Source organism: Streptomyces sp. NPDC057287 (genome assembly GCF_042667905.1).
Taxonomy (GTDB): Bacteria; Actinomycetota; Actinomycetes; order Streptomycetales; family Streptomycetaceae; genus Streptomyces.
In genome coordinates, this window is the sequence record NZ_JBHUYV010000018.1 from 1 (window position 1) to 167,538 (window position 167,538).

The window sequence follows — 167,538 nt, forward strand, 5'->3', positions numbered from 1 at the left end:
GGTCGTCCCCCGTCACCCCCCCGCGCGCGCCCGGCCCCGGGCGCCCCCCCCGCCCCCCGGGCCGCGCCCCCGGGCCCGGGCCCGCGGGCCGCGCCCGTCCATTCCGTCCGATTCGCCCCGCGACCGCCGCGGGCCGTGCCATCGTGGCCCTGTCCGCCCTCGACACCCTTGGCAAGGAAGGGACCATGAGCACTGAACTGGCCATCGAGACCGCGGGGCTGGTGAAGGTCTTCGGTGACAACCGCGCGGTGGACGGCGTCGATCTCGCCGTGCCCGTGGGGACCGTCTACGGAGTCCTGGGGCCCAACGGAGCCGGGAAGACCACCACCGTCAGGATGCTGGCGACCCTGCTGCGGCCCGATGCGGGCGAGGCGCGGGTCTTCGGCCACGACGTCGTGGCGGACGCCGACACGGTCCGCGGCCGCGTAAGTCTCACGGGGCAGTACGCCTCGGTCGACGAGGACCTCACCGGTACGGAGAACCTGGTGCTGCTGGCCAGGCTCCTCGGCCACTCCAAGCCCGCCGCCCGGGCCCGGGCGGCGCAGCTGCTGGAGGCCTTCGGGCTGAGCGAGGCGGCGGGCAGACAGGTGAAGAACTACTCCGGCGGCATGCGGCGCCGGATCGACATCGCCGCCTCCATCCTGAACACGCCCGACCTGCTGTTCCTCGACGAGCCCACGACCGGTCTCGACCCGCGCAGCCGCAATCAGGTGTGGGACATCGTGCGGGCCGTCGTCGCCCAGGGCACGACGGTGATGCTGACCACCCAGTACCTCGACGAGGCCGACCACTTGGCCTCCCGCATCGCCGTGATCGACCACGGCAGGGTGATCGCCGAGGGCACGAAGGGCGAGCTCAAGGCGTCGGTGGGGGCCGGCTCCGTCCATCTGCGCCTGCGCGACCCGGGGCAGCGGCCCGAGGCCGAACGGGTGCTGGCGCTCGTGCTGGACGCCACCGTGCAGCTGGACCACGACCCGGTGGCACTGACCGCCAGGGTCGGCGGACACGGCACCGAGAACGGGGCCGCCGAGCAGGCGGCCCGGGCACTGGCCGAGCTGGCACGGTGCGGCATCCACGTGGACAACTTCGCGCTGGGGCAGCCCAGCCTCGACGAGGTCTTTCTCGCGCTGACGGACAGGAAGGGGGTGACGGCATGAGCGCCGCGCCCACGAGCACCGGACGCGACGACGCCGAGCTCACCGCACCGGACGCCGGAACGCTCGCCTCGCTGCTCGTCGGTCAGGAGCGGCCGCGCCGGCCCGGCGCGCTGTCGGCGTCGTTCACCTTCGGGTGGCGGGCCATGCTCAAGATCAAACACGTGCCCGAGCAGCTGTTCGACGTGACGGTCTTCCCGATCATGATGGTGCTGATGTTCACGTACCTGTTCGGCGGGGCGCTGGCCGGTTCCACCGAGGACTACATCCAGTTCCTGCTGCCGGGGATCCTCGTCATGAGCGTCGTGATGATCACGATGTACACGGGCGTCGCGGTCAACACCGACATCGCGAAGGGCGTGTTCGACCGGTTCCGCACCCTGCCGATCTGGCGGCCGGCCCCCATGGTCGGCTACCTGCTCGGCGATGTCGTGCGCTACCTCCTGGCCTCGGCCGTGATGCTCGTGGTCGGCATCGTCATCGGTTACCGGCCGGCCGGCGGTCCGCTGGGAGTGCTGGCCGGTGTCGCGCTCCTGATGGTGTTCTCGTTCTCCTTCTCGTGGATCTGGACGATGTTCGGACTGATGCTGCGCACCGAGAAGTCGGTGATGGGCGTCAGCATGATGGTGATCTTCCCGCTGACCTTCCTGAGCAACGTCTTCGTCGACCCCCGGACGATGCCGGGCTGGCTGCAGGTGTTCGTCAACAACAGCCCGGTCACCCATCTCGCCGCTGCCGTGCGCGAGTTGATGGCCGGTAACTGGCCCGCGACGGACATCGCCTGGTCGCTGGGCTGGTCGGCGCTCTTCGTGGCGGTCTTCGGCGCGGTGACGATGCGGCTGTACAACCGCAAGTGACCGGGGCGCCGGTCGCGGCGGCGGCACGAAGCGGTCCGCCTGTTGACCTTCCCCGCGGGGGAAGCCCCAGCATCGGCGGGGCCGGGCGCATCCGCCCCGGCGCGAGGAGGCCGTGGTGGAAGGCGGAGGCGGGATGTCCGGGCGCGAGGGGCTGGTGACGATCGGGGCGTTCGCCCGGCTGTCCCGGCTCTCCGCGAAGGCCCTGCGCCGCTACGACGAGCTGGGGCTGCTCCGCCCCGTCCTGGTCGATCCGGTGAACGGGTACCGGTACTACGACCGGTCGCAGGCGGAGACCGCACGGCTGGTGGCGTGGCTGCGGCGGATCGGGATGCCGCTCGCCCGGATCGCCGAGGTGGTGGCGCTCGGCGACGGCGCCGCCGCCGCGGAGATCCGTGCCTACTGGGCGAAGGTGGAGGCCGAGACGGCCGCCCGCCGGGAACTCGCGGCCTTCCTCGTCGACCATCTGTCAGCGAAGGAGAACGCCGGAATGTCGAACGGCGACGAGACCGGCCGGGGGCCGGTCACCCTCGGGATCCGCTACGCGGCACTGGCCCCCCGGGTGCGGTGCGCACCTCCCAGCAGGACACGGCGTACGCCGGGGCGCGGCTGCTCGCCGTGGCCGACGGCTTCGGCGCGAGCGGCGCCGATGCCGGTGCGGCGGCCGTCGAGGCGCTGAAGCCGGCCGCGCGCGGCGCCGTGGACGCGGCGGATCTGCTGAGCGCCCTGCGGGACGCGGCGGAGTCCGCCGCTTCAGCGGTACGCGAGGCGGTGGCCGGCGCCGGTGCCCCCGCCGAGTCCGGCACCACGCTCACGGCCCTGGTGTGGACCGGCGAGCGGCTGGGCCTGGTGCACATCGGGGACTCCCGGGCGTACGTGCTCCGGGGCGGCGAGCTGTTCCGTATCACGCACGACCACACGGTGGTGCAGTCGATGATCGACGACGGCTCACTGACGGAAGAGGAGGCTGCCTCGCACCCTCAGCGCGCGCTGCTGCTCAGGGCGCTGGTCGGTGAGACGGAGGAGCCGCCTGCCCGTCCGGACGTGCGGCTGCACGACACCCTGCCCGGTGACCGCTATCTGCTCTGCTCGGACGGGCTGTCGGCGGTCGTCGACGAGGGGCAGGTGGCCCGCACCGTCGTCGCGGCGGACGGACCGGACGCAGCCGTACGCGCTCTGGTCGCGCTGGCCGGTGACGCCGGCGCCCCGGACAACGTCTCCTGCGTCGTGGCCGACGTCGTCGCTCTCTGACGCCACATCACCCCGCGAGTCGGCACGGGCCGACGGACGGACTCCCGGCACACCGGGGGCCCGCCCGTCGGCCCGTGCCGGGGCGGACCCGGCTCAGTCGCGGACGACGGTGACCGGGCAGGTGGCGTGCTGGGCGACGTGGAGGCTGACCGAGCCGAGCAGCGTCGCCTTGAAGCCGCTGTAGCCGCGGGCGCCGACAACCAGCAGGTTCGCACCCCTGGAGCGCTCCAGCAGGGACTGGGCGGGGTTGCCGATCACGACGATCTTCTCGATCGCCGCCGCTCCTTCGGCGCCGAGCGCCTCCTCCAGCGCCTCGGTGAGCGCCACGGTCGCCACCGCCTGCGGGTCGAAGTCCTCCGGCATGCCCGGCATCATGGACGCCCAGCTGGTCGAGGGGTACTCCCAGCTGTTGACCGCCTCGACGGTGTCACCGGTCAGCTCGGCCTGGCGTACGGCCCAGCGCAGCGCCTTGACCGACGCGTCCGATCCGTCGACGCCCACGACGATCCTGCCCATGTCTGCCTCCCAGAGTGTTCAAGCATGTCCGGCATACATGGAGTAACTGTAACCAAACAGGGCATCGGGGGCAGTGGTGCCCCGGATGCCCCGATGTGCCCGAGGCGGCCGTCAGCTGATGCGCAGATCCGCCAGCTGCTGGGCGAACGGCACGACCGCGTCCTCGCCGTCGTCGAGCGTGAGGGTCCGCGCGGCGCCGGAGACGGTCCGCCCCGTGACGGCGGAGGCGAGCTCGCCCCCCGCGCGCCGGATCCGGGAGGGCAGCCCCTCGGTGTACTCGTCGCCGTGCGAGCCCCAGTCCTCCGACGCCGCGTACACGGAGGTCGGCAGGGTGACGGCCCGCAGATAGGCGAAGAGCGGGCGCATCGCGTGCTCCAGCACCAGCGAGTGCCGGGGCGTTCCGCCGGTCGCCGCGACGACGACGGGCTTGCCGGTCAGCGCCGTGTTGTCGACCAGGTCGAAGAAGGACTTGAACAGACCGCTGTACGAGGCGGTGAACACGGGCGTCACGGCGATCAGCCCGTCGGCTCCGGTCACCGCGTCGATCGCCTTCCGCAGGGCGGCCGGCGGGAAGCCGGTGACCAGGTGGTTGGCGATGTCGACGGCCAGATCGCGCAGCTCGACGACCTCGATCTCGACGGGGCGGTCCTGGTCGGCCGCCAGTCGCTCGCGCGCGGCCTCGGCGAGCCGGTCCGCCAGCAGCCGGGTGGAGGAGGGGCTGCTGAGGCCGGCCGCGACGGCGACGATCCTCAGGGGGGCGGTGACGGGCACGGTGCTCAGAGCTCCTTCGGGTCGGCGGTGGCGGCGGCGCGGGCGGCGGCGACGGCGGGGTGGACGGGGGCGTCCGGCACGCCGGCCGGGCGCAGGCGGGCGAACTCCTTGCGCAGGACGGGCACGACCTCCTCGCCCAGGATGTCGAGCTGCTCCAGGACCGTCTTGAGCGGCAGGCCCGCGTGGTCCATCAGGAACAGCTGGCGCTGGTAGTCGCCGACCTCGTCACGGAAGGAGAGGGTCCGGTCGATGACCTCCTGCGGGGACCCGACGGTCAGCGGGGTCTGCTGGGTGAAGTCCTCCAGCGAGGGCCCGTGGCCGTAGACCGGCGCGTTGTCGAAGTACGGCCGGAACTCCCGTACCGCGTCCTGCGAGTTCTTCCGCATGAACACCTGCCCGCCGAGGCCCACGATGGCCTGCTCGGCGGTGCCGTGCCCGTAGTGGGCGTAGCGGCGCCGGTAGAGGTCGACCATCTTCTTCGTGTGCTCCATGGGCCAGAAGATGTTGTTGTGGAAGAACCCGTCGCCGTAGTAGGCCGCCTGCTCGGCGATCTCCGGGGAGCGGATGGAGCCGTGCCAGACGAACGGCGGGACGCCGTCCAGCGGGCGCGGGGTCGCGGTGAAGGACTGCAGCGGGGTGCGGAACTTCCCCTCCCAGTCGACGACGTCCTCACGCCACAGCTTGTGCAGCAGCGCGTAGTTCTCGATCGCGAGCGGGATGCCCTGACGGATGTCCTTGCCGAACCAGGGATAGACCGGGCCGGTGTTGCCGCGGCCCATCATCAGGTCGACGCGGCCGTCCGCCAGGTGCTGGAGCGTGGCGTAGTCCTCGGCGATCTTCACCGGGTCGTTGGTGGTGATCAGGGTGGTGGAGGTGGAGAGGATCAGATTCTCGGTGCGGGCGGCGATGTAGCCGAGCGTGGTCGTGGGGGAGGACGGGACGAACGGCGGGTTGTGGTGCTCACCGGTCGCGAAGACGTCCAGGCCCACTTCCTCGGCCTTGAGCGCGATCGCGAGGGTCGCCTTGATCCGCTCGTTCTCGCTCGGCGTCGTCCCGGTCGTGGGGTCGGTGGTGACGTCCCCGACGGTGAAGATCCCGAACTGCATGGCGCCCGCCTCCAAAGTTTTGGTTGAACGTTGAACTATGTGAACACACCCTACAACGGAGCACCCCCCTCCTCTATTCCACCCCCGCCGCGCGGTCCGGCAGCCGCCGCTCCGGCACGCCGGGCGGAGCGGTCGTACCCGGCCCCCGGGGACCGGTGCGCGCTAGACTCGCCGCATGACCTCCGTACCGTGCCGTAACCGGTGGCGCTCCTCCTAGGAGCGGCCACCTCTCTCTGCGCGGAACCAGGGCCGTTCGATCTTCGGACGGCCCTTTCTGCTGCCCCGGTGCCCCACGACGGGCCGTCCTCCACGCGTACACCACCAGCGAGGAGAGCCCCCGTGACCATGACGACCGACCTGCCCGCCACCCCCGCCGCGCGCCGCAGCGCCGAACTGGAGCAGCAGCTCGCCGAGGACCCCGGCCGCTTCCGCGTCCTCACCGGGGACCGGCCCACCGGGGCCCTCCACCTCGGGCACTACTTCGGCACCCTGCACAACCGGGTGCGGCTCCAGGACCTCGGTGCGGACGTCTTCGTCCTCGTCGCCGACTACCAGGTCCTCACCGACCGGGACGTCGCCGATCGGCTCACCGAGCACGTGGAGGGCCTGCTCCTGGACTACCTCGCCATCGGGATCGACCCCGCCCGCAGCACGGTCTTCAACCACAGCGCGGTCCCGGCCCTCAACCAGCTGATGCTGCCGTTCCTCTCGCTGGTCTCCGTCGCGGAGCTCGGACGCAACCCCACCGTGAAGGACGAGATCGCGCACTCCCGGCAGGCCGCGGTCAGCGGTCTCATGTACACCTACCCGGTCCACCAGGCCGCCGACATCCTGTTCTGCAAGGGCAACCTCGTGCCGGTGGGCCAGGACCAGCTGCCGCACCTGGAGATCACCCGCACCATCGCCCGGCGCTTCAACGAGCGGTACGGAGACGTCTTCCCGGAACCCGACGCGCTGCTCTCCGCAGCGCCCCTGCTCCTCGGCACCGACGCCACCAAGATGAGCAAGAGCAGGAACAACTCCATCCCTCTGCGCGCCGACGCCGACGAGACCGCCCGGCTGATCAGAGGCGCGACCACCGACGGCGACCGCCGCATCACCTACGACCCCGCGCATCGCCCCGGGGTGTCGAGCCTGGTCCTGCTGGCCGCGCTCTGTCTCGGACGCGATCCGCACGAGCTCGCCGACGAGATCGGCGACAGCGGCGCGGCCGGCCTCAAGCGGACCGTGACGGATGCCGTCAACGGAGCGATGGCCCCGATCCGCGCCCGGAGGGCGGAGTACGCCCAGGACATGGGCCACGTGCGGGACGTGCTGCGCGCCGGGAACGAGCGGGCGAACGCCGTGGCCGAGGCCACCCTCCAGGAGGTGCGTGAGGCGATGGGGATGTTCCGCTAGCCGGGGCCGCTAGCCGGGGCCGCCGGCCGGGGCCGCCGGCCCCGACCGCACGTCGCGGCTCAGCGCCGGGTCATCGCGCGCTGCCTGCGCAGCAGTTCGGCCAGCCCGCGCCGGGTCGCGGCGATCACCACCCGGTCCTCCGGCCGCAGCACATAGCCCGGGTGCAGGTCCCACACCAGGCCGGAGGGACGGTCCGGTGCCCCGGCCGACGCCGGGTCGAGCGGGTCGTACGGCGGTACGGCCCCGAGGTCCGGGCGGCGGTCCGCCGGCGGGGTGGCGTCCAGGGCCAGGACCCGCCAGGCGCCCGCCCGGAACGCCTGCTCGACGGTCCGGCCCTCCAGCTGGGGGTGGCCCGCCACCTCCAGGGCCGCGAAGAGCATCACCTTGCGCTCGACCGGGACCGCTCCCAGGATCTGGCGGCCCATCATGGCGACCGCGAACGACGGGGCGGCCAGGTGGGAGACTGAGCGGGAGCGGGTCAGGGCCTGGGGGTGGGCCGTGCGCAGGGTGCGGTAGACGGCGGTGGCGAACTCGTCGTCGTACAGGCGCAGTGCCACCCGGAGGTCCGGCTTCACCGAGCGGGCGTACAGCGCGGCTTCGAGGTTGGTCGTGTCGACGCTGGTCAGGGCGAGCAGCGCGCGGGCCCGGCGGATCTTGGCAGCCTCCAGGACCCCCTCCTGGGTCACGTCGCCCAGGACGGTCGGCACGTGCAGGCTTCGGGCCAGCGGGATTCCGCGCGCCTCGGGGTCCTCCTCGACGACCACGACGGGGATGTCCAGCTCACGGAGCCGCACCAGGACTCTCGTGCCGATCTTGCCGAGTCCCAGCAGGACCACGTGGCCGGACAGGCCGCGCGGCGGGCGGCGCAGCGAGGACGCGGTGCGCAGTGAGCCGAAGGCCTCCAGGACCGCGGCCACCAGCAGGGGAAGCAGCAGGAGTCCGGCCGTGCCGGAGAGCAGCTGGATGACCTGGCGGGACGAGGAGTCGGTGTCCTCGACCGCTGGGTCGCCCATGGCCAGCAGGTCGAGGAGGGTCAGGTAGGCGGCGTGCAGCGGGCTGTCCCCGGTGGTGATCACCGAGGCGACGGCCAGGGCGACCACGGCCACCGCGACGCCCAGCGCCGACCAGCGCAGCCTCCGTGAGAAGACCTGGCCGAGCGGCGCGCCCCTGCCTCCCATGCGGGTGGGCCCCCGGTCGGGTCCGGCCTGGCTGACGGCCTCCAGGACGACCGTGCCCCGGCCCGTGGCGGCGTTCACCGTCGCCTGGTCGGGCAGGAGCTGGGGACCCTCGTCGCCGCTGCTGTCGGAGCCCTCCGCGCCGGCCGGGTCCTGGCTGGTGGCGGAGAGCAGGGCCAGGGTGCACAGGCCCGGGTCGGCGAGCTCGCCGGGCCGGGGCGGGGTGCGCTCCGCCGCGCGCAGGAGCAGGCCCTCGGCCTGGATGACCTTGCTGCTGCCGGTCAGCGCGGTGGCGGCCAGGGCGGGGGCGGCGGTGTCCGCGTCGGACAGGACGGTGGTGGAGGCGTCCAGCGCGGCCGGATCGAGACCGGGCATGGAGACGGCGGCCGCCTGGTCGAGGAGGGTCTCCAGATGCTGGCCGAGCTTGCGGTTGTAGAGGCGGATGACGAGGCGCAGGCGCGGGTTGAGCCGCCGGGCCGTCAGGGCGGCACGGATGTTGAGTTCGTCGTCGTCGTAGACGAGAGCGAGCGCGGCGGCCCGGTCGACGCCGGCCTCCTCCAGCACGTCGTCGGTGGGCTCGTGCGCCTCCATGATGCGGACGGCCTCGACCCCGGCGTTCGTGTCCCCGTTCCCGCCGACGACCCCGTTGCGGTTCATCGCCGCCGACATCCGCCCGAACAGGGCCCCGGCGCGGGCCCGTTGGGTCAGCGGCTGCTCCGTCCTGCCGGTGTCACGGCCCGGCGGGACGAGCAGGGTGACCCGCTCCCCGTACACGTAGCGCAGCTCCACGGCGAGCCGGCGGGCGAGGGTGTCGTCGCCGCAGACCACCATGTGGCCGACGCTGGGCGGACGTTGGGGCTGTTGCGGAAGTGATGACACGGAACCCAGCATGCCTGGTGCTCCTTCCTGGTGGATCTTCCGGGGCGCCCCAGCACCCGGAGCGAGGCGGGGGCCGCGGCGGCGGGTGTTCCCGGCGTCCGGGAGGCGGTGAGGCGGGTCAGCGGGCCGCGCGTGGCAGCGGGCGCGGGGCGGCCTCCGCGTCGTAGGGCGGGGAACCGGCGCCGGTGGGCCCCGTACGGATCGTGCCGGCCCGGCCCGGGGTGTCCTCCCGTGGAGGTGGAGGCTCCGGGGGGAAGAACCGGCGGAAGCGGCGTACGAGCATGCGGACCGCGCCCCAGGCGATGAGGAGCGCACCTGCCAGGACGGCGAGGTGGAGCACGGCCCGGGGGGTGGCGGTGACCCCGCTGCGGAGCACCAGGGCCGAACCGGTCAGGCCGGCGCACCAGGCGATGACCACGAACAGCGACACCGACACGGAGACGGGCACCCCGCCGAAGCCGACCGCTTCCCTGTCGAGGTCGGCGTCGAAGGAGTCGGGCCTGGCGGCCCCGGCCAGGACCAGCAGCCAGAAGCAGACGACGACGACCAGTGCGGCGCAGAAGAGGACAGCCGGGAAGGCGACTGCTGCGGAAAGGAATTCGGTCATCCGGCCCACCCCCTGCGACACGACACCCGTACGGTCCCGGGGCAGGGAGGCGGGTGGCACGGGGCGCCGGCGCCGAGGCACCGCGAACGGCCCCGCGGCAGCCGGTTCCTTCCCCCGTGATCCCCCGTGATCCCCGTGCTTCCCCCGTGTGTTGCCGGAACGATCGTGTCAGCCGGGGCCGTCCCGGCGCACTGCCGGAATCCGGCAGGCTTCACGTGCCCTGCCTGCCGGGCACCGGCACCCGCCCCCGTGCGTTGGTGAGTTGACAGTGCTGATCATGTACGGAGGAGTGCGCCGTGGCGGAGCCCGAGATCCCCGAGAGGTTCCTGGAGGGCTATGCCCACATCCTGACCGAGGTGGCGGAGACCGGCCGCCGGCTCACCCGGGACGAGCTGGAGGCGCGGCGCACGCTCGGACGTGAGGCCGCCGAGGCCGGGCACCAGCTGCGGGCACTGGTGCACCGCCACCTCTCGGAGACCCGCGCCGCCTGGCCGCGCGCCACGTCGGGGGCCTTCACCGCCGATGCCGTGCTGGGCGCCGTGGACCAGGCGGTCGACGCCTTCGCGGAGGGTTTCGAGCGCGCCCAGCGCCTCACCGTGCGGCGCGAGGAGGCGGCCCGGCGGGAGTTCATCGACGACCTCCTGTACGGGCGCAGTGACCTGGGCCGGCTCGCGGAGCGGGCCACCCGGTTCGGGCTCCGGCTCTCCCGGGCCCACGCCGTCGCGGTGGCGGCGGGCCCCGAGGCGTACACCGAGTCCGACGCGGTGCCCCGCAGCGTGGAGGCGGCCCTGCTCGCGCGCTTCGGGGGCAGGAAGATCCTGCTCACGACGAAGGACGGGCGTCTCGTGTGCATAGCCCCCGGCAGTCAGCCGGACGTCCTGCGGTACTTCGCGAAGCAGGCCCATGCCGCGACGGACGGCGGCCAGGTCGCGGTCGGCCGCCCGCACCGCGGGCCCGGAGGGGTGGTCCACTCGTACGACGAGGCGCTCGACGCCCTCGAACTGGCGCAGCGGATGGGGCTCGACGATCCCGTGCTGTACGCCGCCGACCTGCTGGTCTATCCCGTGCTGACCAGGGACCGGCAGGCGATGGCGGATCTGGTGCGCAGTGAGCTCGGTCCGCTCAGGGAGGCCCGGGGCGGCGCGGAACCGCTGCTGCGGACGCTGTCCGTCTACTTCGAAGCGGGCTGTGTCGCCGCCGAGACGGCCCGCAGGCTGTCGCTGAGCGTCCGCGCGCTGACGTACCGCCTGGAGCGGATACACCAGCTGACCGGCTCCGACCCGGCCGATCCGATGCACCGCTACACCCTGCAGACCGCGGTGATCGGTGCCCGGCTGCTGGACTGGCCGGCGAAGGAGCTCTGACCTGCGAGGTACGGGGCTGCCGGGACGGGGGCCACAGGGACGGGGCGCCGCTGAGACGGGCGCCCCGTGAGGCGTACGGCCCGGCCCCGGCCCGTACGCCCTCCGCAGGTGTCCTACAGGTCGAACTCGTGCGGCGGCAGGTCCAGCGCGAAGCACGCCTCCCGCACGACGGCCTGCTCCGACTTGTCGAAGTCGCCGTCGGCGCCGCCGATGACGATGCCGATCTGGATGACGGCACGCGCCTCGGCGGGCTTCTTCTTCGCCTTGGCGATCTCCTGGAGCACGCTGACCTTGCCGAAGGCGAAGTCCGCGGTCAGCTTGTCCACATAGGCGTTGAACCGGCGCTGGAGGTCGTCCGCAGGGAAGTTCTGCAGTACGTCGTTGGTGGCGATCAGCGAGGCGACGCGCTGCCGTTCCGACGGGTCGATGGAGCCGTCGGCCGCGGAGACCAGGGCGCACATGGCCATGCTCGCGTCCCGGAACGCACCGCTCTTCAGGTCGTTCTTCTTCGCCTCCAGCTGCGTCTGCATCGTCGACGCGGATTCCTTGATCCGATCCCAAAGGGCCATGACGTCTGCATACGTTGCGTTGCCTGTGGTGCGGGAACCACTGGAACTCTACAGCGGTGTAGAAGAACGAGGGGTGGACGGCGGCCGACGGGCCGTTCGGCGGCCACTCAGTAGGATGCGGCGGATGAACAGGCCCACAGGTACGGACGACGGCGGCACACGGGGAAGCCCACGGCTGCCCCGGCGCGGCCAGGGGCAGCTGGAGTCCCAGGTCCTGACCGTGCTGCGCTCGGCGGGCGGCCCCGCGACGGCCGGCTGGGTGCAGGAGCACCTCGACGGCGACCTCGCCTACACCACGGTGATCACGATCCTCTCCCGCCTCTACGCGAAGAAGGCCGTCACCCGCACCCGTCAGGGCCGCTCCTACGCCTGGACCCCCGCGTCCGACGAGGCGGGCCTCGCCGCCCTGCGGATGCGCCGCGTCCTGGACGGCGAGCGCGACAGGGAGGCCGTCCTGGCGCGCTTCGTCTCCGCGCTGTCCCCGGGCGACGAGGCCAGGCTCCGCGCGCTGCTCTCCCCCGCGGCCGAAGGAGAGGACGCCGACGAGGGCTCCGGCGGCCCCGGGGATTCCGGCCGCACCGACGACTCCGCCGCCCCGGAAGGCTGAGAGACACCACGATGGGCGTCTTCGTCTACCTGCCACTCGTCCTGCCGCTGACCGCACTGCCCATGGCGCGCCTCGCCGAACAGCATCTGCACCCCAGGAGCGCCACCCGGCTGCTGGCAGCCGTGGGCTCGACGCTGGCCCTGTGCAGCACCCTGTGCCTGGCCCTGCTCATGGTGGTGGGCACGGCCCAGCTCCCCGGCAATCCGCTGCCCGACGGCTGGTCGGACCCCGAGGTCCGCGCCGCGGTGCCGTACGAGGAGAAGGCGGGCCTGATCGCGATCGGCGTGCTGGGAGTGGTGCTGGTGGCCTGCTGCGGCACCCTGCTGCGGCACACGCGGACCCGTGTCCGGGCCGGCCGTGCCCTGCCGCCGTCCACCGGACAGGGGGATCTCGCGGTGGTCCCGTCCCCCGACCCGTTCGCGTACGCCCTCCCCGGTGGGCGGCTCCGCGACGGCCGGGTCGTCGTCTCCACCGCGATGCTGGAGTGCCTGGGGGCCCGCGAACAGCGGGCGCTCGTCGCCCATGAGCGCGCGCACCTGGCCGGCCGCCACCACCGCTACCTGCTGGTGACTCAGCTGGCGGCCCGCGCCAACCCGTTCCTCCTGCCCCTGTGCACGGCGGTGGCGTACAGCACCGAACGCTGGGCGGACGAGGAGGCGGCGTGCGCGGTCGGCAGCCGCAGGGCAGTGGCCACGGCGGTCGGCAGGGCGGCGCTGGTCTCGCACCGCCCGCCCGGTCCCGCCGTGCTTCCCGCCTTCGCGGCGGCCGGCCCCGTACCGCGCCGGGTGGCGGCGCTGCTGGACCCCGAGCCCTCGGCCGGACTCTGGCCCCCGGCCTCCGCGCATGTGGCCCTGGCGGCGGTGACCGCGACGGTGGGGACGGCGGCCTCGGCGCTGTCGTCGCTCAACGCGACGGTCACGCTCGTCGGCATCCTCCACGCGGCCACCCCGCTCTGAGCGCCGGGGCCGGGCCCTCCTGGACCGGGGCGCCGCACGGGTGGTGCCCCGTCAGTCGGAGTCGCGCCCGGCGTGCTCCGGTGTGAGGTCGTCGTGCGAGGGCATCGGCTGACCCCCCGCGGGGGCCGGCGTCTTCCGCCTGCCGGCCAGCGCGGCCTGGATCCTGGAGGCGACCGGCTCCGTCCACCGGGCGGTGAGCGGACCGGCGATCACCAGGATCAGCACGTACGCGGTCGCGATGGGGCCGATCCGCGGTTCCGTGGCCACGGCCAGGCCCGCGATGACGATCGAGAACTCCCCTCGCGCGACCAGCGTCCCGCCCGCGCGCCAGCGGCCCCGCGGGCCGATCCCGGCGCGCCGGGAGGCGTACCAGCCGGTGCCGATCTTCGTGAAGACCGTGACGATCGCCAGCAGCGCCGCCGGAAGCAGTACGGGCGGGATCTCCGCCGGATCGGTGGACAGCCCGAAGAACACGAAGAAGACCGCCGCGAACAGGTCCCGCAGCGGCGTCAGCAGCTTGCGCGCCCCCTCGGCGACCTCTCCGGAGAGCGCGATGCCCACGAGGAACGCGCCGACGGCGGCGGACACCTGGAGCTGCTGGGCCACCCCGGCCACCAGGACCGTGAGCCCGAGGACGACGAGCAGCAGCATCTCCGGGTTGTCGGAGGAGACCGCGCGGCTGATCAGCCGGCCGTGGCGCAGCGCCAGGTACAGCACGAACCCGACGGTCCCGAGTGCGATGAGCAGCGCGATGCTGCCGCCGGCCAGACCGACACCGGCCAGCATCGCGGTGAGCAGCGGCAGGTAGACGGCCATGGCGAGGTCCTCGATGACGAGGACACCGAGGATGACGGGCGTCTCACGGTTGCCGAGCCGCCCCATGTCGGTCATCACCTTGGCGATGACGCCCGACGACGAGATCCAGGTGACCCCGGCCAGGGCGACGGCCCCCACGGGCCCCCACCCGAGCATCAGGCCGGCGACCGCTCCGGGTGTCGCGTTCAGCACGAAGTCGACGACCCCGGACGGATACTGCGTCTTGAGGCTGGTGACGAGCTCCGAGGCGCTGTACTCCAGCCCGAGCAGGAGCAGCAGCAGGATGACGCCTATCTCCGCCCCGATGGCGGTGAACTCCTCGCTGGCCCCGAGCGGCAGCAGCCCGCCCTCCCCGAACGCGAGTCCGGCCAGGAGGTACAGCGGGATCGGTGAGAGGCCTATTCGCCCGGCGAACCTCCCGATGATGCCGAGCCCCAGGATGACGGAGCCCAGCTCCACGAGCAGTGCAGTCGTGTCGTGCACGATCAGCCCTCCGCAATGATCTCGGAGAGCGTGTCGACGCCCTCACGCGTGCCCACGACGACGAGCGTGTCCCCGATGGCCAGCCGGAAGTCCGGTCCCGGTGACGGGTGCGCGCTGTGCGTCCGCAGCACGGCCACGATCGAGGCCCCCGTCCGTGTCCGCGCCCGGGTGTCGCCGAGCAGCCGCCCGCCGTACGGGGAGCGGGCCCCGAGCGGGATGTGTTCGGTGACCAGGTCGATGCCCTCGGTCCGTACGGCGTCGATCGGCGCCGCGTCGATGAGGTGCGCGAGCCCGGTGGCCTCGGTGGTCGTCAGGGGGACGGAGAGCACGCACGAATCAGGATCGTCCTGTTCGTAGAACCCGAGGAACCGTCGTCCGTCGTGGTGCACGACCACGGAGATGTGCTGTCCCGACTCGGTGGTGTAGTCGTACTGGACGCCGACTCCTGGCAGCGATGTGCGGTGGGTTCCCATGGCTTCCTCCGAGGAGCGCGCGGCGGCAGGGCGACGCTTTTGTCATCTCTTTAGTCACCCATTACCTTATCCGGCCACGAGAACCACCCGGATGGGCGCGTCTGACGGCCCGCCCGGGCTACCGGGCGAACTGGGCGCAGACCGTCTTGCCGGACCCCGGGCCGGGCGTGACGGTCAGGGCCTGGGTGAGCCGGCGGACCATGTGCCACCCGAAGCCGCCGGTGGCGCCGTCGAGGTCCGGGGCGCGCCCGCGCGGGGGTGCCGGGCTCGGATCGCTGACCGTGGCGGTCACGGTGCCGGGGCCGGCGAAGAGCCGGAGGGTGAACCGGCCGCCGCCGTGGCGCAGTGCGTTGGTGGCGAGCTCGGAGACCACGAGTACGAGGGTGTCGGCCAGGTCCGGGGCCGGTGCCGGGCGGAGGCGGTCCGTGAAGGTGCGGGCGGCCGTGCGGGCCCAGTGGATGCTGTCGGTGCTGTCGCCCCGGACCACGGTCCCTGCGGGGGGTGCCGAGGTGTCGGGGATCGTCGTGTCGTTCATGGGCGTACACCCCACCTGATCGGTTGTGTCGCATGCTCCTGGACATCTCGGGTGCCCGCGCAGACGGTTTCTACTACCCCGATGTCTACCGGGTTGGAGAATTCGAACATCTGTGGAAGCAGAACTACGCCATTCCACCTCACAGAAAATCTGTCGTGGCGGAGGTAGACATCTGTGGGCTCACTGATTAGTGTCGTCCTCGTAGCCAAGAGATCGAGACGGTCCGGCAGACACGAACTGCCGGGTGGCGGTACACGCAGTTCGCAGGACGGTGCGGTGGTGGAGTTCCGAAGCCAGGGTGGTCGCATGACGGCGACGGAACTGACGACCGGACCGGGTGGCCCGTAGTGATCAGGGGCCGCCACCAGCAGTGCACGTACGCAGTCGGTCCAGAGGAAAGAACGGAGGAGTTGTCCACCATCAGGATCGCCCGGGCGGCGGAAGCCGGGTCCGGGTGCCGCAGGACATCGACAGGCAGGTGGTCTCCGGTCACGCATTCGCGATCCCCGCAACCCCGACTCCGTGTCGGGTGGCCGTGCGGACTCAGAGAGCCGGTGCAGCAGAGCCGGCGGATGGTGTAGCAGTTTCCTTCGGGGCCTTGGTGCCATTGGCACCAAGGCCCCTCCAGTGCGTTCCGAGAGAGGTTGAATGCCCGCAGAGGATTCCTTCCGTCGTCTGGACGACGACGACTTCCCCGCCTACACGATGGGCAGGGCCGCCGCGATGCTCGGCATCACACCCGCGTTCCTTCGTGCCCTCGGCGAGGAGCGGCTGATCACTCCGCTGCGCTCGGAGGGCGGGCACCGCCGGTACTCCCGCTATCAGCTGAAGATCGCCGCCCGGGCTCGCGAACTCGTCGATCAGGGCGTCGCCGTCGGTGCCGCCTGCCGCATCGTCGTCCTCGAGGACCAGCTCGAAGAAGCCCGGCAGATCAACGAGGACCTGCGCAACGCGCCGTCTCCGTCGCGTCCCCGGGCAGGGGCCTGACCGCCACGCGCGCCGCCCACCGCTGTGACCGGTGCACTCCTGCCGTCGTCCCTGCCGCCGTCGCGGTGGCGCACGCTCATGTCCGCGCCCTCCGCCGCCGTCGCGGCGGAGGGCGCGGACATGAGCGTGCCCGGCCGTGAACCGCCACCGGCCGGGCACATGAGGACAGGTGGTCAGTCCTTGATCTCGATCTTCTCGCCGTCGGCCGCGGGGGCGGGCACCGCCGGCGCGGTGCTGCCGCCGGCCTTGCCCTGCAGGTTCCGGAGCAGCGCGCCCAGGTCGACGCCCGTCGTGGAGTTGAGGAGCTCCAGGCCCTGGGCGACGTTGTCGGTGACCGTGCGGGACAGCTGGCTCGCGCCGTCCGTCGAGATGACCGTCATCTTGTCGATGGCGCTCAGCGGCTCGGACGCCTTGGCGACGACCTGGGGGAGCACCTCGACGAGCATCTGGAGGACTGCCGCGTCGCCGTACTGCGCGAAGGCGTCGGCCTTCTTCTGCATGGCCTCGGCCTCGGCGGCACCCTTCGCGGCGATGGCGGCGGCCTCGGACTCGCCCTCGATGCGTACGGCGTCCGCGAGGGCCGAGCGGTGGAGCTTCTCGCCCTGACCGGTCAGGCGGGAGCGCTCCGCGTCCGCCTCGGCCTCCTTGACCTGGGCGATGCGGCGGGCCTCGGCCTCCTGCTCCGCCCGGTAGCGGGCGGCGTCGGCGGGCTTGCGGACCTTGGTGTCGAGCTCGCGGTCGGTCAGGGCTGCCTGGCGCTGGGCGACCTTCTCCTGCTCGGCGAGGACCTCCTGCTGACGTGCCGCCTCGGCGAGGGGGCCCGCGGCGTTGGCCCTGGCCGCGGCGGCTTCGGTCTCCGCCTTGATCTCGGCCTGCTTCAGGTAGAACGTCCGCTCGGCGATGGCGATCTCCTCGGCCGCCTTCAGCCGGGCCTGCTCGGAGGCGCGCCGGGCGATGGCCTCGGCGATGTCGGCCTCCTGCTTGGCGCGAGCGGCCTCGGGGCGCCCGAGGTCCTCCAGGTAGGAACCCTCGGTGGTGATGTCCTGGATCTGGAAGGCGTCCAGGATGAGGCCCTGGCCGGAGAGGCTGGCCTCCGCCTCCTCCGCGACCTGGCCGGCGAACGCCGCGCGGTCGCGGATGATGTCCTCGACCGACATGCGGCCGACGATCGCGCGGAGCGCTCCGGAGAGCACTTCCTGGGTGAACCCGACGATGCCGTTCTGCTGCTGGAGGAAGCGCTGGGCCGCGGCACGGATCGCGTCCTCGCTGCCGCCGACCTTGACGATCGCGACGCCCTCGAGGTTGGACTTCACACCGCGCAGGGTGACGGCGCCGCGGACGGCGACGGGAATGTGCCGGCTGGAGAGGTCGAGCGTGAACTTCTGCTGGACGAACGGCACCACGAAGACGCCGCCGCCCACGACGACCTTCTGGCCGCTGTTGTCGATGCTGGTGCGGCCGGTCACCGGATCGGTGGACTTCTTGCCGCGGCGGCCCGTGATGATGAAGGCCTGGCTGGGCCCCGCGACCTTGTATCGGGTGATCACGGCGAGGCCGAGGAGCACGAAAAGGACGACGATGCCGATGACGGCGATGACTACTGGACTCATGAGAGGTGTCCCCCCTGCCCTCCCGACGGGACGGCAGTGTGTTCGCTGTACGGGTTTCGGACAGGCGTACGTATGGCTCGCCGGAGGTCAGCGCTCGACGGGGCGGACGGTGACCGAGGTGGTCGAGAGGGTGGCCTCCACCCAGATCTCCGCACCGCGTTCGACCGGGACGGCGCTCTTCGCGGAGTACTTCACGGTCTGGCCCGCGAGTCGCAGCAGGACCTCGCCGTAGCCGTCGGCCGGGATCGGTGTGACCACGGATCCCGACGTGCCGACGAGATCGTCCCCGCGTGGTGTCGCCGTGGTCTGATCCCGCATCAGGGCCTGGCTGAACTTCCAGGTCAGCCAGGCCGCGACGAGGCCCGCGAGGGCGCCCGCCGCGACCGCCACGGGGAGGCCGGCCCCGGTGGTGCCGAGGACGACCGCTCCCCCGAAGCCGAGCATGGAGAGGAAGCCCGCGACGACCGGCAGGGAGAGCAGGCCGTCGAAGAAGCCGTTCAGCAGCCCGCCCAGCGCGTCACCGAGGAGCCCTTCGAGGATCCCGTCGAAGATCAGGGAAAGGGTGAGCAGCACGATTCCCGCAATGCCGAGACCGAGAAGAACGGTCACGTGATCACTCCCCCGGTGTTCGCTGTCCCCCGACACGTCTCCGTCGAACTGGCTGAATGGTCCCATGCGGGACCGGGCGGGGGTACTGCCGGAGTCCGGCAGTCTTCAGGGAGTTCTGATGCCGGAAAGCTGCTCGGCAAGCGTGTCGAGCGACTGGAAGGTGGCGCCCAGCAGCGCGACGTGCTTCCACCGGAGCACGCCGTCCGGCCCGATCAGGAAGACCGAGCGGCGTACGCCGATGCCGGGCGCGGCCACTCCGTAGGCCCGGGTGGTCTCCCGGTCCGTGTCGGCCAGCAGAGGCATGCGCAGGTCGTGGCCGCGCGCGAAGGACTCGTGGCTGTCCACGCCCTGGGGGCTGATTCCCCAGACCTCGGCGTCGAGGCCCTCGAAGGTCTCGAGGCCGGAGGAGTAGGAGCAGAGCTGCTTGGTGCAGACGGCTGTGTTGTCACCGGGGTAGAAGGCGAGCACGACGGCCCGGCCGCGCGCGGCGGAGAGCGTGTAGTCGCGCCGCTCGAAGGTGTCGTCGGAGAGCACGCCTCCGGGGAGGGTGAAATCCGGTGCAGGCCGGCCGATCTGAGGTCCTGACGCCATGTCGGGGGCTCCTTGGGTCGCGTACGGGAACGATTCGTGCCTCGTACAGTGAACGGCACTTTCCACGCATCGCCACGTTCGACCCATCCGTACGCCGTCCGGCACCGAATATGGGGGGAGTGCGCGGGCGTCGGCCCGCACCTCTACCTGGAGGTACCTGTGGCCGCAAGACCGCCGTCGGCAGCGGTGCTCATCCTCCACGGCGGCTACGAGACGGGGCTGGCGGCGCCGGCGCCCGGTGCCATGAACCTGCCCGGTCTGCGGATGCTGCCGGTCGCCCGGGTCGTGGCCCGCGCGGTGCGCGGTGACTCAGGCGTGCGCGTGCAGCGGGTCCGCTACACGCACCGCGGCTGGAACGGGCCCCGCGAGGACCCGCTGCACGACGCCTTACGCGCACTGGACGCCCTGCGGCGCGAGGCGGGCGACATCCCCGTGGTCCTTCTCGGCCACTCCATGGGCGCCCGCGCCGCCCTCCACGCAGCCGGGCACCCCCTGGTCCGCTCGGTGGTGGGGCTCGCCCCGTGGTGTCCGCCCGGCGATCCGGTGACCCAGCTCGCGGGGCGCGACGTCGTCCTGCTGCACAGCACCCGGGACCGGGTGACGAGCCCTCTGGCGTCCCAGTCCCTGACGGCCAGGGCCCGCCGTGCGGGCGCCCGCACCTGCCTGGTGACGATCCCGGGCAGCGACCACGCGATGATCCGCAGGGCGCCGGCCTGGCACCACCTGGCGGGCCTGCTGGTGAGCGGCCTGCTGGGGCTCACCCCGGTGCCGAAGCGGGTCGAGGCCGCGTTCGGTCTGCCGCCGGGTGCGGCGGCCTCGGAGGGGACCCTGCCGCTGGACGGGCTCGACGCCGGAGGGCCGGCTCCGCGGAGATGCGGCGCGGTGCGGGGCGGCAGAGGATGAGGGGCCGGGCGCTCGTCGACCCGTGAGGGCCGACGGCCCAGCACCCGCCGGGACGCATCCCTCTGGAGGCTCCGTTGCAGGCCGAAGAGCACGCCGACCCGCCGCGCTTCGACGCGGCCGAGCTGGCCGAGCTGATCGGCAGCAGCCCGGCAGGTGTGGCCGTCCTCGACACGGATCTCCGCTACGTCTACGTGAACCAGGCACTCGAACAGCTCAACGGGGTCCCGGCCGCCGCGCACCTGGGCAGGACCGTCGCGGAGGTGCTGCCGGACGTCGCCGTCCGGACGGACGTCATGCACGAGGTGCTGGCCGACGGAGTGCCCCGCGAGGTCACCGTCAGCGGGCGGACCTGGGTGGAGTCCGTCATCAAGCGGCGGTACTGGCGTGTGGCCTACCACCGTCTCGAGCGGGACGGACGGGCGTGCGGGCTGGTCGCGATCGCGCAAGAGGTCACCGCCACCGAGGACGAGCGCGAGGAGCTGCAGCGGGCCAGGGCCTATCTGACGCTCCTGGACAACGCGGCCGTCAGCATCGGCACGACGCTCGACGTGGAGACCACCTGCCAGGAACTCGCGGAGTTCGTGGTGCCCGTCATGGCCGACGTGGCCGTCGTCGAGCTGCTTCCCGAGGACGAGGGCCACAGCCGGCGTGAGCCCCCGTCCGGGGTGCTGCGGCTGCGACGGGCCGGGGTGGCCACCATCCCGGAGCTCGCCGACGGGATCGCCGGGTTCGGCGGACCGGGCACCGACATCGACTACCAGGAGGACGCTGCGGTGCCCCGTAGCCTGGCCGCCGACCAGCCGGTGATCGTGGACCTGCTGGACGACGGACGGATCGCCCGTGCCGCCCCCAACCCCGAGCGGGTCGCCGCCTACCGTGCCATCGGGCTCCACTCTGCCGTGGCCGTGCCGCTGACCGCGCGCGGGCGTCCGCTGGGGGTGCTCAGCCTGCTGAGAGCGGGGGACTCGCCCCCGTTCACCGAAGGGCTGGACGTCGTCGTCGCGCGGACGCTCGCGGGCCGCGCGGCCGTCGACGTGGACCACGCCCACCGCTACACGCACGAGCACGGCATCGCCCTGGAGCTCCAGCGCTCCCTGCTCTCCGACCCGAGGGTGCCGAACCCGGGCATCGAGATCGCCTCCCTCTACCTCCCCGCCGGCGAGGGGGCGGTGGTCGGGGGCGACTGGTTCGACGCCATTCCGCTCCAGGGCGGACGCCACATGAAGGTGATGGGCGATGTGATGGGCCACGGTGTGGAGGCGGCCGTCGCCATGAGCAACTACCGCTCGATGCTGCGCCTCATGGCCGAGGACGATCTCCCGCCGCACCGCGTCCTGGAACGCCTCGACAAGGCCGTCGAACGGTCCGGCCTCGACCGTGCCGCGACCTGCTGCATCGCGGTCGTCGACCGGCGGGAGGGGGTCTGCGAGGTGGCCAGCGCCGGCCATCCGCCTCCGGTCTTCATCGATCCGGGGGCACCCGGCGCGCGGGTGGCGCGGATGTCCGTGGGGCCGCCGCTCGGAACGGGCTTCGGCGGGTACCGCACGACGGTGCTGCCGTGCGGCCCGGGGACGGTGCTGTTCATGTACACCGACGGCCTGGTGGAGCGCAGGGGCGAGGACATCGACGTGTCGATCGAGCGGCTCACCCAGCTCACGCTCCCGGCGAGCGGGCGGCTGGAGGACCTGCTCGAAGAGGTCGTGGACCGGTTCGCGGAAACGGCCGAGGACGACATCGCCGTGCTCGTCTCGCGCAGCCGGGGCTACTGAACCCCCGCGCGTGCCCGGGGCGTTGTCAGTGGCGGGTGCGAGGATCCCGGGCATGGAACCCCTGCTCCTCACCGACGTCGAAGCAGCAGTCCGCAGCAGCTGGGACGCGGACACGACCACGCCCGCACACCGGCCGCGGTGGGATCCCGCGAATCCGGCGCGGGACCAGTGCGGGGTGACGGCCCTCGTCGTCAACGACCTGCTGGGCGGCGACCTGATCCGGGGCGAGGTGCGGGTGGGGGGCGAGCGCGTCGACTACCACTGGTGGAACAGGCTGGGCATGGGCGTGGAGATCGACCTCACCCGTGAGCAGTTCGCCGCACACGAGATCGTGTCCGGGGGTGTGGCCGTCGAGCGGCCCGCGGAGATCGTCCGCCTCCGCGAGGAGTACGAGCTGCTGCGCGCCAGGGTGCTGGAGAGGCTGCGGGGGCTTTCACGGACGGCGGGCGGGGCGGCCTGAGCGCGCCCCGGGCCCGTTCACCCGGCTTGCTGCCGGGAGCGTCCGCGGAGCCGGCGCAGGACGAGCAGGGCGGACGTGATCAGGGGCAGCAGCCCCGCCACGGTGTTCGCGGTGGTCAGCTTGTCCTGCGTGCCACGCACCCTGCGCATCTGCTTGACCGTGCGGGCGACGGCGAGCGCGCTGCTTCCCAGGCTCAGGAGCAGGCCGACCTTCGAGTTCGCGGGTTTCCTGGGCATCTGCCTGCCTCCCGGTGACATCGCTGCGGGGCCCCACCGTCCACGTAACCGGCTCCGGGACCGGTCCGCAATCGGGGCGGTCGCCCGTCCTCCGGGCCGGGAGCGGGAACAGCGGTGCGCGTGGTTCAGGCGAAGAGGAATCCGGCGGCCGTCGCGGCGCCCGCAGCCGCCCCCGCGGCCGTCTGGGCCACCGAGTGGTAGCCGAGCGCCACCCGCGACCAGCACACGGCGAGGGCCGGCACGGCCGCGCACAGCCACCACGGGGAGTGCGTGACGCAGAGGAGAGCGACCACGGCCGAGGCGACCGCCGAGTCCACCGAGATCTTCCAGAGCGTGTTGACCGCCAGGAGCACCGTCGTCATGACCCACAGGGAGATCATCGCGATCAGGATGCCGAGGGGCGCCCGCCCCAGGACCATGATCAGCGCACCGGTGCCGAGCGAGGCCAGGATCACCAGGAAGATCGGCGCCCGCTGGGTCCGGTCCACGACGTGGCGGTCCCCCCAGGTCCCGCGCCCACGCTCCCACTCGATGTAACCGGCGGGGACGAGGCCCGCGCAGAGGGCGCCGAGGAACCCCCAGGGAAGGCCGGTCCAGTCGCCCGCGGAGGCCACGCCCACGGCGAGCATGCCGACGAGCAGCACATTGCGGGGCTGCAGGACGTCCGTGACCGTCCGGGCCACCGCGGTGGACCTGTCCGTGCCGTTCATGACCGTGTGTGCTCCAGGTCGCGCGGGCCGCGCCGGCCAGGGAGGAACCGCTGCCAGCGCAGAGACGTAGCCCTTCACGACGGGGGATGCGTGAAGGGCTACGAGTGCAGTATGACCGTTCGCCGGTCTGCCGACAACTGACCGGTCGGTCAGCCCTGTTGGGGTGGTCGAGCGGCTACGGAGCGCTCCGTCCGGGAGCCTCGCGGCGGGCGGCCGCGCGGAGGGCGGCACCGGGGCCGGGGGAAACCTGTTCCGGTGGCAATAGACATGACCTACCCCTACGCCTAGGCTTTCTTGTGCAGCCAGGTCATATCGGTGATCCGGTGCGCAGCAGAAGAGGTGCAGATGCCCCCGGAGTCCCCGTCGCACGCCACGGGCCGTCTCGACGACGACGACTACCCCGCGTACACCATGGGGCGGGCCGCGGAGATGATCGGTGCGACGCCTGGCTTCCTGCGGGCCATCGGTGAGGCCCGCCTGATCACGCCGCTGCGCTCCGAGGGCGGGCACCGCCGCTACTCGCGGTACCAGCTGCGGATCGCGGCCCGTGCCCGCGAGCTGGTGGACGGCGGGACGCCGGTGGAGGCGGCCTGCCGCATCGTCATCCTGGAGGACCAGCTCGAGGAGGCCCTGCGTCTCAACGAGGAACTGAGGCGGCCCGCGGCCGGCCGGAGCGGCGCCGATTCCTGACCGGTCCGCGAGCATATATCTGATTCCACGGGCACAGAAATACGCGCAATGAGCGGTGAGGGTTTATGCCGTGCGCGGTGGAGTGCCGGTGGAGTGATATGGCGTACAGCTCGCTTGTGCCCGAATCGTGCTACTGTTGATCTCAGTTGCAGTTGTGGTTCCCAAAACTTCAAGTGCTCTTGCCGTTTTCACTCCGGCGGGTGCACTTTTGTATTTCCGGTCTCTTCCGGACGGGGCAATCATTTGCGGCGACGTAGGGCTCGCACAGTGCGGGCCCACGGGCAACGCCCCGAAGGAGATATGACATGGCTACTGGCACCGTGAAGTGGTTCAACGCGGAAAAGGGTTTCGGCTTCATCGAGCAGGAGGGTGGCGGCGCTGACGTCTTCGCCCACTACTCGAACATCGCCGCCCAGGGCTTCCGCGAGCTGCAGGAAGGCCAGAAGGTGAACTTCGACGTCACGCAGGGCCAGAAGGGCCCGCAGGCGGAGAACATCACCCCCGCCTGATCGCTCAGGCGTACGGCGCAGCTGGGGCCCGCACCTTGGGGTGCGGGCCCCAGCTCGTTGCGTTTTCCCGGCCGTTGCCGCACGGTCGCACCGATGGAGTAATTCCCGGTGCGCGCGGTTCACGGCACGGCGGTTATCTGCAGTCATATGAAGTGCCGAATCCGGCTGGTTCATCCGCCGGACGGGCTTCGTCTTTCGTTATTTCACCGGCTCGTTCTTGCGATTCTTGGCGCCGTACATGGCTGCAGCCGCCCGGAAAGAATCCCTCGATACGTGCCATTCGAGGGAAGGGTTCTCCATTGAACCGCGATCGCACATCTCGCACGAACGACCGATTTTCCCGTACGCGTTCCGGCGGATCCGCGGGCAGCCGCACCGCCAACGGATTCCGCTCGGCGGGGTCCGGCAGGCAGGGCGCCCCCGGTTCGCAGGGCCGTTCCGGCGGGCCGAAGCGCTCCGGCGGCTACGGCCGCCGCTCCTCCGCCGTCACGGGTGAATTCGCCCTGCCGGTGACCATCACCCCCGCCCTTCCGGCCGCCGAGGCCTTCGCGGACCTGGACATGCCCGAGCCGCTGCTCGCGGCGCTGGGCGCCGAGGGCGTGACCGTGCCGTTCCCCATCCAGGCGGCCACCCTGCCGAACTCGCTCGCCGGACGTGACGTCCTGGGCCGCGGCCGCACCGGGTCGGGCAAGACGCTCGCCTTCGGCCTGGCCCTGCTCGCCCGCACCGCGGGCAACCGCGCGGACGCGCGCCGCCCGCTCGCCCTGGTCCTCGTCCCCACCCGGGAGCTGGCCCAGCAGGTGACCGACGCGCTCACCCCGTACGCCCGGTCGCTCAAGCTCCGGCTGGCCACGGTCGTCGGCGGCATGTCGATCGGCCGCCAGGCCAGCGCGCTGCGCGGCGGCGCCGAAGTCGTGGTCGCCACGCCGGGCCGGCTCAAGGACCTCATCGAGCGCGGCGACTGCCGGCTGGACCGGGTCGCCATCACCGTCCTCGACGAGGCCGACCAGATGGCCGACATGGGCTTCATGCCGCAGGTCACCGAGCTGCTGGACCAGGTCAACCCCGACGGTCAGCGGATGCTGTTCTCTGCCACCCTGGACCGCAACGTGGACCTGCTGGTCCGCCGCTACCTGCACGACCCGGTCGTCCACTCCGTGGACCCCGCGGCCGGTGCGGTGACGACGATGGAGCACCACGTGCTCTACGTCCAGGGCGCCGACAAGTACGCCACGACCACCGAGATCGCCGCCCGTGAGGGCCGGGTGATCATGTTCCTGGACACGAAGCACGCCGTGGACAAGCTCACCGACCACCTGCTGCACAGCGGTGTCCGGGCCGCCGCGCTGCACGGCGGCAAGTCGCAGCCGCAGCGCACCCGCACCCTGGACCGCTTCAAGACCGGTCACGTCACGGTGCTGGTCGCCACGAACGTCGCGGCCCGCGGCATCCACGTCGACAACCTCGACCTCGTGGTGAACGTCGACCCGCCGAGCGACCACAAGGACTACCTGCACCGTGGCGGCCGTACCGCCCGCGCAGGGGAGTCCGGCAGTGTCGTCACGCTCGTGCTGCCCAACCAGCGCCGCGAGATGACCCGGTTGATGGCCGACGCGGGGATCACGCCCCAGATCGCCCAGGTCCGCTCCGGCGAGGCCGAGCTCAACCGCATCACCGGCGCCCAGGCTCCTTCGGGCGTGCCCGTCACGATCACCTCGCCGGTGACCGAGCGCAAGGGCAGCGGCTCCGGTCCTCGCGGCCGACGCGGCGCGCGTCCCGGCCAGGGGCGCCGCTCCAACGCCAACACGGCGACGCCGCAGGCGCGGGCAGCGGCGGCGCAGCGCCGGTCCAACAAGGCCGCGTAGCCACCCGGCCGGCAGCCCGGCCGACCCAGTCCGGCATTCTCTTCGACCTTGTTGAGGCACCATGCGCTGTGTCATCGCCCGTTTCCCCTTCGATCTGTTCAAGAACGAGGTGGAGGACTCGATGAAGGGCATCAAGCCCGAACCCGTCACCGGTGACGCGGTGGTCATCAGCCGCCGTGTCTACCCCGTCAAGCAGGTGGGCGAGATCATCACCCGCCAGGACCGCCGGGACTTCACCGCCGGCGAGGTGACCAGGGCGCTGACGCGTCTCGGCTTCACCTGCCGGCCCGCGGAGGTGCCCGCTCCCGCGGCGCCGCTCACCCCGCTGGAGAACGCGTCCGCGATGCTCGGGACGCCCAGCGACCTCTGAGCCGCCGCTCCCACGCAGCACAGCCGCACCCCCGGGCCCTTCTGGCCCGGGGGTGCGGTGCGTGCGGGGGCTCCCGGCTGTCCGCCGAAGCGGGGACGTCTGTAACAGTCCTCCGGCGCGCGGCTCGTGTCCGCGCGACCGCCCGGGCCCGTGCCGCGAAGATCGTTCCGGGCCGTACGGGCGGTCCTGCGAGGGGACGGGACGAACATGAAGACCAAGCTGACCGCGTTCGGGGTGGCCGTGCTGGCGGCCGTGCTTCCGGCCGGAGCGGCCCAGGCGGACGAGACCCACACCGACGCGCACAACGGGCCGCAGGTGGCGTTGATCGCGACGGGGCAGATCGACGATCCGCTGGAGGACGTCCTGGAGCACGCCACACTCCTCGGCACGACGTACGTCATCGGCTGAGCAGGCGCCCGGGGCCCGCTCAGGGGGCCGGGACGGCCTTCCCGGTGGTCCTGCGCGCGAGCAGCTCCTCAGGGGCGCGCCGTGCCCCGGCGAGCGGGTGGCTGCCGCCGGTCACGGGTGGGGCCGGCGTTTCCGCGAGGGGGTAGGTGGTCACGGCGTCCGCCCCGAAGCCCACGACGACGCTCTCGCCGGGCGACGACGCTCTCTCCGGGCCGCACCCGGGCTGCTGAGCCGTCCACCTGGCGGGTGTCCGCGACGTTCACCCCGGCGGCCTCAGGGGTGACGAGCACCTCTCCGGGGCCGGGCACGGGAGCGGTCACGTCCCCGGGGCCGAGCGCTTCTGGACCATCGAAGCGGCTGAACCCGTCGGCACGTCCGAGGTGCGGTATCGCGGGCCCTACGGGCGGGCACAGGGTCTGCGATCGGCCGTCGGCTTTTTCATGAGGACCATCCGAAAACAGGACGATCGGTCTGTTTTCGCGGTGGCCGTGCGTCGTGTCCCGGGGCCGCGGAACGGGCGGCCGTTCCAGTAGCACCCGGCGCCCGAGCACGTACCGGAGCGGCCGTGGGGCCCGGCGGACCGCGCGGTACGCGAAGAGCCGTGGTCGTGCCGCCCCCGGCCTGCCAGACTGCGGCCATGAGCGATCTTCTCCACGACAGAGTCGTCCTGATCACCGGGGCGAGCAGCGGTATCGGCGCGGCGGCGGCACGCGTGTTCTCCGAGGAAGGCGCGACGGTCGTCCTGGCAGCCCGCCGGGAGGACCGACTGGCCGGGCTGGTGGCCGAGTTGAAGGACAAGGGGGCACAAGCCTCTTACGTCGTCTGCGACGTCACGGTGGCCGAAGACGCCGCGCGAGCCGTGGACTTCACCGTCGACACCTACGGGCGGCTGGACTCGGCATTCAACAACGCGGGGCTGGGCGGAGACCGAACTCCCCTGCACCTCATGGGCGATGACGTCTACGACGCGGTGATGGACACGAACGTGCGCGGCGTCTGGAACTGCCTGCGGCACGAGATAGCGGCCATGCTGCAGAACACGGGCAGTTGCTCCATCGTGAACAACAGCAGTGTGGGCGGCCTGGTCGCCATACCGGCCGCCGCGCCCTACATCGCGGCCAAACATGCGGTCGTCGGTCTCACCAGGGCCGCGGCGGACGAGTACGCCCAACAGGGCATCAGGGTCAACGCGGTGGCGCCCGGCACTACACGCAGCGAGATCACCGCCGACTGGTTCGGGCGCAACCCCGGCCTGGAGGAGATGGTCAACAGCCGTACCCCACAGGGGCGTACGGCCGAGCCCGAGGAGATAGCGAACGCGGCCGCCTGGCTTCTCAGTGACCGGTGCCCGTTCCTCACGGGCACGGTCCTGCCGGTGGACGGCGGCTTCATCAACCAGTGATTTCGCGGCGCCGGTGAGCCCTCTGGCCGGCGGACATCAGCCGCAGGGGCCGCTCAGCCGCCCCCGGAAGACCGTCTCGCGGTCCTGTGTCGCCGTGACCAGGACCGAGGTCTCCCCGGGGGCGGCCGGCAGGACCTCCGCCTCGATCCAGCAGGGGCGGTCGAATTCGGCGTACCGCTCGAACGCGCTGGTGACGGTGGTCGCTTCGAAGGGAACGGGGTGCAGGGCGGCGTGCGCGGCCTGGTGGGCGGCTTCCATCAGGACGAGGCCCGGGACGTGGTCGACCGGGTGGTCGTACAGCACGGTGTTGTCCACGTCGTTGCGCAGCTCCCAGCGGAGGGGGCGGTCCCCGGCGGCCAGGACCACGTCGACCGGGGCCGGGCGTCCGACCGTGCGGGGGTCGACCGGGGCGGGCAGCGGCCATGTGTTCCAGTCGACGGTGAGGTGTTCACCGCGAAGCCGGCGGTAGGCGCGCGGAGAGATCCAGCCGAACTCGGAGTCCGCTCGGGCCGCCGTGCTGCCACCCTGGAGCACGCGGACGTCCATGCTGAGCGAACTGACCGACCGGCCGCGCTTCTTGGGCTCGGTGACGGACACCTCGACGGAGAGGCCGCAAGGTCCCTCGGGGGAGACGCTGAATCCCGGGAGTACGGTGAAGTCGAAGTAATGCAGCAGGGTTTGATCGGTGAGAGGCACGCCGTACGCCGCATGTGCGATGACCAGACCGCTCTGCCGGATGGTCTGCGTGAGCACCCGGGGGTCGTAGGGCAGCCCGGCCGCGGGGGCGGGCCACCTCGCGGTGAGCGAGAACTCGCCATCTTCCTCGCGGCGCCAGTCGGTGAGGAACACCATGTCGGAACGTCCGAGGTGAACGTACTCCTCGGAGATACCGCCCCGGCCCTCCGTCACGGCTTCCGGCGGCCGCGGAGCAGCAGGTATGTCGGGCACGGCCCTCCCGGACATGGCGCAAAATGGTCTGTACGGCGCTGATATGATACCGGTTCACCGGTACTTTTTGAAGAAGCGTCAGGCCACATTCAAGGGGAGCGCGAGTTGGCACGACAGCAACGGGCGATCCGCACGCGCAGAATCTTCCTGGAAGCCGCCGCCGAGGTCTTCGACGAGCACGGCTACGACGCCGCCACGATCGCCGCGATCCTCGAGCGCGCCGGGCTCACGCGGGGCGCGCTCTACTTCCACTTCACGTCGAAGGAGGAGCTGGCCCGCGGTGTCCTCCAGGAGGCGGTGACCTCGGACGGGGTCACCCCGCAGACCTTCAAGCTGCAGGAATGGGTGGACATAGCCCTGCTGCTCGCCTACCGGCTGCCCCGGGAACCCCTGCTCAGTGCCTCGATCCGGCTGTCCGTCGACCCGCGGGCGCGCGGGCTGTTCGGCACCCGCTGGCCGGACTGGATCTCCCTCGGCACGGAGATCCTCACCGAGGCCAAGGACCGGGGCGAGCTCCTTCCGCACGTCGACCCCGGTGCCACGTCCCGGCTCTTCGTGGGGGCGTGGACCGGGGTCCAGCTGGTGACCGAGTCGATGGCCGAGCCGCCGGAGCTGGTGAACGAGATCTCGGCCCTCTTCGAGCTCATCCTCCCCAACAACGCGGTCCCGGGCGTCCTGGCCCGCCTCGACACCTCCCCGCACCGGGCGGCACGCATCATCGAGCAGCAGCGGGCGGTCCCCGTCTCCTGACCGCCGTGCACTGCCGTCACCCGTCACCCGATCGGGTGCGGCTGCCTGCGAAGTGGCTGGTCAGCGCGCATGGTGGCCCTATGTGGCTTCGCCGAACAGTCGTGTGCGCCATGGTCGTGCCGCTGGCTTTCCTGGTGTTCCGGGATGCGCCGGTCCGGCTCGCCGCGCCCGATTCGGCCACCGCGAAACCGGCGGCGCCGGCCGGGGCACACCGGCCGGCGATCGTCAGCCGGGCGCAGTGGCACGCGGACGAGAGCCTGGTGAAGGAGGACGCGGTGTACACGGGGACGGTGAAGGCCGTCTTCGTCCACCACACGGGGCACACCAACGGATACGACTGCGCCGACGCGCCCAGGATGCTCCGGGCGATGGAGGAGGCGCACGTCCGGGGCGAGGGCTGGGACGACATCGGCTACAACTTCGTCGTCGACCGCTGCGGGACGATATACGAGGGCAGGGCGGGCGGTGTCGGCCGTTCCGTCCGCGGGGCCCACGCCACCGGGTTCAACGCGCACAGTGTGGGGATCGCGGCCCTCGGCACCTTCGACCCCGGCGTACCGGTGCCGAAGGCGCTCATCGAGGGGATCGCGAAGGTGGGGGCGTGGAAGCTGGACCGGTCCATCGATCCGCGGGGCATCGTGCGCATGGTGTCGACGAACGACGAGAGTCTGTACAGGCGCGGTGAGGTCGTGTACCTCCACGCCGTGGCCGGGCACCGGGACACCTTCCAGACGTACTGCCCCGGCGAGGCGCTCTACCGCGAACTCCCGGCGATCCGGGCGGAGATGGCCCGGCTCCGGGCCCAGAAGCGGTAACGCCCGCGCGCAGCCCTCAGGGCCGTTCGCGGACCGTACCCGCTCCGCCCGGTCCCGACGCCGCTCCCCGGCCCGGTCCGCTCCGTGCGAGAGCCCCCAAGGGCTGTCCCGTAATCCCTGGCGGGCGCACGACGACAGCTACGGCACCTCGCCGCGTTGTCGGAACGCGCGAATACATCCAGTATGCGGACGCCCCTCCGCCCTGCGATGCACCGCATCTGACGCCGCGCGCTGATCCACCGGGGATTACGGGACAGCCCTTAGCGGGCGACGTACTGGGTGAGGACGGCCTGCACCTCGTAGATGTCGACGCCCTTGGTGAAGGTCTTCTGGATCGGGGTGGCGGAGCCGGAGATCCAGATCTTGAGTTCGGCGTCCAGGTCGAAGGTGCCGGCCGTCTCGACCGCGAAGTGCGTGATGCTCCGGTACGGGACGGAGTGGTACTCGACCTTCTTGCCGGTGATTCCCTGCTTGTCGACGAGGACGAGCCTGCGGTCGGTGAACAGGATCGTGTCGCGGATCAGCAGGTATGCGGCCTGTACCTGCTCGCCCGGCCCGAGGAGCCGGGCGTAGTCCCGCTGCGCGGAAGCCGGATCGACGGTGTGCGCGTTACCGAACAGTGCCATGGAAGACCCTCCACCCGAGTGAATGTGCGGGCGTTGAACGCGTCAAAGCCCACTGAAAAGAATATCGGCGGCTTATCTGTTCGTGCCCTTGCACACCATCCGGAGCACAGCGGAGGAATACCGTCATGCCGGCATCACCCCTCGCCAAGCGGCCCGTCGAATCGGTGCTCGCCCTTCTGCTCGTCCTCCTGAGCGTGCTGGGCCTCTCCGGCCGCAGCGCCGCAGCCGCCCCGGCCCAGGCCCCCGCGCAGGCTTCCGCGCAGGCGGTACCGGCTCAGGCCGTCCCCGCCCGGGCCGCCGTCGCACCGACCGTCACGGGCGTCGCGGCCGGTACGGACTGGGACCGCATCGCCGCGTGCGAGAGCAGTGGCCGCTGGAACACCAACACCGGCAACGGCTACCACGGCGGCCTGCAGTTCGCCCCCTCCACCTGGCGGGCCTACGGCGGCGGGCAGTACGCACCCCGCGCGGACCTCGCCACCCGGTCCGAGCAGATCGCCGTCGGCGAACGTGTCGCACGCTCCCAGGGAATGGGCGCCTGGCCCACCTGCGGACGCCTCGGTGCGAACGGTTCGTCGAGCTCGTCGTCGTCCTCCTCGTCCTCGTCCTCGCAGGGCGGTTCCGACCGGAGCGACACGGCCCAGTCGGCGCCCGAGCGTCAGTCGACCGGCAGCTCGAACAGCGGATCGTCCCAGAACGCGTCGTCCGGCAGTTCGTCCTCCGGTAGCTCGTCCTCGGGCAGCTCGTCCTCCGGCAGCTCCGCGGGGAGCCGGAACGACAGCGGGAACAGCGGCTCGGCCGGCAGTGACGACGGCGCGACTCACTACTCCGAGGACCTGGCCGACGAGGAGACGTACGTCGTCGAGCAGGGCGACGTCCTGTCGGTGATCGCCGAGCGTGCGGATGTGTCCGGTGGCTGGCCCGCGCTGTACGAGCTGAACCGCGAGGTCCTGGACCAGGGCCCGCACCTCATCTTCCCCGGTCAGCGCCTCCGGCTGAACGCCTGAACCGTGACGGCCATGGTGCCGGACGAGTTGTCACGCGGAAACGCGTCCACCACGTAGACGTGAGGAGTGGGGACCGGCGGCCTCGCGGAGCCGGGAGAAGCGCTGGAGCGACATCAGGCCGTCGACCTCGCGGGTGACCGCTGCGGGACCGGCCAGGGAGTCGAGCAGGACGAGGAGTTCGGCGGAGTCCGACGCACCACCGGCGGGTCCGGCGGGCGGAGCCACATCCTCGGGCAGGAAGAACACACGGCGGTCGGTGCCGAAGGAGGCGTCACGGGTGAAGGACGTGCAGCGCGCGGCGAGGGCGTCGAGCGCGCGGATGAGCAGCGTAGCGGCGGGTCACACGAACGGACCGGTCGAACGCGGTCGTCACCCGGTGTACGGCAGGGCAGTCGGCGACCGAGGCGGTGCGGGTGAAGCCGGTGGCGTGGCCGGAGCCGGAGGCCGGACCCGAGCAGGACACGCAGAGGCAGTCGGGCTGCCGACGATCCGGGCCATCGCGCCGACGGCACGGGAGGCCGGAGCGGATCAGGGCGTCCGCGCAGTCCCGGTCAGGCATGCCCGTGAGCACGGGCGATCTCGGTGGAACACTCCTACCGGCCTACGGAATCCGCGTCCCGGGCAGCGTTCGCGGCTTCCCCGGACTCCACGTGCCGGTGGCACCGGGGGTTGTGGCAAGGCCCCGGCCCCCAGTGCGGGACGAAGATGCCGAGGGTCTTGTGCCGCGCAAGTTCGGTCGCGACGGGCTGCTTGCAGGCCGGACACGCGTACTCCGCCTGCCGGTCGGTCTGACGCTCGGTACTGGCCATGTCTTCACGGTAGTACCAAAGGGCATGCAAGGGAACTTTTGCGACTTTTTACTCGAGGTGGTTGCCGGGGGTGATCTCCGAGGACGGCCCCACGTCGCCGCGGAGCGGGCTCCGGACCCCACAAGGGGCGGCCCCGGCCGGAACCTGGTGCCATGGAATCGGGGGACGCCTCGACGAAGGGACCACCCGGTCATGGCACGCGCACCGTCACCGGCCGCAGTCCTGCTCTCCGTGCACGCCGTCGTGTTCGACACGGACGGTGTGATCACCGACTCCGCCCCGGTGCACGCCGCGGCCTGGAAGGAGGCCTTCGACGCCTGCCTCGCCTCCCACGAGGGGCAGCGGCCCTTCGACGAGGAGGAGGACTACCGGCGCCACGTCGACGGCCGGTCGCGCATGGACGGAGCCGCCGCGTTCCTCGCGTCGAGAGGCATCGACCTTCCCGAGGGCAGCCCGGACGATCCTCCGGGCACCGGGACGGTGCGGGCCGTCGCCGCACGCAAGGAGGAGGCGTTCACCCTGAGTCTGCGCACCGACCCCATCGCGGTCTGGCCGGGGACGGTCCGCCTGCTGCACGTGCTGCACGACGCGCGGGTGCCGCTCGCCGCCGCGTCCGCGTCCCGGCACGCGACCGAGCTCCTCGCCGGGGCCGGTCTCCTGGAGCTGTTCACGGCGGTGGTCGACGGCAACGAGGCGCGCCGTCTGGAACTGCCCGGCAAACCGGACCCCGCGCTGTTCACCGAGGCGGCACGGCGGCTGGGGGTCCCGGCCGGGGAGACGGCGGTACTGGAGGACGCTCTGGCCGGGGTGGAGGCGGGCCGGCGGGGCGGCTTCGGGCTGGTCATCGGCGTCGACCGGACCGACAGCCCGGAGGGCGCCGGCGACCTGCGCCGCCACGGCGCGGACCTCGTGGTGGCCGACCCGGGAGACCTGCTGATCACGGGGGAGGACTGATGGCGCGCGGCTGGGTCTGGGCGTACGAGGGATACGACCCGGCGAAGGAGCGGCTGCGCGAAGCGCTGTGCACCCTCGGCAACGGCTACTTCGCGACCCGGGGCGCCGCACCCGAGACACCGGCGGGCGAAACGCACTACCCGGGCACCTATGTCGCGGGCTGCTACAACCGGCTGACCTCGTCCGTCCAGGGCCGGCAGGTCGAGAACGAGGATGTGGTCAACCTCCCCAACTGGCTCCCGCTCCGCTACCGCATCCGTCCGGCCGGTGCCCGCCCGGGACCGTGGCTGAGCCCTGACCACGCCCACCTCACGGACCACCGGCAGTCGCTCGACCTGCGTGGCGGAACCCTGCTGCGCCGCTCGGTGTACGAGGACGGCGACGGCCGCCGGCTGACGGTGGAGCAGGAACGCCTGGTGCACATGGGCGAGCCTCATCTCGCGGCGCTGCACACGGTGTTCACCGCCGAGGGGTGGTCGGGCGAGCTGGAGGTGGAGGCCGGGATCGACGGCGACATCCGTAACAGCGGAGTCGCGCGCTACCGGGCACTGGCCGACCGCCACCTCACCGGCTGGGAGACGGGTACGGAGCCGGGCTCCATGGTGTGGCTGCGCTGCCGCACGGTGGAGTCGGACATCGGCATCGCCCTCGCCGCCCGCACCGTGGCCTCCTGCGGACCGGAGCGCAACGGCGACCACCGGGCCGAACCGGAGCAGCAGCCCCGCGCGGTCCACCAGCGGCTGCTGCTCCCGCTCACCCCGGACGCCGGTGCCGTCGTCGACAAGACGGTCGGTCTCTACACGTCACGCGACCCGGCGATCGGCAGCCCGCTCAGGGCGGCCGTGTCCGCGGTGGGCGACGCCCCGGCCTACTCCCGGCTGCGGGCCTCGCACCGCCGGGCCTGGAAGGACCTGTGGCAACAGGTGAAGCTGGAGGTGCCGGGTGAGCCCGGGCGGATCCTGCGGCTGCACCTCTTCCACGTGCTGCAGACCCTCTCGCCGCACACCGCGGAACTCGACGTCGGCGTACCGGCGAGAGGGCTGCACGGTGAGGCGTACCGGGGGCACGTCTTCTGGGACGAGCTGTTCGTCCTGCCCTTCCTGAACATGCATCTCCCGGAGGTGTCCCGGGGGTTGCTCGACTACCGGCACCGCCGCCTGCCCGCGGCCTGCGCGGCGGCCGAGGCGGTGGGCAGGGGCGGCGCGATGTATCCGTGGCAGAGCGCCGACGAGGGGCGTGAGGAGACACAGGAGCTCCACCTCAACCCGCGCTCGGGCCGCTGGCTCCCCGACCGTTCACGGCTCCAGCACCACGTCGGCTCGGCCGTCGCCTACAACGTGTGGCAGTACTGCCAGGCGACCGGCGACACGGAGTACCTCTACTCCAAGGGCGCCGAGATGATCCTGCAGATCGCCCGGTTCTGGGCGGAGAGCGCCGAGTGGGACGACTCCCTCGGGCGGTACCGCATCCGCGGGGTCGTCGGACCCGACGAGTACCACGACGCCTATCCGGATTCCGATGCCGCGGGGCTCGACGACAACACGTACACCAACGTGACGGCGGCCTGGGTGCTCGAACGCGCCGTCGAGCTCTGCGGCTCCCTGCCCCCGAGCCGGTGCCGGCAGCTGCTCGAACTGATCCGGCTCGACCCCTCCGAGCTCGACCGCTGGGACGACATCTCCCGACGGCTGCGGATCCCGTACCACCGTGGCGTGATCAGCCAGTTCGCCGGATACGGGGACCTGGACGAGCTGGACTGGGCGGCCTACCGGCAGCGGTACGGCGACATCAGGCGCCTCGACCGGATCCTGGAGGCGGAGGGCGACACCGTCAACCGCTACCAGGCGTCCAAGCAGGCCGATGTGCTGATGCTCGGCTACCTCTTCTCCCCCAAGGAACTCGCCGCGCTGTTCCGGCGGCTCGGCCACGAACTCGACGACGAGACCTGGCGGGCCACCGTCGACTACTACACGGGGCGGACGAGCCACGGCTCCACCCTCAGCTCCCTCGTCCACGCCTGGGTGCTCGCCCGGGTGCACCGCGACGACGCCTGGGCGTACTGCGAGGAGGCGCTGATCGGTGACGTCGCCGACATCCAGGGCGGCACGACCGAGGAGGGCATCCACCTGGGGGCGATGGCCGGCACCCTCGACTTCGTCCAGCGTGGCATGACCGGCCTGGAGACCCGCGACGACGCCCTGTGGCTCGCGCCCGCCACGCTGCCCCAGCTCTCGAAGTTCCGCATGCGGCTCCGCTTCCGGCGGCACTGGGACGTGGACCTGCGCCTGCGCGCCGAGCGCCTCAGGATCGCCGTACCGGACTCGGAGCGGCCGGGGGTGCGGGTCAGGCTGGACGGCAGCGCGTACGTCGTCGAGCCGGGTACGGCCCGCTGGCTGGAGCTGCCGACCGACATGCCCGGAGGTTCATGAGGGGCGGTTCGGGAAAGCCCCCCCCGGCAGGCGGGCGCGTCACGGCGGAGCAGGGGTCACGCGCCGGTCCGCGACGCGCGCCGGGTTCGCGACGCCGGGTTCACGCGGGCCGGGAGGAGACCAGTACGCCGATCCTGTCGATGCGGTGCTCCGGGTTGTGGTGCGCGTCGCGCCAGTGGTTGCCGGCCGCGTCGTCCTCCGGGGTCGCACAGGTGGAGAGGGTGATCATCGCCCGGGTCGGTTTTTCGCCCGGTTCGCCGGGGACCTCCGCGCGCTGCTCGGCGAGCGAGCGTTCGGACCGGAAGGACGTCAGCCGGGTCTCCGTGATCCGGTACTCGTACACCGTGCCGCCCTCCGTGACGCGGACCGTGTCGCCCTTCCCGAGCGACGGCAGGTCGCGGAGCGGGCCACCGGCGGAGAGCCGGTGGGCCGTCACCAGGTAGTTCCCCACCTCGCCCGGCCCGACGCCGCCGTCCTCGCCGTACGGGCTGGCGGCCACCCCCCGGTCCTGGACACGGGTCCCCGGGGTGTCGTCCGTCGTCCCCTCGTAAGGCACGACGCGAAGGTCCTCCACACCGATCGACGGGATGGTGAGCTCCGCCGTCGCGGTGCGCGGGTCGGTCCGGTCGGACGGGGCTTCGGCTGCCGGGCCGGCCGTGGCGGGGGCTGCCACCGGGGCGGCCGGGGGAGGGCCGGCGGCGGCCACCGCCGTCGGCCCTCCGGCTGCCAGCAGGACGACGCCCGCGCCCGCGAGGGCCCGGGAGATTCCTCGGAATCCATGAGGGTGCATGACGGGATCCGGATCGGCGGTCGGTGGTGGCGGGTACGGGCCCCGGAGCACGGCCCGCACCCTTCCAGTAGACCACCGGTCACCCGATCGCGTCGGGTGCGCCGAGCAGCGCGCGTACCTCCTCGGCGTCCAGCTCCGTGAGCTCCTCCCCCACGAGCAGCCAGCGGGTGATGCCGACCGACTCCAGGAACGCCAGATCGTGGCCGGCGATCATCAGCGCGCCCTCGTAGGACTCGAGGGCGCTCGTCAGCTGACGCACGCTCGCCAGGTCCAGGTTGTTGGTCGGCTCGTCCAACAGCAGCAGCTGGGGGGCGGGGGTGGCGAGCATCGTCGCCGCGAGGGCGGCACGGAAGCGTTCCCCGCCCGAGAGGGTGCCCGCCGGCTGCTCGGCGCGCGCCCCCTTGAAGAGGAAGCGGGCGAGCTGCGAGCGGATCTCGTTGTCGGTGGTCCCGGGCGCCGCGCGGGCCACGTTCGCCGCGACGCCCAGCGCGTCGTCCAGCACATCCAGGCGCTGCGGCAGGAACCGCAGCGGCACGAAGGTCCTGGCCTCGCCGGACTCCGGCGCGAGCTCCCCGGTGAGGGTGCGCAGCAGTGTCGTCTTGCCCGCCCCGTTGCGCCCGATCAGCGCGATGCGTTCGGGGCCCTGGACGTGGAGTTCGCCGTCGCGCAGGGTGCCGAAGCGGGGTCGCAGCCCGTGCGCGCTCAGGACCGTCCGCCCCGAGGGCACGGCGGTGTGGGGGAGCCGTACCCGGATCTCGGCGTCCTCCCGGATCGCCTCCGACGCCGTGTCGAGCCGGTCCCGCGCCTCCTGGAGACGGTCCTCGTGCAGGCCGCGGAGCTTGCCCGCCGCCTCCTGGGAGGACCGCTTGTGCGCGCCCGCGACGATCCTCGGCGCACGCCTCTCGGCGTCCATCTTCTTGTTGTGCCGCTGGCGGCGGGCGACCTTGACCCGGGCCTCCTCCAGCTCGCGTCTCTGGCGGCGCACGTCGGACTCGGCGGCCCGCACCATGCGTCCGGCCGCCTCCTGCTGGGTGGCCAGCGCCTCCTCGTAGGCCGACCAGCCGCCCCCGTACCAGCTCACCTCACCGGAGCGCAGGTCCGCGATGCGGTCGACCCGTTCCAGCAGGTCACGGTCGTGGCTGACCACGACGAGCACGCCGGAGCGCCAGGACTCGACGGCCTCGTACAGCCGCCGTCGCGCGAAGACGTCGAGGTTGTTGGTCGGTTCGTCGAGCAGCAGCACGTCGGGGCGTTCCAGGAGCAGTGCGGCCAGCCGCAGCAGCACGGTCTCGCCGCCGGACATCTGCCCCACCGTGCGGTCGAGACCGACGTCGTCCAGGCCGAGGGAACCCAGGGTCGCCAGGGCCCTCTCCTCGACGTCCCAGTCGTCGCCGACCGTCTCGAAGTGCTGCTCGGCGACGTCGCCGGCCTCGATCGCGCGCAGCGCCGTACGCCGCTCGGTGATGCCGAGGGCGTCCTCGACGCGGAGGTCCGTGTCGAGGGTCAGGTTCTGCGGGAGGTAGGCGAGGTGTCCGCCGACGGTGACCGAGCCCGCGGAGGGCTTCAGCCGGCCGGCCAGCAGCCGCAGCAGGGTCGACTTGCCGGAACCGTTGGTCCCGACGAGCCCGGTGCGGCCCCGGCCGACGCTGAGGGAGAGCCCGTCGAAGACCTCGGTGCCGTCCGGCCACCCGAAGGACAGGGCGGAGCAGCTGAGGGACGCGGCGGGCGTAGTGGGATGGGACATGTGGTCCTCGCAGTCGCAAGCATGTGAACAGGGGCTTCGTGTGCGAGCACCACGCGGCGACCGGCCGGGAGAGGAAGGGGTGCGGTCCTCCGGAGAAACGGGGGACGGCTGATGCACCGAGGTCGCATCCACGCGGTGGGTCACGGGGCGGCAGAAAGCCGACAGGGCGTGACGGGCTACGGCAGGGGCCGTACCGCGCGATGATCGCGGACCTCAGATGCGCAACGTCCACCTCTATCGGAGACGACAGGACTCAAAAACTCTACACGGAGCACGGTCCGGGCAGGCGGAATTCGCGCACGGGGCTGTGCGGGCCCTCCCCGTCCCCTCCCCGCCCCCTCCTCGTGCCCTCCCCGCCCCCTCCTCGTGCCCTCCCCGTTCCCGCCTCGGAATCCGGCGGCTCCGGGGGAGGTGTCGGTGGCAGCTGGCATGATCCCCGGGACCGTCGACGGCAGGGGAGCGGACCATGGTGGAGCAGGCGGCGCGAGCGGTCGTCGAGGCGATCGTGGCGAAGGCGCCCGGCGGCTGGAGCGAGGCGGTGCTGCACTGCCGGGCTGACGCGGGCAGCACGTCGATGAGCGGCGGCTACGTCTCCGGCGAGGGCTCCGGGGGCGCCCATCTGCCGCGGCTCTGGACGGAGATCAGGCCCCTGATCGAGGCGGTGCTCCAGGAGCGCGGCGGGGAATCCGCCGGCATCGAGATCCGGATCCGGCCCTCCGGGGAGTACCGGCTCGTGGCGTGTGACGACGCCGTCCGCCGGGTGACCGGGACGGGCCGGGGCTTCCGCGCGGTCCTGGACGCCGGCCACCGGGTGTCCCGGCCGGGCATGCGGCAGGAGGCCGGTACCGCAGGGCCGGCCGGCGACCCGGAGCTGGCCGTGGCCCGGTTCCGCGCCTACATGGAGCGGCGGGCCGCGATCCTCGGTCGCCGTGAGGAGCTGCCCCCGCCTGCCACCCCCGCCGCGATCGACGCCGCCGAACGCGAGCTCGGCCACCGCCTGCCCGCCGATCTGCGGGCGCTGTACCTGCTCGCGGACGGTGACTGCGTCGGCCGCGAACCCCGCTACCTGTTCCAGGGCAACACCTGGCTCCCGCTGAGACACCTCGTCACGGCGCGCAGCGGCTACGGAGCCGCCGAACCCCCCTGGTCCGGCTGGGGACTCGAGTGGGACGCCGTGATCTTCGACGCGGACCCCGCAGAGACGGTGCGCCGTTGCGGAGGGCACCCCGGCTGGCTGCGCTTCGCCTCAGGTGAGGACGGCAACTACCTGGCCGTCGACACCGTCCCGGCCCGCAACGGCCGTCCCGGCCAGGTCATCCACACCGGCCGCGACCACGACAGGGGACCGGCCTACGTCGCCGACTCGGTCACGTCGCTCCTGGGCCGCTGTCTGGAACTGCTGGACCGGGGCGCCTACGAGAAGGAGGACGACCACCTCGAGCTGGTCGAACCCGACCGGCCCCGGAACCGCCGGGAGATCGTCGGCAGCATCCCCGACGAGGTCCGGCCCGCCCTGCAGGCCGTACACATCAACGACGCCGACGGGCTCGTCGACCTCGCCCCCCTCGCCGCGGCGCGCGGCCTCCGTCGTATCCACCTCAACCGCTCCACCACCGCCGACCTGTCGCCCGTACGCGACCTGCCGGTCGAAGCGCTGCGCGTCAGGCTCGCAGGCGGCGATCTGACCCCGCTCGCCGGGCACGCCCACCTTGCCTCCCTCGGCCTGGAGACCGCCACCACTCCGGCCGATCTGACCCCGCTGCGCACCGTCCCCCGACTGCACGGCCTCGACCTGGCGGAGGCCGAAGTCGCCGACCTGGCCGTTCTGTCCGAGCTGGAGGGCCTCCGCTACCTCGCGCTCACGCGGGACCAGTGGGGCGCGTTGCTGGACGCGGGCAGGACTCCGCCCGGCCTCGCCGCCGCCTGCCTGACCGACACCGACGCGACTCTCGACGAAGCCCTGGTCTGGGCAGCCCGGCTCGGCCTCGACGCCGGGGAGGTCCTCCGCCTCACGGGGTCCCTGGGGGCCGGCGACTGCTGACCCGGTTCTCAGGCCCCTCCCCGGAGCCTGGCGCGGGAACGCACGCGGCCGGGGCGCGGCGGAGGTCCGTCCGCCGCGTCCCCGGCCCCGGTCCGGACGGATCAGCGCAGGGTCTTCAGCATCTCCGCCGCGAAGGGCGTGATGTCCTCGGTGCGCCCCCGCAGTGTCTTCGCGGCCCACTCGGGGTCGGCGATGAGCGCCCGTCCCACGGCGACCATGTCGAACTCGTCGCGCTCGATCCGGTCCAGCAGCTGGTCGACGCCGGTGACCGAGGAGCTGTTGCCCTGGAAGGCGCCGAAGAAGTCGCCGTCGAGCCCGACCGAGCCGACGGTGACCGTCGGCCGCCCGCTGATCTTCTTCACCCATCCGGCGAGGTTCAGGTCGGAGTCGTCGAACTCGGGCAGCCAGTAGCGGCGGGTGGACGCGTGGAAGACGTCGACGCCCGCGTCGGCCAGCGGCGTGAGGATGGCCTCCAGCTCCTCGGGCGTCTGCGCGAGCTTCGCCTCGTAGGCATCCATCTTCCACTGGGACATGCGGAAGAACAGGGGGAAGGCGTCGGACACGGCCGCGCGGCAGGCGGCCACGATCTCGGCGGCGAAACGGGTGCGCGCGACGATGTCGCCGCCGTACGCGTCGGTGCGCCGGTTGCTGCCCTCCCACAGGAACTGGTCGATCAGGTAGCCGTGGGCGCCGTGCAGTTCCACCCCGTCGAACCCGAGACGCTCGGCGGCGGCGGCCGCGTCGGCGAACGCGCCGACGACGTCGTCGAGGTCCTTCTGCGTCATGGCGCGCCCCTTGGGCTCGCCCGACAGGGACACGCCCGACGGGCCGACCGGCTCCGCGTCCGCCACGGGCGGGGCGCCCTCGGCGCGGGTGACACCCACGTGCCACAGCTGCGGGATGATCGCGCCGCCCTCCCGGTGCACGGAGTCCGCGACACCCGCCCAGCCGGCGAACGCGTCCTCGCCGTGGAACAGCGGGATCCGGTCGCTGGTGCCCGCGGAGGCGTGGTCGACGTACGTGCCCTCGGTGATGATCAGGCCGACACCTCCGGCGGCCCGGCGTGCGTAGTACTCGGCCACGTCCTGGCCGGGAACACCATTCGGAGAGAACTGCCGGGTCATGGGCGCCATGGCGATCCGGTTGCGGGAGGTCAGTCCCCGGACCGCGAACGGGCGCGAGAGGGCGTCTGCTGCACGGCGGGCAATCTCGTCTGTCACTGCGTGTCCTGTTCATCGGGTGGGGGCAGGTCCACCGGTCGCCAACACCCGGGAGGCCCGTCGGCATCCCCGCACCGGGCCGGTGTGGTCAAGGTCTCCCGTACGGGAGCCGTCCCGGTTCTCTTGATCTTTTTCCGGGGATCCAGCAACCTTCGGCCTGCGCCGAGGTGTTCGGCGTCGCCGAGTGGATGGATGGCCATGACCAGCGAGCACCCCGGGCTGTACGAGAGCTTCGACGACCGGTTCCGCACGGGGCGGTGCATGAACGGCGACGACGGACTCGAGGTCCTGTACACGGGCTGCCGCTGGGCGGAGGGCCCCGTGTACGTGCCCGCCTGGCGGCAGCTGGTCTGGAGCGACATCCCGAACGACCGGCTGCTCCGCTGGGACGAGGAGACCGGCGCCGTGAGCGTCTTCCGGCGCACCGCGGGACACACCAACGGCAACACCCTCGACCGTGAGGGGCGGCTCATCTCCTGCGAACAGGGCAATCGCCGCGTGACGCGGACCGAGCACGACGGCACGGTGACGGTGCTGGCCGACCGCTGGCAGGGGAAGCGCCTGAACAGCCCGAACGACGCGACGGTGAAGTCCGACGGCTCGGTCTGGTTCTCCGACCCGGACTTCGGCATCACCAGCGACTACGAGGGCTACCGCGCCGAGAGCGAGATCGGCGCCAACAACGTCTACCGCGTCGATCCGTCCACCGGCGACGTACGTCTGGTCGCCGACTGCTTCGGCGCGCCGAACGGGCTGGTCTTCTCCTCGGACGAGCAACAGCTGTACGTGTCCGACACCAAGGCGGGCTTCGTCCGCGTCTTCGACGTACGGGAGGACGGCACGCTGTCGGACGGCAGGGTCTTCGCCGAGGCGGCGGCCCGCGGTGCGGCCCGGTTCGACAACCTCCGCTTCGACGACGGCGGGAGGCTCTGGGTCGCGGCCATGGGCGACGGGGTGCACTGCTACGACCCGGACGGCACCCTGATGGGACGGCTCGTCGTCCCGGAGGCGGTGGCCAACATCTCCTGGGGCGGCGTCAAGCGCAACCGCCTCTTCATCACCGCGGAGACGAGCCTCTACTCGGTGGTCATGGGCGTCACCGGGACCCACCCGACTGGCCCGGGCCGCAGGCCCTGGCTGGACGCGGCACGGTGAACCACGTGAACGGCGCCTGACGCCGTCCCGGCCCGCGTTCCGTCCCGGTGGTGCCGCCTCCGCACCGCCGGGATCGTGCACCTCGTGCGAAGCCCGTGTTGCCCTGTGTGACGCGGGATGGACGTGCGGTCAACAGTGTGGCGCGACCATGACAGCTTCCAGGGATTCCTTGCTCCGGCCGGACGCGCCCGGCCATCGTCGGATGCGGCGGACGAACCCCGTACGCCACACCCGTCGGCGCGTCGAACCCCTGGCGCGCCACCGTTCGAGGAGGACCTCTCGATGTCAGCAGTGCGCAACACCGGGCGACGGATCGCCGCAGCGATCGCGACCGTGACGACAGTGGCGCTGGCCGTCGGCGCCGGGGCTGCCTTACCCGCCGGGGCGGCGCAGCCCGAAGGCAGAGTCCTGCACGCAGGGGCGGCCGAGGCCGTGCCCGGAAGCTACATCGTCACGCTCCGGCCGACGGCCGGATTCAAGGCGTCGGCAGCCCGGGGCAAGCAGTTGATAGCCGACCACGGCGGCACGGTCCGGCGCACCTTCACCTCGGCGCTGAACGGCTACGCCGCCACGCTCAGCAGCGCCGAGGCCGAGCGGCTCGCCGCCGATCCGGCGGTCGCCTCGGTCGAGCAGGACCAGAAGGTCCACTCGACCGCCACCCAGAGCAGCGCGCCCTGGGGCCTCGACCGGATCGACCAGACCAACCTCCCGCTCAGCGGCACGTACACCTACCCGGACACGGGCGGCAACGGTGCGACCGTGTACGTCCTCGACACCGGCGTGCGCATCACCCACCAGGAGATCAGCGGGCGGGCCTCGTACGGCTACGACTTCGTCGACAACGACGCCACCGCCCAGGACGGCGCGGGGCACGGCACCCACGTCGCGACGACCGTCGCCGGCACCACCTACGGCGTGGCGAAGAAGGCGAAGATCGTCGCGGTCCGGGTCCTCGGCAACGACGGCTCCGGCACCACCGCCGGGGTGATCGCCGGAGTCGACTGGATCACCGCCAACCACGCGGCCAACTCCGTCGCCAACGTCTCGCTCGGCGGCGGTGCCAGCACCACGCTGGACAACGCGGTGCGCCGCTCCATCGCGTCCGGAGTCACCTACTCCATCGCCGCGGGCAACTCGGGCGCTCTGGCGTCCGGTTACTCCCCGGCCAGGGTCGACACCGCGATCACCGTCGGTGCCACGACACGGACCGACGCCCGGGCCACCTACTCCAACTACGGCCCGGTCGTGGACATCTTCGCTCCTGGCTCGGCCATCACCGCCGGCTGGAACACGTCGGACAGCGCCACCTACACCGGCAACGGCACCTCCTTCGCCGCCCCGCACGTCTCCGGCGCCGCGGCGGTCTACCTGACGAGCCACCCCGGCGCCGCCCCGGCCGCCGTGGCCTCGGCACTCGTGAACGGCGCGACGTCCAACGTCCTCACCGGCGTCGGCACGGGTTCCCCGAACAAGCTCCTCAAGCTCGTCCCGTAACCGCTCGACCGAATACCGCTCGACCGGAAACCGCTCGACCGGGAACCGCACGGCCGGCGACCACCGGCCCCGTGCCACTCGTCCCGTGACAACAGGACAGGCCGGGGGCGCGTACGGGGCGATCCCCCGTACGCGCCCCCGGCTCACGTCATGGCGCCGCGACGACTCGCGCACGGCCGGGCGGCCGCGACCACTCGCGCACGGCCGGCCGACGCCCGTACGAGAATCCCGACCAGGAGCGCGAGGTCCGCGGCGCCCTCGGCGTCGTCCGCGTAGCGCGTGGTCTGCAGGGGCCCCACATCGGCCAGGAACACGTGCTCCCGGGCGAGCACGAAGGTCAGCGCGAGCAGGGCGGCGCGCGCGTTGCCGTCGGCGAAGGGATGGAAGAACGCCACATCCAGGTAGGCCCGGGCGGCACGCGCCTCCAACGGCACGGCCCGGTCACCGCTCCCGTGCAGACAGGAGGAGAAGTCCGCCCGGGTGCGGGCCGTCAGGCCGTACCGCTCACGCCCCCGCTTCGCATACGCGTCCCCGGTGCGGAAGGGCGCCTCACGCGCGTCGAGCACCACCCGCTGCCATCCCGCCAGCAGGGCGAAGGTCAGCTGCCTGCCGTGGGCGGCATCGGTGCGGACGGCCGCGTACGCGGCCAGCAGACGCCGCGCGCGTACGGGATCACGACGGCTGACCGGCCCCCTGCACCAGGCGGTGAACCCGTCGACGTCCGGGAGTACGGGCCCGGTGACGTCTCCCGAGCCGAGCCCCGCCCAGCCCACCTCCCGTCTGACCCGGCACCAGTCGGCCAGGGAGTCGGGAACCTCCTCAGCCGCGGTCACGCCGCCCCCGGTCGTGCCGCTCCTCCAGGTGGCCGTACTCGCGGTGGTCGAGGTAGGGCAGCCTCCCGGTCACCCCGACGGCCAGATCCTCGCCGACCGAGTCGATGAGCGTCTGCGGCGGCGCGACCCAGCTTTCGAAGCGTCCGCCTATCGCGTCGGTGACGGCCGCCCTGGCCTCGGCACGAGCCATGCCGCAGGACGTGAGGAACCACTCCAGCACCAGGTAGCAGTTCCCGTACCAGCCGCTTTCCGCATCGCCGCGGTCCAGCACCCGTGTCACCAGCCGCACCGCGGCGCGCTCCAGGTGCCAACTGCGCTGCTCGGGACCGGCGTCCGCCGCCGGGGCCAACTCGGCGAAGACCGCGGCGAGACCCTCCAGCCAGGCCCGCCACTCCACCAGGGAGGCCACGGCCCTGGCCGCGGTCTCCTCCGGCGTCCCCACCGAGTGCGCCGAGCAGCACCAGTTCCCGACCACGCCGCCGTCCTTGTCGCCCTCCCCGATGCTCCAGTTCCAGTCGGCCGCCCACGCCCCGTACCGCTCGGCGAAGAGAGCGGTCACCTGATCCACGCACCGGTGCTTCGCCCTCCAGCCCGCGTCCGGCCCGGACAGGCCCGGCGGTACGAGGGCCGCGACCAGAGCGGTGACCCGGACCTCCTCGTCGTGGTCCCAGTCGAAGGGATGGAGCGCCGGGTCCAGCCCGGCCCAGGCGAGGACGTCGCGACGGGATTCGGTGACCGGCTCATCGGCTGACGTGGTGACCTCCGAGGTCGGGAGAAGAGAACGACCCGGCCATTGTGCGGAGTTGTCCACCGTGGCGCATCCGGATTCCCGGCCCTGCCGCACAGTCTCCGGACGGCGGAGGCAGGGTCGCTCTCACGGCTGGGTGCGGCACGCTGCCGGCGCGGAGGTGTCAGCCGCACGCGCAGGCGGGCCCGGCGGCCTGCCCCTCCTCTGCTCTGTTCGTCTGCGTCCACAACGTCGGGCGCTCACAGATGGCCGCCGCATTCCTCACCCGCCTGGCCGGAGACCGCGTGCGGGGCTGCTCGGCAGGCTCGGCGCCGGCCGATTCCGTCAACCCGGCCGTGGTCGAACGCACTGGCGGAGGCCGGAATCGATATCGCGGGCGAGGTGCCCACGCTACTCGACCGGAAACTCCCCGATCCGGCCGGGAAGGCAATCGATGCGGTCCGGCCGATCCAGGACGCAATCCGCGTACGCATCCTGGAGCTGGTCGACGAGATTGCGCGGCGGGAGCCTTCCGGAGGGTTCTCCGACCCCACCGCGGAACACCGGACATGGGAAAGGCCGCGCTCTTCCACGATCGCCGTTCTCCTGCACCGGCGGGGATGTCCAGTATTGCCCGGATGCTCACGGTCACGTAGATCTCGCGGCGCGGGTGCTTTCTGCGAAGGTTCCGTCGGTGCGGGTGCTGCCCTTTGCTCCCGCCTGAGCCGTGAATGGAGAGCCCGCTCGTCCGGGCGTCGCAGCGCCGGGATGCCGGGGCTTCGGCAACTCCCGTCGCACCTGGCCTGTTGCGTTCGCCCTGCGGGCCGACCTGAAGAGGAAAATCGCCCGAAAAAATGGCGGGTCGTTCTGGCCCCGAGTTTATACCGCGGTGGGGGTCGTATTCGAGCGGAGCGCAGCGCAGAAGCCCCCTGCCGCTTTGTGGAGGAAATGTCCGGACGAGCCGACTGCATTTTCACGAGCGCGCAGGGGCGTGGAATGCGCGCGGCTGTTTGTCCTCATGGTATAGTCCTAAATGAATTTACAGGACGCCACGAAAAAAGGGGAATGGCGTGAATACCGAGAAGGTTACGGCTCGACGTCTTACGGCCGGAGACGTTTCGGAATTGGGTCTCCAGGACGCCATCTTCGTTTCGGCGGAGATGGATGGCCTTCCTCTCGACTGCTACGCCCCGGCTCTCCTCACGGAGCCGGGTAAGAATTTCGAGGGAGGGTCCTTCGTTGCGAGGACGATCTTCGGCAGGGACATTCATGTCCTCCCGGACAACGCCGAAGAGCCGGGTGTCTGGATCGCCGACAAGGCAGGTGAGGAGATCGAGGTCCTCCAGAGTGCGGGCGTCCTCCTGAACCTCGCCCTCTTCGTGCCCGGCGGCAACACGGATTCCCTGGACTCGCTCTACTCGGCCGCGAGGGACGCGTTCGGCGCGGGGATCGTTCAGCGCTGGAGCGAGGAAACCGTCGAGGTTCCTGACGTCAAGGTCGACCTGTACGAGGAGCCGGCCCGGGGGCGGAAGAACACGAACAACCAGAACCGCGACCGTCGCGCCATGGACATCTACCCGACCCGCGTGCGGTTCCTGGAGCCCAGCGACGGCTGGAAGTTCATTGTCGAACCGCACAAGGAGATCGTCGACGACACACCGACGATCTGACCTGATGCACGGTTAGACCTCAGTCTTTCGCGGGAGCCCGTCAGCTTGCTGACGGGCTCTTCCTCTGTCGCCGAACTCCCGCGTTTGTCGTGGGCCCCCTGCGGATTCGTCCGCGATCAGTAACAGGGGCTGCTTGTCGGGGCGTTCGTGTGACTTCATGGGGGCACGGCATCGGCGGAGTCAGCAAAGGGGCGGGCAGACATGGCAAAGCACAAGGGAAGGGGATGGCACAGCCGGCTTCTGGCGGCGGGACTCGGGGTGACGGCGCTGGCCGCCGCCACCTCGGTGTGGACTGCTCAGGCCGACCCTGCCGGTGGGCGGCAGCCGCAAGCGAGGGTCTCGGGCGATGCCCGGCCGGTGGCCAAGGTGGCGGCGGACATCGCGCACGCCTCGGACCAGGGCGCCCGGGGGGTCAACATCACCATCGACGACGGTCCGGACCCGGTGTGGACGCCGCAGGTGCTGCGCCTGCTGAAGGACAACGGCGTGAAGGCCACGTTCTGCATGGTGGGCACACAGGCCAAGGCCTACCCCGGCCTGGTGAAGGACGTCGTGGCGGCCGGGCACCGGCTGTGCAACCACACGGTCTCGCACGACACCGCCATGGACACCAAGTCCGAGGCGTACCAGTCCCAGCAGATCCTGGACGCCGAACGCATGATCACCGAAGCGTCCGGAGGCGTCCGGCCGCAGTATTACCGGGCCCCCGGCGGTGCCTTCACCCCGTACAGCCGGCACCTCGCCGCGTCCCGCGGGATGCGTCCGCTGGGATGGAACGTCGACACCAAGGACTTCGAGCACCCCGGTGCCGACACCATGGTCGCCACCGTCAAGAGCGAGATCGCCAACGGGCCGACGGTCCTCTTCCATGACGCGGGAGGCGAGCGCTCCCAGACCCTGGCCGCCCTGCGCGAGGTCCTGCCCTGGCTGAAGCAGGAGGGGTACTCCTTCGGCTTCCCCGTGCGGTGAGCGACGCCCGCCACGGCGCCCCGGGCGCTGCTGTCGTTCCCCGGGTGCTGCCGGCGCTCTCCCCGGGCGGAGCCGAGACCGACGTTCCGCGTACCCCGGGGCCGTGGGAGGCTCGCGCCCGGCTCGCGGGCACTCAGGGCGTGAGGAGGTCCTCGGCACCGGGCTGCCTCAGATCGGCGAGGAGGCCGTCGAGGGCCCTGTGGAGGGCCTCGGAGGCGGCCGGGCCGAACCACGTGGTGCGGATGCGTTCGTTGTTTCCGCCCGGAGTCTCGTGGTCGGCGGCGAGCTGGTGCAGCGAGCGGGTCCCGTTGTCCAGGGTCCGGCCGACGCCCTGGAAGAGTCCGCGGATGTAGCGGTCGGCGTCGCCGTGGGCGATGCCCTGGCCGGCGGCCCACGACGTGAGCGTGGCGAGGTACGAGTAATGGGTGGTCAACGTCCCCGTCAGTGCGGAGAAGACGTTGAAAGCCGCCTCGTCCGCGACCGGCAGCACTCCGCCCAGACGCTCGAAGAGAGCATCCACCAACGGGTTCGCCGGGTACGTCACCGTGACGGAGTAGCGTTCGCGTACGGCGGGCAGAGGGATGGCCCGTACCAGCGGGGCGGCGGTGGCCAGGGTCCGGCGCAGCTCGGCGTCGGCGACGCCGGCCATTACGTTGACCACGGTCCTGTCGGCGTTTACCCTCAGGCCGGTCAGAGCTCCGTGCCGGTCCTGACGGCGTACGGCGATGATCACCACCTCCGAGCGGTCCACCACCTCCTGGTTGTCCGCACAGACCTCTACGCCCTCGTAGCGCGCGGACAGCTCCGCCGCCGTGCGGGCTCCCCGGGGGGAGAGGAACACCTCCGGTGAACCGTCGTCCCCGTCGCACAGGCCTGTCACGATGGCCCGGCCGATCTCGCCCACCCCGATGATGCCGATGCGCTTCACCGTTTCTTCCTTCGTCATCGGAGCGCACTCTCCCTGTCGGCCAAGCCCGTCACGCCTGCCATGCCCGTCACGCGGCGAAGGAGGCTCGGAGGAACTCGAGGATCTCCACCCGCGCGGCCTCGGCCTGCTGCTCCACGCCCGGGAGGGTGAGGAAGGCGTGCCGTGCTCCGGGATACTCGGTGAGCCGTGCCGGTGTCCCGGCTGCCTTCAGCCGCTCGGCGTAGCGGCGGCCGTGATCGGCCACGGCGTCCTGGGTCGGCACCACCACGAGGGCGGGGGCCAGTCCGGTCAGGCTGTCGGCGTAGAGCGGTGAAAGAGCTCGTGCGTCTGCTCCTGGTGGAACGGAGAGCCGCTGGAAGAAGCGTAGTTGAGGCACCGCGCGGGTCGGGCTGTACCCGTACTCGGCGATCGAGGCGTGGTCGAACATCGACTCGGTCACGTCGACCGCGGGATTGACCAGCACCTGCGCCTTGAGCGTGAGGCCCGCCTCTGCGGCGCGGATCGCCGACAAGGCACTGATCAACGCGCCACAGCTCTCGCCGAACACGGCGGTGCGCGCCGGGTCGATGCCCCACTGCGAGGCGTGCCGCACCACGTGCAGGAGCGCGTCCCAACCGTCGTCGACGGCGTCCGACAGCGGATTCCCCGGGGCGAGGAGGCGGTGCTCGACCGAGACGACGAGAGCGGGCAGGTGGGCGGCGAGATGGCTGTTGGCCCAGTCGCACTGCACCGCCGTGCCCACGAAACTGCCTCCGTGCACGTGCAGTACGAGTGGCAGCCCGGCCGGACCGGTGTCCTCGCTGTCGCGCGCGAGGGCCGGCCGGTACACCCGGACCGGGAGCCGGCGGCCGGGCAGCGCCACCTCCTGCCAGCTGATCTCGGCGCCGGGATCCGGATCTCCGAGGAGCGCCCGCGCAGCACCGGAGGCCCGGAAGCGGTTCTCGGCGTCGCGGTAGGTGAACAGTTCCTCGGCCGTCATCTCCGTCCAGCTCGGCTCAGGTGGCCGCTCGACGGCAGTGACCTCACGCATGTCTCCTCCTTGGTGGGACCTGTGGACCGGCCATTCACAACCTACGCCGTAGGTTTTACCCGCGTACGATAGTTTCTACGGCGTAGGTTTGACAAGGATCGGAGCGGACGTGACGAGACGAACCCAGGGCACCTCGGCGGGACTTGACCGTCGGCGCATCGCCGCCGCCGCTGTCGCACTGGTCGACCGCGACGGGCTGGAGCGCTTCGGGGTCCGGAGACTCGCCCTGGAGCTCGGCGTCGATCCGATGTCGATCTACCACCACATCAAGGGCAAGGCGGCGCTGATGGACGCGGTGTCCGAGGCGGTGCTCGCGGAGGTCGCGGCTGCCATGACCGATGACGCACCCGACGGCTGGGAGGAGATCGCCCGCCGGACCGCGTACAGCTACCGCGAGATGGCCTACCGGCACCCCCGGGCGTTCCCGCTCCTGGTGACGCGCGCCCAGACCTCGCCGGTGGCCGTCTCCGCATTGGAGGAACTGGTCACCGCGATGCGTGAGGCCGGGCTGCCCGGCCAGGTGGTCGCGGACGCGCCCATGGTCCTGTTCAGCTTCCTCAACGGGCACCTGCTGGCGCGCACCAGCGACGCACCCAGTGCCGTACCTGCGTTCGACGCGACCGAGTACCCGTCCATGGCCGCCCTCGCCCCCCTCATGGCCGACTTCGGGTCCCTGGCGGAGTTCGACCGGATGCTCGACGCCGTGCTCGCCGGGATCACTGTCCGGGCCGCCCGGCACGGAGACTGAGGGGAACACGCCCCCTGTCCTCCGGATGCGAGCGCCCTGACGGACGACACGGACTCGCGCCCGGAGGTCCGTCCGCCGGCCGCTGCGGTCTCCGGCATGATGCGGCCCCTCTGCGCCGATCCTCAGCCGGAGTCCTCCGCGGGGCCGACCGCCCGGCCCTGCCCCGCCTTCAGCTCCGCCCGCGCCCGGTACTCGTCCAGAAAGCCCACGGCGAGCAGCGACAGCACCGCTGCCAGGGCGAAGCCGGCGGCCAGTGCATTGAGCAGGCCGTAGGGGCCGTCGGCCGCGACGACGCGGCCGTCGTGCAGCAGGCAGTCGAAGCCCAGCGGAACGTAAGACGGTTCGTGCCCGGCGAGTTGGCCGAGGGTGCCGGGCGGGAGGGAGCGGCAGGGAAAGGCGGGGGACGACCCCGCGCCGGACTCGGCTTCGCTCGCGTCCCACTGGACCACGCCGAGCCCGATCGAGTACACGATGACGGCTGCGGCAGCCGCCATGCCCGCGCTCCACCGCAGCAGGTCCTCGGCCCAGTTCTGCCGTCGCCCGGGGAGAGCGACAGAGAGCAGCTTCACCACGACCGCGACGGCCCAGAAGGGTACCGAGAGCATGGCGCCGTACATCAGCACAACGAACATGGTGAAGCTGCCTCCCAGGCGTTCCCGGCTCCGTCGACGACCGGTCGTTCTGTGCCGGACGCCACGTGGTCCCGGTCGGTTCCCTGACGCTTTCGGCCGCCCCGGCGGAACCCCATGTTCCGCAACGGAAGGGGGAGTGGGCCGCACCCGCCCCTTCCCGGGGCATCACGGGGGAGAGCACGAAGCCACGCCCGGACGTGCCGCTGGAGCCACCCGACCCTGGTGCCTGCATGCGCCCGGGTCGCGAGCGCGGGCGCCGGGGACGGAACGTCGCAACGGGACGACGGAGTGTCGGCTCACGGGCGGGGACGGAGGCTGACAGCATCGGCCGGGCGGTAGGTCTGATGGCAGGAGCATCGCGCAACGTGCCGACCGCCCTGCCGACGCCGTATCGGCGCCCCCGACTCGTACGTGTCCCGACCGTGCTGTCCCTCCGGCGTGGCGTCCGCGCGCGGGGCAACGGCTGAGAGAGGCGGAATTCCGTGGTGCCACGTTCCCACTGGCTGTTCGGGGACCAGCTCGGTCCGCACTTCGTCGACCCGCGCCGCGGTGGTCCCGACGCCAAGGCGCCGCTGGTCATGATCGAGGCGCGCTCGGTGTTGCGGCGACGTCGCTTCCACCGCGCCAAGGCTCATCTGGTGCTCTCGGCGATGCGGCACCGTGCCGCCGAACTCGGCGACCGGGTCACCTATGTCCGGGCCGAGACGTACGCCGAAGGACTGGAGCAGGTCCTCGGGCAGCGGCCGTCCTCCCGTCCGGGTGCCCGTGGCAGGGACGCGGGCCCTGCGCGGGAGCGCGACGAAGGGGGCCGGCTGACGGTCTGCCACCCCACCTCGCGCCGGGCGCTGGACTTCGTCGGCGGGCTCGAGGGCGTGGAGATCCTGCCGGCGAAGGGCTTCCTGGTGAGCCACGACGACTTCGCGCGGTGGGCCGGCCGCGGCAGCGGGCACAGCCTGCGGCTGGAGGGCTTCTACCACTGGGTGCGTGAGCGGCACGAGCTGCTCATGGACGGTGACGAGCCCGTCGGCGGGCGCTGGAACCTCGACCACGACAACCGCGACTCCCCGCCGCGAGGCGAGGAGACCCTCGACGTCCGGCGTCCCTGGCAGCCGCGCGAGGACGGCATCGACGAGGAGGTCCGTCACGACCTCGATCGCTGGGAGCGCGACGGCGACGTCTCCTTCGTCGGCCGTGACGGCCCCAGGCGCTTCCCCGCAACCCGGCGCGAGGCGCTCTCCGCACTGCGGCACTTCATCAAGCACCGGCTGCCGGACTTCGGCCGGTACGAGGACGCCATGCTCGCCGCCGACCCCGTGATGAGCCACAGCCTGCTGTCCGCACCCCTCAACCTCGGACTCCTCGACCCGGCCGAGTGCGTGGAACGCGCCGAACGGGCCTTCCGGGCCGGCGACGCGCCCCTCAACAGCGTCGAGGGTTTCGTCCGGCAGATCGCCGGCTGGCGCGAGTACGTCTGGCACCTGTACTGGCATTTCGGTGAGGACTACCGGGACCGCAACGCGCTGCGTCACACCGCTCCCCTGCCGGACTGGTTCCTCGACCTGGACGCCGACGCGGTCACCGCCAACTGCCTGTCCACCGTGCTCGCCCAGGTGCGGGACACCGGCTGGACCCACCACATCCCCCGCCTGATGGTGCTCGGCAGCCGCGCCCTGCAGGACGGCTGGGACCCGGCGGCCGTCACCGACTGGTTCCACCGCTGCTTCGTCGACGGCTACGACTGGGTCATGCTCCCCAACGTCGTAGGCATGTCCCAGTACGCCGACGGTGGTCTCATGACCACCAAGCCCTACACCTCCGGCGGCGCCTACATCAACAGGATGAGCGACCTCTGCGGGCCCTGCGCCTACCGCCCCACCGATCGCACCGGAGACCGTGCCTGCCCCTACACCGCCGGCTACTGGGCGTTCCTGCACCGCCACCGCGACCGCCTGGCCGCCAACCACCGCACGGCCCGGGCCGTCAAGGGCCTCGACCGGCTCAAGGACCTGCCGCAGCTCCTCGACGACACGTCACGACGCGGCGACACGCCACCCTGACCGGCCCGGGAGGGGCGGGAGCCACGTGGCCCGGTACGCGGAACGCCCGCGGCCTGTCCTCGGTCCTGCCGCCGGACGCGCCCCTGCGATCCGTGTCCTCCCCCTCCGGCCGCGCTCTCGCGAACCGCTCACCCCCACGGACGAGCCGGCCGGCGCCGGGCCGGTCCCAGATTTCACACGCCGTGCATGGAACGGTTTGCGCCGCTCCCCCTAGTCTCCTGGCATGGCAGCAGAAGGAATGCTCGCTGCTCGCCGCCATGTCGATCTCGGCAGGCTGGCGAGCGCGCTCTGTACGGCCGCTACGGCGTGACCATCCAGCCTGGCTGCTCGTCGCCCGACCCCGAGCCGGTCCTCGTCGGGCACTCATCGCGACAGTGATCCAGTCCTGGTCCAGTCGGTTCACGTCGTGCCGCCATCGCTGCGGGATCCCCGTGGCGCTCGGCGCTCCCACGCCCCATGCGCGTCCTTCCTTGATTCCGGCAGGCAGTGCCGCCCCCGCGCGGCCTTCGTGAATCCCGCGCGTCCAGCATGCGATTCCGAGCCCGCCGTCCCCTCGACGGACCACAGGAGGAAACGACTCATGAGTGACAACGACAGACCGAGGGTGAGCCGGCGCGGCTTTCTCGCCGGCTCGGTGGCGGCCGCCGCGGCGGCCGCCGTTCCCGCGATGGCCCAGGCCGCCACCGCCGGCCCCGCGGCCGCCGCGGCCCGCCCGAACATCCTTCTGATCGTCACCGACGACCAGCCCAAACAGACCGAGTGGGCGCTCCCCAAGACGGTCGGCTGGCTTGCCGGACGAGGCGTGAGGTTCACCCACGGGCATGTCACCACCCCGCTCTGCTCGCCGTCCCGGTCGTCCGTACTGTCCGGGCAGTACGCCCACAACCACGGCGTGCGGAACAACGGTGCCTCGTACCAGCTCGACCAGAACACCACCCTTCAGCGGTACCTCAAGCAGGCGGGCTACCGCACCGGTCTGTTCGGGAAGTTCCTCAACTCCTGGACGCTCGCGCAGAACCCGCCGCACTTCGAGGAGTTCGCGCTGCTCCAGCCGGGCTACGCCGACGCCCGGTGGAACATCAACGGCACGGTCCGGACGATCAACGGCTACACCACCGAGATCATCAAGAACCGGACGCTGGACTTCCTGGACGAGGCCGCGAACGACAGCCGGCCCTGGTTCGCGTACGTCACTCCGTACGCCTCGCACGGGCCACGTACGCCTGAGGCCAAGTACGCGGGAACGGCCGTGCCGGAGTGGGACGGACGCCCCTCCGTCCCCGAGGCCGACCGGAGCGACAAACCGGACTACGTGCAGAACGCGACCGGGACCCTGGCCGACGGCCGGCGGATCCGTGCCGAGCAGTTGCGGGTGCTGCGGTCCGTCGACGACGCGGTGCAGGCGTTCAAGGACAAGCTGACTGCCCTCGGACAGCTGGACAACACCCTGGTCATCTACATCGCCGACAACGGCTTCGGTTGGGCGGACCACGGCTGGACCAAGAAGTCGGTGCCCTACCGGCCCGCCCACGAGGTCCCGTTCTACCTGTCCTGGCCGGCCGGGGGCCTGGGCGCTGGAACCACCGACGACCGCATCGTCGCCAACATCGACATCGCGCCGACCGTCCTGGACGCGGCCGGGGTCACGCCGGGGCACTCGCAGGACGGGAAGTCGCTGCTGACCTCGTACAGCCGCGACCACCTGCTCGTCGAGTTCTGGAAGCAGGGCACCGCCGCGGGCGGCCCGCCGACCTGGTCGTCGTACGTCGCCAAGAACAAGCAGTACACCGAGTACTACGACCTGACGACCGACGCCGAAGGCGTGGTGTCCGGCACCGGCCGGCTGAAGTTCCGGGAGCACTACGACCTCGCGGGCGACCCGCACCAGCTGAAGAACAACCTCTACCTGGCGACCCCGCAGGAAGAGCGGAACCTCGGCATATCCGCGCTGGCGGCCCAGCTCGCGGCCGACCGCGTCGGCTAGCCGGACGCGAAGCCTCCGGCAGGGGCCCGACGAGCGCTGCGGGCCCCTGCCGGACCGCCCTACCCCAGGAGCCGCTGTGTCCTCATCCTGCTGCACACCGGGTCACGGTGACGCCCCGGCCGTCACGGTCACCCTCGCACCGCCTCCGCCCAGGTCGGCATCCGCCCTCCGGGTCAGCAGGCAACTGGTCGATCTCCCCGGTGGTCGCTTCCTCATGGGCACCGACGACCCGGACGGCTTCCCGGCCGATGGTGAGGGGCCGGTCCGTGAAGCCGCGACGGCAGCCTTCCGCATCGCACCCACAGCGGTGTCCAACGCCCAGTTCGCCTCCTTCGTCAAGGCGACCGGTCATGTGACGGAAGCCGAGCACTTCGGCTCCTCCTTCGTCTTCGCCGGGCTCCTGCCGGACGAACTCGCCGCCTCGTCACAGCAGGTGGCGGCAGTTCCGTGGTGGCGAGCGGTTCCGGGAGCCGACTGGAGGCATCCGGAGGGCCCGGGCTCCTCCTTCGCCACGCGGCAGAACCACCCGGTCGTGCACGTCTCGTGGAACGACGCGCAGGCGTACTGCGCGTGGTCGGGCACGCGGCTGCCGACCGAGGTGGAGTGGGAGTACGCCGCGCGCGGGGGCCTGGAACAGCGGCGCTACCCGTGGGGCGACGAACTGACGCCCGACGGGCGCCACATGTGCAACATCTGGCAGGGGGACTTCCCCACCCGGAACACAGGTGAGGACGGCTTCCTCGGCACAGCCCCGGTGAAGTCCTACCGGCCCAACGGCTACGGCCTCCACAACGTGGTGGGCAATGTCTGGGAGTGGTGCGAGGACTGGTTCGCACCGGACACGGCCCGGGTGATGCGGGGCGGCTCCTACCTGTGCCACGACTCGTACTGCAACCGCTACCGCGTCGCGGCCCGAAGCTCCAACACACCGGACAGCTCGACGGGGAACATCGGCTTCCGCGTGGCGGCCTGAGGGGAGCGTGCGGCTCGGTCAGCACGTTCATCAGCCGGGCGGTCACCCCTGGCTGTGCAGGCCCGTGACGCTCACGCCGCGGGCGGGGCCGGGAGTGCGCTTGCCCGAACGAGCCATCGCCGGGCGGGCGGGATCGGCGAGGGCGCCTGCCCGACTGGCCACCGCGAACGGGCGTCACACGCGACCGCACCGAAGTTCGGGGGCTCGGATAGGCTGAGGATCGTGAACGCTGACCCGTATAGGGCAGTGCGTGACCTAGAGGGAGCAGTCTGGTGTCGACCCGCAGGATATCTTCCGGTATCTGGATCGTCGTTTTGCTGACCGCCGCCCTCGCCACGATTTCTGTTCTGTCGGTGCAGGCTTCCCGGAACATACCTGCGGATACTGCCGCGAGTTCCGATTCCAAGCCCAGCGCGAAGCCGCGCCCTTCCGCCCCCAAGCCCAAGACGCACGAGGTTCCCGCTGACTCCGGAACCGGGCGGCGGATCGTTTACTCGCTTTCCCAGAAAAGGGTCTGGCTGATCTCCGAGAACGAGTCCGCCACCCGTACGTTCACCGTGTGGCCGGGCAACATTCCCCCGGCAAAGGGGGAGCATCCGGTGACCTTCCGCCGTGCGGAGGGCACGGGAAGCGATGGCGTGCAGATCGAGCACGCGGTCTACTTCGGGGCGAGCTCAGCCTTCTCCAACGCCGTCGACGGAGCCTCTCCCGCACCGGACAGCACGGTGAAGACCGGCGCGATTCGCGAGACCGTCGCAGACGGAACAGCGCTGTGGGATTTTGCCACCAAGGGGACGCTCGTTCACGTCGTCGGCTGAGCGTCGGCGTTTTCCGGGGTCAGGGCTTGAGGACTTCACGGGCGGCTTCCGCCCGTTCGGATATGCTCGCCCGCACCTCGCGGAGCTTCGCTCCCTCCGTCCTGACGGCTTCCTTCTGGATTTCGGTCTCCGCGCCGAACCATTCGGCGACCAGGCCGGTCTTCTTCTTGCAGGCGACGTCCTGTCGAGCGGCACCGACCTCCGTGCTGCTCGCCTTCTCCGCCTGCCAATTCCACCGGGGATCGCGCATGGCCTCCTCCGGTGTCGCGTACGTGAAACCCTCGGCCGCCATGCATGTCGACCAGCGAGCAAAGGCTTCGCGTACTCGGGGCTGGTTCATGGAGTCCTTGTAACTGGCTGCCTTGATGCGGTCGGGCACGCCGCCGTCGTCCAGTGAGGGGAAGCGTTCTGCCGCCTTCCCCGAACACTCCTCGACGGCCTTCTGCTCGTCGGCACGCGGCTGGCTCTGCTGGGCCGGGGCGGACGACACGGCCATCATGAAGTGGTAGCCGTAGCCGGCCTGTTCCTCGTTCACCGGTCCGTAGCGGCCGGCGGTGAGAGCGGGGGCCCGCCGGGCCGAGGGCTCCGGAGGGCGGTAGACGACGTCCTCCGAGGTCAGGCATGCGACGAGCAGAGAGCGCTGGGCCAGGGCGACGTCGCGCAGCTGCGCGGGCGACTCCAGGTACGCCTCGACGGGGAACGCGAGCCCGGGAAGAGGATCGGTCAGCTTGGCAATCCGCGCGGCCGAGGCGGGAATTCCCGATTCCGAAGGCCGGGGGACGGAACCCTCGCTCTCCGCGGTAGGTGAGGCGCTGCACGCCGAGATCAGGCCGCCCGAAAAGGTGAGAAAGAGCAGGCCGAGGGTGAGCGACTTCATTCTGGCTCGCATGAATTGAATCTGCCCGTCGAGAACGCGTGGGAATGCCGGGTGCGGAAAAAGGGCGGGTGCCCGCTCACCTCGCGTGGCGGGCACCCATGACGAGGACGGCTGCTACAGGTTGCTGTAGGCCTGCCACGAGGCATTCTCGTTGTACGTCTTGACGAGCGCCTTGTCGGTGTTCGACGTCACGGTGTCGAAGTTGCCGAGGTAGCCGGAGCTGAAGAAGACGCGTACGTACTCACCGCTGCACACGCAGCCGCCGCCCATGGTGTAGGACGCGGAGGCTGCATTGTTCTTGACGGGCTGTCCCGCACCGGCGCCGTTGTTCGGGTAGACCAGGCCGGCGAGGTTCGAAACCCCGCCCGTGTTCCCGCTCCATCTGTAATAGGCGCCGGCCTGTCCCGAGTTGTAATAAAGGCAGAAACCTATTCCGGTGGAGGCTTCCTTGGGGCACGAACCGGAAGCGGCCTGTGCGGGTGCAGAGAAAGCGAAAAGTGAACCCACCGTGGCGGCCGAGGCGACGGCGAAGGCCAATGTCTTGCGCATATTAATTTTCTCCTGAAGGGCGAATAGATTTGGATGTTATCCGTGCGCCCGTAGGAGGTCAACGGCTAAAAATGCGGCTTACTTCCCGATTTTAATGGATAGCGACCTTGTCGGCCCGAGCTGGGCAGAACCGTGCCCGCACGGATCCAACCTTCGGAGCGGCTGAATCATGGCGCGAAAACATTGGCCAAAAATGAACCCTGGGCCCGGGGCGAGGAAATGCGCCGCGGCGCCCGGGGAGCGAGCCCGCCGCCCACGGCGCTGGGTGTCGGAGGGAGAGGGAGAAGGGCGAGGCCGACGGACCATCCCGCCCACCTGTCCTCGGCGGCGGGTAGGGGTGGAGCCGGTGCGGACCGGGACGGCGACGGCAGGAAGCCGCCATTCCTCCGCGGGTGGTTCGGTGTGCGCAGTCGTCGCGCTCTACGCCGCCGGGCGGACCCGGTGAGGGCGGCGGCGTCCGTGCGTACCCGATGGCGACGAGTTCCACTCCGGTGACGGCGGCACTTGTCCTGAGCTATGGCACGTTCCGGCACGGCTTCTCGCACGGTGCCAGGGGGAGTGGTGGTAGGGGGCGTTGTCCAGGGGCACGGCCGTCGCTCAGACGGCGGCCGAGAGCACCTTGATCGCAAAGGGCCGGTAGTCGTCGTCGCTCGCCTCGGCGACGTACCCCAGTGCCCCCAGCAGGCAGAGCATCGTCGATGCCATCTGTTCGTGAATACGGCCCGTGGCCGCGATCACCGGGTCATCGAGTCGTTGCTCCCGCAGAGCCTCGATCGTCGCTTTCCGGAGGGAAGGGTGTACATCCCAGTGGAGCCAGATACCGCCTGCGGCGTCGTCGAATTCATCCACTTCGACTCTCAGACCGCCGGCGGCTGTCTCCTGTTGCTGATTCTTCCGGCTGAATACGACGAGCCCGGATCGGGCCAGGCCCGCCGCAACTGCTGCGGCGAGCTTCCGGAGGCGGTGACCAAGCTGCGGCATGGCCACCACCCTCACCGCGGCCCGATCAACGTGAAGTCGAAGAGACAGGCCCTGGGCGGCTATCCGGCGAGGACGTCGCCGAAGTACGACAGACCGGAGGGCCCCCCGACCGAGGCGGCGCCGAAGGACATCGAACCAGTGGCGGTAATGCCGCCCGTACCGGACTTGAAGAGCCAGACCGAACCCGCGCCCCCGTTCTCGGCGTAGGCCCCGGCGATCAGCTCGGCGCGGCCGTCCTTGTTGCTGTCCGTGAGTTCGACGGAGGAGCCGAACTGGTCATCGGCTTCGCCCGCACCCGGCACGCCCGCCGTGTCCTGCGTGAAGCTCTTGGAACCGGTGCCGGTCAGACCCTTGGCGGAGCCCCGCAGCACGGTGACCGTGCCCGTAGCCCGCTTGCTCCCCGTGGCCTCGGCCGGTGCGCCGATCGCGATGTCCGCGTAGCCGTCGCGGTTGGTGTCACCCGCGGCCAGACTCCACCCGAAGCGGTCGCCCTTCTTGGCGGTGCCGGGAACGGCGGTGGTGTCCTGGGTGATACGGACCGGCGTACGGGTGGACAGCCCGGCCGCGCTGCCGTACGTCACGGTGATCGCGCCTCCGAGCCCGCCGTTCGGTTCGTCGGCGGACTTCTCCATGAAGTTGCCGGTGACGATGTCGCCGTAACCGTCCTTGTCGACATCGGAGATGACGGCCTCGTAGCCCCCGGCGACCTTGCTCGACGCCTTGAGACCGGTCTTGCTCCCCTTGTAGAGGACGCTGCGGGTCCGGTAGGCGTCGCCGCTCTCCTCCTGGCCCATGACCAGGAGGTCGGTCGCGCCATCGTTGTTGACATTCCCCGCGACGATCTTGTCGGCGTTGATGCCGGTCTGGTCGTACGTGTCGATACCGACGAGACCCGCCGCCTTGCCGGTCCGGGAGACAGGTCCCTTGAATATGTTCAGCTCGGGTGCGGCGATGTTGACGGCGGCCAGGTCGGTGCGTCCGTCCCCGTCGAAGTCACCGGTAGCGAGGCCCCAGCCCAGTTCGTTCCGGTACTTGGGCAGCGGCGCCGAAATGTCGACACCGGACTTGAGCCCGGCCGCGCTGCCCCAGACGACGGTGAGGACGCCGGAGGAGTCGGTGCTGCCGATTCGCTCGCCGTGCACGCCGACCACCAGGTCGGTGTACCCGTCACCGTCGAGGTCACCGGTGGTGAGACGGTCGCCGAAGTAGTCACTCGTCTCCGGCGTTCCCGGAATGCCGGTGGTCGCCTGGCTGATGATGGTGCGTTTGGACTTGTCCAGCCCGTTCTTGGTGCCGTAGACGACGGCCACGTACCCGGCCCCCGCCCTTCCACTGATCTTCCCGAGGGGCGCGGCAATCGCCAGATCGCGGTAACCGTCGCCGTTGAAGTCGCCCTGCATCCCGGACGGCGCGGCGACGGCACTTCCCCCGGCGGCGAGCAGCAACCCGCCTACGAGCGCGGCCGAGGCAGTGGTCGCGAGGATGGTGCGAAGGTTCTGCTGCATGCGTGTCTTCTTCTCCTACGGCACGCCGGACGCCGTGACGGCTGTCCGAGTCGGTATTCCGAGCCGATGGCATGCGGGGCCGGATCCTGCCAAGCCTCCGACCCCGCACACACGCGTCGCTCGGTGCAGGTGTGACCACTGAAGGGCCCCGGGGGTTGTACAGGCCCACAAGAACGGCCTCGAAAGCCCTGCCCCTCACCTCGGGCGAGGAGCCCGAGCCCGAACGAAGTGCCTCCTCGGGAGAACTTCAGAGCAGTAGAGCGCAGCGCCTCCGGCAGGTGGTGCCGCACGCCAGGGCGTCCGGTCCAGCTTGCGCAGACCGTTTCCGTGCCGTCCGCTCAGGCCTCGCCGACGCACCGCCGGCGAGGCTTTCCTGCCGAGCGGGCGGTGGGCCGCAGGAGCGGCCCTGAACTGCGCTTTTGCGCTAGTCGGGGTGGGTGGTCGCGGTCTGTGGAAGCCGTATCTGACCGCTGTTGTCCGCGGGTCCGGACAAGGGCTGGCTCCGAGTCCGGGACTTGCACGTGGCCCCGCAACCGGTTGCTCCGAGGCGCAGGGACGGGGCACGGGTGCAGGGGGGACGCCTGGTTGCGCAAGGGCTGATCACCCACGGCAGTTGGCTGCCGCGGGGAGCAACGACACACCCGCAGCAGCTCCTCCGCCGCAGGGCACCATGGAAGGATCGTGGCAAACCGGACATCGATCAGGCCGGTTCGAGAACTCTGTGCGGGGGAGAAGAGATGTCCCTACCGGAACCGGAACGCGAGGCCGAAGCGGCGGCGGCCATCGGCTTCGACCTCAGCGAATGCGTCCGGGAGCCCATTCACCGGCTGGGTATGATCCAGTCCCACGGCACCCTGCTCGCGGCGGAGGCCGACACCGGCACCGTGGACACGGCAGCACTGAACACGCTTTCCCTGCTGGGGATTGCTGCCGAGGAATTGGTCGGAGGGCCCATCACGCGGGTCCTGTCCCCCGAGCACTGGGCCGAGGCGCTCCAGGTCTGCGCTCAGCACGATGCGGCAAGCCTGGTTCTCCCCGTCTCCGTCGATGTGGCGGGCGCCCCCCGAATGTTCGACGTGACCGCGCACCGGCACGGGCCTCTGGTCGTTCTGGAGTACGAGTCGCGCACCGTCGCGGCGCCACACTTCCCGCACTTCTACCAGGGGGTCCGGCGGGCTCTGACGCGTCTGCGGTCCTCGACGGCCGTAGTCGAATGCTGCCAGGCGGCCGCCCGTGAGATCCGGGCTCTTACAGGCTTCGACCGCGTGGTCGCCTACCGCTTCGACGGGGATAACGGGCCGGGAGAGGTGGTTGCCGAGGACATCGCCGAGGGCCGGGAGCCCTGGCTCGGACTCTGGTTCCCCGCCAGCGACATCCCGCCCCAGGCGAGGAGGCTCTACCGCGACAACTGGATCCGGGTCATCGCCGACGTGGATGACACCAGCGTGGGTCTGCACCCTCCGCTCCGAGCCGACTCGGGCCTGCCACTGGACCTGTCGAACTCCGTACTGCGCACGGTGTCCGGCTTCCACCTGGAGTACCTGCGGAACATCGGTGTGAAGTCGTCGATGTCGGTGAGCGTCCTCCGGGAAGGCGAGCTCTGGGGGCTGATCGCCTGCCACGGCTACGCTGCTGTCACCATCCCCCCGGAGATGCGGGCGGCGTGCGAGTTCTTCGGCGTGGCCTTCTCCCTCCAACTCGCGGTCATCGAGGAACGAGAGCAGGCCGAGGCACTCACCGCATCCCGCGGGCGCCTCGACCGGATCATCTTTCGGGTCACGTCGGACTTGGAGGACTCACTCCTGGCAGGTGACGACGCCCTCAGAGATCTGCTGCACGCCGACGGCGCGGTGCTCTGCCGCGGTGGCCAGAGCACCATCAGCGGGATGAGCGTTCCCCCCGCACTGCTGGAGGCCCTTCAGGCACGCGCGGCAGGGCCGGCACCCGGCACGGTCTGGAGTACGGACCGACTGTCGGAGGAGTCGGGTGATAAGGACGACTTGGTGGAAGACGGCCCGGCAGGGGCCCTGATGGTGACACTGAGCCGCTCGGGCGACTACCTCGCCTGGTTCCGCAAGGCCCGCCCGACCGCCCGCCGATGGGCCGCCGACCCCTCCAGGCCCGTCCAGGTCGGACCACGGGGCGAACGGCTCACCCCTCGCGGCTCAGGTGCCGTATTCCGCGCGGTGGTGCATGGACAGTGCCTGCCCTGGACGCCCACCGACCGTGCCACCGCACAGGAGCTCTGGCGCACGCTGACAGGACTCGTACTGCGGCACGAGGCGGAGCTGGCAGCGTTGAACGAAGAGCTACGCATCACCAACTCCGACCTCGACTCATTCGCTCACGTGGCAGCTCACGACCTGAAAGAGCCACTACGAGGCATCTCCAACGCCGCGACCTTCGTCATCGAGGACGCCGCCGCGGAGCTCGATGCGACCACCGTCCGCCGGATGCACACCGTGCGACGGCTGGCCGGCCGGATGGACGACCTGCTCGACTCACTGCTGCACTTCGCCCGACTGGGCCGAGGCGGGCTTCACCGCACCAAGGTCCCACTGGACCGCGTACTGGATTCCGCGCTCGACGTGGCCGGCGAACGCCTGGCCGAAGCCCACGTGCGGGTCGTCCGACATGACCTGCCCGAGGTGTACGCCGATGAGAGCCGGCTCTACGAAGTGCTGGTCAACCTCCTGGTGAATGCGGCCAAGTACGCCGCTGACCAGGGTGACCGCACGGTCGAGGTCCTGGTCGACACGCTTCGCCCACCGTCCGGCGGGCCTCCACAGCAGACCGTCGTGGTCCGGGACAACGGCATCGGCATCCCGCCCGGCCAGCAGCACCAGGTCTTCGAGCTCTTCCGCAGACTGCACGGGCAGGGCGAGCGCGGGGGCGGCACCGGCGTGGGGCTCGCGATCGTCAGGCGGATCGTCGAGCGCCACGGCGGCGAGCTGTGGCTCGACAGCGAACCAGCCCGTGGGACGACGTTCTTCTTCACCCTGGGTCAGGAGGGAGGCTGAGCGGGAGGGCCCTCCTCCCCACCCCTCGCCTTCCTCTGCCAGTAGTCGACAGCCCCCTTCAGCACCGCGCTGAAGAGTTCGAAGTTGACCGGCTTGTAGATGTAGCTGTCGGCGCCTGCCGCATAGGTCGTGTCCACCTCGTCCGGCCCGGTGGACGAGGTGAAGGCGACGACGGCCACGCCCTCCAGTTCCGGCCGGGACCGGATCGAGCGCAGCACTTCGGCTCCGCTGGGACCGGGCAGCTTCAGGTCCAGGAGGACGAGCCCCGGCCGACGGGGAGCTTCCAGCAACCGCTCGACGAATCCCGTCCCCCGGTCGGTGAAGTCCAGTGCCAGATCCGGATGGGTGCGACGGAGCGCCCGTGCGATGGCCTCGGCGTCCTCCGCCGAATCCTCGACCACCCAGACGAGGTCGTGATCGATCCTCTGCTCCCCGGCAGGCCCGCTCATCCGATGGACTCCGCCTGGGCGACGAGCACGGCGATGTCGTCGGCACCCGTCGCCCGGAAGTCCACAACAGCCTCTGCCAGCCGCTCGGCGAACCGCTGAGCCCCACCGGCACCCTGTCGCACGACCTCGTCCCGCAGACGCGATTCGAAGAACATCCCGTCGGCCGCTCTTGCCTCGGTCACCCCGTCGGTGAACATCACCAGCGCATCCCCCGGCGCCAGGCGCACCGACCCGGATCCGTACTCGATGTCCTCCAGCACGCCCAGCAGATCCCCGTGGGCCAGGAGTTCCTCCACGGTGCCATCCGCACGTCGCATCAGAGGCGCCGGATGCCCGGCACTCCAGTAGCGGGCACGAAACCCCCACCCGTCCGGTACCAGCACCGCTACGAGCGCCGTCACGAAGCGGGATGTGCCCTCCCTGACCAGGGCCTGATTCAGCCGTTCCAGCGCGTGCTCGGGCGTACTGCCGTCCTCGAGAAGGGTGCGCAGGGTATGGCGGGCCAGACCTGTCAGCGCCGCCGCCTCCGCCCCGCGACCGCAGACGTCACCGAGGAGGAGGGTCACACCACCCTGCGCCGTCGGGACGGCGTCGTAGAAGTCACCGCCCACGTCGAGCGCGACGTCACCCACTTCGTACGCGGAACTCAGCGTGATTCCCGGAATCAGCGGCAGCTCTCTCGGGAGCAGATGCCGCTGGAGAGAGACCACGTGGCGGCGCCGCTGTTCGTACAGGGTGCTGCTGTCGATGGCCAACGCCGCCCGGTCGGCCAGACCCGCAAGGAACTGTGAGGCCCCCTCGGCCACGACCGCCCGATGGTAGAGAAACGTCAGGGTGCCCAGGACCCGGCCTCGGGCCTTGAGCGGGTTGACACTGATCGCCCGCACGGCGCGGCCCGCCCCGGACGAGTCGGGCCCGAAGGGCCCCCCTCGCAACCCCTTACCCTTCAGCGCCAGTGCCTGCCCGCTGCCGAGTACCTGCCGTAGCGCCTCCGTCAGCCAGGCGTCCTCGGCCGCAACCTTGCCGAGCCACTGCTGGTCACCGGCGTCCATGTGCGCGAAGGACACGGATTTCAGTCCTTCGGGAAGAGAAAGATGCAGAACGCACCCCTCGGCGATGGCGGGAACGGCCGTGCGAGCCACCCGCTCCAAGGTGCTTTTCACATCAAGGCTCGAATCCATCTGCAACGACGCCTCCGCCAGAAAGGCGTCACTCACCTGCCGCACCTCGTCGGCGCGCCGCGCCGTGATGCGCCTGTCCGAGACCATGGCGACCTCGGCCACCTGCTTCAACCGGGTCCGCAGCGTCACATCGATGGTGTCCCTGTCCGCGGTACCGACCATGAACGAGGCCCAGCCGTCCTGCCCCAGCGGCACGGCACACTCGGCCAAGCTCCGCGTGCCGGCTGCCGCCAGCACCTGGACGTGCGGCATGGCGCCGTCGAGCTCCGACACTTCGTGAACCGTGACAGTCGGATCACCGTCCGGAGCCCCGGCTGCGCCGGATTCGCCGTAATTCCGTTCGATTTCCACGAGCGATGACGTCGGCTCCACCACGGTGACACTACGCAGATAGTGGAGCAACCCGCCGCTCCAGCGGGTACCCACGACGGCCAGTACGCCGGGCATGCGGAGCAGCATGTCGTAGAGAGAATCGGCCAGCCCCGTCACGTCCTGCGCATTTTCGGCGACGCGCCAGAGCTCATGCAGACGGCCTGACCACCATCCGTCATCCGCCTGACGTGAAGCCATGCCCTCGTGCTGCTCCACCGCTGATCCGCCGTCCCGTATCACCACTGTCGGCCCCGGCCCGTCAGGGGAAACGCTATGCCACCCCGCGACTGAGCGCCTCCAGGCGCGGTCTCGGTGGCGCTTGGAAGGAGACGCGAGAGGCCGACCGCCACAGCCGTCACCCCTGCCGTCCTCGCCGGTCACGCTGCCCGTTCCGTCCGCCCGGACCGCGCATGTGCTTGCGAGGTGCTGGCGACCGGAGGAAGCCGACGGACGCGTCGGGTGCGGAACGGGTACACAGGGCGCTCGATCGGGCTTGAGCAACAAGAAAGCCCCAGGTCGCTGGCCTGGGGCTTTGTCATGGAGCGGGTGACGAGAATCGAACTCGCGCCCTGAGCTTGGGAATCACTGGTGCTTGGACTGCCGCAGTAGCTCTGACCTGCATGTTTGCCCCGATCGGGCGAGGTCGGCGAGGTCTCTGGATGCCGCACCTGACCGCTGCTGTCCGCTCCGCTGGGCACGGATGGGGCACGGCGCCCACGAAGGGCAGTCTGCGAGCATGTCGAGCGGGTGGCAGTCGTGTACGGCCAGCGACCGACGTGCCCCGCCCAATCATGAACCCCTTGCCCTCAACGCCCATGAGTGCGCGCCGAAGGTCTCCGGTTACAGGTCGTGCGCTGTTCCGTCGATGGCAGGCCCGCATCCGGCAGGAAGGTTGGCGACGATCAGATCGATCGCCTCCTCCACCGTGTCGGGCTCCCCGAGGATGGTGCCGTCGGACTGGCGGACCACCATGAACCCGCCACCGGCACGTGGGAACAGGCTGCCCACGTCGTGTGGCCGCGGGTAGCGAATGCAACGGCTGAGGTACAGGGCGCCGTGGCTGACCGTCGGAAACAGTTCCCGCAGGCGAGGGTTTACATAGGCTGCCCGAGGCATGGAGGGGTCGATCAGGCTGTCTCCGGAGTCGAGGATGGCCCTCCATTTATCCGCGACGATTTTCGCAGCCTGTGCGAGGTCTTCATCCTTTGTCATTTGTCAGGCCATCACTTTCTGGGCTTGGGGGGTTGTATCTCAGGAATATCCGGTTTCGGGACTTCAATTTCCTCATTACCTGAGTACCAACTTATTTCCTCCCAGGGACGTCCGAGCGGATCGGGCTCATTGAACATGGCATCGGACTCGTACATGCGCACATTTCGTGCGACGACGCTCATCTCCCAAGCCGTCCCCAAACCCTCGCTCGGCCAACTCCCAGGTGCGGTCCCGAACGGCTGCCCATTCCGGGCGGCGGTTTGGAAGGCATCCACGATTGTTTCCGGGGTGTTCCAGTTGCCGTACTCGCCCCTGCTGTTGGGCATCCCGTCAAGCGTGATGGACAAGGTGGTGCCGCGGTCTCCCACCGCGGCCATGACGTTCGTCATCCAGATCGGCCCGCTTTCCTCGACTCCGGCATAGTCTGGCCCGTTGTAGGTGTGGGCTCCTGGATCGCCGGTGGCGCGGAGATGCGCGGCCAGTGAGTTGGAGGCGTTGTCGGGCTCCTGGTTGACCCCCAGCACCACACTGTGCCTGTGCTCCCCACCCCGGTGTGGGCACTGCGCAAGTCCCAACGGGTCGACCCACCGCGTGGGGTTGTCGACGTAGGTGACCGAGTTCGGGGCCGGGGCCAGGCCGAGTGGGTCCGGGGAGAGGTAGCGGCCGGCTTCGGGGTCGTAGTGGCGGTGGCGGTTGTAGTGGAGTCCCGATTCCGGGTCGAAGTACTGGCCCGGCAAGCGGAGCGGGGTGTAGGCGTCGGCGCCGCGGTTCCACGAGGTGGATCCCCACAGGGTGGCGCGGGTGTGCCATGCCACTTGGCCCTGTTCGTCGATGAGTTCGCGGGGGGTGCCGATGAGGTCGGTGATGATCGCGAAGAAGCGGCGGTCGACCTCCGCTCGGTTCAGGAGACGGCGTTCGACCTGGGTGACCGGCTTCACCCCGTCGTGGTCCCAGGTGAGGGCGACGGAGTCCAGGGCGCCCGCCGTGGTGGTGGTCTGTTCGCAGAGGGTGTCGCCGTCCCAGGTGAAGGTCACCTCCTCGGTGACCGTCGTCCCGTCCGCCGACAGACGCTGCTTTGCGGCGCGGCGCCCCAGGGCGTCGTAGAGATAGCGCCAGCGTGTCCCGTCGGGTGTGGTGACGGAGACCAGGCGGTCCTCGGCGTCCCAGCCGTAATGCCAGGTCTCGGGCTTGCGGGGGAGGCGGGCTTTCTGGCGCAGGACCACGCGGCCTTGGGCGTCGTGTTCGTAACGGATGCGGCCCGCGCGGGTGATGCGGGTGCCGACGTACTCGCGAGTGCCGGTGGCGTCGCCCGTGCCCGGCCAGGTTGCGGTGGTCTGGTTTCCGGCTTCGTCGTACGCGTATCGCTCCGACCAGTTCTCGGCGGTGACACCTGTGACCCGGCCGTCACGGGTTACTTCCAGCTGCTTGTGTCCGCCGGACAGTTCGTCGACCGAGGTGAGGTGGCCGTCGGCGCGGTAGGTGTACGAACGGCGCTGGAGAATCCGGTCGCCCGATGCGCGGACACGCTGGTCGGTAAGGCGGCCCGCAGAGTCGTATGCGTGCTCTACGGTCAGTGCGTCGCCGATCCGGCGGGTCGTCTCACGGCCCGTCTCGTCGAAGGCGAAGACCACCTGATGGCCCGAGGCGTTCAGCTCGGCCCGCAGTCCGGCTGGGAAGGACCAGCTGCTGACCGCCCCGGAGGGGGTCACCCGGCGGAGGCGGCGCCCGGTCTCGTCGTGAGTGTTGGTCAGTGTGCGGCCGTCACAGGTCTCGCTCAGGACCCTGCCCGAGCCGTCGCGTACGTACGACAGCTCGGTGTCCGGGCCCGTCGCCGAGGCGAGATGGCCGTGGATGTCGTAGGTGAAGCGCGTGACCGCGCCGTCGGCGTCCTTGGCGGTGACGCGGTCCGCCGTGTCGCGCTCGTATCGGACCGTCTGGCCCGCGGCGTTCGTGCGGGAGGTGAGCTGTCCGCAGGCGTCGTGTGTGTAGCGGAGCGAGCGGCCGTCGAAGTCGGTCTCCGCGCTGAGGCGGCCTGCCGGGTCGTAGGTGTAGTCCCAGGTCAAACCCTGAGGATTGGTGACACGGGAGACACGCAGCTCGGTGTCGTGCGTGAACTCCTGGCGCACTCCGGCAGGTGTGGTGCGGGCGGAGACCAGATCGAAGTGGGTGTACTCGAAGCGGGTCTCGCCCCCCGCCGCGTCGGTGTGGACGAGGCAGTTGCCCTCGCTGTCGTACGTCCAGGACTGCTGTGCGCCGTCCGGGTCAGTACGTCGGGCGAGTTTGCCTTCGACGGTCCATTCCAGCTCGGTGGTGCGGCCCTGGGGATCGGTGATGGTTATCGCGCGTCCGAAGGCGTCGCGGGTGTAGCGGGTGACCGCGCCGAGCGGGCCGCGGATGGCCAGGGGGAGGCCGGCCGCGTCGCAGCGCAGCCGGTCCAGCGCGCCCAAGGAGTCGTCGACGCCGGTGAGGTGGCCGTTCGGGCCGTGGGAGAGGCGAGTGGTGGACCCGTCCGGCCGGGTGAAGAGCGTCGGGTTGCCACGGTCGTCGTACTCCTGGCGTGAGGTGTCGCCGTCCGGACCGGTGACAGCGGCGAGCTGGTTCAGCTCGTTGTACTCGACCGTGGCCGAGCTGCCGTCGGGGTGCTCGATGCGGGTGGGATTCCCGTGGTCGTCGTAGGTGTAGGTGGTGATCCGGCCGAGCGGATCCGTCCGGGAGAGGAGCCGGTCATAGCGGTCGAAGGTGCGGTGGGTGACGCCGCCCAGGGGATCTGTCTCGGCGACGGCCTGCAGCCGGTCGTTGAAGTGGTGGACCTTGGTCGCCCCGAGGGAGTCCGTGTACCGGGTGACGCGGTCGCCCGTCTCGGGGTGGGTGTCGTACGTGAATGTGGACGAGAGGTAGCCGTCCGGGCCGGTCGTGCGGACGACGCGGCCGGCGTCGTCGTACACGTAGCGGAACGTGGAGTCGTTGCGGTCGGTCCAGGAGGTGATCCGGGCGTCCGGGTCGTACGTGAAGCGAAGCGGCAGCCCGGAGGAGTTGACCACGCCGTCAAGATTGCCCGGAGCGTCGTAGTAGTAGCGCATGACGGTGACTGGGCCGTCCGGGGTGCGCAGCGCCAGTTCGCGCACCCGGGCGTCCTCGATGACCAGGGCGACCCGGTAGCCCCCGGAGTGGACGACTGCTGTGGGACTGCCGTCGCCGAGGCGGGCGAAGCTGATGCGGTTGTGGTTGCGGTCCTCGATCGCCCGGAGCCAGTAGGCGGGGGACGCGTTGTACGGGCCGCCCTGGAAGGAGCGGGTCAGGCCCGAGTGCGGGTCGGTGACGCAGTAGGTGGTCTGCCCGTTGTGCTGGCCCCCGTGCAGCAGGGGCAGCCGAGCGCCCTCCACGGGCATGACGCCGCCGGTGTCGTCGGGCAGCGGCAGCTGCGGATAGATGAGAAGCGAGCCGTCCTCGCGGGCCCAGACCGCACCGGCGCCGAGCGCGTCGAGCTCGATCCGTTCGTCCAGTGTGGATGCCCAGCTCCGGCCGAACCACTGACCGTACCGGTAGGCGGAGAGGTGAGTGCGACGGAGGACGAGAGGAAGGGTCCCCGGCAGTGACAGGTCGGTCTGGGGCAGGGTCATCTCACCGGTGGCGACGTCTACCGGGTCGTTCTCGCAGGTCTTCTTCTCCAGCGATATGGCATTGCGCCGGGGCTCGTCCTTGGAATTGTTCAGAGCGTCCGGCTTGGTGCGGGTGGAGTCCCGGCGTTCCTCGGGGCGGGGGGCAGTGGCGTCGCCCTTGTCGCGAACCTTGCCCGGGGGGCCGATCCCGTCCTTGATGTCGAGGTCGATCTTCTTCTGGATGGTGGAGATCTCTTTGACCGCCTTCGGCAGTGATTCGCCGAGGTGATCTCCCATCGCTTTGTTTGCCTTGCCGAGGGCTTTCATCGCCTTGTCGATCACCGGGTCGAGCGCACCGGCAATGTCGTCCTTGCCCCGGGTCCGGCCATGGTGGGACTTCGCAGTGGCCAACTTGCCGGCGGTCTTGCCGTGCATGTCGATGCTGACCAGGTGCAGCTTCGTGCCGGCGCGGTCGTGCTCCGAGTGCTCGATGTGCACACCCTTGCCGGACGCGGGACCGGGACCCGCGCCGGCAGAAGCGAGCTGGAGGGAGTCCTTGGCACCCGCCACGCCCTCCTTGAAACCCTCCTTGCCCGACTGGCCGACCTGGTTCATGTCGACGCCGTTCTGGAGCCCCATCGCATTGGCGCCGATCTGCACCACCAGATCCGCGGCCATGTTCTCCAGTGCCGCGACGGCCGGCTCGGTCATCGCGGAGACGATGTAGCCGACGACCTCCTCCAGGCACTCCTTGATGACGCGCCGGATGGCTTGCTGGGCGACTGCGATCGCCGCTCCACCGATGAGCATGGACAGCCCACCGGTCACCGGTATCAGCGCCATGGAGATGCCGGCTTTGCCGGCCAGGACGCCCAGGTGGACGATCGCCGCGTACTTCATGGCCTCGATCGCCATCGCCGCGTTGTCGAGAGCGCCCGCGATCGTCCTGGCGGCGCCGGCGATGTCCTTGATGTGCTTGTCCTTGACCTTGCCCCAGTGGCCGTTGAGCGCATCGAGGGCCTCGCCGTGGCCGGACGACAGCAGGCGCTGCACATGCTGGTTGGCGAGGAAGCCGTCGTCCTCCACGTCATCTGCGAACTCGCGCAACGAGACGGCCATGTCCCGATAGGCGTCCTCGTCGACGTTCGGCCAGCTGATGCCGATGACGTCGAGCATGGTGTCGGCCCAGTCGGGCACAGTTACGGCCACAGCGCGAAATCCCCCCGTACGAACCTGCGTTCGCAGAATGCGTAAGCGAACAGGATGTCATTCCGGCGCTGTGGGGCCAAGGTCGTTCTTGGCCTACCCACACCAGCAGGTGGTGCGGCGGTGTCGCCGTCTCGGCGAAGCGGACCACGCCTTCGAGGGGCCGGGCGCCGAAGAACGGCTGCCTGCGCTTTTGGCGAGGGGCTGCAGGGATGGCTTCTGGCCGAGCCGCCTGCCCGAGTGGCCCCCGGCGGGGTGGTGGACGAGCGGCGACGAGGGCCCGAAAAGTTTCTTCACGGTGCACTCGCTAATGGCCGAGGCGCTCATCGGCCGTTCTGTGGGGTTTCGGTGGGCAACGGGCTGATGGCTCAAATTCCGCGGTCTTCGCGAACTCAGTCGCGCCCTGCTGGTCGGTGCTGTCTCGCGGATCAGGTCCGGGCGACCCCGCGCACGCCGCCGCGCGAAGGCCGACGAAAAGCCTTCTGGTGCGGATCTGGTGCGCGACCCCTGAACTGGTCCAGACAACAAAGAAGCCCCCGGCCGCTGGCCTGGGGCTTTTTCATGGAGCGGGTGACGAGAATCGAACTCGCGCTCTGAGCTTGGGAATCAACGGTTCTTGGACGGCTGTGCGGCTCTGACCTGGATCTTTGCCTGGATCGGTCGAGGCTGACGTGGTCTCTGGGCGCTGTGCTTGACCGCTGTTGTCCGCTCCGAAGGGCACGGATGGGGCACAGTCGTTGTGGGCTGAGCAGCATGAGGTGCGTCCTGCCGAGCGCGTCCGGTCTGTGTGTGGCCCTCAGTCTTCGTGCGGAGCCTCCTGCTCCTGGAGTCGTTCGCCGATGTCGCCGGCCCATGTCTGTGCCCACTGCCGCAGCCTGGTGATTGTTTGCTCGTCGAGTCCGTAGGCGGCGAATTCCGTGTCGTCGATCCAGTCGGCTCCGCCCAGTCGAGCTTGCAGCTCGCTCAGGTCGAAGGAGTCGCGGGCATGGCGCCGTCCGAGCTCTTCGAGTTCGACGTGACTCCAGTGGTTCGCTGCGGCCTGAACGTCGATCAGGTCTCTGGCGAGCCCGCGGTCGGACAGCGCGCGGACCTTGGTTCCAACGACATCTTCGAGTGACAGCACCAAGCCGTGCTCGGTGTGCACAGGCGGTCGCCAGAGGGCTTCCTTGAGGATGTCGACTTCGCACTCTTCACGGCTGGTGGGATCGGTGACGATCAGGCGCGCGGAAAGCGGGTCTGTTTCCAGAGCGCTGACCTGCCACCCGCGCTGCTCCAAGCCGATGCGCACGGCAGTCGCAATGTCCTCCATGCGCTCGGGGTTCTCGGTCGCGACGTCGAGGTCCTGGCTGAGCCGGTCGACCAGGCCGTGCGCTTGGACCGCGTAGCCACCGGTAAGCGCCAGAGGGTATGCACCGCCTACGGCAAGCACGTCTGCGAGCAAGCGACGGTGCAGGTCGGTGAGGTTCACGCCGCGGCCCGGGCGCTGTGAGCCAACTCGTCGAAGGAGCGTTCCCAGACTTCACGAACATCACGGCTGATCAGTGTGCGCAGTGTGGGCCACAAGCTGACGAGGAGGCCGCGATTGAGATACCGGACCAGATCATCGTGCTGGCCCTCGGCCAGCACGATGCGGTAGTAGCTCATCCGCAGCCGGGGCTGATCGAGGTCGAAAGTGGTCAGTCCCGACCACGCCAGGTGGAGTGGCAGGCTCACTGTGCCGTGCTCGGGGCCGGCGAGCTCGGAGAGCGCCGCGGGTGCGCGCCGGGCAAACTTGGCACGGCGGAGATCGGAAAGGCTGGGCTGTGATGCCATACCCCGATTATCCAGGGAGGAGCCGCTGGGGGCCGACCGGACGGTGACAAGGTGCCGCATACAAAGAAGCCCCCGGCCGCTGGCCTGGGGCTTTTTCATGGAGCGGGTGACGAGAATCGAACTCGCGCTCTGAGCTTGGGAAGCTCATGTTCTACCATTAAACTACACCCGCGAGGCACACTCATGATCGGCTGTGCATCGTCCCACACTGTACCCCATCGCAGGCCCCCGGCGTGTTCGCCGTGGGGCCTGCGTGTCGTTCCGGGGCGTGGACGCGGGTGCGGGTGGGGGGAGTTGAGGGCGTAGCGTGGGTGGACGGAGTGCCGCCTGGAGCGGCGTCCTGTTCATCCCCTAATGTGGCGGTCTCGTCCATGGCTGGTTGGGGAAGGGACTTGATGGAGTCGATGGAGCGCACGGTCGTCCGCTGTGCCGAAGGGCACGTTTTTGCTGCCTCGTCGTTCCCGATGCAGCAGCTCGGGTCCGAGCGGATCGGCCCCGGGCGGCTCATCCGCTGCCCGCGCTGTGCGCGGCTGAGGCAGGCCGTTCCTGTGGCGTTCGAGGAGCGCTAGCGATGTGAGGCAGGCGCGCGAGGTGGTCCGGTTGGGGTCGGCTCGCGCGTTCTGCGTATCCTCGGTGCGTGCTTCTCTCAGATAAGGACCTCCGGGCCGAGATCGATGCCGGGCGGGTTCGCATTGACCCGTTCGACGCCTCGATGGTGCAGCCCTCGAGCATCGATGTGCGGCTGGACCGCTACTTCCGGGTGTTCGAGAACCACCGCTATCCGCATATCGATCCCGCCGTCGAGCAGGTGGACCTGACCCGTACGGTCGAGCCCGAGGGTGACGAGGCGTTCATCCTCCACCCCGGGGAGTTCGTCCTGGCCTCGACCTACGAGGTCATCTCGCTCCCCGACGACCTTGCGTCGCGGCTGGAGGGCAAGAGCTCGCTGGGGCGGCTCGGGCTGGTGACGCATTCGACCGCCGGGTTCATCGACCCCGGTTTCTCGGGTCACGTGACCCTTGAGCTGTCGAATCTGGCGACCCTCCCGATAAAGCTCTGGCCGGGAATGAAGATCGGGCAGCTGTGCATGTTCCGGCTGACGTCGTCCTCGGAATTCCCGTACGGATCCGAGCGGTACGGATCGCGCTATCAGGGCCAGCGAGGGCCTACCGCCTCGCGTTCTTACATGAATTTCCATCGGACTCAGGTGTGATGCGGCATGGCTGGTGAAGCTCGGGAGAATCTGACGTACGAGGCCTTCGGGCACGCCGTGCGTGAGCTGGCGCAGGCGGTGGCCGACGACGGTTACGAGCCGGACGTCGTGCTGAGCATCGCGCGGGGCGGGGTCTTCGTCGCCGGCGGTCTGGCGTACGCCCTGGACTGCAAGAACATTCATCTGGTGAACGTCGAGTTCTACACCGGGGTCGGGACCACGCTGGAGATGCCGGTCATGCTGGCACCCGTCCCGAACGCCATCGACTTCTCCCGGAAGAAGGTCCTGATCGCCGACGACGTCGCCGACACGGGGAAGACGCTGAAGCTGGTCCGCGACTTCTGCATCGACCACGTGGCCGAGGTGCGCAGCGCGGTCGTCTACGAGAAGTCGCATTCGCTCGTGAAGTGCGAGTACGTGTGGAAGAAGACCGACCAGTGGATCAACTTCCCGTGGAGCGTGGAGAAGCCCGTCGTGCGCCGTGAGGGGCAGGTTCTCGACTCCTAGGAAATCCTGGGAACGGCACTGGAGAGACGGAGGAGGGGCCCCGGCGCGCTGCGCCGGGGCCCCTCCTCCGTGTCGGATCAGATCGTGCCGAGCTTGATGATCGAGAGCAGCGCGATCAGCTGGATGGCCGAGGCGCCCAGGGCCTTCGGCCACGGCAGGTCGTGGGACTTGCTCACCATCGAGGTGAACAGTGCTCCGGCGGCCAGCCAGGTGATCCAGCCGAGGATCTGCACCAGGGAGTTCTCGCCGCCGAGGAACAGGGCGAAGACCAGCCGGGGCGCGTCCGTGATCGACATGATGAGCATCGACAGGCCCACGGTCGGCTGCCACGAGCCCGTGCCGCCGAGCTGGCGGGCCAGGGTGTGGGTGACCGCCCCGAGGACCAGGCCGCCGACGACGAAGCCGAGTCCCGTGAAGATCACGTACGGGGCGGCCGTCGAGACCTCCGCGTGGATCGCCTCGTCGCGCGCCTGGTCGAAGCCGAAGAGCGCGAGCAGGCCGTAGACGAACGTGACGACGATCGCGGTGCCCCAGACGGGGTAGTCGCGCATCTGCCAGAACGTCGGTCCCGGCCGCATCACGATGCCGCTCAGCAGCTGCTTCCAGTGCAGCCGCGGCCCGGAGGGCTGCGCGGGGGCGTTGCCGGCCTGGTAGGTGCTGCCGTCTCCGTACGGGTCCTCGTTGATGCTGAACGCCTGGGTGTGCCCCGGGGCGTTGGCATACGGGTCCTGCTGCGAAGGCTGCTGGTGCGGTTCGCCGAAGTACTCCGGTTCGCCGTGTCCGCCTCTGTGCCCGTGCCCACCCCCGTGTCCGTTGCCGCCCTGCCCGCCGCTGTACGGGGCGCCCTGGGGGCCGCCGTACGGTGCGCCGTTGCCTCCTGCCGGGGGCCACGACTGCCCGCCGTACGGCGGCGGTGACGCCTGCGTGCCGTACGGCTGTTGCTGCTGCTGCGGGTGTTGTTGCGGTGTGCGGTTGTCCCGGCCGCGTCCGATCCTGAATCCAGCCACACATCGAACGTACCTGGTCCGTATGGGTGTGGTGTGAGGGCCGGGGGAACAAGGGGCCCATTGCGGCCTAGCTGTGACATCCCCTAGGGGAACCCCGGGGGGCCTGCCGCACCCTCCGGGCCCCGGGCAGCACCCCGGACAGACCGAAGCGGCCGGTCCTGCCCCCGAGGCAGGTCCGGCCGCTTCCGCGGGTGGAGACGGTTACTGAACCGGCTCGGGTTCCGGCTGGTCGGCTGTCTCCGCGTCGTCCACCGGGTCGGCGGGGGTCTTCACCGACTCCAGCAGCAGCTGCGAGACGTCGACCACCTGGATCGACTCCTTCGCCTTGCCGTCGTTCTTCTTGCCGTTGACCGAGTCGGTCAGCATGACGAGGCAGAAGGGGCAGGCCGTGGAGACGATGTCCGGGTTGAGGGAGAGGGCTTCGTCGACACGCTCGTTGTTGATGCGCTTGCCGATCCGCTCCTCCATCCACATCCGGGCACCACCGGCGCCGCAGCAGAAGCCGCGCTCCTTGTGGCGGTGCATCTCCTCGTTCCGCAGACCCGGGACCTTCGCGATGATCTCGCGCGGAGGCGTGTAGATCTTGTTGTGACGGCCCAGGTAGCAGGGGTCGTGGTACGTGATCAGACCCTCGACCGGCGTCACCGGGATCAGCTTGCCCTCGTCCACCAGGTGCTGGAGCAGCTGCGTGTGGTGGATGACCTCGTACTCGCCGCCGAGCTGCGGGTACTCGTTCGCGATGGTGTTGAAGCAGTGCGGGCAGGTCGCGACGATCTTCTTCGACGCCTTCGACTTCTTCGTCGAGTCGTCCTCGTCGTCCTCGCCGAAAGCCATGTTCAGCATCGCGACGTTCTCCTGGCCGAGCTGCTGGAACAGCGGCTCGTTGCCGAGGCGGCGGGCGGAGTCACCCGTGCACTTCTCGTCGCCGCCCATGATCGCGAACTTGACGCCCGCGATGTGCAGGAGCTCCGCGAAGGCCTTCGTCGTCTTCTTGGCCCGGTCCTCGAGGGCGCCCGCGCAGCCGACCCAGTACAGGTAGTCGATCTCGCTGAGGTCCTCGACGTCCTTGCCGACGATCGGGACCTCGAAGTCGACCTCCTTGGTCCACTCGACGCGCTGCTTCTTGGCGAGCCCCCAGGGGTTGCCCTTCTTCTCCAGGTTCTTGAGCATCGTGCCCGCCTCGGACGGGAACGCGGACTCGATCATCACCTGGTAGCGGCGCATGTCGACGATGTGGTCGATGTGCTCGATGTCGACCGGGCACTGCTCCACGCACGCACCGCAGGTGGTGCAGGACCACAGCACGTCCGGGTCGATGACGCCGTTCTCCTCGGCGGTGCCGATGAGGGGGCGCTCCGCCTCCGCGAGGGCGGCCGCGGGGACGTCCTTCAGCTGCTCCTCGGTGGCCTTCTCGTTGCCCTCCATGTCCTTGCCGCCGCCGGCCAGCAGGTACGGGGCCTTGGCGTGCGCGTGGTCGCGCAGGGACATGATCAGGAGCTTGGGGGAGAGCGGCTTCCCGGTGTTCCAGGCGGGGCACTGCGACTGGCAGCGACCGCACTCGGTGCAGGTCGAGAAGTCGAGGATGCCCTTCCAGGAGAACTGCTCGACCTGGGAGACACCGAAGGTGTCGTCCTCGCCCGGGTCCTCCCAGTCGATCTCCTTGCCGCCCGAGGTCATCGGCTGCAGCGCGCCGAGCGCCACCGCGCCGTCGGCGTTCCGCTTGAACCAGATGTTCGGGAAGCCGAGGAAGCGGTGCCAGGCGACACCCATGTTGGTGTTGAGCGAGACCGTGATCATCCAGATCAGCGAGACGCCGATCTTCACCATCGCGGTGAAGTAGATGAGGTTCTGGAGGGCGCCGAGCGAGAGGCCCTTGAACGCGAGCACCAGCGGGTACGACACGAAGTACGAGGCCTCGTAGCCCCCGACGTGGTGGATCGCGCCCTCGAGGCCGCGCAGGGTCAGGATCGCGAGCCCGATGACGAGGATGACGTACTCGACGAAGTACGCCTGCCAGGCCTTGGAGCCGGCGAAGCGGGACTTGCGGCCGGCCCGGGAGGGCAGGTTCAGCAGCCGGATCGCCATCAGGGTGACGATGCCGAGCACGGTCATGATGCCGATGAACTCGATGTACAGCTCGAACGGCAGCCACGTGCCGACGATCGGCAGCACCCAGTCGGCCTGGAAGAGCTGTCCGTATGCCTGGAGCAGCGTCGGCGGCAGGGTCAGGAAGCCGATCGCGACGAACCAGTGGGCGAAGCCCACGATCCCCCACCGGTTCATCCGGGTGTGGCCGAGGAATTCCTTGACCAGGGTGATCGTGCGCTGCTTGGGGTCGTCGGTGCGGCTGCCTGCCGGCACCGGCTGTCCGAGACGGACGAACCGGTAGATCTGCGCGACGGCTCGGGCGATGAGCGCAACGCCGACGACAGTCAGCACCAGCGACACGATGATCGCGGCGAGTTGCATTTGGGGGCTCCTCGGGCCTGCGAGGGTGGGATTCAGCGTGTACACGCGATTACTAAGCAGTAACTTAATCAGTCTGTGCTGACACTATCCACTTATTCCGCCACGCTGTAGCCGGGCAAGCGGTGATCTGTGTCGCTCAGGCGAGCCTTCCCCGGGAGTCGCAGTCCGTGCAGGGCCGCATGGAGCGGGATGCGTACGGACTGCGCCAGGATCGCCAGGTCGAGCCCTGTCCCATGATGCTCTGCGTAGTGCGCGTCGAGGAGGGCGGGCTCGTCCCAGGGCATTCCGGAGCGGGCGCGCACCTGGGCCAGGCCGGTCAGTCCGGGGCGCAGCGTCTGCCGCCAGTGCCCGGCCGCCGGCGCGAGGAGCGCGGCCTCGTCGGGGGTGAGGGGTGCGGGGCCCACGAGCGAGAGCTCCCCCCGTACGACGTGGGGCAGCCGGGACAGCAGGTCGAGCCGGAGCCGCCGGGTGCGCAGCGAGCGCAGTTCGAAGGGGTGTCCGCCGAGGCCGATCCGGGTCTCGCGCCTCAGTGTGCCTCCCGGGGTACGGGGCAGCCGGAGGGCGAGGGCCAGGGCGGCGAGGGCCAGGGCGGGCGCGGTCAGGAGAAGGAGCGCCGAGCCGAGGGTCAGGTCCAGGGCCCGTTTCACGGTCACGGCCGCCAGGGCCCCGGCGAGACGGCCGGCGGCGGCCGTCAGCCCGGTGATCGCAGCCCGGGCGGCCGCCGGTAGGGCGGGGTACCGCGTCCTTCGTGCCGCAGCCTGCTTCGCGTTCCGCATTGCACCTGCCCGGGGTCGATGAGTGGCGGTATGACCGTCTAGATCCATTTTGTGACAGAACGATCCCACGGTGCGATGGTGGGTGGGGCGTGTGTGACGTGGCGCGCACGCAGGTGTCGCGGGGCGGGAGTGGCCCGTTGGGGCGACTTCTGCGATTCCGTCACCGCTCAGGCGCGCGAACTGCCTGCTCAGACGCGTTGTGAGCACATAAGTTGAGCGTAAGTGGCTCAGGTCCTTTGACTCCGGCAGGGGTCTCATGCATCCTTGAGTCAGATCCACTCAAGTAGTCAGTTGGAGGAATTGAAATGGCACGTGCGGTCGGCATCGACCTGGGCACGACTAACTCCGTCGTCAGCGTTCTCGAAGGCGGCGAGCCCACCGTCATCACCAACGCCGAAGGCGCCAGGACCACGCCGTCCGTCGTCGCCTTCGCCAAGAACGGCGAGGTGCTCGTCGGCGAGGTCGCCAAGCGCCAGGCGGTCACCAACGTCGACAGGACGATCCGTTCGGTCAAGCGCCACATGGGCACGGACTGGAAGATCGACCTCGACGGCAAGAGCTTCAACCCGCAGCAGATGAGCGCCTTCATCCTGCAGAAGCTGAAGCGCGACGCCGAGTCCTACCTGGGCGAGAAGGTCGCCGACGCGGTGATCACCGTCCCGGCGTACTTCAACGACTCGGAGCGTCAGGCGACGAAGGAGGCCGGCGAGATCGCGGGCCTGAACGTCCTGCGCATCGTCAACGAGCCGACCGCCGCAGCCCTGGCGTACGGCCTCGACAAGGACGACCAGACGATCCTCGTCTTCGACCTCGGTGGCGGCACCTTCGACGTGTCCCTCCTGGAGATCGGCGACGGCGTCGTCGAGGTGAAGGCCACCAACGGTGACAACCACCTCGGTGGTGACGACTGGGACCAGCGGGTCGTCGACTACCTGGTGAAGCAGTTCGCCAACGGGCACGGCGTGGACCTGTCCAAGGACAAGATGGCTCTCCAGCGTCTCCGCGAGGCCGCGGAGAAGGCGAAGATCGAGCTCTCGTCCTCGACCGAGACCACGATCAACCTGCCCTACATCACGGCGTCCGCCGAGGGCCCGCTGCACCTGGACGAGAAGCTCACGCGCTCGCAGTTCCAGCAGCTGACCGCGGACCTCCTGGACCGCTGCAAGAACCCGTTCCACAACGTCATCAAGGACGCGGGCATCCAGCTCTCCGAGATCGACCACGTCGTTCTCGTCGGTGGCTCGACCCGTATGCCGGCCGTCGCCGAGCTCGTCAAGGAGCTCACGGGCGGCCAGGACGCCAACAAGGGTGTGAACCCGGACGAGGTCGTCGCCATCGGCGCCTCGCTCCAGGCCGGTGTCCTCAAGGGCGAGGTCAAGGACGTCCTGCTCCTCGACGTGACCCCGCTGTCCCTCGGTATCGAGACCAAGGGAGGGATCATGACGAAGCTCATCGAGCGCAACACCACGATCCCGACCAAGCGTTCCGAGATCTTCACGACGGCCGAGGACAACCAGCCGTCCGTCCAGATCCAGGTCTACCAGGGCGAGCGCGAGATCGCGGCGTACAACAAGAAGCTCGGGATGTTCGAGCTCACCGGCCTGCCGCCGGCCCCGCGTGGTGTGCCGCAGATCGAGGTCGCCTTCGACATCGACGCCAACGGCATCATGCACGTCGCTGCCAAGGACCTCGGCACCGGCAAGGAGCAGAAGATGACCGTCACCGGTGGCTCCTCGCTGCCGAAGGACGAGGTCAACCGGATGCGCGAAGAGGCCGAGCAGTACGCCGACGAGGACCACCGCCGCCGCGAGGCCGCCGAGTCGCGCAACCAGGGCGAGCAGCTCGTCTACCAGACGGAGAAGTTCCTCAAGGACAACGAGGACAAGGTCCCCGGTGACGTGAAGGCGGAGGTGGAGACCGCGCTCACCGAGCTGAAGGAGAAGCTCAAGGGCGAGGACACCGCCGAGATCCGTACGGCCACCGAGAAGGTCGCGGCCGTCTCCCAGAAGCTGGGCCAGGCGATGTACGCCAACGCGTCCGAGGGCGCGGCTCCGGGTGCCGAGGCACCGGGTGACGGTCAGGCCAAGGCCGACGACGACGTCGTCGACGCCGAGATCGTGGACGACGAGAAGGACCAGAAGGGCGGTGCGGCGTGACCGAGGAGACTCCGGACTTCGAAGAGAAGCCCGACGTCCCCTCCGGCGCCAACCCCGACGACGCTGAGTCGAAGGCCGCCACCCCCTCCGAGGAGGAGGCGGCGGCCCCGGCCGGGGACGTACAGCAGACAGTGGCCCTGACGGCCCAGCTGGACCAGGTGCGTACCGCGCTCAACGAGCGCACGGCGGACCTCCAGCGGCTCCAGGCCGAGTACCAGAACTACCGTCGCCGCGTCGAGCGCGACCGGGTCACGGTCAAGGAGGTCGCGGCAGCGGGCCTGCTGACCGAGCTCCTTCCGGTGCTCGACGACGTCGGGCGGGCGCGGGAGCACGGGGAGCTGGTCGGCGGCTTCAAGTCGGTGGCCGAATCCCTGGAGACGGTCGTCGCGAAGCTGGGCCTCCAGCAGTTCGGCAAGGAGGGCGAGCCCTTCGACCCGACGATCCACGAGGCCCTGATGCACTCGTACGCGCCGGACGTCACCGAGACGACCTGCGTGGCGATCCTGCAGCCCGGGTATCGCATCGGGGAGCGCACCATCCGCCCCGCGCGGGTGGCCGTGGCCGAGCCGCAGCCGGGTGCCGCACCCGCGGCGGCGAAGGAAGAGAAGGCAGACGACGAGGAGAGCGGTGGCACCGAAGAGGTCTGACATTCCGTCCGACCACTGCGGTGAACACCGACGGGGCGTGCGGCCGGCCACAGGGCCGGCCGCACGGCCGATCGTCCGGAAGGAGGGACGTCGATGAGCACGAAGGACTTCGTCGAGAAGGACTACTACAAGGTCCTCGGCGTCCCCAAGGACGCCACCGACGCCGAGGTCAAGAAGGCGTACCGGAAGCTCGCCCGCGAGTACCACCCGGACGCCAACAAGGGTGACGCCAAGGCCGAGGAGCGCTTCAAGGAGATCTCCGAGGCGAACGACGTCCTCGGTGACCCGAAGAAGCGCAAGGAGTACGACGAGGCGCGCGCCCTCTTCGGCAACGGAGGCTTCCGGGCCGGTCCCGGCGGCGCGGGCGGCAACTTCAACTTCGACCTGGGCGACCTCTTCGGGGGTGCCCAGGGCGGCGGCCAGACGGCCGGCGCCGGCGGGTTCGGCGGCGGCGGCATCGGCGACGTCTTCGGCGGGCTGTTCAACCGGGGCGGCGGTGGCACACGTGTCCAGCCGCGCCGCGGCCAGGACATCGAGTCCGAGGTGACGCTCAGCTTCACCGAGGCGGTCGACGGGGCCACGGTCCCGCTGCGGATGTCCAGCCAGGCACCCTGCAAGGCGTGCTCGGGCACCGGCGACAAGAACGGCACCCCGAGGGTCTGTCCGACCTGTGTCGGCACCGGTCAGGTGTCGCGCGGCACCGGCGGCGGATTCTCGCTGACCGATCCCTGCGTGGACTGCAAGGGCCGGGGCCTCATCGCCCAGGACCCCTGCGACGTCTGCAAGGGCAGCGGGCGGGCGAAGTCGGCCCGCACCATGCAGGTCAGGATCCCCGCGGGTGTGCTGGACGGCCAGCGGATCCGGCTGCGCGGCAAGGGCAGCCCGGGCGAGCGCGGCGGTCCGGCCGGTGACCTCTACGTCGTCGTCCACGTCGACGCCCACCCGGTCTTCGGCCGCAAGGGCGACAACCTCACCGTCACCGTGCCCGTCACCTTCCCGGAGGCGGCGCTGGGCGGCGAGGTGAAGGTCCCGACGCTCGGGGGGCCTCCGGTCACCCTGAAACTCCCGGCCGGCACACCCAACGGGCGTACCATGCGCGCCCGGGGCAAGGGCGCCGTACGCAAGGACGGCACCCGGGGCGACCTCCTGGTCACCGTCGAGGTGGCCGTCCCCACGGACCTCGGCGCGGACGCCCAGGACGCGCTGGAGGCCTACCGGAAGGCGACCGCGGGGGAGGACCCGCGGGCGGAGCTGTTCCAGGCTGCGAAGGGAGCTTGAGATGGACGGCCGTCGACGCAATCCGTACCAGCTGACCGACGAATCACCGGTCTACGTGATCTCGATCGCGGCTCAGCTCTCGGGCCTGCACCCGCAGACACTGCGCCAGTACGACCGCCTCGGCCTGGTCTCGCCCGACCGTACCGCCGGGCGCGGCCGGCGCTACTCGGCGCGTGACATCGAACTGCTGCGCACCGTGCAGCAGTTGTCGCAGGACGAGGGAATCAACCTCGCCGGCATCAAGCGCATCATCGAGCTGGAGAACCAGGTCGCCGCGCTCCAGCAGCGCGTCGCCGAGCTCTCGGCGGCGGTGGACGGCGCGGCCGTGGCCATGCAGCAGCGCGAGGCCCAGGTGCACGCCTCCTACCGGCGCGATCTGGTGCCGTACCAGGACGTGCAGCAGACCAGCGCGCTGGTGGTCTGGCGGCCGAAGCGGCCGAAGGACTGAGCAGGCAGGACAGGGCCCGCCCGGAGTCTCACGACTCGGTGGCGGGCCCTGTCCGCGTGCCGGGGGCGTCCACGACGCCCGACCGCACGATGAGGACCCCGAGGTGGGTGCGGCTGGTGGCCCCGAGGGCCTGCATGAGCCGGGCGATGTGGGAGCGGCAGGTGCGGACGCTGATGCCCAGCTTGCGGGCCACCACGTCGTCGACGTGCCCCTCGCTGAGCAGCCGGGCGATGCTCTGCTGGACGGCGGTGACCTGGATGCCGGGGGCGGACGCCGGGAGGTGCCGGGTGAACGGCACGGCCTGCGCCCAGAGGACCTCGTAGACCTGCACGAGGTAGCGGACGAGGGCGGGGTGGCGGATCTCCAGGGCCACGTTGTGCTCGGGTGTGGCCGGTATGTAGGCGAGGGCGCGGTCGAAGATGATGAGCCGTTCGACGGACTGTTCCACCGTGCGGATCTGGAGCAGGTCGGAGGGCACCTGCGCCACGTAGTCCTTGACGCGGGTGTTGTACCGCGCGGGGTGCTGGTAGATGTGCCGGAGGCGGGCTCCTCCCGCGATGGCCGAGCGGGCGTTCTCCAGTCCCTGCCGCATGTTGTGTTCCAGGCGGTTGCCCCCGGGCTGCGCGGTCAGCACCTCCTCGCGCGCGTGGCGGGCGGCCTCCTGGAGCGCGGACGCGATCCGCGGTTTCCCGTCCAGCACGGTGATGGCGAGATTGGGGTCCTCGTCCGCGACGGACGTCAGGGGGGTCAGCACCCGGCTCAGGGCGGTGCTCAGCTGTATCCGCTCGTCGATCTCGCGGGTGATGGGCTGCAGGAGGTGGGCCAGTGCGGCGGACGGCGGGACGGGGCGCATCCACGTGTCGTCGCCCGTGTCCGGGTGCACGAGGGCCATCTCGATCAGGCACGGTGCCGACGTCAGGGCGGTGCGCGGGACGCGGCCGACGCGGAGCGCTTCCTCGTACAGCTCGACCGCGGGGGCGCAGAGCTCCCGGGGGCCGTGCGAATGCACCGGTTTTGCCTCATCGGCGTTCATTTGACGACCCCTCACTTTGTGCGTTGCAGAAAGATGACGGTGGCAGAAGCGGCGCTCGCGGGAGAGTGTGGGGGAGCCGGGGGACGGGGACTCGCCCGGCACGGTCGGGCGTGGCCGCGCTCTCCCCTTGCGTGGGCACGTCCTCCGGCCCTGGGGCGGGGGTGCCTTCGGGCCCCGCACGTTCAGGAGTCCTGGTCCAGGATTCCTGAACGTGCGATCAGATAACCGAGTTGGGCCCGGCTGGTGCTGCCCAGGGTGGCCGACAGCTTGGCGACATGGGCCCGGCAGGTGCGGACGTTCATGCCGAGGCGGCGGGCGATGGAGTCGTCCACGTGGCCCTCGACGAGGAGTTGGGCGATGGAACGCTGGACACCGCTGATCCCCTCGGGAGTCGGCTCGTACTTGATCTCCTCGAGCAGCGGGGCGGCCCTGGTCCAGAGCTGCTCGAAGACCTTGGCCAGATACTCGACCAGGCCGGGGTGGCGGAGCTCCAGGGCGACCATGCGGTCGTCCTGCGCGGGGATGAAGGCGACGGTGCGGTCGAAGACGATCAGGCGTTCGATGAGCTCTTCGAGTGTGCGTATCTCCACGTGGTCCCCGGCCATGCGTTCGGCGTAGGCCAGCGTGCTCTGGCTGTGGCGCGCCGTGTGCTGGTACAGGGTGCGGATCCTGATGCCCCGGTCCACGACGGACAGACCGCGCTCCAGGGACCTGCTGAGGATGTCCTCGGGCCTCCCGCCCCCCGGCTGGACGGTGAGGACTTCGGAGCGGCACTCCGCGGTCGCGAGGTCGAGGGAGGCGTTGATCCGGTTGACACCCTCCAGCACGGTGATCGCGTGGTTGGCCGACGGCCCCTGTGCGCTGATGTCCATGAAGGGCTCGAAACACTCGGCCAGTGCGAGGGAGTGCCTGCGGCGTTCCTGTATCTCGCGTTCTATGGGATGAAGGTGTTGTGCCAGTGCTGCCGACGGCGCGACGGGGCGGAGCCAGTCCGCGGCGTCGGGGTCGGGGTGCAGCAGTGCGAACTCGATCAGGCAGGGCGCCGTCGCCACTTCGGCGCGGGCGATGCGTCCGGTGCGCAGCGCGATGGCGTAAAGGCGTGCTCCGTCCTCACATAGGTCGGCAATCCCGTGAGGATGTGTCGGTTTTGTGTCTCTTACGCCCATATCTCCACCCCCCAGCTTCCTGAACTTGCAGGAACATGATGCATCGACGCAGTGGTGTTCGAGTGCCCAGGTGAGACATCGTCTTCAGTGCGGGGGAGAAGAATCCACAAGTGAGGACGAAGCCGACTATGTACAAGCGAATGCTTCGCTCGGCGCTTGCCGCCACGTTCGTCGCGGCCATGGGTTTCGGGCTGTCGGGCGCAGGCGACATCGGCTGGAGCAGCGAGGCGGCTGCTACGCCGGGTGACATCGGCTGGAACGTGCAGGCCGCCGCGCCGTCCGACATCGGCTGGGTCGCTCCCGCGAGCGGCCAGGGTGACATCGGCTGGTCTTCTCCGTCCGACATCGGCTGGGTCGCTCCCGCGAGCGGCCAGGGTGACATCGGCTGGTCTTCCCCGTCCGACATCGGATGGGCCGCCCCGACCGGCGCAGTGGCATGACCACCCCACCGGACGACCGCACCTTCCGGCGGGAGATGGCCACGGCATATCGCTCAGGGTGGCATTTCATCGATCTGCTCACGGCACTCACCCGCCAGGGCGATTCGTTGATGGTCACCCTGTTCGGGGAGCCGATCGTCGTCGTGATGGAAACGGATGACGACATCCGCGCCTATCGCTGCCTCCGCCGGCCCCGCGGTGCGCCGCAACCTGTTCGCTGCGCCGTGAGGTACGGCATGATTTTCGTGAATCTCGATCAGCGTGACCATGAGCTGTTCGAACAAGAAGCCATTTCCGCCACCCCCCGCAGTGCCTGAACGATTCCCCCGTCGTTACAAATCGTTCCGGCACTTCCCCCACACAACGGCGCCATCGTGACCTGAACACGATGGCGCCGTTGTGCTGCCCGGAGTTCTTCCGAATTCCTCAGGCGTTTCCGAGAGCCCTGTCGACGGCGATCTCGATGACGATCCGCTCGGGATTGTGCCGCGGGGTGCGCTCGTAGCGTTCCGCGTAGCGGCGTACCGCGTCCTGGACCTCCTCGGGCTCCGCGCGCACGACCGCCCGGCCCTCCAGGGTGGCCCAGCGGCGCCCCTGCATCTGGCAGACCGCGACCCGTGCCCCCTCCGGGCCCGCCGCCAGGACGTGAGCCGCCTTCCGGGTGTTCCTGCCCGTGATGACGCGGGCGAGCCGTGTCTCCGGGTCGTACGTCACGCCCACGGGCACCACGTGCGGCGTGCCGTCCGGGCGGAGCGTGGTCAGGGTGCACACGTGGCGCTCCCGCCAGAAGGCGAGGTACTCGGGGCCGGGGTTGCGTACGTCAGGCATGGCGTCAGCCTAGACAGGGGAGGGACCGGCGGCCCGGCGAGCCCTCCGGCCAGCCTTGAGTGGAATAGACTCAACTTTGTACCCGTTGTTCGAGTCATGGTTCCGTGAAGTACCAGTACGAGGAGGAGACAGCGCCCGTGGACGCCGAGCTGACCAACAAGAGCCGGGACGCCCTCAATGCGGCGACCAGCAGGGCCGTCGAGGGCGGCCACCCCGATCTGACCCCCGGGCATCTGCTGCTTGCGCTGCTCGCGGGCGAGGACAACGCCAACATCACCGACCTGCTGGCCTCCGTGGAGGCCGACCAGGTGGCCGTGCGTGAGGAGACCGAGCGGCTCCTCGGGGCGCTGCCCAGCGTCACCGGGTCGACCGTCGCGCCGCCCCAGCCCAGCCGCGAGCTGCTCGCCGTCCTCGCGGACGCGGATCAGCGTGCGAAGGAGCTCGGCGACGACTACCTCTCCACCGAGCACCTGCTGATCGCCGTCGCGGCGAAGGGCGGCCGTGCCGGTGAGATCCTCGACGGGCAGGGAGCCGGCGCGAAGAAGCTGCTGGACGCATTCGAGAAGAGCAGGGGAGGGCGCCGGGTGACCACTCCCGACCCCGAAGGGCAGTACAAGGCGCTGGAGAAGTTCGGCACCGACTTCACGGCCGCCGCGCGCGAGGGCAAGCTGGACCCGGTCATCGGCCGTGACCAGGAGATCCGCCGCGTCGTGCAGGTGCTGTCGCGCCGTACGAAGAACAACCCCGTGCTCATCGGCGAGCCCGGTGTCGGCAAGACGGCCGTCGTCGAGGGGCTGGCCCAGCGCATCGTCAAGGGCGACGTCCCGGAGTCCCTGCGCAACAAGCGGCTCGTCTCCCTGGACCTCGGCGCGATGGTCGCCGGCGCCAAGTACCGCGGCGAGTTCGAGGAACGCCTCAAGACCGTCCTCTCCGAGATCAAGGAGAGCGACGGCCAGATCATCACCTTCATCGACGAGCTGCACACCGTCGTCGGCGCGGGCGCCGGCGGCGACTCCGCGATGGACGCCGGCAACATGCTCAAGCCGATGCTCGCCCGCGGTGAGCTCCGCATGGTCGGCGCCACCACACTGGACGAGTACCGCGAACGGATCGAGAAGGACCCCGCCCTGGAGCGCCGCTTCCAGCAGGTCCTGGTCGCCGAGCCGTCCGTCGAGGACACCATCGCGATCCTGCGTGGCCTCAAGGGCCGCTACGAGGCCCACCACAAGGTCCGGATCGCCGACTCCTCGCTGGTGGCCGCCGCGACCCTGTCCGACCGCTACATCACCTCCCGCTTCCTCCCCGACAAGGCCATCGACCTCGTCGACGAGGCGGCCTCCCGGCTCCGTATGGAGATCGACTCCTCGCCGCTGGAGATCGACGAGCTCCAGCGGTCCGTCGACCGCCTCCTCATGGAGGAGCTGGCGCTCAAGAACGAGAGCGACGAGGGCTCCAAGCAGCGCCTGGAGAAGATCCGCCGCGACCTCGCCGACAAGGAGGAGGAGCTGCGCGGCCTCACCGCCCGCTGGGAGAAGGAGAAGCAGGGCCTGAACCGCGTCGGTGAGCTCAAGGAACGCCTCGACGAGCTGCGCGGCCAGGCCGAGCGCGCCCAGCGTGACGGCGACTTCGACACCGCGTCCAAGCTGCTCTACGGGGAGATCCCCGGCCTGGAGCGCGAGCTGGCCGAGGCGGACGAGGCCGAGCAGGAGGCGGCCAAGGACACCAAGGACACCATGGTCAAGGAGGAGGTCGGTCCGGACGACATCGCCGATGTCGTCGGCGCGTGGACCGGCATCCCGGCCGGACGCCTCCTGGAGGGCGAGACCCAGAAGCTGCTGCGGATGGAGTCCGAGCTGGGCAGGCGGCTGATCGGCCAGGGCGAGGCCGTCCGGTCCGTGTCGGACGCCGTGCGCCGCACCCGGGCCGGCATCGCCGACCCCGACCGCCCCACCGGCTCGTTCCTCTTCCTCGGCCCGACCGGGGTCGGCAAGACGGAGCTGGCGAAGGCGCTCGCGGACTTCCTGTTCGACGACGAGCGGGCCATGATCCGCATCGACATGAGCGAGTACAGCGAGAAGCACAGCGTCGCCCGGCTCGTCGGCGCCCCTCCCGGCTACGTCGGCTACGAGGAGGGCGGGCAGCTCACCGAGGCGGTCCGTCGGCGCCCCTACAGCGTGGTCCTGCTGGACGAGGTCGAGAAGGCGCACCCCGAGGTCTTCGACATCCTGCTCCAGGTGCTGGACGACGGCCGGCTCACCGACGGGCAGGGCAGGACGGTGGACTTCCGCAACACCATCCTGATCCTGACGTCGAACCTGGGGAGCCAGTACCTGGTCGATCCGCTGACCGGCCCCGAGGTGAAGAAGGAGCGGGTACTGGAGGTCGTGCGGGCCTCGTTCAAGCCGGAGTTCCTCAACCGGCTGGACGACCTGGTCGTCTTCTCGGCGCTGTCCGGCGACGAGCTCGCCCACATCGCGGGGCTCCAGGTGGCCCGGCTCGCCGGCCGGCTCGCCGACCGCCGGATCGGGCTCGACGTCACCCCCGAGGCCCTGGCCTGGCTCGCCGAGGAGGGTAACGACCCGGCCTACGGCGCCCGGCCGCTGCGCCGGCTCATCCAGACGGCGATCGGTGACCGGCTCGCGAAGGAGATCCTCGCGGGCGAGGTCAAGGACGGCGACACGGTCCGGGTGGACCGGTCCGGCGACGGGCTGATCGTGGGGACCGCGACGGCGGGCGGCAAGACCCTGTAGAGCGCCCCCCTGTCCCCGGCCGAGGCCCCGCGCCCCGGCCGGGGACAGCTGTGTGTGGCCCTCGTGCATTGATGTGTGCATCTGGCATGCATCAGCGGGGGGAGTGCCCACGAAATTGAGCCGAAATTGCCCATGACGTGGCTGATTGGCGGATGCGTTACCTTCCGGGCCGCTGTTTTTGTACCCGGGCGATACATATCGTCACCCTCGAAGGAAGAGGGAATGGCGAACGTGTGCGTGATCGTGATCCGCGTAATATCAGGACACTCCGGGCCCCTTTCCTTTACGGACGGGAGAGGCCTCGCCGAATTCGGGAGCCGGTAAGGTACGCGCATGACGGAGCGGATACCTGGCGGGACGAGTGCGGAGCCGAAGGATGGCAGAAGTGACAGTCTGATTCGCCTCAGCGAATTCAGAACTTTGTGGGCTGCTTTCGCTCAGTCGGTGCTGGGCGACCAGCTGGCACGGGTGGCGCTGTCGCTCCTGGTCTTCGAACGCACCGAGTCGGCCGGCTGGACCGCGGCGACCTACGCCCTCACGAGTCTGCCCGCCCTCCTGTCCGGTGTCCTCCTCTCCGGCCTCGCCGACCGCTTCCCCCGGCGTACGGTCATGATCGGCTGCGACCTGGTGCGCGCCGTCCTCGTCGGGCTGATGGCGCTGCCCGGGACCCCGCTGCCGCTGCTGGCCGGGCTGCTGGTCCTGGCCCAGCTCGCCGAGGCGCCGTTCGGGGCGTCGCAGGGCGCCCTGATGCCCGCCGTCCTGGGCGAGCGCCTGTACGAGCGCGGGCAGCGGGTCATGATGATCACCCACCAGTCCGGACAGCTGCTCGGCTTCGCCGCCGGCGGAGTGCTCGTCGTGTGGCTCGGAAGCCATGTCTCGCTCGGGCTGAACGCGCTGACCTTCCTGATCTCCGCCGCCCTGATCCGGCTGGGTGTGAAGGCCCGTCCCGTGGACAAGGGCGCCGACGCGCGCCCGAAGCGGGTGCACACCCAGGTGGCCGGTGCGGCAGCCCTGATCTGGTCGGACCCCCGGCTGCGCTCGCTCGTGGCGCTCGGCTGGCTGGCCGGCTTCATCGTGCTCCCCGAGGGCCTCGCGGCGCCCTTCGCGGAGGAGGCCGGGGGGAGCGCCGCGTCGGTGGGGCTCCTGCTGGCCGCGCACCCCGCCGGAATGGTCCTCGGCGCTGCCTTCCTCGGCCGCGCCGGCTTCGACGTCGAGCGGCGCCGCCGGCTGCTCGGGCCGCTGGCGGTGGGCGCGAACCTTCCGCTGGTCGTCTACTGGGCGGGCCCGGGCGTGGGAGTGGCCCTGCTGGTGCTGATGGTGTCGGGCGTCTGCTCCGCGTACCAGATCACCGCGGGGGCGACCTTCGTCATGCTCACCCCCGCCGACCAGCGCGGCCAGGCGCTGGGGCTGGCCAGGTCGGGGCTGACCGCGATGCAGGGGATCGGTGTGGCGGCGGGCGGCCTGGCCGCGGAGCTGTCCGGCTCCTCGGCCAGGACCATCGGCGGGGCGGGGCTCGTCGGAACGCTCTGCGCGGTCGCGGTCGCGGTTTCCTGGGCGCGCGCCCGGCAGACGGGCGCCGGGACGATTCCCCTGAGCGCGTAGGACTACCGGCCGCGATCGCGGCTAGGGTCGGAGCCAGGAAACCACGTGCGATCCACAGGAGTACCCAGCGATGTCTATCGACCCGTCCTCGATCCCCAACTTCGGGGGCCAGCCCGAACCGCAGGCGTCAGGACCCGAGGGCCCCGTGGTCCCCGACCAGGACCTCGTCAAGCAGCTTCTCGAGCAGATGGAGCTGAAGTTCGTCGTCGACGACGAGGGCGACCTCGCCGCGCCGTGGGAAGACTTCCGGACGTACTTCATGTTCCGCGGCGAGGAGGAGCAGCAGGTCTTCTCGGTCCGGACCTTCTACGACCGCCCCCACGACCTGGACCAGCGCGCCGTCCTGCTCGACGCGATCGACGACTGGAACCGCCGCACCCTGTGGCCCAAGGTCTACACGCACGCCCACGAGGGCGAGGAGGGCGCCGCGTCCTCCGTGCGCCTGGTCGGTGAGGCCCAGATGCTCATCGGTACCGGCGTCAGCCTGGAGCACTTCGTCTCCTCGACGGTCAGCTGGGTGCGGGCCTCGATCGAGTTCGACAAGTGGCTCGTGGACCGCCTGGGCCTGGCGCCCGAGGAGAAGCCGGACGAGGGCGACTCCGCCACGGAGCAGGCCCCGGAGGCCTGATCCGGCGAACGGACGCCGGGAGGCCCGGTCCGGTGCGTGGCCTGTGCGGCCGATGCACCGGCCCGGGCCTCTCGCATGTGTCAGGACGCCCGGGCCTCCCGCAGGTCCGTCAGGACGCCCGGAGCCCCTTCAGCCGGGTGACCGCCTCGGTGAGCACATCGGTGCGCTTGCAGAACGCGAAGCGGACGAAGGGCGCGCCCTGCTCGCGGTGGTCGTAGAAGACCGCGTTCGGGACGGCGACGACCCCGCAGCGCTCCGGGAGGGCCCGGCAGAAGGCGAGGCCGTCGCTCCCGGCGCCGAGCGGGCGGATGTCGGTGGTGATGAAGTACGTCCCGGCGGGCTCGTAGACGTCGAAGCCGGCCTCGGTGAGGCCCGCGCCCAGCAGGTCGCGTTTGGCGCGCAGGTCCGCGCGCAGTCCGTCGAAGTAGCTGTCGGGCAGGCGCAGGGCCTCGGCGACGGCGTACTGGAGGGGACCGCCGGAGACGTACGTCAGGAACTGCTTGGCGGAGCGGACCGCGGTGACCAGCTCCGGGCTCGCCGTGATCCAGCCGATCTTCCAGCCCGTCAGCGAGAACGTCTTGCCCGCGCTGCTGATGGTGACCGTGCGCTCCCGCATTCCGGGGAAGGACGCGAGGGGGATGTGCTCGCCCTCGAAGACGAGGTGCTCGTAGACCTCGTCGGTCACGACCAGGAGATCGCGCTCGCACGCGAGAGCGGCGACGGCGGCCAGCTCCTCCCGGGTGAGCACGGTGCCGGTCGGGTTGTGAGGGGTGTTGAGCAGGATCAGCCGGGTGCGGGGCGTGACGGCGGCGCGCAGTTCGTCGAGATCGAGGCGGTAGGCACCCTCGTGGGGCTGGAGCGTGACGGGGACGCGGGTGCCGCCCGCCATGGCGATGCAGGCGGCGTACGAGTCGTAGTACGGCTCCAGGGCGACGACCTCGTCGCCGGGCTCCAGGAGGGCCAGCAGGGAGGCGGCCACCGCCTCGGTGGCGCCGGTGGTGACCAGGACCTCGGCATCGGGGTCGTACTCCAGCCCGTAGCGCCGCCGCTGGTGGTCGGCGATCGCGGAGCGCAGCTCGGGGATGCCGGGGCCCGGTGGGTACTGGTTGCCCTTGCCGGAGAGCAGCGCCCGGGCGGCGGCCTCGAGGATCTCCTCGGGGCCGTCGGTGTCGGGGAAGCCCTGGCCGAGATTGATCGATCCGGTCCGTACGGCCAGCGCCGACATCTCCGCGAAGATCGTCGTGCCGAACTCCGTGAGGCGGCGGTTGAGCAGCGGTCGTCCCTGTGTCATGTACGCCATCCTGTGCCGAAGCTCTGGAGTTGCTCAAGTCTGCTTTGGGCCCGGCGCGGCGTGGGAATCCACCGGTCAGTCAGAAGCGGGGACCTCGCTTCGGGGGAGAGAAGGATGTGAGGTCGATGGAGTTGACCGTCTTCATCGTTTTCCTGGTGATCGTGGTGGCGGGGATCGCCGCCCTCGTCAATGGATCGAGTGGCCGGAAGAAGCCGTTGGCGGGCCGATCCGGGCGTAAGGGACGCCGTGGCTCCGACAGTGGCGGAGGAGGCGGCTCCGACGGGGGCAGCTGGTGGTCCGGGGACAGCGGCGGCCACTCGTGCGGCAGCGGTGGGCACTCCGGTGGGCACTCCTGCGGAGGTGGCGGCGGCTGCGGCGGGGGCGGCGGCGACTGAGCCGGGTCGGTCCGTCCCGTACGGGGGGCGGGGCGGGTGCCCTGAGATGTCCGGCAGGAGTGAACTCCCGCCGGACATCTTTTGGTTGGGAGTGCGGGGAACAGGTGAACCGTGCTGCCCCCTGAGGGATGGAAACCACGGCAAGTTGGGTAAAAACGCTGTGAGCGCGACGTACTTCGTGATTGCATCGATGTAGAGAACATTCAGCCCCCGGGCCCGAGTTGGGCCGGATCGGGCTCCCCTCCCCCACGGTGCGCCGCCCGGGGGTACCTCCTGTCCGTGTGTCCCTGTGTGCTTTGCGGAGCCGATCCATGCTCACGACCCTCCAGACCGCCTATTCCGATACCCGAGCCGCCGATCTCGCATGGACGCTCGGGCTGGAGCCGTTGCCCGCCCTCGCCGTACTCGACCTCGAACTGGCAAGCGCCAAGGTGCAGTTGCGGCTGCTCGGTGCCTCTCACCAGGTCCTGCTGGAGGAGGAGCGCCGTACGTGCTCCGAGACCGTCGCCTGTCTGCCGGGCAGCAGCACGCCGCTGCCGCTGGGGGTCGCCGAGAGCCTGGGCGACTGGGACTACGAGTTCGCGGCGCGCGTCGAGACGCTCTCCGAGGGGTCGTTCGCGGGGCGCGCGCAGGAGCTGCTCGCGCTGGTGACCGACCATCCGCACGGTCTGGCGGGGACGTTCCCCGGCAGCCCCTACGCCTTCACCGCGATGCTCGCCCAGCGGACGGAGGGGCAGGTGCGCTGGCGGACCTGGCACGCGTATCCGCAGGAGGGGCAGCTGGTGGTGACCCGGACGAGGGTGGCCGTACGGGTCCCGGTGCCGACGGCGTGAGATGAGAGGGGTGCGCCCGCTTCGCGCGAGGTGGTGGGTGGCCGGTGGGGCGCGCTTCCGGCGCACCTCACTTACACCCTTGTGGGTGACAAGCGGCGACCTTCTCGTCACGTAGCGTTCGCTTCATGATCGACCAGCAGATGCCGCTGCGAGGGGGCGCGGCGCGGCTTCCCGTACGGCCCGGGACCGGCCGCCTCCTCGTACTCGCCGCGGTCTTCATCTGTGCCGCGTGCGGCCTGGTGTACGAGCTGGAGCTGGTCGCGCTCGCCTCGTACCTGATCGGTGACTCGGTCACCCAGGCCTCGGTCGTGCTGTCCGTGATGGTGTTCGCGATGGGCATCGGGTCGTTGCTCGCGAAACGTTTACGCAACCGCGCCGCCGTGGGGTTCGGGCTGATCGAAGCCGCGCTGGCGCTGGTCGGCGGCACGTCGGCGCTCACCCTGTACGCCTCCTTCGCCTGGCTCGGGGAGTCGCGCTACGCGCTGGTCGGCTTCTCGCTCGCGATCGGGATCCTGATCGGCGCGGAGATCCCGCTGCTGATGACACTGATCCAGCGGGTCGACCGGCAGGACGCGGGCGGGGCGGTGGCGGACCTCTTCGCCGCCGACTACGTGGGCGCGCTGGTCGGCGGGCTCGCCTTCCCGTTCCTGCTGCTGCCGATGATGGGCCAGCTGACCGGGGCGCTGTTCACCGGCGCGGTCAACGCGGCGGCGGGCGGGGCCCTGGTGCTGTGGGTGTTCCGGCGCGATCTGGGGCCCCGGTCGCGCTGGTTGCTGATCCTCGTCAACGCCGCGGTGATCGCCCTGCTGGCCACCGCATCCGTCCTGGTCGACGACTTCGAGCGGGCGGCGCGGCGCGCGGTGTACGGCGACGAGGTGCGGGTCGCGGTGCAGACCGGGGTGCAGGAGATCGTCCTCACGGGTGCGCGGCGGGGCTCGCTCGACCTCTATCTGGACGGCCGGCTCCGGGTCAGCTCCCGCGACGAGCACCGCTACCACGAGGCGCTCGTGCACCCGGCGATGAACGGGATCCACCGGCGGGTGCTGGTCCTGGGCGGGGGTGACGGGCTGGCGGCCCGTGAGGTGCTGCGCTATCCGGACGTGGAGTCGGTCGTGGTGGTCGAGATCGACCCCGCCGTCACCCGGCTGGCCCGCACGGACCCGGCGCTCTCCGCGCTGAACGGGCACGCGTACGGGGACCCCCGGCTGACGGCGGTCTCCGGGGACGCCTTCACCTGGCTGCGGGACGCCCGTGACCGCTACGACGTGGTGATCTCGGACCTCCCCGATCCGGGGATCACGGCCAGCACGAAGCTCTACGCGGCCGAGTTCTACGGGCTGGTGGCCGGGGCGCTGGAGCCGGGGGGCCGCCTGGTCGTGCACGCGGGGCCGCCGAGCAGCAGACCGGCGACGTTCTGGACGGTCGACGCCTCGGTGCGGGCGGGCGGCCTGACGACCCGGCCCTATCGCGTCGACGGGCGCCTCACCGGTTTCGCGGCGGGCCCGGACCGGGCCACGGGCGGGGCCGAGGCGCCCAGGGACTGGGGATTCGTGCTGGCCGCGCGGGACGCGGTGGGCCGGCCCGGGATCGCCCCGGGGGCTCCGGTCCTGCGGACGCTGGGGGAGCGGCAGCTGCTGGCCGGCCTGCGTTCGGTGGAGCGGGTCCGGCTCCACGGGGTTCAGCCGTCGACGCTGGTCCACCCCAGGTACCAGGAGGAACGGTGACCACGCCCGGCCGGTGCGTTCCGCACGGTGTACGGGGAGTGGAAGCGCTGACGGGACGGCCGGGGCTGAGTAGGCTCGGTCGGTATGGAGCATGAGGTGTTCGTTCCGGTTCCGGTCCCGGCCCTGCGGAGGACGCTGGGGGACCCCGCCCGTGTCGCGCGCTGCGTGCCGGGACTCCAGCAGGATGCCGACGCGTCGGCGGGCCCGCTGGCAGGCCGGCTGAGATTCCGGGCCGGCGGCCACACGATCACGTACCGCGGAGCGCTGACGCTGCGGCCCTCCGCCGGGGGTGACTCCTTCTCGGTGTCGGGGGAGGGCGTGGAGGCGCGGGGCGCGGGTTCGGCGAAGCTGGCCCTGACCGTCCGTCTCACGGAGACGGACGGGGGGACGACGATCGGATACACCGGCACGGCGAGCGGTGACGGAAGGATCGTGGACCTGGACGAGCCGGCGGCGCTCGCAGCGGCGCAGCGGCTGCTGGACCGCTTCACACAGCAGCTGGTGACGGAGTCCCTGGCGACGCCTCCCGGCGCGTCCGCCGAGGAGGCCGGGACGCCGGAGAATGAGGCAGCGGAAGTCGAGGGCCCTGAGGCTGGGGCCTCGGAGGGTGAGGGCCCGGAGGCCGGGGCGCCGGAGGCCGACGCGCCCGCCACGGAGCCGCCGCCCGTACCGCAGTCGCCTTCCGGGCCGCAGTCGCCCTCCGGGCCGCCCTCCGCGGACAAGGACTCGGTGTTCGACGCGCCCGTTCCGCCGCCGGCGCTCGACCCGTCCGCGGAGCTGGAGTTCATCGTGCCGGACGAGCCGCCCGCCGAGGCCGCGCACGCGCGCCGCACCATGATCGGCCGCAGCACGGAGGAGGTGGACCACGCCCCGCCGCGCGGCCGGTACGCCCCTGTGCCGTCCCCCGAGGCTGGTGCCGCGGGCATCACGCTGCGCTGGGCGGCCCCGGCGGCCGCTCTGGCGATCGCCTCGGCCGTGGTGGTGGGCCGGGCGCTCCGACGCAGAAGGCCGTAGCGAGGCCCCCCGCGCCAGTAGTGTCGGGGGGTGAGCAGAGTTGTGAAGAACGCCCGGCTGACCGCCGGCGACGTCGAATTGACCGTTGACCCCGTGAACGGCTGTCGGATCGGCAGCCTGCGGATCGGGGGCACCGAACTGCTGCGCCAAGGCGAGCGGTACGGCTGTTTCCCGATGGTGCCGTGGTGCGGCCGAACCGAGAACGGCCTGTTCCGCAATGGCGGCGAGCCGCATCAGATGCCGCTGAACTCCCCGCCGCACGCCATCCACGGCACCGGCCGCGACACCTCCTGGCAGCTCGCCCGGCAGAGCGACGCGGAAGCGGCCTTCTTCTACGATCTGGCCGACCCGTGGCCGTACGAGGGCCGGGTGACGCAGTCCTTCGAGCTGACCGAGGAGTCGCTGACCCTGAGCCTCGGCATCGAGACCTACGGGGACTCGTTCCCGGCGCAGGCCGGGTGGCACCCCTGGTTCCTCCGGAACCCCGGAGGCGAGGACGTGCGGATCGCCTTCGACGCGGCCTGGCAGGAGGAGCGGGGCGAGAACCACCTGCCGACCGGCCGCCGGATCGACCCCCTGCCCGGCCCGTGGGACGACTGCTTCGGGATGCCCGAGGGTGTCGAGGTGAAGCTCACCTGGCCCGGTCAGCTGGAGCTGACGGTCAGGAGCCGGGACGAATGGGTGGTGGTCTACGACGAGCAGGCCGAGGCGGTCTGCGTGGAGCCGCAGTCCGGTCCGCCCAACGGACTGAACACGGCCCCCCGGCTGGTGACGCCGATCGAGCCCCTGGAGATCACGACGACCTGGAGCTGGGTCCGGCTCTGACCCTCCGCGGCAGCCCTTACCCTCGTTGACATGACTGACGTACGCGCTGAGCTGCTCCAGCAGATCAAGGACAAGGCCGTGGTGCACGGCAAAGTGACCCTCTCCTCGGGTCTGGAAGCCGACTGGTACATCGACCTGCGCCGGATCACGCTGGACGGCAAGGCCGCGCCGCTGGTCGGCCAAGTGATGCTCGATGCCACCGCCGAGTTGGACTACGACTGCGTCGGCGGTCTGACGCTGGGCGCCGACCCGGTCGCCACCTCGATGCTGCACGGTTCGGCGGCGCGCGGGAAGAGCCTGGACGCGTTCGTCGTCCGCAAGGCGCAGAAGGCGCACGGGATGCAGCGCCGCATCGAGGGCACGGACGTCAAGGGCCGTCGCTGTCTCGTCGTCGAGGACACCTCGACGACCGGTGGCTCGCCGCTCACCGCGGTCGAAGCGGTGCGCGAGGCCGGCGGAGAGGTCGTGGCCGTCGCCGTGATCGTGGAGCGTGGTGCCGCTCCGGCGATCGCCGAAGCCGGTCTGCCCTACGTTCACGTCTACTCCGTGGCGGACCTCGACCTGGCCTGACCTGGGGCTTCGTCGAGGCGCTCCCCGTTTCACGTGAAACGGGGAGCGCTACTGCGACGGGCAGCGTCGAGCCGGAGCGAGAGTCTGGGAAGATGAGGGCGACGATGACGTCGCCCCCAGGTCAGGGACCAAGCCTGAACACCCGCACATCCCAAGGAGCGGACAGATGCCCATCGCAACCCCCGAGGTCTACGCCGAGATGCTCGACCGGGCGAAGGCAGGCAAGTTCGCCTACCCGGCCATCAATGTGACGTCGACCCAGACCCTGCACGCTGCACTGCGCGGCTTCGCGGAGGCGGAGAGCGACGGCATCGTCCAGATCTCCACCGGTGGTGCCGAATTCCTGGGCGGCCAGTACAACAAGGACATGGTGACGGGCGCCGTAGCCCTGGCCGAGTTCGCGCACATCGTCGCCGCCAAGTACGACATCACGGTCGCGCTGCACACCGACCACTGCCCCAAGGACAAGCTGGACACGTATGTGCGTCCGCTGATCGAGGTCTCCGCGGAGCGTGTCGCCAAGGGTCTGAACCCGCTGTTCCAGTCGCACATGTGGGACGGCTCGGCCGAGACCCTCGCCGACAACCTCTCCATCGGCCAGGAGCTGCTGGCCAAGGCCGCCGCCGCCAAGATCATCCTTGAGGTCGAGATCACCCCGACCGGTGGCGAGGAGGACGGCGTCACGCACGAGATCAACGACGAGCTGTACACGACCGTCGACGACGCGCTGCGTACCGCCGAGGCGCTCGGCCTGGGCGAGAAGGGCCGCTACCTGCTGGCAGCGTCCTTCGGCAACGTCCACGGCGTCTACAAGCCGGGCAACGTCGTCCTGCGCCCCGAGCTCCTCAAGGACCTCCAGCAGGGCGTCTCCGCGAAGTACGGCAAGCCCGCGGGGAGCCAGCCCTTCGACTTCGTCTTCCACGGTGGCTCGGGCTCGACCGCCGAGGAGATCGCCACCGCGCTGGAGAACGGTGTCGTGAAGATGAACCTCGACACCGACACCCAGTACGCCTTCACCCGCCCGGTCGCGGACCACATGTTCCGCAACTACGACGGTGTCCTGAAGGTCGACGGCGAGGTCGGCAACAAGAAGACCTACGACCCGCGCACGTGGGGCAAGGCCGCCGAGGCCGGCATGGCCGTGCGTGTCACCGAGGCGTGCGCCAACCTGCGCTCCTCGGGCACCAAGCTGAAGTAAGTACGTCACGGACGCAGGTGCGGGCCCGGTCTCCCTTCGGGGGGCCGGGCCCGCTCCATGTCCGAGGAGTGAGGGATCCGCTGTGAGCACGCCCGCGCGCTACGACTTCGACACCGTCATCGACCGCCGGGGCACCTGGTGCGTCCAGTGGGACGGCGTCGCCGACCGCTTCGGGGTGGACGGGCTGCTGCCCTTCACCATCTCGGACATGGACTTCGAGACCGCTCCCGAGGTGCTGGCAGCCCTGCGTGCCCGCCTGGACCACGGGGTCCTCGGCTACACCACCTGGCAGCAGGACGACTTCCTGTCCGCCGTCGCGCACTGGTACGAGACCCGGTACGGCACCGGCATCGACACGGGCCGGGTGGTCTACGGCCCGTCCGTGCTCAGCCAGCTCTCGCAACTGCTCCGGATGTGGACCGCCGAGGGCGAGGGCGTGGTCGTCCACACCCCGACGTACGACGGCTTCCGCAAGGCGGTGCTCGGGCTCGGGCGGGAGCTGCGGGGTGTGCCGGTGGGGGACACCGCCGCCCTCGAACGGGAGCTTGCGCGCGCCGACGCGAAGGTCCTGGTGCTGTGCTCGCCGCACAACCCCACGGGGCGGGTGTGGACGGAGACCGAGCTGCGCGAGACGGCCGCACTGGCCCACCGCTACGGGGTGGCGGTGATCAGCGACGAGATCCACGCGGACTTCGTGCACGACGGGTACGCGCACGTGCCCTTTGCCCGAGTGGCCGGTGACGGGCGCTGGGCCGTCATCACGTCCGCTTCGAAGTCCTTCAACTTTCCGGCGCTGACCGGTTCCTACGGGCTCATCGGGGACCCCGGGGACCGGACGGAGTATCTGCGCCGCATGGAGACGGGGGAAGGGCTCGCCTCGCCGGCGGTGCTGTCGCTGACCGCGCACATCGCGGCCTACCGCGAGGGCTCGGCATGGCTGGACGCGGTCCGCGCGTACACCGCGGGGAATCTGGCGATGGTCCGGGAGCGACTGGACACGGAACTTCCCGAGCTGGCCTGGGAGCCGCCGCAGGCCGGCTATCTGGCCTGGATCGACCTCCGTCCGCTGGGCGTGGACGACGAGGCGCTGCAGCGGGTGCTGATCGAGCGGGAGAGGGTCGCGATCATGCCCGGGGCGGTCTACGGGGCGCCGGGTTTCCTCCGTCTGAACGTGGGGTGCGCGCGGAGCAAGGCCGAGGCGGGGGTGGCGGCGCTGGTGCGGGCGGTGCGGGCCGTGGCCTGATCAGGGCCGGAACAGTCGTTCATGAATGGCCTCCCGGCCCGGCAGCGGTGATGCTGCTCCTATGACTGACGCGGACGGTGCGGACGGCGACGGGATCCGGGTTGCCTCGCCCGTGGGGCGCTGGGTCGTCCTGACCACCGTGCTGGGGTCCGCCATGGCGCTGCTCGACTCGACGGTCATCAATGTGGCCCTCCCCCGCATCGGCGAGGATCTCGGCACCGATCTGGCCGCGCTGCAGTGGACGGTCAACGCCTACATGCTCACCCTCGCCGGGCTGATCCTGCTGGGCGGGGCGCTCGGGGACCGCTTCGGGCGGCGGCGGGTGTTCGTCCTCGGAGTGATCTGGTTCGCCGTGGCCTCGCTGCTGTGCGGGATCGCGCCGAACGCTGAGGTGCTGATCGCCGCGAGGGCGTTGCAGGGGGTCGGGGGAGCGCTGCTCACCCCCGGTTCGCTGGCCATCATCCAGGCGAGCTTCCACCCCGACGACCGGGCCCGCGCCGTGGGGCTCTGGTCCGGGTTCGGCGGGGTCGGGGCGGCCGTCGGGCCGTTCCTCGGCGGGTGGCTCGTGGACGGGCCGGGGTGGCGGTGGGTGTTCCTCATCAATCTGCCGCTCGCGGCCGTCTGCGTGCCGGTGGCCCTGCGCCACGTGCCGGAGTCCCGGGATCCCGACGCCCACGGCCGGTTCGACGTGCTCGGGGCCGCCCTCGCCGCGCTCGCGCTCGCCCTGGTCACCTACGCGCTGATCGAGGTGCCGGAGCAGGGCGCCTCCGTCATGGTGATCGGTGCGGCTCTCGGCGGGGTGCTCCTCGGAGTGGCCTTCGTGCAGGTGGAGCGGCACCGGGCCGACCCCATGGTGCCGCCGTCGATCTTCGCGTCGCGCCAGTTCACGGCCGTCAACATCGTGACGTTCTGTGTGTACGCGGCCTTCGGCGGGTTCTTCTTCCTGTCCGCGATCCAGCTCCAGGTGGTCGCCGGCTACTCGGCGCTCGGCGCGGGCACCGCGCTCCTGCCCACGACGGTGCTGATGCTGCTCTTCTCCGCGTCCGCCGGTGACCTCGGCCGGCGTATCGGGCCCCGCATCCCGCTCACCGTGGGCCCGCTGCTGGCCGCCGCCGGGATGCTCCTGATGCTGAGGGTCGGTCCCGGCGCCTCCTACCTGACGGACGTCCTGCCCGCCGTGATGGTGCTGGGGCTCGGCATGGTCACCCTCGTGGCCCCGCTCACCGCGACCGTCCTGGCCGCCGTGGAGACCGGCCGGGCCGGTCTCGCCAGCGGCATCAACAACGCCGCCGCGCGGGCCGCCGGACTCCTCGCGGTGGCCGCCCTCCCGCTGCTGGCGGGGATGGGCCCGGAGGCGTACCGCGACGCGGGGGAGTTCGCCTCGACGTTCCGGCGGGCGATGCCGATGTGCGCCGGGCTGCTGGTGGCGGGCTCGGTGATCGCGTGGTGGGCCGTGCGGACGGTTCCCGCGGCCCGTGCGGAGCCCCGTCCGGCGTGCACGACGCACTGCGGGGTGACGGCCCCGCCCTTGGAACCGGACCCCCGGCCCAGGCACACTTGAACCATGTCCATCCACGAGAACCTGCTCGGGGGCCCCGCCCCGACCCACCTGCCCGACGACCCGGAGCCGCGCGAGCTGCTCGCGGCCGGCACGGCGCCCGCCGATGTCGCCGCGAAGTACCCCACGTCCTCGCTGGCCTGGGCGCAGCTCGCCGACGAGGCGTACGAGGGCGGCCGGGTCATCGAGTCGTACGCCTACGCCCGCACCGGCTACCACCGCGGCCTGGACGCCCTGCGCCGCGCGGGCTGGAAGGGCCACGGCCCCGTCCCGTTCGAGCACGAGCCGAACCGCGGCTTCCTGCGGGCCCTGCACGCCCTCGCGCGCGCCGCGCAGTCGATCGGCGAGCAGGAGGAGTACGAGCGCTGCTCGTCGTTCCTGCGCGACTCCTCGCAGACCGCCGCCGACACCCTGGGCTGAGACGCTCCAGGCTTCCGGGCCCCGCGGGCAGCAGCCCGCGGGGCCCGACGCGTTCCGCGGAAGGCCGTTAGGATGCCGAGCAGGGGACCGGAGCTCCACCACCTCAGAGGAAGGGGCGGACCGCTACCCGGAAGCTCGTGTCGAGGAGACAGAAATGTCGACGAACCACCCCGACCCCGAAGCCACCGGTGCGGAGACCCCGCACCTGGACTTCGCGGGAACGACTCCGTACGAGGACTATGTCCAGGCGGATGTCCTGACCCACCTCCAGCACCTGCGCTCCGACGATCCCGGCGAGATGGTCTTCCTCGTCACCACCCAGGTCATGGAGCTGTGGTTCACGGTCATCGTCCATGAGTGGGAGACGGCGGCGCACGCCCTGCGCGAGGACCGCATACCGGTCGCCCGGGACGCGCTGAAGCGCTCGCTGCGGGAGCTGGAGGCGCTGAACGCCTCCTGGAAGCCGCTCGCCGGTCTGACCCCCGCCCAGTTCAACTCCTACCGCGGCTCGCTCGGCGAGGGGTCCGGCTTCCAGTCGGCGATGTACCGCCGGATGGAATTCCTGCTGGGCGACAAGTCCGCGTCCATGCTCGTGCCGCACCGGGGCGCGCCCCGTGTCCACGCCGAGCTGGAGAAGGCGCTCCACGAGCCCGGTCTGTACGACGAGACGCTCGCCCTGCTCGCCCGCCGTGGATACGCCGTGCCGCGGTCGGTGCTGCGGAGGGACCTGTCGCAGAAGTACGAGCCGTCCCCCGCGGTCGAGGCAGTCTGGGCGGAGATCTACGCCGCCCCGGACCAGAACGACGAGCTCGTGCGGCTCGGCGAGGTGCTGACCGATGTCGGCGAGCTGGTGTGGCGCTGGCGCAACGACCACCTGACCGCCACCCGCCGGGCGATGGGGTCGAAGACCGGGACCGGCGGATCCGCCGGGGTCGCCTGGCTGGAGAAGCGGGCCACCAAGAGCGTGTTCCCCGAGCTGTGGACGGCGCGTAGCCATGTCTGACTTCAAGGAGCGCGCCGAGGCGCTCGACACCGCCGACGAACTGGCCGCGCTGCGCGAGCTGTTCACCCTCGACGACACCGTCTACCTCGACGGGAACTCGCTGGGCGCGCTGCCCCGGCACGTGCCCGCGCGCATGCAGGACGTCCTCACCCGGGAGTGGGGCGCGCTGCGCATCCGCTCCTGGGACGAGAGCGGCTGGTGGACCGCGCCCGAGCGGATCGGCGACCGGATCGCCCCGCTGGTCGGGGCGGCCGCGGGACAGGTCGTGGTGGGCGACTCCACCAGCGTGAACGTCTTCAAGGCCGTCGTCGCGGCGACCAGGCTCGCGGGCGAGGGGCGCGACGAGATCCTCGTCGACGCGACGACCTTCCCCACGGACGGGTACATCGCCGGGTCGGCGGCCCGTATGACGGGCCACCGCGTCGTCCCGGTCGCCCCGTCCGACGTGCCGGCCGCGCTCGGGCCGCGGACGGCGGCGGTCCTCCTGAACCACGTGGACTACCGCACGGGCAGGCTCCACGACCTTCCCGGCCTCACCGCCGCCGCCCACGGGGCGGGGGCGCTCGCCGTCTGGGACCTGTGCCACAGCGCGGGCGCCCTGCCGGTGGGACTCGACGCGCACGGAGTCGACCTGGCCGTCGGCTGCACGTACAAGTACCTGAACGGCGGCCCGGGTTCGCCGGCCTACCTGTACGTCGCCGAGCGCCATCAGGGGGCTTTCGACTCACCCCTGCCCGGGTGGACCTCGCACGCCGATCCGTTCGCGATGACCCCCGGGTACGCCCCGGCGGACGGTTCCGTGCGGGGCCGGGTCGGCACGCCGGACATCCTGTCCATGCTGGCCCTGGAGGCGGCCCTGGACGTGTGGGACGGCGTGCCGGTGGAGGCCGTACGGGCCAAGTCCCTGGCGCTGACGGACTTCTTCCTGGAGTGCGTCGCCGCCTACGTCCCCGAGGGCCGGGTCACCTCGGTCACCCCCGTCTCCCACGCGGAGCGCGGAAGCCAGGTCTCGCTGCGGTGCGACGGCGCCGGGGAAGTGATGCGTGTGCTCATCGAGCGCGGCGTCGTCGGCGACCTGCGCCGTCCGGACGTCCTGCGCTTCGGTTTCACCCCGCTGTACGTCGGTTTCGCCGACGCCGAGCGGGCGGCGCGCATCCTCTCGGAGGTGCTCGCCGTCTGAGCGTCCCCGGCCGCACGGGTCCGCGCTCCGGGCCCGTGCGGCGGCGCTCCGCCGTACTGGTACCGTCCCCGCAGGTCAGTCCAGTTGGGCACAGGCGTAGGACGGTTGGAGCAGCATGTCGGATTCTGCCGCGCGTGATCGCGAAGCCGCCGAGACCGAGTCGGCGTTCGCCCACCCGGTGGTCGCCCCCGACGGGTCCGCGGCCTATGGGAGCCACCCCGACCAGGTGATCGACTTCTTCGCCCCGCGGGACGGCCGGGCCGGGGCTCCCCTCGTCGTGCTCCTGCACGGCGGTGCCTGGCGGGCACCGTACGACCGGCAGCACGTGTCGCCGTTCGCGGACTTCCTCGCGCGTCGCGGCTTCGCCGTCGCCAGTGTCGAGTACCGGCGCGGTGGTGAGATCCCGCAGCAGGGTGCGGCGGGCCCGGTCGCGGGCCGCTGGCCCGAGACCTTCGACGACGTGGCGGCGGCGATGGACGCGCTGCCGGCGCTGGTGGCCCGCGAGCTGCCGGGGGCGGATCCGCGCAAGACGGTGGTCACCGGCCACTCGGCGGGCGGGCAGCTCGCCCTGTGGGCCGCCGCCCGGCACGTGCTCCCGGAGGGCTCGCCATGGCGGCTGCCCGCAGCGCCGCCGCTGCGCGGCGTGGTCGCGCTGGCGCCCATCGGGGACTTCGCGAGCGCGGTGGAGCTGGACGTCTGCTCGGGTGCGCTGCACCAACTCCTCGGCGGGAAAGAAGACTTCGAGGCGCGGAGCGCTCACGTGGATCCGGCCCTGCTGCTGCCGACCGGGATCGCGACGGCCGTAGTCCAGGGGGTGGAGGACACCACCGTGCCGCCGGCCGTCACGGAGGCGTTCGTGGACGCCGCGGCGAAGGCCGGGGAGATGGTGGGGCTGACGCTGCTGGACGGGATCGGGCACTTTCCCCTGATCGACCCGGCGGCGGACGCCTGCGCGGTGGTGGCCGAGGAGATCGCCCAGCTGGCCTGGTAGTACTTGCGACGGACGGCCAGGGATCCGCATCACTGGTGACGACCGGAGCACGGGGCGCGGCCTACCGTGGAAGCGTGACCGAGACCAAGACCAGAAGCCCCGAGTTCCGGCTGGCCGCAGGGGCGATAGGCGGCCTGCGGCAGGACCTCTTCCACCATGTCTTCGACTACCGGCCGCTCGGGCCGCTCGGCACGGACGGACCGGTGATCCGCCGGCTGCCGAAGCCGGTCCGGACGCGGGCCGTCTGGTTCCCGCACGCGGTGGTGGGCGGCGTCGCGCTGATCGCGCTGCTCGAAGGCGTCTTCGCGTCGAACTACTACTCCCCGTTCGGGATCGCGACCGTGATCACCGCGTTCCTTCCGGCCGCCACGCTGCTGATGACGCTGGTCCGCCCCGTCCTCGCGTTCTGGGTGTCGATCGTCGCGACCCCGGTGGTGGCCGTCGTGGGCAGCGGCGACTGGCCCTGGCAGCCGAACGCCTTCGTCTGCCACCTCGGCGTGCTGGTCGTGGTCGCGGCGAGGACCCGGCCCCGTACAGCCGGCTGGATGTGGCTGATCACCCTGCTCGTCGGGAGCCTCCTGGGGAATCTGGGTCCCGGCTTCTCCAACACCGCGCCGATGGCCGTCACCTCGGCGTTCGCCCTGCTCCTCGTCGCCATGGTGCAGGTGCGCCGTGAGGCCGAGCGGGAGGTGATCGTGCAGCGCACCGTCACCGCCGTCGAGCGGGACCGGCGCACGCTCCTGGAGGAGCGCACCACCATCGCCCGCGAGCTGCACGACGTCGTCGCCCACCACATGTCGGTCGTCGCCATCCAGGCCGAGGCGGCGCCGTACCGGGTGGAGAACCCGCCGCCCGAGCTGGAACAGGCCTTCCTCACCATCCGGGAGAACGCCGTGGCCGCCCTCACCGAGCTGCGCCGCGTCCTCGGTGTCGTACGCGCCGACGACTACGAGGTGCCGAACGCCCCGCAGCCCACCCTCGCGGCGCTGGACCGGCTGCTGGACAACGTCCGGGAGGCGGGCCTGGAGACGGAGAAGACTGTCACCGGCGCGGTGCGGGAGCTCCCCCAGGGCGTCGAGCTGTCGGCGTACCGGATCGTGCAGGAGGCGCTGAGCAACACGCTCCGGCACGCTCCGGGCGCCGCCGCCAAGGTGGAGATCGGCTACGTGCTCGGCGGGCTCGGGGTGCGCGTCGTCAACGGCCCCGCGCGGGGGCTGGTCAAGCCGTCGCCGGGGGCCGGTCACGGAATCACGGGGATGCGGGAGCGGGTCGCGATGCTGAACGGCGAGATGACCGCGGGGGCGACGGAGGACGGCGGGTACGAGGTCGCCGTGTTCCTGCCCGTACCGGCTCAGCGCGACGGTGGTGAGGACGCGTGAGCGCCTCGCCCATCCGGGTGCTGATCGTCGACGACCAGATGATGGTCCGCGAAGGCTTCTCCGTGCTGCTCAACGCCATGCCCGGCATCGAGGTCGTGGGAGAGGCCGTCGACGGGCGGCAGGCCGTCTCGCAGGTCGCCGCCCTACGGCCCGACGTGGTGCTGATGGACATCCGGATGCCGGAGCTCAACGGCATCGAGGCGACCCGTGAGATCGTCGCCGCCGACGCGGACGCCAAGGTGCTCGTCCTGACCACGTTCGACCTCGACGAGTACGTGTACCAGGCCCTGCGGGCCGGCGCCTCGGGCTTCCTCCTGAAGGACGCCTCGGCGAGGCAGCTGGCCGAGGGCGTGCGGGTGGTGGCGTCCGGCGAGGCGCTGCTCGCCCCGACGGTGACCCGGCGGCTGATCACCGAGTTCTCGAAGATCGCCGAGGCGCCGCGGCCGCCCGCCATGGCCAGGATCGGTGACCTCACCGAGCGGGAGACCGAGGTTCTGGTGCTCATCGCACAGGGGCTGTCGAACCTGGAGATCGCCTCCCACCTGGTGGTCGCCGAGTCGACCATCAAGACGCACGTCAGCCGCGTCCTGGTGAAGCTCGGGCTGCGGGACCGGACCCAGGCCGCCGTGTTCGCGTACGAGGCGCGGCTGGTCACGCCCGGATAGCGTCGGCCCATGCACGTGTCCTTCGACCCCTGGTCCCCGGCGTTCGTCGCCGATCCGTACCCCGCCTACGCCGCGCTGCGCGCCACCGGCCGGGCGCACTACTTCGAGCCGACGCGGCAGTGGCTCGTCCCGCACTACTCCGACGTGTCCGGGCTGCTGCGCGACCGGCGGCTGGGGCGGACCTACCTCCACCGCTTCGGCCACGACGAGTTCGGTGTCACCGGGCCGCCCCCGGCACACGAGCCGTTCCACACGCTCAACGGGAACGGGATCCTCGATCTGGAGGCCCCCGACCACACCCGGATCCGGCGGCTGGTCGCCAAGGCGTTCACGCCCCGCAGGGTCGAGGCGCTCGCCCCGACCGTGGAGCGGCTGGCAGCCGGGCTCGTCGACGACTTCGTCGCGGCGGGCGGCGGCGACCTCCTGAGCGCGGTCGCGGAGCCCCTGCCGGTCGCCGTCATCGCCGAGATGCTGGGCGTCCCGGAGGCCGACCGGGGGCTGCTGCGGCCGTGGTCGGCGGCGATCTGCGGGATGTTCGAGCTGAACCCGCCGGAGGAGAGCGCACAGGCCGCGGTGCGGGCCTCCGTCGAGTTCTCCGCGTATCTGCGCGGACTGATCGAGGCGCGGCGCGCGGATCCGGGGGCGGACCTGATCTCCGGCCTCATCGCCGCCCACGACGACGAGGACCGGCTGACCGAGCAGGAGATCATCTCCACCTGCGTGCTGCTGCTCAACGCCGGTCACGAGGCGACCGTCAACGCCACCGCCAACAGCTGGTGGATGCTCTTCCGGCACCCGGAGCAACTGGCCGCCCTGCGCGCGGACCACGGCATGCTGCCGACCGCGGTGGAGGAGCTGCTGCGCTACGACACCCCGGTGCCCATGTTCGCGCGGTGGGTCCTGGACGACATCGAGATCGACGGCACCGTCATCCCGCGCGGTGCGCAGGTCGCCCTGCTCTTCGCGTCGGCCAACCGGGACCCGGAGCGCTTCGCCGACGCGGAGACGCTGGACCTCTCCCGTCAGGACAACCCGCACATCTCCTTCGGGGCGGGCATCCACTACTGCCTGGGCGCTCCGCTGGCCCGCCTCGAACTGCACGCCTCCTTCGGTGAGCTGCTCCGCAGGGCGCCGGGCATGCGGCTGGTGGCCGAGCCGGAGTGGAACCCCGGCTATGTGATCCGGGGGCTGCGGGAGCTGCTGGTCGAGATCTGAGGCGCGGGACCCGGGCCCCCGGAGGCCGGCCCTACTTGGTCAGCAGGTCCCGCCGCCGGAAACCCTCCAGGCCGAGCAGGATCAGGGCGGCGGCGACCGCGGTGAGGACGGCCAGGGGCGTCCACTCCATGGGGGCCGCGGGCAGCCGCGGGACGTGGCCGAAGGGGGACAGGTCGTTCATCCGGTCGGGGAACCCGAGCAGTTGGCCCAGATAGCCGGTCACGAACGCGTACACCGGGACCGCCCACGCTGCCTGGACCGCCCGGGGCAGCCAGCCGAACAGGACCGCGGCCACCCCGGCGGTGACCCAGAGCGCGGGTGCGTAGGCGAGTGCCGCGCCCGTCAGGGAGAGCACCAGCCCGGGGTCGCCGGTGGACGCCGCACCAAGGACACCGATCCCGATCCCCGCGGACACCAGCAGGGCGGTGCCGCCCGCGAGGGCGACCGTGAGATGGCTCCCCATCCACCGGGCACGGGACAGGCCGGTCGCCAGGAGGGGTTCGGCGCGGCCAGCGTTCTCCTCCGCCCGGGGGCGCAGGGTCGCCATGACCACGTACACGGAGGCCACGACGGCGAGGATCACCATGATCATCGAGGCGAACGACTCGGCCGTGCTCGCGCCTCCGGTCCTCCGGAGCGCGTCCTGGATCTGGTCGATGCCCTTCAGCATGTCGTCGGCCTCGCCGAGGATCGACCCGTACATCGCGCCCATCACGAACAGGCCCGCACCGAATCCCGCCAGCACGGAGCGGTGCAGCCGCAGCGCGAATCCCAGGGGCCGGAGCAGCGCGCCGGACGCCGTCGGGCTGCCGGGCCGGGCGGCGCGCAGCCCCGCGCCCACGTCGCGCCGCGTCGACAGCACGAATCCGGTGCCGGCGCAGAGGACGGCGAGTGCCGCGCAGAGCAGCAGCGGCCACCAGCGGTTGTCCACGTAGGGGTAGGTGCGCTGGATCCAGCCGATCGGGGAGAGCCAGGAGAGCGCGTCGTTCCCGCCCGCGTCACCGGCGGCGCGCAGGACGTAGGCGGCCCCGACGACGGCCAGTGCCATGCCGGACGCGCCCCGGGTGTGGGCGGTGATCTGTGTGGTGATCGCGGCGACACCCGCGAAGACGAGGCCGACGGCCGCGTGCGCGAGGCCGTAGAGCACCGCGCCCGTCGCGCCGCCCGGGGCCAGGTCCATGGCCCCGAGTCCGGCGGCGAGCAGAGCCGCGAGTGCGAGGTCGGCGATCAGCGCGACCCAGAGCGCGGCGGCCAGGTGCGCGTGGCGTCCGACGACGGTCGAGCGGACCAGCTCGGCGCGGTTGGTCTCCTCCTCGTCGCGGGTGTGCCGGGTGACGACCAGGACGCTCATGAGCCCCGTCAGCACGGCGACGAAGCCGAGCATCTGGTGGCCCAGCATCGAGCCGAAGGTGTAGTCGTCCAGATAGTGCGCGGGTCCGGTCATGGCGAGCCCGGCGGGGCTGTCCATGGTGGTGACCACGGAGGCGCGGTCCTCGGGGGCGGCGTAGAGCGTCCTGAACTTGTCGGCCGTGGAGAGCGTGCCGAGGAACAGCGCGAGGACCCACACGGGCAGCCGGACGCGGTCCCTGCGCAGGTTGAACCGGACGAGGGCGCGGGTCCCGGCCAGTGCTCCCGGGCCGGCGAGGGCCCGGGCCGCCGAAGGGGTCCGGGTGGCGGTCGCCGTGGTCATCGCGCCTCCCGGGAGGCGGCTCCACCGTGGCCGTTGGCGGCGAGCTCGTCGCCGTAGTGGCGGAGCATGAGCTCCTCCAGGGTCGGCGGATGGCTGACCAGGCTGCGCACACCGAATTCGGCGAGCTTGCTCACGGCTGCGTCGAGGTGACCGCCGTCCACGGCGAACCGCACCCGGCCCCCGCCGCCGGCACCGTCGTCGGTGATCTCCACGGAGTGCACCCCGGGCAGCCCGTCGAGCCCGCCGGCGGGTCGGGCCGTCTCGGCCTCGATCGTCGTACGCGTGAGGTGCCGCATCTCGCTCAGCGACCCGGACTGCACGGTCCTGCCGAGCCGGACGATGCTGACCCGGTCGGCCAGTCGCTCGACCTGGGCCAGGATGTGGCTGGAGAGCAGCACGGTCCTGCCCGCGGCCTTCGCCTCCAGGACGACGTCCTGGAAGACCACCTCCATGAGCGGGTCGAGTCCCGCCGTCGGCTCGTCCAGGAGCAGGAGCTCCGCGTCGGAGGCCAGGGCGGCGACGATGGCCACCTTCTGGCGGTTGCCCTTGGAGTAGGCGCGGCCCTTCTTCGTCGGGTCGAGGCCGAAGCGCTCGATCAGCTCGTCGCGGCGCCGCTTGTCGGCCCCGCCGCGCAGGTGGGACAGCAGACCGATGGCCTCCCCGCCGGTGAGGCCCGGCCACAGTTCCACGTCGCCGGGTACGTAGGCCAGGCGCCGGTGCAGCTCGACGGCGTCGTGCCACGGATCCTTCCCGAGCAGCTGGGCCGCGCCCGAATCGGGGCGCAGCAGGCCCAGCAGGACCCTGATGGCGGTGGATTTCCCGGCGCCGTTGGGACCGAGGAGCCCGTGGACCTCACCCGTCTCGACGGTGAGGTCGAGGCCGTCCAGCGCGTGCGTCCGCCCGAACGACTTGTGCAGCCCGGCGACGGTGATTGCCTTCGTCATGTTTCTGAAAGTACGCTCACTTCACAAAGTTGTGAAGTTAAGGAAGCGTATAAAGTCGTGCCGTGATCGGAGCAGGGGAGGCGGCGGAAGACATGACCGGCGGGACCGGGGAGAACAGGGAGACCGGGCGCGACGAGGACGCGGTGTCGCGCTTCGTCGAGCGCTTCGCGGCCGAGATGACGGAAGCCGGGATGCAGCGGATGGCCGCACGCGTCTTCGCGTCGCTCCTCGCCGACGACGACGGCTCCATGACCTCGGCGGACCTCGGCAGGCAGCTGCGGATCAGCCCGGCCGCGGTGTCGGGGGCGGTCAACTACCTCACCCAGGTCAGCATGGTCGGCCGCGAACGGGACCCCGGCTCCCGCCGCGACCGCTACCGCCTGCACGACGAGATCTGGTACGCCACCTTCGCCAACCGCGACCAGGTGCTGACCCGCTGGGAGCGCACGCTGCGGGACGGCGCACGCTCCCTCGGCGAGGACACCCCGGCGGGCTCGCGGCTCGTGGAGACGGCGGAGTTCTTCGCGTTCATGCAGGCCGAACTGGTCGGTGTCCTGGAGCGGTGGCGCGAGAGCCGCAGGACGCCGGGGTGAGGCCGCGGGGGCCCGGGCTCAGCCGCCCGCCGCGGGGAGCACCAGCCCCCAGGCGCCCGCCCGTACGGTCCAGGTGCGGGTCCTGACGGGGCCCCCGACCTGTATGTCCGCCCGGTAGCGGAAGTCCGGGCCGGAGACCGTGACCGCCTTGGCCTCGGCCGTGTACGTCTCGCCCGAGGCGGTGTGGATCACCACGTCGGCCAGACCGCCGTCGCCCTGGGCGGTCACCGAGACGTCCTCGACCGGCCGGTCCAGGTCGTTCAGGAGGACGCCGTCCGCCTCGACCCGCAGCCGGTGGGCCCGGGAGGGACCGGAGGGCGAGGGGGGAGCGGGGCGCACCAGGGAGGCCACGAGGGTGCGGCAGGTGTCCCAGACCGTGTGGGGCTGGCCCGGCGAGGGTCTGGCCGCCGGTATGCGCAGCTCGCCCAGGACCACTCCGTCGCTGTCGTCGACGAGCAGGTCCAGCCGGCGGGCGGTCCCGTCGAGCGCCGTGCGCGCGGCCGCGACCGCGCCCCGGGGCACGCCCAGTGCGTAGCCGAGTTCCAGAGTGTGTGCCGCGCCGACCGGGATCAGGGAGAGCGCGCTCTCGGAGAGCTCCCGTTCCCTGTGGAGCTGGGAGACCGCGCGCAGCAGCGCGTGGTCGTCGCCGACGAGGACCGGACGTCTGGAACCCCGCCGCGACAGGGCCCTGGCGAACTCGTCGGGGCCGTCCGGAAGGCAGATCTTGGCGTGCGCGCCCGCGCTCAGCACGTCCTTCGCGATGCGCACGGACTCGCCGTCATAGCGGCGGGCAAGGGGGTCGACGAGTACGAGTAGCTGGTGGTCGCCGTCGCCGGGGGGCTCTGCAGCCGACACCTCGGTCCTTCCTCGGGTAGCATCTTGGTGCAAGAGCCCCTTGCGCTATTGCGCCAGGGGCTTCGTCTATTCCGGGGCACCCGGTTCGACGGCTCAGGCTTTGCCGTACATCGTCGTGCGGCAGGTACGACCTTTACGTACGCCCCCTGACCTTGGACATGCCCCGCCCGGAAGGGGTGTACGCCTGTGCCCGCACTTGTGCTGCTCGGTGCTCAGTGGGGTGACGAGGGCAAGGGGAAGGCCACCGACCTCCTCGGTGGATCCGTTGACTATGTGGTGCGTTACCAGGGCGGCAACAATGCCGGCCACACGGTCGTCGTAGGCGACCAGAAGTACGCACTGCATCTCCTCCCCTCCGGAATCCTGTCGCCGGGGTGTACCCCGGTCATCGGTAACGGTGTCGTCGTCGACCCGGCTGTCCTGCTCTCCGAGCTGAGCGGCCTGAACGAGCGAGGCATCGACACGTCCAAGCTCCTGATCAGCGGCAACGCTCATTTGATCACTCCGTACAACGTCACCGTCGACAAGGTGACGGAACGCTTCCTCGGTACGCGCAAGATCGGCACGACCGGGCGCGGTATCGGCCCGACGTACGCCGACAAGATCAACCGCGTCGGCATCCGCGTCCAGGACCTCTACGACGAGTCGATCCTGGAGCAGAAGGTCGAAGCGGCGCTGGAGCAGAAGAACCAGCTCCTCGCCAAGGTCTTCAACAGGCGCGCGATCGAGGCCGGCAAGATCGTCGAGGAGATGCTCCAGTACGCGGAGCAGCTCAAGCCGTACGTCGCGGACACGACGCTGATCCTGAACGACGCCATCGACGAGGGCAAGGTCGTCCTCTTCGAGGGCGGTCAGGGCACGCTGCTGGACGTCGACCACGGCACGTACCCCTTCGTCACCTCGTCGAACCCGACCGCGGGCGGCGCCTGCACCGGAGCCGGCGTGGGCCCGACGAAGATCAGCCGCGTCATCGGCATCCTCAAGGCCTACACCACCCGTGTCGGTGCCGGCCCCTTCCCGACGGAACTTCTCGACGAGGACGGCGAGGCGCTGCGCAGGATCGGCGGCGAGCGCGGTGTCACCACCGGCCGTGACCGCCGCTGCGGCTGGTTCGACGCCCCGATCGCGCGGTACGCGACCCGGGTCAACGGCCTCACCGACTTCTTCCTCACCAAGCTGGACGTGCTGACCGGCTGGGAGCGGATCCCGGTGTGCGTGGCGTACGAGATCGACGGCAAGCGCGTCGAGGAGCTCCCCTACAGCCAGACCGACTTCCACCACGCGAAGCCGATCTACGAGATGCTGCCGGGCTGGTCCGAGGACATCACGAAGGCCCAGACCTTCGGTGACCTGCCGAAGAACGCGCAGGCGTACGTGAAGGCGCTGGAGGAGATGTCCGGCGCTCCGATCTCCGCGATCGGTGTCGGCCCCGGCCGGACCGAGACGATCGAGATCAACTCCTTCCTGTAGGAGATCGCGCGACGGCGGCCGGACCTTCCACGGGGAAGGTCCGGCCGCCGTCGTTCGTCCGGGTACGGATCCGGCGCCGCAGGGGTGCTGCCATCGGTGCGCTGCCGTCGGGCGGCGCCGTCAGCCGGCGATGGAGCGAGGCGACGCCGTACAGGGCGGCGATCGCGGCGAGGGAGCAGGGGACGGAGATCGCGAAGTGCGCGAGCCACGCCCCCGCCCTTCCGGGGCCGCCCCAGGAGTGGTCGTAGGGGCCCTGGTCCACGAACCCGTGGAACGGCCCCCGGGCCATGCCCAGCAGGAGGGTGACCGCTCCCCCCGCGCCGGGCGGTACGGCGGGCCGGGTGGGAGCGTGCGGCCGGGAGCCGGGGGGAGAGCGTCCGTGGGGTGTCCATGGGCGCGGAGGCCAGGAGCAGGTCCGAGCCGCCCGCGAGATCCCACGGTGCTGTCCCCGCCCCCTACTCCGGTAGGGCCCGGTCCTCCCCGCAGAGCCGCATCCCCCTCGGCGTCGCGCAGGGCAGGTGGCCGTTGGTGCGCATGATCTCCTCGCCGTAGTTGTCCAGGTAGTTCAGGAAGCCGGCCACCAGGGAGTTCGCGGGAGGCGACCCGTAGGTGTACGCGTACTCGATCTCGCGGTACGGGTAGCTGCTGGTGGCGATCGTGTCGACGGACGGGGCGACGCCGTCGATGGTCGTCCGGTGCGCCCCTTCGGGCACCGTGCCGCCCCGCAGTTCGGTGTAGCCGATCGCGCCGTCGAGTTCGGCGACCTCGGCCAGGACCTGGTCCGTGCCGTCGAGCTCGCAGCGCAGGACCGGGGCCTCGTCGTAGTCCTTGGTGACGCAGTCGCGAGAGGACGTGGCGGGTTCGTTGGCGTCCAGGACCCGGCGCTGGAACACCTCGCGCGTACCGGAGTTGGCGTCCCGGCTGACGAGCCGGACGGGCAGGTCGGGGCCGTCCTCGGCGATCTCGTCCCAGTTGCGGACCTCGCCTCTGTAGATCCGTCTGATCTGGTCGGTGGAGAGGTCCTTCACCGGCACCGAGTCGTTGACGACGAGGGAGAACAGCGAGATCGCGACCCGCTTCCCGTGCAGCTCGGTGAGGGCGGCCGGTCCGGGGCCGTCGGACAGGGCGACCATGGGAGGAGAACCGGCGGATCCGGCCTTGCGGCCGGCGGCGTCGAGCTTCCGCACACCGGCGTTGCTGCCGTGGATGTCCAGGCGGATGTCGGCGCCCTCGCACTCGTCCTCGTACTTCTGCTCCAGCTCCTCCATGACCGGCTCGAACGCGGTGGAGCCGGTGACGGTGAGGGTGCCCCGGGCGCAGTCCATCGGGGGCGGGGAATCGTCCCGTACGACGATGATGGCGGCGAGCGTGACGACGCAGGCGGTGAGGGCCACGGTGATGATCCTCGACGCCGGGCCGAACAGCGGAGGCTTCTCGTCGGGCCGGGCAGCCTTGTTCCGCGCCACGGCACCGTCCCGGATGCCGCCGGTGACCTTGACCGGGCCGCCCACGTGCGAGCCGGTGAGCAGGACCAGGAGCTTGAAGTGCTCGTTGCGGTTGAGGGGGACGCGCGGCAGCCGGATGACCGAGCCGTCGTGCCGCAGGCCTGCCGCCGGGGTGAAGTGATCCATCAGGTGGTCGGCGTCCGACGAGTGGGTCACGGCGATTCCGCGGACCGTCCGTCCGGTGAACTCCACTGTGAGGCCGTTGAGTTCGCCCCGTCCGGTGTAGTCCTCGTCGACGATCGACTGCGAGCCGTCGTTCTCGATGCGCAGCAGGACGAGAGTGGCGTCGGCCATGTCCGGGGTCTCGTCGAAGAGCCCGAGCCGCACGTTGGCCCGGCCCTGGCTGACCTCGCTGCCGATCGGGGTGTCCATCTGCACGCGGTAGCCGATGCGCTTGCGGCGCGGGACGCGGCGTTCGTACCAGAGCACGCCCGCCGAGGTCGCGACGCCCAGGAGGGCGGTGAGGACGGCGATGACGTTCTCGGGGGTGAACAGCCGATCCATGGTGTGCGCGCTCCCTCGTGGGTGCGGTGTGCCGGACGGCGTCACCGTACGACCGCGGACCGTGTGGTGGGGGAGCCTCCGGATTCCTTCCGGGGAAGTTCGCCTCGCGTTCAACGGGCTTATGGACAAGGCGGATTGGCGGTAGCCGTGAATGCGCCGAGTTCTGGTCTAGACCTTGACAGGTCCAGACCATCGACGCTTGAGTGGCCGTACCCCCCATGGCGGCGCCCGCCCGGCGCGAGCGCCGCGCCGAAGGAGTGATCGCGTGTTCAAACGTGTCATGAGCCTGATCGCCGCGCTGGGCGTGGTCGTCGCGACGCTCGTCATTCTTCCCGCCACCACGGCGGCGGCCGCCGCCTGTGCCCCGGCCTGGAGCGCCTCCGCCGTCTACTGGGGCGGCGGCTCCGCCTCGTACAACGGGCACAACTGGTCCGCGAAGTGGTGGACCCAGAACGAGCGCCCCGGCACGGTCGACGTCTGGGCCGACCAGGGCACCTGCGGGTCCGGCGGTACGGAGGAGCCGAACCCCTCGGGCTTCGTCGTCAGCGAGTCCCAGTTCAACCAGATGTTCCCGGGCCGGAACTCCTTCTACACGTACAGCGGCCTCACCGCGGCCCTGAGCGCCTACCCCGGCTTCGCCAAGACCGGCAGCGACACGGTGAAGAAGCAGGAGGCGGCGGCGTTCCTCGCCAACGTCAGCCACGAGACCGGCGGTCTGGTGCACATCGTCGAGCAGAACACCGCGAACTACCCGCACTACTGCGACACGAGCCAGTCGTACGGCTGCCCGGCCGGCCAGGCCGCCTACTACGGCCGTGGTCCGATCCAGCTCAGCTGGAACTTCAACTACAAGGCCGCCGGTGACGCCCTCGGCATCGACCTGCTCGGCAACCCGTGGCAGGTGGAGCAGAACGCGGCCGTGGCCTGGAAGACCGGTCTCTGGTACTGGAACACGCAGTCCGGCCCCGGCACCATGACACCGCACAACGCCATCGTCAACGGCGCCGGCTTCGGTGAGACCATCCGGTCCATCAACGGCAGCATCGAGTGCAACGGCGGCAACCCCGCCCAGGTGCAGAGCCGCATCAACAAGTACCAGGCGTTCGTCCAGATCCTCGGCACCACCCCTGGCTCGAACCTGAGCTGCTGAGCCCGGCCCCACCCCGGGGAGTGGGGGCGCGTCCGGCTCGTGGCCGGGCGCGCCCCCGATTCGTCTTCCGGGTCGGGCGCCCCCGATTCGTGTTCCCGCCGGGCCGGTTGGCAGGATCACGCACCATGAGCACGGACAGCGACAGCACACCGCCCGCGACCACCGAGGCCCGCCTCGCCCTGGTCGACGACGTCCTCGCCCTGCCCTTCCCCGCGGGCGAGGAGAGTGAGGACAGCGGAGGGCGGAGCAGCGGCCCCGGGCACCACCTGCTGATCCTGCGGGCCAGTGAGGACTTCTGGGACGACCGGTCCCCCGAGCACGTCGAGCCCGCCGAGCAGGAGATCGAGGACGAATTCAGTGTCCTGGCGACCGCCCTGAGCGAGCGGTGGGGCGAGCCGGAGACCGTGGACCTCTGGCCCTATCTGGAGCGGGAGGACACGGACGCCGCTCCGGAGCCGATGGGGCAGCTCTGCAACCTGGCGGGCAGCATGCAGGTCTGGCGCGTCCCCGGGGGCACGCGGTGGCTCGGTCTGGCCGTGGGGCAGGCGGACCCGGAATTCCCCGTCTGGCTGCTCGCCGCAGTCGGCGAGGCGGCGACACTGCCGGGCTGAGCGCGGGGCCGGCGCCGAAGAGGTCAGAGCAGCGTCGGCTTCACGGACATCAGCAGGTGCTGGTGGGAGGGCGTCCCGGTCTCCTCCCCGCCGGTGATCATGGCGCGCTGCCCCGGGCCCATCAGCTTCATCCGGACCGCCGTGTCCTCGAAGGAGGCCAGCGCGTCCATCAGGTACTGGGGGTTGAAGGCCACCGTCATCTCCGCGGTGCCGTCCGAGGCCGCCGGCAGCCGCTGCGAGGCCACGTCGTCCTCGAATCCGGCCTGAAGTGTCACCGCGCCGTCCGGCCCGCCGGTGAAGGTCATCTGCAGGGGGCTGCCGCCGTCCGCGACGACGGAGACCCGTTTCACGGCCTCCACCAGGCGGGCCCGGTCCAGCACCACGACCGCGGGGCCGGCCAGGGCGAACAGCTTCTCGTGCCGCGGCAGCCGGCCGTCCAGAAGGCGCACCGTCGTGCGCGTCCCGGCGTGCTCGAATCCCGCCGAGCCCCCGTCCACCGCGACGTCGACCTTGCCCGCCCTGCCGAGCGACCGGGCGATCTCGGACAGCCGACGGGCCGGCAGCAGGACGTCGGCCGCCACGTCGGGCGTGGCCGCCGTGAACGGCAGGGTGCGCACCGCGAAGCGGTACCGGTCCGTCGCCGCCAGCGTCATGGTCGAGCCGTCGAGCCCGAGGCGTATGCCGGTGAGCACCGGCAGGCTGTCGTCCCGCCCCGCGGCCACCGTCACCTGCGCGACCGCCGTGGCGAACTCCCCGGCGGCCACCTCGCCGTGGACCTCCGGCAGCGAGGGCAGAGCCGGGTAGTCGTCGAGGGGCAGGACGGAGAGACCGAAGCGCGAGCCGTCCGCCGTGACCGTGAAGCGGGAGCCCTCCACCGCGCACTCCACCGGCCCCTCGGGCAGCACCTTGCAGATGTCGAGCAGCCGCCGCCCCATGACCAGGACCTTCCCGGGCCGGACGGTGTGCGCCTCCGCCTCGACGCGGGCGGACGCCTCGAAGTCCAGCCCCGACACCCTGAGCCGGCCGATGTCGGCTTCGAGGAGGAGACCGCCGAGGACGGGGACAGGCGAACGCGACGGCAGCACCCGGGCCGCCCGGGACACGGCATCGGTCAGTGCGCCACGCTCCATACGGAACTCCACTGCGGGGCCTCTCTCGTCCGGAGTGCAACACGGTCGAGAACCAACGCTAGGCGGCACCACTGACAGTCGCCGCGGGCCGACGACAGCGACCACCCCCGTGAGCCGCTGCCGCCGTGCCTCCGGACGTCCCCCGACGTCTTCGGGCCCCCGGATCCGGGCCGTCCCGACGTCCCCCGACGTCTCACGGACGTCCCGGAGCACGCTGCGGACTCTAAGGGGGCGGGGCGGCGGGCCGGGAGGTTCAATTCGCACTGTGTGGCCCGCGACGGGTATCAAACCGCACAACCGGACCGGTACTCTGCACTCCGGTTCGGGGGATCGGAGGACACGTGCGCGCGCGGGAACGGGCCGACGACGTACTGCTGATGTACCGGCTGGCGCGGACCGGCGGGTCGCCGGAGCTGCTCCGCAGGCTGGCCCGGCGGGCGGAGGGCTGGGCCGGGATCCTGGACGGGGAGGGAACGGTTCTCCAGGCCGCGGCCGGCAGTGTGCGGTGGCCGGCCCACGAGGCGGCGGGTCTCGCCGCCTCCGCAGCGCGGGAACTGACGGCCCGTGGGGCCGGGTCGTACTCCCTCGACACCGAGGGGAGCGCCGCGCTGCTGCTCCCCCTCGACCGGGCCCCCCTCGACCGGACGTCCGAACGCCGCGGCCCGGTCCTCGCCGTCGTCGCCCCCAAGCCGCTTCCCGGCGGGCTGGCCACGCTGATGGCCGACGCCGTGATGCCCCTGGCCCTGGCCTGGGCGTCGGAGAGCGTCGAGCGCAAGCGGCGACGGGTGGACCTCGCGGAGTCCCGTAGCCGTGAGGCCGTGCTGCACCTCCTGATGACGGGCCAGCTCTCCATCGCCCGCCAGGTGGCGGGAGCGCTGCGGCCGAAGCTCCCCGACCCCGTGCGTGTCTGCGTCGTCGAATGCTCCGGCGGGCAGCGGGACGAGGTGGCCCGGATCTGCGCGGAGGCCTCCGGTGGGCGGACGTGGATCGTGCGCTGCCCCGTCTACGCCCGCCACCTGATCCTGATCGTGCCCGCGGACGAGGAGGCCGGGGAGCAGGGGGCGGAGAGCGGCCGCTCGCTCGGTCCGGCCGTCGCGGGGCTCGTGGACGACTGCGTCGTGGGCGTCAGCGAGGAGGTGCGGCTGCCCGACACGGCGACCGCCTACCAGCAGGCCTTCCACGCCCTCGCCGTCGCCCGCGGACTCCCCGGGCGACACGCCAGGTTCGGCACCGCCCCGGAGCCCGCGCTGGTCGTCGGCGCCGCCGGCGCGCGGTGGGCCGATGCCCTGCTCGCACCCCTCCTCACCCATCTGCCCCGCCGCTCGCAGGACCCGGGCAGCCAGGAGCTGTCGGCGACCGTCGCGTCCTGGCTGGCGTTCTCCTCCCACGCCACCCAGCACCTGAAGATCCACCGCAACACCCTGGCCGCACGGCTGAAGCTCGTCGGCGAACTCCTCGGCCTCGACCTGAACCTGGTCGCCGACCAGGCGGCCGTCGACCTGGCCCTCAGGATCAGGGCCACCCCTGCCCTCCGCCCCTCCCGCCCCTGGGGTGCGGCGGAGACCGGCGGCCTCGACACCGTCCTGCGTTCCCCGGGCGTCCAGGACTGGGCCGTCCAGCAGCTGCGGCTCCTCGGCCGGGCCGGCCCCATGGGCGAGGAGACCCTGCGGACGTGGCTGGGCTGCGAGGCCCAACTGGCCCCGACGGCCTCCGCGCTGGGCATATCCGTACCCGGTGCGCGCAAGCGCCTCACCCGGATCGAGGCCGTGCTGTGCCGGTCGCTGCTCCGGACTCCGAGCGCCCGGTACGACCTGTGGCTCGCGTTCCGGGCGGTGGACCTCGCGGCGTGAGCCGCTCAGCCGGTCTTCGTGTACGTCAGGCTCTGGCCGGTGGCCGTGATCTCACGCCGAAGGGTGCCGTCGGGCAGCAGCGTCAGGACGGTGGGCTCGCCCGGGGTGCACGACGCCATCGGTTCGCCCTCCGTGACCCTGGAGGAGCCGATGCGCACGGGCCCGTCCGAGGCCGGCTCGCTCTCCAGATCGGCCACGAACACGCAGTGGTAGGAGCCGCCCGAGTCGAGCGGGCCCTCGGCGGTCAGGGACAGCACGGCTTCGCCCACCTCACCCTGTCGGACGACGAGTTGACGGGTGGAGGCCCCGGCGCCGCCCTCGACGGCCCCGGACCAGGTGCCCAGGAAGCCGGACGGGACGGTGCCGTCGGAGCTCGTGCCGTCGGGCCCCGTGCCGTTCTCGGAGGAGCGGGCGCCGGAGGGAGAGCCGCCGCCCCGAGACGCCGTGGGGCCGCCGTCCCCGCTCTGCATGAACGCGTAGACCCCCCAGCCCGCCCCCACCGCGACGAGCAGTGCGGCGGCGGCCAGCAGCAGGGTGGAGCCGGTCCTGCGGCTGCGCCCGGGCGGGGGCGTGCCGAAGTGGCCCTGGGGCGGCGGCCCGTACGGGGGAGTGGGCCCGTATCCGTAGGGGCGGGCGGGCTGTCGAGGGTAGCCGTAGGGGTGCGGCGGCGCCGGAGCGGGCCGGCCGGCCGGCGTCGGGTGCGTGTGCGCGGCGCCCGGGGGACGCCCCGGCGTGGGAGGCCCCGGAGTGGGAGGCGCCGGCCGCGCGGAGGCCGGCGGCAGGGCCGCGGGCCGCGCCCGCTGAGGGACCTCGGCGGGGCCGCGCTCCTCCGGGTCCTCGGAGTCCAGGAGCTCCACGGCGTGCCGGCCCAACTGGGCGATCAGCGCGCCCGGCAGCCACGGCTCCTCCGTGTCCGTGTCGCCCAGGCGCTCCAGGACGGCGTCCGTGGACGGCCGCGCGGCCGGGTCCTTCGCCAGGCATTCCCGGATCAGTTCGACCAGGTCGACGGGTACGCCGGTGAGGTCCGGGTCCTCCTGGGCGATCCGGAACATCAGCGCGTGGGCCCCGCTGTCCGCCGCGCCGAACGGCAGCCGGCCGGTCGCCGCGTAGGCCAGTACCGAACCGAGGCAGAACACGTCGCAGGCGGGCGTCACACGCTCCCCCCGCACCTGCTCGGGCGCCATGAAACCGGGTGAGCCGATCATCGCACCGGTGCGGGTGAGGCCGCCGTCGGCGACCGTGTCCAGGGCTCGGGCGATGCCGAAGTCGATGACCCGGGGTCCGTCGATCGTCATCAGGACGTTGGACGGCTTCAGGTCGCGGTGGACCAGTCCGGCAGCGTGGATGTCCTGGAGGGCCCCCGCGAGCCCGGCCCCCAGGATGCGGACGGAGCGCTCGGGGAGCGGGCCGTACGCCCCGGATCCGGCCACCGGGTCGCCCGGGCGCCCCGAGACGATGCGGTGGAGCGAGGGGCCGGCGACGTAACCCGTGGCCACCCACGGCACCGCGTCGTCCACCCCGGCGTCCAGCACCGGCGCGGTCCAGACGCCGCCCACGCGCCGGGCGGCCCGGACCTCCGCCCGGAAGCGGTCTCTGAAGTGCTGCTGCTGGGCGAGCTCGGGGCGCACCAGCTTGATGGCGACGGTGCGGCCCCGGTCCGAGCGGGCCAGGAACACCTGCCCCATCCCGCCGGCGCCGAGGCGTCCCAGCAGGCGGTAGCTCCCGATGCGTTGCGGATCGCCGGAGCCCAGCTTCTCCATGGTGCGCTTCCTCCCCCGTACGGCCATGGCGGACCGTGGGTCGAGAATAGCGGCGGGCATGCCCCGGAGGCCGCTCTCAGCCCCCGGATGATTCCGGCGGGCGGGCGGACGGCGAGGGACGCTGTCCCCGGCCGTCCGGGGACGCCAGGACGTCCATGGCCGCCGACAGCCGCTCCAGCACCTGGACGGTCCGCGCGAACTGCTCCTCGCCCAGCTCCCCGGCCAGCCGTGCCGCGAACTCCGCGTGGGCGGGGTCTATCCGGCTCACCGCCGCCCGGCCGTCCGCGGTGGCCCGGAGCAGCTTGGCCCGCCGGTGGGCCGGGTTCGCGACGTATTCGCCGAGGCCCTGTTCCACCAGCAGGTCGGCGATCCGCTGCACGCTCTGCCGGGTGATCCCCATCGAGCGGGCGATCCCCGAGACGGGGAGCGGCTCCGCCAGGACCGCTCCGAGGACCTGCCACCGGGCGGCGGTGAGCCCGGCGGGCCCGGCCAACTCCTCGGCGACCGACAGGAAGCGGCCGTTGAGCCGGAACACCCCGATCGCGGTGCGGCTCAACCGGGCACCGTTCTCGGTGGGCTCGGTGGGCTCGGTGGGCTCGGTGGGCTCCGTGGGCGTGGGATCCGTGCGCCGGTCGCTTCCGGTGGCGGGCCCGGTGTTCGTCCCGCTCATCCCTGGAGCACCTCGTACGCGCTCGCGTCCGAGTCGTGGAAGAGCCGGTACCAGGCGTCCAGCTTCTCCGGCTCGAACACCCCGAGCAGGCCGAAGATCTCGCGGGCGAAGGCGACCGGCTCGGTCGGGCCCGCCGTGACGAGAGCGCCCAGTGACTCCCCGCCCGAGTCCGTCACCGCGTCGGCGTCGACGTAGTGCGCACCGCCCGCGTATCCCGTGGCGGCGAGATAGAAGGACACCGCACTCGTGTGGGGGCGGGCGTCGAGCAGGCCCTCGCGCGCCAGTCCAGCGGTCGCCCCGCAGATGGCCGCCACGGGCACACCGGCCTCCAGGAAGGTTCGCGCCGCACGGGTGAAGGGGGCGAGAGCGTCGCCGGTGTCCCAGAGGGAGGCGCCGGTGAGGACGAGCAGAGCGCTGTCGCCGGGATCCAGCGCGTCGAGCGCGAGGTCGGGCCGGACGCTCATCCCGCCCATCGTGGTGACGGGCGCGGTGGTGAGGCCGACGGTGCGCACGGTGTGGCCGTGCTGGGTGAGCTGTGCCGTGGCGAAGCCCGGCTCCCAGTCGGCGAAGGTGTCGTAGACGGCCAGGTGAACGGTCGTGCCGGTCATGGTGACCTCCGGTGGCGTAGCACGGGACCTGATGACAGGAGACTGTCATGATGACAGCTTTCTGTCAATGGTTCTTCTTTTCCGTGCGGGAACCCGACAGCCTGCCGAGCCGGGCGGCCCCTGCCATACACAGTGGCCATGGAGGACGGCGCCACCGCCGCATACGCTCGCCGCATGAACTCCGACGCCCCTCGCCCCCCGTACGTCGACCCGGCAGCGGGCGCGGCCGTGAAGGCCGCCGACCGCGCGCACGTGTTCCACTCCTGGTCCGCCCAGGGCCTGATCGACCCGCTCGCCGTCGCGGGCGCCGAGGGGGCGTACTTCTGGGACTACGACGGCAACCGCTACCTGGACTTCACCAGCGGTCTCGTCTTCACCAACATCGGCTACCAGCACCCCGCCGTCGTCGCCGCCATCCAGGAGCAGGCGGGCAGGCTGACCACGTTCGCCCCCGCCTTCGCCGTCGAGGCGCGTTCGGAGGCGGCGCGCCTCATCGCCGAGCGCACCCCCGGCGACCTGGACAAGATCTTCTTCACCAACGGCGGTGCCGAGGCCGTCGAGAACGCCGTGCGCATGGCCCGGCTGCACACCGGACGCCCGAAGGCGCTCTCCGCCTACCGCTCGTACCACGGCGCCACCGCGACCGCGATCAACCTCACCGGTGACCCCCGCCGCTGGGCGTCCGACACCGGCGCGGCGGGCGTCGTCCGCTTCTGGGCGCCGTTCCTCTACCGCTCGCCGTTCTACGCGCAGACGGAGGCCGAGGAGTGCGCCCGCGCGCTCCAGCACCTCGAGGACACGCTGGCCTTCGAGGGCCCGGCCACGGTCGCCGCCGTGGTCCTGGAGACGATCCCCGGCACGGCGGGCATCATGACGCCGCCGCCCGGCTACCTCGCGGGTGTCCGCGAGATCTGCGACAGGTACGGGATCGTCTTCGTGCTGGACGAGGTCATGGCCGGCTTCGGACGCACCGGGAAGTGGTTCGCCGCCGACCACGACGAGGTCGTGCCGGACCTGATGACCTTCGCGAAGGGCGTCAACTCCGGATACGTGCCGCTCGGCGGCGTCGCCATCAGTGCCGAGATCGCCGCCACCTTCGAGACCCGCCCCTACCCGGGCGGACTCACCTACTCAGGTCACCCGCTCGCCTGCGCCGCCGCCGTCGCCACGATCAAGGCCATGGAGGAGGAGCGGATCGTCGAGGGCGCCGCACACCTCGGCGAGCACGTGCTCGGCCCCGGGCTGCGTGAGCTCGCCGAGCGCCACCCGTCCGTCGGTGAGGTGCGGGGGCTCGGCGCTTTCTGGGCGCTGGAGCTGGTCCGGGACAGGGAGACGCGTGAGCCCCTGGTCCCGTACAACGCGACCGGCGAGGCGAACGCCCCCATGGCGGCCTTCGGCGCGGCCTGCAAGCGGAACGGCCTCTGGCCCTTCATCAACATGAACCGCACCCACGTCGTGCCCGCCTGCAACATCACCGAGGCCGAGGCGAAGGAGGGCCTTGCGGCCCTGGACGCGGCCCTCTCGGTCGCCGACGAACACACCGTGTAGACAGCATCGGACCCGGCGCCCTCCCCCGTGCCCGGAACCGGGCACGGGCCTGGCTTATGGTGACCCAAGCCGAGAACGGGAGGGGGCGTCATGGGTGCGAGCGGAGGCGTGACCCGCAGCACGCTGCGGCAGCAGATCGCCGACGCACTGCGTGACGAGGTGCTCGCGGGGCGTCTGCAGCCACGGGTGGAGTTCACCGTCAAGCAGATCGCCGAACAGTACGGTGTGTCCGCGACGCCCGTCCGCGAAGCGCTCTTCGACCTCTCCGCGCAGGGCCTGCTCGAATCGGACCAGCACCGCGGCTTCCGGGTGCGCGAGTTCAGTGTCGCCGACTACCGGTCGATGGTGGAGGCGCGCGCCCTGGTCATAGACGGGGTGTTCCGGGGCATCTTCGACGGAACCGGAACCGCGCCCGCCGTCATCGGTGCCCACCGGGCCGCCCTCGTCTCCGTACGCCGCCGGGCCGAGGAGGCCGCACGCGCGGCGCGCAGCGGCGACCTCGACATCCTGATCGGCTACGACCTGAGGTTCTGGCGGGAGCTCGGCGCGGTCATCGGCAACACCTACATCAACGAGTTCCTGCAACGGCTGCGGATGCAGGCCTGGGCCTTCGCCGTCCCGTATCTGCGCGGGGACGGCGACGACGTGCGCGACTGGCTCTGGAACGGCCACCCGGAACTGGTGGAGGCGATCACGGCCGCCGACGGGCCCGCCGTGCGTGCGGTGCTGGACGCCTACTACACGCACGGGCTGAACTGGGCGGACCGGCTGGCCGCCGGGAACCCTCCGCACCCGGGTCACGGCTGAGCGGTACGACGGGGCCGCTCCTCCCGCTGCCGCGGGGTGAGCTGAGCGGCGTACCGGGCCGCGTGGCCCCTGGGACCGGGCCGCGCACCGGTCCGCGGGCGGCCGGTGCGCGACCGCCGCAGAGCGCGTACCGGCCCGCACCCTGTGCGCGGGGTCCCGGCCGCATTACGCTGTCCCGACCATCGCACGAACCCGTTGGAGAGCGAGACTTCGTGGCCTGTGACCTGTGGCTGGTCCCCCTCGTCGATGTGCTGTGCCACAGCCCCGACAACCCGTTCGCCGAAGAGATCGCCGTCTACGACAAGGCGTTGACCGAGGCGGGGCTGCCGCCCGTGCCCGTCTACGCATACATGCCGGGACTCACCGGGGACGTCGCCCCGGTCGCCGGCTTCGACTACGACGCCCTGCACTTCCTGCGCCGCGCCTACCTGCTCCAGCTGAGCGGCCTCGCCGTCACCCCGGTCGACGAGCTGGGCGGGGACTACGAGCAGTTGCTGGAGATGTTCGAGCAGAGCGCACAGGCGTCGCACCTCGTCTGGCACTACGACCACGCCGGGGCGTACGTCCCCCTGGACTTCCCCCATCCGCTCTCCGACGACCAGCTCCTGGAGGGCGGCGGCCCGCTGGGATCCTCCCACGGGCTGCTGAGGGAGCTGGAGTTCGTCGCCCCGTCCATCGGCATCGACCCGGCCAACCCGCCGGCCGCCCCGCTGCCCCCCGCCGGTCCGACCTCGCTGGAGGAGCCGGCCGCCCCGGTCCCGTACGACGACAATCCCTTCGCCCGGGAGCGGCACGTCTGGCTGGGCCTGCACGCGGCGGCCACCCGCAGCCTCGCGCAGGGCTCGATGATCATCTTCAGCTGACCGGCCGCGCCGCCGCGACCCGCGTATCCGCCAAGGCCCGCCGACCGCGCCCGGCCCCGCCGACCGCGCCCGGCCCCGCCCCGGTCTCACCGGGGCGGCTCCGGCGGCCGCTGGCGCGGCATGTTCGGCCGGGCCACCGAGGGCATGGTGAGCCGGCCGGGCAGGGATCCCTGCTCGGGGCGCCCGCCGGGCCCGCCCGAGACCAGTGACTGCATCCCCATGGGCGCGGGCCCGGCCCGGAACTCCACCATCCAGTCGGCCGTCTCCATGCGGACGAGCTCGGTGATGTCCTCCGAGAACCGTCGCAGCACCCCCAGGCACCGCTCCGCGGCCTCGCTGGCGGTGCCCTCCGTCGGTCCCAGCACCTCCCGGACGCACTCGGACGACCAGTCGAACTGCAGCACCTGCAGACGCCTCTGCACGGCCTGTGCCGTCGCGAGGTTCCTTATCCAGCCGGAGGTCAGTCCGAAGTACCGGTCGCACGCCATGCAGGCGGCGCCCAGCAGCAGCGAGAGATAGCCCCAGCCGGCCGACCCGTGCAGCTCCCCGGTCAGGTCCAGCAGCGGGAGGGCGGCGCCGGCGACCACTCCCGCCGCCGTGCCGAGCCGGAGCACCCTGGCCGTGCGCCGCTTGCGCACCCGGTCGCGCAGATACCAGTCGGCGGTCTCCAGGGCGCCGGCCTCGACCCAGCGGTAGAGCTCGTCGAGCCGCTCGGCGGGTTCGCCCCAGTCGCCGAGCGGGAAGGCGCGGCCGGTCAGGTCCCGGGGGCTCGAACCGTAGCGCGAACCGGACCGATCGGTTCCGGTGCCTGCACCGGATCCCGCGCCGGACTCCTTGCGGGGCGGCCCTTCGGGCTGCATCTCCGGCTGGCTCACCGGGGCACTCCTCTGCACTCAGCGTTCGGCGCTTGTCGACGCGGATCGGCACGGTTCTCGGTCACGAAGAGGGCGGGACCGGCATATGACCGGGGCCCTCACCCGTGTAACTCTGCGTTACCTTCAGTGTGCGTACGGGTACGGATACGCATGCTCTTCCTACCGCCGAATGGTGGGCCGCGGGGTCGAAATCGCGGGATTCCCGGGTGTGCACGGCCTCTGGTCAGGTATAGGAGCACGGCAGGCAGTTTTCAGAACTCACTCGAAAGAGTTGGTCCCCGGCGGGTGGGGCGCCGCGTCCGGTGAGCACGTAGGCTCGGCATACCGAAACAATCCGTCGACGAAATGCCAGGAGTGACCGTGATTCCCGGTGGTGGCCAGCCCGACATGCAGCAGCTCCTCCAGCAGGCACAGAAGATGCAGCAGGACCTTGCCGAGGCCCAGGAGGAGCTGGCCAGGACCGAGGTCGAGGGACAGGCGGGCGGCGGCCTCGTGAAGGCCACCGTGACCGGGTCCGGCGAGCTCCGCGGCCTGGTCATCGACCCGGGCGCCGTGGACCCGGAGGACACCGAGACGCTGGCCGACCTCGTGGTCGCGGCCGTCCAGGCGGCGAACGAGAACGCGCAGCAGCTCCAGCAGCAGAAGCTCGGCCCGCTGGCGCAGGGGCTGGGCGGCATGCCGGGTCTCCCGTTCTGACCCCTGTGGCTACCTGTTCGTACCGGATACGGTACGAGCAGGAAAAGAGAGAGGCGTTCCGTTGTACGAAGGCGTGGTTCAGGAGCTGATCGACGAGCTGGGCAGACTGCCCGGCGTCGGTCCCAAGAGCGCGCAGCGGATCGCCTTCCACGTCCTGCAGGCGGAGCCCACCGACGTACGCCGTCTGGCCCATGCCCTCCTCGAGGTCAAGGACAAGGTCCGCTTCTGCGAGATCTGCGGCAACGTGGCCCAGCAGGAGCAGTGCGGGATCTGCCGGGACGCCCGCCGCGACCGCACGGTCATCTGTGTGGTCGAGGAGCCCAAGGACGTCGTCGCGGTCGAGCGGACCCGAGAGTTCCGGGGCCGCTACCACGTGCTCGGCGGCGCGATCAGCCCGATCGAGGGCGTCGGGCCCGACGATCTGCGCATCAGGGAGCTGCTGGCCCGGCTCGCGGACGGCTCCATCACCGAGCTGATCCTCGCGACGGACCCCAACCTGGAGGGCGAGGCCACCGCGACGTACCTCGCCCGGATGGTCAAGCCGATGGGGCTGCGGGTCACACGGCTGGCCAGCGGGCTGCCGGTGGGCGGCGACCTGGAGTACGCGGACGAGGTCACTCTCGGCCGCGCCTTCGAGGGGAGGCGGCTGCTCGATGTGTGATCCGGCATCTGACGGCGGCTTTACGTTCGGCGGCGCTATGTTCTACCCACCGTTCGCGACCGTGCCCACGGGAGGTCTCCTCGATGTCTGACGCCACGCTGAACTCCGTCACGCAGGACCCGGACGACTTCGCCGTCCAGATCGCGGACCAGATCAAGACGTTCATCGTCGCGGTCGGCGAGGTGTCCAAGGCCGAGGAGCCCGAAGAGGCCGTCCCGGTCCTGCTCCTCCAGGTCTCCCAGCTGCTCCTGGCCGGCGGCCGGCTCGGGGCGTACGAGGACATCCTTCCGGACGAGCGCTACGAGCCGGACCTGGGCCCGGAGCCGGACGCCGACGGGCTGCGCGAGCGCTTCGCCGAGCTCCTGGAGCCGATCGACGTCTACTCCGAGGTCTTCGACCCGTACGAGCCCCGCAAGCCCCCCGTGCCGCACCGCATCTCCGACGACCTGGCCGACCTGGTCACGGACCTCGGTCACGGCCTGGCGCACTACGAGGCGGACCGCACGGCGGAGGCCATGTGGTGGTGGCAGTTCTCGTACTTCTCGAACTGGGGCTCCACCGCGTCGGCCGCCCTGCGCGCCCTCCAGTCCCTGATCGCCCACATCCGGCTGAACCAGCCGCTCCAGGAGCTCGACGGCCTGGACACGGACCAGGACCCCGGTGACGGGGACCTGGCGGAGGAGGCGGGGCGCGTGATGGCCGAGGAGATCGCGGGTCCGCTGGGCCTGCGGCCCGTCCTGTAGGGCCTGCCCCTGCGGGTGACGGCCCCGGGGCTGCGCTCGGGATGACCTGGTGCTTCTGCCCCCCGCATCGCCTGTGACCTGCTGCGTCCGCTGTGGCCTGGGACACAAACAGGCGTGCGGTGTGGGGGAGCGGGCAGCAGCCCGCTACGAGCAGTTCGGGGCGGCACGCCGTACCAGGTGGTGGGCGGGACATCTCACCATCCGGTACCGACGGGTCGATTCCGGACTGCTCGTTAAACTGAGCCGACCGCACCATTATTGAGCGAGGAGCGCACGTGGGCCTTGTCGTGCAGAAGTACGGAGGCTCCTCCGTAGCCGATGCCGAAGGCATCAAGCGTGTCGCCAAGCGAGTCGTGGACGCCAAGAAGAACGGCAACCAGGTGGTTGTCGTGGTGTCCGCGATGGGCGACACGACGGACGAGTTGATCGATCTCGCCGAGCAGGTATCCCCGATGCCTGCCGGGCGTGAGTTCGACATGCTGCTGACCGCCGGAGAGCGGATCTCCATGGCCCTGCTGGCCATGGCGATCAAAAACCTGGGCCACGAGGCCCAGTCGTTCACGGGCAGCCAGGCCGGTGTCATCACCGACTCGGTCCACAACAAAGCGCGCATCATAGACGTCACGCCCGGCCGCATCCGGACCTCGATCGACGAGGGCAACATCGCCATCGTCGCCGGGTTCCAGGGCGTGAGCCAGGAGGGCAAGAACATCACGACCCTCGGTCGTGGCGGGTCGGACACGACCGCCGTCGCGCTGGCCGCCGCACTGGACGCGGAGGTCTGTGAGATCTACACCGATGTGGACGGTGTCTTCACCGCCGACCCCCGGGTCGTCAAGAAGGCCCGGAAGATCGACTGGATCTCCTTCGAGGACATGCTGGAGCTGGCGGCCTCCGGCTCCAAGGTGCTGCTGCACCGTTGCGTCGAGTACGCCCGCCGTTACAACATCCCGATCCACGTCCGCTCGTCCTTCTCCGGACTGCGCGGCACCTGGGTCAGCAACGAGCCGCAAGGGGACCAGCAGGTGGAGCACGCCATCATCTCCGGAGTCGCCCATGACGTCTCCGAGGCCAAGGTCACGGTCGTCGGTGTTCCCGACAAGCCGGGCGAGGCCGCCGCGATCTTCCGCGCCATCGCGGACGCCGAGATCAACATGGACATGGTGGTGCAGAACGTCTCCGCCGCATCGACCGGGCTGACGGACATCACGTTCACCCTGCCGAAGGCGGAGGGCCGCAAGGCCATCGACGCCCTGGAGCGCGCACGCGCCGGCATAGGGTTCGACTCCCTGCGCTACGACGACCAGATCGCGAAGATCTCTCTCGTCGGCGCGGGCATGAAGACCAACCCCGGTGTCACCGCGGGCTTCTTCGAGGCCCTGTCCAACGTCGGAGTGAACATCGAGCTGATCTCCACGTCGGAGATCCGTATCTCGGTGGTCACCCGTGCCGACGACGTCAACGAGGCCGTGCGCGCGGTGCACACCGCCTTCGGTCTCGACAGCGACTCCGACGAGGCCGTCGTCTACGGAGGCACCGGCCGATGACCGGGCGCCGCCCTTCACTCGCGGTCGTCGGCGCGACCGGGGTGATCGGCGGCGTCATGCTCCAGATCCTTTCGCAGCACGAGGACGTCTGGGGCGAGGTCAGGCTGATCGCGTCGCCGCGTGCGGCCGGCACCAAGCTGGTCGTACGCGGTGAGGAGACCGAGGTCCTCCCGCTCGCCGAGGACGTGTTCGACGGGGTGGACGTCGCCCTGTTCCTGGTGCCGGACGAGGTGTCCGCGCAGTGGGCACCCCTCGCCGCCGCGCGGGGCGCCGTGGTCGTGGACGACTCGGGCGCCTTCCGGCTGGACGACGACGTGCCTCTGGTCGTCCCGGAGATCAACCCCCATGCCGCGCGGCTGAGGCCCCGCGGCATCGTCGCGTCCCCGAACTGCACGACGCTGTCGCTGATCGTCGCGGTCGGAGCGCTGCACGCCGAATTCGGGCTGCGGGAGCTGATCGTCTCGTCCTACCAGGCGGTGAGCGGCGCTGGCCGGGACGGTGTCGCCGCTCTCCGGGAACAGCTCGCCCTGGTGGCGGGCACGGAGCTGGGCACACGCCCCGGGGACGTGCGGCGGGCGCTGGGCGACGGTGACAAGAGCCCCTTCGCCGCCCCGGTGGCGTTGAACGTGGTGCCGTGGGCCGGTACGGATGCCGGGGACGGCTGGTCGTCCGAGGAACTGGCGATCCGCGAGGAGTGCCGGAAGGTCCTGGGCCTGCCGGACCTGAAGGTGACGGCGACCTGCGTGTACGTACCCGTCGTGGCGACGCACTCCATGTCCGTGCACGCGCGCTTCGAGAACGAGGTGGCGGTGGACCGTGCGCACGAGGTCCTGGCGACCGCGCCCGGGGTGGTGCTCTTCGACAGTCCCGCGGCCGGTGACTTCCCCACACCGTCCGACGTGGTCGGCACCGACCCGACCTGGGTGGGCCGGGTGAGGCAGTCGATGGACGATCCGCACGCCGTCGACATGTTCATCTGCGGCGATAATCTGCGAAAAGGTGCGGCTCTCAACGTGGCCCAGATCGCGGAGTCGGTGGCCGGGGAATTTCCTCGTACCTGATCGAATCTGTTTTGTAGGATCTGTGTGCGCCCTGTGGGTAATTTGCTGGTCTGAAGCTCTTGAGCTGGGGCGTTGTCATATCCGACGATGATCTCCTGGCCCTCCGCAACCGCTGAGCGGATGCGATGCGTCTACGTCGTCACTTCTTGCGTGACTGGATGTGTTTTCGGGGCATTTGGGGAAGAGCAGGTACGAATGAGGGCATGTCGCACAGCATCGAACGCGGTGCCGTTCGCGTACAACCCTGACGGGGGGAAGCGTGTCCAACTGGCGTGGCAGAGGTTCTCGACATCACAGTGGTGGGCCCGTTGCGAGGCGCTTCGGTGCGTCCGCTCCGGAGGCCCCGCGCAGCCGGCGGTATGCCGGTGATTGCGCCCATGCCCGCTGCGCGACCCACCCGGCTGCCGTCGCAGCGCGAGGGCGCTGAGGAGGCGGTGGCGGCAGGAACGACGGTCGACCATCTCACCGAGACCTATCGCGCTCACTACCGCTCGCTGCTGGGTCTCGCCGCGCTCCTTCTGGACGACACCGCGTCGTGCGAGGACGTGGTGCAGGAGGCGTTCATCCGCGTGCACTCGGCGCGTAACCGGGTGCGCGAGCCGGAGAAGACACTCGCGTACCTCCGCCAGACCGTGGTCAACCTGTCCCGTTCCGCGCTGCGCCGGCGCATTCTCGGGCTGAAGCTGCTCTCCAAGCCGATGCCCGACATGGCCAGTGCGGAGGAGGGCGCGTACGACCAGCTGGAGCGGGACGCGCTGATCAAGGCGATGAAGGGGCTGCAACGCCGCCAGCGCGAGGTGCTGGTGCTGCGCTACTTCTCGGACATGACGGAGGCCCAGGTCGCGGAGACGCTGGGCATATCGCTCGGTTCGGTGAAGGCGTACGGCTCCCGGGGGATTGCTGCACTGCGCGTGGTGATGGAGGCGCAGGCATGAGCAGGCCCGAGCACAGGCACGACGATGACCGGACTGGAAACGAAATTGTGAACCACCCGGAGAACAACCCGAACACCGATCCGGAGCAGGCCGGTGAACGGAAGCAGGATCAGAGCGCGGGCGACGGCGCGGACGCCGCCTCAGGGACCGCCGCCCCGAGTGCGGACTCCGACGGCCGCGGCTCCGACGCTCAGGCTCCGGGTGGCCGCGGTTCCGGCCGCGGCCCGGGCGGGGCTTCCGGTGGGGCCGGCGGCGGCACGCTGACCGAGCTCTTCGGAGGCAAGGGCGGCGGCGCCTTCGGGGGCGGCGGCGCCTCCGGCGGCACCGGGGGAGGCTCCGGAGGCGACGGCATGGACGAGGTCGCGCTGCGCCGCATGCTGCAGGGCGCCGTCCAGGGGCTCGAACCCTCCGACGGCACTCTCGACCATCTTCACCGTGCGGTGCCCGCCCGGCGCGCCAGGCGGCGTCAGGGCGTGGTGGGCGCGGCGGCGGCCGCGCTGCTGATCGGGACAGCGGTGCCCGCCTTCGTCCATGTGGCGAATTCGGAGGGCTCCGCCACCGCCAGCCCGGCCATCGCCGGTCATGGCGAGCAGGCACAGGGAGGCAGCGGCGAGGACGCCGGCGCCGATGCCGGAGGCGGCAGGACGTCGGGTCCCGCGGAACGTGAGAGCGAGGGTGCCGACGGCGGCGACGGCGGCTCCGCGGCCCCGTCGCAGGGTTCGGAACCGGGTGCCGAGGGGAGTGGCACCGAAGGGCTGGAGGACAACCCGGACTCCGTGGCCGCCGCCACCGCGGCCTGCGACCCGGGCCAGCTCGGGGTCGCCTCCGCCGATGCGGGCGCACCCGGCGCGGACGGCACGGTGTACGGGACCTTCAGGATCGCCAACGTGTCCGGCGACGCCTGCTCGGTGACCAGCAACGGCACGGTCGGTTTCCAGGCGGCGGGCGCCGCCGACCCGTTGAAGATCACGGTGGTGCAGCACACCGCCGGCGATCCCGCGGCAGGGCTGCCCGATCCCTCTCTGGAGCCGGGGACGGTGCTCCTGAAGCCGACGATGACGTACGAGGTGCGCTTCGCCTGGGTGCCCTCGGACACCTGTTCGACCACCGGCGGTTCGCCCAGCCCCACGCCCACGGACGGCGACGGGGGCGGCGGAGGCGGCGGAGACGGAACCGGGGCCGCCGCGGGGGCGTCGGACACCGCGGTGCAGTTCGGCAGTGCGGACGAGGGCCCGGCGGACGGCAGTGTCGCGGTCACGCACACCCCTGAGGAGGGGGCTCCGACAGCGGCGACCACCATCGACAACGCGTGCGCCGGCACCATCTACCGCACGGGTGTCCTGGACGCCTCGTAGTCGTACGCCGACCCGGACCGGGACGGACGGTGCAGACCCGTCTCCCGACGCGGTAGGCGGACCGTACGCCGGTACGGACCGGACGTGTATGCGGACACGGGCAGGGGCCCGCGCGGAGCCAGTGAGTTCCGCGCGGGCCCCTGCCCGTGTCCGTGTGTCCGTCAGTCCGTGTGTCGTCAGTCCGCGTGTCCACCAGTTCGTGCCGGTGCCGGTGCCTCAGCGACGCCGGGCGCCGGGACGCCGGGATGCCGGGGTGCGAGCGTGCGCGTGCGCGTCAGTCGGCGTCGGCCGCGAGTCCCAGCCGCACGTCGCGCGCGGCCTCCGCCTCGCGGCGCACCAGCCGGAACCACATGAAGAGCACGAAGCCGCCGAACACGAACCACTCGCCGGTGTAGCCGAGGTTCTGGAACGCCTTCAGGTCGAGCCCGCTGCCCTGTGCCGCCGCCGCGGGGACCGGCTTCATCCCGGCCGTGCCCGCGCCCGCTTCGGCCGTGGGCAGGGTCACCCAGGCGTCGTACACGTCGTACGGGACGAGGTTCACCAGGGAGGCCGCGCTGATCATGCCCAGCTGGCCCTCGGGGAGCCCGCCGCTGAGGTCCACGCCGGTCGTCCCGCTGTTCTCGGATGCCTGCAGATCGCCGGTCACGGTGACCTCGCCCGACGGGGCCGCGGGGACCTCGGCGCTGCCCGGGGCGCCGGCCAGCCAGCCGCGTACGACGGGCAGCGCCTTGCCGCTTTCGGTGCGCAGCAGGTCCAGTACGTAGAAGCCGTTGCGGTCGTCCAGCTTGCGGCCGGGCACCAGGAACTGGTCGGCGTACGTCCCCGTAGCCACGGCCGGACGCCCCGACGTCTCCGTACTCACCGGCAGCAGCGCGTCGAGGGGCTTCGGGGAGCGGGTGCCCGGATCGGGACGCTCCTCGGCCTTCTCGTGCGTCTGCACGCGGTCCTCGAAACGGCTGAGCTGCCACGTGCCCATGAACACGCAGACGGGGATGGCCAGCACGACGAAGAGGTTGATCCCCCACCACCGCGGGGTCAGCAGGAACCGGTACACCCCTCCACGGTACGGTTCCCCGCTCCGGGCCTCCGGAGCGGGGTGCACCGTTTATCCGGACCTTATGCCTGCGGGCTCCGCTCCTCCCGGCCGTCCTCCGCGCCCCCGGCCCGCGCCGGACCGAGGTGGCGCAGCGTGAACTCCAGCTCCAGCCGCACCTGCTTGATCCGCTCCTCCACCACCAGCGAGCCGTGTCCCGCGTCGTAGCGGTACACCTCGTGGACCGCGCCGCGGTCCACGAGGCGCTCGACGTAGTTTTCCACCTGACGGATGGGGCAGCGTGGGTCGTTGACGCCGGCGGAGATGTAGACCGGGGCGCGCACGGCGTCCACGTAGGTCAGCGGGGACGAGGCCTCGAAGCGTTCGGGCACCTCCTCCGGTGTCCCGCCGAGCAACGTGCGGTCCATCGCCTTCAGGGCCTCCATCTCGTCGTGGTAGGCGGTGACGTAGTCGGCGACCGGGACCGCCGCGAGCCCGAGGGCCCAGGCGTCAGGCTGTGTACCGAGTCCGAGCAGGGTCAGGTAGCCGCCCCACGAGCCGCCGGCCAGCACCAGCCGCTCCGGGTCCGACAGCCCCGACTCCACCGCCCAGTCCCGGACGGCCGCGACGTCCTCCAGCTCGATCAGCCCGACACGGTGCTTGAGCGCGTCCGTCCAGGCGCGGCCGTAGCCCGTCGACCCGCGGTAGTTGACCCGCACGACTGCGAAGCCGTGGTCGACCCATGCGGCGGGCCCCGACGCGAAGGCGTCGCTGTCGTGCCAGGTCGGGCCACCGTGTATCTCGAAGACCGTGGGGAACGGGCCTTCGCCGGTGGCCGGCGTCTGCACCAGGGCGTGGATGCGGCCTCCGGGACCGTCCACCCAGGCGTCCCGCACCGGCACCGAGGCCGGAGCCTTCGCACCCGGCGGGTCGAGGACGACGGTGCCCGCAGTGGACCGCACGACGGGCGGCTCCGCGGCGGACGACCACAGATACTCGACCGTGCCGTCCGGACGGGCCGTGGCGCCCGACACGGTCCCGGCCGGGGTCTCGACCCGAATCGGCTCCGGGGCGCCCGGCTCGTACCGCCACAGCTCACCGCGGGCCTCGAAGCTGTGCTCGATCAGCAGCGCGGATCCGTCCGGATACCACTCCGCGCCCGCGTCACCGGGCAGATCGACGTGCAGGTCGGTCTGAGTCTTCGCCACCGGGTCCCAGATCATCGGCTCCCACCGTCCGCGCCGCTGATGCGCGACCAGCAGCCGGGTGTCACCGGCGACCGGGGCGAAGCCCAGCACCGACAGGCCGAGCTCCTTCGTGCCGCCCTCGGTGTCGTCCAGCTCGGCGACCGTCGAACCGTCGGGGCGCACCACCCGCAGCGCCGAGTGCATCGCGTCGCCGTGCTCCGTGTGTTCCAGCGCGATCAGCGTCCCGTCGTGGGAGAGGTCGCCCACCCCGGCGGACTCCCGGTGCCAGTAGATCTCGACCGGCTCGGCCCCGGCGCGCACCAGGTGGACGGTCGTGCCGTCCTCGTCCGTCGAGCGGCCGACCACCGCCGTGCCGTCACGGGCGATCGCGAGCCCGGCCGGGTAGGAGGCTTCCAGGCCCGGTGCGGCCGGCTCGTCGGCCCCGCCGTCGAAGGGCTGCCGCATCCACACGCCGAACTCGTCGCCGTCGGTGTCGGCGAACCACCAGACCGCCCGGCCGTCAGGTGTCAGCACTCCGTCGGTCGTCCCGTTGGGCCGGTCCGTGATCTGGCGCTGCTTCCCGGTCGCCCGGTCCCAGGCGTACAGCTCGTACGTGCCGGTCGCGTTGGAGACGAAGAGCGCGCGGTCGGGAGCGTCCTCCGCCCAGTCGGGCAGGGACACCCGCGGGGCACGGAAACGCTGCTCCCACTGCGGGGGCTCCTGCTCCCGCTCCGGGACGGACGGGTTGTTCTCTGTGTCGCTCATGACCCCATCCAACCCGATGTGGCCGCACGACCGGGCGGCCTGTGGATAACTGTTCGCACGCACCCCCAGCCTGTGGGTAACTTTCCGGCATGTACTCATCGACCCCCGAGGACTGGCGCGAGGTCAATCGCGCGCGCTGGGACGAGCGTGTCGCCATCCACGCGGCCAGCGACTTCTACGACCTGGACGCCTTCCTGGCGGGCAAGGACGCCCTGCGCGGCTTCGAGCTCGCGGAGGTCGGTGACGTGACGGGCCGGACCCTGCTGCATCTGCAGTGCCACATAGGCCTCGACACCCTCTCCTGGGCGCGCCACGGCGCCGCACACGTCGTAGGCCTCGACTTCTCCGAGCCCGCCGTCGAGACCGCCCGCGGCCTGGCCCGCTCACTGGGGCTGCCGCCGGAGCGGGCCGCGTTCGTCTCCTCCGACGTCTACGACGCGGCCCAGGCGGTGCCGGACACCGCGTACGACGTCGTCTACACCGGGCTGGGTGCGCTGAACTGGCTTCCGGACATACGCCGTTGGGCGGAGACCGCTGCCTCGCTGGTCGCGCCCGGGGGGTTCCTCTACCTGGCGGAGTTCCATCCGCTGACCGGCTGTCTGGACGACGACACCGGCTCGACGATCACTTACGACTACTTCAGCCCTGATCCCTGGGTGGACGAGTCGCCCGGCACGTACGCCGATTCCGGTGCCGCCACGTCCCACAACCGCAGCGTCGAGTGGCAGCACCCCGTGGGCGAGGTCGTCTCGGCACTGGCGGCGGCGGGGCTGCGGATCGAGTTCCTGCACGAGCACGACGCTTCGCTGTTCGCCCGCTACCCGGCGCTGGTTCGGCACGCCGACGGCTACTACCGCTTCCCGGCCGACCGCCCGCGCATCCCGATGATGTACTCGGTCAAGGCATCCCGGCCGGTCGGCGGCTGACCGGCCGCCCCGGCCGATTGTCAGTGGCGGGCGTCACAATCGGGAGCATGACCGAGATGGCCGGCGGAGCCGGCGCCACGTGGGAGGCGGCCGAGGTGCGTGCCGTCGTCGAGGCGCACTGCGCCGCTGCGGACGTCCGCGACTGGAGCGCGTTCGCCGCCACCCTCGCCGACGACATGGTGTACGACCTGCCGCAGAGCCGTGAGCGCGTCCTCGGCAAGGTGCGCTACGTCCAGCTCAATCGGCAGTACCCACACGACCGGCAGGTGCGGATCGAGCGGATCGTGGCCGACGGGGAGGGCAGGCAGGCCGCTGCCCGGACGCTGGTCACCGTCGGGGCGGAGGAGATGCGCGCCGTCCACTTCTTCACCTTCGACCCGGACGGCAGGATCGCCGGTGTGACGGACTTCTGGCCCGAGTCGTACGAGTCCCCGGCAGGGCGGGAGCACCTGGTCGAGCGTTACTGAGTCCGGAGCGAACCGGACGCGGCCGGCAGCACCCCGGGCACCCGGGGGGTCTTTCCCTCGGTGCGCGGTGGCGTCCCCGGCCGGACCGGGGACGCCACCGCACGATCCGCTCTACGCGCGTTACGCCGCAGACCTGAAGGCGGGCAGGTATCCGTTCGACTGCCCGACGGCCTTGGGGTGGTACGAGTTGGTGACCGGGATGGACACGCTGTGGATCCACGCGTCACCGGAGCAGAGCTCGTGCCCGGTGAACTCGTCCGCCACGCCGGAGAAGGTGAACCCGCTGTCGGCCGCCCGCTTGGCGAGCACCCCGTTCAGCACGTCCGAGGCGTTGTTGATCGAACCGCGTTCGGTCTCCGTGAGGCCGGCGATGCAGGTGCCCGACAGCTTGTAGAAGCGCGGGTACCCCAGGACCACCACATGGGCCTGCGGGGCACGCGAACGGATGCCGGCGTAGAGGGAGTCGAGCTTGCCCGGCAGCGAGTTCTGCATCTGCGAGACCGCCGTGTTCACCCGGCTCACACAGGTGGCCTCGCTCTGGAGGACACATGTCTGCATGACGTCCGCGAAACCGACGTCGTTGCCACCGGCCGTGAGGCTGACGAGCGTGGTCGACGAACTCAGCGCTCCCAGCTGGCCGCTGGAGACGGATGTCGTCGTGGCGCCCGAGCAGGCGACGAACGTGAAGGACGACGGACTGTTCGCGTTCGCCCAGAGGTAGGGATAGGCGTTGGTGCTGCGCTTGCAGTCGCCGCTCTCGGAGGTGTAGCTCCCGGCGCCGACACCGGAGGAGTAGGAGTCACCGAGAGCGACGTAGTTGCCGCCGGCGGCGGATGCTGGTTGTGCGACGCCGAGTGCGGCCACGGCGGCCATCGCGAGGGTGAGGACGGACGCCCGGAAGGTTCGTACTGACATGTCTGCCAGCCCTTCGAAATGTGGGGGACGAGTGGGGAGTTCGTGGGGCGAGCACGTTTTTAGCAGCTCCCGGTACCCGGCGGTAATAGGCGCGGGGAAAGTCGTCTGATATGCCCGAAGGATCGTTCGGTAGACGATGCTCCGCGCGTAGATAAACCCTTGACGTGCCCTCGAAATGGTGAAGTTGCGGATCTTTCCGTCCCCCCTCCCGACTCCTTTGAGTAACCTCGGGGGGAGCGCCGGATGTTCGAGCGGCAGCTGCCTTCCCGTCAGGGCTCCGCCTTCACAACCGTTTCCGCACCGCACACGACTGCGGCCGCCAGGGATCCTGGCGGCCGCAGTGCGGAGGAGCGGGTGGGTCTACAGCGTGCGTTCCAGACGGTCGGCCATCAGCCTGCTGAAGCGTGAGGGGTCACTCAGCTCGCCGCCGTCCGAGAGGAGCGCCAGGCCGTGGACGAGCTCGGCCGTCTCGGCCAGTTCGGCGGTGGTGCCCTCCTCGCCGCTCTGCTCGGCATGCGCCTTCTTCAGGCCGCTGATCAGCGCGTGAGAGGGGTTGAGCTCGAGGATGCGCTTGATTTGCGGCACCTCCTGGCCCATGGCGCGGTACATGTTCTCCAGGGCCGGAGTCACATCGTGCGTGTCCGAGACGATGCAGGCGGGCGAGACGGTGAGGCGTGAGGAGAGGCGCACCTCCTTCACGGTGTCACCGAGCTGCTCCGTCATCCAGGTCAGCAGACCGGCGTAGTCCTGCTGCTGCTTCTCGCGCTCGGCCTCGACCTCCTTCTTCTCCTCGTCGGTGTCCAGGTCGACCTCGCCCTTGGAGATGGACTGGAGAGGCTTGCCGTCGAACTCGGGAACCGACTGCACCCAGACCTCGTCGACGGGGTCGGTCAGCAGGAGGACCTCGAACCCCTTGGCGCGGAAGGCCTCCATGTGGGGCGAGCTCTCCATGGCCGCGCGCGACTCGCCCGTCATGTAGTAGATCTGCTCCTGTCCCTCCTTCATCCGCTCCACGTACGAGCGCAGGGTGGTCAGCCCTTCCTCGTCCTGGGTCGAGGCGAACGAGGAGATCTCCAGGATCGCGTCACGGTTCTCGAAGTCCTGGAACAGTCCCTCCTTGAGGACCCGGCCGAATTCCTTCCACAACGTCTCGTACTTCTCGGGGGTCCTGGACCGGATGTCCTTGACCGTCGAGAGCACCTTCTTGACCAGGCGGCGCCGCATCATCTCGATCTGGCGGTCCTGCTGGAGGATCTCGCGCGACACGTTCAGCGAAAGGTCCTGGGCGTCGACCACGCCCTTGACGAAGCGGAGATACGTCGGCATGAGCGCTTCGCAGTCGTCCATGATGAACACGCGCTTCACGTAGAGCTGGACTCCACGCTTGTGGTCCTGCATGAACAGGTCCTGCGGTGCGTGGGACGGCAGGAAGAGCAGAGCCTGGTATTCGAAGGTCCCCTCCGCCTGCATGCGGATGGTTTCCAGCGGGTCGGTCCAGTCGTGGCTGATGTGCTTGTACAGCTCGCTGTACTCCTCATCGGTCACGGAATCCCTGGACCTGGCCCACAGGGCCTTCATCGAGTTGACCGTCTCGGCCTCGGGTTCCGCGCCCTCCTCACCCGCCATCGCTGCCATGCGGATGGGCCAGGTGATGAAGTCCGAGTAGCGCTTGACGATCTCCCTGATCTTCCAGGGTGACGCGTAGTCGAAGAGCTTGTCCTCGGTGTCCTCGGGCTTGAGCCGCAGGGTGACCGAGGTGCCCTGAGGGGCGTCGTCCACGGACTCGACGGTGTAGGTGCCCTCGCCGCTGGACTGCCAGCGGGTTCCCGTGTCCTCGCCCGCGCGCCGGGTCAGCAGGGTGACCTCGTCGGCCACCATGAAACTCGAATAGAACCCGACACCGAACTGTCCGATCAGTTCCTCGGAAGCGGCGGCGTCCTTGGCCTCCTTGAGTTCCTGGAGGAACTTCGCCGTACCGGAATTGGCGATCGTCCCGATCAGCTGCACGACTTCGTCGTGCGACATTCCGATTCCGTTGTCGCGCACCGTCAGGGTGCGCTCCTCCTGATCGGCCTCGATGGCGATGTGCAGGTCGGACGTATCCGCCTGGATGTTTTCGTCACGGAGAGTTTCCAGTCGCAGCTTGTCCAGCGCGTCCGAAGAATTGGAAATGAGCTCACGCAGGAATACATCCTTGTTCGAGTAAATCGAATGGATCATCATCTGCAGGAGCTGGCGCGCTTCTACCTGAAACTCGAACGTCTCGGCCGGCATGGGTGCGGGTTCCCTTTCCTGGGGTAAGTCATCTGAGCCGCTGTATATCGTAACCAGGCCCCCGGTCGCCCATGTGCCGGTTCGCTCAGGGCCGTTGCCCGGGGGATACCCGCGCGGGCGTCGGGCACGCCCCCGTGCGGCCGGGGGGCGCGCGCAACGCGAACCGTGGCCGGAGGACCACGCGCATACGTGGCCGGGGGACCGCGCCCGCCGTGGCCGACGGCCCGGACCTTCCCCACCGGGCAGACTGGGCGCATGGGCGATACACGAGCGACTCACGGGGCCGTGCAGGACTCCGGCCTCCCACCGGTGATCACGTGCCGGGAGCCCGGCAGCTTCGCCCGGGGCGTCGTGGCCGAACGCCATCCGGCGCTGATCGAGCAGGTGCGGGACGCGTTCCCGTACGGGCCCGGGCAGCACCGGGCCCTGGACGCCCTTCTGCACGAGACCGTCCACGGCGTCGTCGAACCTCTCGCCCCCGGCAGCCCGGACCACGCGCTCTGGACGGAGTGGGGGAAGGACCACGTCGGTCGCCCGTGGTTCGACGCCCCGTTCCTCTGGGCCGAGAGCTACTTCTACCGCAGGCTCCTGGGAGCCGTCGGCTACTTCGACGAGGGGCCGTGGCAGGGCGTCGACCCCTTCGCGCCCTTCAAGCGCGCAGAGCTGCGCGGCGACATGGTCGATGAGGAACTGCGCTCCCTGGACGGCCTCGCGGGTGTTCCCGCGGACGAACGGGCCACAGCCCTTCTCCAGGCCTCGCTCTGGGGCAACCGCGCGGATCTCGGCTTTCGCGGCCCCTCGGGCGAATCCGTCCCCGGTGAAGCGGACCCGGGTCTGGTCGCCGACGACAGCGCGGCACTCCGGGCTCTCCTCCCGCCCGGGTCCCGGGCCACCGTCGCCGTGATCGCGGACAACACCGCACGCGAGCTGATCCCCGACCTCGTCCTTGCCGACCACCTGCTCGAACACGCTCTCGCCGACCGGGTGGTGCTGCACGTCAAGCCCCGTCCGTACTACGTGTCCGACGCGATGACGGCCGATGTCGTCGACTGCCTGCGCCGGATGTGCCGGGCTCCCGGCGAGGCGGGCGCGATCGGCGGCCGGGTCTGGGCAGCCATGGGCGCGGGCCGGATCGAGGTGCGTACCCACGCGTTCTACTGCGCCCCGTTTCCGTACGAGCGGATGCCCGAGGACCTCCGGGCGGAGCTGGCCACGGTGTCGGTGACGATCCTGAAGGGCGACCTCAACTACCGCCGTCTGGTGGGGGACCGAATGTGGCCGGCGACCACGCCGTTCGCTGACGTCACCGCACACTTCCCGGGGCCGGTCGCCGCGCTGCGCACCCTGAAGTCCGACGTCGTCGTGGGACTGGATCCCGTCACCCTGGAGCGGCTGGAGGGTTCCGGCCGGGCGTGGCGCACCAGCGGCACGCACGCCTTGATCCAGGTGCGCGCCTGACTCAGCGCGCCACTCCGTGCCGGGTGAGGAGGTCGTGCCAGCCCTGTTCCAACCGGTCGATGGAGATCCCCCGTTCGCACGTCAGGTGATGGACGAGCGGGGCGTCGATCGACCCGAGCAGGGTGTGTGCGAGCAGCTCCGGTTCGCCCGCCGCGTGTGCCTGGCGCAGAAGCAGGGAGACATGGCTGAGTCTCAGCCGCTGCGCGGGGACGGTGTAGGTGCGCAGCGGATCGGTGCGGGAGGCCAGGATCAGCTCGTGGTGGTCGCGTTCGTGGCGCATCAGTGCGGGGCCGAAGGCGTGCAGCCGCTCGGCGGCGGAGGCGTCCGGGCCCATGGGCGCCGGTCCCGAGAGGAAGGCGGCCTGCAGCTGGGCCTCTCGGTGGTCGAGGAGCGCGATGAGCAGACCCGTGCGGTCCTTGAATCGGCGGAAGACCGTCCCTTTGCCGACCCCGGCGGCGGCGGCGACCGACTCCATGGTGAGCTCCGCTGCTCCGCAGCGGGCCAGGAGGCGGGAAGCGGCGTCGAGCAGGAGCACTCGATTGCGCGCCGCGTCCGCCCTGAGCTGCTCGGGTTCTCCGACGGCGGCGAGCGTGAGACTCGTACGCGACTCGCCGGGGTCGGGCGGCCGGGGCAGCGGGGGGAGGGGAGCGGTCATGGCTTCAGGGTAGCGCCGTAGCCGCGTAAGTGGACCGTGGTCCGTTTAAGTGGTACAACTTTAAACGGACCTCGGTCCGCTTACTTCTGCAGTCTCCGTCTCCCGGGAGCTTCCCCCATGTCCGTACGCATCCTCGCCCTCGTCGGCAGCCTCCGCGCCGGCTCGCACAACCGTCAGCTCGCCGAGGCGGCCGTCAAGCACGCACCCGAGGGTGTCGACGTCGAGCTGTACGAGGGCCTCGTCGACGTCCCCTTCTACAACGAGGACATCGACGTCGAGGGTGGCGTCCCGGCTGCCGCGGCGCGTCTGCGCGAGGCGGCAGGTCGTGCTGACGCGTTCCTGCTGTTCTCGCCCGAGTACAACGGCACCATGCCGGCGGTCCTGAAGAACGCCATCGACTGGCTGTCCCGCCCCTACGGCGCCGGCGCCCTGAGCGGCAAGCCGGTCGCCGTGGTCGGCACCGCGTTCGGCCAGTTCGGCGGCGTGTGGGCCCAGGACGAGGCCCGCAAGGCGGCCGGTCTCGCGGGCGGAACGGTTCTGGCGGACGCCAAGCTCTCCATCCCCGGTTCCGTGACCCGCTTCGCCGAGCTCCACCCGGCGGACGACGCCGAGGTCGTCACCTCGCTGACCGAGGTGCTCCGTCAGGTCGCCGAGGGCACCGCGGCGGCTGCCTGATCCACCACGGGGTGACACGACGAGGATGCCTCGCCGCCGCCCCCGCGTCACCAGCACAGCAGTGGGCCCGGCCCCTCTCGCAGGAGAGGGGCCGGGCCCACAGTCGTCACGCGGGGGCGCCGGGGTGGAGGACGAGCCCGGCGTCGGCAAGCTCTGCCTGGCCGCCGAACCCCGACGGCCACGAGATCCCCTCCGCCGTCGGCCCTGCGCGGCCCACCACGCCGGCAGCCCTCCGGCCCACTCGGTAAGAGCGGCAGGCGCGGCGCCGAGATCCGCCCGGCCCTCCATGTCCAGGCATCCCGAGGGCCCCGGGGCGGCGTGACCGTTCAGCTCGGCCTCGCCGCTGTCCCGGACCGTGGGCGGGGCCGAGCGGGCAGCGGACTCCAGGACGACCCGGGCGGCGCCCTTCTCGCGTCCATCGGCCGGCGACCTGTCGAGATCGCAGCGGGCGCCCGCTGCCCGAAGCCGCGCCACGTGCTCGGAGAACCATCCGGCGAGGGCCCGCGGGAGGTCGGTCATGCGTCCCCCGGACGATCCCGGAAACGCAGGAGGGGCCTGATCCGCTTTCGCGAATCAGGCCCCTGACCTGGTGTTTCAGCTGTCGGGGTGGCGGGATTTGAACCCACGACCTCTTCGTCCCGAACGAAGCGCGCTGCCAAGCTGCGCTACACCCCGATGTCCACCGTTTGTCGCGGCGACAACGATTACTTTAGCCCACCCGCGCCCGGAGGCGAAATCCGGTTTCCGTGCCGGGGCCGGTGCCTCAGTCGCGGGGTGTCAGCGTCAGCAGGGTCGCCTCGGGCGGGCAGGCGAAGCGGACCGGCGTGTAGCGGTTCGTGCCGCAGCCCGCCGAGACGTGCAGATAGGAGCGCCGTTCGCCGACCGTGTGGCCGGAGAGGCCCTTCACCCGGTCCGTGTCCAGGTCGCAGTTGGTGACGAGAGCGCCGTAGAAGGGGATGCAGAGCTGTCCGCCGTGGGTGTGGCCCGCCAGGATCAGGGGGTAGCCGTCCGCCGTGAAGGCGTCCAGGGAGCGCAGGTAAGGGGCGTGGACGACGCCGATCGAGAGGTCCGCGCCCGTCTCGGGGCCGCCGGCGACCTCGGCGTAGCGGTCCCGCTTGATGTGGGGGTCGTCAAGCCCGGTGAAGGCGATCTCCAGACCGTCGGCCTTGATCCGGCCCCGGGTGTTCGAGAGGTTCTGCCAGCCGGCCACGTCGAAGGCGTCCCGCATGGGCTCCCACGGGTTGTGGACGACGTTGACGGCCGGTGCGTTCCCGTTGAGCCCGTACTTGCCCTGCGTCTTCTCCAGGAGGTAGCGCACCGGGTTGCGGAGCTTCGGGCCGTAGTAGTCGTTGGACCCGAAGACGTAGACCCCGGGGAACTCCATCAGCGGGCCGAGCGCGTCGAGGAGCTCCGGCACGGCCTCGGGGTCGGAGAGGTTGTCACCGGTGTTCACCACGAAGTCCGGACGCAGACCCGCCAGCGACTGCAGCCAGGCGCGCTTCTTGCGCTGTCCGCTCACCATGTGGATGTCGGAGACCTGGAGCACGCGCAACGGGCGTGCCCCGTGCGGGAGTACGGGAATCGTGATCCGGCGGAGGCGGAACGAGCGGGCCTCGAACCCGGCCGCGTACGCGAGGCCGGCGGCACCGACCGCTGCGCCGACTGCCGTGACTTTCAGGGGTACTCCGTAGCGTGCGCGCATGGACCCATCGTCGCAGAAACGGTGCGGTGCGACGAAAACAGGCGGGCGGGAGGTGCCCCGTACCTGTCACAATCGCCGCATGACCACGCTCAAGTCCAAGCTCAAGGAAGACCTCACCACGGCCATGAAGGCGCGTGACGAGCTCACCTCGTCCACCCTCCGGCTCACTCTCACCGCGATCACCAAGGAAGAGGTCAGCGGCAAGACGTCGCGCGAGCTCTCCGACGACGAGGTGCAGAAGGTGATCGCCAAGGAGGCGAAGAAGCGCCGCGAAGCGGCCGAGGCCTTCGCGCAGGGCGGCCGGGCTGAGCAGGCCGAGCGGGAGAAGGCCGAGGGCGAACTGCTCGACGCGTACCTCCCCAAGCAGCTCTCCGACGACGAGCTGAACACGATCGTCGCGCAGGCCGTCGCGGAGGCGAAGGCGGCCGGTGCCGAGGGGCCGCGGGCCATGGGCGCCGTCATGAAGATCGTCAATCCCAAGGTGGCGGGGCTGGCCGAGGGCGGCCGGGTCGCCACCACGGTGAAGAAGCTGCTCGCCGGCTGATCGCGTACAGCGTGACGAACGAAGGAGGACGCCTCCCCGGCAGGGGAGGCGTCCTCCTTCATGATGTCGCCGCGTGACCCGGACAGCTGGAGGGTCGTCGCACGGCCGGGGAGTCAGGGGCCGTTGCCGCCGCGTCCGCCGCCGTCGTTGCCGCCGATGATGCCGGGCGGCAGGGTGATCCCGCCGAGGGGGTCGGTCGTGCCGGGCTTGCCGTTGTTGCCGCCGTTGCCGTTACCGCCGCCGCCGTTGCCGCGGCCGTCGCCCTTGTCCTTCTCCTGTTCCTTCTCCTTGGCACGCGGCACCGAGACCGGATTGAAGGACGGGGTCTCGGAGGCGTTCAGGGCGCCGGTCATCGCGGTCTTCCAGATGGGGCCGGGAAGGCAGCCGCCGCAGACCTTGTCGTAGTACTGGCCACCGATGGTGATGTTGTACATCGGCACCTTCTTGCCGACGTCCGCACCCACCCACACCGCCGTGGAGAGGTTCGGCGTGTAACCGACGAACCAGGCGTCCACACGGTCGTTGGTGGTACCGGTCTTGCCCGCGTTGTCGCGGTCCGTCAGGCCGGCCTGGGTGCCGGTGCCGTCCTCGACGACACCCTTGAGCATCTGGTTGATGGTGTCGGCCGTCTTCTCGCTCATCGCCGACGAGCACGAGGACTTGGGCACGTCGAGCTTCTTGCCGTTCGCGTCCGTGATGGCCTCGATGGCGACCGGCGTGCAGAACGTGCCGCGGTTGGCGAACGCCGCGTACGTGGAGGCCATTCCGAGCGGGGTGCTCTCCGTGCCGCCCAGCGTGATCGACGGGTGGCTGTCCGAGACGGGCTTGCCGTCGCCCCGCTCGTAGCCGAGCTTCTTCGCCATGGTGACCGTCTCGCACAGCCCGGCCTGCTGCTCCAGCTTGGCGAAGTAGGTGTTGATCGACTTGCCGAGCGCGCTCGTCATGTCGAAGGCGCCCTTCTCGGACTCCATCTCGTTCTGGAGGTCCCAGTTCCCGCTGCCGACCGGCGATCCCGCGCAGTTCCGGTAGGAGTCCATCGGCATCGAGATCTTCCAGTCGGAGCTGTAGCTCTGCGCCGGGTTGATGCCCTTCTCCAGGGCCGCGGCGGCCGTGATCGGCTTGAAGGTGGAACCGACCTGGAAGCCGTAGGTGCTGCCGCCCATCTTGTTGCTGACGGCGAGGTTGAGCACCGTCTGGTGCTTCTTCTGGTCCAGGCCGTACGGCCTGGACTGGCCCATCGAGAGGATCTTGCCGGTGCCGGGCTGGACCTGCACCACCGACGCGGCGACCTTGTCGCCCTTGTTGACCTTCGAGGTCGCGGCCTCGTTGGCGGCCTGCTGCGCGCGCGGCGAGAGAGTGGTCTTGATGGTCAGCCCGCCGAGGTTCCAGAGCTTGGTGCGCTCCTCGTGGGTCTTGCCGAAGGCCGGGTCGTTCAGGACGGTCTTGCGCACGTAGTCGCAGAAGAAGCCGGCGCCACTGACGGCTGTGATGCATCCACTGTTCGGCTTGCTGACCTTCAGCTCGATCGGGGCGGCGATGGCTTTCGCGGCCTCGTCCTGAGAGATGTCGCCGACGGCGGCCATGCGCTGCAGCACGGTGTTGCGACGCTTGGTCGCCTCCTCCGTGTCGTTGACCGGGTCGTAGCGGGTCGGTGACTGGACGAGGCCGGCCAGCATCGCCGCCTCCTCCAGCTTCAGGTCCTTGGCGGGCTTGGAGAAGTAGCGCCGGGAGGCCGCCTCGACCCCGTAGGCCTGCTGTCCGAAGAACGTGATGTTGAGGTAGTTCTCCAGGATCTTCTTCTTGCCGAGCTCTTCCTCGACCTGGATCGCGTACTTCAGCTCCCGGACCTTGCGGCCCAGGGTCTGCTGCGTGGCCTCGGCGACCTTCTCCGGGTCGTCGCCCGCCTCCTCGACGAAGACGTTCTTCACGTACTGCTGGGTGAGCGTCGAGGCGCCCTGTGCGGCGCCGCCCTCCTGCACGTTGCGGTTCATCGCGCGCAGGATGCCCTTGAGGTCGACTGCCCCGTGCTCGTAGAAGCGCGAGTCCTCGATCGCGATGATCGCGTCCTGCATGTACGGGGAGATGTCCTTGAGCGGGACGACGGTGCGGTCGCGCGAGTAGTCCGTCGCGATGAGCCCGCCCTCGTTGTCCAGGATCGTGATCCGCTGGCTCAGCGGCGGGGTCTTGAGGTTGGAGGGGATCTCGTCGAATCCCTCGACCGTCCCCTTGGCGGCGAGCCCGAGTGCGCCGGCGGCCGGCAGCGCGATGCCCGCCAGCACAGCTCCGGAGAGCGCGGCGACACCGAGGAACTTGGCGGCCTGCTGGGTCGTCGTCAGACCCCCGCCTGAGCGCTTCTTTGGCATGGGGGCAGCCTACGTTCTCATTCGCCGGACATACGTATAGGCCTTGGCCTAAGCTGCTCTCAACTGTCACAGCAGTCCGGTTTTGTATCAACCCCTCTGCACGCCCCTCACCGGATTTCAGCCACTCGCAGAGGCGTTCCCGAATTCGCCTTGTATGTCACTGATTGTCCGTTGCGACTTGGGGTTCCTGTCCCGATTCTGTCGGGATAGTCGCGCATGTCCTTGCATCACTCCCCTGGGTGATCTGCCGCGTACGCATAGTCCGTTCGGGCCATTCAAGATTGGGCCCGAAGGGGGTGTTGTGCTGTCGCCACCTTCCGTAACGTCCTCAACTGGCAGCGGTGAATATGCCGCTACCGCCGTGGGGGAGCCTCGATTCGGGAGAGGACGGCGCCGGCATGGGCTGGGTAACCGACTGGAGTGCGCAGGCAGCCTGCCGCACTACCGATCCGGATGAATTGTTCGTACAAGGGGCAGCGCAGAACAGGGCCAAGGCGGTGTGCACCGGATGTCCGGTGCGGACCGAGTGCCTGGCCGATGCGCTGGACAATCGCGTCGAGTTCGGCGTGTGGGGCGGAATGACGGAGCGGGAGCGTCGAGCACTGCTGAGGCGGCGGCCCACCGTGACCTCGTGGCGCCGCCTGCTGGAGACCGCGCGCGGTGAGTACGAGCGGTCCACGGGCATGCTGCCCGCAGCGGTGGGCTTGGACGACGGCCTGCATGACGACGATCTGCACGACGACGAACTGCACGAGACGTTCGCCGCCGTGGGGTAGTGCCGAGGGGTCGACCGTGCGGGAAGCCCGGTGGTGGTCCTACGCAGCTCCGGCCGGCGCGGACCCGGTCGCGAGCCGTTCCCCGATGGCCCTGAGGCCTGAGAGGTCGTGCACGTCACCTGGCAGCGCGGCCACCTCGGTCACCGGGACCTCGGGGTGGAGCGTGGTGAAGCGCTCACGCGTGTGCTGTTCGCGCGCCACCACCTGCATCCGCTCGGCATGCAGCCGCAGCAGACCTGCGGTCAGCTGCTCGACCGACGCGACGTCCGGGACGGCTCTGTCGTGCCCGTCTGCTTCCGTGTCCATGGGGGGTCCGGACGGGTCAGGTGACTTTCGGCCACGGCTGTGCGGCTCAGGGGTGATCGACGTCCGGTCGTGCTGGGGCGGCTCCTGCTGGGGCGGCTCGTGCGGGGAGGGCTCGTCGTCGGGCTCGGGGGAAAGCGACGACTCCGTGACTTCGGGGGAGGTGGCGGCCAACGGGTCCGCCGGGTCACCAAAGCCAGCCTTCCCGGCCGCCTGATCCACAATGCCGGCGTCTTCAAGATTTTCTGCGGCGGCCAGTGCCCGCTCCGCGGAGAGCCGTGAGGCCTCGCTGCCGTGCACCCGGTTGAGGACCAGGCCTGCCAGTGGCATCTCCTCCGCGGCCAGCCGTTCCACGAAGTAGGCGGCCTCGCGGAGCGCGTCCCGCTCCGGCGTCGCCACCACGAGGAACGCCGTACCGGGCGCCTGGAGCAGTTTGTACGTCGCGTCGGCCCGCGTACGGAATCCGCCGAACATGGAGTCCATCGCCGCGACGAACGTCTGTACGTCGCGCAGGAACTGGCCGCCGAGCAGCTTGCCGAGCGTCCCGGTCATCATCGACATGCCGACATTGAGGAACTTCATCCCGGCCCGCCCGCCGATCTTCGCCGGAGCGATCAGCAGCCGGATGAACTTCCCGTCCAGGAAGGAGCCGAGACGTTTCGGTGCGTCCAGGAAGTCCAGCGCGGAGCGGGACGGCGGGGTGTCGACGACGATCAGGTCCCACTCGTCGCGCGCCCTCAGCTGCCCGAGCTTCTCCATCGCCATGTACTCCTGCGTGCCCGCGAACCCGGCCGACAGCGACTGGTAGAACGGGTTCTCCAGGATCGCGCGGGCCCGCTCGGCATCCGTGTGCGCCTCGACGGTCTCGTCGAAGGTGCGCTTCATGTCGAGCATCATGGCGTGCAGTTCGCCCTCGCCCTCGATGTCCTCGACCCGGCGCGGGATGTTGTCCAGCCGGTCGATGCCCATGGACTGGGCGAGCCGTCGGGCCGGGTCGATGGTGAGGACGACGACCTTGCGGCCGCGCTCGGCCGCCCGCACGCCGAGCGCCGCCGCGGTCGTGGTCTTGCCCACGCCGCCGGAGCCGCAGCACACGATGATGCGGATCTCCGGATCGTCCAGGAGCGCGTCGGTCTCCAGCCCCGGTGCGATGTCCGTGTCCAGTGTCATGAGCCCACCCCTCGTCCGGAGCCGCGTCGATTCCCGCCCGGGGGCTTCTGCCCCGCCGCGTCCGCCGTCTCGTCGCCGACACCCTGTTTGCGGAACTCCTCCGCCAGCTCGTACAGCGCGGACGGGCTCACTCCCTCGCCCATCAGCGGGAGCTCGGCCATGGGCAGCCCGAGCCCGGCCAGCACCGCGCGCTGCTCGCGCTCCAGGCCGACCCGCTGGGCATGCTCGGCGGCCTGCTCGACCAGCGGCTTGACCAGCCCGGCGGAACCCGTCACGCCGGCCCGGGTGAGCGTCTTCGCGATCTCCTTGCGGCGGCCCCCCGACGCCGTACGCAGCGCCTCCTCGTCCAGCAGATGGGGCCGCACCATGTTCACCACGACCCGGCCCACGGGCAGTTCGGCGGCCCGCAGCTCCGCGATCCCGTCCGCGGTCTCCTGGACCGGCATCTCCTCCAGGAGCGTCACCAGGTGGACGGCGGTCTCGGGGGACTTGAGCACCCGCATCACGGCCTGCGCCTGGTTGTGTATCGGGCCGATCCGCGCCAGCCCCGCCACCTCGTCGTTCACGTTGAGGAAACGGGTAATCCGGCCGGTGGGCGGAGCGTCCATGATCACGTAGTCGTAGACGAACCGGCCCTGCTTGTCCTTGCGGCGTACGGCCTCGCAGGCCTTGCCGGTCAGCAGGACGTCCCGGACCCCCGGCGCGATGGTGGTGGCGAAGTCGATCGCGCCGAGCTTCTTCAGCGCCCGGCCGGCGCTGCCCAGCTTGTAGAACATCTGGAGGTAGTCGAGCAGCGCGCGCTCGGCGTCGATCGCCAGGGCGTGGACCTCGCCTCCCCCCGGTGCGACGGCGATCCTGCGTTCTTCGTAGGGGAGGGCATCGGACTCGAAGAGCTGGGCGATGCCCTGCCTGCCCTCGACCTCGACGAGGAGAGTGCGCCTGCCCTCGGTCGCGAGGGCGAGCGCGAGTGCGGCGGCGACCGTGGTCTTACCGGTCCCGCCCTTGCCGCTGACGACCTGGAACCTGCTCACGTCTTCGAGCCTAACCAGTCGGCAGGCAGGCTACGCACGAGGCGGCATGTGCCAGGCATTACAGTCGGCTCATGACCAAGTGGGAATACGCGACCGTGCCCCTTCTCGTGCACGCGACCAAGCAGATTCTGGACACCTGGGGCGAGGACGGCTGGGAGCTGGTCCAGGTCGTTCCCGGCCCGAACAACCCCGAGCAGCTCGTGGCCTACCTGAAGCGGGAGAAGCCGTAGTGGCGGGCGCCGTCGAGGCGAAGCTCGCCGAACTGGGCCTGACGCTCCCCGACGTCGTACCGCCGCTGGCCTCCTACCAGCCGGCCGTGCGGTCCGGGGTGTACGTCTACACCTCGGGCCAGCTCCCGATGGTGGACGGCAAGCTCGCCGTGACCGGCAAGGTCGGCGCCGAGGTGACGGCGGACGAGGCCAAGGAGCTCGCGAAGACCTGCGCGCTGAACGCCCTGGCGGCCGTGAAGTCGGTCGCCGGTGACCTGGACCGGATCGCGCGGGTCGTGAAGGTCGTGGGCTTCGTCGCCTCGGCCGCGGACTTCACCGGGCAGCCGGGCGTGATCAACGGGGCGAGCGAGCTCCTGGGCGCCGTCCTGGGCGACAAGGGCGTGCACGCCCGCAGCGCCGTGGGCGTCGCGGTGCTGCCGCTGGACGCGCCGGTCGAGGTCGAGGTCCAGGTCGAGCTCGTCGACGCCTGACCCGCCCGATCCGGCACCACCCCGATCCCGTCCGGTCCGTGACCGGGCGGGATCGCGTGTGTCCGCGGCCTGTCTCCATCATGCGTGCATGAGGCATGCATCGATCTGTGGGCCCCTCGAACATCGGCGCGGTTCCGGATAGCCTCCCGCCATGTCGAACGGTCAGTGGTACCCACCGGAATGGCCCGCCCGGATCCGGGCCCTCGCCAGCGGCGAGCTGACAGCCGTGTCCCCCAGGCGTGCTGCCACGGTCATGCTGCTCCGGGACGACACATCGGGCCCGGACGGTGCCGGTCCGTCCGTCCACATGCTGCGCCGGCGCACCAGCATGGCCTTTGCCGGGGGCGCGTACGCCTATCCGGGTGGCGGGGTCGACCCGCGCGACGACGACCACCTCGTCGGCTGGGCCGGACCGTCCCTGGAGACCTGGGCCGGCCGGCTGGGCGTCGGCACGGCGGCAGAGGCCCAGGCGGTGGTCTGCGCCGCCGTCCGGGAGACGTACGAGGAGGCCGGTGTCCTGCTGGCCGGGCCGACCGCCGGCACCGTCGTCAGCGACACCACGGGCGCGGACTGGGAGGCCGACCGCCAGGCACTCGTCGACCGGGAGCTGTCCTTCGCCGGCTTCCTGGACCGCAGGGGCCTGGTGCTGCGCTCCGATCTGCTGGCCGCCTGGGCGCGCTGGATCACCCCGGCCTTCGAACCGCGTCGCTACGACACCTGGTTCTTCGTGGCCGCGCTCCCGGAGGGCCAGCGCACCCGGAACGCTTCCACCGAGGCCGACCGCACGGTGTGGATCCGTCCCGGCGACGCCACCGACGGCTACGACAAGGGCGAACTGCTGATGATGCCGCCCACCGTGGCCACCCTGCGGGCGCTGAGGCCGTACGGGACGGCCGCGGAGGCGCTGAAGGCAGCGGATTCCCAGAACCTGGCTCCGGTGCTGGCAGAGGCCCGTATGGAGGGTGATGAGCTGGTGCTGAGCTGGCCGGGTCACGACGAGTTCACCAAACACGTCCCGACGTCGGGCGGATCCGCTTCCCCTTCCGCCGGCGACGGCACGGACGGGAACCCCTCATGAGCGACGCGGGCGCACTGCCGGGGCAGCCCCGCGGCGGGGTCCTCTCCGGGCCCGCCACGGCCCGTACGGTCAACGTCCTGGCGCCCAACGCCTCGGCGATGACGCTGGACGGGACCAACACCTGGATCGTGGCTGAGCCGGACTCCGGCCTCGCGGTCGTGATCGACCCGGGTCCGCTCGACGACGTACACCTCCGCGCCGTCGTCGCCGCCGCGGAGAGGGCGGGGAAGCGCGTGGGCCTCACCCTGCTCACGCACGGCCACCCCGACCACGCGGAGGGCGCCGCCCGGTTCGCCGAGCTCACGCGTACGAAGGTCCGCGCCCTGGACGTGGCGCTGCGCCTGGGCGACGAGGGGCTCACGGCCGGCGACGTGATCACCACGGGAGGGCTCGAACTCCGCGTCGTCCCCACCCCGGGGCACACCGCGGACTCCCTCTCCTTCCACCTGCCCGCCGACCGGGCGGTGCTGACGGGCGACACGATCCTCGGGCGCGGAACCACGGTCGTCGCCCACCCGGACGGCCGGCTCGGCGACTACCTGGACACCCTGCGGCGGCTGCGCTCGCTGGCGGTCGACGACGGGGTGCACACGGTGCTCCCGGGGCACGGGCCGGTACTGGAGGACGCTCAGGGTGCCGTGGAGTTCTACCTCGCCCACCGGGCCAACCGCCTCGCCCAGGTCGAGACGGCCGTGGAGGCGGGGCACCGTACGCCCGCCGAGGTCGTGGCGGCGGTGTACGCGGATGTGGACCGTTCCCTCTGGCCGGCGGCGGAGCTGTCGGTGCGGGCCCAGATGGAGTACCTGACGGAGCGCGGGCTGATCTGACCGGAACCCGGCCGGGGCGGGTACGCGAAAGGCCCCACCGGGAGGTGGGGCCTTTTCGGTGGCGGTGCCGCCCTGGCGGCCGTACGCGGTCGCCAGGACGGCTGCCGTGTACGGGCGGAGGCGTCAGCGGGAGCGCTTCGCCAGCCGCTCCACGTCCAGCAGGATCACGGCGCGTGCCTCGAGCCGGAGCCAGCCGCGGCCCGCGAAGTCCGCGAGTGCCTTGTTGACCGTCTCGCGGGAGGCGCCGACCAGCTGGGCCAGCTCTTCCTGCGTCAGGTCGTGCACGACGTGGATGCCCTCCTCCGACTGCACGCCGAAGCGGCGCGACAGGTCGAGGAGCGCACGGGCGACACGGCCCGGGACGTCGGAGAAGACCAGGTCGGACATCTGGTCGTTCGTCTTGCGCAGACGGCGGGCGACTGCGCGCAGCAGAGCGGTGGCCACCTCGGGGCGGGCGTTCAGCCAGGGCTGGAGGTCTCCGTGGCCGAGGCCGAGGAGCTTGACCTCGGTGAGTGCCGAGGCGGTCGCGGTGCGCGGGCCCGGGTCGAAGAGCGACAGCTCACCGATCAGCTCACCGGGGCCGAGGACGGCCAGCATGTTCTCCCGGCCGTCGGGCGAGGTGCGGTGGAGCTTCACCTTGCCCTCGGTGACCACGTACAGGCGGTCGCCCGGGTCGCCCTCGTGAAACAGCGCGTCGCCGCGCGCGAGGGTCACCTCACTCATCGAGGCGCGGAGCTCCGCGGCCTGCTCGTCATCGAGCGCCGCGAAAAGCGGGGCGCGCCGCAGAACGTCGTCCACGAGTTCTCTCCTTGTCGGCCTGTTCAGGGAAGCGTGGTTTCCATGATGCCGGACGGTAAAACAGTGCGATCGATCACAAACCAGTTTGACGCACGGGCGTGCCGGACCCTACGGCAGGGGGCCGATTGGGCGTGGATACGCGGTGACCGGGGCGGATGTCAGCCCCTGGCTCTAGGCTGGCCGGGTGTCCGGAACGCCGGTGAGAGCGCAGGCCAAGGGGGCTGATGGGGTGTCGGGAGACAAGAATTCCGCTGTGGGCGAACAGGGTGGACGAGGTGAGAAAAGAGCCGCAAATCGCTCGACGGGAGGAGCGGCGTCGGCGAAGTCCGCGCGGTCCGTGGACAAGCCCGCGAGGTCGTCGGACAGGCGGCCCGCGAAGTCGTCGGACGGACCGGTGAAGCCGTCGGGCAAGCCCGCCAAGCCGGAGTCGCATCTCGCGATGGTCCGTCGTGCCCGCCGGATCAACCGCGAGCTCGCCGAGGTCTACCCGTACGCCCACCCCGAGCTGGACTTCCGTAATCCCTTCGAGCTCCTGGTGGCCACGGTCCTCTCCGCCCAGACCACCGACCTGAGGGTCAACCAGACGACTCCCGCGCTCTTCGCCGCGTATCCGACGCCGGAGGACATGGCTGCCGCCGTCCCCGAGAAGCTGGAGGAGATCATCCGGCCGACCGGCTTCTTCCGGGCCAAGGCGCGGTCCCTGATGGGGCTGTCGGCCGCGCTGAGGGACGACTTCGAGGGGGAGGTCCCCGGCCGCCTCGCGGATCTCGTGAAGCTGCCCGGCGTCGGACGCAAGACGGCCAACGTCGTCCTGGGCAACGCCTTCGGCGTGCCCGGCATCACGGTGGACACCCACTTCGGCCGGCTGGTCCGCCGCTGGAAGTGGACCGAGCAGGAGGACCCGGAGAAGGTCGAGGCGGAGATCGCGGCGATCTTCCCGAAGAGCGAGTGGACGATGCTGTCGCACCGAGTGGTCTTCCACGGCCGCCGCATCTGCCACTCCCGCAAGCCCGCCTGCGGCGCCTGCCCGATCGCCGCTCTCTGCCCCGCCTACGGGGAGGGCGAGACCGATCCCGAGAAGGCGAAGAAGCTCCTGAAGTACGAGATGGGCGGCTACCCGGGCCAGCGCCTCAGCCCGCCGCCCGACTACCCGGGCATCCCAGCCCCGCCGCTGGGAGCCGCGTGAGCGACCCGTTCTCCCGGTACACGGAGTCGCGGACGCGGGGGAGCCTGCCGGGCCGGGGGACGGGGAGCGCCCTCCACGGCCCGGCGGGGCGGGTCCGTGCGGAACGAAATGGCCGACGAACGGCGTTGGAACGACGGGGGTGCCCATGACGCACACACAGAGCAGACGGACCGCGGCCGACGCGGCCACCTCGGGCACGGGCGCGCACCGCGACGACGCGCTCACCGTCTCCACGGACGGCCTGCCCGCCTGGCTCGAGCCCGTGGCCCGGGCGGCGCGGACCGTGCAGGCCGGGCAGCTCAGCCGCTTCCTGCCGCCGGAGAGCGGTGCGGGGCGCCAGTCAGCCGTTCTGATTCTCTTCGGCGAGGGGGAGCGCGGCCCGGAGCTGCTCCTTATGGAGCGTTCCGGGACCCTGCGTTCCCACCCCGGCCAGCCGTCGTTCCCGGGAGGATCCCTCGACCCGGAGGACGGCGACCACACGACCACGGGACCGCTCAGGGCCGCGTTGCGTGAGGCCGAGGAGGAGACGGGACTCGATCCGAGCGGCGTACAGCTCTTCGGCGTGCTCCCCCGGCTCTACATCCCGGTGAGCAGCTTCGTCGTCACGCCCGTCCTCGGGTGGTGGCGGACGCCCAGCCCGGTGGGGGTCGTGGACCCGGCCGAGACCGCGCGGGTCTTCACCGCCCCCGTGGCGGATCTCACGGATCCGGCCAACCGCGCGACAGTGGTCCATCCGAGCGGCCACCGAGGCGCCGCGTTCCTGGTCGAATCCGCGCTGGTCTGGGGATTCACGGCCGGGGTGATCGACAGGATTGTGCACTACGCCGGGTGGGAACGCCCCTGGGACAGGACCAGGCAGGTGCCGCTCGACTGGCGCGCATGACAGGCTGACTCCCGTGCTGCGCTGTTCCGGGTCTGGCCCGGACCCCGTCGAACCGGACGGGCCAGGTGACGAATCTGCGAGGCTATAGACGGTGAACGTGCTGGACATCCTGCTGCTCGTCGGCGCCGTGTGGTTCGCGGTCATCGGTTACCGCCAGGGTTTCGTCGTCGGCATCCTGTCCGTGGTCGGCTTCCTGGGCGGCGGGCTCGTGGCCGTCTACCTGCTGCCGGTCATATGGGACCAGGTGACCGACGGGTCGGAAGTCTCCTCCACCGCCGCCATCGTCGCGGTCGTGATCGTGATCGTGTGCGCTTCGGTGGGCCAGGCGTTCACCACACACCTCGGCAACAGACTCCGCCGGTACATCACGTGGTCCCCTGCGCGAGCCCTGGACGCCACCGGCGGCTCCCTGGTCAACGTGGTGGCCATGCTTCTGGTCGCCTGGCTGATCGGCTCCGCGCTGGCCGGTACCTCCCTGCCGACGCTGGGCAAGGAGGTACGAAGCTCCTCGGTCCTGCTGGGGGTTTCGCGGGTGATGCCCGATCAAGCCTCCACCTGGTTCACGGACTTCTCCTCCGTCCTGGCGCAGAACGGCTTCCCGCAGGTCTTCAGCCCCTTCGCCAACGAGCCCATCACCGAGGTGGAGCCCCCCGATCCCGCTCTCGTCGGCAGCCCTGTCGCAGCGCGCGCCAAGAAGTCCATCGTCAAGGTCGTGGGTATGGCACCGGGCTGCGGCAAGGTCCTCGAGGGAACCGGTTTCGTCTTCTCCGGCCGCCGTGTGATGACCAACGCCCACGTGGTCGGCGGCGTGGACGAACCGACCGTCCAGATCGGCGGCGAGGGCCGGCTGTACGACGCCAAGGTCGTCCTCTACGACTGGCAGCGGGACATCGCCGTACTGGACGTCCCGGACCTGGACGCCGAACCGCTGCGCTTCACCGACACCGACCACGACGCGGGGAGCGGCGACAGCGCCATCGTCGCCGGATTCCCGGAGAACGGCGCCTACGACGTGCGCTCCGCCCGTATCCGGGGCCGTATCGACGCCAACGGCCCGGACATCTACCACCGGGGCACCGTGCGGCGTGATGTGTACTCGCTCTACGCGACGGTGCGCCAGGGCAACTCCGGAGGCCCGCTGCTCACTCCGGACGGCAAGGTCTACGGGGTGGTGTTCGCCAAGTCGCTCGACGACCCGGACACGGGGTACGCGCTGACGGCCGACGAGATCCGCGAGGACATCGAGCTCGGCAAATCGACAGCCCAGCAGGTCGACAGCCAGGGCTGCGCACTCTGAGGTCCTTGCCGTAGGAACGCTGCGTACGAGCCCCGGGCCTCGATGACTTCCACGGTCCGGGGCGCTCGTGCGATGTGCTGCCCTTCGGCGCCTATGTCATCCGCGGGGATGGCGCAGGCGTGCCGACACCCAGCGGGCCCGGCGGTGGAGGATGCGCGGAATACCCAGCCGCAGATCATGGAAATCGCTCACATCGTGCACCCGGCTCACTGAGCCGTCCCCCTCATGAGTGCTCGGACCGGCAAGAGCGGTCGAGCGGTGGTTGCGTGCTGCGTCATTGAAGTCGCGCGTCCAGCCCATACCCCGACGTCTGCCCGTGACCCAAGGTCGGTAATCGCGCGCAAGTCAGCCAATTGGCTTATGCGGCAGGCACTTGGCTGTTCGTCGGACGCGTGTGCCCCTCGGCTACCGGTCGGGCTCGGGGTCCTTGAGCCAGTTGATGAGTTCGGTCGAGAACCCGGCCGGATCCTCCTCGTGGGGGAAGTGCCCCAGACCGTCGAAAAGTCGCCATCGGTACGGAGCCTCGACGTACTCTCCCGACCCCGCGGAACTACGGGTTCGGATCGCCGGGTCGAGAGAGCCGTGGAGGTGCAGCGTGGGTACGCGAACCGGACGCTTCATGCGCCGGTTGAACTGGACGCCGTCCGGGCGGGCCAGGGAACGGACCATCCAGCGGTACGGCTCGATCGAGCAGTGTGCCGTCGACGGGATGCACATCGCGCGCCGGTAGACGTCCACCGTCTTGTCGTCGGGGAAGTCCGGGGTGCGCGGACCCGACCAGTCGCGGATCAGCCGCGCCACCAACGCCGCGTCTTCCGCCACGAGCTGACGCTCCGGGACCCACGGACGCTGGAAGCCCCAGATGTGGGAGCCGGCCCGGGACTGCGCGAGGTCCGACAGCATCGAGGAACGCCAGCGGCGCGGGTGCGGCATCGAGGAGACCACGAGCCGCCGCACCAGCTTCGGGCGCATCACCGCGGCCGTCCAGGCGAGGTAGCCGCCCATGTCGTGCCCCACGAGCGCCGCGTCCGGCTCGCCGAGCGAGCGGATCACGCCGGTGACGTCGAGTGCCAGGTTCGCCGGGTCGTAACCCCGGGGCGTACGGTCGCTGCCGCCGACCCCGCGCAGGTCCATCGCGACCGCGCGGTACCCCGCGTCGGCCAGGGCGGTCAGCTGGTGGCGCCAGGTCCACCAGAACTGCGGGAATCCGTGCAGAAGCAGCACCAGCGGTCCGTCACCGAGCTCGGCGATGTGGAAGCGCGCGCCGTTGGCCGCCACGTCACGGTGGGTCCAGGGACCGTCGATGCGGACGGGGCTGCCGGAACCGGCAGCCGGCCCCAGCGGCCCCACCGGGCCGCCGGATGCGCTGAAATCGGGGTCGGTCATGTGGACGAGCGTGTCACAGGGAGAGCCTTGTCCTGGACCGGGCGGTTCTCGATGGCCTTGTCCGCGAGTGTGCTGCCCTGCGCCCGTTCGATCACGCGTGCGGTGACGACGGGGCGGGGGTGCGGCTTGACGCCCTGCAGGACGGCCGCGGTCTGCTTGGCCGAAGCGATCGACTTCTCCGGCGGCTTGACCTTCTTGAACTTGGCGAGCCCGAAGAGGGCCAGCAGGATCCCCAGCAGGATGAAGGCGCCGCCGACGATCAGGAACGACCAGGCGAGACCGAGCCCCAGATTGTGGATCCCGTAGGCCGCGGCGAAGCTCAGCACGGGGATCGCGAACAGGATCAGCACACCCGTGACGATGAACGCCACGCTGCCGATCACGCCGCGCTTGACGTCCTCACGTACCTCGGCCTTGGCCAGGGCGATCTCGTCGTGCACCAGCGCGGACATCTCAGCGGTGGCCGAAGCGAACAGCTGTCCGAGACTACGGTCGGTGCTGCCCGCGTAGTTGCCGGGGTCGCTCATCCCTGACTCCCTCTCCTCTTCCGTACATCCGATGTCAGATCATGCCGGACTGTCCGGCTTGCTGCTCGCTGCCCCCGCCCGTTCGGCAAGGCGGCGGTGCTCGGCAGCCTTCTTCTCGTGGATCGCGGCCATGCGCAGGTGGTACTCGGGATCGTCCTGCTCGTAGACGTCGGGCACCCCCGATTCGTCCTCGTCGCGTTCCTCGGCCTCGTAAAGCGTCCTGTATCTGCGTACCCGCAGTTTGAGCAGTACACCGGAGAGTACGGCGGCAATCAGGGAACCGGTGAGGACCGCTGCCTTGACCTCGTTGATCATGCTCTCGTCGCCGGCGAAGGCGAGCTCCCCGATGAGCAGCGAAACGGTGAATCCGATACCCGCCAGCGTGGCCACGGCGAAGACATCCGCCCAGGCCAGGTCCTTGTTCAGCTCGGCCCGGGTGAAGCGGGTGACGAGCCAGGTGCCGCCGAAGACGCCGACGGTCTTGCCGATGATCAGACCGAGGACGACTCCGAGCGTTTCGGGCCGGGTGAAGACGCCGGCCAGGGCATCGCCCTTGAGGGTGACGCCGGCCGAGAAGAGGGCGAAGAGCGGAACCGCGACACCGGCCGACAGGGGGCGCACGAGGTGCTCGATGTGTTCGCCCGGGGAGTGCGTCTCGCCTTCGCGGCGGGTGCAGCGCAGCATGAGGCCCATGGCGACGCCGGCGATCGTCGCGTGGACACCGCTGTTGTACATCAGCCCCCAGACGACAAGGGCCAGCGGCACGTAGACGTACCAGCCCCGTACGTGCGTACGCAGCAGCACGTAGAACACGGCCAGGCCGGCGACGGCGCCGCCGAGCGCCAGGAAGTCGATGTTCTCGGTGAAGAAGACCGCGATGATGAGAATGGCGAAGAGGTCGTCGACGACGGCGAGCGTCAACAGGAAGGCGCGCAGCGCCGCCGGCAGCGAGGTGCCGATGACCGCGAGCACGGCGAGTGCGAAGGCGATGTCGGTGGCGGTGGGGACGGCCCAGCCGGCGAGAGACCCTCCACCGAGGACGGCGGTCAGTGTGTAGACGACTGCGGGGACGGCCATGCCGCAGAGCGCCGCGGCGACCGGCAGGGCCGCCGCGCGGGGGTCACGGAGCTCGCCGGCGACCAGCTCACGCTTGAGCTCGACGCCGGCGACGAAGAAGAAGACGGCGAGGAGTCCGTCGGCAGCCCAATGGGCCACCGAGAGATTGAGCCCCAGCGCTTCCGGGCCGAAGTGGAAGTCGCTGACCGACGCGTAACCGGAGCCGAAGGTGTTCGCCCAGACGAGCGCGGCAACCGCCGCGACCAGCAGGAGTACGCCTCCGACCGTCTCGGTGCGCAGGGCTTCGGCGACGTAGGTGCGCTCGGGGAGGGAGAGCCGGCCGAGAAGGGTACGGCGGCGGGAAGGGGGAACGGGCGGGGCCACGAGGGAGACCTCCGGGTCTGATTGCGGCAGTGGTGGCATGGCGGATACACATGCCGACCAGACTTCCCGGCGCCCCTGTGGAGATGTCCTGTGAAGTTGTGGCGGTGTGCTCCTGCAGGCCTGTTGGCGCAGAGGCGAATCGGACCCGGCTGACTCGCCCCGACCTGCTCGGTCGATGCATCCCGCTGACGAAAAGACCACTCTACCTGGGCTGTCGGAAACCTATCCTGATCCGGTGGCCGGCGCTTGACGGCGTGTGCCGGTACCGCGGCGTCGCACGCCTGTCACCTGCCCCTTCCGGGCACCGGAAGGGGCACCCGGAAGCAATCCGGGTGCCCCGACGGCGTGCGAGCGGTCATGCTCCAGGCTGAGGCGCGACTCCGCCTCCCGTGTTCTAGTCCTCGGAAGAAGCCGTGGGCAGTTGGGTCTGGATGAGGGACATGACGGAGGAGTCGGTGAGGGTGGTGACGTCGCCGAGTTCGCGGTTTTCGGCTACGTCGCGCAGGAGGCGGCGCATGATTTTGCCGGAGCGGGTCTTGGGGAGTTCGGCGACGGGCAGGACGCGTTTGGGTTTGGCGATGGGGCCGAGGGTGGTGCCGACGTGGTTGCGGAGTTCCGTGACCAGTTCCTCGGAGGCGGTCGCGGTACCGCGCAGGATGACGAAGGCGACGATGGCCTGGCCGGTGGTTTCGTCGTTCGCGCCGACGACGGCTGCTTCGGCGACGGAGGGGTGGGAGACGAG

155 protein-coding genes, 2 tRNA genes and 4 pseudogenes are annotated in these 167,538 nt (G+C 70.9%); 90 read left to right on the top strand and 71 right to left on the bottom strand.

From position 1 onward, the window contains the following. Window positions 1–185: 185 nt before the first annotated feature. From ACFUNE_RS29035 to ACFUNE_RS29045, 3 genes and pseudogenes are all read left to right on the top strand, one after another. Window positions 186–1,157, top strand: coding sequence for an ATP-binding cassette domain-containing protein (locus tag ACFUNE_RS29035; protein WP_383574151.1), 972 nt, complete (start codon window positions 186–188; stop codon window positions 1,155–1,157). Beyond that, entirely contained in the window at window positions 1,154–2,011 is an 858-nt protein-coding gene (locus ACFUNE_RS29040) for an ABC transporter permease (RefSeq protein WP_383574153.1), read from the top strand. Before ACFUNE_RS29035 ends, ACFUNE_RS29040 begins: the two co-directional genes overlap by 4 nt. A gap of 133 nt (window positions 2,012–2,144) precedes the next feature. Beyond that, window positions 2,145–3,259 (top strand): annotated as a pseudogene (locus tag ACFUNE_RS29045) (MerR family transcriptional regulator). Between the two features lie 93 nt (window positions 3,260–3,352). Here the strand turns inward: ACFUNE_RS29045 and ACFUNE_RS29050 are convergent. The 3 genes from ACFUNE_RS29050 to ACFUNE_RS29060 form a co-directional block, all read right to left on the bottom strand. Beyond that, entirely contained in the window at window positions 3,353–3,775 is a 423-nt protein-coding gene (locus ACFUNE_RS29050) for a universal stress protein (protein ID WP_383574155.1), read from the bottom strand. A gap of 111 nt (window positions 3,776–3,886) precedes the next feature. Then, window positions 3,887–4,546 (bottom strand): FMN reductase, encoded by a 660-nt coding sequence (locus ACFUNE_RS29055; RefSeq protein WP_383574157.1) that lies wholly within the window; start codon window positions 4,544–4,546, stop codon window positions 3,887–3,889. Between the two features lie 5 nt (window positions 4,547–4,551). Further along, complete coding sequence (locus tag ACFUNE_RS29060) at window positions 4,552–5,652, bottom strand: LLM class flavin-dependent oxidoreductase (protein WP_383574159.1); 1,101 nt, start codon at window positions 5,650–5,652, stop codon at window positions 4,552–4,554. Window positions 5,653–5,997: 345 nt separating this feature from the next. Between ACFUNE_RS29060 and trpS the strand changes: the two genes are divergently transcribed. After that, window positions 5,998–7,050, top strand: a complete 1,053-nt coding sequence (gene trpS, locus ACFUNE_RS29065) for a tryptophan--tRNA ligase (protein WP_383574420.1) — start codon at window positions 5,998–6,000, stop codon at window positions 7,048–7,050. Window positions 7,051–7,109: 59 nt separating this feature from the next. Here trpS and ACFUNE_RS29070 read toward each other — a convergent pair whose 3' ends face one another. Then, a complete protein-coding gene (locus ACFUNE_RS29070) occupies window positions 7,110–9,116 on the bottom strand; it encodes an NAD-binding protein (protein ID WP_383574161.1) in 2,007 nt (668 codons plus the stop codon). 166 nt (window positions 9,117–9,282) lie between these two features. Then, window positions 9,283–9,711, bottom strand: a pseudogene (locus ACFUNE_RS29075) (hypothetical protein); the annotation flags it as partial. Between the two features lie 296 nt (window positions 9,712–10,007). On the opposite strand from ACFUNE_RS29075, the gene ACFUNE_RS29080 reads away from it, so the two are divergent. Continuing rightward, window positions 10,008–11,075 carry a PucR family transcriptional regulator gene (locus tag ACFUNE_RS29080; protein ID WP_383574163.1) on the top strand — a complete coding sequence of 356 codons (1,068 nt, stop codon included), beginning with the start codon at window positions 10,008–10,010 and terminating at the stop codon, window positions 11,073–11,075. 113 nt (window positions 11,076–11,188) lie between these two features. Here the strand turns inward: ACFUNE_RS29080 and ACFUNE_RS29085 are convergent, their stop codons facing one another. After that, entirely contained in the window at window positions 11,189–11,644 is a 456-nt protein-coding gene (locus ACFUNE_RS29085) for a TerB family tellurite resistance protein (protein WP_351275025.1), read from the bottom strand. Window positions 11,645–11,768: 124 nt separating this feature from the next. On the opposite strand from ACFUNE_RS29085, the gene ACFUNE_RS29090 reads away from it, so the two are divergent. Next, window positions 11,769–12,251, top strand: a complete 483-nt coding sequence (locus tag ACFUNE_RS29090; protein WP_383574165.1) for a BlaI/MecI/CopY family transcriptional regulator — start codon at window positions 11,769–11,771, stop codon at window positions 12,249–12,251. An 11-nt stretch (window positions 12,252–12,262) separates the two neighbouring features. Further along, a complete protein-coding gene (locus ACFUNE_RS29095; RefSeq protein WP_383574167.1) occupies window positions 12,263–13,207 on the top strand; it encodes a M56 family metallopeptidase in 945 nt (314 codons plus the stop codon). A gap of 51 nt (window positions 13,208–13,258) precedes the next feature. Here the strand turns inward: ACFUNE_RS29095 and ACFUNE_RS29100 are convergent, their stop codons facing one another. From ACFUNE_RS29100 to ACFUNE_RS29110, 3 genes are all read right to left on the bottom strand, one after another. Next, window positions 13,259–14,506, bottom strand: coding sequence for a cation:proton antiporter (locus ACFUNE_RS29100; RefSeq protein ID WP_383574169.1), 1,248 nt, complete (start codon window positions 14,504–14,506; stop codon window positions 13,259–13,261). 2 nt (window positions 14,507–14,508) lie between these two features. Next, window positions 14,509–14,979, bottom strand: coding sequence for a cation:proton antiporter regulatory subunit (locus tag ACFUNE_RS29105; protein ID WP_383574171.1), 471 nt, complete (start codon window positions 14,977–14,979; stop codon window positions 14,509–14,511). A 118-nt stretch (window positions 14,980–15,097) separates the two neighbouring features. Then, complete coding sequence (locus ACFUNE_RS29110) at window positions 15,098–15,514, bottom strand: ATP-binding protein (protein WP_383574173.1); 417 nt, start codon at window positions 15,512–15,514, stop codon at window positions 15,098–15,100. Between the two features lie 648 nt (window positions 15,515–16,162). Between ACFUNE_RS29110 and ACFUNE_RS29115 the strand changes: the two genes are divergently transcribed. Next, window positions 16,163–16,501 (top strand): MerR family transcriptional regulator, encoded by a 339-nt coding sequence (locus ACFUNE_RS29115; RefSeq protein WP_383574175.1) that lies wholly within the window; start codon window positions 16,163–16,165, stop codon window positions 16,499–16,501. Window positions 16,502–16,674: 173 nt separating this feature from the next. Here ACFUNE_RS29115 and ACFUNE_RS29120 read toward each other — a convergent pair whose 3' ends face one another. From ACFUNE_RS29120 to ACFUNE_RS29130, 3 genes are all read right to left on the bottom strand, one after another. Next, window positions 16,675–18,111 (bottom strand): flotillin family protein, encoded by a 1,437-nt coding sequence (locus ACFUNE_RS29120; RefSeq protein ID WP_383574177.1) that lies wholly within the window; start codon window positions 18,109–18,111, stop codon window positions 16,675–16,677. Between the two features lie 87 nt (window positions 18,112–18,198). Then, on the bottom strand, window positions 18,199–18,720 hold the full coding sequence (locus tag ACFUNE_RS29125) for a hypothetical protein (protein ID WP_383574179.1): 522 nt from the start codon (window positions 18,718–18,720) through the stop codon (window positions 18,199–18,201). A 105-nt stretch (window positions 18,721–18,825) separates the two neighbouring features. After that, the gene (locus tag ACFUNE_RS29130) at window positions 18,826–19,311 is read right to left on the bottom strand and encodes a peroxiredoxin (RefSeq protein WP_383574180.1); all 486 of its coding nucleotides are present in this window, start codon (window positions 19,309–19,311) and stop codon (window positions 18,826–18,828) included. A 159-nt stretch (window positions 19,312–19,470) separates the two neighbouring features. On the opposite strand from ACFUNE_RS29130, the gene ACFUNE_RS29135 reads away from it, so the two are divergent. The 3 genes from ACFUNE_RS29135 to ACFUNE_RS29145 all read left to right on the top strand — a co-directional run bounded on the left by ACFUNE_RS29135 (window position 19,471) and on the right by ACFUNE_RS29145 (window position 22,443). Continuing rightward, window positions 19,471–20,214, top strand: a complete 744-nt coding sequence (locus ACFUNE_RS29135; RefSeq protein WP_383574182.1) for an alpha/beta hydrolase — start codon at window positions 19,471–19,473, stop codon at window positions 20,212–20,214. Between the two features lie 74 nt (window positions 20,215–20,288). Then, complete coding sequence (locus tag ACFUNE_RS29140; protein WP_383574184.1) at window positions 20,289–21,983, top strand: SpoIIE family protein phosphatase; 1,695 nt, start codon at window positions 20,289–20,291, stop codon at window positions 21,981–21,983. Window positions 21,984–22,035: 52 nt separating this feature from the next. Continuing rightward, window positions 22,036–22,443: a hypothetical protein gene (locus tag ACFUNE_RS29145; RefSeq protein ID WP_383574186.1), complete on the top strand. Its 408-nt coding sequence runs from the start codon at window positions 22,036–22,038 to the stop codon at window positions 22,441–22,443. A gap of 17 nt (window positions 22,444–22,460) precedes the next feature. Here ACFUNE_RS29145 and ACFUNE_RS29150 read toward each other — a convergent pair whose 3' ends face one another. Together ACFUNE_RS29150 and ACFUNE_RS29155 are read right to left on the bottom strand one after the other, a co-directional pair. Beyond that, entirely contained in the window at window positions 22,461–22,679 is a 219-nt protein-coding gene (locus ACFUNE_RS29150; RefSeq protein ID WP_383574188.1) for a hypothetical protein, read from the bottom strand. Window positions 22,680–22,804: 125 nt separating this feature from the next. Further along, window positions 22,805–23,389, bottom strand: coding sequence for a hypothetical protein (locus ACFUNE_RS29155; protein ID WP_383574190.1), 585 nt, complete (start codon window positions 23,387–23,389; stop codon window positions 22,805–22,807). Window positions 23,390–23,734: 345 nt separating this feature from the next. On the opposite strand from ACFUNE_RS29155, the gene ACFUNE_RS29160 reads away from it, so the two are divergent. From ACFUNE_RS29160 to ACFUNE_RS29180, 5 genes are all read left to right on the top strand, one after another. Continuing rightward, window positions 23,735–24,079 carry a MerR family transcriptional regulator gene (locus ACFUNE_RS29160; protein ID WP_383574192.1) on the top strand — a complete coding sequence of 115 codons (345 nt, stop codon included), beginning with the start codon at window positions 23,735–23,737 and terminating at the stop codon, window positions 24,077–24,079. A gap of 305 nt (window positions 24,080–24,384) precedes the next feature. Then, on the top strand, window positions 24,385–24,588 hold the full coding sequence (locus tag ACFUNE_RS29165; protein ID WP_031090619.1) for a cold-shock protein: 204 nt from the start codon (window positions 24,385–24,387) through the stop codon (window positions 24,586–24,588). Between the two features lie 299 nt (window positions 24,589–24,887). Beyond that, window positions 24,888–26,453, top strand: coding sequence for a DEAD/DEAH box helicase (locus ACFUNE_RS29170; protein ID WP_383574194.1), 1,566 nt, complete (start codon window positions 24,888–24,890; stop codon window positions 26,451–26,453). Window positions 26,454–26,514: 61 nt separating this feature from the next. Then, a complete protein-coding gene (locus ACFUNE_RS29175; protein ID WP_383574196.1) occupies window positions 26,515–26,823 on the top strand; it encodes an SCO5918 family protein in 309 nt (102 codons plus the stop codon). Window positions 26,824–27,030: 207 nt separating this feature from the next. After that, window positions 27,031–27,231 (top strand): hypothetical protein, encoded by a 201-nt coding sequence (locus tag ACFUNE_RS29180; RefSeq protein ID WP_383574198.1) that lies wholly within the window; start codon window positions 27,031–27,033, stop codon window positions 27,229–27,231. 19 nt (window positions 27,232–27,250) lie between these two features. Here ACFUNE_RS29180 and ACFUNE_RS29185 read toward each other — a convergent pair whose 3' ends face one another. Next, a complete protein-coding gene (locus ACFUNE_RS29185) occupies window positions 27,251–27,385 on the bottom strand; it encodes a hypothetical protein (protein ID WP_383574200.1) in 135 nt (44 codons plus the stop codon). A 483-nt stretch (window positions 27,386–27,868) separates the two neighbouring features. Here ACFUNE_RS29185 and ACFUNE_RS29190 point away from each other — a divergent pair, with 483 nt between their 5' ends. Next, window positions 27,869–28,633, top strand: a complete 765-nt coding sequence (locus tag ACFUNE_RS29190) for a glucose 1-dehydrogenase (protein ID WP_383574202.1) — start codon at window positions 27,869–27,871, stop codon at window positions 28,631–28,633. Window positions 28,634–28,669: 36 nt separating this feature from the next. Here the strand turns inward: ACFUNE_RS29190 and ACFUNE_RS29195 are convergent, their stop codons facing one another. Further along, entirely contained in the window at window positions 28,670–29,581 is a 912-nt protein-coding gene (locus ACFUNE_RS29195; protein ID WP_383574204.1) for a ScbA/BarX family gamma-butyrolactone biosynthesis protein, read from the bottom strand. Window positions 29,582–29,686: 105 nt separating this feature from the next. Between ACFUNE_RS29195 and ACFUNE_RS29200 the strand changes: the two genes are divergently transcribed. Then, window positions 29,687–30,331: a ScbR family autoregulator-binding transcription factor gene (locus ACFUNE_RS29200; RefSeq protein WP_383574206.1), complete on the top strand. Its 645-nt coding sequence runs from the start codon at window positions 29,687–29,689 to the stop codon at window positions 30,329–30,331. Window positions 30,332–30,411: 80 nt separating this feature from the next. Further along, window positions 30,412–31,146, top strand: a complete 735-nt coding sequence (locus tag ACFUNE_RS29205) for a peptidoglycan recognition protein (protein ID WP_383574208.1) — start codon at window positions 30,412–30,414, stop codon at window positions 31,144–31,146. Window positions 31,147–31,406: 260 nt separating this feature from the next. Here the strand turns inward: ACFUNE_RS29205 and ACFUNE_RS29210 are convergent, their stop codons facing one another. Then, on the bottom strand, window positions 31,407–31,772 hold the full coding sequence (locus ACFUNE_RS29210; RefSeq protein ID WP_383574210.1) for a PH domain-containing protein: 366 nt from the start codon (window positions 31,770–31,772) through the stop codon (window positions 31,407–31,409). A gap of 125 nt (window positions 31,773–31,897) precedes the next feature. Between ACFUNE_RS29210 and ACFUNE_RS29215 the strand changes: the two genes are divergently transcribed. Continuing rightward, window positions 31,898–32,779 (top strand): transglycosylase family protein, encoded by an 882-nt coding sequence (locus tag ACFUNE_RS29215; protein WP_383574212.1) that lies wholly within the window; start codon window positions 31,898–31,900, stop codon window positions 32,777–32,779. A gap of 30 nt (window positions 32,780–32,809) precedes the next feature. Here the strand turns inward: ACFUNE_RS29215 and ACFUNE_RS29220 are convergent, their stop codons facing one another. Continuing rightward, complete coding sequence (locus tag ACFUNE_RS29220; protein WP_383574214.1) at window positions 32,810–33,025, bottom strand: hypothetical protein; 216 nt, start codon at window positions 33,023–33,025, stop codon at window positions 32,810–32,812. 347 nt (window positions 33,026–33,372) lie between these two features. Beyond that, window positions 33,373–33,588, bottom strand: a complete 216-nt coding sequence (locus ACFUNE_RS29225; protein WP_383574216.1) for a hypothetical protein — start codon at window positions 33,586–33,588, stop codon at window positions 33,373–33,375. Window positions 33,589–33,780: 192 nt separating this feature from the next. Here ACFUNE_RS29225 and ACFUNE_RS29230 point away from each other — a divergent pair, with 192 nt between their 5' ends. Both ACFUNE_RS29230 and ACFUNE_RS29235 read left to right on the top strand, forming a co-directional pair. Next, window positions 33,781–34,542, top strand: coding sequence for an HAD family hydrolase (locus ACFUNE_RS29230; RefSeq protein ID WP_383574218.1), 762 nt, complete (start codon window positions 33,781–33,783; stop codon window positions 34,540–34,542). Beyond that, entirely contained in the window at window positions 34,542–36,971 is a 2,430-nt protein-coding gene (locus ACFUNE_RS29235; protein WP_383574220.1) for a glycoside hydrolase family 65 protein, read from the top strand. Before ACFUNE_RS29230 ends, ACFUNE_RS29235 begins: the two co-directional genes overlap by 1 nt. Before the next feature lie 100 nt (window positions 36,972–37,071). Here ACFUNE_RS29235 and ACFUNE_RS29240 read toward each other — a convergent pair whose 3' ends face one another. Together ACFUNE_RS29240 and ACFUNE_RS29245 are read right to left on the bottom strand one after the other, a co-directional pair. Continuing rightward, window positions 37,072–37,761 carry a class E sortase gene (locus ACFUNE_RS29240; protein ID WP_383574222.1) on the bottom strand — a complete coding sequence of 230 codons (690 nt, stop codon included), beginning with the start codon at window positions 37,759–37,761 and terminating at the stop codon, window positions 37,072–37,074. 79 nt (window positions 37,762–37,840) lie between these two features. Further along, window positions 37,841–39,505, bottom strand: a complete 1,665-nt coding sequence (locus tag ACFUNE_RS29245) for an ABC-F family ATP-binding cassette domain-containing protein (protein ID WP_383574224.1) — start codon at window positions 39,503–39,505, stop codon at window positions 37,841–37,843. A gap of 466 nt (window positions 39,506–39,971) precedes the next feature. Between ACFUNE_RS29245 and ACFUNE_RS29250 the strand changes: the two genes are divergently transcribed. After that, window positions 39,972–41,546: an SMI1/KNR4 family protein gene (locus ACFUNE_RS29250; RefSeq protein WP_383574226.1), complete on the top strand. Its 1,575-nt coding sequence runs from the start codon at window positions 39,972–39,974 to the stop codon at window positions 41,544–41,546. Between the two features lie 101 nt (window positions 41,547–41,647). On the opposite strand, the gene ACFUNE_RS29255 is transcribed toward ACFUNE_RS29250, so the two are convergent. Continuing rightward, window positions 41,648–42,766, bottom strand: a complete 1,119-nt coding sequence (locus tag ACFUNE_RS29255) for an NADH:flavin oxidoreductase (protein ID WP_383574228.1) — start codon at window positions 42,764–42,766, stop codon at window positions 41,648–41,650. A 198-nt stretch (window positions 42,767–42,964) separates the two neighbouring features. Here ACFUNE_RS29255 and ACFUNE_RS29260 point away from each other — a divergent pair, with 198 nt between their 5' ends. Both ACFUNE_RS29260 and ACFUNE_RS29265 read left to right on the top strand, forming a co-directional pair. Then, entirely contained in the window at window positions 42,965–43,921 is a 957-nt protein-coding gene (locus ACFUNE_RS29260; RefSeq protein ID WP_383574230.1) for an SMP-30/gluconolactonase/LRE family protein, read from the top strand. Between the two features lie 282 nt (window positions 43,922–44,203). Then, window positions 44,204–45,415: a S8 family peptidase gene (locus tag ACFUNE_RS29265; protein WP_383574231.1), complete on the top strand. Its 1,212-nt coding sequence runs from the start codon at window positions 44,204–44,206 to the stop codon at window positions 45,413–45,415. A 143-nt stretch (window positions 45,416–45,558) separates the two neighbouring features. Here ACFUNE_RS29265 and ACFUNE_RS29270 read toward each other — a convergent pair whose 3' ends face one another. After that, on the bottom strand, window positions 45,559–46,248 hold the full coding sequence (locus ACFUNE_RS29270) for a Fic family protein (RefSeq protein WP_383574233.1): 690 nt from the start codon (window positions 46,246–46,248) through the stop codon (window positions 45,559–45,561). Further along, window positions 46,235–47,059 (bottom strand): hypothetical protein, encoded by an 825-nt coding sequence (locus tag ACFUNE_RS29275; RefSeq protein ID WP_383574234.1) that lies wholly within the window; start codon window positions 47,057–47,059, stop codon window positions 46,235–46,237. The genes ACFUNE_RS29270 and ACFUNE_RS29275 overlap by 14 nt, the downstream gene beginning before the upstream one ends. Window positions 47,060–47,241: 182 nt before the next feature. Here ACFUNE_RS29275 and ACFUNE_RS29280 point away from each other — a divergent pair. The 3 genes and pseudogenes from ACFUNE_RS29280 to ACFUNE_RS29290 all read left to right on the top strand — a co-directional run. Next, window positions 47,242–47,494, top strand: a pseudogene (locus ACFUNE_RS29280) (phosphotyrosine protein phosphatase); the annotation flags it as partial. A 551-nt stretch (window positions 47,495–48,045) separates the two neighbouring features. Next, entirely contained in the window at window positions 48,046–48,645 is a 600-nt protein-coding gene (locus tag ACFUNE_RS29285) for a hypothetical protein (RefSeq protein WP_383574236.1), read from the top strand. A gap of 201 nt (window positions 48,646–48,846) precedes the next feature. Continuing rightward, a complete protein-coding gene (locus ACFUNE_RS29290; protein ID WP_383574238.1) occupies window positions 48,847–49,614 on the top strand; it encodes a polysaccharide deacetylase family protein in 768 nt (255 codons plus the stop codon). 133 nt (window positions 49,615–49,747) lie between these two features. Here ACFUNE_RS29290 and ACFUNE_RS29295 read toward each other — a convergent pair whose 3' ends face one another. Next, entirely contained in the window at window positions 49,748–50,560 is an 813-nt protein-coding gene (locus ACFUNE_RS29295) for an NAD(P)-binding domain-containing protein (protein ID WP_383574240.1), read from the bottom strand. A gap of 49 nt (window positions 50,561–50,609) precedes the next feature. Continuing rightward, complete coding sequence (locus ACFUNE_RS29300) at window positions 50,610–51,572, bottom strand: alpha/beta hydrolase (RefSeq protein WP_383574242.1); 963 nt, start codon at window positions 51,570–51,572, stop codon at window positions 50,610–50,612. A gap of 109 nt (window positions 51,573–51,681) precedes the next feature. On the opposite strand from ACFUNE_RS29300, the gene ACFUNE_RS29305 reads away from it, so the two are divergent. Further along, window positions 51,682–52,320 carry a TetR/AcrR family transcriptional regulator gene (locus ACFUNE_RS29305; RefSeq protein ID WP_383574244.1) on the top strand — a complete coding sequence of 213 codons (639 nt, stop codon included), beginning with the start codon at window positions 51,682–51,684 and terminating at the stop codon, window positions 52,318–52,320. 122 nt (window positions 52,321–52,442) lie between these two features. Here the strand turns inward: ACFUNE_RS29305 and ACFUNE_RS29310 are convergent, their stop codons facing one another. Beyond that, window positions 52,443–52,952 (bottom strand): hypothetical protein, encoded by a 510-nt coding sequence (locus ACFUNE_RS29310; RefSeq protein ID WP_383574246.1) that lies wholly within the window; start codon window positions 52,950–52,952, stop codon window positions 52,443–52,445. Window positions 52,953–53,434: 482 nt separating this feature from the next. Here ACFUNE_RS29310 and ACFUNE_RS29315 point away from each other — a divergent pair, with 482 nt between their 5' ends. The 5 genes from ACFUNE_RS29315 (at window position 53,435) to ACFUNE_RS29335 (ending at window position 58,784) form a co-directional block, all read left to right on the top strand. Then, entirely contained in the window at window positions 53,435–55,009 is a 1,575-nt protein-coding gene (locus tag ACFUNE_RS29315) for a cryptochrome/photolyase family protein (protein ID WP_383574248.1), read from the top strand. A 238-nt stretch (window positions 55,010–55,247) separates the two neighbouring features. Next, complete coding sequence (locus ACFUNE_RS29320; protein ID WP_383574422.1) at window positions 55,248–55,319, top strand: putative leader peptide; 72 nt, start codon at window positions 55,248–55,250, stop codon at window positions 55,317–55,319. Between the two features lie 270 nt (window positions 55,320–55,589). Continuing rightward, window positions 55,590–56,993: a sulfatase gene (locus tag ACFUNE_RS29325; RefSeq protein ID WP_383574250.1), complete on the top strand. Its 1,404-nt coding sequence runs from the start codon at window positions 55,590–55,592 to the stop codon at window positions 56,991–56,993. A gap of 76 nt (window positions 56,994–57,069) precedes the next feature. Next, window positions 57,070–57,966, top strand: coding sequence for a formylglycine-generating enzyme family protein (locus ACFUNE_RS29330; protein ID WP_383574252.1), 897 nt, complete (start codon window positions 57,070–57,072; stop codon window positions 57,964–57,966). Between the two features lie 272 nt (window positions 57,967–58,238). Next, on the top strand, window positions 58,239–58,784 hold the full coding sequence (locus tag ACFUNE_RS29335; protein WP_383574253.1) for a hypothetical protein: 546 nt from the start codon (window positions 58,239–58,241) through the stop codon (window positions 58,782–58,784). 19 nt (window positions 58,785–58,803) lie between these two features. On the opposite strand, the gene ACFUNE_RS29340 is transcribed toward ACFUNE_RS29335, so the two are convergent. The 4 genes from ACFUNE_RS29340 to ACFUNE_RS29355 all read right to left on the bottom strand — a co-directional run bounded on the left by ACFUNE_RS29340 (window position 58,804) and on the right by ACFUNE_RS29355 (window position 62,696). After that, entirely contained in the window at window positions 58,804–59,673 is an 870-nt protein-coding gene (locus ACFUNE_RS29340; protein WP_383574255.1) for a hypothetical protein, read from the bottom strand. A 102-nt stretch (window positions 59,674–59,775) separates the two neighbouring features. Next, a complete protein-coding gene (locus ACFUNE_RS29345; RefSeq protein ID WP_383574257.1) occupies window positions 59,776–60,210 on the bottom strand; it encodes a hypothetical protein in 435 nt (144 codons plus the stop codon). 597 nt (window positions 60,211–60,807) lie between these two features. Beyond that, entirely contained in the window at window positions 60,808–61,191 is a 384-nt protein-coding gene (locus ACFUNE_RS29350; RefSeq protein ID WP_383574259.1) for a hypothetical protein, read from the bottom strand. 59 nt (window positions 61,192–61,250) lie between these two features. Beyond that, window positions 61,251–62,696, bottom strand: coding sequence for an FG-GAP-like repeat-containing protein (locus ACFUNE_RS29355; RefSeq protein ID WP_383574261.1), 1,446 nt, complete (start codon window positions 62,694–62,696; stop codon window positions 61,251–61,253). A 737-nt stretch (window positions 62,697–63,433) separates the two neighbouring features. Between ACFUNE_RS29355 and ACFUNE_RS29360 the strand changes: the two genes are divergently transcribed. Further along, complete coding sequence (locus ACFUNE_RS29360) at window positions 63,434–65,716, top strand: ATP-binding protein (protein WP_383574263.1); 2,283 nt, start codon at window positions 63,434–63,436, stop codon at window positions 65,714–65,716. Here ACFUNE_RS29360 and ACFUNE_RS29365 read toward each other — a convergent pair. The 7 genes from ACFUNE_RS29365 to ACFUNE_RS29395 all read right to left on the bottom strand — a co-directional run bounded on the left by ACFUNE_RS29365 (window position 65,701) and on the right by ACFUNE_RS29395 (window position 75,719). Continuing rightward, complete coding sequence (locus ACFUNE_RS29365) at window positions 65,701–66,165, bottom strand: response regulator (protein WP_383574265.1); 465 nt, start codon at window positions 66,163–66,165, stop codon at window positions 65,701–65,703. The genes ACFUNE_RS29360 and ACFUNE_RS29365 overlap by 16 nt on opposite strands. Continuing rightward, window positions 66,162–67,934, bottom strand: a complete 1,773-nt coding sequence (locus ACFUNE_RS29370) for a PP2C family protein-serine/threonine phosphatase (RefSeq protein ID WP_383574267.1) — start codon at window positions 67,932–67,934, stop codon at window positions 66,162–66,164. The genes ACFUNE_RS29365 and ACFUNE_RS29370 overlap by 4 nt, the downstream gene beginning before the upstream one ends. Window positions 67,935–68,558: 624 nt before the next feature. Beyond that, on the bottom strand, window positions 68,559–68,930 hold the full coding sequence (locus tag ACFUNE_RS29375; RefSeq protein WP_268209580.1) for a DUF6193 family natural product biosynthesis protein: 372 nt from the start codon (window positions 68,928–68,930) through the stop codon (window positions 68,559–68,561). 11 nt (window positions 68,931–68,941) lie between these two features. Continuing rightward, window positions 68,942–73,738, bottom strand: a complete 4,797-nt coding sequence (locus tag ACFUNE_RS29380) for a DUF6531 domain-containing protein (protein WP_383574269.1) — start codon at window positions 73,736–73,738, stop codon at window positions 68,942–68,944. A 793-nt stretch (window positions 73,739–74,531) separates the two neighbouring features. Beyond that, window positions 74,532–75,203, bottom strand: a complete 672-nt coding sequence (locus tag ACFUNE_RS29385; protein WP_383574271.1) for a nucleotidyl transferase AbiEii/AbiGii toxin family protein — start codon at window positions 75,201–75,203, stop codon at window positions 74,532–74,534. Beyond that, the gene (locus ACFUNE_RS29390; RefSeq protein ID WP_383574272.1) at window positions 75,200–75,547 is read right to left on the bottom strand and encodes a transcriptional regulator; all 348 of its coding nucleotides are present in this window, start codon (window positions 75,545–75,547) and stop codon (window positions 75,200–75,202) included. Before ACFUNE_RS29390 ends, ACFUNE_RS29385 begins: the two co-directional genes overlap by 4 nt. A gap of 98 nt (window positions 75,548–75,645) precedes the next feature. After that, a tRNA-Gly gene (locus ACFUNE_RS29395) sits at window positions 75,646–75,719 on the bottom strand. Window positions 75,720–76,184: 465 nt separating this feature from the next. Here ACFUNE_RS29395 and dcd point away from each other — a divergent pair. Both dcd and ACFUNE_RS29405 read left to right on the top strand, forming a co-directional pair. Then, entirely contained in the window at window positions 76,185–76,760 is a 576-nt protein-coding gene (gene dcd / locus ACFUNE_RS29400) for a dCTP deaminase (RefSeq protein WP_383574274.1), read from the top strand. A 6-nt stretch (window positions 76,761–76,766) separates the two neighbouring features. Then, window positions 76,767–77,267 carry a phosphoribosyltransferase gene (locus ACFUNE_RS29405; protein WP_383574276.1) on the top strand — a complete coding sequence of 167 codons (501 nt, stop codon included), beginning with the start codon at window positions 76,767–76,769 and terminating at the stop codon, window positions 77,265–77,267. A gap of 77 nt (window positions 77,268–77,344) precedes the next feature. Here ACFUNE_RS29405 and ACFUNE_RS29410 read toward each other — a convergent pair whose 3' ends face one another. The 3 genes from ACFUNE_RS29410 to ACFUNE_RS29420 all read right to left on the bottom strand — a co-directional run bounded on the left by ACFUNE_RS29410 (window position 77,345) and on the right by ACFUNE_RS29420 (window position 81,519). Then, the gene (locus ACFUNE_RS29410; RefSeq protein WP_383574277.1) at window positions 77,345–78,274 is read right to left on the bottom strand and encodes a Yip1 family protein; all 930 of its coding nucleotides are present in this window, start codon (window positions 78,272–78,274) and stop codon (window positions 77,345–77,347) included. Window positions 78,275–78,475: 201 nt separating this feature from the next. Further along, on the bottom strand, window positions 78,476–80,743 hold the full coding sequence (locus tag ACFUNE_RS29415; protein WP_383574279.1) for a heterodisulfide reductase-related iron-sulfur binding cluster: 2,268 nt from the start codon (window positions 80,741–80,743) through the stop codon (window positions 78,476–78,478). Between the two features lie 92 nt (window positions 80,744–80,835). Beyond that, a complete protein-coding gene (locus ACFUNE_RS29420; protein ID WP_383574281.1) occupies window positions 80,836–81,519 on the bottom strand; it encodes a sugar transferase in 684 nt (227 codons plus the stop codon). Window positions 81,520–81,824: 305 nt separating this feature from the next. Here ACFUNE_RS29420 and dnaK point away from each other — a divergent pair, with 305 nt between their 5' ends. The 4 genes from dnaK (at window position 81,825) to ACFUNE_RS29440 (ending at window position 86,048) form a co-directional block, all read left to right on the top strand. Beyond that, complete coding sequence (dnaK, locus tag ACFUNE_RS29425; protein WP_383574283.1) at window positions 81,825–83,675, top strand: molecular chaperone DnaK; 1,851 nt, start codon at window positions 81,825–81,827, stop codon at window positions 83,673–83,675. Then, window positions 83,672–84,322 carry a nucleotide exchange factor GrpE gene (gene grpE, locus ACFUNE_RS29430; RefSeq protein WP_383574284.1) on the top strand — a complete coding sequence of 217 codons (651 nt, stop codon included), beginning with the start codon at window positions 83,672–83,674 and terminating at the stop codon, window positions 84,320–84,322. Before dnaK ends, grpE begins: the two co-directional genes overlap by 4 nt. Window positions 84,323–84,415: 93 nt before the next feature. Further along, window positions 84,416–85,600 carry a molecular chaperone DnaJ gene (gene dnaJ, locus ACFUNE_RS29435; RefSeq protein WP_383574286.1) on the top strand — a complete coding sequence of 395 codons (1,185 nt, stop codon included), beginning with the start codon at window positions 84,416–84,418 and terminating at the stop codon, window positions 85,598–85,600. Window position 85,601: 1 nt separating this feature from the next. Then, a complete protein-coding gene (locus ACFUNE_RS29440; protein WP_014155378.1) occupies window positions 85,602–86,048 on the top strand; it encodes a heat shock protein transcriptional repressor HspR in 447 nt (148 codons plus the stop codon). Window positions 86,049–86,076: 28 nt separating this feature from the next. On the opposite strand, the gene ACFUNE_RS29445 is transcribed toward ACFUNE_RS29440, so the two are convergent. Continuing rightward, a complete protein-coding gene (locus ACFUNE_RS29445; protein WP_383574288.1) occupies window positions 86,077–87,081 on the bottom strand; it encodes a LuxR C-terminal-related transcriptional regulator in 1,005 nt (334 codons plus the stop codon). 182 nt (window positions 87,082–87,263) lie between these two features. Continuing rightward, on the bottom strand, window positions 87,264–88,247 hold the full coding sequence (locus ACFUNE_RS29450) for a helix-turn-helix transcriptional regulator (protein WP_383574290.1): 984 nt from the start codon (window positions 88,245–88,247) through the stop codon (window positions 87,264–87,266). A gap of 128 nt (window positions 88,248–88,375) precedes the next feature. Between ACFUNE_RS29450 and ACFUNE_RS29455 the strand changes: the two genes are divergently transcribed. Next, window positions 88,376–88,687, top strand: coding sequence for a 5'-nucleotidase (locus ACFUNE_RS29455; RefSeq protein WP_383574292.1), 312 nt, complete (start codon window positions 88,376–88,378; stop codon window positions 88,685–88,687). Further along, a complete protein-coding gene (locus ACFUNE_RS29460; protein ID WP_033296620.1) occupies window positions 88,684–89,004 on the top strand; it encodes a (2Fe-2S)-binding protein in 321 nt (106 codons plus the stop codon). Before ACFUNE_RS29455 ends, ACFUNE_RS29460 begins: the two co-directional genes overlap by 4 nt. 109 nt (window positions 89,005–89,113) lie before the next feature. On the opposite strand, the gene ACFUNE_RS29465 is transcribed toward ACFUNE_RS29460, so the two are convergent. Continuing rightward, the gene (locus ACFUNE_RS29465) at window positions 89,114–89,515 is read right to left on the bottom strand and encodes a pyridoxamine 5'-phosphate oxidase family protein (protein WP_383574294.1); all 402 of its coding nucleotides are present in this window, start codon (window positions 89,513–89,515) and stop codon (window positions 89,114–89,116) included. A gap of 137 nt (window positions 89,516–89,652) precedes the next feature. Here ACFUNE_RS29465 and clpB point away from each other — a divergent pair, with 137 nt between their 5' ends. The 3 genes from clpB (at window position 89,653) to ACFUNE_RS29480 (ending at window position 94,495) form a co-directional block, all read left to right on the top strand. Then, window positions 89,653–92,265 (top strand): ATP-dependent chaperone ClpB, encoded by a 2,613-nt coding sequence (gene clpB / locus ACFUNE_RS29470; RefSeq protein ID WP_383574424.1) that lies wholly within the window; start codon window positions 89,653–89,655, stop codon window positions 92,263–92,265. A 333-nt stretch (window positions 92,266–92,598) separates the two neighbouring features. Then, entirely contained in the window at window positions 92,599–93,867 is a 1,269-nt protein-coding gene (locus tag ACFUNE_RS29475; RefSeq protein WP_383574296.1) for an MFS transporter, read from the top strand. A gap of 70 nt (window positions 93,868–93,937) precedes the next feature. Next, window positions 93,938–94,495, top strand: coding sequence for a YbjN domain-containing protein (locus ACFUNE_RS29480; RefSeq protein ID WP_383574298.1), 558 nt, complete (start codon window positions 93,938–93,940; stop codon window positions 94,493–94,495). A gap of 109 nt (window positions 94,496–94,604) precedes the next feature. On the opposite strand, the gene ACFUNE_RS29485 is transcribed toward ACFUNE_RS29480, so the two are convergent. After that, window positions 94,605–95,786: a pyridoxal phosphate-dependent aminotransferase gene (locus tag ACFUNE_RS29485; RefSeq protein ID WP_383574300.1), complete on the bottom strand. Its 1,182-nt coding sequence runs from the start codon at window positions 95,784–95,786 to the stop codon at window positions 94,605–94,607. 125 nt (window positions 95,787–95,911) lie between these two features. Between ACFUNE_RS29485 and ACFUNE_RS29490 the strand changes: the two genes are divergently transcribed. The 16 genes from ACFUNE_RS29490 to ACFUNE_RS29565 all read left to right on the top strand — a co-directional run bounded on the left by ACFUNE_RS29490 (window position 95,912) and on the right by ACFUNE_RS29565 (window position 111,999). Continuing rightward, on the top strand, window positions 95,912–96,181 hold the full coding sequence (locus tag ACFUNE_RS29490) for a hypothetical protein (protein ID WP_383574302.1): 270 nt from the start codon (window positions 95,912–95,914) through the stop codon (window positions 96,179–96,181). A gap of 311 nt (window positions 96,182–96,492) precedes the next feature. Next, window positions 96,493–97,014 (top strand): DUF2617 family protein, encoded by a 522-nt coding sequence (locus ACFUNE_RS29495; protein WP_383574303.1) that lies wholly within the window; start codon window positions 96,493–96,495, stop codon window positions 97,012–97,014. 125 nt (window positions 97,015–97,139) lie between these two features. Beyond that, on the top strand, window positions 97,140–98,738 hold the full coding sequence (locus ACFUNE_RS29500) for a polyamine aminopropyltransferase (protein WP_383574305.1): 1,599 nt from the start codon (window positions 97,140–97,142) through the stop codon (window positions 98,736–98,738). 84 nt (window positions 98,739–98,822) lie between these two features. Continuing rightward, window positions 98,823–99,752 carry an SRPBCC domain-containing protein gene (locus ACFUNE_RS29505; protein ID WP_383574307.1) on the top strand — a complete coding sequence of 310 codons (930 nt, stop codon included), beginning with the start codon at window positions 98,823–98,825 and terminating at the stop codon, window positions 99,750–99,752. Between the two features lie 30 nt (window positions 99,753–99,782). After that, window positions 99,783–100,577: an aldose 1-epimerase gene (locus ACFUNE_RS29510; protein ID WP_383574309.1), complete on the top strand. Its 795-nt coding sequence runs from the start codon at window positions 99,783–99,785 to the stop codon at window positions 100,575–100,577. Window positions 100,578–100,607: 30 nt separating this feature from the next. Then, the gene (gene pyrE, locus ACFUNE_RS29515) at window positions 100,608–101,147 is read left to right on the top strand and encodes an orotate phosphoribosyltransferase (RefSeq protein WP_383574311.1); all 540 of its coding nucleotides are present in this window, start codon (window positions 100,608–100,610) and stop codon (window positions 101,145–101,147) included. A gap of 166 nt (window positions 101,148–101,313) precedes the next feature. Beyond that, window positions 101,314–102,345 carry a class II fructose-bisphosphate aldolase gene (gene fbaA, locus ACFUNE_RS29520; protein ID WP_383574313.1) on the top strand — a complete coding sequence of 344 codons (1,032 nt, stop codon included), beginning with the start codon at window positions 101,314–101,316 and terminating at the stop codon, window positions 102,343–102,345. Between the two features lie 82 nt (window positions 102,346–102,427). Beyond that, a complete protein-coding gene (locus ACFUNE_RS29525; protein ID WP_383574315.1) occupies window positions 102,428–103,588 on the top strand; it encodes a MalY/PatB family protein in 1,161 nt (386 codons plus the stop codon). Between the two features lie 61 nt (window positions 103,589–103,649). Beyond that, window positions 103,650–105,149 carry an MFS transporter gene (locus ACFUNE_RS29530; protein WP_383574317.1) on the top strand — a complete coding sequence of 500 codons (1,500 nt, stop codon included), beginning with the start codon at window positions 103,650–103,652 and terminating at the stop codon, window positions 105,147–105,149. 3 nt (window positions 105,150–105,152) lie between these two features. After that, complete coding sequence (locus ACFUNE_RS29535; RefSeq protein ID WP_103515822.1) at window positions 105,153–105,566, top strand: DUF3151 domain-containing protein; 414 nt, start codon at window positions 105,153–105,155, stop codon at window positions 105,564–105,566. Between the two features lie 154 nt (window positions 105,567–105,720). Then, on the top strand, window positions 105,721–106,569 hold the full coding sequence (locus ACFUNE_RS29540) for a tryptophan 2,3-dioxygenase family protein (RefSeq protein ID WP_383574319.1): 849 nt from the start codon (window positions 105,721–105,723) through the stop codon (window positions 106,567–106,569). Then, a complete protein-coding gene (gene kynU / locus ACFUNE_RS29545) occupies window positions 106,562–107,749 on the top strand; it encodes a kynureninase (RefSeq protein ID WP_383574321.1) in 1,188 nt (395 codons plus the stop codon). The genes ACFUNE_RS29540 and kynU overlap by 8 nt, the downstream gene beginning before the upstream one ends. Window positions 107,750–107,864: 115 nt before the next feature. Next, window positions 107,865–108,740, top strand: a complete 876-nt coding sequence (locus ACFUNE_RS29550) for an alpha/beta hydrolase family protein (RefSeq protein WP_383574323.1) — start codon at window positions 107,865–107,867, stop codon at window positions 108,738–108,740. 74 nt (window positions 108,741–108,814) lie between these two features. Then, window positions 108,815–110,119 (top strand): histidine kinase, encoded by a 1,305-nt coding sequence (locus ACFUNE_RS29555; RefSeq protein WP_383574325.1) that lies wholly within the window; start codon window positions 108,815–108,817, stop codon window positions 110,117–110,119. Continuing rightward, window positions 110,116–110,784, top strand: a complete 669-nt coding sequence (locus tag ACFUNE_RS29560; RefSeq protein ID WP_383574327.1) for a response regulator — start codon at window positions 110,116–110,118, stop codon at window positions 110,782–110,784. Before ACFUNE_RS29555 ends, ACFUNE_RS29560 begins: the two co-directional genes overlap by 4 nt. 9 nt (window positions 110,785–110,793) lie before the next feature. After that, window positions 110,794–111,999 (top strand): cytochrome P450, encoded by a 1,206-nt coding sequence (locus tag ACFUNE_RS29565; protein WP_383574329.1) that lies wholly within the window; start codon window positions 110,794–110,796, stop codon window positions 111,997–111,999. A 31-nt stretch (window positions 112,000–112,030) separates the two neighbouring features. On the opposite strand, the gene ACFUNE_RS29570 is transcribed toward ACFUNE_RS29565, so the two are convergent. Further along, window positions 112,031–113,689, bottom strand: coding sequence for an ABC transporter permease (locus ACFUNE_RS29570; RefSeq protein WP_383574331.1), 1,659 nt, complete (start codon window positions 113,687–113,689; stop codon window positions 112,031–112,033). After that, window positions 113,686–114,633 carry an ATP-binding cassette domain-containing protein gene (locus ACFUNE_RS29575; protein WP_383574333.1) on the bottom strand — a complete coding sequence of 316 codons (948 nt, stop codon included), beginning with the start codon at window positions 114,631–114,633 and terminating at the stop codon, window positions 113,686–113,688. The genes ACFUNE_RS29570 and ACFUNE_RS29575 overlap by 4 nt, the downstream gene beginning before the upstream one ends. Window positions 114,634–114,725: 92 nt before the next feature. Here ACFUNE_RS29575 and ACFUNE_RS29580 point away from each other — a divergent pair, with 92 nt between their 5' ends. Then, on the top strand, window positions 114,726–115,226 hold the full coding sequence (locus ACFUNE_RS29580) for a GbsR/MarR family transcriptional regulator (protein ID WP_383574426.1): 501 nt from the start codon (window positions 114,726–114,728) through the stop codon (window positions 115,224–115,226). An 18-nt stretch (window positions 115,227–115,244) separates the two neighbouring features. Here ACFUNE_RS29580 and ACFUNE_RS29585 read toward each other — a convergent pair whose 3' ends face one another. After that, a complete protein-coding gene (locus tag ACFUNE_RS29585; RefSeq protein ID WP_383574335.1) occupies window positions 115,245–116,081 on the bottom strand; it encodes a diacylglycerol kinase in 837 nt (278 codons plus the stop codon). A gap of 186 nt (window positions 116,082–116,267) precedes the next feature. Here ACFUNE_RS29585 and ACFUNE_RS29590 point away from each other — a divergent pair, with 186 nt between their 5' ends. After that, a complete protein-coding gene (locus ACFUNE_RS29590; protein ID WP_383574337.1) occupies window positions 116,268–117,551 on the top strand; it encodes an adenylosuccinate synthase in 1,284 nt (427 codons plus the stop codon). Here ACFUNE_RS29590 and ACFUNE_RS29595 read toward each other — a convergent pair. Together ACFUNE_RS29595 and ACFUNE_RS29600 are read right to left on the bottom strand one after the other, a co-directional pair. Next, a complete protein-coding gene (locus ACFUNE_RS29595; RefSeq protein WP_383574339.1) occupies window positions 117,535–117,840 on the bottom strand; it encodes a hypothetical protein in 306 nt (101 codons plus the stop codon). The genes ACFUNE_RS29590 and ACFUNE_RS29595 overlap by 17 nt on opposite strands. Window positions 117,841–118,006: 166 nt before the next feature. Then, window positions 118,007–119,560, bottom strand: coding sequence for a PstS family phosphate ABC transporter substrate-binding protein (locus tag ACFUNE_RS29600; protein ID WP_383574341.1), 1,554 nt, complete (start codon window positions 119,558–119,560; stop codon window positions 118,007–118,009). Between the two features lie 265 nt (window positions 119,561–119,825). On the opposite strand from ACFUNE_RS29600, the gene ACFUNE_RS29605 reads away from it, so the two are divergent. Both ACFUNE_RS29605 and ACFUNE_RS29610 read left to right on the top strand, forming a co-directional pair. Then, the gene (locus tag ACFUNE_RS29605) at window positions 119,826–120,710 is read left to right on the top strand and encodes a glycoside hydrolase family 19 protein (protein WP_383574343.1); all 885 of its coding nucleotides are present in this window, start codon (window positions 119,826–119,828) and stop codon (window positions 120,708–120,710) included. Between the two features lie 125 nt (window positions 120,711–120,835). Continuing rightward, entirely contained in the window at window positions 120,836–121,321 is a 486-nt protein-coding gene (locus tag ACFUNE_RS29610; protein WP_383574345.1) for a hypothetical protein, read from the top strand. 23 nt (window positions 121,322–121,344) lie between these two features. On the opposite strand, the gene dnaN is transcribed toward ACFUNE_RS29610, so the two are convergent. Then, entirely contained in the window at window positions 121,345–122,463 is a 1,119-nt protein-coding gene (gene dnaN / locus ACFUNE_RS29615; RefSeq protein ID WP_383574347.1) for a DNA polymerase III subunit beta, read from the bottom strand. Between the two features lie 365 nt (window positions 122,464–122,828). Between dnaN and ACFUNE_RS29620 the strand changes: the two genes are divergently transcribed. Further along, window positions 122,829–124,301, top strand: a complete 1,473-nt coding sequence (locus ACFUNE_RS29620) for a helix-turn-helix domain-containing protein (protein ID WP_383574428.1) — start codon at window positions 122,829–122,831, stop codon at window positions 124,299–124,301. A 5-nt stretch (window positions 124,302–124,306) separates the two neighbouring features. Here ACFUNE_RS29620 and ACFUNE_RS29625 read toward each other — a convergent pair whose 3' ends face one another. From ACFUNE_RS29625 to ACFUNE_RS29635, 3 genes are all read right to left on the bottom strand, one after another. Then, complete coding sequence (locus ACFUNE_RS29625; protein ID WP_383574349.1) at window positions 124,307–126,061, bottom strand: serine/threonine-protein kinase; 1,755 nt, start codon at window positions 126,059–126,061, stop codon at window positions 124,307–124,309. Window positions 126,062–126,137: 76 nt separating this feature from the next. Continuing rightward, window positions 126,138–126,731 carry a MarR family winged helix-turn-helix transcriptional regulator gene (locus ACFUNE_RS29630; protein ID WP_383574351.1) on the bottom strand — a complete coding sequence of 198 codons (594 nt, stop codon included), beginning with the start codon at window positions 126,729–126,731 and terminating at the stop codon, window positions 126,138–126,140. After that, window positions 126,728–127,339, bottom strand: coding sequence for a DJ-1/PfpI family protein (locus ACFUNE_RS29635; protein WP_383574353.1), 612 nt, complete (start codon window positions 127,337–127,339; stop codon window positions 126,728–126,730). Before ACFUNE_RS29635 ends, ACFUNE_RS29630 begins: the two co-directional genes overlap by 4 nt. Before the next feature lie 174 nt (window positions 127,340–127,513). Here ACFUNE_RS29635 and ACFUNE_RS29640 point away from each other — a divergent pair, with 174 nt between their 5' ends. From ACFUNE_RS29640 to ACFUNE_RS29650, 3 genes are all read left to right on the top strand, one after another. Next, complete coding sequence (locus ACFUNE_RS29640) at window positions 127,514–128,887, top strand: aspartate aminotransferase family protein (protein ID WP_383574355.1); 1,374 nt, start codon at window positions 127,514–127,516, stop codon at window positions 128,885–128,887. A 90-nt stretch (window positions 128,888–128,977) separates the two neighbouring features. Further along, window positions 128,978–129,694 carry a GntR family transcriptional regulator gene (locus ACFUNE_RS29645; RefSeq protein ID WP_383574357.1) on the top strand — a complete coding sequence of 239 codons (717 nt, stop codon included), beginning with the start codon at window positions 128,978–128,980 and terminating at the stop codon, window positions 129,692–129,694. Window positions 129,695–129,906: 212 nt separating this feature from the next. After that, the gene (locus ACFUNE_RS29650; RefSeq protein WP_383574359.1) at window positions 129,907–130,557 is read left to right on the top strand and encodes a hypothetical protein; all 651 of its coding nucleotides are present in this window, start codon (window positions 129,907–129,909) and stop codon (window positions 130,555–130,557) included. 86 nt (window positions 130,558–130,643) lie between these two features. On the opposite strand, the gene ACFUNE_RS29655 is transcribed toward ACFUNE_RS29650, so the two are convergent. Continuing rightward, window positions 130,644–131,432, bottom strand: a complete 789-nt coding sequence (locus tag ACFUNE_RS29655) for an SLATT domain-containing protein (RefSeq protein WP_383574361.1) — start codon at window positions 131,430–131,432, stop codon at window positions 130,644–130,646. Window positions 131,433–131,792: 360 nt separating this feature from the next. On the opposite strand from ACFUNE_RS29655, the gene ACFUNE_RS29660 reads away from it, so the two are divergent. The 7 genes from ACFUNE_RS29660 (at window position 131,793) to ACFUNE_RS29690 (ending at window position 138,430) form a co-directional block, all read left to right on the top strand. Continuing rightward, entirely contained in the window at window positions 131,793–132,128 is a 336-nt protein-coding gene (locus ACFUNE_RS29660; protein ID WP_383574363.1) for a YbaB/EbfC family nucleoid-associated protein, read from the top strand. A gap of 61 nt (window positions 132,129–132,189) precedes the next feature. Continuing rightward, window positions 132,190–132,789 (top strand): recombination mediator RecR, encoded by a 600-nt coding sequence (recR, locus tag ACFUNE_RS29665; protein WP_383574365.1) that lies wholly within the window; start codon window positions 132,190–132,192, stop codon window positions 132,787–132,789. 83 nt (window positions 132,790–132,872) lie between these two features. Beyond that, window positions 132,873–133,532 (top strand): DUF5063 domain-containing protein, encoded by a 660-nt coding sequence (locus ACFUNE_RS29670; protein ID WP_073750343.1) that lies wholly within the window; start codon window positions 132,873–132,875, stop codon window positions 133,530–133,532. Between the two features lie 275 nt (window positions 133,533–133,807). Further along, a complete protein-coding gene (locus ACFUNE_RS29675; protein WP_329230358.1) occupies window positions 133,808–135,079 on the top strand; it encodes an aspartate kinase in 1,272 nt (423 codons plus the stop codon). Next, window positions 135,076–136,140 (top strand): aspartate-semialdehyde dehydrogenase, encoded by a 1,065-nt coding sequence (locus ACFUNE_RS29680; protein WP_383574367.1) that lies wholly within the window; start codon window positions 135,076–135,078, stop codon window positions 136,138–136,140. Before ACFUNE_RS29675 ends, ACFUNE_RS29680 begins: the two co-directional genes overlap by 4 nt. 359 nt (window positions 136,141–136,499) lie before the next feature. Continuing rightward, complete coding sequence (locus ACFUNE_RS29685; RefSeq protein ID WP_383574369.1) at window positions 136,500–137,075, top strand: SigE family RNA polymerase sigma factor; 576 nt, start codon at window positions 136,500–136,502, stop codon at window positions 137,073–137,075. Next, window positions 137,072–138,430: a hypothetical protein gene (locus tag ACFUNE_RS29690; protein WP_383574371.1), complete on the top strand. Its 1,359-nt coding sequence runs from the start codon at window positions 137,072–137,074 to the stop codon at window positions 138,428–138,430. The genes ACFUNE_RS29685 and ACFUNE_RS29690 overlap by 4 nt, the downstream gene beginning before the upstream one ends. 274 nt (window positions 138,431–138,704) lie before the next feature. On the opposite strand, the gene ACFUNE_RS29695 is transcribed toward ACFUNE_RS29690, so the two are convergent. Further along, window positions 138,705–139,484 (bottom strand): SURF1 family protein, encoded by a 780-nt coding sequence (locus tag ACFUNE_RS29695; protein ID WP_383574373.1) that lies wholly within the window; start codon window positions 139,482–139,484, stop codon window positions 138,705–138,707. A gap of 62 nt (window positions 139,485–139,546) precedes the next feature. Next, window positions 139,547–141,415, bottom strand: a complete 1,869-nt coding sequence (locus ACFUNE_RS29700; RefSeq protein WP_383574375.1) for a S9 family peptidase — start codon at window positions 141,413–141,415, stop codon at window positions 139,547–139,549. An 89-nt stretch (window positions 141,416–141,504) separates the two neighbouring features. Between ACFUNE_RS29700 and ACFUNE_RS29705 the strand changes: the two genes are divergently transcribed. Then, window positions 141,505–142,341, top strand: a complete 837-nt coding sequence (locus ACFUNE_RS29705; RefSeq protein ID WP_383574377.1) for a class I SAM-dependent methyltransferase — start codon at window positions 141,505–141,507, stop codon at window positions 142,339–142,341. A gap of 56 nt (window positions 142,342–142,397) precedes the next feature. Further along, the gene (locus ACFUNE_RS29710; protein WP_383574430.1) at window positions 142,398–142,808 is read left to right on the top strand and encodes a nuclear transport factor 2 family protein; all 411 of its coding nucleotides are present in this window, start codon (window positions 142,398–142,400) and stop codon (window positions 142,806–142,808) included. Between the two features lie 120 nt (window positions 142,809–142,928). On the opposite strand, the gene ACFUNE_RS29715 is transcribed toward ACFUNE_RS29710, so the two are convergent. Beyond that, entirely contained in the window at window positions 142,929–143,723 is a 795-nt protein-coding gene (locus ACFUNE_RS29715) for an SGNH/GDSL hydrolase family protein (RefSeq protein ID WP_383574379.1), read from the bottom strand. Between the two features lie 360 nt (window positions 143,724–144,083). Beyond that, a complete protein-coding gene (gene htpG / locus ACFUNE_RS29720; RefSeq protein ID WP_383574381.1) occupies window positions 144,084–145,997 on the bottom strand; it encodes a molecular chaperone HtpG in 1,914 nt (637 codons plus the stop codon). Between the two features lie 255 nt (window positions 145,998–146,252). Between htpG and ACFUNE_RS29725 the strand changes: the two genes are divergently transcribed. Continuing rightward, entirely contained in the window at window positions 146,253–147,455 is a 1,203-nt protein-coding gene (locus ACFUNE_RS29725) for a damage-control phosphatase ARMT1 family protein (protein ID WP_383574383.1), read from the top strand. A gap of 1 nt (window position 147,456) precedes the next feature. On the opposite strand, the gene ACFUNE_RS29730 is transcribed toward ACFUNE_RS29725, so the two are convergent. After that, entirely contained in the window at window positions 147,457–148,110 is a 654-nt protein-coding gene (locus tag ACFUNE_RS29730) for a TetR/AcrR family transcriptional regulator (protein ID WP_383574385.1), read from the bottom strand. 117 nt (window positions 148,111–148,227) lie between these two features. Between ACFUNE_RS29730 and ACFUNE_RS29735 the strand changes: the two genes are divergently transcribed. Next, complete coding sequence (locus ACFUNE_RS29735) at window positions 148,228–148,785, top strand: NAD(P)H-dependent oxidoreductase (RefSeq protein WP_383574387.1); 558 nt, start codon at window positions 148,228–148,230, stop codon at window positions 148,783–148,785. Window positions 148,786–149,386: 601 nt separating this feature from the next. Here the strand turns inward: ACFUNE_RS29735 and ACFUNE_RS29740 are convergent. Continuing rightward, window positions 149,387–149,460: transfer RNA gene (locus tag ACFUNE_RS29740), tRNA-Pro, on the bottom strand. An 88-nt stretch (window positions 149,461–149,548) separates the two neighbouring features. After that, on the bottom strand, window positions 149,549–150,487 hold the full coding sequence (locus tag ACFUNE_RS29745; protein WP_383574389.1) for a metallophosphoesterase: 939 nt from the start codon (window positions 150,485–150,487) through the stop codon (window positions 149,549–149,551). A 79-nt stretch (window positions 150,488–150,566) separates the two neighbouring features. On the opposite strand from ACFUNE_RS29745, the gene ACFUNE_RS29750 reads away from it, so the two are divergent. Then, a complete protein-coding gene (locus tag ACFUNE_RS29750) occupies window positions 150,567–151,031 on the top strand; it encodes a GatB/YqeY domain-containing protein (RefSeq protein WP_383574391.1) in 465 nt (154 codons plus the stop codon). A gap of 113 nt (window positions 151,032–151,144) precedes the next feature. Here the strand turns inward: ACFUNE_RS29750 and ACFUNE_RS29755 are convergent, their stop codons facing one another. Further along, on the bottom strand, window positions 151,145–153,394 hold the full coding sequence (locus tag ACFUNE_RS29755) for a transglycosylase domain-containing protein (protein ID WP_383574393.1): 2,250 nt from the start codon (window positions 153,392–153,394) through the stop codon (window positions 151,145–151,147). A gap of 398 nt (window positions 153,395–153,792) precedes the next feature. On the opposite strand from ACFUNE_RS29755, the gene ACFUNE_RS29760 reads away from it, so the two are divergent. After that, the gene (locus ACFUNE_RS29760) at window positions 153,793–154,170 is read left to right on the top strand and encodes a WhiB family transcriptional regulator (RefSeq protein ID WP_383574395.1); all 378 of its coding nucleotides are present in this window, start codon (window positions 153,793–153,795) and stop codon (window positions 154,168–154,170) included. Window positions 154,171–154,209: 39 nt separating this feature from the next. On the opposite strand, the gene ACFUNE_RS29765 is transcribed toward ACFUNE_RS29760, so the two are convergent. Then, window positions 154,210–155,643, bottom strand: a complete 1,434-nt coding sequence (locus tag ACFUNE_RS29765; protein ID WP_383574397.1) for an ArsA-related P-loop ATPase — start codon at window positions 155,641–155,643, stop codon at window positions 154,210–154,212. Next, entirely contained in the window at window positions 155,640–156,674 is a 1,035-nt protein-coding gene (locus ACFUNE_RS29770; protein WP_383574399.1) for an ArsA family ATPase, read from the bottom strand. The genes ACFUNE_RS29765 and ACFUNE_RS29770 overlap by 4 nt, the downstream gene beginning before the upstream one ends. Window positions 156,675–156,745: 71 nt before the next feature. On the opposite strand from ACFUNE_RS29770, the gene ACFUNE_RS29775 reads away from it, so the two are divergent. The 4 genes from ACFUNE_RS29775 (at window position 156,746) to ACFUNE_RS29790 (ending at window position 159,279) form a co-directional block, all read left to right on the top strand. After that, the gene (locus ACFUNE_RS29775; protein WP_019992579.1) at window positions 156,746–156,904 is read left to right on the top strand and encodes a DUF4177 domain-containing protein; all 159 of its coding nucleotides are present in this window, start codon (window positions 156,746–156,748) and stop codon (window positions 156,902–156,904) included. Next, window positions 156,904–157,374 (top strand): RidA family protein, encoded by a 471-nt coding sequence (locus tag ACFUNE_RS29780; protein ID WP_376368704.1) that lies wholly within the window; start codon window positions 156,904–156,906, stop codon window positions 157,372–157,374. The genes ACFUNE_RS29775 and ACFUNE_RS29780 overlap by 1 nt, the downstream gene beginning before the upstream one ends. A gap of 151 nt (window positions 157,375–157,525) precedes the next feature. Then, a complete protein-coding gene (locus ACFUNE_RS29785) occupies window positions 157,526–158,452 on the top strand; it encodes an NUDIX hydrolase (protein ID WP_383574401.1) in 927 nt (308 codons plus the stop codon). Continuing rightward, window positions 158,449–159,279, top strand: a complete 831-nt coding sequence (locus ACFUNE_RS29790) for an MBL fold metallo-hydrolase (protein ID WP_383574403.1) — start codon at window positions 158,449–158,451, stop codon at window positions 159,277–159,279. Before ACFUNE_RS29785 ends, ACFUNE_RS29790 begins: the two co-directional genes overlap by 4 nt. Before the next feature lie 123 nt (window positions 159,280–159,402). On the opposite strand, the gene ACFUNE_RS29795 is transcribed toward ACFUNE_RS29790, so the two are convergent. Then, the gene (locus ACFUNE_RS29795; protein ID WP_031090867.1) at window positions 159,403–160,077 is read right to left on the bottom strand and encodes a Crp/Fnr family transcriptional regulator; all 675 of its coding nucleotides are present in this window, start codon (window positions 160,075–160,077) and stop codon (window positions 159,403–159,405) included. Between the two features lie 253 nt (window positions 160,078–160,330). Between ACFUNE_RS29795 and nth the strand changes: the two genes are divergently transcribed. The 3 genes from nth (at window position 160,331) to ACFUNE_RS29810 (ending at window position 163,443) form a co-directional block, all read left to right on the top strand. Further along, window positions 160,331–161,263 (top strand): endonuclease III, encoded by a 933-nt coding sequence (nth, locus tag ACFUNE_RS29800; RefSeq protein ID WP_383574406.1) that lies wholly within the window; start codon window positions 160,331–160,333, stop codon window positions 161,261–161,263. Between the two features lie 145 nt (window positions 161,264–161,408). Next, window positions 161,409–162,146 (top strand): NUDIX hydrolase, encoded by a 738-nt coding sequence (locus ACFUNE_RS29805; protein WP_383574408.1) that lies wholly within the window; start codon window positions 161,409–161,411, stop codon window positions 162,144–162,146. Between the two features lie 91 nt (window positions 162,147–162,237). Then, on the top strand, window positions 162,238–163,443 hold the full coding sequence (locus ACFUNE_RS29810) for a MarP family serine protease (RefSeq protein ID WP_383574410.1): 1,206 nt from the start codon (window positions 162,238–162,240) through the stop codon (window positions 163,441–163,443). Between the two features lie 96 nt (window positions 163,444–163,539). Here ACFUNE_RS29810 and ACFUNE_RS29815 read toward each other — a convergent pair whose 3' ends face one another. The 5 genes and pseudogenes from ACFUNE_RS29815 to ACFUNE_RS29835 all read right to left on the bottom strand — a co-directional run. After that, complete coding sequence (locus tag ACFUNE_RS29815) at window positions 163,540–163,743, bottom strand: hypothetical protein (RefSeq protein ID WP_383574412.1); 204 nt, start codon at window positions 163,741–163,743, stop codon at window positions 163,540–163,542. A gap of 105 nt (window positions 163,744–163,848) precedes the next feature. Continuing rightward, a complete protein-coding gene (locus ACFUNE_RS29820) occupies window positions 163,849–164,829 on the bottom strand; it encodes an alpha/beta fold hydrolase (RefSeq protein ID WP_383574414.1) in 981 nt (326 codons plus the stop codon). Next, window positions 164,826–165,356 (bottom strand): phage holin family protein, encoded by a 531-nt coding sequence (locus ACFUNE_RS29825; protein WP_383574416.1) that lies wholly within the window; start codon window positions 165,354–165,356, stop codon window positions 164,826–164,828. Before ACFUNE_RS29825 ends, ACFUNE_RS29820 begins: the two co-directional genes overlap by 4 nt. 39 nt (window positions 165,357–165,395) lie before the next feature. Further along, a complete protein-coding gene (gene nhaA, locus ACFUNE_RS29830) occupies window positions 165,396–166,796 on the bottom strand; it encodes a Na+/H+ antiporter NhaA (protein ID WP_383574418.1) in 1,401 nt (466 codons plus the stop codon). Window positions 166,797–167,190: 394 nt separating this feature from the next. Further along, window positions 167,191–167,538 (bottom strand): annotated as a pseudogene (locus ACFUNE_RS29835) (acetyl-coenzyme A synthetase); the annotation flags it as partial.

Bases quoted from the DNA above. Each gene is read 5' to 3' on its own strand.
- ACFUNE_RS29620 (WP_383574428.1), top strand. From the start codon at position 122,829: ATGTACCGGCTGGCGCGGACCGGCGGGTCGCCGGAGCTGCTCCGCAGG.
- ACFUNE_RS29405 (WP_383574276.1), top strand. From the start codon at position 76,767: ATGGCTGGTGAAGCTCGGGAGAATCTGACGTACGAGGCCTTCGGGCAC.
- ACFUNE_RS29790 (WP_383574403.1), top strand. From the start codon at position 158,449: ATGAGCGACGCGGGCGCACTGCCGGGGCAGCCCCGCGGCGGGGTCCTC.
- ACFUNE_RS29495 (WP_383574303.1), top strand. From the start codon at position 96,493: ATGCTCACGACCCTCCAGACCGCCTATTCCGATACCCGAGCCGCCGAT.
- ACFUNE_RS29710 (WP_383574430.1), top strand. From the start codon at position 142,398: ATGGCCGGCGGAGCCGGCGCCACGTGGGAGGCGGCCGAGGTGCGTGCC.
- ACFUNE_RS29635 (WP_383574353.1), bottom strand. From the start codon at position 127,339: ATGACCGGCACGACCGTTCACCTGGCCGTCTACGACACCTTCGCCGAC.
- ACFUNE_RS29610 (WP_383574345.1), top strand. From the start codon at position 120,836: ATGAGCACGGACAGCGACAGCACACCGCCCGCGACCACCGAGGCCCGC.
- ACFUNE_RS29745 (WP_383574389.1), bottom strand. From the start codon at position 150,487: ATGCGCGCACGCTACGGAGTACCCCTGAAAGTCACGGCAGTCGGCGCA.
- ACFUNE_RS29505 (WP_383574307.1), top strand. From the start codon at position 98,823: ATGGAGCATGAGGTGTTCGTTCCGGTTCCGGTCCCGGCCCTGCGGAGG.
- ACFUNE_RS29235 (WP_383574220.1), top strand. From the start codon at position 34,542: ATGGCGCGCGGCTGGGTCTGGGCGTACGAGGGATACGACCCGGCGAAG.
- ACFUNE_RS29240 (WP_383574222.1), bottom strand. From the start codon at position 37,761: ATGCACCCTCATGGATTCCGAGGAATCTCCCGGGCCCTCGCGGGCGCG.
- ACFUNE_RS29715 (WP_383574379.1), bottom strand. From the start codon at position 143,723: ATGTCAGTACGAACCTTCCGGGCGTCCGTCCTCACCCTCGCGATGGCC.
- ACFUNE_RS29260 (WP_383574230.1), top strand. From the start codon at position 42,965: ATGACCAGCGAGCACCCCGGGCTGTACGAGAGCTTCGACGACCGGTTC.
- ACFUNE_RS29245 (WP_383574224.1), bottom strand. From the start codon at position 39,505: ATGTCCCATCCCACTACGCCCGCCGCGTCCCTCAGCTGCTCCGCCCTG.
- ACFUNE_RS29465 (WP_383574294.1), bottom strand. From the start codon at position 89,515: ATGCCTGACGTACGCAACCCCGGCCCCGAGTACCTCGCCTTCTGGCGG.
- ACFUNE_RS29155 (WP_383574190.1), bottom strand. From the start codon at position 23,389: ATGAACGGCACGGACAGGTCCACCGCGGTGGCCCGGACGGTCACGGAC.
- trpS (WP_383574420.1), top strand. From the start codon at position 5,998: ATGACGACCGACCTGCCCGCCACCCCCGCCGCGCGCCGCAGCGCCGAA.
- ACFUNE_RS29085 (WP_351275025.1), bottom strand. From the start codon at position 11,644: ATGGCCCTTTGGGATCGGATCAAGGAATCCGCGTCGACGATGCAGACG.
- ACFUNE_RS29390 (WP_383574272.1), bottom strand. From the start codon at position 75,547: ATGGCATCACAGCCCAGCCTTTCCGATCTCCGCCGTGCCAAGTTTGCC.
- ACFUNE_RS29765 (WP_383574397.1), bottom strand. From the start codon at position 155,643: ATGACACTGGACACGGACATCGCACCGGGGCTGGAGACCGACGCGCTC.
- ACFUNE_RS29150 (WP_383574188.1), bottom strand. From the start codon at position 22,679: ATGCCCAGGAAACCCGCGAACTCGAAGGTCGGCCTGCTCCTGAGCCTG.
- ACFUNE_RS29580 (WP_383574426.1), top strand. From the start codon at position 114,726: ATGACCGGCGGGACCGGGGAGAACAGGGAGACCGGGCGCGACGAGGAC.
- ACFUNE_RS29680 (WP_383574367.1), top strand. From the start codon at position 135,076: ATGACCGGGCGCCGCCCTTCACTCGCGGTCGTCGGCGCGACCGGGGTG.
- ACFUNE_RS29775 (WP_019992579.1), top strand. From the start codon at position 156,746: ATGACCAAGTGGGAATACGCGACCGTGCCCCTTCTCGTGCACGCGACC.
- ACFUNE_RS29165 (WP_031090619.1), top strand. From the start codon at position 24,385: ATGGCTACTGGCACCGTGAAGTGGTTCAACGCGGAAAAGGGTTTCGGC.
- ACFUNE_RS29110 (WP_383574173.1), bottom strand. From the start codon at position 15,514: ATGAACGACACGACGATCCCCGACACCTCGGCACCCCCCGCAGGGACC.
- ACFUNE_RS29290 (WP_383574238.1), top strand. From the start codon at position 48,847: ATGGCAAAGCACAAGGGAAGGGGATGGCACAGCCGGCTTCTGGCGGCG.
- ACFUNE_RS29535 (WP_103515822.1), top strand. From the start codon at position 105,153: ATGTCCATCCACGAGAACCTGCTCGGGGGCCCCGCCCCGACCCACCTG.
- ACFUNE_RS29365 (WP_383574265.1), bottom strand. From the start codon at position 66,165: ATGAGCGGGCCTGCCGGGGAGCAGAGGATCGATCACGACCTCGTCTGG.
- ACFUNE_RS29825 (WP_383574416.1), bottom strand. From the start codon at position 165,356: ATGAGCGACCCCGGCAACTACGCGGGCAGCACCGACCGTAGTCTCGGA.
- ACFUNE_RS29700 (WP_383574375.1), bottom strand. From the start codon at position 141,415: ATGAGCGACACAGAGAACAACCCGTCCGTCCCGGAGCGGGAGCAGGAG.
- ACFUNE_RS29250 (WP_383574226.1), top strand. From the start codon at position 39,972: ATGGTGGAGCAGGCGGCGCGAGCGGTCGTCGAGGCGATCGTGGCGAAG.
- dnaJ (WP_383574286.1), top strand. From the start codon at position 84,416: ATGAGCACGAAGGACTTCGTCGAGAAGGACTACTACAAGGTCCTCGGC.
- ACFUNE_RS29485 (WP_383574300.1), bottom strand. From the start codon at position 95,786: ATGACACAGGGACGACCGCTGCTCAACCGCCGCCTCACGGAGTTCGGC.
- ACFUNE_RS29550 (WP_383574323.1), top strand. From the start codon at position 107,865: ATGTCGGATTCTGCCGCGCGTGATCGCGAAGCCGCCGAGACCGAGTCG.
- ACFUNE_RS29130 (WP_383574180.1), bottom strand. From the start codon at position 19,311: ATGGCGTCAGGACCTCAGATCGGCCGGCCTGCACCGGATTTCACCCTC.
- ACFUNE_RS29750 (WP_383574391.1), top strand. From the start codon at position 150,567: ATGACCACGCTCAAGTCCAAGCTCAAGGAAGACCTCACCACGGCCATG.
- ACFUNE_RS29040 (WP_383574153.1), top strand. From the start codon at position 1,154: ATGAGCGCCGCGCCCACGAGCACCGGACGCGACGACGCCGAGCTCACC.
- ACFUNE_RS29355 (WP_383574261.1), bottom strand. From the start codon at position 62,696: ATGCAGCAGAACCTTCGCACCATCCTCGCGACCACTGCCTCGGCCGCG.
- ACFUNE_RS29760 (WP_383574395.1), top strand. From the start codon at position 153,793: ATGGGCTGGGTAACCGACTGGAGTGCGCAGGCAGCCTGCCGCACTACC.
- ACFUNE_RS29575 (WP_383574333.1), bottom strand. From the start codon at position 114,633: ATGACGAAGGCAATCACCGTCGCCGGGCTGCACAAGTCGTTCGGGCGG.
- ACFUNE_RS29670 (WP_073750343.1), top strand. From the start codon at position 132,873: ATGTCTGACGCCACGCTGAACTCCGTCACGCAGGACCCGGACGACTTC.
- ACFUNE_RS29105 (WP_383574171.1), bottom strand. From the start codon at position 14,979: ATGGGAACCCACCGCACATCGCTGCCAGGAGTCGGCGTCCAGTACGAC.
- ACFUNE_RS29230 (WP_383574218.1), top strand. From the start codon at position 33,781: ATGGCACGCGCACCGTCACCGGCCGCAGTCCTGCTCTCCGTGCACGCC.
- ACFUNE_RS29160 (WP_383574192.1), top strand. From the start codon at position 23,735: ATGCCCCCGGAGTCCCCGTCGCACGCCACGGGCCGTCTCGACGACGAC.
- ACFUNE_RS29625 (WP_383574349.1), bottom strand. From the start codon at position 126,061: ATGGAGAAGCTGGGCTCCGGCGATCCGCAACGCATCGGGAGCTACCGC.
- htpG (WP_383574381.1), bottom strand. From the start codon at position 145,997: ATGCCGGCCGAGACGTTCGAGTTTCAGGTAGAAGCGCGCCAGCTCCTG.
- ACFUNE_RS29450 (WP_383574290.1), bottom strand. From the start codon at position 88,247: ATGGGCGTAAGAGACACAAAACCGACACATCCTCACGGGATTGCCGAC.
- ACFUNE_RS29265 (WP_383574231.1), top strand. From the start codon at position 44,204: ATGTCAGCAGTGCGCAACACCGGGCGACGGATCGCCGCAGCGATCGCG.
- ACFUNE_RS29785 (WP_383574401.1), top strand. From the start codon at position 157,526: ATGTCGAACGGTCAGTGGTACCCACCGGAATGGCCCGCCCGGATCCGG.
- ACFUNE_RS29145 (WP_383574186.1), top strand. From the start codon at position 22,036: ATGGAACCCCTGCTCCTCACCGACGTCGAAGCAGCAGTCCGCAGCAGC.
- pyrE (WP_383574311.1), top strand. From the start codon at position 100,608: ATGACTGACGTACGCGCTGAGCTGCTCCAGCAGATCAAGGACAAGGCC.
- ACFUNE_RS29325 (WP_383574250.1), top strand. From the start codon at position 55,590: ATGAGTGACAACGACAGACCGAGGGTGAGCCGGCGCGGCTTTCTCGCC.
- ACFUNE_RS29190 (WP_383574202.1), top strand. From the start codon at position 27,869: ATGAGCGATCTTCTCCACGACAGAGTCGTCCTGATCACCGGGGCGAGC.
- ACFUNE_RS29375 (WP_268209580.1), bottom strand. From the start codon at position 68,930: ATGACAAAGGATGAAGACCTCGCACAGGCTGCGAAAATCGTCGCGGAT.
- ACFUNE_RS29345 (WP_383574257.1), bottom strand. From the start codon at position 60,210: ATGCGCAAGACATTGGCCTTCGCCGTCGCCTCGGCCGCCACGGTGGGT.
- ACFUNE_RS29060 (WP_383574159.1), bottom strand. From the start codon at position 5,652: ATGCAGTTCGGGATCTTCACCGTCGGGGACGTCACCACCGACCCCACG.
- ACFUNE_RS29095 (WP_383574167.1), top strand. From the start codon at position 12,263: ATGGGCGTCTTCGTCTACCTGCCACTCGTCCTGCCGCTGACCGCACTG.
- ACFUNE_RS29705 (WP_383574377.1), top strand. From the start codon at position 141,505: ATGTACTCATCGACCCCCGAGGACTGGCGCGAGGTCAATCGCGCGCGC.
- kynU (WP_383574321.1), top strand. From the start codon at position 106,562: ATGTCTGACTTCAAGGAGCGCGCCGAGGCGCTCGACACCGCCGACGAA.
- ACFUNE_RS29725 (WP_383574383.1), top strand. From the start codon at position 146,253: ATGGGCGATACACGAGCGACTCACGGGGCCGTGCAGGACTCCGGCCTC.
- ACFUNE_RS29225 (WP_383574216.1), bottom strand. From the start codon at position 33,588: ATGGCCAGTACCGAGCGTCAGACCGACCGGCAGGCGGAGTACGCGTGT.
- fbaA (WP_383574313.1), top strand. From the start codon at position 101,314: ATGCCCATCGCAACCCCCGAGGTCTACGCCGAGATGCTCGACCGGGCG.
- ACFUNE_RS29820 (WP_383574414.1), bottom strand. From the start codon at position 164,829: ATGACCGACCCCGATTTCAGCGCATCCGGCGGCCCGGTGGGGCCGCTG.
- ACFUNE_RS29475 (WP_383574296.1), top strand. From the start codon at position 92,599: ATGACGGAGCGGATACCTGGCGGGACGAGTGCGGAGCCGAAGGATGGC.
- ACFUNE_RS29730 (WP_383574385.1), bottom strand. From the start codon at position 148,110: ATGACCGCTCCCCTCCCCCCGCTGCCCCGGCCGCCCGACCCCGGCGAG.
- ACFUNE_RS29115 (WP_383574175.1), top strand. From the start codon at position 16,163: ATGCCCGCAGAGGATTCCTTCCGTCGTCTGGACGACGACGACTTCCCC.
- ACFUNE_RS29295 (WP_383574240.1), bottom strand. From the start codon at position 50,560: ATGACGAAGGAAGAAACGGTGAAGCGCATCGGCATCATCGGGGTGGGC.
- dnaK (WP_383574283.1), top strand. From the start codon at position 81,825: ATGGCACGTGCGGTCGGCATCGACCTGGGCACGACTAACTCCGTCGTC.
- ACFUNE_RS29420 (WP_383574281.1), bottom strand. From the start codon at position 81,519: ATGCGGAACGCGAAGCAGGCTGCGGCACGAAGGACGCGGTACCCCGCC.
- ACFUNE_RS29815 (WP_383574412.1), bottom strand. From the start codon at position 163,743: ATGGGCTGGACGCGCGACTTCAATGACGCAGCACGCAACCACCGCTCG.
- ACFUNE_RS29490 (WP_383574302.1), top strand. From the start codon at position 95,912: ATGGAGTTGACCGTCTTCATCGTTTTCCTGGTGATCGTGGTGGCGGGG.
- ACFUNE_RS29690 (WP_383574371.1), top strand. From the start codon at position 137,072: ATGAGCAGGCCCGAGCACAGGCACGACGATGACCGGACTGGAAACGAA.
- ACFUNE_RS29460 (WP_033296620.1), top strand. From the start codon at position 88,684: ATGACCACCCCACCGGACGACCGCACCTTCCGGCGGGAGATGGCCACG.
- ACFUNE_RS29805 (WP_383574408.1), top strand. From the start codon at position 161,409: ATGACGCACACACAGAGCAGACGGACCGCGGCCGACGCGGCCACCTCG.
- ACFUNE_RS29440 (WP_014155378.1), top strand. From the start codon at position 85,602: ATGGACGGCCGTCGACGCAATCCGTACCAGCTGACCGACGAATCACCG.
- ACFUNE_RS29480 (WP_383574298.1), top strand. From the start codon at position 93,938: ATGTCTATCGACCCGTCCTCGATCCCCAACTTCGGGGGCCAGCCCGAA.
- ACFUNE_RS29415 (WP_383574279.1), bottom strand. From the start codon at position 80,743: ATGCAACTCGCCGCGATCATCGTGTCGCTGGTGCTGACTGTCGTCGGC.
- ACFUNE_RS29640 (WP_383574355.1), top strand. From the start codon at position 127,514: ATGAACTCCGACGCCCCTCGCCCCCCGTACGTCGACCCGGCAGCGGGC.
- ACFUNE_RS29455 (WP_383574292.1), top strand. From the start codon at position 88,376: ATGTACAAGCGAATGCTTCGCTCGGCGCTTGCCGCCACGTTCGTCGCG.
- ACFUNE_RS29445 (WP_383574288.1), bottom strand. From the start codon at position 87,081: ATGAACGCCGATGAGGCAAAACCGGTGCATTCGCACGGCCCCCGGGAG.
- ACFUNE_RS29070 (WP_383574161.1), bottom strand. From the start codon at position 9,116: ATGCTGGGTTCCGTGTCATCACTTCCGCAACAGCCCCAACGTCCGCCC.
- ACFUNE_RS29035 (WP_383574151.1), top strand. From the start codon at position 186: ATGAGCACTGAACTGGCCATCGAGACCGCGGGGCTGGTGAAGGTCTTC.
- ACFUNE_RS29215 (WP_383574212.1), top strand. From the start codon at position 31,898: ATGCCGGCATCACCCCTCGCCAAGCGGCCCGTCGAATCGGTGCTCGCC.
- ACFUNE_RS29310 (WP_383574246.1), bottom strand. From the start codon at position 52,952: ATGTTCGTTGTGCTGATGTACGGCGCCATGCTCTCGGTACCCTTCTGG.
- ACFUNE_RS29180 (WP_383574198.1), top strand. From the start codon at position 27,031: ATGAAGACCAAGCTGACCGCGTTCGGGGTGGCCGTGCTGGCGGCCGTG.
- ACFUNE_RS29755 (WP_383574393.1), bottom strand. From the start codon at position 153,394: ATGCCAAAGAAGCGCTCAGGCGGGGGTCTGACGACGACCCAGCAGGCC.
- ACFUNE_RS29530 (WP_383574317.1), top strand. From the start codon at position 103,650: ATGACTGACGCGGACGGTGCGGACGGCGACGGGATCCGGGTTGCCTCG.
- ACFUNE_RS29050 (WP_383574155.1), bottom strand. From the start codon at position 3,775: ATGGGCAGGATCGTCGTGGGCGTCGACGGATCGGACGCGTCGGTCAAG.
- ACFUNE_RS29600 (WP_383574341.1), bottom strand. From the start codon at position 119,560: ATGGATCGGCTGTTCACCCCCGAGAACGTCATCGCCGTCCTCACCGCC.
- ACFUNE_RS29175 (WP_383574196.1), top strand. From the start codon at position 26,515: ATGCGCTGTGTCATCGCCCGTTTCCCCTTCGATCTGTTCAAGAACGAG.
- ACFUNE_RS29210 (WP_383574210.1), bottom strand. From the start codon at position 31,772: ATGGCACTGTTCGGTAACGCGCACACCGTCGATCCGGCTTCCGCGCAG.
- ACFUNE_RS29540 (WP_383574319.1), top strand. From the start codon at position 105,721: ATGTCGACGAACCACCCCGACCCCGAAGCCACCGGTGCGGAGACCCCG.
- ACFUNE_RS29595 (WP_383574339.1), bottom strand. From the start codon at position 117,840: ATGGCCCGGGGGCCGTTCCACGGGTTCGTGGACCAGGGCCCCTACGAC.
- ACFUNE_RS29645 (WP_383574357.1), top strand. From the start codon at position 128,978: ATGGGTGCGAGCGGAGGCGTGACCCGCAGCACGCTGCGGCAGCAGATC.
- ACFUNE_RS29205 (WP_383574208.1), top strand. From the start codon at position 30,412: ATGTGGCTTCGCCGAACAGTCGTGTGCGCCATGGTCGTGCCGCTGGCT.
- ACFUNE_RS29120 (WP_383574177.1), bottom strand. From the start codon at position 18,111: ATGAGTCCAGTAGTCATCGCCGTCATCGGCATCGTCGTCCTTTTCGTG.
- ACFUNE_RS29735 (WP_383574387.1), top strand. From the start codon at position 148,228: ATGTCCGTACGCATCCTCGCCCTCGTCGGCAGCCTCCGCGCCGGCTCG.
- ACFUNE_RS29630 (WP_383574351.1), bottom strand. From the start codon at position 126,731: ATGAGCGGGACGAACACCGGGCCCGCCACCGGAAGCGACCGGCGCACG.
- ACFUNE_RS29300 (WP_383574242.1), bottom strand. From the start codon at position 51,572: ATGCGTGAGGTCACTGCCGTCGAGCGGCCACCTGAGCCGAGCTGGACG.
- ACFUNE_RS29685 (WP_383574369.1), top strand. From the start codon at position 136,500: ATGCCGGTGATTGCGCCCATGCCCGCTGCGCGACCCACCCGGCTGCCG.
- ACFUNE_RS29565 (WP_383574329.1), top strand. From the start codon at position 110,794: ATGCACGTGTCCTTCGACCCCTGGTCCCCGGCGTTCGTCGCCGATCCG.
- ACFUNE_RS29340 (WP_383574255.1), bottom strand. From the start codon at position 59,673: ATGCGAGCCAGAATGAAGTCGCTCACCCTCGGCCTGCTCTTTCTCACC.
- ACFUNE_RS29350 (WP_383574259.1), bottom strand. From the start codon at position 61,191: ATGCCGCAGCTTGGTCACCGCCTCCGGAAGCTCGCCGCAGCAGTTGCG.
- ACFUNE_RS29570 (WP_383574331.1), bottom strand. From the start codon at position 113,689: ATGACCACGGCGACCGCCACCCGGACCCCTTCGGCGGCCCGGGCCCTC.
- ACFUNE_RS29500 (WP_383574305.1), top strand. From the start codon at position 97,140: ATGATCGACCAGCAGATGCCGCTGCGAGGGGGCGCGGCGCGGCTTCCC.
- ACFUNE_RS29090 (WP_383574165.1), top strand. From the start codon at position 11,769: ATGAACAGGCCCACAGGTACGGACGACGGCGGCACACGGGGAAGCCCA.
- ACFUNE_RS29360 (WP_383574263.1), top strand. From the start codon at position 63,434: ATGTCCCTACCGGAACCGGAACGCGAGGCCGAAGCGGCGGCGGCCATC.